This is a genomic window from Streptomyces sp. SYP-A7185 (assembly GCF_046103685.1).
In the GTDB taxonomy this organism is placed as follows: Bacteria; Actinomycetota; Actinomycetes; order Streptomycetales; family Streptomycetaceae; genus Streptomyces.
This window is the reverse complement of sequence record NZ_CP122310.1, coordinates 6606302-6836987: the sequence shown is the minus strand read 5'-3', so window position 1 is coordinate 6836987 and position 230686 is coordinate 6606302. Positions and strand designations below refer to the sequence as shown.

The following is a 230686-nucleotide window of genomic DNA, read 5'->3' as shown; positions in this document are numbered from 1 at the left end:
ACTGCCGCCCGTCCGCCTCGACCTTCAGGAGCATGTGGGTCACCGCGCGGCGCGACGAGGCGCCGACCCGGACGCGGGCGCCGAGCCCCGTGACGGCGAAGCCGACGCGCTCCAGGACCGCCGCGAACAGCAGGTTCTGTTCATAGCAGTAGCCCCCTCTGCGCCGCCGCACCAGCTTGTCCTGGAGCGCCCCCAGGTCCAGCGAGACCGGCCGGCCGAGCATCATCTCCAGGTTCTCGAAAGGGATCGACGCCACATGCGCGCGATGGAGCGCACGAAGGGTGTCGTGGTCGGGCTTCACCTCTCCCTCGTGGCCGACTCTGGCCAGGTAGGACTCGATATCCAGTTCTTCCCCGTTCCATGCCATGAGAGCAATGATCCACACGACCGTGTCCGCGCGCCAACAGCCTTTCCGACCGGCGGACTTCGGTGATGTCGGTCACGCGTCGTAGCGTGTGCGTTGGACATGCCTAGAGCATCGGTTTCAACGGGGACTACGAGGAGGGGGATCTCTGGTGAGCAGTGTCAGCAAGGGAATCGAGAAGGTAGAGGTGGGGCTCAAATGGGATCCGAGCCCGGTCGGCTCGCCCTCGCATGATCTCGACATCATCGCCGCGACCTATACGGCCGACGACCCGTACGGCAGCCCTGTCTACCTGGTCCACTTCGGCAGCCGCGCCCCCGACGGGACGATCACGCTCAACAGGGACAGCAAGACGGGCCAGGGCTTCGGCTTCGACGAGGTCATGACGCTGGAGCTCGGCCGGCTCGCGGCGACGTACGCGCGCGTGGTGGTCGGTGTGGCCATACAGCCCCACGAAGGGGAGAAGGTGTTCGGCGACATCACGAACACGTCCGTCCGGATCCGTCACGGGTACACGGACCTCGCCCTGAGCGACCTCGCCGGGGTCTCCGGTTCCACGGCCGCCACCGTCGCCGAGTTCACCCGGGACGAGTCGGGCGCGTGGTCCTTCCGCGAGATCATCCGCGGTTTCGACGCCGACCCGACGGCCTTCGCCGCGCTGATGGGCGGCGAGCACTGAGAACGCGGTGAGGGGTGGGCGGAGCCTTCCGGCTCCGCCCACCCCTCACTCGGCTAGCTCAGCGGATCAGCTGCAACCGCTGGTCGAGCCGCAGCCCTCGCAGATGTAGCAGGACCCGGCGCGCTGCATCTTCGTCCCGCAGGAGAAGCACAGCGGGGCGTCGGCCTGGATGCCGAGCTGCATCTCGACGAGCTCGGCGCTGGTGTGCGCCTGCTGCGGAGCGGGCTTCTCGGCCTCGACCCTCGGCGCGGCGACGGCCTTCAGGGTCTCGGGCTGCCGCGGCGCGGACTGGGCCAGACCCTCGACGTCGACCTCCGAGTCGTCCATGGACGGCTCGTACGAACCCGTCTCCAGGTGACGCTGACGCTCCTCGGCCGAGTGGATGCCGAGCGCGGAGCGCGTCTCGAAGGGCAGGAAGTCGAGCGCCAGGCGACGGAAGATGTAGTCGACGATCGACTGCGCCATCCGCACGTCCGGGTCGTCCGTCATGCCGGCCGGCTCGAAGCGCATGTTCGTGAACTTCGAGACGTAGGTCTCCAGCGGAACGCCGTACTGCAGGCCCACGGAGACGGCGATCGAGAAGGCGTCCATCATGCCCGCGAGGGTCGAACCCTGCTTGGACATCTTCAGGAAGACCTCGCCGAGACCGTCGTCCGGGTAGGAGTTGGCGGTCATGTAGCCCTCGGCGCCACCCACGGTGAAGGAGGTGGTGATCCCCGGGCGGCCCTTGGGGAGGCGCTTGCGGACGGGGCGGTACTCGACCACCTTCTCGACCGCGGCACGGATCGTGTCCTCGGCCTTCTCGGTGACCTCGGCCTTCTCCTGCTCCTTCTTCTTCGCGGAGAGGGGCTGGCCGACCTTGCAGTTGTCGCGGTAGATGGCGAGCGCCTTGACGCCCATCTTCCACGCCTCGTAGTAGACCTCTTCGACGTCCTCGACGGTGGCCGTCTCCGGCAGGTTCACCGTCTTGGAGAGCGCGCCGGAGATCCACGGCTGGATGGCCGCCATCATCCGGACGTGGCCCATCGCGGAGATGGAACGCTCGCCCATCGCGCAGTCGAAGACCTCGTAGTGCTCGGGCTTCAGACCGGGGGCGTCGATCACATTGCCGTGGTCGGCGATGTGGGCGACGATCGCCTCGATCTGCTCCTCCTGGTAGCCCAGGCGACGCAGGGCCTGCGGCACGGTGCCGTTGACGATCTGCATCGAGCCGCCGCCGACGAGCTTCTTGAACTTGACCAGGGCGAGGTCGGGCTCCAGGCCCGTGGTGTCGCAGGACATCGCGAGACCGATGGTGCCGGTCGGGGCGATGACGGACGCCTGGGAGTTACGGAAACCGTTCTTCTCGCCGAGGCGCAGCACGTCCTGCCAGGCCTCCGTGGCGGCGGCCCAGATAGGCGTGTCCAGGTCGTCGACGCGGGGGGCCGTGGCGTTGGCGTCGGAGTGCTGCTTCATGACGCGCTTGTGCGGGGTCGCGTTCTTGGCGTAACCGTCGTACGGGCCGACGACCGCGGCGAGCTCGGCGGAACGCTTGTACGACCGAGCCGTCATCAGGGAGGTGATGGCGCCGGCCAGGGAGCGGCCGCCGTCGGAGTCGTACGCGTGACCGGTCGCCATCAGCAGGGCGCCGAGGTTGGCGTAGCCGATGCCCAGCTGGCGGAAGGCGCGGGTGTTCTCGCCGATCTTCTGCGTCGGGAAGTCCGCGAAGCAGATCGAGATGTCCATCGCGGTGATGACCAGCTCGACGACCTTCGAGAAGCGCTCGGCGTCGAAGGACTGCGTGCCCAGGCCGTCGTCCTTGAGGAACTTCATCAGGTTCAGCGAGGCGAGGTTGCAGGACGTGTTGTCCAGGTGCATGTACTCGCTGCACGGGTTCGAGCCGTTGATCCGGCCGGACTCCGGGCAGGTGTGCCAGGCGTTGATGGTGTCGTCGTACTGGATGCCGGGGTCGGCGCAGGCCCAGGCGGCCTCGGCCATCTTGCGGAAGAGCGACTTGGCGTCGACCTCCTCGATGACGTCACCCGTCATGCGGGACGTCAGACCGAACTTGCCGCCCTGCTCGACCGCCTTCATGAACGTGTCGTTCACACGGACCGAGTTGTTGGCGTTCTGGTACTGGACGGACGTGATGTCGTCGCCGCCCAGGTCCATGTCGAAGCCCGCGTCACGCAGGGCGCGGATCTTCTCCTCTTCCTTCACCTTGGTCTCGATGAAGCCCTCGATGTCGGGGTGGTCGACGTCGAGGATGACCATCTTGGCGGCGCGGCGCGTGGCGCCGCCCGACTTGATGGTTCCCGCGGAGGCGTCGGCACCGCGCATGAAGGAGACCGGTCCCGAGGCGTTGCCGCCGGAGGAGAGGAGTTCCTTGGAGGAGCGGATGCGGGAGAGGTTCAGGCCGGCGCCGGAGCCGCCCTTGAAGATCATCCCCTCTTCCTTGTACCAGTCGAGGATCGAGTCCATGGAGTCGTCCACGGACAGGATGAAGCAGGCGGAGACCTGCTGCGGCTGGGGCGTGCCTACGTTGAACCAGACCGGCGAGTTAAAGCTGAAGATCTGGTGCAGGAGGGCGTACGCCAGCTCGTGCTCGAAGATCTCGGCGTCGGCGGGCGAGGCGAAGTAGCTGTAGTCCTCGCCGGCCTTCCGGTAGGTCTTCACGATGCGGTCGATCAGCTGCTTGAGGCCGGTCTCGCGCTGCGGGGTGCCAACGGCCCCGCGGAAGTACTTGCTGGTGACGATGTTGACCGCGTTCACCGACCAGAAGTCGGGGAACTCGACGCCACGCTGCTCGAAGTTGACCGAGCCGTCGCGCCAGTTGGTCATGACGACGTCTCGGCGCTCCCAGACCACCTCGTCGTACGGATGCACGCCGGGCGTCGTATGGATGCGCTCGATACGCAGACCCTTGCTGGCCTTGGATCCCTTGGCGCGGGAACCTCGTGCCGGGCCGCTCGTCGTCTCGGTCATGCCGCCTCCCTGTATCAGGCTAAAACGCCCTGAAGTGCCACGTTCTTCCCGTGACACGGTGTTGTCTGGTGCCGCGGATCCCACGAAGGTCATCCGCAACAGGTCTGTGTGTGCCGCCGTCGGCCGTTCAGCCGGTCAGTCGGCGGCAGTGGCGGGCACCGGGACTTCGACAGTCCCTCCGGGCCCGCAGTCCTTCGCGCCGCTCTCACCACCGGCGCCCCGCGACTCGTCGTCGAGCCGCTTTTCCCGCTGGTCCCGCAGCTCCCCGATGGCAGCCTCGAAGTCCTCGAGCGAATCGAAGGCCCGATACACGGAGGCGAAACGCAGGAAGGCCACGAGGTCCAGCTCCTGCAGCGGACCGAGTATGGCCAGACCCACGTCGTGCGTGGTCAATTCCGCGCTTCCGGTCGCCCGCACCGCTTCCTCGACCCGCTGGCCGAGCTGGGCGAGGGCGTCCTCGGTCACCGGCCGCCCCTGGCATGCCTTGCGGACGCCGTTGATGACCTTCGTACGACTGAACGGCTCGGTCACGCCGCTGCGCTTGACCACCATCAGTGAACAGGTCTCCACGGTCGTGAAACGACGGGAGCAATCGGGGCACTGACGGCGCCGGCGGATCGATGTGCCGTCATCCGTGGTGCGACTGTCGACCACGCGACTGTCGGGGTGCCTGCAGAAGGGGCAGTGCATGGAACTCCAACCCTCCTTCACGACACGACTCATAGGCCTCAACCGGCCCAGGAGGCCCTCGAAGCAGCCCCCAGCATAGGCGATGCCCACGGCCAGAAAACACCGGGGACCACAACTTCTGGGCCGTGGTTGCAATCCAACCACTAGATCTGGGGTTTGGCCGTAAATCCGGCCCCATCGCGTGTCGCATGCCCACGCCCCGCCGGGAAGAGTACGAGGCCGCCTCGCGCGCCGCACGGGAAGGGGGCGGTGCCGGGTTGACCGGTCAACGAGTGGCAGTATTGGGGGCCTCACCGAGGGGGCCTTGACCCCGGCGGTGAAGCGTACCGTAATGAACCGAAATGCCACTCGGCTCGAACGTTAGCCATACACCCAGACGCATGATCGCGGCAGGCATTCTGCACTTTTTCACTCGAACGTGTGTTTGGCGCAACCTTTCGAAAGCAACTACCGTTGGCTAACTAGGGAGACAATCTCGAGAGGGGCCGACCGACGTGACCACCACCGCAGACAGTGCCACCATCACTGCCCAGGACCGCCAGAGCCGACTCGAGCCGGTGCATGCCATGAATGACGCCACGAACCCGGAGGGCCCGAAGCCCACACGCTCCCTACCGGGACGACCTCCGGGCATCCGCGCCGACAGCTCAGGCCTCACCGACCGGCAGCGCCGCGTCATCGAGGTCATCAGGGACTCAGTGCAGCGCCGGGGATACCCGCCGTCGATGCGGGAGATCGGGCAGGCGGTGGGCCTCTCCAGCACCTCCTCGGTCGCGCACCAGCTCATGGCCCTGGAGCGCAAGGGCTTCCTGCGCCGCGACCCGCACCGCCCGCGCGCGTACGAGGTGCGGGGCTCGGACCAGCCCAGCAGCCAGCCCACTGACACGGCGGGCAAGCCCGCCGCTTCGTACGTCCCGCTGGTCGGCCGCATCGCGGCCGGTGGCCCGATCCTCGCCGAGGAGTCGGTGGAGGACGTCTTCCCGCTCCCCCGGCAGCTCGTCGGCGACGGTGAACTGTTCGTCCTCAAGGTCGTCGGCGACTCGATGATCGAGGCCGCGATTTGCGACGGTGACTGGGTGACGGTGCGCCGCCAGCCGGTCGCGGAGAACGGCGACATCGTCGCCGCCATGCTCGACGGCGAAGCGACAGTGAAGCGGTTCAAGCGCGAGGACGGTCACGTCTGGTTGCTCCCTCACAACTCCGCGTACCAGCCCATCCCCGGTGACGAGGCAACGATCCTCGGCAAGGTCGTGGCGGTGCTGCGGCGGGTGTGAGCCACCGCCCCTGACCGGGCCCCGGAACCAACTGCGCCGGTTCCGGGGCCCTGCTGCGTCTTCAGGCACCTGGGGCTTTCAGCGACCTGGACTCACTTCTCCCGGGCCTCGTGTCTCCTGGGCCTCGTGTCTCTCCTGGGCCTCGTGCTCCGAGGCCCAAGAGACGGCCGTCTACTCTGCGGCGGCCTCGTCCTCGCCGTCCGTCTGCGGATTGGTCTTGGGGTCGGGCTTGGGGTTGGGCGTGGGATCCGCCTTGGCCGCCGCATCGATCGCGGCCAGGGAACGACGCGCCTGGTTACGGTCCGTGGTGTACCAGAAATCGGGGAGCGAGGCCCGGAGGTAGCTGCCGTAGCGCGCGGTCGCGAGCCGGGGGTCCAGGACGGCGACCACTCCACGGTCCGCCGAGGCCCGCACCAGGCGCCCAGCACCCTGCGCCATCAGGAGCGCCGCGTGCGTCGCGGCGATGGCCATGAAGCCGTTCCCGCCGGCGTCGTCCACCGCCTTCTGGCGAGCGCTCATCAGGGGGTCGTCGGGGCGCGGGAAGGGGATCTTGTCCATGACCACCAGCTGGCAGCTGGCGCCGGGCACGTCGACGCCCTGCCACAGCGAGAGCGTCCCGAACAGACAGGTCTGCGTGTCCGCCGCGAAGTTCTTGATCAACTCACCCAGCGTCTCCTCGCCCTGCAAAAGGATCGGCATGTCGAGCCGGCCGCGCAGCTCCTCGGCCGCGTTCTGAGCGGCGCGCATGGACGAGAACAGACCGAGCGTACGACCGCCCGCCGCCTCGATCAGTTCGGCCAGCTCGTCGATCATGTCGCTGCGCGTGCCTTCGCGGCCCGGCCGGGCCAGGTGCTTGGCGACGTACAGAATCCCCTGCTTGCGGTAGTCGAAGGGCGACCCGACGTCCAGGCCCTTCCACGCCGGGGCGTCCTCGGACTCGGTGCCCTCCGGGGCGAGCCCCAGGGAGGCTCCCACGCCGTTGAAGTCGCCGCCGAGCTTGAGGGTGGCGGACGTGAGGACCACCGAGCGATCGCTGAAGAGCTTCTCGCGGAGCAGACCCGAGACGGACATGGGCGCCACGCGCAGCGAGGCTCCGAAGCGGTCGTGCCGCTCGTACCAGACCACGTCCCACTCGGAGCCGTTCGTGATGCGCTCGGCGACGTCGTGGATGCTCTCCACGGAGGCGAGGGCCTGTTTGCGGACGGCGTCCTCGTCCTGGACCGACTTGTCGCGGGTGGAGCCGAGGGCCGAGATCACCGTGCGGGCGGCGTCACGCAGGGCCATCAGCACGTACCCGAGGTCCTCCGGGATCTCTTCGAGGCGGCCGGGGAGCGCGAGCTCCATCACCCGCTCGAAGCCTTCGGCGGCGGTCTGGAGCTGGTCGGCCGCTTTTTCGTTGACGAGCTTGGCGGCTCGGCGCACGGCGCGGGTGACCTGCCCCGGGGTGAGCTCGCCGGTGGCGACGCCGGTCACGCGGGAGACCAGCTCATGGGCCTCGTCCACGATCAGCACTTCGTGCTGGGGAAGGACGGGGGCACCCTCGATGGCGTCGATCGCGAGGAGCGCGTGGTTCGTGACGACGACCTCGGAGAGCTTGGCCCGCTCCCGCGCGGCCTCGGCGAAGCACTCCGCTCCGTACGCACACTTCGACGCGCCCAGGCACTCCCGGGAGGAGACGGACACCTGGGACCAGGCGCGGTCGGAGACCCCAGGGGTGAGGTCGTCCCGGTCGCCGGTCTCCGTCTCGTCCGCCCAGTCGCGCATGCGCAGCAGGTCCTGGCCGAGCTTGCTGGTGGGGGCGGCGGCCTCGAACTGGTCGAAGAGACCCGGGCCCTCCTCCTCTTCCTGCGGCACCCCTTCGTGCAGGCGGTGCAGGCACAGGTAGTTCGACCGGCCCTTGAGCATGGCGAACTGGGGGCGGCGGCGCAGCAGCGGATGCAGGGCGTCCACCGTCCGCGGAAGATCACGCTCCACGAGCTGGCGCTGTAGCGCGAGCGTGGCCGTCGCCACCACCACGCGCTCGCCGTGCGCGAGCGCGGGCACCAGATAGCCGAGCGACTTGCCCGTGCCGGTGCCGGCCTGGATCAGGAGATGGGAACCGTCGTCGATCGCCTCGGCGACGGTCTCGGCCATCGTCACCTGGCCAGGTCGCTCTGTGCCGCCGACGGCGGTGACGGCGGCGTGCAGGAGCTCGGGAAGGGAGGGCTTTGTCATAGCGCGACCACCCTACGGGTCTCCACTGACAATCCTTCGATCACGGCTGGTGCAGAGGGTTCGGCACGCTCCCGTGCACGGCGGCGTGCGGGCGCTCCGGGCGGTCGCGGTACCCGTCGAGGTGCAGCCGGTTCCGGTTGAGGCACAGCCGCTCGATGCGCGGGGTGAGCAGGTCGAACATCTCGTACCGCTCCTTGAGCTGCGGGGCGCGCGCCTGGTGGCGGAGGATCTCGGCGCGGACGAGGGACCAGAACGTGCTCTCCGGGATGCCCAGCTGTGTCTGACAGAGGGGTGCGAGGTAGCGGAAGACCCCCACGAAGAGCCCTGAATGAATGAACTGCGTGAGGAAGTCGGGGCGTTCGGTGAGCAGGACGTCACGGACGTCGTCCGGCATCGACGCGTGCTCGGGAAGGCCTTCGGCGCTGACGTTGATGTCGTCGACGAAGTCCTTCACCGCCAGTCGGACCGGGACGTCCTTGTCGTCGAAAACGACGATGGCGTTCTCCCCATGAGGGGAGAACACGGTCCCGTAGCGGTACAGGAACTGGAGAAGCGGTGGCAGCAGCGCGCCGAAGAGGCGCCGTAGCCAGGCCTCGGGGGCGAGACCGGAGCGCTCGACCAGCTCGGCGACGAAGGCCCTGCCGTGCGGGTCGGTGTGCAACAAGGAGGCGAGCGTACGGGCGCGTTCGTCGGGGGCGAGATACCGGGTGATCGGTTCGCGCCAGATCACGCCGAGAAGTTCCTTGTACTGGTAGGGGACCTCGGGAAGGCCGTCGTACAGCGGGTGCTCGACGGTCACGGAGGCGACCTCGCCGAGCAGGATCACCCGGCATTCGTCGCGCAGGAAGGGGTCGGCGTCCCGCAGGGCGTGCATCCACGCGGTGACGGCAGGTGCCGCTAGCGTGCGCTCGGTCGGGAGTCCGCGCCACACCAGGGTGTTGAGGACGGACAGGGGCAGCTTGACCGTGTGCCGGTCGGGGCGGGACAGATTCAGGAACGTACGGATGGACTGCTGGGGCAGCCGTAGATCGCCGTCGGTGGGGAGGGGCACGATCGCGCCCGCGGCGACGGAGGGGGCGAAGAGAGGCAGGACGATGTCGTCCCATTGCCATGGGTGCACCGGCAGGTAGAGGTAGGCGTGCGGGTCGAGTCCGCGTGCCCTGAGTATGTCCGCGAAGGATTCCCTTGTGGCGGGGGCCAGTTCCCGTGCGTAGAGCTTCTCCGCGGTGTTCAGTCCGGAGACGCCTCGGTAGGCGGCGATGTCGGTGTGGACCGCGATCCACGGGAGCTGCGCGGTGAGCCGGGCCTCGGGGGCCCAGCGGGCGGTGTCGCTCGCGGAGAAACCGATGCGGCCTTTGTTGAGGATGAGCCAGGGGTGGCCGGTCTGGTGCCCTTCGAGTTCGGCGTAGCCGAGGTCGGCGAGCTGGGCCGCGGGGAGGGCGGTCTGGTCGAGCCGGGCGTCGGCGGAGAGCGTGACGGTCAGCTCGCGGATGAGGTGGCCGAGCGTGGCGCCGTCGATTCCCAGGGTGCGGCGGGCCCGGGTGAGGAAGCGGAGGGGATCGCTGAAGGGAAGCGGCGGCCCGTCGCCTTCGGCCAGGGCGAGGCTGGCGGGATCGACGTGCCAACTGCCGTACGAGCCGCGGCGGGCTCGGAAGAGGAGGCGGGCGGTGGAGGGGTGGGGGCGGTGGGGTTGGGCGGCTTGGGCGTGGGGGGTGTCGGTTTGGGCGTGGGGGGTGTCGGCGCTTTTATCGGTGTTATCGGGATCGGCGTCGAGGCTGAAGCTGTAGCTGTGACTATCCACGTCGTCCGTCGGCGGTCCGGCGGCGACGGGCTTGATGATCTCTTCGTAGGCGAACTCACCGACCATTTTGGCGAGGAGGCGGCGTCCGCCGCCGGCCCACCTGTCCGCGGTCAGCTCGGGCGGGTCGTAGAGAGCGGAGGGTGCTGATGGTGCGGCTGGCTCTCGGGGCGTCGGAGGGACGGGGTCGGACGGATTCGGCACGGGGACTCCAGAGGGAGGGAACCGGATCAGGTCGAGCGGTGTACTAAGAGTGAGCGGGTCAGAGCACTGCGCGCAGGGCCCGGTCACGGACCATGAGCGCCGCGCGCTTGTCGGGGAGATCCACCTCGGCGGCGAAGCGGAAGCCGGCGCTGAGGAATGCGGAGACGGAGGGGGTGTTGCGCAGGTCAGGTTCTGCGATGACGCGTGCGCAGGAGGCGCGACGGTCGAGCACGAGGTCGGCGACGGCTCTCAGCAGGGAGGTCCCGAGCCCACGGCCGCGATCGGCGACACCGCCGATGAGGAGGTGAAGACCGGTGTCGTGCGGGCGGGCCGGATAGTGCCGGGCCAGGGCGTCGAGATCCGCGCGGTAGACCTCCCAGTAACTCATCGGTGTGCCGTCCAGGACTCCGAGGCAGGGGACGCTGCGTCCGTCACCGTCCATCTGGGCGCGTAGGTGCGCCTCGGTGACGGCGTCGGGGCCGGCCAGCTCCCAGAACGCCGCCACGGCGGGGTCGTTCATCCAGCGGCTGATGAGGGAGAGATCGCGTTCGACGCACACGGGCACCAGTTGGAAGACACCGGCCGCGGTGGTCGTGGGGCCCCAGCCGGCGACTGAGTCGAGCAGGTCGTCGGCTGATGATGTGACCACTGAGGCAGGGGAAGAAATGGGGGGCGGCCAGGCGGCCGTCGGTGTCGGTGTCGGTGTCGGTGTCGGTGTCGGTGTCGGTGTCGGAGCACGGTCCGCCGTGCGCACGCCGGCTCCGATGCGCCGGGCGTCCGCACTCCACGCTTCGGCCGGATTGCCCGCTTCGACCGCGCCGCCCGCGTCCGCCATGCCGGCCGCGTCGCTCGGGTCGCTCTTGTCGCTCGTGGCGCCCGCGCCGAACAGCGCGATGAGTTCGTCCGGGAGGCGCAGGTCCAGGGTGTCCTGGGCGTCCGCCCTGTCCGCGGCGGAGGGCTCGGTTGCGGGTTCGGCGACTGAGGGCCGTGGGGCGGAGGACCGTGAGGCGGACTGGGCTGCGGACGGGGCTGCGGACTCTGTTCCGGCGTCGGTGCTCGCATCGGGGGGAGACGGAGGCACGGCGTCGCTCCTCTCAGAGAGAGTGGTTCATGTTCCTCAGGAATGAAGGGGGTTGGCGATGGAGACGTAGACGGACTGGGTGTCGACGGGGCCCACGAGCTCGTCGAGACCGCGGAGGCGGGTCAGCAGGTTGGCCTTGCACCGGAGTACCGGTGAGTCGAGGAGCAGAGCGGGCAGTGGCGTCCGGAGGGGAGCCGGGCCGGAGACGGTGTCGCCGAGGAAGCGGCGGAATCCCGCGAGCAACAGCTGCTCGTCGGCCAGGCGTTGGGCGCCCAAGGCCCCGATGAGGCCGAGCACGTTGTTGATGCCGAGGTAGTAGGCGAAGCGCTCGTCGGCCACCTCGTCGGAGACGAAGGTGTCGCTGTGCTCGCCGATGCCGGGAAGCCTGCGGTCGAGTTCGGCGCGTCGGGACTCGCGGTAGTAGTAGCCCTGGTTGTCGCGGTAGCGGCCGCCCACGGGCCAGCCGTCGGAGTCGAGCATCAGGAGGGTGTTCTGCTGGTGGGCTTCCAGGGCGACGCCTGCCTCGCTGTCCAGCCAGAGCACGGGGCGTACGACGTTCTCCAGGTAGCGCAGGAACCACTCCGTGGCGACGGCTCCTCTGGGGCGGCCCGTCCGTACGGCGAGGCGGGTGACGATCTCCCCGAGCCGGGAGCGCATCGGGGGGCGGTCGTGCCCCGTGGAGTGCGGCGACGGCCTGGGCGAGACGAGTCCCGCGATGCAGGTGGCGTCGTCACCGGGACCGAAGGGGTTGTGCCGGATCATGACGTCGAGCCCGGTCACGGGTGCGCCGTCGGGGCCGGTCACGGCGAGCCAGGCCGGGTCGCGGATCACGTCGAAGCCCGGGTGGGCGGCCTGCCACTGCTCGGCGAGACCGCTGCGGAGCAGCCGGTGGACCTCGACGCCGCGGTGGAGTTCCTTGCGGAGATTCTCACGACGGGAGTTGGTGATGCGCAGGCCGAGCGAGAGCTTCAGCATGGCCGGGGCACCGGAGCGGTAGAGGGTGCGCACGGAGGAGGTGGGGTACCACGGTGCGCCGTGCGGGCCGAGGTCCTGGAGGAGACCGGCTTCCAGGAGGGCGGCAGTCGCGGGGCGGTGCCTGAGCTCACGCATCTGCCACGGGTGCAGGGGCAGGGCGGCGTGGCCCTGCGGCAGCGGCAGATCCGGCCCGGCGAGGCGGGCGGTGAGCTGATCGGCCGGGAGGGTGCGGCCTCGCTCGGTCCAGGCCGAGTCCGTGGCGAGTACGGACGGGTCGACGGCGAGCCAGTGCAGGGCGAAGGCGCCGCGCAACTCCGGTGAGTAGAGCCGGGATTCGGTGTCGGAGAGTCCCTCACGGCTCTTCGGGGTGGGATGCAGGGGATGGCCGAGGAGCAGGGATTGCTCGGCGGCGAGGAAGAGGTCGGGCTCGTCGCCGGGGTTGTCCCGGCGGTCGGCGATGAAGGTGGCGGTGCGCCGCACCGAGTCGGCGACACGGCCGACAAGATCGCCTCCGCCGTCGACACGCCCGCCGTCGCTGCCGGCTCCCACTTCGGGCCCGGGGGTGACGTCGGGGGCGGGGGCGACGCCGGGCCCAGGGGCGACGCCAGGTGCGGTACCGGGGGCGGCACCCAGGCCTGGGCCGCCGCCAGATCCGCCGCCGGGGTGATCAGTGCGTGCGGCACCATCACCTTCCGGAGCGGAGCCTGTCGAAACAGGGTCGGTCAGGGCGGGGCCCGCCGAACCGGGACCCACCGGACCGGGAGCCGCTGAACCAGGACCCACCGGACCTGGAGCCGCTGACCCGGGCCCCACCGGACCGGGAGCCGCCGGACCGGTGCCCACCGAACCGGGTGCCCCCTCTCCACCGCGCTTGCCGGTCTCGCGCCCCAGGAGGGCCGCGACGGTGACGGCGTCGGCCGGGGGGGCGCTTTGCGGGCCGTCTTCCAGGAACGGGAGGCCGAAGCGGTGCCAGCCGGTGGCCGACCAGTAGTACACGGGGACAAGGAGGGCGGTACCGCTGGCTTCCAGCGGGATGCGCAGGGCGCCCTGTTCGGGTGCGGGGAAGTCGTTCTCGCGTACCCAGCAGCGCAGGAGGTTCTCGATGGCCGCCACCTGTGCGGCGGTGTGCGGATCGGGGTGCTCCAGCAGGTCGGCGGGCGTGCCGCGCAGCTGCTCGGTCTGCCGGCCCCCCTTCTGCCGGGGCACCGTACTGGGCTCCGCCACCAGCGAGGATTGCTTGCCGCACGCGCCTGGGACGTGCGGGTCGGGTGGGCCGTCGGATGCGGGGGTGGCGTTCAAGAGGGCTTCCTTGTGAAGTCGTTCGGGCTCCGGGGCGACGGGCTGGAGCTGTGCTGTTGTCTCGTGGCCGTCCGTGGGACGGCCGCGGGTCCGAGTGGCTATCCGTGGTGCGGACGCGCCGCCGCGGAGATCGCGTCGGAGAGGCGGTCGAGGATCGCGGCCGCCTGCTCGTCGGTGATGGTGAGGGGAGGTAGGAGACGTACGACGCTGGAGTGCCGTCCGCCGAGTTCGACGATGAGGCCGCGGCGCAGGCATTCGCGCTGCACCGCCGCGGCGAGTTCGGGCGCCGGGGCGAGCGGTCGCGAGGAGCGGTCCAAGAGTCCGGCCGACGCGATGGGCAGGGGCCGGCCGGCCGAAGTGCCGCCCGTCATCCCGTCACCCATCGGCATGCCCGCGCCACCGGGACCGCTCGAACCACTCGCCGCGCCCACACCCGACCCACCGGACGCTCCCGGCCCACTCACCGTGCCCACGCCTGGACCACTCCCCGTGCCCACGTCCGATCCACCGATCACGCCCTGACCACCCGCCACGCCCACGCCCGCCTCCGCGTCACCGCCCACCGCCGTGCCCGCGCCGCCCGAAGCCGCTGGGTCCACCAGTTCGACGCCGATCATCAGGCCTCTGCCGCGTACGTCCCCGATGCAGGGGTGTTCGGCGGCCAGGGAGCGGAGTTGGGTGAGCATGCGGGTGCCCAGGACTCCGGCGCGTTCCGCGAGGCCGTTCTCGCGGACGTACGCGAGGGTGGCGGCGCCCGCGGCCATGGCGAGCTGGTTGCCGCGGAAGGTGCCCGCGTGGGCGCCGGGCTGCCAGACGTCCAGGTCGTCGCGGTAGATCACGACGGCCAGCGGCAGGCTCCCGCCGATGGCCTTGGAGAGGACCATCACGTCGGGGACCACGCCACTGTGCTCGACGGCCCAGAAGGTGCCGGTGCGCCCGACGCCGGTCTGGACCTCGTCCGCGATGAGCGGGATCGAGCGCGCGGCGGTGATCTCGCGCATCCGGCGCAGCCAGTCGTCGGGGGCGGGGATGACACCGCCCTCCCCCTGCACCGGTTCGAGGATCATGCCGGCGGGCCGGGGCACGCCCGATTTGGTGTCGTCGAGGAGGTTCTCGGTCCAGCGGGCCGCGAGCTCGGCGCCGTCCGCGCCACCGATGCCGAACGGGCAGCGGTAGTCCTGCGGATAGGGCAGGCGCGCGACGCGTACGTCGGAGGCGCCCCCGGAAGCCGCGAGCGCCCCCGCCGTCATCCCGTGGTACGCGCCGGTGAACGCGAGCATGCCCTCGCGCCCGGTCGCCGTCCGCACCAGTTTGAGCGCGGCCTCCACCGCGTCCGTGCCGGCGGGGCCGCAGAACTGGATCCGCGCACGGTCGGCGAGTCCGGGGGGAAGCGTGCGGAACAGCTCGGTGGTGAAGGCGTCCTTGACCGGCGTGGCCAGATCGAGGACGTGCAGCGGAGCCCCCGAGTCGAGGACCTTCCTGATCGCCTCGAGCACGACCGGATGGTTGTGCCCGAGGGCCAGGGTCCCCGCACCCGAGAGGCAGTCGAGGTAGCGCCGTCCGTCGGCGCCCTCGATCGTCAGACCGCGCGCCCGCACCGGCACGATCGGCAGGGCGCGCGCATAGGTGCGCGCCGCCGACTCGCGCGCCGACTGGCGTCGCAGGATCCCCTCGTGTGCTGCGGAGTGCCCCGCGGAAACCGCCGCGGGCGCCGGCTCGGTCACGGCCACGACTGTTGGTCCTCCCGCTGGGAATGGGCGCTTCCCACTCGATCTGGGCGAGTGCGCCGACGAGTTGGCAGGGGAGATGAACGCAGGCCGCCAGTCCCCCGTACGTACCAACGACGGGGGTCGCGGAGGAACACGGGTAATCGGAAGATCCTTGCCGTGACGGAACCGTTGCCGTTCCGTCGGCTGTCCCCTATGGCACCGGCATAGTGTGGGGTGCCGTTCATCCGCAGCAAGGTGTGCAGTGCCACGTAAGTCCGGTGCTCAGCGCGCCGTGCGGCGCACGATGTCCGGCACGTGAACGTTCTCGAAGCCCAGGGGGAATCTCTCTATGCGACCCATACGCCCGCCCAGGACCGCTCGTCGTGGGAAGAGCGCGCGCGGCAGAACCTCCCCCGTGGCGGCCGCTGTCGCCATCGGCGCGGCACTCGTCCTGACCGCGACGGCCTGTGGCCCGAGCGAGGACAACGCGGGCGACGAGCCGTCCGCCTCCCAGCCCGCGGACGGCGGCAGCGACGACGGCAAGGTCAAGATCCCGCAGGACATCCAGGACCGGCTCAAGGAGCACGGCATCGACCTGGACAAGTGGAAAGACGGCGCCTGGAAGAACTGGGACAAGGACGACTGGCTGCGCGAGGCCGGTGACTACGTCAACCCGATCATCGACGGCCTGTGGGACTCGGACCGCATGCGGGACGCGGACAAGAACCCCGACCGCGGTGTCGACGACAACGACATCTCCGGCGACCAGGGCGTGACCGACCCGACGCCCGCGCCGGTGGAGGCGGCGGCCCTGAAGACGCCGTACGACGCCAGTGCTCCTGCCTCCGGCAAGCTGTTCTTCGACGGTCCCGAGGGCTCGATGGTCTGCTCGGCCACCGTCGTCGAGGACCCGGCCCACCCGGGCAAGTCCAACATGGTGTGGACCGCGGGTCACTGCGTGCACGCGGGCGCCAAGGGCGGCTGGTACCGCAACATCGCCTTCGTGCCCTCGTACAACAACAGCGGCAAGTCGGCCGCCGAGCTGGAGAACGCCCCCAAGGAAGAGGTGGCTCCGCACGGCGTCTGGTGGGGTGACTGGGCCCAGACCTCCGACCAGTGGATCGAGAAGGGCGGCCCGACGGGCGGCACCGGCGCGCCGTACGACTTCGCGGTCATCCATGTGACGCCGGAGAAGGGCAGCGAGGGCCAGTCGCTCGAAGAGCAGGTCGGCTCGGCTCTCCCGGTGGACTTCAACGCCCCGGCCGTGCCGCAGATCGCCGAGATGACGGCGACCGGCTACCCGGCGGCGCCGCCGTTCGACGGCCAGAAGGCGTTCCAGTGCGCCGACAAGCCGGGCCGGCTCTCGATCAGCAAGCCCGACCCGACGATGTACCGCATCGGCTGCACGATGACCGGTGGTTCGTCCGGCGGCGGCTGGATCGCCGAGGGTTCGGACGGCGAGCCCGCCCTGGTGTCCAACACCTCCATCGGCCCGGTGACGGCCGGCTGGCTGGCCGGTCCGCGGCTCGGCAAGGAGGCCAAGGGCATCTACGGCGCGGTGAGCAAGAAGTTCGCCGACAAGTAGCCGACCGGCGTAAGCCGTTCTCCGTACGGCGGGGTCGCCTGAAACCTTCACGACCCCGCCGTCATTCGTCCTCGATCTCCCGGGCATAGTGAGGTGTCGCGTCGGCGGGATGCTTCCGGAGCCTCCGCGTCCACACATGACAAGTACATGGCAATTGCAGCAATCACACGTTCAATTCGGGGGTTACAGCACCATGCGTTCCACTCGTGCGCCTTTCGCGCGCCGTCACGGGCAACGTCTCGCACTCGCCGCCACCGGGCTGGCCGCCGCCTTGGCGCTCACCGCCACGGCCTGCGGACCCAGCAACGACAAGGCGAGCGACAAAGCCGACGCCGGCACCGCGCAGGGCGCCGACAAGGGGTCCGACACCGAGACCGGCTCCGATGCCAAGCTGCCCGGCGACATCGCCGACAAGCTGAAGGACCACGGCATCGACCCGGACAAGTGGAAGGACGGGGCCTGGAAGAACTGGGACAAGGACGACTGGCTCCGCGAGTCCAAGGACTTCGTCAACCCGGTCATCGAGGGCCTCTGGAAGCCCGAGCGGATGGCGAAGGCCAAGGACCCGAACAAGACCATCGCCGCGAAGGACGCCGCCGCCGACCAGGGCGCGACCGACCCCGAGCCGAGGCCGGTCCAGGCCAAGCGCGAGAAGACGCCGTACCACAAGAACGCCGCTCCGGTCGGGAAGATCTTCTTCGACTCCCCCGAGGGCTCGATGGTCTGCTCCGGCACGGTCGTGAAGGACCCGCGCAACCCGGGCAAGTCCAACCTCGTGTGGACCGCTGGCCACTGCGTGCACGCCGGTTCCGCCGGCGGCTGGTACCGCAACATCACCTTCGTGCCGGCCTACAACGACCTCGGCAAGTCCGAGGCCGAGCTGAGCAACGCCGCCCCGCAGGAGGTCTCCCCCTACGGCCAGTACTGGGCCGACTGGGTCTCGACCTCCGCCGAGTGGATCGACCAGGGTGCCTCTTCGGGCGGTGCCGGTGCGCCGTACGACTACGCCGTGATGCACGTGAAGCCGAAGCAGGGCGCCAAGTCACTCGAGGAGACGGTCGGCAACGCACTGACCGTCGACTTCTCGGTCCCCTCCGTACAGACCGTGAGCTCGATGGGCGCCTGGGGCTACCCCGCCGCGCCGCCGTACGACGGCCAGATCATGCACAAGTGCATCGACAAGCCGGGCCGCCTCTCGCTGACCCCCGCCCAGCCGACGATGTACCGCATTGGCTGCACCATGACCGGCGGCTCCTCCGGTGGCGGCTGGTTCCGGATGGTGGGCGACAAGACCCAGCTCGTCTCGAACACGTCGATCGGCCCGGCCGAGAACACCTGGCTGGCCGGACCGCAGCTGGGCAAGGGCGCCGAGCAGGTCTACGACATGATGAGCAAGAAGTACGGCTCGCAGTAGCGGCCGCACGGCGAGGGGCTGCGGACTCCCCCGCACCTCGCACCTGACGCGGCGAAGGCCCGCCCCCTACGAGAGGGGGCGGGCCTTCGTCATGCGCACGGCGTGCACCACGCACGCCGGTCCGGGCCTGCGGTCAGCCGTCAGCCGGCGACCGGGACGTACGGAGTGAGGTCCGCGGCCAGTTCCTCGTGCACCCGCGCCTTGAGCAGCGTGCCCTCGGCGGTGTGCTCCTCGGAGAGCACCTCGCCCTCGGCGTGCGCCCGGGAGATGAGCTGACCCTGGGTGTACGGCACGAGGGCCTCGATCTCGACCTCGGGCCGGGGCAGTTCGGTGTCGATCAGCGCGAGCAGCTCTTCGATGCCCGCGCCCGTGCGCGCGGAGACCGCGATGGCGTGCTTCTCGTTGCGCAGGAGCCGCTGGAGGACCAGTGGATCGGCCGCGTCCGCCTTGTTGACGATCACGATCTCGGGCACGTTCGTCGCGCCCACGTCACGGATCACCTCGCGCACGGCGGCCAGCTGCTCCTCCGGCACCGGGTGCGAACCGTCCACCACGTGCAGGATCAGGTCGGACTCGCCGACCTCCTCCATCGTGGAGCGGAACGCCTCGACGAGGTGGTGCGGCAGATGCCGTACGAACCCGACGGTGTCGGCCAGGGTGTAGATCCGGCCGCTCGGCGTCTCGGCCCGGCGCACGGTCGGGTCGAGGGTGGCGAACAGGGAGTTCTCCACCAGGACGCCCGCGCCCGTGAGGCGGTTGAGCAGGGAGGACTTGCCCGCGTTCGTGTAACCGGCGATCGCGACCGACGGCACCTTGTTGCGCTTGCGCTCCTGGCGCTTGATCTCGCGGCCCGTCTTCATGTCCGCGATCTCCCGGCGCATCTTCGCCATCTTCTCGCGGATCCGACGGCGGTCCGTCTCGATCTTGGTCTCACCGGGACCACGGGTGGCCATGCCACCGCCGCCGCTGGATCCGCCGCCGCCCATCTGACGGGAGAGCGACTGACCCCAGCCACGCAGGCGCGGGAGCATGTACTGCATCTGGGCAAGGGCGACCTGCGCCTTGCCCTCTCGGGACTTGGCGTGCTGGGCGAAGATGTCGAGGATCAGGGCGGTCCTGTCGACCACCTTGACCTTGACGACGTCTTCCAGGTGGATCAGCTGGCCGGGGCTGAGCTCACCGTCGCAGACGACGGTGTCGGCCCCGGTCTCCAGGACGATGTCCCGCAGCTCCTGGGCCTTGCCCGATCCGATGTACGTCGCGGGGTCCGGCTTGTCGCGGCGCTGGATGACGCCGTCGAGCACGAGCGCACCCGCCGTCTCGGCGAGGGCGGCCAGCTCGGCGACGGAGTTCTCCGCGTCCTGCACCGTGCCCGAGGTCCACACGCCGACGAGGACCACGCGCTCCAGACGGAGCTGGCGGTACTCGACTTCGGTGACGTCCTCGAGCTCCGTGGAGAGGCCGGCGACACGGCGCAGGGCCGCGCGCTCGGAGCGGTCGAACTGATCGCCGTCCCGCTCTCCGTCGATCTCGTGGCTCCAGGCGACGTCCTCTTCCATCAGGGCATCGGCCCGAAGACCTTCGGGGTAGTTCTGCGCGAGGCTCTGCGCGTCCTGGGAAGGGGAAGAAGAGGAGGTCATTGGATCCTTAAAGTCGATGGGATTCTTCATAGGCGACAACGCTCGGGGCCGTCCCGAGATTCCCCGGGCCGGCCGGTACGGGCCCTGAGATCTCCCCGAGGGGTTATCCCGGACCCGCAGCGGCGCCGACCTGAAGATGGTTGCACGGAACGGCCCGTCTCGTCACCCGGGTTATTTCCCTGCGGGAGCCGCCTTACGCCAGTCCGGATGCCCCGGCATCGGCGGCGTCGTCGCGCCGTACAGCCAGGCGTCGAAGAAACCGCTCAGATCGCGGCCCGCGGTCGTCGAGGCCAGTCGCACGAAGTCCGCGGTCGTCGCGTTCCCGTCCCGGTAGGTGCCCACGAAAGCACGCTCCAAGCGGTCGAAGTTCTCGTTCCCGATCTCCTGCCGCAGGGCGTAGAGCACCAGCGCGCTGCCGTCGTAGACCACCGGGCGGAAGATGCTGATCTTCTGGCCGGGCGCGGGGCCCTTCGGCGCGGCCGGCGGTCCGCCCGCCGCGCGCCAGCCGTCCGACTGCCGGTAGGCCTCCCGCATCCGCTTCTGGAGGGGCTTCTTCGACTTCTCCTCGGCGAAGAGTGCCTCGTACCAGGTGGCGTGCCCTTCGTTGAGCCAGAGGTCGGACCAGGAGCGCGGGCTCACGCTGTCACCGAACCACTGGTGGGCCAGCTCGTGCACCATGATCGAGTCCACGTACCACTCGGGGAACTCGGGCCGCTTGAACAGGTCGCTCTCGAAGAGCGAGAGGGTCTGCGTCTCGAGCTCGAAGCCGGTCTGGGCCTGCGCCATCAGCACGCCGTACGTCTCGAAGGGGTAGCGGCCGACCTTCCCCTCCATCCAGGCGATCTGGTCCGGCGTCTTCTTCAGCCAGCGCTCCATCGCCTTGCGGTCCTTGGTGGGCACCACGTCGCGCATGGGCAGACCGTTCGGCCCGGTGCGGTGCACCACGGTGGAGCGGCCGATGGACACCTGCGCCAGTTCCGTCGCCATGGGGTGGCGGGTGCGGAAGGCCCGGGTCGTGGTGGACCCCTGGTGCGCCGTGGCGACGGGCAGGCCGTTGGCGACGGCGGTGAGCCCCTTCGGGGTGGTCACGCGGAAGGTGAACTGTGCCTTGTCGGCGGGGTGGTCGTTGCACGGGAACACGCGGTGCCCTGCGTCGGCCTGGTTGGCCATGGCGAGCCCGTCGGCGGTGGGCACCCAGCCGCCGTCCTGGTCCTTCGTGGGCCGGGGGTCGCTGGTGTGCCGGACGGTGACCCGCATCTGCTCGCCCCGGCCCAGCGGCCGCGACGGCGTGACGACCAGGTCCTCACCGGTGGTCTCGAAGCGGGCGGGGGCGTCGTTGACGGCGACGGAGCTGACCTTGCCGTGCGCGAAGTCGAGGTTGATGCGCTCCAGCCGGTCGGTCGCCCGGGCGTCGATCACGGTCACGGCGTCGAGCGGCTTCTTGTTGTCGCCGCCGTACGTGAGGGCGATGTCGTACGACAGGACGTCGTACCCGGGGTTGCCCAGGTGGGGGAAGAGCCGGTCGCCGATGCCGAGCGGCTTGGCCGGTGACGGCGCGCCCGCGGCGAGAAGGGTGGCGGAGGTGGCCGCGGCCAGGAGCGCGGTCGCGATGCGGAGAGTCCTCGGCCGCGAGGCCTTGACCCGGGGGGTGAGCAGCATGAACTACCGCTATCAGCGCGAGCCTTCCGCACGGGTGTCGGCGCGCGCCGCGCCACTCGAACGAGTCGCGGGAAGCCGCCGAGGCGACGCCCGCGCTCCCCGGCCGAGGTCTACGAGGTGGCCGCCGCGGGGTGCTGGGCGCGGCTGACGTCGTACACCCCGGGGACCGCGCGCATCGCGCGCATCAGGCCCGGGAGGTGCGCCGCGTCCGGCAGTTGCAGCGTGTACGTGTGGCGCACGCGCTGCTGGCTGGGCGGCTCGACGGTGGCCGACATGACCTCGACGCCCTCCATGGCGATGGCCTCGGTGAGGTCGGCCAGCAGATGCGCCCGCCCGAACGATTCGGCGATCAGCGTGACCCGGCACTCGGCGCTGTCTCCCCAGCGCACGCCGACCTCGGCGCGCCCCACGTCCTTCATGCGCGCGACGGCGGGACACTCCACGCGGTGCACGGTGACGACACCGCCGCGCACGGCGAAGGCGGTCACCTCGTCCGGCGGGACGGGCGTGCAGCACCCCGCGAGCCGTACGCTCGCGCCTTCCCTGTCCACCACGGCGTTCGCCGCTGCGGGTCGGGGGAAGTCGGTGGCCTGCGGCTGGGGCGCGGGGGCCGCCTTCTCCGGGGCGGAGGGGGCCGCGGGAACGGGCGTGGGGTGGGTCGTGAGCCAGCGCCGGATGGCGATCCGCGCGGCGGGCGTGCGCGCGTGGTCGAGCCACTCGCGGGAGGGCCCGGACGCCGCGTCCTGCCCCATGAGCAGCTGGACCGTGTCGCCGTCCCGCAGGACCGTGCTCAGCGTCGCGAGGCGGCCGTTGACCCGTGCGCCGATGCAGGCGTGCGCGTCCTCGCCGTACTGGGCGTAGGCGGCGTCCACGCAGCTCGCGCCGGCGGGCAGGCCCAGCGTGCCGCCGTCGGGGCGGAAGACGGCGATCTCGCGGTCCTGGGCGAGGTCCTCGCGGAGCGTGGACCAGAAGGTGTCCGGGTCGGGGGCCGCTTCCTGCCAGTCGAGCAGACGGGAGAGCCAGCCGGGCCGGGTGGGGTCGGCGCGCTCGCCCTCGGCGTCGTCGGAGGGGGCGTCGGTGGCGGTGTCGGACTGCTCCTCCGAAGGAGGAGCGTACGGATTGCGCAGCGCAACGACGCCGGCCTCGGCGACCTTGTGCATCTGGTGCGTACGGATGAGGACTTCGGCGACCTCTCCGTCCGGGCGGGCCACGGCCGTGTGCAGCGACTGGTAGAGGTTGAACTTCGGTACGGCGATGAAGTCCTTGAACTCCGACACCACCGGCGTGAAGCACGTGTGCAGCTCGCCCAGGACGCCGTAGCAGTCCGCGTCCTCGTTCACCAGGACCAGGAGCCGTCCGAAGTCGGCCGCGCGCATCTCGCCGCGTTTGCGGTGCACCCGGTGGACCGAGACGTAGTGCCGGGGCCTGATGAGGACCTCGGCGGCGATGCCCGCCTCGCGCAGCACCGCGCGGACGTCGTCCGCCGTGCTTTCCAGGGTGTCGCCCTCGCGCGCGGCGTTGGCCGCCATCAGCTTCTGGACCTCGGAGTACTCCTGCGGGTGGAGGATCGCGAAGACGAGGTCTTCCAGCTCGGTCTTGAGCGCCTGTACGCCGAGCCGTTCGGCGAGCGGGATGAGCACGTCCCGCGTCACCTTGGCGATCCGCGCCTGTTTCTCGGGGCGCATGACGCCGAGCGTGCGCATGTTGTGCAGGCGGTCGGCGAGCTTGATCGACATGACGCGTACGTCGTTGCCGGTGGCGACGAGCATCTTGCGGAAGGTCTCGGGCTCGGCGGCGGCGCCGTAGTCCACCTTTTCCAGTTTCGTGACGCCGTCGACCAGATAGCAGACGTCGTCGCCGAACTCCGTGCGCACCTGATCGAGCGTCACGTCCGTGTCCTCGACCGTGTCGTGGAGCAGGGACGCGGTCAAGGTGGTGGTCTCGGCGCCCAGTTGGGCCAGGATCAGGGTCACGGCGAGCGGATGTGTGATGTACGGCTCACCGCTCTTGCGCATCTGGCCGCGGTGCGAGGACTCCGCGAGGACCCATGCGCGGCGCAGGGGCTCCAGATCCGCGTCCGGGTAGTGGGCGCGATGGGCTTCGGCCACATGGCCGATCGCGTCCGGCAACCGGTCCCGGGTGGCAGGGCCCAGCAGGGCCGCTCGGCCGAGCCTGCGCAGGTCAAGCCGTGGACGTCCGCGCCTGCGCTGCGCTGCGGGCGTCACGGGGCCAGACATCGCGGGGTTCGTGGCCTCCGCACTCATGGGCACCTCCGGCTGCTCCGACCGGCGGTGAGCGGACGACGGCGTGCTCCGTCCGGGCCGGTGCTTGATGCTACCGAGCCCATCACGCGCCGCTGACCGCCTCTCGCCGAGCGTGAAACGGATCACCCATTCGAGCGACAGTTCACGGGTTTACAGTTTCGAGCCATTCCGCGTCGATCTCGCCTTCGGCGACGATCACCGCGGGGCCCGTCATCTCGATCTCGCCGTCGGGCCGCTCGGTGATCACCAGGCTCCCACCGGGCAGATCGACGGTGTACGTGACCGGCGAACCGGTCGTGGCCGGGTCCGCCCCGTCCCTGCGGGCCGCCGCGACGGCCACGGCGCACGCTCCCGTGCCGCACGAACGGGTCTCGCCCGCGCCGCGCTCGTGCACCCGCATGGCGACGTGACGCGGGCCGCGGTCGACGACGAATTCGACGTTCACGCCGTCGGGGTAGGCCGCGGCGGGGCTGAACGGCGGCGGGTCGTACAGCGTGCCCGCGTGGACCAGGTCGTCCACGAAGGCGACCGCGTGCGGGTTGCCCATGTTCACGTTCCGCGCCGGCCAGCTGCGGTCGGCCACGGAGACGCTCACGTCCCCTTCGGGGAAGGACGCCTTGCCCATGCCGACGGTGATGTCCCCGCCGGCCTCCGCCTTGGCGATGTGCACGGTCTTCACGCCGCCCCGGGTCGCGACGGCCAGATCGCCCTCGCCCGCCAGACCGGCGCGCTGGAGATGGCGGGCGAAGACACGCACGCCGTTGCCGCACATCTCGGCGATCGAACCGTCGCCGTTGCGGTAGTCCATGAACCATTCGGCCTCGGCGGCCATGTGGCGGGCCTCCGGGTGCGCCGCGGACCGCACGACATGCAGCAGACCGTCGCCCCCGATGCCCGCACGGCGGTCGCACAGCGCGGCGACGGCGGCCGGGGGCAGCGCGACGGCGTTGTCCGGGTCAGGGATGATCACGAAGTCGTTCTCGGTCCCGTGCCCCTTGAGGAAGGCGATCCGCGTGCTCATTCCTCGATCGTACGGGGTACCGCCGACAGTCCGTCGTGAAGGTGCACGTCAGGTCTCTGACCTGGCAGGACGACGTCAGCGGAGGCGGGCCACGCGCCACACGGCGAGAACGGCCACGGCGAGGAACACCAGGGCGTAGGCGGAGACGATCCGCCAGTCCGGGCGGCGCCCGGAGCCGCGCTCCGGCAGGCCGGGCCAGGTGTGCCCCACGCGCCGGGCGGCCATCATGCCCCAGCCCGCGGCGCAGCTGCTGATCAGCAGTCCGAGCATGGCGACGACGGCGCCGCCGTCCCCGAACTCGAAGGCCAGCGGGAAGGCGAACATCAGCGATCCGGCGGCGGCCAGGACGACGATGGGGGCGAGCTGCCAGATGCGCAGGCGGCGCTGCGGGCGCAGTTCGACCTCGACCTCCGGCGCGACCATCGCCTCCGCGACGGGACCGTCGTCGGTCACGCCGTCCGGCGTCGCGTCAGGTCCGTCCGGGGTCAGCTCGCCACCGTCGTGCGCGGTGTCTCGAGGGCCGGCCTCCATCGCCATCCGCCCTCCCACTTCGGACTCCACTGGTCGATCGATGGTCGATGATGGCACGGCGCCAGGGGCCGGGATGACCGCCTGAGCGTCCCGATGCCATCACGTGATCAGGCTGTGACCGCTCGTTCGACCAACGCCATTGCCCGCCCCGGGAGTTCCCCTCGATCGGTCACGGCGCCGCTGAGCCAGTGCACACGGGGATCGCGGCGGAACCACGAGTCCTGACGGCGGGCGAACCGCTTGGTCGCGCGCACGGTCTCCGCGCGCGCCTCGTCGTCGGTGCACTCCCCCGCGAGCGCCGTGAGCACCTGCTGGTAGCCGAGCGCACGCGAGGCCGTACGCCCCTCGCGCAGCCCCTCGGCCTCCAGCGCGCGCACCTCGTCGACGAGTCCCGCGTCCCACATGCGGTCCACGCGCGTGGCGATGCGTTCGTCGAGCTCGGGGCGGCCGACGTCGACGCCGATCTGGAGGGTGTCGTAGACGGAGTCGTGGCCGGGGAGGTTGGCGGTGAAGGGCTTGCCGGTGATCTCGATGACCTCCAGGGCGCGGACGATCCGGCGGCCGTTGCTGGGCAGGATGGCCTGGCCCGCTCCGGGGTCGGCGGCGGCGAGGCGGGCGTGCAGGACGCCGGAGCCGTGCAGCTCCAGCTCTTCCTCCAGGCGGGCCCGGACCGCGGGGTCGGTGCCGGGGAAGTCCAGGTGATCGACGGCACCCCTGACGTAGAGCCCGGAGCCGCCGACCAGGATCGGCCAGCGGCCTTCCGCCAGGAGGCGGTCGATCTCCGCCCGCGCCAGCTTCTGGTACTCGGCGACGCTCGCCGCCTCCGTCACGTCCCAGATGTCGAGGAGGTGGTGCGGCACGCCCTCGCGCTCCTCAAGCGTCAGCTTGGCGGTTCCGATGTCCATCCCTCTGTAGAGCTGCATGGAGTCGGCGTTGACGACTTCGCCGCCGAGACGACGGGCGAGAAAAACGCCTAGATCGGACTTTCCTGCCGCGGTCGGCCCGACGACGGCGATGACCCGCGGTGCGGGAGCTGCTCTACTCACCGCCCCAGTCTCGCAAATCCCGTGGCCGGTTCCCGAACGAGCTACGTGACGCCACACGTCCGGGGTCGTTGCCTGTTGCGAGGTTCCGGCCGCCGGTTTCGAGGATCGGCGACCCGTGCGGCGCAACAGGGCGCACCGGGCGGCACGGGATTTCGCCCACACGAGTACCGTATGGAGTAGATATGGGCGTTTTTTCACGGTTTCGCAGGAAGTCCAAGGCCACGGATGAGGCGTCGACGGCCGATGCGGCCGTCGTCGACGTGACGGCCGACGCAGAGACCCCTGAGGAGTCCTCCGAGCCCGAGACCGGCAAGGAGGAGGCCAAGGCGGCCACGGACGAAGCCACGGACGCGGAGGCCAAGACGGAGACCGCGGCCGAGAGCGGACCCGATGCGGAGTCCGGGAAGAAGGCCGAGGCGACGTCCGAGACCGCTGCCGGGACCGAGGCCAAGGCCGAGTCCGGGAGCGAGGCCGGAGCCGAAGACGAGTCGGACGACACCGAAGCGGCTGCCGCGGAGAACGTGGACATCCCGAAGCAGCAGTCCGCGGAGAAGGCCGCCGACAACGACGAGGCCGACGAAGGCGCCCGCAAGTGACTCTCCCAGCGAGGGAAGGCAACCGATGGGCTTTCTGCAGAACCTGAAGGACAAGCTCGCCCCGGCGAAGGACAAGGTCGCGGGCCTCGCGCAGCAGCACGGGGACAAGATCGACCAAGGTCTCGACAAGGCCGCGAAGGTGGTCGACGACAAGACCAAGGGCAAGTACAGCGACAAGATCCAGACGGGGAGGGGCAAGGCGAAGGACGCCGTGGACCGCCTCGCCGGGACGCCCGACGAGCGCAAGGACGCGGGTGGCGGCCCCACCCCTCCGACGCCTCCGGCGGCTCCCTGATCCACCGGCTGCCTCACTCGTCGGCTCACCGGCCTCATCAGGGCGTCGGCGTGCCGGCTGAGTACGCCGGCCGGGTCACCGGCTGAACGACTCCGGCGGACGGCCGTGGAGCGCCCCCAGCTCCACGACCGTCGCCGCGCGTCGGCCGACGCCCGCCCACCGCGCGCCAAGCCTTCTGCCGGGCCCCGCAGACCTCTCCAGGAGGGCCCGCTAGGACCAGGCGGCCACCATGTACCCGACGCCGTACGGCGCGTCCTCGTAGAGCAGCTCGCCGCTCAGGCCCGCCGCCTCGGCCGCGCCCGCCAGCACCTGCCAGGGCGCACGGCCCGCCGCCTTCAGTTCGTACGCCAGCTCCGCGTCCAGTGCCTTCAGCGCCTCGACGTCGGCGGCACCCAGCGCGCGGGCCACCTCCGCGTCGAAGCCGGCCGCCCGCTCGTCCAGATATCCCGGGGCCTTGAGCGTGCGGCACGCGCTGGCGTCACCCATCACCAGCAGAGCCACGCGGTCGGCCGCCGCCGCGATCTCCCTCCCGACTTGAATACACCGCTCGGCCGCCAGAGGTTCCCCCACCCCGAGGCCTTCCAGCGGGGCCGCCGACCACTCCGTACGGCCGAGCAGCCAGGCCGCGACGGCGAGCGACGGCGGAAGTGCACGCTCCGCCTCACCCGCGCGCGAGTCGTCTGCGTCGACGGGACGGGTGTCACCGCCGACGGGACGGGAGCCCTCCGCACCGCCGGAACGCCCCAGCCGTACGTCGAGGTCCACGCCGAAGCCGCGGAAGGACCCGCGGGCGCCCTGCGGATGCGGCCCGCGCGCGTTCTCCTCGGCGGAGCCGACCACGACGAGCCGGTCGGGCCGGGAAGCGGCGAGCACCCCGACGGCGTCCGTGCACGCGGCGCGCGCGGCGTCCAGTTCCGGGGCCGCACCCGCGGCGACCTGGGGAACGAGCAGGGGCGGGCAGGGGCAGACGGCTGCGGCGACAAGCATGATCCGCAGCGTAACGCGCGCTAGTAGGAGATCGGTCCCGAGTCCCACTCCAGCTCGGAGATCGAGAAGCGGTACGGGAAGGAGCCCCCGGACGAACCGTCGCCGATCACCATCCAGCCGTCGGCCGTGCGGTAGCGCCGCATCCGGACGGGGTAGCGCGGGTGCTTGGGGCGGTACAGGCGGACGAAGTCCGCGAACCGCTCCACGGCTTCCTCGTGCGTGCCGTCCACCGTGGCCATCAGCTCGAACAGATGCCATGCCCCCGGCCCCGGCGGGTTCTCCATCATCAGCGCCCAGCGCGCCATCAGCCCATCCCCCGTCGTCCCCCTGCCCGCCCGTCGCGGGCTTTCCCGCGGCCCGTCCGCGTCAGTCGCAGCCGCAGCCGCTGCCCGCGGCCACCGGAAGCGGCTCGGGGGCGCCCACCTTCGGCAGGCCGAGCATCACGCCCGCGGGCTTGGCGGCCGCCTCGGTGTTGCGCTTCTCCCAGGCGTCACCCGCGCGCGTGGGACGCACGTTCAGGACGGCGCCCTCGGCGAGCAGGTGGTGCGGCGCCGCGTACGTGATCTCCACCGTCACCACGTCACCGGGGCGGACCTCGGCGTCGGGCTTGGTGAAGTGGACGAGGCGGTTGTCGGGGGCACGTCCGGAGAGGCGGTGGGTGGCGCCGTCCTTGCGGCCCTCGCCCTCGGCCACCATCAGGTCGAGCGTCCTGCCGACCTGCTTCTTGTTCTCGTCCCAGGCGATCTCCTCCTGGAGGGCCGACAGGCGCATGTAGCGCTCCTGCACGACCTCCTTGGGGATCTGCCCCTCCATGGTCGCCGCGGGCGTACCGGGGCGCTTGGAGTACTGGAAGGTGAAGGCGTTGGCGAAGCGGGCCTCGCGGACCACGTGCATGGTCTGCTCGAAGTCCTCCTCGGTCTCCCCGGGGAAGCCGACGATGATGTCGGTGGTGATCGCGGCCTCGGGCATGGCCGCGCGGACCTTCTCGATGATGCCGAGGAAGCGGTCCTGGCGGTACGAGCGGCGCATGGCCTTCAGGATCGGGTCCGAGCCCGACTGGAGCGGCATGTGCAGCTGCGGCATCACGTTCGGGGTCTCGGCCATGGCGGCGATCACGTCGTCCGTGAAGTCGCGCGGGTGCGGGGACGTGAAGCGCACGCGCTCCAGGCCCTCGATCTTCCCGCAGGCCCGCAGGAGCTTGCTGAAGGCTTCGCGGTCACCGATGTCCGAGCCGTACGCGTTCACGTTCTGGCCGAGCAGGGTGATCTCGGAGACGCCCTCGGCGACGAGCGCCTCGATCTCGGCGAGGATGTCGCCGGTCCTGCGGTCCTTCTCCTTGCCGCGCAGGGCGGGCACGATGCAGAACGTACAGGTGTTGTTGCAGCCCACGGAGATGGAGACCCAGGCCGCGTACGCGCTCTCGCGGCGCGTGGGCAGCGTCGAGGGGAAGGCTTCGAGCGACTCGGCGATCTCGACCTGCGCCTCTTCCTGGACGCGGGCGCGCTCCAGGAGGACCGGCAGCTTGCCGATGTTGTGGGTGCCGAAGACGACGTCGACCCAGGGCGCCTTCTTGACGATGGTGTCGCGGTCCTTCTGGGCCAGGCAGCCGCCGACGGCGATCTGCATGCCGGGGCGCTTGGTCTTCATCGGCGCCAGGCGGCCGAGGTTCCCGTACAGACGGTTGTCGGCGTTCTCCCGCACGGCGCACGTGTTGAAGACGACCACGTCGGCGTCACCGTCCGAGCCCTCGGGCGCGCGTTCGTATCCGGCGCCCTCCAGGAGTCCGGAGAGGCGCTCCGAATCGTGGACGTTCATCTGGCACCCGTAAGTGCGTACCTCGTACGTTCCTTTAACGCCCACTGCCTGTCCCCGGTCGCCGCTGCTCATGTGACAAGGGTAGGCGGTCGCGGGAGTGTCCCCGCCGGGAGCTCTGCCCTGGCCATGACGGCGAGTGGCCTGGCAGGATCGCGCGCATGTTCACGGCACTCCCCCACATCAGCAGGCGTCGCGCACTCCAGGGTGCCGCGGCCGCCCTTGTGGTCTTCGGACTCCTGGTGTGGTGGCTGTTCCCGGTGGGCGACGACTCCCCGAGCGGCCGCATGACGTTCAGCACAGGCGTGAAGAACGCGGTGTACGAGCGGTACGGGAAGCTGCTGCGGACCGCCGTGTCCCATGACATGCCCAAGGTGGACGTGGAGCTCCTGAACAGCGAGGGGTCGCAGCAGAACGTCGAACGGGTGGCCACGGGGAAGGCCGATTTCACCATCGCGGCCGCCGACGCCGTCGAGAAGTACCGCCTGGAAGGGCGCACGGGCGCTGACCGGCTGCGGGGCTGCGCGCGGCTGTACGACGACTACGTCCAGCTCGTGGTGCGGCGCACGTCGGACATCGAGAAGGCGCAGGACCTGCGGGGCAAGAAGGTGGCCGTGGGGCAGCCGCGCTCGGGCGTGCGGCTGATAGCGGACCGGGTACTCAAGGCCGCCGAGCTCGATCCGGGCAAGGACCTCACGGCGGTGGGCGCGGGCATCGACAAGGCGCCCGATCTGCTCAAGAAGGGCGACATCGACGCCTTCTTCTGGTCGGGCGGGCTGCCGACCACCACCGTTCGGCTGCTCTCCGAGAAGTTCGACATCCGCCTCGTCGAGCTCGGCACCCTCGTGGAGGCGCTGCACAAGCAGGGCGGGGCGTCCCGCTACTACCGGGCGGCCGTGATGCCCGCCGACGCCTATCCCGCCGCCCAGCAGCACGACGCCGTGCCGACCCTGGCCGTGGCGAACCTCCTGGTCACCACGGACCGGGCGGACCCGAAGCTGACCGAGGGACTGACCCGCACGGTGATCGACAGCCGCGACCACATCGGCGGCAAGGTGCACGCGGCCCAGCTGGTGGACCTGCGGACGGCCCTCTACACGGACCCGCTGGATCTGCATGAGGGCGCGCGCCGCTACTACCAGTCGGTCAAGCCTTAGGCGACAGCCGGTCAGTCGAGCCTCAGGCGACAGCCGGTCGGTCGAGCCTTGGCCATCGGGGAGGGGCGGCCGACCGCGGCCGCGCGCGTGCGGGCCCCGTGCCCCTCAGGCCCGGTGTCCCGGCTCGTCGCGCGGCACACCGACGGTGACCCGCAGGCCGTGCGGTTCGTTCCGCTCGTACGCGATGGTGCCGCCGCCCGCGGCGAGCAGGGCGCGCGAGATGGACAGGCCAAGACCCGAGCCCTTGACGTTCTGGTGGCGGTTGCTGCGCCAGAAGCGGTCGCCGATGCGGGCGAGCTCGTCCTCCGTGAGGCCCGGGCCGCCGTCCGTGATCACCGTGGTCGTCGTATCGCCGCTCCAGGAGACCTCCACCCGCACCTCCTCGCCCTCGGGCGTGAACTTGAGGGCGTTGTCGATCACCGCGTCCAGGGCGCTGGACAGGGCGACCGGGTCGGCCCAGCCGGTGGTCGCCGGGCAGTGGCCGGTCAGCCGCACCCCGTGCTCCTCGGCGAGCGGGCGCCAGGCGCCGACGCGTTCGGCCGCGAGTTCGCCGATGTCGGTGAGGCACAGGTCGGCGGCGGCGTGCTCGGCCAGCGCGAGGCCCAGGAGGTCGTCGAGCACCTGGGCGAGGCGCTTGCCCTCGGTGCGCACGGAGGCGATCTCCTCGTTCCCCTCGGGCAGTTCGAGGGCGAGCAGCTCGATGCGCAGCAGCAGCGCGGAGAGCGGATTGCGCAGTTGGTGCGAGGCGTCGGCGACGAAGGCCCGCTGCTGCTCCAGGACGTCCTGGACGTTGTCGGCCATCTCGTTGAACGACCGGGCGAGGCGCCTGAGTTCCGGTGGCCCGCCCGCTGCCGCCACCCGTGACTTCAGGCGCCCGGTCGCGATGTCGTGCGTGGTCGCGTCCAGGACCCGCACCGGGCGCAGCACCCAGCCGGTGAGGCGCAGCGCGGCTCCGACGGCCAGGAGCATCGCCGCGAACTCGCCCGCGCCGATGAGCAGCCATCCCTGAAGGGTCTTGGAGCGCATGCGCCCCGTGGGCGAGTCGGTCACGACGACCGCGATGACGTCCCCGTCCCTGATCACCGGCGACGCGACGACGAGCCGGCCGCGCTGCCAGGGCCACACCTGCCGCGGATCGTGGCTTCCACGGGACCTGAGGGCCTCTTCGAAGGCCTCTCGCACCTCGGCGCCCCGGGGAGGCAGGAACCAGTCCCCGGGGGCGTGAGCCATGGGCTCACGGTCGCGGAAGAAGACGCCCGCCTTGATCCCGTAGACCTCGTGGTAGTAGTCGAGTTCGGTCTGGAGGGTCTCGCGGCGTTCGTCCTTGTCCCGCAGACGCGAGCCCGTGGGACGTTTCGTGACGAACTGCGCGAGCGCCGCGAAGCGCGCCGTGTCGTCGATCCGGTCGATGACCACCTTCTGCTGCTGCGCCGCCGCCACGCTCACCGCGAGAGGGAAACCGAGCGCGAGCAGCACACCCGCCATGAGGACGATGAGCAGCGGAAGGAGGCGAGAGCGCACCTGTCCTCGCTACTCGCTACGCGGCCGGGGCGACGAGCCGGTAGCCCACGCCCCGCACGGTCTCGATCAGGGCCGGCATGTGCAGCTTGGAGCGCAGGGAGGCGACGTGCACCTCAAGGGTGCGCCCCGTCCCCTCCCAGCTGGTGCGCCACACCTCGCTGATGATCTGCTCCCGGCGGAACACCACTCCGGGCCGCTGCGCGAGGAGCGCGAGCAGGTCGAACTCCTTGCGGGTCAGCTGCACCGTCGAACCGTCCACGCTGACCTGCCGGGTGGGCAGTTCGATGCGTACGGGACCGAGGCGCAGTTCGCTGTCCGCGGGGCCCGCGGCGGCGCCGGACGGCGGCCGCCGGATGACCGCGTGGATACGGGCGATCAGCTCTCCGGTGTCGTACGGCTTCACCACGTAGTCGTCGGCCCCCAGGTTCAGGCCATGGATGCGGGAGCGCACGTCGGCACGTGCCGTCACCATGATGACGGGGATCGATCCGCGCTTGCGGATCTTGCCGCACACCTCGTAGCCGTCCTGGTCCGGCAGTCCCAGATCCAGGAGCACGACCCCGAAGGGGGCCGTCTTGCCGGGCAGCAGGGCCTGTAGCGCTTCCTCGCCGCTGCGGGCGTGCACGACGTCGAAGCCGTGCCTGGCCAGGACCGCGGACAGGGCGGCGGCCACGTGATCGTCGTCCTCGACGAGGAGCAGTCTCATGCGGGCCTCCTCCGGTTCATCGGTCGTTCCGTTCGCGCTCGCCACCGGCCGGTACGCGCGCGTGCACAGGCACCAAGGCATCCACGCCGATACATAAGGACCGCGTCAAGTGCGTTCGGGTCACGGGCACGTTCCGTTATGTAGCCGGTACGCACGCGCGGCGTCCCCTTCACACGGAGTGTCCGGTTGCGGCCGGATCGTTATGCTCAATTTCCCCTCAGATGTAATGACGCTGGTCGCACCGGGTTATTACTGTCCTCCCAACCGAGGAGGATGGAGCAACAACCCGTGACCGAAGTATCGGTGACCAAGGACGCCATACCGCCCGGGGCGGACGACCTGGTCGTGCTGAAGAACGTCAACAAGCACTTCGGCGCTCTGCACGTCCTCCAGGACATCGACCTGACCATCACCCGCGGTGAGGTCGTCGTCGTGATCGGCCCCTCCGGGTCGGGCAAGTCGACACTGTGCCGCGCCATCAACCGTCTGGAGACGGTCGAGTCGGGAGACATCTCGATCGACGGCAAGCCGCTGCCCCAGGAGGGCAAGGAGCTCGCCAGGCTCCGTGCGGACGTGGGAATGGTCTTCCAGTCCTTCAACCTTTTCGCGCACAAGACCGTGCTCGAGAACGTGATGCTGGGCCAGATCAAGGTGCGCAAGACGTCGAAGGCGGAAGCCGAGACGAAGGCGCGCGGCCTCCTGGACCGTGTGGGTGTCGCCACCCAGGCCGACAAGTACCCCGCGCAGCTCTCCGGTGGCCAGCAGCAACGCGTGGCGATCGCCCGCGCGTTGGCGATGGACCCCAAGGTCATGCTCTTCGACGAGCCCACGTCGGCGCTCGACCCCGAGATGATCAACGAGGTCCTGGAAGTCATGCAGCAGCTCGCTCGTGACGGCATGACCATGGTCGTCGTCACCCACGAGATGGGCTTCGCCCGCTCCGCGGCCAACCGCGTCGTCTTCATGGCGGACGGCCGCATCGTCGAAGAGGCCGTGCCGGACCAGTTCTTCAGCAACCCGCGCAGCGACCGGGCCAAGGACTTCCTGTCGAAGATTCTTCACCACTGACGCACAGCTCCCCGCGCGTCTCACCACTCTTCTGCCGAAACAAAGGATGTTCACCATGAAGGCTCGCAAGGTCACCGCGGCGGCTGCCGCCGTACTCGCGCTCTCCGTCACGGCCACGGCTTGCGGCTCGGACGACAAGGACGACAAGGGTTCCGGCGGTGGCGGCAAGAAGATCGCCATCGGCATCAAGTTCGACCAGCCGGGCATCGGCCTGAAGACGCCGGACGGTTACACGGGCTTCGACGTCGACGTCGCGACCTACGTCGCCAAGGAGCTCGGCTACAAGGCCGGGGACATCGAGTGGAAAGAGACCCCCAGCGCGGACCGCGAGACCGCCCTCCAGCGTGGTGACGTGAAGTTCATCGCTGCGTCGTACTCCATCAACGACGAGCGCAAGCAGAAGGTCGACTTCGCGGGCCCGTACCTGCTCGCCCACCAGGACCTCCTGGTCCGGTCGGACGACAAGATCACCAAGGGCACGGACCTCAACGGCAAGAAGCTCTGCTCGGTCACCGGCTCCACCTCGGCGCAGAACGTCAAGAAGGAGATCGCGCCCAAGGCCCAGCTGCGTGAGTACGGCACCTACTCCGAGTGCATCGACGGACTGGGCAGCGGCGCCGTCGACGCGCTGACCACGGACGACTCGATCCTCGCCGGTTACGCGGCGCAGGAGCAGTACAAGGGCAAGTACAAGCTCGCCGGTCTCAAGCTGACCAACGAGAACTACGGCATCGGCATCAAGAAGGGCGACTCCGCCCTCCAGAAGAAGATCGACGCCGCCCTGACCAAGATGGTCGAGGACAAGTCCTGGGACGAGGCCGTGAAGAAGAACTTCGGCCCGGCCAACTACAAGAACGAGCCCGCGCCGAAGATCGGCGAAATCGTCAAGTGACCTTGCCGGAACGGCTCCTGAAGCCGGTCCACTGACAGGGCACACGCCGGTACGCCGCCGCTCCTGGGCGGCGGCGTACCTCGCCATCACCACATGCGAGAGCGCGGGAGATCGTGTTCGACTTTCTTGAAGACTACGACTTGCTCGAGGCCTTCTGGATGACGGTGAAGCTGACCGTCTTCGCAGGCATCGGTTCCTTGGTCTGGGGCACTCTGCTGGCCGCCATGCGCGTCAGCCCGGTTCCGGTCATGCGCTGGTTCGGCACCGCGTACGTCAACATCGTGCGCAACATCCCGCTGACCGTCATCATCGTGTTCAGCTCGCTCGGGCTCGCCGACGTCTTCGGCATCACCCTGGGCGCGGCCGACGACTTCGACCTCCTGGGCTTCCGCCTCGCGGTGCTCAGTCTCGGCGCCTACACATCGGCCTTCGTGTGCGAGGCGGTGCGGTCCGGCATCAACACCGTGCCGCTCGGCCAGGCGGAAGCGGCGCGCGCCCTCGGCCTGAGCTTCAGCCAGGTTCTCGGCCTCATCGTGCTGCCACAGGCCTTCCGCTCCGTGATCGGTCCCCTCACCAACGTGCTGATCGCCCTGACCAAGAACACCACGGTCGCAGCGGCCATCGGTGTGGCGGAGGCAGCTCTGCTGATGAAGGAAATGATCGAGAATGAGGCGCAGTTGTTCGCCATCACCGCGGTGTTCGCGCTCGGATTCGTGGTGCTGACCCTGCCGACCGGCCTCATACTCGGGTGGCTCGGCAAGCGCCTGGCGGTGAAGCGATGACTTCCGTCCTCTATGACGCACCCGGGCCGCGCGCCAAGCGGCGCAACGTCCTGATATCCCTGCTCTTCCTTGCTCTCCTGCTCCTGGGTCTCTGGTGGGCCTGGAGCATGATGTCCGACAAGGGTCAGCTGGAGTGGGCCAAATGGAAGCCCTGGCTCGCCGGCTCTGAGGCATGGACGACGTACCTGCTGCCGGGTCTCGCGAACACGCTGAAGGCCGCGGGCCTCGCCATGGTGATCGCGCTTCCGCTGGGCGCGCTCTTCGGTATCGCACGACTCTCCGACCACCAGTGGGTCAGGGTCCCCGCCGGCGCCGTCGTCGAGTTCTTCCGGGCGATCCCGGTCCTGATCCTGATGGTCTTCGCCAACCAGTTCTACTCGATGTACACCGACGTGAGCACCGACGCGCGCCCGATGTACGCCGTGGTCACGGGCCTGGTGCTCTACAACGCCTCCGTGCTCGCCGAGATCGTGCGCGCGGGCATCCTGTCGCTGCCCAGGGGCCAGACGGAGGCCGCCAAGGCCATCGGCCTGCGCAAGGGCCAGACCATGACGAGCGTGCTGCTTCCGCAGTCCGTGACCGCGATGCTGCCGGCACTGGTCAGCCAGCTCGTCGTCATCGTGAAGGACACCGCCCTCGGCGGGGCGCTGCTCAGCTTCCCCGAGCTGCTCAACGCCCGGAAGACGGCGGCATCGTTCTACGGCAGCGTCATCCCCAGCTTCATCGTGGTCGCGGTGATCTTCATCGTCCTGAACCTGCTGCTCACTACGCTGGCTTCCTGGCTGGAGCGCCGCATGCGCCGCTCCAAGAAGAGCACGGGCGCCGTGGTGGGCCCCGAGGCGCTCGAGAACTTGGAGACGATCGGTCCCCAGACGATCCGAGCCGACCACGGTGAAAACACCGGAGGCGGCGGTTAGCCGGAGTACCCGAATCGATCGATGAGACACACGGAGGCAGTGGCTTTGCGCCACTGCCTCCGTCTTTTTCATGCCGCCCGAGCATCGCAGGTGCCGCCGCACGGCCGCCGCACGCAACGGGACGGCGGCACCGACCACTCCCGGTGTGATCTGTGGACCGCCTCGTCACACGTTCGCCCAAGCGCCACAGCAGCCGGTCGGCAACTTGACGCGGGCACCGGCGGTGGGTTGCATACGTTCTGTGATCGTGCACCGGGCTCCAACTGCCAGTTCCCGTACGTATGTCCAGCGCTCCCGGGCCCTTGCGGCGGGAGGGTTCGCACCGTGGACCCGGTGATCGTCGTCGGCGCGGGTCCCGTGGGGCTCACGCTTGCCCTGGCTCTCGCGCGTCACTCCGTACCCACGGTCGTCCTCGACGAAGGGCCCGGCAAGGACGAGCAGCGGCCCGCACGGACCGTCATCCTGCGGGATGACACCGCGGCCCTCATGGAGCGGCTTGCCGGTCACTCGTTCGGTGACCAGGATTCGGGTGCGCGGTGGGGCGGCTGGCGTTCCCTGCGGCGCAAGCAGCTGATGCGGGAGATCACGTTCGGTGACGAGATGCCCGCCCCGCTGCACGTGCCCCAGCACGCGCTGACCGGTTCCCTGCGCGCGGCCATCGCCGAGGAGCGCCTCGTCAAGATCGCCGTGGAGAGCAAGCTCGACTCCCTGGAGCAGGACGCGGGCGGCGTGACCGCTCACACGCGCGGTCCCAAGGACACCTGGTGGCGGGGCAGTTATCTGGTGGGCTGCGACGGGCCGCGGTCGACCGTGCGCAAGCTCCTCGACGTCCGCTTCCCGGGGCGTACGGCCGTCGAGCGACACGCCGTGGCCGCGCTGCGCACGGAACTTCCCGGACCCGGCCAAGCGTTGTTGCACCGGAATCCCCCGTGGCGCCACGGGGGCGCCGAGGTGACGGGCCGTCCGCTCGCCGACGGGGTGTGGCGGCTCGACTGGCTGCTGCCGCCGCGCGGCGAGTTCGTGACGCCGGACGCCCTCGTGGTCCGTATCCGCGAGACCCTCGCGGGCTGGTGCGACGGCTCCACGCCTCCGTACGAGCTGCTCGACACGGGTGTGCACACCGTGCACCACCGGCTCGCCCGCCGGTGGCGGGTCGGTCGTGCCTTCCTCGCGGGTGATGCCGCGCATCTGCTCGGCGCGCTCGGTACGCAGGGGCTCGACGAAGGGCTGAGGGACGCGGACAACCTCGCCTGGAAGCTGGCGCTTGCCTGGCATCACGGCGCGCGGGACGCCCTGCTCGACAGCTATCAGACCGAGCGCCGGGCCAGTGTCGCCGCACGCCTGCGCGCCGCGGACCAGTCGCTGCCCATACTGCGGGGCGGCAAGGGCCTGCGGTCCTACGTCCCGGGGTCGGCGCGCGGCCACGACGCCCTGCTCACCGACGGCCATGTGGGGCGCGGCCCGCTCGGCGCGCCCGCGTCCTACGCCGAATCGCCGCTGGCACCACCGCTCTCCGAGTCCGAGGTCCCCGTTGCCACGGAGCCCGGGGCACCCGTGACCGACGTGCGGGTGACGGCGCCCGACGGGTCCTTCGTACAGCTGCGCGACCGGCTCGGCCTGGGCCGGCTCCTGGTCGTACTCGTCGCACCCGGCACGGTGGTCTGGGAGCGACGGCACTGGGTGTCGGCCGGGATCATGCCCCGGCTCGCCGCCGCCGTCACGGCGCTGCCGCACCCCGCGGAACTGCTCGTCGCGGAGAGTTACCCGGGAGCCCCCGCGCACTCCGTGCTGCTCATCCGCCCCGACGGCCACTTGGTCACCGCGCTCGGCGGGGTGCGCCCCGCCGAGCTGTATACGGCGGCCGAGGCAGCCCTGGGCGGGGCGGCTCCGAAGCGGCGCGCGCAGGGTGAGGCGGACGAGGCGGACACCCAGGAGAAGGCGGAGAGCACGGCCGCCGCGAGCCGGCCGACCACACAGTGAGAAGGAGTTGACCGGCACGCAGCGTCATGGTCTACTCCGAAACGTGACCGACACCGATGTGCGCCTGTGGCGGCGGGTCCATATGGACCTCGTCCGCTATGCGGGCTGCGTGTGTCGCCCGTCCTGCTGAAGTCGCTTTTCCTCTGCGCGCCCTCTTCCGGTTTTCGGCGCGCGCTTCCGCGAACCTCCAGGACGGTACCCGTGTCTGCTTCTCTCTCCGCTCCGCGTGCTTCCGCCACGCACGCCTCCACGGCGGTCTCCGCGCCCACCGCCGCCGAGCTCCTCGACTTCGTACGCCGTAGCGCCGCCGACCCCGAGCTCATCGCCTCACTGCCGCTCGACCCCGAAGGGCGTACGTGGGTGCGCCTCGAAGGGCCCGGTGGCAGCGAGGCCTGGCTGATCGGCTGGCCGCCCGGCACCGGCACCGGGTGGCACGACCACGCGGAGTCGGTCGGCGCCTTCCTCACGGCCGCGGGCGCCCTCAAGGAGAACTCGCTCGCCGCCCGCCTCCCCACCGACGGCTGGAAGACCCTGGAGCTGTCCGAAGGGGTGGACCGCGAGCGGGAGTTGACGGCGGGCAAGGGCCGGGCATTCGGTCAGAACCACGTGCACGAGGTCCTGAACGAATCCGCGAGCGAGCACGCGATCTCCGTGCACGCCTACTATCCGCCGCTCCCCCGCATCCGCCGGTACAGCCGTACGGGCCCGGTCCTGCGCCTGGAGTCCGTGGAGCGCCCGGAGGACTGGCAGTGAGCGAGCACACCCAGGACGTACGCCCCATAGGCGGGCAGCCAGCGCAGGACGAAGCTCCGGTCGGCATCGACGAGTTGCTGGAGCGGGTGCGGCTCGGCCTCGACCGGGTCACCCCCCAGGAGGCACGCGACACCGCGGCCGCGGGCGGGCTCCTGGTCGACATCCGGTATGCGGCCCTGCGCGAGCGGGACGGCCTGATCCCCGGGGCCCTGGTCGTCGAGCGCAACGAACTGGAGTGGCGGCTGGACCCCCAGGGCAGCCACCGTGCGGCCGAGGCCGTCAGCCACGATCTGCGGGTCGTCGTGGTCTGCAACGAAGGCTATGCGTCGAGTCTCGCGGCCGTCTCCTTGCGGCAGTTGGGGCTGCGGCACGCGACCGATCTCATCGGCGGGTTCCAGGCGTGGAAGGCCGCCGGGCTTCCCGTCGCCGACTGAGCACGCGCGCGTGGGCGCCCCTGACCGAAGCCGGTAAGGGGCGCCCACCATTGCGTACTGACACTTACTGCTGCCAGATGCTGCTGCACCTACTGCGCAAGCGCGCCCCGCCGCCTACTCCTTGGCTGTTGCCACGGTGACGGGGCTCGGCTTGAGGGCGGCGCGGCCCGGGAGCGCGGTCGCGGTGAGGGCGAGCAGGGCCGCGACGGCCACCACGGCGACGTACACCAGGGGCGTGACGGAGGGGGCGGCGCTGCCGGTCATGCCGATGCTGAAGGCGGTCAGGACGGCGAGCGCGATGCAGCTGCCGAGGGCCGCGCCGATGAGCAGGACGGAGAGCGCCTCCTTGCGGAGCATGCCGAGGACCTGGCGGCGTTGGGCGCCCGCGAGGCGCAGCATCGCGAACTCCCGCACACGTTCGGAGACCGACATCGCGAGCGTGTTCACGACGGCGATCGCGGTGAAGGCCAGGATGAGGCCCATGGCCAGGTAGTTGACCTCGGCGTTCGCCTGCTGGCGCTCGGCCTGGAGGTTGTCGACGGCGGCCGGGGCGAGCACGCGCAGACCCGGGAACTTCGCGACACCCGCCGCGAGTTGTTCCTGTGTACGGTCACTCTTGATCAGGACCGTGGCGGCGAGCGGGTTGTCGACGTGGCGGGCGACCAGGTCGTGCGTCATGGTCAGATCCCCGAACCCGAGTCCGCGCGCGTACACGGCCCTGACCTTGAGCGTGGTTTTCGTGCCGTCGCCGAGGGTCAGCTTCAGCGTGCCGCCGGGCCGCAGGCCGAGTTGGTCGGCGGCCAGTTCGCTGACGGCCACGCTGCCCTCGCCGAAGCCCTTAAGGGATCCGGCGGTGACGTCCGGGTCCCAGGTGCGGGCCAGACCTGCCGTACTGACGCCCTGCGCCGGGTACTTGTCGAGTCCCACGCGCACGGTGGTGCGGACGACCTCGGTGGCGGCCTCGACGCCCTCGGTCGTACGCAGCGTGCGCGCGGCCTCGGCCGGGACGCCGGGCCCCTGGGCCGCGAGGACCCAGTCGGCCCGGATGCCCTCGCGGGCCTGGGCGCGGGCCGCGTCGCCGAGGGTGGGCTGGACGAACAGGACGGTGCAGGTCATGCCGATGAGGAGGGCGAGCGGGGTGACGGCTGCCGCCATCCGGGCCGCGTTGCCGTGGAGGTTGACGTGCGCGAGGCGGCCACCGGGACCGGACAGCCGCAGCGGGCCGCGGAGCACGGCGGCAGCGGCCTTCACCAGAAGCGGGCCCAGGAGCGCGATGGCGGCGGAGAGGACCACCACGGCCAGGAACGTCACGGGGGTCGACGCGGGCTCGGTGCGCAGCACGCTGAGCACGGCGACGAGCACGACGCCCCCGGCGAGCGTGAGGAGACCGGCGATGATGCGGCTCCACGCGGGCCGGTTGCGCTCGACGCGCGCTTCGGCGAGTGCCTCGGCCGGGCGGATACGGGCGATGCGGCGGGCCGAGAGACGGGCGGCGGCCCAGGCTCCGAGCAGCGTCGCGGCCACGGCGGCGAGGAGCGGGAAGACGCTCACGGTCCGCTCCAGGGTGGCGGGGACGGCGCCCATGTCCACGAATCTGCCGTGCAGCCAGCCGCCGAGCGGGATGCCGGCGAGCGAGCCGGTGACGCCCGCGGCCGCGCCGACGATCAGGGCTTCGCGGCCGAGGAGTCTGCGGATCTGCTTCGGGGTGGCGGCGATGGCGCGGAGCAGGGCCAGCTCGCGGTGGCGTTGCTGCACGGAGAGGGCGAAGGTGCCGACGACCACGAGGACCGCGACGAGGAGCGAGGTGCCGCCCATCGCCCCGCCCATGCTGACCAGCTTGACGCGGGCGCCCGCCGCGTCGAGGAACTCCACCGGGCCACGGTCATCGCCGACGCTGACCTGCGCTGTCGTACCGGCGAGTGCGTCTGTGACCGCACTCTTGAGCTCGGCCGTCCCGGTGCCCCCGGCCGGTACGACGCCGAGGGTGGTGATCTTTCCGGGGTGCGCGGCGAGCCGCTCGGCCTCTTCGGCGGAGAAGAACAGGGACGTCTGGTGGCCGAGGGCGCCTTCGGAGGGGGCGGCCACACCGGTGATGCGGTAGGAGCGCGGGGCCTGGGTCGACTGGACGGTGAGCCGGTCGCCGGTCTTGAGGTGCGCGCGTTCGGCGAGGCCGCGGTCGACGACGAGGTCGCCGGTGGCCCGCGGGGCCTTGCCTTCGACCAGACGGAAGGGGGTCAGCGCCGCCGACTCCCAGGCGTGGCCGTACGAGGGCTTGTCCCCGGGATCACCGGCGGTGGGCATCAACGGCTGCGCGAGGAAGGTGAGTTCGGGGATGACGTCGCCGACGCCCGGCACGCCCTTGAGTCTGTGCGCGATGTCGGCCGGCAGCCAGGCCCGCTCGGCGATCGGCTTGGCCTTGTGCTTGACCTTGGTCTTGCCCTTCTTGTGCTTGACCGTGGTCTGGTGGACGTTCTGGTCGGCGGAGACGATGACGGGGGTGGCGGCGTAGCGCTCCGTCTGGATGGTGCCGCGCAGGCCGGTCTCCAGGAGGGTGCCGCAGGCCGTGATGAGCGCGGCGGCGCACATCAGCGCCAGGAAGGCCCCGAGGAACCCGCCCTTGCGGTCTCGGACGGTCTGCAATGCGTAACGCAGCATCATGATGTGGCCTCGGGCTCGGAGGAGTGGGAGGGCGGGACGGAGGGCGAAGGAGCCGACGGGGGCGCGGGCGCTTGGGCGGGCGCAGGCGCTTCGGCGGGCGCAGGCGCTTCGGCGGATGCGGGCGCGGGCGCGGGGAAGGCCAGGAGCCGGGTGAGGACGGTGCGGGCGTCGGGCGGGGTCTCGGCGTCGGGGCGCTTGTAGCGGTTGAGGAGGGCGATGTACTCCTCGAAGAACGCGCGGAGCTCGGGAAGCGTCAGCCGGATGGTGCCGCGCGAGTAGGGGAACGCGTCGGCCCACTCGCCGAGTTCGGCGCCCGCCTCACCGACTTCACCCGCTTCACGCTGCAACCGCTCGAAGAGTTCCAGGTCGGCGGCGTACGCGAGGTGGTTCAGCTCGTCCATGACGAGCCGTGTCTCGGCGTTCTGCTTGCTGCGCGGCGGGAAGCGCCGGTCGCCGGGGATCGCGCGCCACCAGCGTTCGCGGCCGTGACCCGTTCCCTCGGCCCCATCGGTCTCCTCGACGAAGCCGTAGCGGGCGAGTTCGCGCAGGTGGTAGCTGGTGGCCCCGGTGTTGAGGCCGAGCGCCCTGGCGAGCGTCGCGGAGGTGGCCGGGCCGTGCACGGTGAGGTGCTGGAGCATCTGCTGCCGCCGGGGCTGTGCCAGCGCTTTGAGGACGCGGAGGTCGCTCAGCTCCTCCGGGGCGCCGTCGGTCGTGCCGGTTTCCTTTGCCATGCGTACACAGTCGCCTGTGCACAGGTCCCTGTGCATTGCGGTGGCCCGGCGTCTCCGACGGGGGGTTAACCCCACCCTGCGGGCGGAGAAGGGAAGTTACCCCCGGGGGTCCAGGAGCCTGGGCCCCGCAGCCCCGCAGCCCCAGCGCACGCGAAGCAGAACGCGAAAGGGCCGGGCCGCGGTCCGCACCGCGCTGCCCGGCCCTGACCTGGGCCCCACCCCCGCGAGGGCCCTGGTCGGCTCAGTCCTCTTCGTACCCCAAGTCCCCCGCGTCCTCGCCCTCTTCCTCGATGGCCTGCCGGACGATCCGGAGCGCCAGGCCCTGCGAATAGCCCTTGCGGGCGAGCATGCCCGCGAGGCGGCGCAGTCGCTTGTCGCGGTCGAGGCCCCGTGTGGCCCGGAGCTTGCGGGCGACGAGCTCGCGTGCCGTCGCCTCCTCCTGTTCCGAGTCGAGCTGTCCGACGGCCTCCTCGATCAGCGTGGCGTCCACGCCCTTCGTACGCAGCTCCTGCGCGAGCGCCCGGCGGGCCAGGCCCCGGCCGTGGTGCCGGGACTCCACCCACGCTCCCGCGAAGGCGCCGTCGTTGATGAGGCCGACCTCTTCGAAGCGGGTCAGTACCTCATCGGCCACGTCCTCCGGGATGTCCCGCTTGTGCAGCGCGTCCGCCAGCTGTTTGCGCGTGCGCGGGGTCCCGGTGAGCAGCCGCAGACAGATCGCCCGCGCCTTCTCGGCCGGATCCGTCGGCGGCGGCTCCCCCTTCTCGGCCCTCGACGAGGAAGGGGGGCCGCTGTCCTGTGAGCCACCGCCCCGGCCTTCACCGAAGCCGCCACGCCGTCGGCGCCCCCTCCGGCCGCCGCCCCCGCGGAAGCCGGTGCCGTCACCTTCCTGGTCGGCGCCACCCTGATCCGCACCGTCCGCGAAGCCTCTGCCCGCGGGGTCGGTGTGGTGCTCGGGAGCGACCTGGTCCGCCCAGTCCGTGCGCCGCGTCATGGATCAGCTCTTGGCCGCGGCGGCCTTGGGCTTGGTGGCCTTGGCCGCCGGCGCGGGCACCGTCTTCGCGGCGTCCTCGGCCGTCGCGCCCGCGGCGTCCTTGCCGGGCTCCTCGGCCTTGGGCTCATCGGCCTTCGGCTTCACGCCGACGCCCAGCTTCTCCTTGATCTTCCGCTCGATCTCGTTGGCGAGGTCGGGGTTGTCCTTCAGGAAGTTGCGGGCGTTCTCCTTGCCCTGGCCGAGCTGGTCGCCCTCGTACGTGTACCAGGCGCCCGCCTTGCGGACGAAGCCGTTCTCGACGCCCATGTCGATCAGGCCGCCCTCGCGGCTGATGCCCTGGCCGTAGAGGATGTCGAACTCGGCCTGCTTGAAGGGCGGCGCGACCTTGTTCTTGACGACCTTGACGCGGGTGCGGTTGCCGACCGCGTCCGTGCCGTCCTTCAGGGTCTCGATCCGGCGGATGTCGAGACGCACCGAGGCGTAGAACTTCAGCGCGCGGCCACCGGTCGTGGTCTCCGGCGAGCCGAACATCACGCCGATCTTCTCGCGGAGCTGGTTGATGAAGATCGCGGTGGTCTTGGACTGGTTGAGCGCGCTGGTGATCTTCCGGAGCGCCTGGCTCATCAGACGGGCCTGGAGGCCCACGTGCGAGTCACCCATCTCGCCCTCGATTTCCGCGCGCGGCACCAGGGCCGCGACGGAGTCGATGACGATCAGGTCGAGCGCGCCGGAGCGGACCAGCATGTCGACGATCTCCAGAGCCTGCTCGCCGTTGTCCGGCTGGGACAGGATCAGGTTGTCGATGTCGACGCCCAGCTTCTTCGCGTACTCGGGGTCGAGTGCGTGCTCGGCGTCCACGAAGGCGACGGCGCCGCCCGCGCGCTGTGCGTTCGCCACGGCGTGCAGCGTCAGGGTCGTCTTACCGGAGGACTCCGGTCCGTACACCTCCACCACACGGCCGCGCGGGATACCGCCGACGCCGAGCGCGACGTCGAGCGCGGTCGATCCCGTGGGGATGACCTCGATGGGGTCGTTCGGCCGCTCGCCCATGCGCATCACTGCGCCCTTGCCGAACTGCCGTTCAATCTGTGCGAGCGCGGCTTCGAGCGCCTTCTCGCGGTCGGTTCCTGCCATGGGTTCCACCCGATTTGCTTGTGTCGATCGCTTCACGTCAATGACGCTAGCGCCTGCCACTGACAATCCGCCCCGACGCCCGTCCGGCCTGTGGATAACTCGAGGCGATCGCCCCGCCGGAATCCGCCGGAGCCCCAGGGATCCCCCCGCGAAAACCCCGGGAAAACGCCGCCAGGCAACCCATAAGAATGGATGTTCGATTTTGGTGTCAAGCGCACCACGCGGCAGTCACCGAGACTACGGAACGGTTCGGTCCGCCGGGCGTACCTACCTGGGGCCAGGGCCAGGGGCGGGGCCGGAGCCCGGCGCGGAGCCGGGGTCCGGCGTGGCGTCGGAGCCCGGTGTGGCGTCGGGATCCGGGCCCGCAGCTTCCTCCGAGGCGACCTCGGCCTCCGATGCCGCCCCCGGATGGTTCGGTCCGCGCAGGGCACGCCTCATGCGCGTGAGGAGGGACACCCCGCCCTTGCGCCGGTGCCCGTGGACGCGCGGGTCGTCCGTGACGTCGTACCGCTTCACGTACGCCCCCAGGAAGGCCTGGAGGGTCGCGATCGCCGGGATGGAAATCAGGGCGCCGACCGCGCCGAGGAGAGCCGTGCCCGCGATGACCGAGCCGAAGGCGACCGCCGGGTGGATGTCCACGCTCTTGGCGGTGAGCTTGGGCTGGAGGACGTAGTTCTCGAACTGCTGGTAGACCACGACGAAGATCAGCACCCAGAGCGCGTACCAGGGGTTGACCGTGAAGGCGATCAGCATCGGCAGCGCGCCCGCCAGGTACGTGCCGATGGTGGGGATGAACTGCGAGACCAGACCGACCCACACCGCGAGCACGGGCGCGTACGGCACGCCGAGCGCTTGCAGCAGGACGTAGTGCGCGACTCCGGAGATCAGCGCCATCAGACCGCGCGAGTAGAGGTAGCCGCCGGTCTTGTCGACCGCGATCTCCCAGGCGCGGAGCACCTCGGCCTGGCGGGCCGGCGGCAGCACCGAGCAGAGCGCGCGCCGCAGCCGCGGGCCGTCGGCCGCGAAGTAGAACGAGAACAGCAGGACCGTCAGGAGTTGGAAGAGCCCGCCGAGGACCTGCGCGGAGACGTCCAGAACACCGCTCGCGCTGTTCTGCACGTACTTCTGGAGCCAGTCCGAGTGCACCAGGCTGTCCTGGATCTCGACGCGGGAGAGATCCGTGTGGAACGTCTGGTTGATCCAGCTGATGACCTTGTCGAGGTAGTCGGGGAAGTCCTCGACCATGTCCACGATCTGGCCCGCGAGCATCGACCCCATGAGCGTGATGAAGCCCGCGCTCGCGATCAGGACACCGAGGAAGACCAGGAAGGTGGCGAAGCCCCTGCGCAGCCCGCGCGCGGCCATCCAGCTCACCGCGGGCTCCACCGCGAGCGCCAGGAAGAAGGCGATCAGGATGTTGATCAGCAGCCCGGTCAGCTGGTGGAAGGCCCAACTACCCAGCTGGAAACAGGCGATGAGCGCGAGGGCGAGCACCATGGCGCGCGGCAGCCAGCGCGGCATGCTGGCGGCCCGCCCGTTCTCCGCCCCTCCGGGGGGCTGTGCGGGCGGCGTCGTGCCGAGCGGAGCTACGTCCTGAGTGACCTGCGCGGTCTCGTCTCTCGATGCCACGGGCCCAGTCTCGCCCACGTCACCGACATTCGGCCGCCACCCCCGCGGCTTCGTGCTCGACGGCGGCCCCGAAGAGCCGCCGGAGGACGGCGAACTATCCGGCCGTCAGCGCTTTTCGGCCGGTACGTCCATGGCCGCGCACACCGCGCGCCAGACGTCCTTGGCGTCCCAGCCCGCGTCCAGTGCCTGGTGCACCGTACGCCCGCCGAGCTCGGCCATCACATGATCGCGGGCGAACGAGTCGGCGTACCCCTGTCCGAAGTGGTCAGCCATCCGCTCCCAGAAAACCGTCAACCGCATGCACTCAGTATCGCTCCCTTGGGAGTGCAGCCGGGCGCAGGGGCTCACCGAAGGCGCTTTCCGGCCCTACGGTCTGTCCATGGCCGAAACCGGAGCATCCCCGCTCGCCGCGTCCTCGCCGGTCGCACGCGCCGAGCACTTCGTCTGGCTGACCGCGCGTATCCTTGAGCAGCGGCGGTTCGCGTACCACTTCCTGAACAACACGGGCGGCACGGGCGGCGCCGGAGGCGACCCGGCGGCCGACGCGGTCGAGACCGCCCTGAACGCGTACGGCACCGAGGACGGCGGATACGGGTACGCGCTCGAACCGGATCTGCGCGGCCCCGTCAGCCAGCCCCTGCACGTCGGCCACGCGCTGCGCGTCCTGGACACGATCCGGCGCTGCGGCGGGCAGCGGGTGGAGCGCGTGTGCCGCTATCTGACGTCGGTTTCGACGTCGGACGGCGCCCTTCCGGCGATCCATCCCAGCCAGCGCGGCTATCCCTCCGCGCCGTTCGTGCCCGTGGTGGACGATCCGCCGAGCGAGCTCCTCGCCACCGGCCCCGTGGTGGGCCTGCTGCACCGCAACGAGGTGTGGCACGCCTGGCTGTTCAGGGCCACCGACTTCTGCTGGGCCGCGGTGGAGTCCCTGGAGAAGTCACATCCGTACGAGATCCAGGCGGCCGTGGCCTTCCTCGACGGGGCACCCGACCGCCCGCGCGCGGAGGCGGCGGCCGACCGGCTCGGCAGGATCGCGCGGGAGCAGCGCCTGGTGGCGCTCGACCCCGAGCGGCTGGACTCGTATCCCGTGGCGCCGGGCTACGCACCGGGCGAGCACCACTTCGCGCACGACTACGCGAAGGTCCCCGAGTCGCTCGCGCGCGCGTGGTTCACCGACGAGGAGATGGCGCGCTCCCTGGACTTCCTCGAACGGGCACAGCAGGAGGACGGCGGCTGGCCGGTCCTCTGGCGCCAGTGGGCACCGGGCAGCGCCCTCGAATCCCGCCCGATCGTCACCATCGAGGCACTGCGCACACTGCAGGCGTACGGCCGGTCCATCACCTGAGAGGTGCAGACGGGCAGTCCACCTGAGAGGTTCAGACGGGCACTCCGTCACCTGAGGGGTGAGGCAGGGGCTTCCTCGGCCTCGCGCAACAGCAGCGCCGCGATGGCGAGTGCCGTGCCGCGCGGTGCCGACAGATCGATGCCGGTGAGCTCGCCGATCCTCGCCAGGCGGTTGTCCACGGTGTTGGGATGCAGGCCGAGGGCGGCGGCGGTCGCCCTGCGCTCCTGCTGCCGGCCCAGGTGGGTGCGGAGGGTCTCCAGGAGTTCGGGCCGGTCGGCCAGCGGGTCGAGCAGCGCGGAGATGAGGTGGCTGCTCTCGTTGCGGCGCGAGAGGTGGTACTCGAGGAGCACGTCCTCCATGCGGTGCAGTCCCGGAGGCAGGCCGCACGCGCGCGTGATGCGCAGGATCTCGGTGGCGGTGCGGGCCGCGTCGGCGACGTCCTCGGGCCCGGCCGCGTCCACGGCGGCGACGCGCACGGGAAGGTCGCAGGCCTTGCCGAGACGGAGCGGCAGGTCCTGGGGCGGCCGGCACTCCTGGGGCACGACGACCCGTCCCCCGTCGGCCTCCAGGAGCGCGAGCACCTCCGTACCGAAGGCGTGGTCCAGGGCGGTCTGCACGCGCCGCAGCCGCCGCCGTACCGCCACGGGCCCTTCAGCCGGTGCCCGGTCGAAGCCGACCGCCAGGACGAGCACCGGCCCCGCGAGGCACAGTTGGTCGAGCAGCACATGGCCGGGCGGCACCAGCCCGTCCAGCAGGCCGCGGATCAGCGAACCGCGCTGGGCGCGCTGCTCGGCCTCCAGGGCGGACCGCTCGTCCAGGTAGGTCTCGGCCACGGTCCCGACGATCGCCGGATGCGACTGGAGGAGTACGTCCACCAGTTCGACCAGGGCCGCTTCCTCGCCGGGGCGGGCCACGTCGCGCAAGGCCTGCCACAGGACGTAGACCCCCAGCGCGTGCGTGCGCAGCAGCAGGTGCAGCGGCATACCCTCCTCCGCGCGCTGCGCGGCCCGCTCGCGGAAGACCCGGTGGCTGCCGGGCCGGTCGCTGACGCGCCGCAGGAAGAGGCGCACCCCGTGGCGTGCGGTCGCGGCTATCTCCAGGTCCTTCACGTCGTCGGGAAGCTCCGCGTACCCGGGCAGTTCCTCGAACGCCTCACGGGCCATCCTGCGGGCCAGTTCGTTGACCCTGGGCTCGCAGCGCGCCGCGAGGGCCCTCGCCTCGGAGGACAGCTGCACGGTGCCTCCTCTCCGGGGGCCTTGCCTCGGCCGTGACGCGTCACATTACCTATGCGGCCCGGTCACCCCATGAGCGCCCGCACCCCCGCGGTGACGACCACGGCGGCCCCGATGACGACCAGGAAGGGTGCCCGCAGCAGGAGCGCCACGGCCGCCGCAGCCAGGCCCACGGCCTTGGCGTCCAGTTCCGGGACCCGGCCGTCGGCGAAGGCCTGCTGGGCCGTGAGCGCTGCCAGGAGCGCCACGGGCAGCAGAGCGGCCATGCGCTTGACGAGGGGGCGTTCCAGGGCGCCCGCGGGCACCAGCAGGCCCGCGAGCTTCACGAGGTAACAACCGGCGAAGGTCACGCCGATCGCGATCCAGATGTTCAACGGTCTTCCTTCTGGGTGTCGTCCCGGGTGTCCGCGCAGCGCGCGTCCTGCTCGGAGGCGCAGGAGGCCTTGCGGCCCTCCACGTAGAGCACCGCCGGTGCGGCCAGCGCGGCCACCAGGACCGGCACTCCGGCCGGCAGCACGGGCAGCAGGCCGAGCCCCAGGACGACCGCGAGCACCGCCACGGCCCGCTCCGTGGCCGTCCGCAGCATCGGCGCGAGCAGCGCGAGGAAGACCGCGGGCCCCGCGGCGTCGAGCCCCCACGCGTCGGTGTCGCCGATGGCCTCGGCACCGAGGGCCCCGAGGAGCGTGGTGAGGTTCCACAGCAAGTAGAGGCTCAGTCCGGTGACCGTGAAGCCGATGCGGGCGGCCCGCCGGGTGGGCTGTGCGAGGGAGACGGCGGTGGTCTCGTCGATGACCCAGTGGGCGGCGAACGGGCGCACCGCGCGCGGGAGGGCGAGCAGCTGCGAGAGCCGCAGCCCGTAGAACGCGTTGCGTACGCCGAGGAAGAAGGCGCCCGCGGCGGCGGTGAACGGATTCCCGCCGCCCGCGAGGGCTCCGACCAGCGCGAACTGCGAGGCGCCGGTGAAGACCAGCAGGCTGAGCGCGCAGGTCTGGAGCACGGTGAGGCCGCCGCCCGCCGAGGTCACCCCGAAGGCGAAGCCGGACAGACCGACGGCGATCCCGACGCCGAGGGCGTCGCGCACCACGGCGGAATCGGGCTTCCCGGTCCCATCCGCTCCTCCTTGCCGGGAAGCGCCTGCCTCGCCGCCGTGCCCGGGCGGGCCGACGTCCGCGCCCCCGGGGCTGCCCGGACCTGGGCTTATGTCTGCTGGTGTCGTCTGTTCTGCCACACCCCGGACGGTACGAGCAGGGCCGCTTCCCCGTCTTGTACGTTCTTGCGCTCCCGCTGGTACGCCCCGGGCGGCACCCCGACGATGCGCGTGAAGTGCCGGTTCAGATGCGGCTGATCGGTGAAGCCCACGGCGACGGCCGCCTCGGCCGGCGACGTTCCCGCGTCCAGGAGGCGCCGCGCGGAACGCACCCGCGCGTCGGTGAGCCAGGTGTGCGGCGGCATCCCGTACACGTCACGGAAGGCCCGCAGCAGGGCGAAGGGCCCGACGCCGAGCTCGCTCGCGAGGCGCTCCAGGCTCGGCGGGTCGACGAGCCGCTCCTCCAGGACGGCACGCGCGCGTGCCGCGACCCGCGCGCCGGCCGTGCGCACGGCCCGTTGCGGGAGGCGCCCGCCGTTCAGCCGCAGCAGCCGGGTCACGGCGACCCGCAGCAGGGTGTCGGCGGCCAGCGCGTTGCCCTCGTCGGCGGCCCACAGCACCCGGTGGACGAGTCTCACGCCGTACGGATCCTCCAGCACCGGCAGGGCGAAGCCGGGGGTGCCCCGGATGTCGGTGGTCTCCGCGGCGATGGCGGCGACCAGGTCGGGCGACGGATAGACCACCCCGTACCGCCATCCGCCGGGGCCACCGGCCCGGCCCGTGTGCATGGTGTCCGGGTTGATCAGGGCGAGCGTTCCGGGCCCCGCGTGCTGTTCGCCGTCGCCGTGGTGGAAGACGTCGACGCCCTCGGCGATCGCTGCGATGACGTAGTGCTCGTGGGTGTGCCGCACGAACGTTTTGTCGATGTAGTGGGCACGCAGCAGGTCGACCCCGGGCAGCTCCGCGTACCGCCAGTGCCGCGCCTGCTCCGCCGAACCTGCCATGACCCCATTCTGCGCCAGCCACGCAAACGCTTCTCCGCAGGTCGGCGCCGTTGTCAGTGGCGGAGTGCAGGATGGGGTCATGGCCAGGTCCGCATCCAGTGCTCCCGACGCCCCCGGCGCCCTAGACGGGTTCTCCCCCGCGACCCGCAGCTGGTTCACGGGGGCCTTCTCCGCGCCCACGTCCGCGCAGGCCGGGGCGTGGAAGGCCATCGGCGAGGGCTCGGACGTGCTGGTCGTGGCGCCCACCGGCTCGGGCAAGACGCTGGCCGCGTTCCTCGCCGCCCTCGACCAGCTGGCGTCGACCCCGCCGCCCGCCGACCCCAAGAAGCGCTGCCGCGTGCTGTACGTGTCTCCGCTGAAGGCGCTGGCGGTCGACGTGGAGCGCAATCTGCGCAGCCCGCTCACCGGCATCCGCCAGGAGTCCGTCCGCCTCGGACTCGCCGAGCCCGAGGTGCGGGTAGGCATCCGTTCGGGCGACACCCCGCCCGCCGAGCGCCGCTCCCTGGCCACGCGCCCGCCGGACATCCTGATCACCACCCCCGAGTCGCTCTTCCTGATGCTGACCTCCGCCGCGCGGGACGCGCTCGCGGGCATCGAGACGGTGATCCTGGACGAGGTGCACGCCGTCGCGGGCACCAAGCGCGGCGCCCATCTCGCCCTCTCCCTGGAGCGGCTCGACGAACTGCTGCCGCGGCCCGCCCGCCGCATCGGCCTGTCGGCGACGGTCCGCCCGGTGGACGAGGTGGCGCGCTATCTCTCCCCGCAGCGCCGGGTGGAGATCGTCCAGCCGCCGTCCGGCAAGGAGTTCGATCTCTCCGTGGTCGTGCCGGTCGAGGACCTCGGGGAGCTGGGCGGTTCGCCGGTCGCGGACAACGACCAGGGTGCGGAGCGTCCCTCGATCTGGCCGCACGTCGAGGAGCGCATCACCGACCTCGTCCAGGCCCACCGCTCGACCATCGTCTTCGCCAACTCCCGCCGCCTGGCGGAGCGCCTGTGCAACAGGCTGAACGAAATCGCGTACGAACGCGCGACGGGAGAGCCCCTCCCCGAGGACCACTCCCCCGCGGAGCTGATGGCCGAGTCCGGCGCGGCCAAGGGCGCCCCTCCGGTCCTCGCCCGGGCGCACCACGGCTCGGTCTCCAAGGAGCAGCGCGCGCTCGTCGAGGAGGACCTGAAGGCGGGCCGGCTGCCGGCCGTCGTCGCCACGTCCAGCCTGGAGCTCGGCATCGACATGGGCGCGGTCGACCTGGTGATCCAGGTCGAGTCGCCGCCCTCCGTGGCCTCCGGCCTCCAGCGTGTCGGCCGGGCGGGACACCAGGTGGGGGCGGTCTCCACCGGTGTCGTCTTCCCCAAGTACCGAGGTGACCTGGTGCAGGCCGCCGTGGTCACCGAGCGGATGCGGACCGGCTCCATCGAGTCGCTGCGCATCCCGGGCAACCCCTTGGACGTCCTGGCGCAGCAGCTCGTCGCGACGGTCTCCCTCGACACCTGGCAGGTCGACGACCTGCTGGCCCTGGTCCGCCGTGCCGCCTCCTTCGCCTCGCTCCCGGAGTCGGCGTTCACGGCCGTCCTGGACATGCTCGCGGGCCGCTATCCGTCGGACGCCTTCGCGGAGCTGCGCCCGCGCGTGGTGTGGGACCGCGTCGCCGGCACCGTCACCGGGCGGCCGGGGGCCCAGCGTCTCGCGGTCACCTCCGGGGGCACGATTCCCGACCGCGGCCTCTTCGGGGTCTTCCTCGCCGGGGCCGACCCCAAGAAGGGCGGGGGCCGCGTCGGCGAGCTCGACGAGGAGATGGTCTACGAATCCCGGGTGGGCGACGTCTTCACGCTCGGCACCAGCTCCTGGCGCATCGAGGACATCACGCGCGACCGCGTGCTCGTCTCCCCCGCCCCCGGTGTCCCGGGCCGGCTGCCCTTCTGGAAGGGCGACCAACTGGGCCGCCCGCTCGAACTGGGCCGTGCGGTGGGCGCCTTCCTCCGCGAGGTCGGCTCCCTCTCGCGTGACGACGCGCGCGTGCGCCTGCTGGCCGCGGGCCTGGACGACTGGGCCGCGGACAACGTCCTGACGTACCTCACCGAGCAGCGCGAGGCCTGCGGCCACATCCCGGACGACCGCACCATCGTGGTCGAGCGCTTCCGCGACGAGCTGGGTGACTGGCGGGTCGTGGTGCACTCCCCGTTCGGCGCACAGGTGCACGCCCCCTGGGCCCTGGCCCTCGCCTCCCGGCTGACCGAGCGGTACGGCATGGACGCCCAGGTCATGCACGCCGACGACGGCATCGTGCTGCGCCTCCCGGACGCCGACCTGATGAGCCTGGACCTGCTCGACCAGGAGCCCGCCGACCAGCCCGTGGGGTACGACAACGAACAGGCCCCCGTAGGCGCGGGAGACGTCGCCTTCGACAAGGGCGAGGTCAACCAGATCGTCACCGACCAGGTCGGCGGCTCGGCCCTGTTCGCCTCGCGCTTCCGCGAGTGCGCCGCCCGCGCGCTGCTGCTGCCCCGCCGCAGCCCCGGCAAGCGCACGCCGCTGTGGCAGCAGCGCCAGCGCGCCGCGCAACTGCTCCAGGTGGCGAGCGAGTTCGGCTCGTTCCCCATCGTCCTGGAAGCGGTCAGGGAGTGCCTCCAGGACGTCTTCGACGTGCCTGGCCTGACGGAACTGATGGGCGACATCGAGTCCCGCAAGGTCCGCCTCGTCGAGGTCACCACCCCCGAGCCCTCCCCCTTCGCCCGCTCCCTCCTGTTCGGGTACGTGGCGCAGTTCCTGTACGAGGGCGACTCCCCGCTCGCCGAGCGGCGCGCGGCGGCCCTGTCCCTGGACTCCCGGCTGCTCTCGGAGCTCCTCGGCCAGGCCGAGCTGCGCGAACTGCTGGACGCCGACGTCCTGGCGGAGCTGGAGCAAGAGCTCCAGTGGCGCACGGAGGACCGCCGGATCAAGGACGCCGAGGGCGTCGCCGACCTGCTGCGCCTCCTGGGGCCGCTCACCACCGCCGAGCTGGCCGAGCGCGGTGGCGAGCCGGAGTGGGCCCAGGAGCTGGCCTCCGCCCGCCGCGCCATCAGTGTCCGCATCGCCGGGGCGGACCACTGGGCGGCCATCGAGGACGCGGGCCGGCTGCGGGACGCGCTGGGCACGGCGTTGCCGGTCGGCGTCCCCGAAGCGTTCACCGAGCCCGTCAAGGACCCCCTCGGGGACCTCGTCGCGCGGTTCGCCCGCACCCACGGCCCGTTCACCTCGGCGACGGCGGCCGCCCGTTTCGGCCTCGGCGTCGCCGTCACCGAGGGCGCGCTCCAGCGCCTCGCGGCCAACGGACGTGTCGTACAAGGAGAGTTCCATCCGGCGGGCATCGGCCAGGAGTGGTGCGACGCGGCCGTCCTGCGCCGGCTGCGCCGCCGCTCCCTCGCGGCCCTGCGGCACGAGCTGGAGCCGGTGCCGCCCGCCGCGCTCGCCCAGTTCCTGCCCCAGTGGCAGCACCTGGGCGGACACGGCCTGCGGGGCATGGACGGACTGGTGCGCGCCATCGAGCAGTTGCAGGGCGCGACCGTGCCCGCCTCCGCCCTGGAGAAACTGGTCCTGCCCTCCCGCGTCTCCGGGTACGCACCCGCGATGCTCGACGAGCTCACCGCCGCCGGAGAGGTGGTGTGGGCGGGGGCCGGGTCCCTGCCGGGCAAGGACGGCTGGGTCTCCCTGTACCTGGCCGACGCCGCGCCCCTGCTCCTGCCGCCCGCGCACCCCCTGGAACTCACCGCGCTGCACCAGTCGGTCCTCGACACCCTCTCCGGGGGGTACGGCCTCTTCTTCCGCCAGATCGCCGACCAGGTGCGCGCCACGACCCACCCGGAGTCCTCCGACCTCCAACTGGCCGACGTTATCTGGGACCTGGCCTGGTCCGGACGGCTCACGAACGACACGCTCTCCCCCATGCGCTCGCTCCTCGGCTCGGGCCGCACCGCGGGCGCGACGGCCCACCGCGCCAAACGCTCCGCCCCGCGCGGACGGTACGGCGCGCTGACCGGCGCCGCCCGCCCCATGTCGTCGCGTACGGGCCCGCCCACCGTCGCGGGCCGCTGGTCCCTGCTCCCCCCGCACGAGCCCGACCCCACCCTGCGCGCCCACGCCCTGGCCCGCACCCTCCTGGACCGGCACGGAGTGGTCACCCGGGGAGCCGTCGCGGCCGAGGGCGTCGAGGGCGGCTTCTCGGCGACGTACCGCGTCCTGTCCGCCTTCGAGGACAGCGGCCAGGCACGCCGCGGTTACGTGGTCGAGGGGCTCGGCGCCGCCCAGTTCGCCATGGACGGCGCGGTGGACCGACTGCGCGCGGCGGCGAACGCCCGCGACCGCGCGGACAGTTCACCGGACGCCATGAACTACTCCCCGCACTCCGCGCGCTCTTCGGAGACCCAGGCCATCGTCCTGGCCGCCGCGGACCCGGCCAACGCGTACGGCGCGGCGCTCCCCTGGCCCGATCCGCCCACCGACGCCGGGCACAAGCCGGGCCGCAAGGCAGGCTCCCTGGTCGTCCTCGTCGACGGCGAACTGACCCTCTACATGGAGCGTGGCGGCAAAACCCTGCTCGCCTGGCCCGCGTCCCCGCAGGACGACACCCCGGCCACCGACGACGCCCGGCTGCACGCGGCCGCCGAAGCCCTCGCCGGCGCGGCCCGCGCGGGAGCGCTCGGCACGGTCACGGTCGAGCGCATCAACGGCGGCTCCTCCCTGACCTCTCCCTTCGCCCCTCTCCTGGAAGGAGCCGGCTTCCACGCCACCCCACGGGGGCTGCGCCTGCGCGCGTAAGGCCACGGAGCCTGCGCCTGCACGCGCAAGGCCACGCGGACACCTGCCCCCCTCGGCCGCACGGCCACAGGGCCGCAGGGCCACACGGCCACCTCACCCCGACCGCCGCCCCACCTCCTTCCCCACCACCTCACCCCGACCGACTCCTCACCGACCCACCACGCGGACGCCTCCCCGCCGCCCGTCCCACCGCGTGGCGACGCGTCTCCCGCCCCCGACGTGCCACCCTGGACCTCATGCCCGAAGGCGACACCGTCCACCAGGCAGCCCGGCGTCTGCACACCGCCCTCGCCGGGCACACCGTCACGCGCTCCGACCTCCGCGTTCCCAAGCTCGCGACCGTCGACCTCACCGGGCGCACCGTCCTGGACGTCACCCCGCGCGGCAAACACCTCCTCACCCGCTTCGAGGGCGGGCTCACCCTGCACTCGCACCTCCGCATGGACGGCTCCTGGCGGCTGTACGCCCCCGGCGAGCGTTGGAACGGCGGCCCCGGGTACCAGATCAGGGCGATCCTCGGCACCGCCGAGCGCACGGCCGTCGGCTACCGGCTCCCGGTGCTCGAACTGCTCCGCACCGCCGACGAGGAGAAGGCCGTGGGCCACCTGGGCCCGGACCTCCTCGGCCCCGACTGGGACCCGGACCTGGCCCTCACCAACCTCCTGGCGGCCCCCGAGCGCCCCCTGGGCGAGGCCCTGCTCGACCAGCGCAACCTCGCGGGCATCGGCAACGTGTTCAAGTGCGAGATCTGCTTCCTCCTGGGCGTCACGCCCTGGCTGCCCATCGGCGAGCTGCCCGCCGAGACGGCCGCCCGCATCCCCGCGCTCTCCAAGAAGCTCCTGGAGATCAACCGCGACCGTCCGGACCGCATGAGCACGGGCCGCGACCGCCCCGGCCACCGCCTGTTCGTGTACGGGCGCGCACCCCGCCCCTGCCTGCGGTGCGGCACCCCCGTACGCAAGGGCCAGCAGGGCGACGGCTCCCGCGACCGCCCCACGTACTGGTGCCCCACCTGCCAACCGGGCCCGACCGCCTGAATCCGGCAACCCCACGCACTCCCTGGCAACCCCAGGCAACCTCGATTAACACCGCACCAGTTGACGCCCCGTCAGATACAGCCGTACCGTCCCGTCATGCCCCTCAAGGCGTACGACCTCAGCGGACGCACCGCATTCGTCACCGGCGCGGCCAGCGGCATCGGCCGGGCCTCGGCCGTACTCCTCGCGGAAGCGGGCGCCACCGTCCACTGCGCCGACCGCGACACCCAGGGACTCCACGAGACGGCCACACTCATCAAGACCGCGGGCGGCGCCGCGCACACCCACTCCGTGGACGTCGCCGACAGGGCCCAGGTAGAGCAGGCCGTCACGGCCGCCACCTCGACCACCGGCCGCCTGGACGTGATGGCCGCCATCGCGGGGATCATGCACAACAGCCCGGTCCTCGAGACCCGGGACGAGGACCTCGACCGGGTCCTGAACATCAACTTCAAGGGCGTCCTGTACGCCTGCCAGGCCGCGGCCCGCGCGATGATCGCGGCGAAGGCCGGCACCGCGGACGCGACACACGGACGCGGCAGCATCATCACCATGGCCTCGGGCGCCGTGGACACCGGCGGCCCCGGCCTCCTCTGCTACGGCGCGGCGAAGGCCGCCGTGGTGCAGCTCACGAAGACCCTGGCCACCGAGGTGGGCCCGCACGGCATCCGCGTCAACGCCGTGGCGCCGGGGTGGATCCGTACCCCCATGACCGACCGGCACGACTCCGCGGCCCAGGCACACACCGAAAGCCTCATGGTCCGCATGTCCCCCTTGGGCCGCGTCGGTGCACCGGAGGACATCGCCCACGCCGTCCTGCACCTGGCGTCCGACGCATCGGCCTTCACGACGGGACAGATCCTCCGCCCGAACGGCGGCGTCGCCATGCCTTGGTGACAGCCCCGGCAACCCCCCGGACCGCACCTCGCGTCCCACCCGCGCCCCTCACCCCACCCGCGCCCCTCACCCCACCCGCACCGCTCACTCCACCCGCACCTCGCACCCCATCTGCACCCGCGCCCGCCCCACCACCAGAGCCCGCCCCCGAGCCCCACCGCCCGGCACGCCCCCTGGACCCGGCCCTGGAAGCACCCACCGCCCGCGACCACGGCACACAGTGCACCGGCAGCAGGCTCAACCCCCAGCCGCCGGCCGCGACGGCCCCTTCCAGGGCTCCCGCGTCGGGCGCCAGGGCCAACCGCAGCGCGGCCCACCACCAGAGCGCGCCCAGTGCGAGTACCGGCGTCCACCGCACGACTTTCCATGCCATGGCCACCACCTCCGCACCGGACCTGACGCGCCAAGCCCCACTCGACGTCGTCACGGCCCACTCAACGCCCGGTCGACGCTAGACGCGCGACCCGACCGGGCGGGAGGGCGCACCACAGGGCACACGAGGCACGGCCGACAACCTCATCAGCGAGCCCCGCCCCGGGACATCAGCCGTTCTCGGCCTGGAACATCCAGTGATGCTTCTCCAGGTCGGCCGTGATCCCGATGAAGATGTCCTGGCTCACCGGGTCCGCGTCGCCGGTCGCCGCGACCCGTTCCCGCATCCGCGTGATCACCGAGCAGAGCGCGTCCACGAGGGTGCCCACCGCGTCCGCGTCCTTGACCCAGCCGGCGGCGACCTCCCCGATGCCGCTGCTCCGCGCCACGGTCGCCGCACGCCCGTCGGGCGAGACACCCAGGGTGGAAGCGCGCTCCGCCACCGTGTCGGAGTGCGTCCGCGCCGTGTCCACGACCTCGTCGAGCTGTAGGTGGACGGAGCGGAAGCGGGTGCCGACCACGTTCCAGTGGATCTGCTTGGCCACCAGGGAGAGGTCGACCAGGTCCACCAGAGCGCCCTGAAGGGCCTCCGAGACCGTCTTCAGATCCGCATCGGACAGAGGGCTCTTCACGACGTACATCCAGCCTCCAAAGATCATGGGATCGCGTGAGCGAAAATCCCCACCAACCATGGCACAAGTACGCCAATAGGGACATCTCGAAGTAGCCGGAAAGGCCGGAAGATCCAGCAAGGACTCCGCAAGGCCCCCCCCCACCCACAAGGACCGCGCAAGGACCCAGCAAGGATCCAGGAAAGATCAACGCACAAAAGCCCCGGCCGGTGATCCGGCCGGGGCTTCGACACTTCTGGGAACGCTCACACGGCGTGCACGGTCATCGCAGCATCACGCCGCGACGACGTCCACCGCCTCCGCAGGCGCCTTGATCGTCACCCGTTCCGGCGGCACACCGCTCACCGAGACGGAATTGAGCATGGGGCGAACCGGTGCGCGCACCGGTTCCGTAGCCGCTGCCGACGCAGCCAGTTCGGCGAGAGAGAGCTCATCGCTCACCTCGCGCATGAGCTCGGACATCCGTACGTCAAGCGCGTCGCAGATCGCGGAAAGCAGCTCGGAGGATGCCTCCTTCTGCCCCCGCTCCACCTCGGAAAGATAGCCGAGCGAGACTCGGGCGGACGAGGAGACTTCGCGCAGAGTACGGCCCTGGCGCTGGCGCTGCCGACGCAGCACGTCACCCAGCAGGCGACGGAGCAGAATCATCGGTGGCTCCCTCCTCGGACCGCGTAGCCGCATCCTTCACGCCCCACCGTACCGCCTCGCGCGGCGGCCGTGCGGGGAGCGATGTCGTGTTCACTCAGGGCTGCAAACATCAAGTCCCCCCGTTCTGTTCCGTATCCTGTGCCCGCTCGTTCCCGGCACGTTCGCCGGACAGCCGCTCGACCAGCAGCCTGAGCACGCTCCGTACACTCTCCATACGAATGTCCGAACGCCCACCGTTCAACCTCAGAGCGGTGACTTTCCCCTCAGAGCGAAGAGCGGAATCCCCTCCACCAACCGTGGAGACAGGCCCGGCGACCGCCACGAACACGGTGCCGACCGCCTGTCCGTCCTGCGGATCGGGCCCCGCGACGCCCGTGGTCGCGATTCCCCAGTCCGCACCCATGACCTTGCGCACACCCGCCGCCATCTGGAGCGCCACCTCGGCGTCCACGGCACCGCGCTCGGCCAGCAGAGTGCCGTCGACCCCGAGCACCTCGTGCTTCAGCTCGGTCGCATACGCCGTCACGGACCCCCGGAAGACACGAGAGGCTCCCGGCACCGCCGTCACCTCGGCAGCCACCAGGCCCCCGGTGAGCGACTCGGCGACCGCGAGGGTCTCGCCGCGCATCTGAAGCAGCCGCAGCACCTCCGCGGCCGGACCGAGAGACGTCACGGGGCCGACTCCCTGGACCCTTCGCCAGAAGCGGGAGCAGGCTCGGCTGCGGCGGCGGGGGCGGAAGCAGCCTCAGGCTCAGAAGCAGACGCGGCAGACGAAGCAGCCACAGACGGCGCGGCAGCCGAAGCAGACCCCGCAGCCACAGAGGACCCAGAAGACCCCGCAGCCACAGAAGGCGCACCAGACGAAGAAGGCCCAGCAACCACAGAAGCCCCAGAAGACCCAGCAGCCCCAGAAGACCCAGAAACAACCGACACCGCCGCAGCCGCCGCCGCGGCAGCAGCCGAAGCCGCCGACGCCGCTTGCGCCTCCGCGAGGCCCCGGCGCCTCAGCACCACGGCCTGCCGGATGTAGTCGAGCCCGGTCACGACGGTCAGGACGACGGCGACCGCCATCACCCAGAACCGCAGCGTGGCGAGCGGGCCGGTCAGCGCCAGGACGTACATCCCGGCCGCGACGCCCTGCCACAACGTCTTCATCTTGCCGCCGCGACTGGCCGGAATGACGCCGAAGCGGATCACCCAGAACCGCAGGAGCGTGATCCCGAGCTCACGTCCGAGAATGACGCCCGTCACCCACCACGGCAGATCGCCGAGGTAGGAGAGACAGACCAGCGCGGCGCCCATGATCGCCTTGTCGGCGATGGGGTCGGCGATCTTCCCGAAGTCCGTGACCAGGTTGTACGTACGTGCCAGATGCCCGTCGAAGAGGTCCGTGATCATGGCGACGGCGAACGCCGCCCAGGCCCACGCGCGCCAGGCCGGGTCGTACCCGCCGTCCGCGAGCAGCAGCATCACGAAGCCGGGCACGAGGATCAGCCGGATCACCGTCAACAAGTTGGCGACGTTCCACACGCTGGCCTGATTGACGGCCGCAGCGCCCAACTTTCCACCGCGCACCGGCTTGGCGCCCTGCGCGCCGGAGCCGCCCGCCGCGGATGCCGGGACTCCGGTCATCTGCGCGCCTCCTCGGCCGGGGTCCGGGGCCCGTGCCCCAGAATTTCGCTGTACTCAGCCACCAGGTCCACGCCTTCCGTGCCGACCACCTTTGCCACGACCATACGACCGACCCGCAGGTCATCCCCACCCGTGGGACCCGCGAAGCGAATCTGGCCGTCCGTCTCGGGCGCCTGGTGGGCCGCCCTGCCGATCGCGCCGTCCTCGTCGTCCACGGACTCCACGAGCACCTCGACGGTCTCTCCGAGACGGTCGTCGGCGCGCTGCGAGGTCAGTTCCTCGGCGAGCCGCGAGATGCGGGCGAGCCGCTCGTCGACGACGTCCTGGTCCAGCTTCTGCTCGTACGTCGCCGCTTCCGTGCCTTCCTCGTCGGAGTACCCGAAGACGCCGATGGCATCCAGGCGCGCACCCGTGAGGAACCGCTCGAGCTCGGCCACGTCGGCCTCGGTCTCACCGGGAAAGCCCACGATGAAGTTGGACCGCACACCGGCCTGCGGGGCCTTGGACCGAATGGTGTCCAGGAGCTCCAGGAAGCGGTCGGTGTCCCCGAAGCGCCGCATGGCCCGCAGCACGGCGGGAGCGGAGTGCTGGAAGGACAGGTCGAAGTAGGGGGCGACCTTCTCCGTGGAGGTCAGCACGTCGATGAGCCCGGGGCGCATCTCGGCGGGCTGGAGGTAGCTGACGCGCACCCGCTCGATCCCGTCGACGGCGGCGAGCTCGGGCAGCAGCGTCTCCAGGAGCCGGATGTCGCCGAGGTCCTTGCCGTACGAGGTGTTGTTCTCGGAGACGAGCATGACCTCCTTGACGCCCTGCTCGGCCAGCCAGCGGGTCTCGCCGAGCACGTCCGAGGGGCGCCGCGAGATGAAGGACCCGCGGAAGGAGGGAATGGCGCAGAAGGAGCAGCGCCGGTCGCAGCCCGAGGCCAGCTTCACCGAGGCGACGGGGCTGGTGCCCAGGCGCCGGCGCAGCGGGGCGCGCGGCCCGGAGGCGGGCGCGACGCCGTCGGGGAGGTCCACGGGGGCGTGCCCGGGCAGCGCGACGTCCGAGCCGGCCTCCTGGCGCTCCGCGGGGCTGATCGGCAGCAGCTTGCGCCGGTCACGCGGGGTGTGGGCCTCGACACTGCCGCCGCCGAGGATGGTCTGGAGGCGGTTGGAGATGTCGGAGTAGTCGTCGAAGCCGAGGACACCGTCGGCTTCGGGGAGGGCGTCGGCGAGCTCCTTGCCGTAGCGCTCGGCCATGCAGCCGACCGCCACGACGGCCTGGGTCTTGCCATGACCCTTCAGATCATTGGCTTCCAGGAGGGCGTCGACGGAGTCCTTCTTGGCGGCTTCGACGAATCCACAGGTGTTGACGACGGCTACATCCGCGTCTTCGGCGGCCTCGACGAGCTGCCAGCCGTCCGCCTCCAAGCGGCCTGCGAGCTCCTCCGAGTCCACCTCGTTACGGGCGCAGCCAAGAGTGACAAGGGCGACGGTACGGCGTTCGGGCATGGTCTCAAGACTACTTCGTCCGTGCCCGGGCCCCCGCCGCGAGGGTCCGGGCCGCCGTCACAAGGGCTCAGCCGCCAGGGCTGAGGCGATAGGGGCCGAGGCGTGAGCCCCGTGGCGCAAGGGGCGTGGCACACGGACCAGGACTCAGCCGACCTCGGGATCACCCTTGGTGTACGTGAGCCGCTCGACCTGGCCGGGTTCGAATTCGTTCTCGACCGTCTTGCCGTTCACGAACAGCTTGATCGCGCCCGCGTCGCCGAGGACCAGGTCGATCTTCTGCTTGTCCTGGAAGGTCTTCGACTTGCCTTCCTCCAGGACGCCGTCGAAGAGGGTCCGGCCGTTGTGGTCCTTGGCCGAGATCCAGCTGCGGCCGTCCGCGGCGTTGACCTTGACGGTGACCTTGTCCTGCGGGGCGCCGGCGATCGCGCTGTCCGACGGGTCCGGCTTGGGGTCGGCGGGCTTGTCCGGCGCGGGCTTCGTGGCGGGCTTGCTGGTGGCGGGCGTGGCACCCTCGGCGACCTGCGACTTCGACCCGTCCTTCTCGTCCCCGCCGCTGAACGCGGTGAAGCCGACGAAGCCGATGACCGCGACGATCGCCGCGACCATGGCCGCGGTCCAGTTCGGGCGGCGCGGTTCGGACCTGATCCGCTCGGCCTCGAAGAGCGGCGCCGCCGGAGTGGGCGCGGGCGGGCGACCGCCGTGCGCCTCGTCGTACCGGGCGAGGAGCGGGGCCGGATCGAGTCCCACGAAGCGGGCGAGCGTCCGGATGTGTCCGCGGGCGTACACATCTCCGCCACACCGGGAGAAGTCGTCCTGTTCGATCGCGTGCACGATCGGGATGCGCACCCGGGTGGACGTGCTGATCTCGTCGACGGTCAGGCCCGCGTCGATGCGTGCCTGCTGCAGCGTGCGCCCGATCGAGGGCCGGTCGTCAGCCGGGCTCTCAGCTGCCGGACGGTCGTCAGCGGGCCGGTCGTCTGTGGGTCGGTGGTCTGAAGGGCGGTCGTCTTCAGGGGAGTTGCCGATGGACACGGGGGCGCCTTTCGAGCGTGTAGCCACCTGCCGGATGTTCAGTCTAGGGGGGGTCGCGAAGGGTGGGGCAACTGGGCGACGGACTTTGTACGCCATCGGAATGGCCGGACATCCTCATAGTGGGGGGTGGTGCTGTCCCTCCCCTCAACTTGACGTATGCCGAAGGGAAACGGTTGCCTGCCGCTCCCTTATGGGTGAGCCTCCCCGCGGATCACCGCGAGCACGCCATCCAGCTCATCGGGTTTCACAAGAACGTCACGAGCTTTTGAGCCTTCGCTGGGCCCGACGATGCCGCGCGACTCCATGAGGTCCATGAGCCGTCCGGCCTTCGCGAAGCCGACGCGCAGCTTGCGCTGGAGCATCGACGTGGACCCGAACTGTGTGGAAACCACCAGCTCAGCGGCCTGGCAGAGCAGATCGAGGTCGTCGCCGATGTCCTCGTCGATCTCCTTCTTCGGCTTGCTGCCCACCGTGACGTCTTCCCGGAAGACGGGGGCCATCTGGTCCTTGCAGTGCTGGACCACCGCGTGGATCTCGTCCTCGGTGACGAAGGCGCCCTGCATTCGGGTGGGCTTGTTGGCCCCCATCGGCAGGAAGAGGCCGTCACCCTTGCCGATCAGCTTCTCGGCACCCGGCTGGTCGAGGATGACGCGGCTGTCGGCGAGCGACGAGGTGGCGAAGGCGAGCCGCGAGGGCACGTTCGCCTTGATCAGACCGGTCACGACGTCCACGGACGGCCGCTGCGTGGCGAGGACCAGATGGATGCCCGCCGCTCGGGCGAGCTGGGTGATGCGGACGATCGAGTCCTCGACGTCGCGCGGGGCGACCATCATCAGGTCGGCGAGCTCGTCGACGATCACCAGCAGATACGGGTAGGGGGTGAGCTCGCGCTCACTGCCCTCGGGCGTCTTGAGCTTGCCGTCGCGGACGGCCTGGTTGAAGTCGTCGATGTGGCGGTAGCCGAACGCCGCCAGGTCGTCGTAGCGCAGATCCATCTCGCGCACGACCCACTGGAGCGCCTCGGCGGCCCGCTTGGGGTTGGTGATGATGGGCGTGATCAGGTGCGGGATGCCCTCGTACGCGGTGAGCTCGACGCGCTTGGGGTCGACGAGGACCATGCGCACGTCCTCGGGGGTCGCCCGCATCATGATCGACGTGATCAGGCAGTTAATGCACGAGGACTTTCCGGAGCCGGTGGCTCCGGCGACCAGGATGTGCGGCATCTTGGCCATGTTGGCCATGACGTAGCCGCCCTCGACGTCCTTGCCGAGCGCCACCAGCATGGGGTGGTCGTCCTCGGCCGCGTCCGCCAGGCGCAGCACGTCGCCGACGTTGACCATCTCGCGGTCGGTGTTCGGGATCTCGATGCCGACCGCGGACTTGCCGGGGATGGGGCTGATGATGCGCACGTCGGGGCTGGCGACCGCGTAGGCGATGTTCTTGGCCAGCGCGGTGATCTTCTCGACCTTCACGGCCGGGCCGAGCTCGATCTCGTACCGCGTGACCGTGGGGCCCCGCGTGAAGCCGGTGACGTCCGCGTCGACCTTGAACTCGGTGAAGACGTTGCTGAGCGAGGCGACGACCGTGTCGTTCGCGGCGCTGCGGGTCTTGCCCGGACCACCGCGCTCCAGCAGGTCGAGCGAGGGCAGCGAGTACGTGATGTCCCCGGCCAGCTGGAGCTGCTCGGCGCGCGCCGGCAGGTCCCGCGGCTGCTCGGGGGCGGCCTTCGTCAGGTCCTTCACGCCGGAGGCCGAGGTGTCGCGGGACTCCCCCGGCTTCTTGCGGAGCACGCCCGGGGGCGGGCTGTCCGTGGCGCGCGCGGTCGGCACCGGAGCGGAGCCCTCCGCGGGGTGCTCCGACGACTCGGGCTTCTCGGGCTTCTCGTGGCGCTCCCCGGAGACGCTCTGCGTGAGGTCGGCGACCACCGGCGACGGCGGCATCCCGTGCAGGACGGCCCCGTCCAGGGCGGCGGCAGCGGCGGCCGCCACGTCCACCGCGTCCATGGGGCGGTCCAGAGAGGGCTGTGACGCCCTGCGGGGCCTGCGGCGGCGGGTGAGGGCCTCCTCCTCAGTCTGGTCCGGGTCGTAGGCGTCGGGGGCCTCGGCGCGCCTGCGCGAGCGGGCGGGCAGCGCCTCGCGCCACTGCTCCTCGTACCGCTCGTCGTCCGCGTAGTCGCCGTGGTCGCCCTGGAACGCCTCGGGCTCCGCCTGGACGATGCCGAGCTTGGTGCCCAGCAGCCGCAGCCGCTGCGGGATGGCGTTGACGGGCGTCGCGGTGACCACGAGCAGCCCGAAGACGGTCAGCAGGACGAGCAGCGGTACGGCGAGGACCTCGCCCATGGTGAAGATCAGCGGCGTGGACGTGGCCCAGCCGATGAGGCCGCCGGCGTCCCTTATGGCCGCCATGCCGTCCGCGCGGGCGGGCGAACCGCAGGCGATGTGCACCTGGCCGAGGATCCCGACCACGAGCGCGGACAGGCCGATCACGATGCGGCCGTTCGCCTCGGGCTTCTCGGGGTGCCGGATCAGGCGTACGCCGATGACCGCGAGCAGTATCGGCAGGAGCAGATCGAGGCGGCCGAACGCGCCGGTCACCAGCATCTCGACGAGATCGCCCACGGGGCCGCGCAGATTCGACCACGTGCCCGCGGCGACGATCAGCGCGATGCCGAGCAGCAGCAGCGCGACGCCGTCCTTGCGGTGGGCCGGGTCGAGTCCCTTGGCGCCTCGCCCTATGCCGCGGAACAGCGCGCCCACGCTGTGCGCGAGACCGAGCCACAGAGCCCGCGCGAGGCGGTACACACCGCCGGTGGGACTGGGCGCCGGCTTCGGTACGGGCTTCTTGGCCACGGCTTTCTTGGCGGGCGCCCGCTTCGCCGGGGCCTTCTTGGGCGGCGGCTTCCTGGCGGCGGCCTTCTTCACCGGAGCCTTGGGGGGCGCGGCCGCTTTCTTCGCGGGCGTCTTCTTGGCTGCGGACGGACGTGAGGCCATGGGTCTGAGGTTACCGGTGCAGACCACTGCGGACACGTGTGCCCACTGCTTCACCCGTTGGTGTCGCCCTTGCGGAGGCGGTGAACTGACGGATGTTCACCGCCTCCGCGTCGGGCTCAACTCTGTGAGGACACCGAAGGCGCACCGCTTCCGGTGCCCGGCTCCAGGGCGTCAAGAGCCCGCCGAAGGCCGGTGAGTTTGCGTTCGAGATGGGCGGCGGTGGCGACGGCGGCGGCATCGGCCGAGTCGTCGTCCAGCTGCTTCGAGAGCGCTTCCGCCTGTTCCTCGACCGCCGCGAGACGCGCGGAGAGCTCCGCGAGAAGCCCGGCGGGCTCCTTGGCGTCACCCGCCGCGGACTTGCCGCCGCCCTCCAGCTGGAGCCGCAGCAGCGCCGCCTGCTCGCGCAGTTGGCAGTTCTTCATGTACAGCTCGACGAATACCGAGACCTTCGCGCGCAGCACCCACGGATCGAACGGCTTGGAGATGTAGTCCACCGCACCGGCCGCGTACCCGCGGAACGTGTGGTGCGGTCCGTGGTTGATGGCGGTGAGGAAGATGATCGGGATGTCCCGGGTCCGTTCCCGCCGCTTGATGTGCGCGGCGGTCTCGAAACCGTCCATGCCCGGCATCTGGACGTCCAGCAGAATGACCGCGAAGTCGTCCGTGAGTAGTGCCTTGAGCGCTTCCTCCCCGGACGATGCCCGTACCAGGGTCTGATCGAGCGCAGAGAGGATGGCCTCCAGCGCCAGCAGATTCTCCGGCCGGTCATCGACCAGGAGGATCTTGGCCTTCTGCACCATGGCCCGCCCTCCTCGCCCCGGCGGTACACCGGGCGCCGCCCCAGGGGACGACTCCCTTACGCCGTCCGTCCTTGTGCCGGTCATGGTAGCCGCACCCCGCCTGTCGCCACACCCTGTCACCGCGATGTCACTGTGCACGTAGCAGAAACGCGGTGGGAGACCAGAAGGTTCCCCGAATATCGTGGTTCTACACGGGCTCGGCCACACTCTGTCAGCAACTCCGCGTAATGGAGCCTCTTCTCGGTCACTCCCCGCGCATCCACTGCTCCATCACCGAGAGCAGATGATCCGGGTCGACCGGCTTCGTAACGTAATCGGACGCCCCGGAGTCGATGGCCTTCTCCCGATCGCCCTTCATGGCCTTCGCGGTGAGCGCGATGATCGGGAGTCCGGCGAACTGCGGCATCCTGCGGATCGCCGTCGTCGTCGCGTACCCGTCCATCTCCGGCATCATGATGTCCATCAGGACGACCGTCACGTCGTCGTGCTGTTCGAGGACCTCGATGCCTTCCCGGCCGTTCTCGGCGTACAGCACCGAGAGCCCGTGCTGCTCCAGAACACTGGTGAGCGCGAACACGTTACGGATGTCGTCGTCGACGATGAGCACCTTCTCGCCGCCGAACTGATGACCCGGACGGGCCGCGGGCGTCTCCTGTTCCTCGGCCGGCCACTGCTCCTGCGGGCGCTGCTCCTGCGGCTCCGCGACGCCCTGCCCGGGCAGCACCGGCGGCTGCTCCGAGGAGGCGTGCGCGGCCCGACGGCGGCGCCTGAAGAGCGTGCCGGGCCCCGGCGCCGAGTCCAGCCGCGGCGGCGCCACGTCCTCGCTCTGCGGGGGCTGCTCGACCGTGGAGGCACCCTCCTCCAGGGCGGGCCGCGCGGGCGTGCCCGGCAGGGGCGCCAGCTGCGTGTAGCCCTGCGGCGGCAGTTCGCTCGGGTGCAGCGGCAAATAGAGCGTGAACGTCGATCCGCGGCCCGGCTCGCTCGCCGCGTGGATCTCTCCGCCGAGCAGCCGCGCGATCTCCCGGCTGATCGAGAGGCCGAGGCCCGTACCGCCGTACTTGCGGCTCGTCGTGCCGTCGGCCTGCTTGAACGCCTCGAAGATCACCCGCATCTTGCTGCCTGCGATCCCGATCCCGGTGTCGCTCACCGAGAAGGCGATCAGGTCCGCGTCCGCGTCCCGCAGCGAACCCGCCTCCAGGAGCTGTTCGCGGATGGCGTTGGGCACGTCGGCGTTCGCGTGCCGGATCACCAGCTCGACCGCCCCGGAGTCGGTGAACTTCACCGCGTTGGACAGCAGGTTGCGCAGCACCTGGAGGAGCCGCTGCTCGTCCGTGTGCAGCGTGGCGGGCAGCTCCGGGGACACCCGTACGGAGAAGTCGAGTCCCTTCTCCGCGGTCAGCGGCCGGAACGTGGCCTCCACGTAGTCCACGAGCTGCACCAGGGCGATGCGCGTCGGGGAGACGTCCATCTTGCCCGCCTCGACCTTCGACAGGTCGAGGATGTCGTTGATGAGCTGGAGCAGGTCCGAGCCGGCCCCGTGGATCGTTTCGGCGAACTCCACCTGCTTGGGGGTGAGGTTGGCGTCGGCGTTGTCCGCGAGCAGCTTGGCCAGGATCAGCAGGGAGTTGAGCGGCGTCCGCAGCTCGTGCGACATGTTCGCCAGGAACTCGGACTTGTAGCGCATGGAGACCGCGAGCTGTTCGGCGCGCTCCTCCAGGACCTGCCGGGCCTCCTCGATCTCGGTGTTCTTCACCTCGATGTCGCGGTTCTGCTGGGCGAGCAGCTCGGCCTTCTCCTCCAGTTCGGCGTTCGAGTCCTGGAGTGCCTTCTGCCGGTTCTCCAACTCAGCCGAGCGCTCGCGCAGTTGCTCGGTGAGCTCCTGCGACTGCTTGAGCAGCACCTCGGTCTTGGTGTTGACGCTGATCGTGTTGACGCTCGTCGCGATCATCTCGGCGATCTGGCTGAGGAAGTCCTTCTGGATCTGTGTGAACGGCTGGAACGCGGCCAGTTCGATCACGCCGAGGACGGTCCCCTCGAAGAGCACCGGCAGGACGATCACCTGGGCGGGCGGCGCCTCGCCGAGGCCGGACGCGATCCGCAGATAGCCGGAGGGCGCGTTCTCCACGAGGATCGTGCGCCGCTCCTGCGCGGCCGTGCCGATCAGCGTCTCACCGGGCCGGAAGGACGTGGGCATGGAGCCCATGGAGTAGCCGTAACTCCCCATCATCCGCAGCTCGTACGCGTCGCCCTGCTCGGCGCCGGGCTCCGCGCCCTCGTCCGTGGGCAGCGCCAGGAAGAAGGCGCCGTGCTGCGCGGAGACCACCGGCGTCAGCTCGCTCATGATCAGCGAGGCCACGTCCGCCAGGTCGCGGCGGCCCTGCATCAGACCCGAGATCCGGGCGAGGTTGCCCTTGAGCCAGTCCTGTTCCTTGTTGGCCAAGGTGGTGTCGCGGAGGTTGGCGATCATCGAGTTGATGTTGTCCTGGAGGACCTGGATCTCGCCCGCCGCGTCCACGTCGATCTTCAGGTTCAGATCGCCGCGCGTCACCGCGGTGGCGACCTCGGCGATGGCACGCACCTGCCGGGTCAGGTTCCCGGCCATCTCGTTCACGGACTCCGTGAGGTCGCGCCAGGTGCCGTCGACGTCCCGCACGCGTGCCTGGCCGCCCAACTGCCCTTCCGTGCCCACCTCGCGGGCCACGCGCGTGACCTGCTCGGCGAAGGACGACAGCTGGTCGACCATCGTGTTGATGGTGGTCTTCAGTTCGAGGATCTCGCCCCGGGCGTCGATGTCGATCTTCTTGGTCAGGTCGCCCTTGGCGATCGCGGTGGTGACCATCGCGATGTTGCGGACCTGGCCGGTCAGGTTGGAGGCCATGCCGTTCACGGACTCCGTCAGGTCCTTCCACGTGCCCGACACCCCGGGGACGCGGGCCTGGCCGCCGAGGATGCCGTCCGTGCCCACCTCGCGGGCCACTCGGGTCACCTCGTCCGCGAAGGAGCTCAGCGTCTTCACCATCGTGTTGACGGTGTCGGCGAGCTGCGCGACCTCGCCGCGCGCCTCGACGGTGACCTTCTTCGTGAGGTCTCCGTTGGCGACCGCCGCCGCGACCTGGGAGATGTTGCGCACCTGGCCGGTCAGGTTGTTCGCCATCAGGTTGACGTTGTCGCTGAGGTCCTTCCAGGTGCCGGTGACGCCCGGGACCCGCGCCTGGCCGCCCAGGTTGCCCTCGGTGCCCACCTCGCGCGCCACGCGGTTGACCTGCTCGGCGAAGTTCGAGAGCTGGTCGACCATCGTGTTCACCGTGGTGACCAGTTCGAGGATCTCGCCCTTCGCGTCGACGGTGATCTTCTTGGAGAGGTCGCCCATGGCGACCGCCGTGGTGACCTCGGCGATGTTGCGGACCTGAAGGGTCAGGTTGTTCGCCATGCCGTTCACGGACTGCGTGAGGTCCTTCCAGGTGCCGGAGACACCCTGCACCTCCGCCTGGCCGCCCAGGATGCCGTCGGTGCCCACCTCGCGGGCCACCCGGGTCACCTGCTCGGCGAAGGCGGAGAGCTGGTCCACCATCGTGTTGAGGGTGTTCTTCAGCTCCAGGATCTCGCCGCGCGCGTCCACGTCGATCTTCTGCGACAGGTCGCCACGCGCCACCGCGGTCGCGACCTGCGCGATGTTGCGCACCTGGGCGGTGAGGTTGCCGGCCATGCCGTTCACGGAGTCGGTCAGATCGCGCCAGACACCGGCCACGCCGGGCACCTGCGCCTGACCGCCGAGGCGGCCTTCCGTGCCCACCTCGCGCGCCACGCGCGTCACCTGGTCGGCGAAGGCAGAGAGCTGGTCGACCATCGTGTTGATGGTGTTCTTCAGCTCCAGAATCTCGCCGCGCGCGTCCACGTCGATCTTCTGCGAGAGGTCGCCGCGGGCGACCGCCGTCGTGACCTGGGCGATCTGACGTACCTGCGACGTCAGGTTGCCGGCCATGAAGTTGACGGAGTCGGTGAGCTCCTTCCAGGTGCCGCTCACCCCGTCGACGCGCGCCTGGCCGCCGAGGCGGCCCTCGGTGCCCACGTCCCGCGCCATCCGCGTGACCTGGTCGGCGAACGACGACAGCTGGTCCACCATCGTGTTCACGGTGTTCTTCAGCTGGAGCATCTCGCCGGACACGTCGACGGTGACCTTCTGCGAGAGGTCGCCGTTGGCGACCGCCGTCGTCACCTGCGCGATGTTGCGGACCTGGCCCGTGAGGTTGCGGAAGGCCGTGTTGACCGAGTCCGTCAGGTCCTTCCACGTGCCGGCCGCGCCCTGCACCTGCGCCTGGCCGCCCAGCTCGCCCTCCACGCCGATCTCGCGCGCCACGCGCGTCACTTCGGCGCCGAAGGCGGAGAGCTGGTCGACCATCGTGTTCACGGTGTTCTTCAGTTCGAGCATCTCGCCCGCGACGTCGACCGTGACCTTCTGCGACAGGTCACCGTTGGCGACCGCCGTCGTGACCGTCGCGATGTCGCGCACCTGCGTGGTGAGGTTCCGGAAGACCGTGTTCACCGAGTCGGTGAGGTCCTTCCACGTCCCCGCCGCGCCCGGCACGTTCGCCTGGCCGCCCAGCTGCCCCTCGGCGCCGACCTCGTTCGCCACCCGGGTGACCTCGTCCGCGAACGTCCGCAGCGTCTCGGTCATCTGGTTGATCGTCTCGGCGAGCTGCGCGACCTCGCCGCGGGCGCTCACCGTCACCTTCTGGGACAGATCGCCGTTCGCGACGGCCGTCGTGACCTGGGCGATCCCCCGCACCTGGGCGGTGAGGTTGCCGGCCATGAGATTCACCGAATCGGTGAGGTCCTTCCACACACCCGCCACACCGGGCACCTGCGCCTGGCCGCCCAGCTCGCCCTCCGTGCCGACCTCGCGTGCGACGCGCGTCACCTCAGAGGAGAACGACGAGAGCTGGTCCACCATCGTGTTGACGGTGTTCTTCAGCTCCAGCATCTCGCCGGCGACGTGGACCGTCACCTTCCGGGACAAGTCACCCTTCGCGACCGCCGTGGTGACGAGAGCAATGTCACGCACCTGCGCGGTGAGCCGGTACGCCATGGTGTTCACCGAATCCGTGAGGTCCTTCCACGAACCGGACATTCCACGGACCCGCGCCTGTCCGCCCAGCTTGCCCTCGGTACCCACCTCGCTGGCCACGCGCGTGACCTCGTCGGTGAACGTCGAGAGCTGGTCGACCAGGTTGTTGACCGTCCGGCCGACCTTCAGGAACTCCCCGCGCAGCGGATGACCGCTTCCCTCGTCCGCCTGCGCCCGCAGCTCCATCCGCTGCTCCAGGTCACCCTCGGCGACCGCCGAGAGCACCCGCCCGACCTCCGACACAGGACGTACGAGATCGTCCACGAGGGCGTTCGACGCATCGATCGCGGCGGCCCACGAGCCCTCGCTCGCGCCTGTTTCCAGCCGTTCCGTGAGCTTTCCCTCACGCCCGACCATGCGCCGGACCCGGGAGATCTCACCGGTCAGATGCAGATTGCGGTCGGCCACCTCGTTGAAGACGGCCGCGATCTCCGACATGACGTCGTCACCGGAGACCGTGAGCCGCTTACGGAAGTTGCCGTCCCGCATGGCCGCGAGCGCCGCGAGCAATCTGTTCAGGGCAGCGGTGTCCACGGACGTAGTCGCCCCGTTGCGCGGTTTGCGCTGTTTACTCTGGGACTGTCCGTCTTTCGCACGCGTTTTAGTGCCCCGCGTCGCTGCGCCAGACTCCACTGTGTCCCTCCCGCAAGGGTCGACCGTACTGCTCGGGTTACCTGGGCTCTCTCCAAGAAGCTTGCCCAGTGTTTCACCATGGCTGAACCAGGCCATAACAGTTCGGCAGCTTCGCACACCGTCCGCACACCCTCCGGGCGGAAACACTGACGACCGGCATCAGCATGGACGGCGAAGGTAAGTAACCTGGCATCCGGCTGTCCAACCACCCCGGTCCTGCCCGGCCTGGGCGGTGGCACACGTACAAGCGGGCATCGGAGGGGCGGCCGCACCATGGTGGGAGATCTGGGCGTCGATACTCGTACGAGGAGTTCTGTGATCACCGCGCGCGCGGCTGCGACTTTCGACCCCGTCGGGCGTTCCGTCGCGACGGCCCGCTCCTTTGTCCGCGACACCCTCCAGGGCTGGGGGTTCACGGACATCGTCGACGACGCGGTCGTCCTCACCAGCGAGCTGGTCACCAACGCCGTGGTGCACGCCGGAACCGCCGCGGACGTCCTCTGCCTGCGCAGCGAGGACGCCGTCCGCATCGAGGTCGCCGACCACTATCCGGAACGGGAGATCCCGCTCCAGCAGTCCGCGGCGAACATGGGCAGCCCCGACCGCGAAGGAGGCCGCGGCCTCCAGCTGTGCGCGGCGCTCGCCACCCGCTGGGGCGTCGACTACAGCCCCACCCACAAACAGGTCTGGTTCCAACTCGACCTGCCCGACCGCTCGGTGGGCACCCGCGCCGCGGGCCCCGCACTCCCCGCCGAGCTCCTCCCGCTCACCGACGGCAGAGTCCGCGTGGCCGTCGTCCAGATCGACCGCGTGGGCGCGATCTCCGCCTGGAACGAAGACGCGGAAGAGCTCTTCGGATTCGTCGCCGAACAGGTCATCGGCAAGCCCCTCACCGACTTCGCCGCCTGGCCGCACACCCCGGGCACCAGCACCGGCATCGTGGAAGCGCTCCAACTCTCCCGCTGGGAGGGCAGCTACGGCATCCGCGGCTCCGACGGCCGCGTGACCCCCGTCTACGCCTCGCACCTGCGCGTCCGCGACACCGACGGCGAACCCTCCACGGTCTGCCTGCTCGTCCGCGACGACGAGCGCGCCGTCCTCCAGACCCCGCTGCGCGGCCCCGCCCCCGAGCCCGGTGCGCTCACCGAGGCGCACACCGCGGACCCCTTCGAGGTCTTCATCGGCTCCCCCGCCCCGGACGACCTCGACGGCCTCCTCCAGCGGACGGTCGAACGCGCCCGCGACATGCTCGACGGCGACGCCGCCTTCCTGCTCCTGGCCACGGACGACGAGACGGAACTGGAGGTGCGCGCCTCCACGGGCCTCCCCTCGGCCCGCCAGCGCTTCGCCCGCGTCCCGGTGGAAGCAGGCCCCGGACGGTACGGCTCCGCCCGCATGCCGGCCGTCCACGAGGACCTCACGGTCGTCCCCGGCGCCGTCCCCCTCCTCAGCGGCACGGGCATGCGCTCCGTGGTCACGGTCCCGCTGAAGGTCGAGGGCCGCCTCACCGGCTCCCTGGGCGTCGCCGCCGAGGCCCCCGACCGGTACTCGAACGAAGAAGCCCTGCGCCTCCAGTTCGCCGCCGACCGCATCGCCCTCGCCGTCGAGTCCGCGCGCCTCGGCGAGCTGGAGCGCCTGCGCCGCGGCTCGCTCTCCTTCCTCGTCGAGGCCTCGGACCTCCTCGCGGGCACCCTGGACCGCGACCAGACCCTGGCGCTCATGGCCCAGATGACGGTCCCCACGCTCGCCACCTGGTGCGCGGTCTACACGATCGCCGACCAGTCGTCCGAGCCCTATCTCTCGTACGTCCTCCACGAGGACGAGGAGCGCATCGACGGCCTGAAGGCACTCCTCTCCAAGATCGCCCCTCCCGACCCCGTGCCGACCCCCGGAGCCCGCGTCTGGGCCGCCCCCTCGGAAGCCGCCCACCAGGCCGCCCTGCGCACCTCCATGCGCAGCCTCGGCCTCGGTGAGCCCATGAGCCTGGGTTCGGGCATCGGCACCACGCTCTCCACGGCATCGGCGGTGGGCGGCGAGACGGTCGTCCTGCCCCTGGTCGCCCGCAACCGCGTCATCGGCATGCTCACGCTGGGCAAGCCCTCCGACGAGCACTTCCGCCAAGAGATCCTGGAATTGGCCGAAGATCTCTCCCGCCGGGCCGCTCTCGCCCTGGACAACGCCCGCCTCTACTCCGAGCGCATGGCCATCAGCCAGTCCCTTCAGCGCAGCCTGCTGCCGCCGGGGCTCCCGCAGATCCCCGGCGTCGAAGTCGACGTCATCTACCGCGCGGCCGGCGAGGGCAACGAAGTCGGCGGCGACTTCTACGACGTCTTCCCCATCCGCGACGGCGTGTACGGCTTCGCGATCGGCGACGTCTGCGGCACGGGCCCGGAGGCCGCCGCGGTCACCGGCCTGGCCCGGCACGCCCTGCGCCTCCTTGCCCGCGAGGGCTTCGGCGGCCCCGCCGTCCTGGAACGCCTGAACGCCGCGATCCTCGACGAAGGCGCGCGCAGCCGCTTCCTGACCCTCCTGTACGGGGAGTTGTGGCCGCAGGAGGACGGCTCGGCCATCCTGAAGATCGTCTGCGCCGGCCACCCGCTCCCGCTGCGCCTGCGCCAGGACGGCACGGTCGAGCCGTACGCGGAGCCGCAGCCGCTCCTCGGCGTCATGGACGACCTGGAGCTCTACGAGCAGACGATGACGCTCGACCCGGGCGACGTCCTGCTCTGCGTGACGGACGGCGTCACCGAGCGCCGCGAAGGCACCCGCATGCTCGGCGACGACGGCCTCGCGGACGTCCTCACGACGTGCACGGGCCTGACCGCGGGCGCGGTCGCCGCCCGCATCATGCGCGCGGTGGAGCGCTTCGCGACGGACGCCCCGTCGGACGACATGGCCATCCTGGCGATGCGGGTCCCGGGCCTCCAGAAGGACTGAGAACAAAAGCCCCGGGGGCCCAAGGGCTCCCGGGGCTCTGCACGGAGTCGGCAGTGTCCGGGAAACAAAAAAGTCCCCGCCCAACCGGGCGAGGACTTTCTCGACTTACGCTCTGAGCCCCCAAGCGGAATCGAACCGCTGACCTTCTCCTTACCATGGAGACGCTCTACCGACTGAGCTATAGGGGCCTGTCGCCTTTTCGCGGTTTCCCGCGTGGCAACGGAATAAAGCATACCCCGAACAGACGGCTGCTCAGAACCGCATCGGGCACCTTTCAGAACGCCGGCTGCAACAGCCCGCCGAGAGCGTTGCACGCGGAGACGACCCGCTGGAGTTCACGCCGCGACAGAGAAGCGCCGACGGGCAGCGTCAGCGTCTCGTCCGCGGCCCGCTCGGTCTCCGGCAGGCAGACGTCCCGCCAGAACTTCGGCGTGCGGTGCACGGGCGTCTTCACCGGCACCCGGCAGTCGACTCCCCTGGCCCGCACGGAGCGTGCGAAGGCATCACGGTCGGGCCGCCCGTTGCCGGGCACCCGCACGACGTACTGCTGGTAGCTGTGCCCCTCGGCCCCGTCAGGCGTCTCGACACCGCTCAACCGCCCACTCAGGTACGCCGCGTGCGCACGCCGCTGCGCGAGCTCACTGAAGGGAGCATCCGACTCACCCTGCTCCAGTACGAGAATGCCGTGCCGCTGCCCGACGTCTCGAAGCCGCCGGACGTCGGCCGGGTGCCCGAAGCGATGCACGAGGGCCACGGCGGCCGTACGGGAGTTCACAGCGGCCGCCACGGCATCGGGATCAAGGCAGTACGACTCCCTGTCTATGTCCGCGAAGACGGGCACGGCCCCGGCCAGGACCACGGCCTCAGCGATCTCGACGTTTCCGAACGCCGGCACGATGACCTCGTCACCGGCACCGACACCTGCGGCTCGCAACATGCCAACTGTCCCCATGCCTCCAGATGTTGGCTGCGGAACGTGAACGGCAAGTGACGCAAAACAAAAAAGAGCTGGTCCCTGAACCGAAGTTCAGGGACCAGCTCTATTAAAGATAGTTCGGCGGCGTCCTACTCTCCCACAGGGTCCCCCCTGCAGTACCATCGGCGCTGTGAGGCTTAGCTTCCGGGTTCGGAATGTAACCGGGCGTTTCCCTCACGCTATGACCACCGAAACACTATGAAACTGTCAACCGCACCGCAGTCGTGGCCCGACATACGGGGTTGTTCGTGGTTTCAGAACCAACACAGTGGACGCGAGCAACTGAGGACAAGCCCTCGGCCTATTAGTACCAGTCACCTCCACCCGTTACCGGGCTTCCAGATCTGGCCTATCAACCCAGTCGTCTACTGGGAGCCTTAACCCCTCAAAGGGGGTGGGAATACTCATCTCGAAGCAGGCTTCCCGCTTAGATGCTTTCAGCGGTTATCCTTTCCGAACGTAGCCAACCAGCCATGCCCTTGGCAGGACAACTGGCACACCAGAGGTTCGTCCGTCCCGGTCCTCTCGTACTAGGGACAGCCCTTCTCAATATTCCTACGCGCACAGCGGATAGGGACCGAACTGTCTCACGACGTTCTAAACCCAGCTCGCGTACCGCTTTAATGGGCGAACAGCCCAACCCTTGGGACCGACTCCAGCCCCAGGATGCGACGAGCCGACATCGAGGTGCCAAACCATCCCGTCGATATGGACTCTTGGGGAAGATCAGCCTGTTATCCCCGGGGTACCTTTTATCCGTTGAGCGACGGCGCTTCCACAAGCCACCGCCGGATCACTAGTCCCGACTTTCGTCCCTGCTCGACCCGTCGGTCTCACAGTCAAGCTCCCTTGTGCACTTACACTCAACACCTGATTACCAACCAGGCTGAGGGAACCTTTGGGCGCCTCCGTTACTCTTTGGGAGGCAACCGCCCCAGTTAAACTACCCATCAGACACTGTCCCTGATCCGGATCACGGACCCAGGTTAGACATCCAGCACGACCAGAGTGGTATTTCAACGTTGACTCCACGAACACTGGCGTGCCCGCTTCACAGTCTCCCACCTATCCTACACAAGCCGAACCGAACACCAATATCAAACTGTAGTAAAGGTCCCGGGGTCTTTCCGTCCTGCTGCGCGAAACGAGCATCTTTACTCGTAGTGCAATTTCACCGGGCCTATGGTTGAGACAGTCGAGAAGTCGTTACGCCATTCGTGCAGGTCGGAACTTACCCGACAAGGAATTTCGCTACCTTAGGATGGTTATAGTTACCACCGCCGTTTACTGGCGCTTAAGTTCTCAGCTTCGCACACCCGAAAGTGCACTAACCGGTCCCCTTAACGTTCCAGCACCGGGCAGGCGTCAGTCCGTATACATCGCCTTACGGCTTCGCACGGACCTGTGTTTTTAGTAAACAGTCGCTTCTCGCTGGTCTCTGCGGCCACCCCCAGCTCATGGAGTAAATCCAATCACCAGTGATGGCCCCCCTTCTCCCGAAGTTACGGGGGCATTTTGCCGAGTTCCTTAACCATAGTTCACCCGAACGCCTCGGTATTCTCTACCTGACCACCTGAGTCGGTTTAGGGTACGGGCCGCCATGAAACTCGCTAGAGGCTTTTCTCGACAGCATAGGATCATCCACTTCACCACAATCGGCTCGGCATCAGGTCTCACCCTCATGTCATCCGGATTTACCTAGATGACGGGCTACACCCTTACCCCGGGACTACCACCGCCCGGGCTGGACTACCTTCCTGCGTCACCCCATCACTCACCTACTACCACCTTGGGTCGGCGGCTCCACCACTTCCCTTTGCCCGAAGGCTCCAGGACGGCTTCACGGCCTTAGCATTAATGGGCTCGATGTTTGACGCTTCACAGCGGGTACCGGAATATCAACCGGTTATCCATCGACTACGCCTGTCGGCCTCGCCTTAGGTCCCGACTTACCCTGGGCAGATCAGCTTGACCCAGGAACCCTTAGTCAATCGGCGCACACGTTTCTCACGTATGTATCGCTACTCATGCCTGCATTCTCACTCGTGAACCGTCCACCACTAGCTTCCGCTGCAGCTTCACCCGGCACACGACGCTCCCCTACCCATCCCAGCACCCGTTGGGGCTATTGCTGGAATGACACGACTTCGGCGGTACGCTTGAGCCCCGCTACATTGTCGGCGCGGAATCACTTGACCAGTGAGCTATTACGCACTCTTTCAAGGGTGGCTGCTTCTAAGCCAACCTCCTGGTTGTCTGTGCGACTCCACATCCTTTCCCACTTAGCGTACGCTTAGGGGCCTTAGTCGATGCTCTGGGCTGTTTCCCTCTCGACCATGGAGCTTATCCCCCACAGTCTCACTGCCGCGCTCTCACTTACCGGCATTCGGAGTTTGGCTAAGGTCAGTAACCCGGTAGGGCCCATCGCCTATCCAGTGCTCTACCTCCGGCAAGAAACACACGACGCTGCACCTAAATGCATTTCGGGGAGAACCAGCTATCACGGAGTTTGATTGGCCTTTCACCCCTAACCACAGGTCATCCCCCAGGTTTTCAACCCTGGTGGGTTCGGTCCTCCACGACCTCTTACAGCCGCTTCAACCTGCCCATGGCTAGATCACTCCGCTTCGGGTCTTGAGCGCGCTACTGAAACGCCCTATTCGGACTCGCTTTCGCTACGGCTTCCCCACACGGGTTAACCTCGCAACGCACCGCAAACTCGCAGGCTCATTCTTCAAAAGGCACGCAGTCACGACGCACTGAGTAAACTCAATGCGCGACGCTCCCACGGCTTGTAGGCACACGGTTTCAGGTACTATTTCACTCCGCTCCCGCGGTACTTTTCACCATTCCCTCACGGTACTATCCGCTATCGGTCACCAGGGAATATTTAGGCTTAACGGGTGGTCCCGCCAGATTCACACGGGATTTCTCGGGCCCCGTGCTACTTGGGTGTCTCTCAAACGAGCCGCTGATGTTTCGACTACGGGGGTCTTACCCTCTACGCCGGACCTTTCGCATGTCCTTCGCCTACATCAACGGTTTCTGACTCGTCTCACAGCCGGCAGACTGTGAAAGAGAGATCCCACAACCCCGCACACGCAACCCCTGCCGGGTCTCACACGTATACGGTTTGGCCTCATCCGGTTTCGCTCGCCACTACTCCCGGAATCACGGTTGTTTTCTCTTCCTGCGGGTACTGAGATGTTTCACTTCCCCGCGTTCCCTCCACACTGCCTATGTGTTCAGCAGCGGGTGACAGCCCATGACGACTGCCGGGTTTCCCCATTCGGAAACCCCCGGATCAAAGCCTGGTTGACGACTCCCCGGGGACTATCGTGGCCTCCCACGTCCTTCATCGGTTCCTGGTGCCAAGGCATCCACCGTGCGCCCTTAAAAACTTGGCCACAGATGCTCGCGTCCACTGTGCAGTTCTCAAACAACGACCAACCACCCATCACCCCCGCCAAGCGGCGAAGTGCACTGGGGTCGGCAGTGAAGGCAGCCTTACGGCCATACCTTCAGATACCCAACAGCGTGCCCGGCCCGACCCATCAAACTCTGTGTTCCACGCCGAAGCAGTACTTACAGGTCCAACCGATCGTGCCGAATAGTCAACGTTCCACCCATGAGCAACCACCGTCGAACATTTGCCGACGTAGTGGTCTCTGACCAACCGGAGTTGGTAAGAAGTGCTCCTTAGAAAGGAGGTGATCCAGCCGCACCTTCCGGTACGGCTACCTTGTTACGACTTCGTCCCAATCGCCAGTCCCACCTTCGACAGCTCCCTCCCACAAGGGGTTGGGCCACCGGCTTCGGGTGTTACCGACTTTCGTGACGTGACGGGCGGTGTGTACAAGGCCCGGGAACGTATTCACCGCAGCAATGCTGATCTGCGATTACTAGCAACTCCGACTTCATGGGGTCGAGTTGCAGACCCCAATCCGAACTGAGACAGGCTTTTTGAGATTCGCTCCGCCTTACGGCTTCGCAGCTCATTGTACCTGCCATTGTAGCACGTGTGCAGCCCAAGACATAAGGGGCATGATGACTTGACGTCGTCCCCACCTTCCTCCGAGTTGACCCCGGCAGTCTCCTGTGAGTCCCCATCACCCCGAAGGGCATGCTGGCAACACAGAACAAGGGTTGCGCTCGTTGCGGGACTTAACCCAACATCTCACGACACGAGCTGACGACAGCCATGCACCACCTGTATACCGACCACAAGGGGGGCACCATCTCTGATGCTTTCCGGTATATGTCAAGCCTTGGTAAGGTTCTTCGCGTTGCGTCGAATTAAGCCACATGCTCCGCTGCTTGTGCGGGCCCCCGTCAATTCCTTTGAGTTTTAGCCTTGCGGCCGTACTCCCCAGGCGGGGAACTTAATGCGTTAGCTGCGGCACCGACGACGTGGAATGTCGCCAACACCTAGTTCCCACCGTTTACGGCGTGGACTACCAGGGTATCTAATCCTGTTCGCTCCCCACGCTTTCGCTCCTCAGCGTCAGTAATGGCCCAGAGATCCGCCTTCGCCACCGGTGTTCCTCCTGATATCTGCGCATTTCACCGCTACACCAGGAATTCCGATCTCCCCTACCACACTCTAGCCTGCCCGTATCGACTGCAGACCCGGGGTTAAGCCCCGGGCTTTCACAACCGACGTGACAAGCCGCCTACGAGCTCTTTACGCCCAATAATTCCGGACAACGCTTGCGCCCTACGTATTACCGCGGCTGCTGGCACGTAGTTAGCCGGCGCTTCTTCTGCAGGTACCGTCACTTGCGCTTCTTCCCTGCTGAAAGAGGTTTACAACCCGAAGGCCGTCATCCCTCACGCGGCGTCGCTGCATCAGGCTTTCGCCCATTGTGCAATATTCCCCACTGCTGCCTCCCGTAGGAGTCTGGGCCGTGTCTCAGTCCCAGTGTGGCCGGTCGCCCTCTCAGGCCGGCTACCCGTCGTCGCCTTGGTGAGCTTCTACCTCACCAACTAGCTGATAGGCCGCGGGCTCATCCTGCACCGCCGGAGCTTTCAACCTTCTCCCATGCGAGAGAAAGTGTCATCCGGTATTAGACCCCGTTTCCAGGGCTTGTCCCAGAGTGCAGGGCAGATTGCCCACGTGTTACTCACCCGTTCGCCACTAATCCACCCCGAAGGGCTTCATCGTTCGACTTGCATGTGTTAAGCACGCCGCCAGCGTTCGTCCTGAGCCAGGATCAAACTCTCCGTGAATGTTTTCCCGTAATCGGGATCGCATCCGCGTTGAGCGGAACCAGGAAGAGGAATAATCTTCCGGTTCACAGCGTCCTCGCTGATGTTTTCTTCAAAGGAACCTCGTCCCGACCATGACGGCCGAAGACGGGGTATCAACATATCTGGCGTTGACTTTTGGCACGCTGTTGAGTTCTCAAGGAACGGACGCTTCCTTTGTACTCACCCTCTCGGGCTTTCCTCCGGGCGCTTCCCTTCGGTGTTTCTTTTGTCTTGCCGTCTTGCGTTTCCGACTCTATCAGACTCTGTCGTGTCCGATTTCCTCGGTGCCTTTCCGGTTCCCGCTCCGGCCTTTCGGCTTTCGCGTTTCCCTTTCCGGCGAGTCCGACTTTATCAGAGGTTCTGAGTCGGAATTTCCCCGCCCTCTTCCGGTCGCTCCGAGCACGTGAGTGCCGGGGGCTTCCCGTTCAGGCGGAGACGTAAACGTACTGGAGCGGGGCGCCCCGATGCAAATCGAGGCGCCCCGCTCCTAGTTCACCCGGTGTGGGGTCAGACCTCGACCACCACGGGAAGGATCATCGGGCGCCGGCGGTAGTTGTCCGAGACCCACTTGCCCAGCGTGCGGCGGATGAGCTGCTGCAGCTGGTGGGGCTCGACGACACCGTCCTGGGCCGACTTCTCCAGGACCTCCTGGACCCTCGGCATCACGGCCGAGAAGGCCGAGTCGTCGATGCCGGAGCCGCGGGCCTGGATGTGCGGGCCCCCGGTGATCTTGCCGGTGCTGGAGTCCACGACCACGAAGACCGAGATGATGCCCTCGTCGCCGAGGATCCTGCGGTCCTTGAGGGAGGACTCCGTGACGTCGCCGACCGAGAGGCCGTCGACATAGACGTATCCCGCCTGGACCTTGCCGACGATCTTCGCCTTGCCCTCGACGAGGTCGACGACGACGCCGTCCTCGGCGATCACGATGCGGTCGTGCGGGATGCCGGTGAGGGCGCCCAGCTCGGCGTTGGCGCGCAGGTGGCGCCATTCGCCGTGCACCGGCATCAGGTTCTTGGGCTTGCAGATGTTGTAGAAGTACAGGAGCTCGCCCGCCGACGCGTGGCCGGAGACGTGCACCTTCGCGTTGCCCTTGTGGACGACGTTCGCTCCCCAGCGGGTGAGGCCGTTGATCACGCGGTAGACCGCGTTCTCGTTGCCGGGGATGAGCGACGACGCCAGGATCACCGTGTCGCCCTGGACGATGCGGATCTGGTGGTCGCGGTTGGCCATCCGGGAGAGGGCGGCCATCGGCTCGCCCTGCGAGCCCGTGCAGACGAGCACGACCTGGCTGTCGGGGAGGTCGTCGAGCGTCTTGACGTCCACCACCAGGCCCGGCGGGACCTTCAGGTAGCCCAGGTCCCTCGCGATGCCCATGTTGCGGACCATGGAGCGGCCGACGAAGGCGACCCTGCGGCCGTACTCGTGGGCCGCGTCCAGGATCTGCTGGATGCGGTGGACGTGGCTGGCGAAGCTCGCGACGATGATCCGCTTCTGGGCGCCGGCGAAGACGCCCCGGATCACGTTCGAGATGTCGCGCTCCGGCGGGACGAAGCCCGGGACCTCGGCGTTCGTCGAGTCGGAGAGAAGGAGGTCGATGCCCTCCTCGCTCAGCCGCGCGAACGCGTGCAGGTCGGTGAGGCGGCCGTCCATCGGCAGCTGGTCCATCTTGAAGTCGCCCGTGGCGACCACCATGCCCGCGGGGGTGCGGACGGCGACGGCCAGGGCGTCCGGGATGGAGTGGTTGACCGCGATGAACTCGCAGTCGAACGGGCCGAGCCGCTCACGGTCGCCCTCGACGACCTCGAGCGTGTACGGACGGATCCGGTGCTCCTGGAGCTTCGCCTCGATGAGCGCGAGGGTGAGCTTGGAGCCGATGAGCGGGATGTCCGGCTTCTCGCGGAGGAGATACGGGACACCGCCGATGTGGTCCTCGTGGCCGTGCGTGAGCACGATGCCGTCGATGTCGTCGAGGCGGTCCCTGATGGACGTGAAGTCCGGCAGGATCAGGTCGATTCCGGGCTGCTCCTCCTCGGGGAAGAGCACTCCGCAGTCGACGATCAGCAGGCGACCGTTGTACTCGAAGACGGTCATGTTGCGGCCGATCTCACCGAGGCCGCCGAGCGGGGTGACCCGCAGGCCGCCCTTCGGGAGCTTCGGCGGGGCGCCGAGTTCAGGATGCGGATGACTCAAAAGACTCTCCTCACCACACGCGCCACGTACCTCCGGGGCACGTGGCGCGCATGACGTTCGTGCAGTAGCAGTTGTCTGTGTGGGTGCGGGACCGTGTCATTCGGTGTCCCGCGGTGTTTCGCGTATTCAGTTGTGAAGTCTGTGGTTAGAGCTGTACCCCGCCGGCGGCGAGATCGATCTTGAGCTGGTTCGTCTCGTCGGGCGACAGCTCGACCAGGGGCAGCCGCAGCGGTCCCGCGGGGCGTCCCTGGAGGGTGAGCGCCGCCTTGGTGGTGATCACGCCCTGCGTACGGAACATGCCGGTGAAGACCGGGAGCAGCTTCTGGTGGATCTCGGTGGCCTTCTGGACGTCACCCGTGGAGTACGCGTCGATCATGGCGCGCAGCTCGGGCGTGACCACGTGGCTGACCACGGAGACGAAGCCGCAGGCGCCGACGGAGAGCAGCGGGAGGTTCAGCATGTCGTCGCCGGAGTACCAGGCGAGGCCGGAGCGGGCGATGGCCCAGCTGGCGCGGCCGAGGTCGCCCTTGGCGTCCTTGTTGGCGACGATCCGCGGGTGCTGGGCCAGGCGGACGATCGTCTCGGTGTTGATCGGTACGCCACTGCGGCCGGGGATGTCGTAGAGCATGACCGGCAGCTCGGTGCTGTCGGCGATCGCGGTGAAGTGCCGGAGCAGGCCCTCCTGCGGGGGCTTGTTGTAGTACGGCGTGACCGTCAGGAGGCCGTCGGCGCCGACGCGCTCGGCGTCGCGGGCGAGCTCGATGCTGTGGCGGGTGTCGTTCGTGCCGACGCCTGCCACCACATGGGCGCGGTCTCCGACCGCTTCCACTACCGCCCGTACGAGCTCGGCTTTCTCCGCGTTGCTGGTGGTCGGGGACTCGCCGGTGGTGCCGTTGATGACGAGGCCGTCATTGCCTGCGTCCACCAAGTGGGCGGCGAGTCGCTGTGCGCCGTCGAGGTCGAGTGCGCCGTCCGCCGTAAAGGGCGTGACCATGGCGGTGAGGACCCTCCCGAAGGGGGTCTGCGGAGTGGAGGTCGGAGCCATGGGTAACACGCTACTCGCTGCTCAGCGCGTGGTCCCCCCTCGGGGGATGTGTGCGGACCTGACAAGTGAGGAGCCCGGCACTGCCTGCTCGGGGGTTCAAGCAGTGCCGGGTCCGTTTGATCAGGCTAGATGAACTTCTCGAAATGCCGCAATACGGACACCTCACTCAGCCCACCCGTACATCAGTGCCTTACGGAGCCACACGTCCGTTGGCGTTGAACGCGGCGTGCGTGAGGGGCATGAGCTTGGCCCACTCCTGCTCCATCTTCTCGCCGACCATCTCGATCTCCCGCTGCGGGAAGGACGGGACCTTGGCGAGCTCGTGCTGCGTGCGCAGGCCGAGGAAGTGCATCAGCGAACGGGCGTTGCACGTGGCGTACATCGACGAGAAGAGGCCGACCGGCAGCACGGCGCGGGCGACTTCGCGGGCGACGCCGGCGGCGAGCATCTCCTGGTATGCCTCATACGCCTGGCGGTAGGAGTCCTCCATCACGCGGCCCGTGAGCTCCTGCTGGGCCTGGGTGCCTTCCACGAAGACGTACTTCCCGGGGCGGCCCTCCTGGACCAGCTTGCGGGACTCGTCCGGGACGTAGAACGTCGGCTGGAGCTCCCTGTAGCGGCCGGATTCCTCGTTGTACGACCAGCCCACGCGGTGCCGCATGAACTCGCGGAAGACGAAGATCGGGGCGCTGATGAAGAACGTCATCGAGTTGTGCTCGAAGGGGCTGCCGTGGCGGTCCCGCATCAGATAGTTGATCAGGCCCTTGGAGCGCTCCGGGTCCTTCTGGAGCTCCTCCAGGGACTGCTCCCCGGCAGTGGAGACACGGGCGGCCCACAGGACGTCGGAGTCGGTGGCCGCGTGCTTCACCAACTCGACGGTGACCTCGCTGCGAAAGCTGGGCTTGAGGTCTTCGGTGGGGGTCTCGCTCACTGGCGGGGTCCTTCCATGTGCATCACTCGGGCGGCGCCCACTCTATGGCCAGCCACTGACAATCAGCCGTTCGGTGGCCCGCCACGACATTCTTCGGCGAATTTGGCGAAACCGGGCACCATTTGGCCGTTTCGAGCGTCTGACTGGACAACAGAGTTAAGTTCGAGTCGCGTGAGGAGAAACGCACCCCATGTTCCGTCGGCGCGAGCCCGTCCCGTTCGCCTTCATCGCCGAAGCCGACAAGTTTCGCAGCAATGTCACTCCCCCACCCCGCGAGCGTGCTTCGGCCGCTCAGGTCGTGGGCCGAACCCTGGTCGGCCTCGTCGTCGTCGCGGGCCTTGCGGGTTCCCTGCTGTTCGGCATGCCCGCCCTGTCGCCGGACCAGTCACCAGCGCAGACCCAGCAGTCCGAGGCCTCGGACGGCCGATGACGCGCTCTGACGCCCCCTGACTCGTCCGGACCCCCAAGGGTGGTAGGCCGGAGCAGGGCTCGGTAGCCTCACCGGGCACAGCCCGTGCGTGGATTGAGTGAGGATTCAGTCGTGCCCCTGCCCTTTCTGACGGCGGACCGCGCTTTTGACGAGGCAGCGGACGACGCCGCTCTGCCGTTCGACGACCGCGACCACTGGCGCCGGCCCTACCGGCCCGGCCCGTGGCGGGTGGGGGCGGCAGCGCTGCTCCTGCTGCTCGCCTCGTTCGTCCTGGTCGCCGCGGTGATCATCGCGTTCGCCGACTCCCTCGCGGCCGCCGCGGTCTGCGCGGGCCTTGCGGCGGTCGTCATCGTGAGCGCGCTGCGGCTGCTGCGGATGGGCACCTGGGTGAGCGCGCACGGCCTACGCCGCGTCGCCTTCCTGACGACGCAGACCGTGCCGTGGGCGCAGGTCGCGACCGTGCGCACGACGCAGCAGCCCGTGCGGTGGCTCGGGCTGCCCCGCACCGTGCAGGGGCAGGCGCTCGTCCTCGTGCTCCGGGATCAGCGGGCCGAGGGGCAGCAGCCGCTGCTCACCGACCGCAACGCCGACTTCCTGGCGCGGTACGAGGCCTTCAACCGGGCGGCGGACTCCATCGAGGTCTGGGCCGACGAGTACCGCCGTACCGCCTGATCCGGACGTGCGCGGGCCGAGCTAGACGTTCACCGGCCGGCCCGCGTGCAGCGCGATCGCGCGCTGCATCGCCTTTCGCGCGCGCGGGGTGTCCCGGGCGTCGTGATAGGCGACGGCCAGGCGGAACCAGCAGCGCCAGTCGTCCGGCGCGTCCTCCGTCTCGGCCTTGCGCCGGGCGAAGACCTCGTCGGCCGAGTCACGGTCGATGCGTCCGCCGGGCGTGCGCTTCAACTCGTCGACGGGCAGGCCGCCTTCGGCTTCCAGCTCGGCGGCCAGACGGTTGGCGCGCCGGACGAACTGGGTGTTCTTCCAGAGGAACCACACGCCGATGAACGGCAGGATCAGCACCGCGACACCGAACGTGACGGTGAGCGCGGTGCCGTGCTGTATCAGGAGCACGCCGCGGCTGCCGACCAGGACGAAGTAGACGACCAGGACGGCAGCCGTGACGGCGTAAGTGATCTTTGCTCGCATGAGGGTCAGCCGGTCCGGTCAGCTCAGGTCCAGGAAGTGTTCCAGGCCGAACGTCAGCCCCGGAGTGCTCACCACACGGCGTACGCCGAGCAGGATGCCCGGCATGAAGCTGCTGTGGTGCAGCGAGTCGTGCCGGACCGTGAGGGTCTCGCCCTCACCGCCGAGCAGCACCTCCTGGTGGGCCAGGAGGCCGCGCAGCCGCACGGAGTGCACCGGCACGCCGTCGACGTCCGCGCCGCGGGCGCCGTCGAGCGCGGTCGACGTGGCGTCCGGCTGCGGGGCGCTGCCCGCTTCCCTGCGTGCCTCGGCGATGAGCTGGGCGGTGCGCGTGGCGGTGCCGCTGGGGGCGTCGGCCTTGTTCGGGTGGTGCAGCTCGACGACCTCGACGGACTCGAAGTACGGCGCCGCGATCTGCGCGAACTTCATGGTGAGGACCGCGCCGATGGAGAAGTTCGGGGCGATCAGGACACCCGTCTTCGGCGACTTCGCCAGCGAGGCCTCCAGCTGCGCGACGCGCTCGTCGGTCCAGCCCGTCGTACCGACCACGGCGTGGATGCCGTGCCGGACGCAGAAGTCCAGGTTGGCCATCACGGAGTCGGGGTTGGTCAGTTCGACCACGACCTGGGCGCCGGTCTCCACCAGCGTGTCCAGCGAGTCGCCCCGGCCGAGGGCCGCGACCAGTTCCAGGTCCTCGGCGGCCTCGACGGCCCGGACGGCCTCGGAGCCGATCCGGCCCTTGGCTCCGATGACCGCCACGCGCAGCTTGCTCATGTGCCTGATTCCTTAAGGGGGTTAGGAGACCGCTTCGTGCAGGCGCGCGGCCTGCTTGTCCTTGAGCGGGCCGATGGCCGACAGCGAAGGGCGGTGGCCGAGGACCTCGCGGGCGACCTCGCGGACGTCGTCCGGGGTGACCGCCGCGATCTTGGCCAGCATGTCGTCGACCGACATCTGCTCGCCCCAGCACAGCTCGCTCTTGCCGATGCGGTTCATCAGCGCGCCGGTGTCCTCGAGGCCGAGGACGGTGGAGCCCGCGAGCTGGCCGATCGCACGCGCGATCTCGTCGTCCGACAGACCGTGCTCCGCGACCTGGTCGAGCTCGTCGCGGCAGATCTTCAGGACGTCGTGCACCTGGCTCGGGCGGCAGCCCGCGTACACGCCGAAGAGGCCGGTGTCGGCGAAGCCCGACGTGTACGAGTACACGCTGTAGGCCAGGCCGCGCTTCTCCCGGACCTCCTGGAAGAGGCGCGAGGACATGCCGCCGCCCAGGGCGGTGTTCAGGACGCCCATGGCCCAGCGGCGCTCGTCCGTGCGGGCCAGGCCCGGCATGCCGAGGATGACGTGGGCCTGCTCGGTCTTGCGGTTGACGACCTCGACGCGGCCGGCCGTGCGCAGGCTGCGGGAGCCCTGGCGCGGGACCATCGGGGTCGCGTCGGTGCGGTGGAGGGCGCCGGCCTTCTCGAAGGCGGCGCGGACCTGGCGTACGACCTTGTTGTGGTCGACGTTGCCCGCGGCCGCGACCACGAGGTGGGTCGGGTCGTAGTGCTTCTTGTAGAAGCGGCGGATCCGCTCGGCGGTGAGGGCGTTGACCGTTTCCTCGGTGCCGAGGACGGGACGGCCCAGAGGCGTGTCGCCGAGCATCGTGTGCGCGAACAGGTCGTGCACGCAGTCGCCCGGGTCGTCCTCGGTCATCGCGATCTCTTCGAGGATGACGCCGCGCTCGGCGTCGACGTCCTCCTGGAGGATCAGGGAGCCCGTGAGCATGTCGCAGACGACGTCGATGGCCAGCGGCAGGTCGGTGTCGAGCACGCGCGCGTAGTAGCACGTGTACTCCTTGGCCGTGAAGGCGTTCATCTCGCCGCCGACCGCGTCGAGCGCGGCCGAGATGTCGAGGGCGCTGCGCTTCTTGGTGCCCTTGAAGAGCAGGTGCTCCAAGTAGTGCGTGGCGCCGTTCAGGGAGGGCGTCTCGTCACGGGATCCGACGTTCGCCCAGATCCCGAAGGTCGCCGACCGCACGGAGGGCAGGGTCTCGGTGACGACCCGCAGGCCGCCCGGCAGCGTCGTACGGCGGACCGTGCCGATGCCGTCCTTGCCCTTGAGGAGGGTTTGGGTACGGGCGACGGCCCGCCCCTCCGAAGAGGGGCGGGCCGTCGTCGTGGTGCTACGCGACGTCACTTGTCGGTGTCGTCCTTCGTGTCGTCGCCCTCTTCGCCCTCGACGACGGGGATGAGGGAGAGCTTGCCGCGCGAGTCGATCTCGGCGATCTCGACCTGGACCTTCTGGCCCACACCGAGGACGTCCTCGACGTTCTCCACGCGCTTGCCGCCGGCGAGCTTGCGGATCTGCGAGATGTGCAGCAGACCGTCCTTGCCCGGGAGCAGGGACACGAACGCACCGAAGGTCGTCGTCTTCACGACGGTGCCCAGGTAGCGCTCGCCGACCTCCGGCATGGTCGGGTTGGCGATGCCGTTGATCGTGGCGCGGGCGGCCTCGGCGGCCGGTCCGTCGGCGGCACCGATGTAGATGGTGCCGTCGTCCTCGATCGTGATGTCGGCGCCGGTGTCCTCCTGGATCTGGTTGATCATCTTGCCCTTCGGGCCGATGACCTCACCGATCTTGTCCACCGGGATCTTGACCGTGATGATGCGCGGCGCGTTCGGGGACATCTCGTCCGGAACGTCGATCGCCTCGTTCATCACGTCGAGGATGTGCAGACGCGCGTCACGGGCCTGCTTCAGCGCGGCGGCCAGGACCGAGGCGGGGATGCCGTCGAGCTTGGTGTCGAGCTGGAGCGCGGTCACGAACTGCTTCGTACCGGCGACCTTGAAGTCCATGTCGCCGAACGCGTCCTCCGCACCGAGGATGTCGGTGAGGGCGACGTAGTGCGTCTGTCCGTCGATCTCCTGCGAGATCAGACCCATGGCGATACCGGCGACGGCGGCCTTCAGCGGCACACCGGCGTTCAGCAGCGACATCGTCGAGGCGCAGACCGAGCCCATGGACGTCGAGCCGTTCGACCCAAGGGCCTCGGAGACCTGACGGATGGCGTACGGGAAGTCCTCGCGCGAGGGGAGCACGGGCACGATCGCGCGCTCGGCGAGCGCGCCGTGGCCGATCTCGCGGCGCTTGGGCGAGCCCACGCGGCCGGTCTCGCCGACCGAGTACGGCGGGAAGTTGTAGTTGTGCATGTAGCGCTTGCGCGTCACCGGGGAGAGGGTGTCGAGCTGCTGCTCCATGCGGAGCATGTTCAGGGTGGTGACGCCCAGGATCTGGGTCTCGCCACGCTCGAACAGCGCCGAGCCGTGCACGCGCGGGATGGCCTCGACCTCGGCGGCGAGCGTACGGATGTCCGTGACGCCACGGCCGTCGATGCGGACCTTGTGCTTGATGACGCGCTCGCGGACCAGCTTCTTGGTCAGCGCGCGGTAGGCACCGGAGATCTCCTTCTCGCGGCCCTCGAACTGCGGGAGCAGCTTCTCGGAGGCGATCTCCTTGACGCGGTCCAGCTCGGCCTCGCGCTCCTGCTTGCCCGCGATGGTCAGCGCCTGGGAGAGCTCCGACTTCACGGCGGCCGTGAGGGCCTCCAGGACGTCGTCCTGGTAGTCCAGGAAGACCGGGAACTCGCCGGTGGGCTTGGCGGCCTTGGCGGCGAGGTCCGACTGGGCCTTGCAGAGCGCCTTGATGAAGGGCTTCGCGGCCTCGAGACCGGCGGCGACGACCTCCTCCGTGGGGGCCTCCGCGCCGTCCTTGACGAGCTGGATGGTCTTCTCGGTGGCCTCGGCCTCGACCATCATGATCGCGACGTCGCCGTCCTCGAGGACGCGACCGGCGACGACCATGTCGAAGACGGCGTCCTCGAGCTCGGTGTGCGTCGGGAAGGCGACCCACTGGCCCTTGATGAGCGCCACGCGCGTGCCGCCGATCGGGCCCGAGAAGGGCAGGCCGGCCAGCTGCGTGGAGCAGGAGGCGGCGTTGATCGCGACCACGTCGTAGAGGTGGTCGGGGTTGAGCGCCATGATCGTCTCGACGATCTGGATCTCGTTGCGCAGGCCCTTCTTGAAGGAAGGACGCAGCGGGCGGTCGATCAGGCGGCAGGTCAGGATCGCGTCCTCGGAGGGACGGCCCTCACGACGGAAGAACGAACCGGGGATCTTGCCGGCGGCGTACTGCCGCTCCTCGACGTCCACCGTGAGGGGGAAGAAGTCGAGCTGGTCCTTGGGCCGCTTGGAAGCGGTGGTGGCCGACAGCACCATGGTGTCGTCGTCCAGGTACGCGACGGCGGAGCCTGCGGCCTGCTTGGCCAGGCGGCCCGTCTCGAAGCGGATGGTGCGGGTGCCGAAAGTGCCGTTGTCGATAACAGCCTCGGCGTAGTGGGTCTCGTTCTCCACTAGCAATTTCTCCGTTACTTGTCGTCTTTCGTCCCTGGGCCCGTGTGGCACGGGGACGGTGCCGGAGAAGCGCTCCTGCTGGTGCGGGCCGGTCTTCGATCGAAGCACCCGGGCGGTACGCGATCGCTCGACGCGTGAGTCTTCCTCGACGCTCGTGCTCTCGCCGTACCCCGGGGGCCACTACCGAGGACCGGCGGCGGCTTTCCTTGAGGTGCGCTTCTCCTCGTTCGGTTGACGTCGTCTCGTCGCCATGTGCGACGCCGTTACGTCATCGAACCGTGCAGTCCGATTCTGCCCGGTCCGGTACAGGTATGCGTGTGACGTTCTCTATGACGTTGTGCGACCAGACTACAAAGCGCCGGTGACACTTCGCACGTAGAGCGTGCGCGGATCGCGTGGATCATGCGGGTCTCACAAGATCACGCTGATCTCTCAGATCACGCTGATCTCTCGAATCACGCTGATCGCGCATACGGCAAAGGGAGCGGTCCCCTCTTGCGTGGGGAACCGCTCCCTTCACGATGTCTTACTTGGCGCCCGCCGCACCGCGACGGATGCCCAGACGGTCCACCAGCGCACGGAAGCGCTTGATGTCCTTCTTGGCCAGGTACTGCAGCAGACGGCGGCGCTGACCGACCAGGATCAGCAGACCACGACGGGAGTGGTGGTCGTGCTTGTGGGTCTTGAGGTGCTCGGTCAGGTCCGAGATCCGGCGGGAGAGCATGGCGACCTGGACCTCGGGGGAGCCGGTGTCGCCCTCCTTCTGGCCGAACTCGGTCATGATCTGCTTCTTCGTAGCGGCGTCGAGCGACACGCTTACTCCTCGTAGTCTTTTCGTGGCCACCGAGTGCCCCTGGTCTACATCGCAGGGGAGCTTCCACAACTCGGGAGGCGAGGTCCGCTGGGCGCTGCCTCCAGTCCCTCGACCGGGGGTCCGATCTGGGGGGGTCCGGGGGCGCGTACACATACGGCCGTCACACAGCGTACCAGCCGGGTCGTGGACGACCGACAGGGCGCTTGGCTCCGCCCTAGGAGCCCTCGACTCCCAGCGCGCTCAAGGCCGTGCCCTTCCAGGGTCCACTGTCCTGCGCGGACAGCTCCCGGGGGGCGAAGAAGACCCGGCCGTGCTCGACGATGATCTCGGTCCTCGCCGGATCCTCCATCCCGATGCGGTCCGGCATGCCGAAGAGAAGATACGGGCTCTCCTTGCCCGTACGCGGGTCGAGGCTCACCACGGCGGCCGGCGAGACGCCGTCGCCGCTCGGCCGGAACGCGAGCAGCTTGCCGCCGCTCACCCGCAAGGGGTACATCGGCCGGCCCGCCTTCGAGTCGAACTTCTTGACCGTCTTCCCGGTGCCGAGGTCGTACGAGACGATCCAGTGGTCCGCGGGCGACTCCTTCGCGGCCGCCAGGAAGAGCTGGTCACGCCCGACCACGATCGCGTCACACGTCTCCACGGCCCCGAAGAGCGGCTTGTGGCAACGGTCGACGAAGCGGTCTTCCGGCATGTCGATCGCGGTCCGGTGGCGGCCCCGGTCATCGAGGGTGATCAAGTCCGTGACGGCGGTGCCGGCGGTCGAGACGGCGAGCACCGCGGGGTCGGACGACACCAGGTAGACGTGCTCGACACCACGCGCCACCTTGTAGGTCCACTCCGCCTTGCCCGTCCCGGGCCGCACCTTCTGCACCGTGAACCGCGGCCCGTCGGTGCCCCCGCACCGAGCGAGGGCGAGGAGGTCGCGCCCGCCCGCGAAGCCGAGGTCCCGGCACTCCGCGGCGGCCGCGCTCGTCCAGAGCTGCCGCCCGCGCTTCATGTCGTACGCGACAGAGCCGCTCCCCCAGGCCACGGCGACGGTGCCGCGGGTCATGGTCACGTTGGTGTGCGGCGCGAAGGCTCCCTTGGCGTCGGGCAGCTTCACCTGCCAGAGCTTCTTGCCGGTGTCCAGGTCGAAGAAGGCAAGCTCGTCGCAGAGGTCCTTGGCGGGGTCGTCGGCTTTGGGGCTCTTGCTCTTGGCTTTCTTGTCTTTCTTGGGCTTGGCCTTGCCCTTGGGCTTGGCCTTGTCCTTGGGCTTGGGCTTGTCCGTCTTTCCCTGGAGGAGGACGGCCGTGCGTCCGTCGGCGGTGACGTGACGGGTGGTGTCGCAGATCGGGCCGGTCATCTCGGTGGACCAGTCCTCTTCGAACGTGCCGAACTTGAAGCCCTTGAGCGTGCTGCCGGTCCCCCGGACGAAGTGGTTCTCCGTCGCCCACGCGCCGGGCGCGTGGACGGTCTCGCGCCCGAACCTCTTCTTGAACTCTTTTTCGTTGTAGTCGACCGCGAGGTTGGCCTCGGGGCTCCGAGGAGCCTTCTCGACGGTGTCCCGGATCTCGTCCGGCGCCTGGCGTACGGCGGCCGGCTTCGTCGCCTGCGGCTGGTCGTCGTCGGCCACCGCCCAGACGACACCGCTGCCCACGCAGAGAACCACTGCCAGCAGAACGGCCAGCGCCCTCACGCGACGCTTCTTGCTCTCCCTCTCGGCGCTCAGAACGGACTGAGTAAAGGGGGAATGGGGTGGGCCGTAGCTCACGCGGCAGGGCCTTTCTGGCTCGGGTCGGGCTCGGGTCTGGCTCGGGTCGGGCTGGGATCTGGCTGGGTCGGGCTCGATGGGGCGTCGCGTCGTACCCCGGGTGACGAGGCCATTGCGCTGCGTACCTCCCGGCCTGCCAAGTAGTCTGAGCGCACGGTTGGTTCGCTCAGGTGGAAGGGGCCGTCGCGCCATGGCCGAGGCACAGCACGAGGACGTCCAGGCTCGCAAAGAGCGCGAGAAGAACGAGCTCTACGCTCTCGACATCTCCGGCGTGGAGTGGCACGGCGCACCGGGCACCGAGGCACACGAGGAGCGGGTCGAGATCGCGTACCTGCCGGACGGCGCCGTGGCCATGAGATCGTCCCTCGAGCCCGAGACGGTCCTGCGCTACACCGAGGCGGAATGGCGCGCCTTCGTTCTCGGAGCCCGGGACGGGGAGTTCGACCTGGAACCGGCATCGAGCGAGGGCGGCCGGGAAGCGGTCTGACGCTCGGAGCGCGGTTGTCAGCTGGTCAGAGCGCGCGCCGAGGCGTACACGTCGAACACCGCCAGGGTCAGCGGGACCAGCGTCAACAGGACGAAGCCTTCCGCGATCTCCGTGAAACGCCCCCAGAAGGGGGTGACTCCTCGGCGTGACGTGATCAGGCCTACGGCGGTGACCAACACGGAGGCGGCCGCGATCGCCGCGATCAGCCACAGCGTCCGTACGTTGAGGGCCGAACTGTCGCCGAGCAGGGCATCGCGCATCAACGCGTGCGGCGGGTTGAGGCAGAGGCCGAGGCCGAGCAGCACGAGTGCCCCCAGGCCCGCGGCCAGCGTGGAGGCGACCTGTGCCGTGTAGCGGAAGAGCTGGGCGCGCATCAGCATCCCGATGCCGGTGGCGAGGGCGAGCAGCTGCCCCCAGACATCGTCGGAGAAACCGAGCACCGCGGCCGCGCCGAAGGACACCAGGGCGCAGCCGCCCACCAGGCCGACGAGCAGTTCATGGCCGCGGCGGGCCTGGGCGGCGATGCGCTCGGCGTCGACCGGCTGCTGCGGCTCGGGCTCGGCGCCGTACTCGTTGCGTGCGGCGTGCGGCGACTCGAAGCCGATGGGGATACGGGCGAACCGCATGGACAACCCCGGCAGGAACGCGAGAGCTCCGACGGAGAGCGGGGCACAGAGCGCCGCGGTCTCGATCGGCTCCAGGCTGCTGAGCGTCGCGATGAACACCGTGAGCAGACCGACGGCGGAGGCGAAGACGAAGGCCACGAACGGGCCGTCCCCGCGCGGCGACACCAGAGTGAGGATCACCGAGGCGATGAGCACGGCCGTGCAGGCGAGCAGGAACTGGAGTCTGCCGATGCCCTGGCCTTCGGTCAGGGGCAGCAGTCCGGAGCCGGCGACGGCCACGTTCGGCAGGGCGCCGAGACCGAGAGCGATGGCCGAGGCCCGGTCGTCGTAGATCCGCGCACGCACGCAGGCGAGCGTGAGCAGCAGCAGGCCCGCGACGGCGGCGAGGATGCCCGGCAGGCTGTGCATGTCGTGGCGGGGTTCCGCGGTCCAGGCCACGAAGGCGATGAGGGCCGGCAGCACGGCGCCGCCGATGAGCCCCGCCACGCGCGTCGAGTCGCCGTCCCACAGTGTGCGATCGCGTGTCACCGCGGAGGCGACGGCCTCGGACACGTCGTCGAAGACGGCGGGCGGCAACGACTCCGAGAACGGACGCAAAGTCAGGAGCTCACCGTCGAGGATGCGCTGCGCCGCGAAGGACCGGGCGCTGTCCAGGACGGCGCCGTCACGGCGTACGAGGTGGTAGCCGACGGGGGCGCCTTCGGCCGGGCTCTGCCGGGACAGCCGCAGGATCTCCGGGTAGATGTCGGCGACGGGGATGTCGTCGGGCAGCGCCACGTCGATCCGGCTGTCGGGCGCGACGATGGTGACCCGGCAGAAGCCGAATCCCGCGCCGGTTCCGGAGGCGGGCCCCGGAGGTGTCCCCTGGCCGGGCCGGCCCGATCCGGTGGCCGTCGCGGAGGCCGTCATGCTCACCTTGCTGCTCCCCCTCCATGCTGTGGTCCTGATGGTGATGGCATCAGTGGTGCTGGTGTCGCGTGCGCAGCGCGCCGCCGACTGTGCCGCATCGTGCGGTGCCTCGCGGCGCGATCGGATCCAGCTGGCTGATTCTTGGTGGCGGTCCTCACCACATACCGCTAAATGCACCGATTCATCGGCCTGTTGCACGGGCGGTTCTTCGGCCGGATTAGCAGGTGCTCACGCGCACATCGGCACCCTACCGCCGACCGGTCACCACCCGTATCAGTAGGATCACACAGCGGCCTGCGTCCGCCTGAAACGGGGCGGCGGACGGAACACCTCGGCCCTGTAGGGGAATTGGTGCGTAGTGAGCCACATCGTCGTGAAGCGCCCACCTCGGGCTCTGCCGTCTCAGGTGCCCACCGAAGAGGTCGTGCTGCAGCCGCCGCCCGAACTGCCGCGTGGGCAGCAGGAGGGCGCGATGATGCAGCTCCTTCCCATGCTGGGCATGGGCGGGTCCGTCGTGTTCTTCTTCATGCCCAGTTCGCATCCGTTCATGAAGATCATGGGCATGGTGATGGTCGCGTCGACGGTGGCGATGTCCGTCGCGATGCTGATCCGCTACCGGCGCGGAACGCAGGGACAGTTGGCCGACATGCGGCGCGACTACCTCCGCTACCTGAAGCAGACCCGGCGCAAGGCCCTGGAGACCGCACGGGCCCAGCGTGACGCCCAGTACTACCTCCATCCCTCCCCCGAGCAGCTGTGGGCCCTGGTCGCCGAGGGCAGCCGGGTCTGGGAACGCCGCACGGGGGACGAGGACTTCGGGCAGGTGCGCGTCGGGCTCGGCCCGCAGTCGCTCGCCACCCCGCTCGTCCCGCCGGAGACCGCTCCGGTGGACGAACTGGAACCGCTCACCGCGGGGGCGATGCAGCGCTTCCTCGCCGCACACAGCACGCTGGAAGACCTGCCGATGGCGATCTCTCTGCGCGCCTTCTACCATGTGACGGTCAGCGGTGATCCGGACACCGTACGGGCAGCTGCCCGGGCGCTGACCGGTTCGCTCGCTTCGCTGCACTCCCCCCAGGACCTGGTGATCGCCGTCGCGGTGGGGAGGGGGGCCGCTCCGGAATGGGAGTGGTCCAAGTGGCTCCCGCACTGCCAGACCCAGGGCACCGCGGACGGTGCGGGCAGCCGGCGCCTGATCACCGGTGACCCGATCGAGCTCGAGTCCATGCTCTCCGCCCGACTACAGGGCCGCCCCCGCTTCCACCCCGGTGGAGCACATGTGCCGGACGAGCCGCACGTCGTCGTCGTACTCGATGGTCTTTCACTGCCTCCCATGTCGGTCCTCGCGTCCCCGGAAGGACTCCAGGGCGTGACGGTCGTGGAGGTCGTACCGGGGGAACTGACCGGTGGGCGCGGCGGCTTGTCCGTCGTCGTGCAGCCGAAGGCGCTGCGCATCGAGTCCGGGCACGGCCTCGTGTACGAGGGCACGCCCGATCTCCTCTCCTACGAAGCCGCCGAGGCACTGGCCCGGCAGCTGGCCCCCCTGCGGGTGGCATCGGGCGGGGACGACGACGAGCCTCTCCTGGCCAACCTGGAGTTCACGGACCTGCTCAGCCTGGGTGACGCCAACTCGGTGGACACGAAGCGGACGTGGCGTCCGCGTGCGCAGGCGGAACGGCTGCGTGTCCCGATCGGCGTCGGCGAGGACGGCCGTCCCGTGATGCTGGACCTCAAGGAAGCGGCGCAGGAGGGCATGGGCCCGCACGGTCTGTGCGTGGGAGCGACCGGCTCCGGCAAGTCGGAGCTGCTGCGCACGCTGGTGCTCGGTCTCGCCGTGACCCACTCCTCCGAGAGCCTGAACTTCGTCCTCGCCGACTTCAAGGGCGGTGCGACCTTCGCGGGGATGGCGCAGATGCCGCACGTCGCCGCCGTGATCACCAACCTGGCGGACGACCTGACGCTCGTCGACCGCATGGGCGACTCCATCCGCGGCGAGCTCAACCGGCGCCAGGAGCTGCTGCGCGACTCGGGCAACTACGCCAACATCCACGACTACGAGAGGGCGCGCGCGGCAGGGGCCCCGCTCCAGCCGATTCCGTCCCTGGTCCTGGTCATCGACGAGTTCAGCGAACTGCTCACCTCCAAGCCGGACTTCATCGAGATGTTCGTGCAGATCGGCCGCATCGGCCGCTCTCTGGGCGTGCACCTGCTGCTGGCCTCGCAGCGTCTGGAGGAGGGCCGGCTGCGCGGCCTGGAGACGTACCTCTCGTACCGCGTCGGCCTGCGGACGTTCTCCGCCGCCGAGTCGCGAGCGGCGCTCGGCGTGCCGGACGCGTACCAGCTGCCGAACGTGCCCGGTTCCGGATACCTGAAGTACGGCACGGACGAGATGGTGCGCTTCAAGGCGGCGTACGTATCCGGGGTGTACCGCTCGGGATCGGAGCAGGCCGCGGCGCTGGGCGGGCCGCGGCCGGTGGACCGCCGCCCTGTGCTGTTCACGGCGGCCGAGGTGCCCGTGCGCTATGCCGCCGCGGCGGTTCCGGAGCCGCGCCCCCGGCCCGGGACCGACCCCGACGACGCACTGGCCGACACGGTCCTCGACGTCATCGTGCGCCGGCTGGAGGCGCAGGGCCCCTCCGCCCATCAGGTGTGGCTGCCGCCGCTGGACAGCCCACCGTCCCTGGACCAGCTGCTGCCGGGGCTCGCGGCCGTGCCGGGGCGTGGGCTCACTCAGCCGGGCTACGAGGGAGCCGGACGACTCGTCGTCCCCCTCGGCCTGGTCGACAAACCGTACGAGCAGCGTCGTGACCCGCTGTGGTGCGACTTCTCGGGCGCGGCTGGCCACATGCAGATCGTCGGTGGCCCGCAGTCCGGGAAGTCGACCCTGCTGCGTTCACTGATGGCGTCGTTCGCGCTCACACACACTCCGCACGAGGTGCAGCTCTACGGGCTGGACTTCGGCGGCGGCGGAATGTCGTCCGTGGCCGGACTCCCCCACGTCGGCGGGGTCGCCTCCCGTCTCGACCCCGAGCGGGTGCGGCGCACGGTCGCCGAGGTGTACGGCGTGATGACGCGCCGGGAGGAGTACTTCCGCACGTCCGGGATCCCCTCGATCGCCGACTTCCGGACGCGCAGGGCGCGCGGTGAGATCACGGTGACCGACCAGCCGTGGGGCGACGTCTTCCTGATCATCGACGGGTGGGGCAACTTCCGATCGGAGTACGAGGGCCTGGAGCCGGCGGTGCTCGACATCGCGGCGCGCGGCCTCGGCTACGGCGTCCACCTGGTCCTGAGCGCGTCGAGGTCGATGGAGGTCCGGTCGAACCTCAAGGACCACCTCATGAACCGCCTGGAGCTCCGCCTGGGCGACACCATGGACTCGGAGTTCGACCGCAAGATCGCCGCCAACGTCCCGGCAGGGGTGCCCGGCCGGGGCCAGACTCCGCAGAAGCAGCACTTCATGGCGGCGGTGCCGCGCGTCGACGGCCTGTCGTCCGACACGGACCTCGCCGATGCCACGTCGACCCTGACGGCCGAGGTGTCCCGCCACTGGACGGAACCGGGCGCCCCGGAGGTCCGCCTGCTGCCGAGGGAACTCCCCTCCGAGCAGCTCCCGCCGGGCAACGTCTTCCCGAACCGAGGCGTGTCCTTCGCCCTCGACGAGACCAACCTCGAACCGGTCTTCGTGGACTTCGAGCAGGACCCGTTCTTCTTCGTCTTCGGCGAGAGCGAGTCGGGCAAGTCGAACCTGCTGCGCCTGCTGATCACCCGCCTCACCGAGCGCTACAGCGGCGACGAGTGCAAGCTCTTCGTGGTCGACAACCGCCGCTCGCTCCTCGGCGTGACCCCGGCCTCGCACCTGGCCGAGTACATCCCCATGTCGAACGCCATGGACCACCACATGACGGCCCTAGCCGACCTGATGAACCGCCGCACGCCCACGGCGGACGTCACCGCCCAGCAGCTCCGCGACCGCAGCTGGTGGCGGGGCCCGACGGTCTACGTGATCGTCGACGACTACGACCTGGTCTCCACCTCCAGCGGCAACCCACTGGGCCAGCTCACCGAGCTGCTCCCTTTCGCACGGGATGTCGGCGTCCGCTTCATCATCGCGCGGTCGACGGCGGGAGCGGGACGAGCGGCGTACGAACCCTTCATGCAGCGGATGAAGGAGCTGGGCGCCCAGGGCGTGGTGCTGGCCGGAGACCCGGGCGAGGGCGACATCCTGGGCGGCGTACGACCACGGCCGATGCCGGCGGGCCGGGGGACCTTCGTGTCACGACGGCGGGGGAAGCCGTTGGTGCAGACGGGGTTGGTGGCTGGGGAGTTCTGAGTTTTACCGCCACTTCCCGACCGTACGAGGATTCCAACCATGATCGACGAATACGGGGAAGGGAGTCGGCCGGGGAACGGTCGACGATCCCGCCTCGCGGATCTGGCAGACATGACCGTGCCTTCGGCTGTCGTGCCTGATGCGCGGGACGACAGCCTCCGAATACGCCGGGAGTTCGCCGCTCTGCTCGGTGAGTTCCGGCGCACTGCCGTGCTGCTTCCGCTAGGTGAGGACGCGTGCCCGCTCACCGCGGATTTCAACGGCGTCCGATGGATCTACGCCTTCTCGGACGAGGAGGCGCTGGCCCGGTTCGCGCTCATGCGCGGGGCCGGTGCTCGCGAGTGGGAGTACCAACGCCTGCTCGGCGCCCGTCTGCTGGACGGGATCGTGCCGGCGGTCGACTCTCCCTGCGGTGTGGCCTTGGACGTAGGAAGCGAAGGCGATGAGGTGCTGCTTCCGCCGGTGCTGGGGGTTGTCCCTGCCGCGGTCGCGGTGGATGCCGACGAGTACGCGGATGAATACGGGGAGAGTGGACAGTGAGTGACGACCAGTCCGATCTGGCAACAGGCGGCCTGAACCTGATCGCCCAAGGGATCAACCTGACTCTGGAAGAGCTCAAGGAGCTCGGTCCGATCGGTGCGGCCAGTGCCGGTCGCGGTTTTCAGAAGGTCGCTCTGACGGGTCTTGAACTGGGCCACGGCGGGCTCACATCGGCGTTCGATTCGTTCTGTGAGCGCTGGGAGTGGGGGGTGCGCTCCCTGGTTGCGGCCGGGAACGACTTCGCGCTGGGAGTGGGTCTCACGGCGGGGACGATGTACGAGACCGAGCAGTATGTGGGCGGATCGCTGAAAGTGTTGGCGAACTCGATTGGCGGCAATCCGTACGCGACCGAGGACGAGGTCACCCGGATGAGTTGGGGTGAGCTGGCCGACAACCACGCCCTCGCCAACCCCGACTACAGCGAAGAATCCTTCGACAAGGCGGGGGACAACATCGAGCAGGGCTACAAGGACGCCGGCCGGGATGTACTGACTTCGGACATGTTCGGCCCGGACAGCGCTCAGCGAGCAGCCGGAATGACCGACGAGCAGTACGAGGCCCTGCTGGACGAGGGCTTCGGCCCTTCGCCCGAGGAGCGTGCCCGTGCTGACGCACAGCAGCAGACTCAGCAAGGCGGGGGCACGGGCTGATGGGTATAGGTGATGTCGTCAACTCCGGTCTGGGAAAACTGGAGGACGGCTGGGACACGACCAAGAAGGCGGTCGGTGAAGGCGTCGAGTGGGGCTCCGACAAACTGGCCGACGGTCTCGATCACATCGGCGCGGACGGTGCCGCGGACTTCGTCAAGGACGTCGGTGGTGGCGTCGCGTCCTCCCTGGGCGCGGAGGTCGACGAACGACAACTCGGCGAGACCGAGCAGGCCGATGAACTCATCCACGGCAGCCCCGGGACAATCCGGCAGAGCGCGAAGCATCTGAAGGACTTCCACAAGGCCTTCGACAAAGTCGGTCAGGGCATGCGCAGGCTGGACTCCTCGCACTGGAAGGGCGAGGCGGCCAAGACTTTCCGCGAGAAGTTCGCCGTGCACCCGGTCAAGTGGCTGCACGCGGCGGACGCTTGCGGAAGTGCCGGTGAAGCCCTGGAAAAGTACGCGGACACGGTCAAGTGGGCACAGAGCCAGGCACAGGACGCGATCGACCTGTACAAGAAGAGTCGGCAAGCCACCGAGTCAGCTGTGGAGGCGTACAACAAGCGGGTCGATGCCTACAACGCCGCGATCAAGGCCGACAAGGAACCGGGCCCACAGCCGGAGCCGTTCAAGGACCCGGGGAAGGCCGACCTCGAACTGGCCCGCGAGATCCTCACCGATGCCCGTCGCCAGCGCAATGAAGCGGGCCAGTCGGCGGAGTCCACGGTCAAGGCCGCGCTGGCGCACGCTCCGGCCGAACCACCGCCGCTGGACCGGTTGAAGTCCAACTCCGTCGACGGCCTCAAAACGCAGCAGACCGAACTGCAGCACGTCATGGGCGGAGCGCTGAAAGGGACAGGAGGCCTGGTCAATTTTGCACGCGGTCTGAACCCGATCGACCCGTACAACGTCACGCACCCCGCAGCCTACGTAGAGAACGTGAACCTGACCCTGGCCGGGCTCGCGTCCACGGCGACGCACCCCGACCGTGCGGCGAAGGATGCGTACGAGAGCTTCAAGAAGGACCCGTCCGAGTTCGGGGGCCGGATGCTGCCGGAGCTGGTCGGGGCGAAGGGCGCCGGTTTCGCACGCGGAGCGGCACGGTCCGGAGCGGCGCAGGGGGTCAAGGGCGCAGCGCGAGACGCGGCGGAGTCGGGTGTACGGCGGGAGGCCCGTGAGGCTGTCGGCGAAGACCCCGCGAGGCCCTCTCGGCGGGAGGGCGTGGAGAGCCGGGGAACAGACCCGGTCGACCTCGCGACCGGAAAGATGTACCTGCCCCAGACGGACGTGGCACTGCCCGGCGCCCTGCCTCTGCTCTTCAAGCGCAGGGTGGAGTCCGGCTACCGGCTGGGCCATTGGTTCGGGCCCTCTTGGTCGTCAACGATCGACCAACGCCTCGAGATCGACGTCGAGGGTGTCGTCTTCGTCACCGAGGACGGCCTCCTGCTCGCCTACCCGCACCCCGCGCCCGGCCTGCCGACTCTGCCGAGCCACGGCCCGCGGTGGCCGCTGGACCGTGCGGAAGGCGGCTACACGATCACCGATCCGGCAACCCTGCGGAAGTGGCATTTCGCCGACCGGTGCGAGGGCCTGGCAGTCCTGGAGCAGATCGACGACCACAACGGCAACTGGTTGACGTTCGAGTACGACGCCGACGGTGCGCCGCGGTCCTTGGTGCACAGCGGCGGCTACCACCTGAAGCTCACCACGGAGGGCAACCGCGTCACGGCCCTGTACCTGGCTGGCGCGGCTGCTGATGGTTCAGATCAGGAACTGATCCGCTACCGATACACCGACGGCCATCTCACCGAGGTCGTCAACTCCTCCGGCCTGCCACTCCGTTTCGCGTACGACGAGTCGGGCCGGGTCACCTCGTGGACGGACACGAACGACCGCAGTTACACCTACGCGTACGACGATCAGAACAGGTGCGTTGCCGAGGGTGGCTCCGAAGGCCATATGAGCCTGCGCCTCACCTATGACACGACGGACCCCGAAACCGGGCTGAGAGTCACGACGACCACCACCGGCGAGGGCCACACCCGGCGCTTCCTGATCAATGACGCCTGGCAGGTGGTCGCCGACATCGACCCGCTCGGCGCGGTCACTCGCTACGAGCGCGACCACTACAACCGCCTGCTCTCGCGTACCGACCCACTGGGCCGCACCACGTCACTCAGTTACGACTCGGCAGGCAACCTGCGCACAGCCGTACGCCCGGACGGACGTGAGGCGAGTTCCGAGTACAACGACCTCGGACTGCCTGTGAAGGTGGTGAATCCTGACGGAACAACCTGGAGGCAGTCCTACGACGAGCGCGGCAACCGCACGACGGTGACCAGTCCTTCGGGCCAGACGACGCACTACGCGTATGACGAGGGGGGCCGCCTCGCAGCGGTCACGGACCCGCTCGGCAATGTGACGATGGTTCGGTGCGACCCGGCGGGACTCCCTGTCGAGATCACCGACCCGCTCGGCTCGGTGACCCGCTACCAGCGTGACGCCTTCGGCAGGCCTGACACGATCACGGACGCGATGGGCACAACGACGCGGCTGGAATGGACTGTCGAGGGGCAGTTGGCCCGGCGTACGGGACCCGACGGGACGGTCGAGTCCTGGGTGTACGACGGTGAGGGTAACTGCACCACCCACACCGACGCGATGGGTGGCGTCTCCTGCTACGAGTACTCCCACTTCGACGTACTGTCCGCCCGGACGGGTCCAGACGGGGTGCGCCACGAGTTCACCCACGATAAGGAGCTGCGCCTCACTGAGGTGACCAACCCTCAGGGCCTGACCTGGAATTACGCATACGACCCGGCCGGCCGCCTGACATGGGAAACGGACTTCGACGACCGGGCGCTGTCGTACGCGTACGACAGCGCCGGGCAGCTGTCCTCGCGCACGAACGCCATCGGGCAGACGGTTTCCTTCGAGCGGAACTCACTCGGCCAGGTCACACGCAAGGACGCGGACGGCCGGGTCACCGAGTTCGGCTACGACCTGACTGACCAACTCGCGCAGGCCATAAGCCCGGACACCACTCTCGTGCTGCTGCGCGACCGTTACGGTCGGCTCAGATCCGAGACGGTCAACGACCGCAAGATCACATACACATACGACGAACTGGGCCGCCGCGCCACGCGCACCACGCCGTCTGGGGCCACCAGCGCGTGGACTTACGACGAGGCAGGACGCCGGACCCAGCTGATCGCGTCCGGCCGCACCATCGAATTCGCCTACGACGCGGCAGGCCGCGAACTCGCCCGTCACATTGGCGAGTCCCTTTTCATGGGCCAAACCTTCGACGAACTGGGTCGCCTCACGGAGCAATCGGTCACCACATCGGGCGGCCGATCGATCCAGAACCGCGCATACACCTATCGCGCCGACGGCAACCTCATCGCCATCGACGACCAGTTGTCCGGCATCCGCAGCTTCGACCTGGACGCGGCAGGCCAGGTCATGGCGGTCCACGCGGCGAACTGGACGGAGACGTACGCGTACGACGCATCGGGCAACCAGACCGAGGCGGACTGGCCTGCCGGGCATCCGGGGCAGGAGGCGACGGGGCGGCGGGAGTACGTCGGGACGCGGATCACGCGCGCTGGTGGTGTGCGCTACGAACACGATGCTCTTGGCCGCATGGTCATGCGCCAGAAGACACGTCTCTCCCGGAAGCCGGATACGTGGCGCTATTCGTGGGATGCGGAGGACCGCCTGACGTCGGTGATCACTCCCGACGGAACACTGTGGCGTTACCAATACGACCCCCTCGGCCGCCGCGTCGCCAAGCAACGCCTCACGGGTGACGGCTCAGCCGTCACCGAAAAAGTCGTCTTCACATGGGACGGCACAGTGCTCTGCGAACAAACCACTACAGCGCCGGAGCTGCCGAACCCGGTCAGCCTCACCTGGGACTACCGAGGCTCTCGCCCGATCACCCAAACCGAGCGCATCACGGCAGCTGATGCACCCCAGGACGAGATAGACACCCGCTTCTTCGCCATTGTGACCGACCTTGTCGGTGGTCCGAGCGAGCTTGTGGATGAGCAGGGCCAAATCGCCTGGCGTACGCAACGCACACTATGGGGAAGTACAGCCTGGAGTGCCGACAGTACGGCGTACACTCCCCTGCGCTTCCCCGGCCAGTACTTCGATCCCGAAACGGGGCTCCACTACAACTATTTTCGCCATTACGACCCCGAGACTGCTCGCTACCTCAGCCCCGACCCATTGGGACTGGCGCCAGCCCCCAATCCTGTCGCTTACGTCAGGAACCCCAGTGTCGGTACTGATCGCCTCGGACTCGCCCCTGATGCATGCCCTCGCGAGGGCGAGCTCCTATACCGAGGCGACATGAGATCCGTGGACGAGGTCCGACAAGCAGGCGGCTTCAATTCTTTCCTGTCGGGCAGCGATGTATCACTCTACGATTACGTTGTGAACCACGTGGAGAGCGACTTCATCTCAACGTCACGATCCGATCAAACCGCATTGGGCTTCAGCAGGCCTGGGGGTTACGTTTACGAGATCGAGTCACCGCCAAATGGAATAAACGTAAACAATGAGCTTGGGCCATTGAATCCAACTCCTCACGAGCAAGAGATAGCATTCAAGAGACACATCCCGTTTGATAGGATCCTTCGAGCGTGGAAGCTAGACGAATTCTGGGAACTAGACGACGAATTGCTGGTGTACATTCGTGACCATTGAAGCTGACATCAAGATCTTCACACCCGGGGTTCGTGGCCTCGAACTCGTCGATTGCTCACTGGAATGGACTCTTACCTCCGATGAGGCCCAGGTTAAGATTTCCCATCCCGATGGCACGGTTTACGAATCGCGTGGCGCGAACTTGTGGGAGTGCTTGACTGAAATCCGCAACGAGTGTGAGCCGGATGGAGTACGCATCTGCTGCAACGGCGCAAGGAGAGACTGCTACCCCTCCAGCATGGCGATCCAGATGGGGGGAGGGCACAAAGTGACCATCAGAGAGATGGGAAGGCAAGTCACTGACATGGCAGCCGTTGTAGAGACATTCGCGTCCGCCGATCTAGAAAAAGTCGGCACAGTTGCCGAACAAGAAGCCTATTATCGCGCCTGGCTAAAAAGCCTTCCGAGGCCTGACGAACCTTAGACCCGGAAAATTGTTGGAAGATTCCTACGCCCCTCGACATCTCCGGCGTCGAGTGGCACAGCAGGCTTGGCCCGGAAGGGCACGAAAAGCGCGTCGAGATCACGAACCTCCCCCTGGGCGCTGCGGCCATGCTGTCGTCCCCGGAGCCGGCGACCGTGCTGCGGTACACGGAGGCGAAGTGGAGAGCTTTCGTACTGGAGGCCGGTGAGGGCGGTTTTGATCTGGAGCCTACGCCTCGGAATCATGGGGCTGGGGCGGGGCAGGCGTCCCAACCGTCCTCCCGCCACGCTCCTCGTTCATGCAACAAACAGGGGTGGACACCTCCCGCGCGTGTCCACCCCGATGCTGCGTGACGCTGATGCTCACTGGAAGTAGCTGGCGCCCTTCAGGTCGCCGCTCCGGTAGTCACCGCCGGCCTGGCCGACCTTCTGGCCGATCTCGACGAGAGCCCGGTGGATGGCCTCGACGTTCTTGTCCCACTCCTGCTGCTGCAGGACGTACGCCTCGTGGGCCTTGCCCTCCCAGCCCTCGGCCACCTTCGCCACCGCCCGCTTGATATCCGCGAGATCGGCTTCCAACTGCTTCGCCTGGTTGCCGAGTTCAGTCGTGATGGCGTCTAGGCCGCCGTACTTGACTGCCATCTCGCCATAGTGAACGTTTACCATGTCTACCCCGTCTCTCAGTCGTTCAAGGAACACGTTCCCGAGGAACTCAGTGCTTCAGTAGCTGTTGATGGCCGACTGCTTACCGCCGTACTGCACGTCGATACTGTCCATCGTCGACCGGACCTGATCCTCGAGTCCCTCTGTGAGCTTCTCGTTGCCGCTGATGCCGTCCAGGAAATCCACCAGGATCCTGCCGATCACCTGCATGCGCTCGTTGATCTCTGTCTGCTTCTTGTCGAATGCATGAGCTCCAATGCCACGCCAGTTCGCCTCCATCGTGTCGAGGGTGCCCTGGAGACGCTTGAGCTGCTGCTGGACCGATCCGTACTTACCCACGATCTCTTTCTTCAGAAGCGCCACTTGCTCATCGTTCAACTTCTGGCCTTCAGCCACGGCTGGGCTCCTTTCGTGAATCTATGTTGATGTGCGTGGGGTGATGCTGCGTCGCGTTCAGACTCTGCGTCGAGCACGCATTACTGCGAAGGCACTGCCGCCGATCACTGCGGCTGCGGTGATGGACCCGACGATCAGCCACAACTGACCGTCGTTCTGGGTGGGCTTAGTGTTTGAAGCCGCTACCGCCCCGCCACCCGTCGCCCCCTTCGGGGGCGGTGACGAAGCTGGCGCAGAAGCAGATGCCGAAGCCTCCTTGCCTGTGCCGGCACTGGGCGTCTTCTCATTGGTGAGAGGGTCAACATCCGCAGGGCCAGGGCTCCCCTTCCCGTTGAGCAAGTTGGGAGCCGGCCGAATGAGGCCATAACCGAGGTACATGCTCGGATCGTTCTTCGGCCAGTCGCGGCCTGCGGTGTCAATGAGGACGCGTAGGACCTGGTTGGCCGTCCAGTTGGGGTGTTTGGACCAGATCAGGGCGGCGGAGGCGGAGGCGATGGCTGTGGCGGCACTGGTTCCGTCTCCGTCGTCACAGTACGAGCGGAAGGTCTCATCGCACCAGGCAGGAAGACCTACGCCTGGGGCCGCCAAGTCAACGTAGTCACCGCGTTCAGAGAACTTTGCGACCTTGCCGGACTTGTCCGCAGCGGAGACTCCCGTGACAGACGGGTATGCGGCTGGATACCCGATGAAGTTCTTCTTCTCTCTGTCATTTCCGACGCTGGCAAACATCAATTTGCCCTTCGAGGCAGCGTACTTCACTGCTTCTTTCTGCTCTGGATACATGTAATCAGAACCGAAGGACATGCTGATGATTTGGGCGTCACTGTCGGCCGCCGCCCGAATTGCTTCGGCATCCCGGCTACCCTCTTTACCGAACTTGTCGCCCAGATTGGTGCGGAAGGATACGACTTCCGCTCCTGGCGCCAAACCCTTGATCCCCCCGCCTCGGCCGGATCCCACGATCAGCTCCGCCATCGTGGTTCCATGCCTGTCGTAGTCATCCAGGGACCCACCAGGCAGGTCTGTCAGGTCCTTGCCCGGCTGAACGCGGCCTTCAAGGGAAGGCGTCTCCGAGACCCCCGTGTCGATAACCGCGACTTTGATTCCCTTGCCAGTGCTGACTTTCCACAGGTCATCGGCACCCATGGCATCCAAGTGCCACTGTTGAGACCGAACATCGTCAGCAACAGCGCTCGGGGTCAACGCGATTGACACGAGAGCCAACACACCTACTGTCGAGCCCACGCGAGCGGCAAATCTCCGTGCTGACCGCGAAAACGGCTCGACCCATTGGCCATGTCGGTCGAACTTTGGCTCCATGCCCTGCACGTCCTCGCTCACGATCAGTCGATTACCGGCGGTACTTGCCGCCGGCTGCTGGGCAGATGTGTTTCCTCGTCCTCAACCAGGTGACCCGGCCGCTGCGAGCCCTCGTCTTCGTCCAGATCAGAGTGTTGCCTGTTGCTCCCGGAACCACGGACCAAGCCTGCTCCACCAGCAGTGAAACCGTCCTTGCCGCTCCCGCGGGTGGGCACACGCCCCCTGGGGGCCCCGACAACACCATCTGCATTAGCGGTGGATCGGCGAGGCAACTGTCCCCCATTAGCCGGGCGGCCCTGGGGTGTGGCTCCCACAACCCCGCGCTGGTTTCCGCCTCCACCTGTGGTTCTCGAACCACCAGCACCCTCGGCGCCAACGACCGGGCCGCGCGACATCCCGGACTTGCTAGAAGTCGACGCCGGGCCAGAGACAGGCCGCCCCCCAACAACGCCATTGGCGCGTCCCGCACCAGTCCCGGGCATGCCAGAACGCGGGCCCACCCCTTCGTTGGGGCGAGGTGTTCCTCCGGTTACAGCACGCCCCAGCGGCGGCTGACCAGTTGCCGTCGGACCACTGAGGCTTCTTCCCGTGGCCGTCTGCCCTGCGCGTCCACTCGGACTCGAGGGAGCACGTCCGGGCCCCCCAGCCGGTCCAGCCGGACCCGTGGTTCGCCCCTGAGCCGGTAGTGGGAGCTTCGAGCTTCGTGCGGGTGCTGAGGTCCGAGTCACGGGGCCACTAATCGCAGGGTTCCGAAGACCACCCCCGAGGGGAGGAACAGGTTCACCACCAATACCCGTTGGACCAGGGCCTGGAGGCGGCGAACCGTGTGCCGGACTGACGGTTTGCGGGGGCAAGGTACCGACACTGTCAATCTCCGTGCCAACAGACGGGTCCGGGGTCACGTTCAAGCCGCCCGGGGCGGTGATCGGACCACGTTCGGCGATCCGGGGCGGCGAGGAGTCGTCCGAAGGTGCGGGGTCTGACATCGCAGTGTCGACGGGGCCAGGAGTCCTCTCCTGAGCTGCGGCGGGAAGCGCAGTGGAACTCGCCGCCTCACGTCCCCCACCACCAAGACCATCATCGCTGAGCACCGGCCTCGGTACTCCCACGTTCGGCATCGCCGAAAACGTAGGCGGCTCCTGCCCAGCCATCGAATGCTGCGACACCTGGTAGAACGACGACAACCGGTTCATCTGGTTGATCGCCTCTTGGCGATGGTTCTCCGCCTTCGCCGCGGCGTCGTACTCCGCATTGCCGTCCACCCGCTTGGGGGTGGGGATGTCCTCGAGCATCTTCGGATCGGCGCGCTGGTCCCGGGGCGGCATGGAGCTACGGACAGATGCCAGCCCCGCACCGGCCGAAGCGATCTGAACGCCGGCGGTGTCGGCGTAGTCGGCGAGCCGATGAGCGTCCTTGACGAGGTTCAGGCCCCACGCTTTGAACGCGCTCGCCGCCTCGCCCTGCCAGTCAGCACCTTTGATGTGCTTGTCGAGTTCCTTGGCAGCCGCGGCGATGGCATCGCGCGCATTCTTGAGCGCGTCTCCCGCGCTCTCCAAGTCTGCGGGCTTGGCTTGCTCGACGAGGTCGATCATGTCGTTGAGGCGGTGGCCTTCGAAGCTCACGGGCCACGCCACCCGGAGTCAGAGCTGTCGTCGCCATTGCTACGAGGCGAATCCGGCAAGCCGTTCTCCTCGCGTTGAGCGGCAGCCGCGTCACGGTCGATCCTGGTCTGGATCGCCCAGAAGCGCTGCCTCAGGTCCTCGTTAAGGTCGTCGAAGCCAGCACCCGCCGCGCGCACGGCGATCCCCATGGCATCGATCTGGTCGCCCAGCATCTTGGACAGCGAGGTCAGCCGCTCGTGTACTTGGTCGTACTGCGAGTACAGACCGTCGGCCGCAGGGAAGGCACTGCCCTCACCGCTGAAGGAGCCGCGAGAGAGCTTGTGCACTCCGACCTTGCTTGAACCACCCGCCGAAGCCTCGAACTCCGTCAGTAGCGTGTCGATGCGCTGCCGAAATGCCTTCAGCGCACCCAGCCCCTCCCTGAGGTCGGCGCCCGACGACGGCTCCGCACCTCCGCGCCCCTCTGTAGCCAGCACGATGCCTTCCCTCCCCGTTACCGGCCCGCCCCGATCGCTTCACGATCGCGGTGGCTCGGTGGTCACTTATCGCGCACGCGTCACTCTAGTCATACTGAGCGTGACAGCCAACTGGACTTTGCATTAGGTCAGTTGCGAAGTGGCCAACAGACGAAGCCCCCGCTGGTGCCAAATCCAGCCACAAGCGACGACTCGGTACATCGACAGGGCCACTACCGGCCAACGGAATCGAGGCGCCTACGCACAACACCCCAAGGGGAAACACGCGTTGTTAGGTTGAGCCGCAGTGGTGTCATCCGTCAGGGGTGGCCGAGCTCACGGGGGAAGGATGTGCCCATGGCCTGGGATGAGTGGGAACAGCTGAAGTCGCAGACGGCGGAGCATCAGCCGACACACATGCAACTGAACCAGACAGATCCCGGGACGGGCGGCGGCCCCACCGCGGATCCCGGCTCCTACGGTGACCTCGAGGTCAGCGAAGCCGGTTTGGCGAAGATCGGCGAGCACGCACACGGCCTGTTCGAGCGCCTCTGGGATGAGGCTCGAGTAGCGGTGCCGAGTACCGACAAGGCTGCGGGGAGCCTGACGACGCAGGGCTTCGCGCTAGGCGGGGCTCTGCAGCACGTGTCAACCCGCTGGGATGAACAACTCAAGTCTCTGCGAGACGCCTGCGGACACATCTCCAACCACATGCGGGTCACCAAGAAATTGCATGCGGGCGACGACGAGTACATTCGCCGCCAGATGAGCAGCATCGACACCCTCGACGCGGGCTTCAACGAACGAGTCGGCGAGCCCGGAAAGCCGAACCCTGTGTACGGAGAACCGAGCAAGAAGAAGGACAGCTGATGGACCTCGAAGCCCTCCGTTCCGCCAACTTCTCGATGCTCGACGACGCCATCTCCGACTGGACGACGATGGTCGGCAGCCTTAACCGCATGGAGGAGTCAGCCCGTAAAGGGCTCAAGACTGCGGCCAACAAGGCCAACTGGGCAGGGGTGAACGCCACCGTCTCCAAGGAGTTCATTGGAAAGACGGCCGAGGAGTTCAATGACGCCCACCTCCAGGCCAAATCCATCCGCGACATCCTCACAGACACTCGAGATGAGCTCAAGGACTATCAAAGGAAGTTGAAGACGGCCATCAAGAACGGCCTGGACAAAAACCTGAAGGTCACGGCAACCGGCAGTGGGTTCACTGTCAGGGCGGACAGTCCCTCCGACGGCACGGCGAAAGGGAAGACGGCCTCTGATCCCAGCGAGGGTGACGTCACGGCGCTGCGGGACGAGATCCAGGAGATCCTGAACAGGGCCACGGAGAGCGACACCACAGCCAGTACGGTTCTTCAGGCCATCGCCGACCAAAGCACGGTCGGATTCTCCGGGGTCGAATACAGCGACAGGGATGAAGCGGCCGATGCCATCAAGAAGGCCGATGAGCTCTCCAAGTTGGCCAAGAAGGACCCGGAAGATCTCAGTACGGCAGAATTCGACAAGTTGAACGCGGGCTTCAAGAAGTTCGGGGACGACGAGCTGTTCTCCCAACGGTTCGCCACCAACCTTGGGGCGAAGGGGACGCTGGAATTCTGGGCCGGCATCAATGATCCGAACGCGAACCCAGAGTTGAACTACGCGCGGCACGATAAATTTGACGACCTCCAGAAGAATCTGAGCCTCACTCTTGCCACCGCCACTCAGAGCGATGCACTGAGCATGACGGAATGGACCAATAAAGTCATCGACATGGGTGACCGCCGCATCAGCGGGGGTGCCATGGGGTTCCAGGTCATGAGCAATCTCATGCGCTGGGGAGACTACGACGATCAGTTCATGGCGCGCTATGGCACGGAACTAATGAGGACTGAGAAGGAGCTGACCGGTAATGGCAGAAACAGCCGTCCGGCCTGGCAGCACACGGGAGGCGACCCCCTGCTTAACCGCACTGGCAGCGACAGCGGATGGGACCCCCTGGCGGGATTCATGAAGGGACTGTCAAACAGCCCTGCTGCAGCTACAGATTTCTTTAACGATGAATTTATCTCAAAAGAAGACGAAGGTAACCCGTTCGCACGCGGCGACAAGAAGGAACCTTCCTCGCTATCGAACTTCCAGTACCTGTTCGAGGAGAGAGAATGGCCCAAAGAATTCGATTCCAACGGCGAGGAAAGCAACACTGGACGCAATAACCTTGCGTTGGCACTGGAGGCTGCCACCACTGGACACCCCGCAGGCGAGCTTCCCACGATGGACACACCGGCCCATAGTGAAGAGCAGGCCAAATTGATGGAGAGCATTGTCGTCTCCATCGGGGAAGATAGCGCACGTCTTACAGATCACGGGTTCATGTCTGACAGTATGGGTCAGATCGCCGCAGAATATCTACCAGATATTAACAGGGCCTTGACAGATGTCAGTCCGGAGAACAAGAGCGTCCCAAAGCTCTTCCCGATTGCTGGTGCCGCAGCCGATCTGGAGCACCTCGATGTCACGCGATTTTTGGTCAGCGTGGGACAGAGTCCTGGCGGAAACGCAAGTATCGAGATCGGCCAGAAGAATTACATGGCCAACCTCATGGATTACCACCTCAACCCTGACCTTCCTGCGGATCGACAGTATCTACATTCCGCAGAAGATTCCATCAAGGAAGTTACCCGAAAGTCTGCCGAGGTCGGGGCAACACTCGCCATTGGTCGACAGGAGGCCATTCTCGGGCCAGCGGGGAGTGAAGGGAAGAGTTTTGATGACTCCATAAGCCAGAAGAAGAACTTCTGGTCAGGTGCTGTTGGGACTGGAATCGGTGTCGGTGTCGGCGTCGCCTTCGTCGCCTCGCCTGTTGCGGGGGCCGCTGCAGGCGGCGCTGCAGGAACCGTAAGCAGCATGGTTCTTGAGCAGCTCTTCAAGGACGCCGATTCAGGCACCCTGGGGGCCGCTGGGAGGGAAGCAGGAGTCCTCTGGGAAGACAGCAAGGACAAGAATACCGAATTGAGTCGCATCGCATCAGTTGAAGCCGACAAAGCGAATGGCGGAAAATATTCAGATAAAGTCGAGGGATGGACATCCTCCGCCACGGCTGACGGTTTCAACGATGGATCCACCTCAGCTCGCCACATGGCAGACGATCTGACGACGGAGATTCAAGCATGACTTTCTGCTGACATTCTGACGTCCTCCGGCGACTCTCACCACTGGAATCCTCTTGAGAAATACAGAAAGCAACATCCGATCTAGGTCAGCGATTACGCTGGCCTCGATCTGCAGTCTGATAACAGTCGGATGCTCAGGATCGGAAACGGAATATACCGTCCCCAGCACCCTTTGCGGAACCAAAATCCAAGCCGCCCTGCTAAAGCCCGTCCTGCCAAGAGGCAAGAACCTGTCCGCACATCCGACCGCTACGGACTGGAATAAGCGATGCCGCCTCCATGTCGACGGCAAACCAGTGTTCTCGGCCACTGCAGAATGGCGGGAGGGTGACACTTCCCTGGCACAGGTAGCGACCGACGCCATCGGCGTTGATCCCGGTGACAGCGAAACAGCAGACGGCCGATACATTTACTCAAAGAGTGGCGCAGTTGGTCTGGTGAGTTGCTCCAATCAGCGCAACCTGAGGGAAAAGCTGTTCGTATCGGTAAGAGTCGTACAGGACTCAGCGACTGCAGCCCAGATAGCGAAGCTCATCACTGCATATAGTAAATCCGTGGCAGCATCCGATTATTGTGAAGTCCGGGAAGGCGAAAAGTAGGGCCTCGAAATTCGACTCCTGGGCCAAGTCAAGTACGCCGGGATCTTGCTGCCTTCCGCCTGCGCCAATCCCGCACAGCCACCCCCGCCCCGCCGAGCCCCGCCACCAAAACCGCCGCGCCCACGGTCACGTACGTGGCGATTCGGGTTGTTCGTTCTTCCGCTGTTTCGCCGAGGTGTAGTTCGGCTGGGGTCGGGGCTTTCGCGTGGGTGATGCCCTCTTCAGCCCTCGGGGTCTCGATTGGGTGGTCGTCTTCCGTCAGGGCTCGGACCGGATCCACCACTCCCCAGCCGACCAGGCGGTCGTGACCTGCCACCGAGCGTTCCGCTGTTTGTTTGATCTGGGCCGTGATCTGGCGGGGCGTCCAGTCGGGGTGCTTGGACTTGATCAGGGCCGCCACGCCCGCGACGTAGGGGGCCGAGAAGCTTGTGCCGTTGTCCGAGCAGTGGCCGCCGAGCGGGACAGTGGAGATCATGTCCACGCCCGGGGCAGCCACGCCCACGAACTTGCCTGACTGGGAGAACGCGGCCCGTTCGTTGTTGCGGTCCGATGCCGCTACCGCCAGGACGCCCTCGTAGGAGGCCGGGTAGGTCGGTTTGACGTTGCCCCCCAGGCCGTCGTTGCCGGCCGACGCCACGATCACCTTCCCGCGCGTGAGTGCCCTGTCGACCGCCTGCTTCAGCATCGGGGCCGGCTCCACGGCGTTGGCCGTGTCCTGGGAGATGTTGATGATGTCCGCCCCCGCTGCGACCGCGTGGTCGATCGCCCTGGCAAGAGTCTTTGTGTCGCCGTGGCCCTCCGCGTCGTTCTGCTGGATGGGGATCAGCGTCGCGTCGGGGGCCAGGCCCACGAAGCCGGTGCCCTTGGTCGGACGGGCCGCGATGATGCCCGCCACGCGCGTGCCATGGCCGACGGAGTCCGTCGTGCCGTTCTCCTTGCCGCGCTCGATCTTGTCGCCGTTCTCGTCCTTGAGGTTCTTCGGGAGCAGATTTCGGCCCTTTGACACGTCCACCGCGCTCTTGAGCTGCGGGTTTTTGATGTCCACCCCTGTGTCGATCACCGCCACCCGTACGTCCTTGCCGGTGGACTGGCGCCACAGCTCGTCGAGGAGCACCCGCTGTAGCGACCAGGGGCGGCCCGCGTACTTGTCGCCTCCGAAGGTGCACTGGTCGCCTGCCGCGGTCGCAGTGGGTGCCGCGAGCACCGTTGCCGTCGCGATCATCGTCAGTGTCGCCGCCGTGGCCGCGGCGGCGACCGGCCAGGGCCAGCGCTGTGCGTACCTCATCGTCAGAATCTCCTGCCGCCTAGGAGCCCTGCGGCTGGCGTGCCGCCGAGGTCGACAGACGCGGACCCGTGGGGAGGAACGTGGACCAGGAGGCCGGCACCGGGGTCGCGTCCACGTTCCCGTAGCCGAGCCGGGTCTGCGCCTGCTGCGCCTCTTGTCGCTGTTGCTCGCGCTGTTTGGCCGAGGTACCGATGCCCGCGTCGTCCGTGGCGCTGTCGCTGTTGGACTGCATCGCGTAGCGCAGGCCCGTGTCCGTGGCCAGGAAGACGCCGCCCGCCTTGGGCTCCGAACCGGTGAACTGCCGGTAGAGCAGCCCCGATCCGGCCGATACGTACGCGCTGGACGAGCCGGTGGGCAGCGTGGCCGGGAAGTCCGTCCCGGCCCATGTGCTCAGCGTGGTGTCTCCATCGTCGCCGTCGACCTTGCGAAGGACGTTGCAGATGGTGTTGCGGCTGCCCGCACTTTCGGCGGCCTCATTGGCAGTCACCGGAGCCTGGCTCGGCCATTTGTACTCCGAACCGAACGTCTTGAGGTCCGGGACGAAGGCGCCGGTACTCAGGTTGCGGGCGTTCCCGTCCTGACCCACGGGGACCAAGTCCGGGCTGCCTAGGAGCAATTGCGCCGTGAAGTCGGAGACCGGGGAGATGCGTCCGGGCTCCACTACGTAGTGCTGCGTCCCCGCACCCTCGGATGCCTTGAGGACCATGCCGACCCGGTTCGCCTGCCGGTCCTGGAGGCCCTTCACGTTGGCGGCCGCTCCGGGAACACCTTCCACCTTCGGGATGGTGATCGGGTCTCCGTAGTTCAGGGTCTTGAGCCACTCGCTGGAGACCCGCTGAGGTTTATGGCCGGAGTCCACGATGGTGCGCAGGACATTGAATTTGTCCTTCTCGGCGATCCGGTAGGCCTTGCCCCGGGCATCCACCACATAGCGGACCTTGTCGGGGCCGACCACGTACAACAGCTCACCGCCGCGCAACCGTTCGCTGCCCTCGGTCTTCTTCTGCTCGCGCTCCGCCAGGATGAACGCGGCCTTCTGGATCGCTCTTCCGCCTTCGCCGGGGCGCTCGCACACCGCCCAGCGTTTGGCGGATCCGGCCTCGGATTCCGAGGGCAGGCGGTCGGGGGCGTACGGGATGCCGATGGTGGCGCCGTGGGGAATCGTGCCCTTGTCGAGGACCGACTCGTCGACGTTGATGACGTCGCCCTTGCCGGCGTCGAGGAGCAGCTTCGCCGAGGCCATGTTGAGCACCGGGTGCAACTGACGCTTGCCATCAGTTTTCAGGACCACGTATCGCGTCGTGGACTTGCTCGCGATGATCACGTGTTCCTTGGGCTTGTCCCAGCCCGGCTTGGCCGCCGGTTTGAACATGCCCCACGCGCCGAAGACGGCCAGGACGATCACTCCGACGATGAGGCCGGGAACCACGCCACGCAGCGGGCGTGGTGCGCCTTCCTCCGAGCCTGATGGTGACGGCTGGATGAAGGACGCCAGCGTGCGGCGCTTCGCGAAGGTGTAGGCGTTGAGCTCGTCCCGCCGTGATGCCATGAGTGTCTGCTTCTCCCCCGTGCAGCGCCGGGGGCATGCCACCCCCACCCTCCGTTGTCAGACCCGGCCCCTACTATGCCTGTTGAGTAATCGCGCGTGTGGGGTGGGTAAGGTTCCCGGGCACTCCTGGGGTGCATGTTCCGTGACCACCAGGGTGATTCGGGAGAATATACGGGGGTTGGACTGATGGCTGCCGCAGCGCGGACCGGGGCTCGGGGGACGTCGAGGCCTGAGAATCAACGGCAGGCAGCACCCGGTGGTGCCGACGCCTCGGGATCCCGAGGGCCCGTCATCTTCCATCTCCGCGCGCGCTCGGCACAGTTCGGCTCGTTTCGCTTGCAACGGCTTGTACTCATCGAGGTGGCGGCGGCCCTCCTGCTGGCCGCCTGGGTGATCGACCCGCTGGCCGTCGTGCCGACCGCTGTCGTCGCCGTCGTCCTGGTGCTGCTGGCAGTCGTACGCCCTCGTGGCCGTGCGTGGCACGAATGGTTCGGCACCGCGCGGGCATTGCGGGCACGCAAGCGCCGGGCGGCGAATGCTCCGATACCGCCGGGCACGGAACCTGCGTTCGCCCCGGCCGTCGAGTGCGACCCGGCCCTGCGCACGTATGTCTACGGGGACCGGGACCGTCGCCAGGTCGGGATGGTCGGGGACGGTACGTTCGTGACCGCTGTGCTCCAGGTCGAGTCGGACGCGACCGCGCTGCGGGCCGAGCGCGGACGCCATCCCCTGCCGGTGGGCCTCGTGCGCGACGCCCTGGAGGTGGACGGCATCCGCCTCGAGTCGGCGCAGATCGTGCAGCACACCCAGCCGGCGCCCGCGCTGCATCTTCCCCAACAGTCGGTGGCCGTCAGTAACTACGCCCCGCTGCAAGCCCAGACCGGAGCACCGGCCGTACGCATCACCTGGGTTGCCCTGAAGCTTGATCCTGAGCTCTGCCCCGAGGCTGTCGCCGCGCGCGGGGGCGGCTTCGTGGGGGCTCAGAAGTGCGTGATGCGCTCCATGGATCAGCTGGCCAGTCGACTCACGGGGGCCGGATTCCGTGCGACAGCGCTCACCGAGGAGCAGCTGGCCGCCGCCATCGCGACTTCGGCGGGCGCCAATCCGCTGGTCACCGCGGAGGCCGGGCGGGCCGAGCTTCCGGAGCGCAGGACGGAGGAGTCCGCACGCTCCTGGCGCTGCGACAATCGCCGTCACACGACCTACTGGGTTCGGCGCTGGCCGCAGTTGGGGAGCGCGAGCGGCCCGTCACTGCCTCAGCTTGTCGCGCTGCTCACCGCCATCCCGACACTCGCGACCACGTTCAGCCTCACCCTGCGCCACGGTGAACGGCAAGAAGTGTCGCTGTGCGGGCATGTGCGGGTCACCGGGCGCAGTGACGCCGAGCTCGACGCGGCTCGGCGGGCGTTGGAGCAAGGCGCCCGGCAGGCCGGCGCGGGGCTGGTCCGACTCGATCGCGAGCAGTTGCCCGGGATGCTCGCCACTCTGCCGCTCGGGGGGACCCGCTGATGTCCGTCACTGATCCGACCACTCCGACCGCGCCGCCCGCTCAGGGCGAGGGGTTCCGCACGGCGATGCGCAGCGGGTTCGGGTTGCTCGGTCCGCGGCACCGTCGTCACGCGCTCTCCGCCGAGCAAGTGGATGCGCTGGCCTTGCCCATCGGTGACGATGGCGTCGTGATCGGCGTGGACGCGCAGGGCCAGCCCTCGGTGCTGGGCGTCAACCGGCCCACTCCCTATGACGTACTGCTCATCGGAGGGTTGTGGACGGCGCAGGTCATCGCGTTGCGGGCAGCCGCGACGGGGGCGCGGGTGGCCGTGGAGACCGGTCGGGCAGCAGCTTGGGCGCAGCTCGTGGAGGCCCTCGGTGTCGGGCCGAGCGGTATGTCGGTGCATGACGTGGGGCGCGTTCCCCCGCAGGGTGCGTCCGCGGGAAGTCCGGTGCTCGTGGTGCGGGACTGTGGCATGCGGCCGCCACGGGGACGGGTGGTGTCCGGGCCGTGGCAATCGGTGCTGACGCTGCTGCCCTATCTGAGTCCGGTCGCGCCTCGGCTGATCCGGCAGGCGCGGCTCGTGGGCGTGCAGCGGGTTTCACCGGATGAGGCGATTCAGATAGGGCGGTCCGTGGGGCTGCCGCGCGGTGAGGTGGAGGCGCTGCCGACGCTTGCTGACGGGGTGACGTTGTGGTGTGGCGATCGTGATCGGCAGTACGTGATGACGCAGGCGACGGACGCCGAGACCGGATTGTTGGGTACGGCACGGAGGATGGATTGAGCGGGCGGTTCGTGTCGGTTGACCGAGCGAATTAGCCAACATTTGGCGCCTGTTGGTTGATTTGTCCCTCGGTGTTTCGGATACGGGGATCGATCCTGTGGGGGGCGTGATGGAAAGGACAGGATTCGTGGGGTGGGCTGCCCTGCCGTGCTGGTGCTTTTGGTGATTAGGCTGGTACTGGACGCGTCGCCAGAACCCGGGAGTGGGTGGTGCGCGTCCACCACGGGGAGAGCCATGGCGGATCGGACGACAGAAACGGTCGCCCTCCCACCACGGCACGAGGGTGCTCGACCACATCAGGAGGCATTGTGAACAGCGATCGGGACGAGATCCGCGGGGGCTGGGACACACCCGTCGATGATCAGTCCGACGCGGAGTCCGCTGCCGAGACGACGGGCGAGTTCACCATCGACTACGCCCCTCCTGCCTGGTATACGCAGAATGCGTCCGGTAGTGCGGGGGAGACTCCTTCGGCTTCGGCTTCCACTGGGGCGCCCGCCGCGGCGTCTTCGGCTGTTGCTGAGCCTGTGTCTTCGCCTTCCGTTGAGCCGGTCGCTCCTCCCGCTCCTCCCGTTGCTCCTGAGCCGCAGGCTCCTCCCGTCGGGCCGCCTGCCGGGGTGCCCAAGCTGCCTGTCGGTGGGGGGTTCCAGCCTCGGGCCGATTGGGCTGCGCCTGTTGCTCCGCCTGCTTCTGCTCCTTCTCCTGTTCCGGCTCCGGCTCCTCTTCCGGCTCCGGCTTCCTCTCCTGAATCCTCTGGGGACTCTGAGGGTGGGGCGCCTTCGGGGGGTGCCGCTGACTGGAGTGGGGCCGTTGCTGGTGTTGCCTCCTCCGTCCACGTGACCGGGGTCGTTCCTAAGCCTGAGGTGGCGCCTGAGCCTGAGGTGGCGCCCCAGCCTGTGGTCGAGCCCGAGCCTGAAGCTGCGGCTGATTCCGGGGGGTCTTCCTCGGGTTCCGCTTCTGTTGCTCCTTTTGCTGACAGCAGCGGCGATCTTGAGAGTGGCGCCACCATGCGGTTCTCCTCTTCCGCCCTGAAGCGGGAGATGCGCGAGATCGAGGAGCGGGCCGCCGCTTCGAAGGCCGCCCAGGATAATGTCGATGCCGATGTCGAGGGTGATGGCGGTGGCGATGACGTTGCGCCTCCCGCTGGTGAGGCCGGGGCTGACGATGAGGTTTCGGCTGGTCGTGATGATGAGCAGGCCGAGCCTTCCCTGCTGGCTGCGGCTGGGCTCTCGTCCGAGGATGCCGATGCCGAGGCCGAGGCCGAGGCCGAAGCCGGCGTAGACGGGGGCTTGGGTGCTTCGGGCCTTCATGTTTCCGGCTCTGATGACTCCGATGACTCTCCTGTTGTTGATGCCGATTCCGGTGCCTCTGATGAGGTTCGTGACGTCGTGCCGCAGGATGCCGTTCCTGAGGGCTCCTTGACTGCCGCGCCCGTCGATGAGGTGCAGGACTCTCCGCCGCCGTCCTGGACTCCGCCGCCCGCGCCGAACGGTGGGCTTCCGCCGCTGCCGCCCGCCTTCCAGCCTGCCGCGCCCACTTCTGCGCCGCAGTGGCCCGTTCCTGGTCAGGCCGCCTCGACGCCGCCGGTTGCGGCCGAGCCCGTGCAGCCGCCCGTGCCTCAGCAGGCAGAGCCTGCCCCTGCGCCCGTTCAGCAGCCGGCTCCGCAGGTCTCGCCTCCGGCTTGGCCTTCGCCTACCGGGCCCGTGGCTCCCTCGCCCGTTCCGCCTGCGCCCGCTCCTGTTGCCGAGGCTCCGGCGCCCATTCCGGCGCAGGCTCCGGCTCCGGCGCCAGTTGCTGATGCTCCTGCGCCTCCCAGTGGGTACGGCTTCCCGCAAGCTGCCGCTCCTGAAGCTTCTGGGGCGCCTGCTGGGTATGGGTTTCCGCAGGCGGCGCCGCAGGCTCCTGCTCCCGCCGCTCCTCCGCAGCAGCAGGGGAGCTATGGATTCCCGCAGCAGGGTCCGCCTGCGCCAGTGCATCCCAACCCCCCTGCCGCGCAGGGTAGTTATGGGTTCCCGCAGCCGCCTGCGCCTCAGGCTCAGCAGCCCCAGCCCCAGCCCCAGCCGCTCCCTGCTCAGCAGCAGCCGCAGGCTCAGCCTCAGCCGCAGCCCCCGGTTCAGGCTCAGGCTCAGCCGCCCGTCGATCCCCGTACCGGCGCTGCCTGGCCGCAGCCCGTGCAGCACGATCAGCGGGAGCGGACCAACCCTGGTGCGCCCCTCGGGTACACCGCCGCCGTCGAGCTGTCCTCCGACCGGCTGCTGCGCAACACCAAGCCGAAGGCCAAGAGCAGTCGGCCCGCGGCCGGCGGCTCCCGGTTCAAGATCGGCGGCAAGAAGGAAGAGGCCGAGCGGCAGCGGAAGTTGGAGCTGATCCGGACCCCGGTTCTGTCCTGCTACCGCATCGCCGTCATCAGCCTCAAGGGCGGCGTGGGAAAGACGACCACCACCACCGCGCTCGGCTCGACGCTCGCCACCGAGCGGCAGGACAAGATTCTCGCCATCGACGCCAACCCCGACGCCGGTACGCTCGGGCGCCGCGTGCGCCGCGAGACCGGGGCCACCATCCGTGACCTCGTGCAGGCGATCCCGTACCTCAACTCGTACATGGACATCCGGCGCTTCACCTCGCAGGCCGCGTCCGGGCTCGAGATCATCGCCAACGACGTCGATCCGGCCGTCTCGACCACGTTCAACGACGAGGACTACCGGCGCGCCATCGACGTGCTGGGGAAGCAGTATCCGATCATCCTGACCGACTCCGGTACGGGGCTGCTCTACAGCGCCATGCGCGGTGTTCTCGATCTCGCCGATCAGTTGATCATCATTTCGACGCCGTCCGTGGACGGGGCGAGCAGTGCCTCCACGACGCTGGACTGGCTGTCCGCGCATGGGTACGCCGACCTTGTCTCGCGCTCCATCACCGTCATCTCGGGAGTGCGTGAGACCGGGAAGATGATCAAGGTGGACGACATCGTGTCGCACTTCGAGACGCGGTGCCGCGGGGTTGTCGTCATTCCGTTCGACGAGCATCTCGCCGCTGGGGCCGAGGTCGATCTCGACATGATGCGGCCGAAGGTGCGGGAGGCGTACTTCAACCTCTCCGCGATGGTGGCCGAGGACTTCGTGCGGGCTCAGCAGCAGCAGGGGCTTTGGACCTCCGACGGGAATCCGCCTCCGGTGGTGGCGCCGCCCCTGCCGGGGCAGGGGGGTTATCCCGGGCAGCAGGGGGCTGTGCCTGGGCAGCAGCCTTATGGCGGGCCGGTGCCGCAGCCTGGGCAGCAGCCTTATGGGGGGCAGGCGCCTCAGCCCGGGCAGGCTCCTCAGCCCGGACAGGCGCCTCAGCCTGGGCAGGCGCCCTATCCCGGGCAGGCGCCCCAGCACGGGCAGGCGCCGTACCCCGGGCAGGCTCCCCCGCCCAGGCAGGCTCCTCAGGCTGGGCAGGTCCCCCAGCAGCCGTACGCTCCTCAGCAGCCTCAGCAGCAGCCGCCGCAGCAGCAGGCCGCTCAGCCGGGGCAGCCTTATCCGCAGCAGCCCGGGGCTCCGCAGGGGTGGCAGCACGCTGCTCCTCCGCAGGTGCCTGCGGGGCCGGGGCCCGGGCAGCCGTTCCAGGTGCCTCAGCAGCCTCAGCCGCAGGGTCAGCCTCAGCCGGGGCAGGCTCCTCCCGCCCAGGCCCAGGCCGCCCAGCCTCAGCCCGGGCAGGCGCCCGGTCCCGTGCAGCCGGGGCAGCCCTACCAGCCCGGGGCTCCGTATCAGCCTCCCGGGCAGCAGCCGCCTGCGCCTGAGGCGCCCCAGCAGTAGCTTCCCGTCCCGCCCGCGTTCTCACTGGGCCCGCACCGCTCTCCGGTGCGGGCCCAGTCTGCTTCCCGCGGCCCGCGGCCGTCGCCGGCCAACAGACTTTCCCACCCACCCACCCGATTACCCCCCAGCCCCGACCGGGCATCAAAAGAACACGAGGGCGGGCGGCGGCCCACAAACCAAGACCCTCAAGCGAAAACCCGCAAGCGGAGGCGCCCGAGCCGCGCCCCCGAACGAGACCGCACGAGCCATCCCCACGAGCAGGCACACCCCGCAGCTCTCCCCCCGTGCCTCTCCCCCGAACACTCCCCACCCCCCTCCCTCCCCACCAGCCCCTCCCCCCGCCGTCACCCCCCGACCAGCCATGCGTCACAGGTCTTGACCAATGCGGATGAAATACAGGTCAACTCGTTATTTCCGCAGGCCACATGGGGTTCACCTGCCGTTGACTGACGCAGACTGGCGCTGGTAGACACACACATCAACCAGCTGGCGTTCCTTGATCAACTAGCCATATCTGCGCGAGCGATGACGCGAGGTCACCGACCCATGGATACACAAGATCAGCACGGCAGAACACGGTCCCGCCGCACCACCGAGACGTCACCCGAAGCGCCTCCCGGGGCGTCGGCCACGGCGTCCGGGGTGGCCAAGGCGTCCAAGGCCTCCCGCCTTCCCCGGCTCCCCCTCCTCCTGGCGGCCGGAGCCGGAGCCCTCGCGCTCACCGCGGGTCTCGCCTCTCCCCTCAACCCGGCGCCCCAACAGGCCGAGGCCAAGGCCGACGGCAAGAAGACCCTCACCGTCGCGGTGGCGCAGAGCGTCGACTCGCTCAGTCCCTTCCTCGCCCAGCGGCTCCTCAGCACCAGCATCCTGCGTCTCACCAACGAGTACCTGACGAACTACGACGCCAAGGACAACCACGCGATCCCGGGGTTCGCCACCAAGTGGGAGCCCTCCGCGGACAAGCTGACCTGGACGTACACCATCCGGGACGACTCCAAGTGGTCCGACGGCAAGCAGGCGACCGCCGAGGACGCGGCGTACACGTTCAACCGGCTGATGTCCAAGCAGGGCACCGCCACCGCCAACTCCGGCTTCGTCGCCAACTTCAAGAAGGTGACCGCCCCCAGCCCCACCAAGCTGGTCGTCGAGCTGAAGAAGCCGCAGGCCACCATGGCCGCGCTCGATGTGCCGATCGTCCCCAAGCACGTGTGGGAGAAGGTCGCCGACATCAGCAAGTTCAACAACGACAAGTCCTTCCCCATCGTGGGCAACGGCCCCTTCACCCTTGAGGCGTACAAGACCGACCAGTACGTGAAGCTGAAGGCCAACAAGGACTTCTGGCGCGGCGCGCCCAAGTTCGACGAGCTGGTCTTCAAGACGTACAAGGACCAGGACGCGGCCGTCGCGGCGCTCAAGAAGGGCGAGGTCTCCTTCGTGGCCGGCCAGCCCGCGCTGACGCCCGCTCAGGCCGCCGAGCTCAAGGGCACCGAGAACGTCAAGGTGAACGAGGGTCCGGGGCGGCGTTTCTTCGCGCTGGCCACCAACCCCGGGGCCAAGACACGCGACGGCAAGAAGTTCGGTGACGGTCACCCCGCCCTCCTGGACAAGAAGGTGCGCCAGGCGCTCTTCCTCTCCGTGGACCGCGAGGCGCTCGTCGACAAGGTCTTCCAGGGCCAGGCCGTCGAGGGCGAGGGGTACATCCCGCCGCGCTTCGCCGACTACGCGTGGAAGCCCTCCGCCGACCAGAAGCTGTCGTACGACCCGAAGAGGGCGGCCCAGCTCCTCGACGAGGCGGGCTACAAGAAGAACGGCGACGGCAAGCGCGTCGGCAAGGACGGAAAGGCGCTGGACTTCCGCATCCTCTGCCACGCCACCGACCCGAACGACAAGGCCGTCGGCAAGTATCTGAAGGAGTGGTGGGGCGACCTGGGCATCGGGCTCAAGGTCAACTGCCTCGACGACGTGTCCGTGCCCTGGTACGCGGGCGAGTACGACCTCGCGTTCGACGGCTGGTCGGTCAACCCCGACCCGGACTTCGTCCTCGGCATCCACTCCTGCGCCGCGCTGCCGGTGAAGGCCAAGGAGAGCGCCGCGACGGACAACTTCATCTGCGACAAGAAGTACGACGAGCTCTACGACAAGCAGCTGGCGGAGTACGACCCGGCCAAGCGCGCGCAGACCGTCAAGGAGATGCAGTCCTGGCTCTACGACTCCGGGTACATGAACATCTTGGCGTACCCGAACGCCGTCGAGGCCTACCGCACGGACCAGATCAAGTCCATCACCACCATGCCGACGGCCGCGGGCAACATCTACGGCCAGGACGGTTACTGGTCCTGGTGGTCGGCGGTGCCCGCAGATGGGAAGAGTTCCTCCAAGGACGGAAGCTCGACCGGTGTCATCATCGGTATCGCCGCCGCCGCGGTGGTGCTCGTCGGCGGAGGAGTCCTGTTCGCCCTGCGCCGCCGTTCGACCGCAGAGGACCGCGAGTAACGCATGACCGCTGACAGCAATCCCGCACTGCTCGACACCGAGGGCGCCGCGGCGACCGACGAACCGGCTTTCGCCGGGCCGTCGGCCCGCGGCCCCCGGGCCCGCAACACCCGCGCCTATCTCCTGTACGTGGCGGGCAAGCTCGGCGGCGCCGCCGTCTCGCTGTTCGCCGTCCTCGTCACCAGCTTCTTCCTGTTCCGCCTCATCCCCGGTGACCCGGTGAAGCAGATGACCGGCGGAAAGCGCGTGTCGGCCGAACAGCTGGACGCGATGCGCAAGGAGTTCGGCCTCGACCAGCCGGTCATGACGCAGTTCTTCGACTACTGCGGCAACGCGCTGACCGGCGACTTCGGCACCTCGTACCAGTTCCACACACCGGTGATGGACAAGATCACCGACGCGCTGCCCGCGACGCTCCTGCTCACCGGCACCGCGTTCGTGCTCTACACCCTCATCGGCATCTGGCTCGGCACCCGCACGGCCTGGCGCAACGGACAGCTCGGGGACCGCGTCCACACCGGCCTGGCGCTCACCCTGTACTCCGTGCCGTCCTTCTGGCTGGGGCTACTGCTGATCATCACCTTCTCGGTGGGGGTGGGCCCCATCCCGGGCCTCTTCCCGACCGGCGGGCTCGAATCCGGCGGTGAGACGGGCTTCGCGTACATCCTGGACGTGGCCCATCACATGGTGCTCCCCGTCATCACCCTGGTGGCGGTCGGGTACGCGCAGACGCTCCTGGTGATGCGCTCGTCCCTGCTCGACGAGATGGGCAGCGACTATCTGACGACCGCCCGCGCCAAGGGCCTGCGCGACGATCTCGTACGCCGTCGCCATGCCGTCCCGAACGCGATGCTGCCCACCGTCACGCTGATGTTCGTGAACCTCGGCACGGTGGTGGCGGGCGCGATCCTCGTGGAGACCGTCTTCTCCTGGCCGGGGCTCGGCGGGCTGTTCTACGCCGCGCTCAGCGTGCCCGACCTCCCCCTCGTCCAGGGTCTGTTCTTCGTCTTCTCCGCCGCGGTGATCCTGATGAACACCCTGGCCGACGTGATCTATCCGCTGCTCGATCCCAGGGTGGGCCGATGACGACCGAATCCGCACCGGCCACCCCCTCGGCCCCCACCCCGCCGGCCGAGACCCCGCCTGCCGCCCCGGCGAAGAGCGCGCGGGCCCTGGCGTGGGCCCGCAGGCGGCACTCGGCGGTCCGCTTCTGGCGCGCGTACCGCACCCACCGGGCCGGGCTCTTCGGCCTGGCCGCGCTCGTCGTCATCGCGCTCGTCGCCGTCTTCGCACCCCTCCTCGTCGGCTCCAACGCGCAGAGCGTGACGGACGCGCCGGGCAAGCCCATGGAGTCGCCCAGCGGCGAATTCCCGCTCGGCACCGACCAGTTCGGGCGCGATCTGCTCGGCCTCCTGGTGTACGGCGCCCGGATGTCACTGACCGTCGGGCTGCTCGCCGCCTTCCTCTCGGTGACCATCGGCACCCTCGTGGGGATCACCGCGGGACACTTCAAGGGCTGGTACGCCACCGTCATCATGCGTGTCACCGACTGGTTCCTGGTGATGCCGACGCTGGTGCTCGCCATCGCGCTCGCCGCGGTGATGTCCGGCTCCATCTGGACGATCATCCTGGCGATCGGCGTGACGACCTGGCCGACGACCGCGCGGCTCGTCCGCGCGCAGACCCTCGCCGTCGAGTCGCGCCCGTACATCGAGCGGGCGCAGGCGCTCGGCGGCGGCCACGGCCACATCATGACCCGGCACGTGCTGCCGAACGTGATGCCGCTCGTCCTCGCGCAGACCACTCTCGTCATCTCCAACGCCATCCTCACCGAGGCGACGCTCGCCTTCCTGGGCCTCGGGGACCCCACGGGCGTCTCCTGGGGCGGGCTGCTCCAGGACGCGCGCGAGGCGGGCGCGGTCAGCGCGGGCGATTGGTGGTATCTCGCTCCGCCCGGACTCGCCATCGCCGTCGTGGCCCTCGCGTTCACGCTGTGCGGCCGGGCCGTGGAGTCCGTGCTCAACCCCCGGCTGGGGGTCTCCCGTTGAGTGACGCGGACAAGGTGACGGGGACGGGGACGGAGACCAGCGTGACGGAGACGACGGTGACGGAACAGCGCACGGAGCAGCGCCTCCTGGACGTGCGGAACCTCGAAGTGACGTACGCGTCCGGGGCGGCCGCCGTGCGCGGCGTGAACCTCTCGGTCGACGCGGGCCAGAAGCTCGGCGTCGCGGGCGAGTCCGGCTGCGGCAAGTCCACGCTGGCGCTCGCCCTGCTGCGGCTGCTGCCCGCGGGCACGAAGGTGACCGGTGAGGTCCTGCTGGACGGCGAGGACATCCTCACCATGAAGTGGGGGCAGGTCCGCGCGGTCCGCTGGGCGGGCGCGTCGATCGTCTTCCAGGGCGCGATGCACTCCCTCAACGCGGTGCACCGCATCGGCGACCAGATCGCCGAGCCGATCCTGCTGCACAAGAAGGCGACCCCGGCGGGCGCGAAGAGGAAGGCCGGCGAGCTGCTCGAACAGGTGGGTCTGCCGGCCGCCCGCGCGGAGGCGTATCCGCACGAGCTGTCGGGCGGGCAGCGCCAGCGCGTGATGATCGCGATGGCGCTCGCCTGCGATCCGCGCCTGATCATCGCCGATGAGCCGACGACGGCCCTGGACGTGATGATCCAGGCGCAGATCCTGCGCCTGATCGAGCAGTTGGTGGCCGAACAGGACCTGGGTCTGATCATGATCAGCCATGACCTCGCGGTGCTCTCCGACACCTGCGACCGGCTCGCGGTGATGTACGCGGGCCGTGTCGTCGAGGAGGGCCCGGCCTCCGAGGTCTACGAGAACGCCCGGCACCCCTACGGAAAGGCCCTCTCCGCGGCCTTCCCGCGCATCGGCGACACGGCGTCCCGCTTCGCGCCGCGCGGCCTGCCCGGCGACCCGCCGGACCCGTCCCTGCTCCCCACCGGCTGTACGTTCCATCCGCGCTGCCAGGTCGCCCTCGACTCCTGCACGACGGAGGACCAGGCGCTGCGGGACGCGGGCCCCCGGCACCGCGCGGCGTGCGTGCACGCGGGCGCGCAGCTTCCGGCGCAGCCGACATCGGCGCCGGCGACGGCGGAGCGCACGCCGTGAGCCCCGACAGATCACGCACCGAGGAGCAGCGACGCATGACCACCGATGATCCCCTGCTGTCGGCGGGCGACCTGCACATCACGTTCCCCGGCCGCCGGGGCGCACCGCCCGCGCGGGCCGTGGACGGCGTCGACCTGGACATCAAGCCGGGTGAGATCGTGGCCCTGGTCGGCGAGTCGGGCTGCGGCAAGACGACCCTGGCCCGTTCGCTGCTCGGCCTGGTGACGCCCACGTCCGGCAGGGTCACCTTCGGCGGCAAGCCGCTCGACTACGCGGGCCGCGCCCTGAAGGCGTACCGCAAGCGCGTCCAGCTCGTGCTCCAGGACCCCAGCGGCTCCCTCAATCCCCGCCACACGGTGTACGAGGCCGTGGCGGAGGGCCTGCGCATCCACGGATACCGGGGCGACGAACAGGCCGCGGTCGCCGACGCGCTGTCCCGGGCGGGGCTGCGGCCGCCCGAGCGGTTCTTCCTGCGCTATCCGCACGAGCTGTCGGGCGGTCAGCGCCAGCGTGTCGTCATCGCGGGCGCGCTGGTCCTTGAGCCCGAACTGATCGTCGCGGACGAGCCGGTGGCGTCGCTCGACGCCTCGGTGCGCGGCGAGATCCTCGCCCTGCTGCTGCGCCTGCGGGACGAACTGGGTCTCTCCGCCCTGGTGGTGACGCACGACCTGGGGCTGGCGTGGAACATCGCGGACCGCGTGGCGGTGATGTATCTGGGCCGGATCGTCGAGACCGGGACGGTGGAGGAGGTCCTGACGTCACCTCAGCATCCTTACACGCAAGCTCTGTTGTCCGTCCTGCCGGAGGCTCCGGGCGATCCTGTGGTCCTCAGCGGTGAGCCGCCGGACCCCTCGCGCATCCCGGGCGGCTGCCGGTTCCACGCGCGCTGCCAGGTGCTCGCCTCGGGTGAGGCGGAGCGGGCGGGGGTGGCCGGGCGCTGCCGGACGGAGGACCTGCCGGTGCTGTCCGGCGGCGGGGAGACGCAGGTGGCGTGCCACTGGGCGGCGGCGAAGGCGACGAGCCCGTCGGGCGTCTGACCGGGGGCACGTGCCCCATCCGGGCATCCGGGCATCCGGGTGTCCGGGCTTCCGGGCATCCGGGCATCCGGGCATCCGGGCATCCGGGCATCCGGGCTTCCGGGCTTCCGGGCTTCCGGGAGGGGTGCGCGCCACATCCGGGCATCCGGGGGGCGGGACGGCGCCTCCCGGTGGCGGATCGTTACCTCTTCCTCGTACGGGTGACGCGGGGTCTGGCGGCCCTGAGCCGTGGGGAGTCACTGAGCGGCACGGTGCGACTACGTACCGTGAACAGCAACTCCACCGAAGCGAAGGAGATTTCCATGCGCCGTTCCGCCGCCGTCATCCTCGGGGCCGTCGCACTGCTGGGGGCCGTCGCCATGCCGGCGAGCGCCGTCCCGGACCCCGTGTCGACCGTCGACTGCGTGGCGCAGGCGGCCGGTGACGTCACCACACTCGTCGATCCGGCCAGCCCCGGCCTCCCCTCCGAGGTGCCGGGCGCGGCGTGCCTGGCCCCGTGATCTGAGCGCGCCCGCGTCGTCCCGTACTCGCGCGGTCACCCGGGACCCGCGCGAGTACGGCACGTGCGCGCAGGGCGGGCGCGTCAGTCCCACCGGTACCCGTCGCCGAAGTTGAGGACGTGTTCGAGCACGTCCTCCAGCGGGTCGTCGATCTGCCCGGTGCTGATCAGCGAGACCCTGGGCGCGTTGTGCGAGTTCTCGTGCGTCTCGTCCGCGTGCGCCGTGCCGGACACCAGGACGGACGGCACGGCCGCCATCGCCACGACCAGCACCCAACGGGATGTTGCCTGCACCCAACCGCCGTTCACGGCAGCCTCCTTGACCCGTCCACGTGCGGGGCGCCGGTCGCGGCCCGCTCGCCGTGGCTAACCACGTCACGGCCGGGAAGTCACCGACGATCATACGAACGGGTCGTCGGACGCCGGGGCCCGCGCATCCCCCGTGTGGGCTAACGCGACCGCTCCCGGCCCGTCTCCCCTCCACCGGATTCTCCCCTCCACCGGATCTCCGGAAGAAAGCAGGGATCGCATGCGTCGTCGCCGCGTCCGGACCTATGTCCTGCTCGCAGCCCTCGCCCTGTCCGTCACCGCGCTCGCCACTCCGGCCGCGGCGGCCAACCCGCCGCCGCTGCCCGGCGTCGAGTCGCTGATCACCGAAGGGGTCACCGTGGAAGGCCCGTTGGTCAACGGGGTCGCGTTTCCGCGCCTGCTGTAGCGCAGACCTTCGGGAAGCGGCAAAGAAAGCCGAGTTATCCGGCGGCCTCGATCAGGTCACGTGCCTTCTTCACGTCGTCGGCCATGGCGACGAGCAGCGAGTCGATCGAGTCGAACTTCGCCTGCCCCCGCACGAAGGCAAGGAATTCCACGGCCACGTGCAGGCCGTACAGATCGAGGCCGACCCGGTCGATCGCGTACGCCTCGACCGTCCGCTCCGTCCCGTCGAACTGCGGATTCGTCCCGACGGAGATCGCCGCGGGCATCACCTCGCCCTGGGCGTGCAGCCAGCCCGCGTAGACGCCGTCGGCGGGGATGGCGGTGTGCGGCAGCGTCTCCACGTTGGCCGTGGGGCAGCCCAGCTCACGCCCGCGCTGCGCGCCCCGGACGACGACGCCCTCGACGCGGTGCGGGCGACCGAGGATCTCCGCCGCGCCCTCCACGTCGCCCTCGGCGACCAGGCGCCGGGTGAGGGTGGAGGAGAAGGGCTCGCCGCCCCCGGCCGCACCGCTCACGAACAGGTCGATGACGTCGACCTCGTAGTCGTACGTGGCGCCGAGCTCGGTCAGGAAGGCGACGTTGCCCGCGGCCTTGTGGCCGAAGCGGAAGTTGGGGCCCTCGACGACCAGGCGCGCGTGCAGCTTGTCGACCAGGACCTTCACGACGAAGTCGGCGGGCGACAGCTTCGAGAACTCCGTGGTGAACGGCAGGATGAGGAGCGCGTCCACGCCCAGCTCCGCCATGAGTTCGGCGCGCCGGTGGTGCGGGGCGAGCAGCGGCGGGTGGCTGCCCGGGCGCACGACCTCGGAGGGGTGCGGGTCGAAGGTGACGACCACGGCGGGAATCCCCAGCTCACGGGCGCGCTCCACGGCGCGGCCGATGATCAGCTGGTGTCCGCGGTGTACGCCGTCGTAGGAACCGATGGTGACGACGCTGCGCCCCCAGTCCTGGGGGATGTCCTCCAAGCCACGCCAGCGCTGCACTGTCTTTGCTCCTCGCCGAACCTGTGTACGTGTGTGTACGTCCCATTGCCGATTGCGCAGGTCTAAGACTGCCATGCCCGCGCCATCGGGATCGCATCGGAGGGGGTGGCGGGGGTCACGCCGGGACACGTACTCCCGCGAGGTTCTCGATCATGCGGCGGGAGCTGGGTCCGACCAGGGCGGACCAGTCCTGCGGGGCCGCGCAGATCCACCGCGCGACCTGGGTGGAGAAGCCCGGCACGGAGCGGGCCAGCTCGACCAGGCGCCGGTCGAAGCAGGTCGCGCCCTCCGGGGACCTGACCAGCAGCACGCCCGTGCGGTGCACGAGAGCGCGGACCCGTTCCTTGTCTTCGCCGCCCGCCACGGCGCAGAGAACGGCGTCCAGGACGTCGGGCTCCCGCTCCTGGGCGAGCAGGACGTCCAGGAGCTCGGCGCGCAGGGCGCGCGAGGCGTCGCTCCCGGGCGCGGCGACGGCCGTGGCGAGCGCGGCGCGTACGGGCGCGGGGCGGTGCCGCAAAAAGTCCGTGACCAGCGGGAGGAGGACGGCACGCACCCCGGGCCCTTGCTCCAGGCGCAGGTCGAGGTAGGCCGCCACGTGCCCCGCGAGGTCGGGGCGCAGCTCCAGCACGTCGCGTACGAGATCGGCCACCCGCCGGTCGAGCCCGGACGCCGTCACGTCGGCCAGGGCGCGCAGTACGTCGCCCGGCGTGGGGCCAGGGCCGTACAGCCGGGTCCGGAAAGCGGCGAGGACTTGCTCCGGGTGGGTGTCGAGAGCCATGGCCAGGGCGCTCGCGGGCAGCTGCGGGTCGCCGGCCGCGAAGCGCTTCAGGGCGGGCGGCAGGTGGCGGGCGCGGGTCTGCGGGTCCCGGGCGAGGAGGGCGAGGGCGGCGCCGTGCAGGGAGTCGTCGGCGGGGCGGGCCAGGAGGGCGAGCGCCGCGTACCGCAGGAGTCTGCGGTCGGCGTCCGTGGTGGCGTGCGGGGCGGCACGCAGGCCGTAGGCGACGGCGGCGACTCGGCGGGCCGGGCGCGTGTCGTGGACCCAGCGGTCGACGGCCCGGCAGATCGCCGACGGCTCCTCCTCCGCGAGGGCGGCGAGCAGTTCGTCGGCGCGGGGGTGGGCGCAGTCGACCAGGATCTCCGTGAGGTCGTCGATGCCGCGGTGGCGGTGGGTGTGCAGGAGGGCCTGGGCGGCCGAGGCCACGGTGGCGTGCGGAGTGGCTTCGAGGGGGCGCTCGTCGGTGAACCAGCGGGTCAGCTGCGGCTGTGCCGTCGCGGGCTCGGTGGCCAGGAGTTCGGCCAGGGCGTCCAGGCAGCGGGGGTGGGGGGCGCCGGGCGGCGGGTCGTGGATCACGGCCTCGCGCAGGAGGTCGAAGCGCTGGTCCTCCGGGAGCGGCAGGCCGAGCCAGAAACTCGCCGGGAAGCGGTTCCGCTGCGCGAGCCGCTGGAGCAGCGCGCGGTGGGGCCGCGCGTCGGGCACCCGCGTGAGCGTCTCCCCCAGCAGCCGGGTGACCCACCACTGCGCGTCCCCTTGTGCCTGCGCACCCGCGGGCGCCGGAAGGTCCCCCCTGTCCCCCGCTTCACCGGCACCCGGCGGCGGGGCCGGGTGCGGTGTCCACCCGTGTCGCCGCCCGGAACGCCTGCCCGCGACGGGGGCGGCCCCGGGGTCCACCGAGGCCTCCGCCCCGAACCGCTCCAAGTCCCCCAGGCGTGCGGCGAGTTCGGCGGGCCCCCGCTGGCGTCCCAGGAGCAGCAGGGCCTCGACCACGGGGCCGATCCGGTGCCGGGGTACCGGCAGGGCCGCTTCCGGCACCGGATCGCGGTGCCGGTAGACCAGCGACCACAGGGCGCCGTCCACGTCCAGGTGCATCCCCTGGATCCAGTCCGCGAGCTCCTCGTGCGCGAAGCGGTAGCCGTCCCCGGCGGGGACGAGCAGGCCCTCCGTGAGGACCGCGGAGGCCCACCCCGTCCCCCACGGGAACACCTCCTCGAAGGACTCCCGGTCCAGCTCCCCCTGCCCCGGGCCCAGGCACCGCCGCGCGGCCTCGTGCACCTGTCCGGACACCTTCGCCGCGAGGCGCCGTACGGCCCGGCCCCGCAGGCCGTTCGCCGCCGCGAGCCGCACCGCCACCCGCAGGCACAGCACGTCCAGATAGGCCTCGAAGACGCCCTCGCGGTCGGGGCGGCCCGGCGGCGGACCCTCCGGCAGGGCCGCCCGCACCTCGGCGAGCAGCCGCAGGGCGAGGGGGTGGCGCGCGTCGGCGGGGGCGAGCGCGCCGTCCGGGATGCCGTACCGCGCGCGGGCGGCCGCGGCCTGCGGCTCGGACAGATCCCCCAGGGGCACGCATCCCGGCAGCAGGTCCTCGGGAAAGTGCGCCCCCGCCTGCTCCCAGTACTCCGCGCGGCAGGCCACCACGAGCCGCGCCCCCGTCCCCCGCAGCCACTCGGCCGTCCCCCGGCTCCACTCCGCGAGGCGGTGCGCCAGGGCCGGCGGCATCTCCTCGGGGCCGTCGAGCAGCAGCAGCAAGGCCCGTCCCTCGTCCCGCACGAGCCGCGCGACCCGCCCGGCGGAGATGTCCCCGAGCCCGCCGTCCGCGTCGGCGGGCGGGCACGGCGAGTCCCCGGAGACCTCCGGCGCTTCCGGCACTCCGGGGTCCCACGAGGCCGCTGAGGCCGCCGAAGCCGCATAGGCAGCAGAGTCCGCCGAAGCCGCATGGGCAGCCGAAGCCGCCGACGCTTCGACGATCCGACCCGCCCGCTCCAGCGCCCGCTCCACCGCGTCGCCCACGCCCGCGTCCGCGCCCTGGAGGTCGGCGCCGCGCAACCACAGCGTGGGAGCCGGTTCGGCGCCCCGCGCGCGGCAGGCGGCCAGGGCGGCCAGCTCCGTCGTGCGGCCGGTGCCGGGGGCGCCGACCAGGCCGAGCACCTGCGCGGGCCCGGCGGTGAAGCGGGCCAACTCCGCTGTCGTGTCGGGGCGTTCGACCGGTTCGAGGAGTGCGGGGCGCGGCCCGTCGGAGCCCACCGACGTCGCCGCCAGGTGCAGCGCGCCCGCCAGGTTCAGGTCGTGGCCGTACGCCGGCACGGTCGCCGCGTTGCGTGCCAGGAGCTCGGCGAGGGGCCCGCCCCGACCGGCGGCCGCCGCCTCCCGGAGCTGGACGGCGAACCCGGCCGCCCGGTGCTCGCCGTGCAGGGCGGTGCCGAGGACGGCGAGCACGGCACCGGACGAGGCGTCGACGACCGGGCCGCCGGCCGCTCCGCCGCCGAGCCGCAGCGCGTCCGCGCCGTCCGTGCCGATCGCCAGCTCCAGCGCCGCGTCGACCAGATGGAAGCGGTCCGTCGCGGTGTACGTGACGGACGCAGGGCCGAGGACCCGCGCCTCGCGCCGGCCGCGCGCCACGATGTGGACGTAGGCGCCCACGGGGACGGTGTCGCGGACCGTGACGGGCAGCGGCCGCAGGGCGAGCCCGTCGGTGCGCACGAGGGCCAGGTCGACCTCGGGGAGGGCCACGACGGCATCGGCGCCCACCACGCAGACGCGCTCCCCGGCGGCGTGCAGCACGAGCCGCGCGAGGCCGTCGACCGCTTCGTGGCTGGTGATCACCGTGCCGTGGTCGTCGGCGGCGAATCCCGTCCCCCGCGGCCGGCCGGCCAGATCGCAGATCCGTACGAGGGCACTGTCGAGCGCCGTCGGGTCGCCCTGTCCCGCCATGCCCGAACCTCCCGCGACGCCCCGTCCTTCCGACGGTAGGTCGGCGGTGATCAGCGGGACAGAACGCGTCGCGAACGCGCCCCCTTTCGCTCCCGCGGTTCACTCCGAGCGCCTGCCCGATGGGGTGAATCGGCGGGGCGAGGTGGATACATCTTGGGGTGGGGGGGCTCGTCGTGGAGCGGCGTGCGGCCACGCGCATGGCCGCCGCCGCTCCACGGCGGAGATCCCTCTCGGAGAAGGACCCAGGCAAGACGCACGGCAGCCGGACGCCGGACAGAGATCCGAGAGCGGAAGCTCAGGCGAAGACGGCCAGGCTCTTCGCCTTGCCCTTGAGCTCCTCGGCCAGGACCAGGAACCGGCCCTCCGGGTCGAAGACCGCGACGGCGCCGGCTCCGGCGTACTCCCCCGGCATCTCGATCCGTACGCCGTTGAGCAGCAGCCGGGCCCGCTTCTCGTCCACGTCCCAGCGCGGGAACGCGGCGGTGGCCGCGTCCGCCACCGGCATCACCGTCAGCTCCTCCTGGAGCTGGTCGATGGTCTTGGCCGCGTCCAGCTTGTACGGCCCGACGCGGGTGCGCCGCAGGGCCGTGAGGTGGCCGCCGACCCCGAGGTCGGCACCGAGGTCGCGGGCGAGGGCGCGGATGTACGTCCCCGACGAGCAGACCACCGACACGACCAGGTCGAGGACGGGGGTGCCGTCCTCCGCGACGGCGTCCCTGACGTCGTACACGGTGAAGGCGGAGATCGTGACCGGCCGGGCGGGGATCTCGAAGTCCTCGCCCTCGCGCGCCCGTGCGTACGACCGCTTGCCGTCGATCTTGATGGCGCTGACCTTCGACGGCACCTGCATGATGTCGCCGGAGAGCTTGGCGATGCCCGCGTCGATGGCGTCGCGCTTGACCGCCGAGGCGTCGGCCGACGAGGTCAGCTCGCCTTCGGCGTCGTCCGTGAGGGTGTTCTGGCCCAGGCGGATCGTGCCGAGGTACTCCTTCTCCGTCAGCGCGAGGTGGCCGAGGAGTTTGGTCGCCCGCTCGACCCCGAGGACGAGCACGCCCGTCGCCATGGGGTCGAGGGTGCCTGCGTGGCCGACGCGCCGGGTCTTGGCGATCCCGCGCATCTTGGCGACCACGTCATGCGAAGTGAAGCCGGACGGCTTGTCGACGATGACAAGGCCGTCCGGCGTCTTGTTGCTGGTCTTGCTCATGCCGAGGCGTCGCCGTCCGTCTCGTCGTTGTCGTCGGCTTCCGGCTTGCGGTACGGGTCGGCCCCGCCGGCGAACTCGGCGCCCGCGGACACCTCGCGCACCTTCTCGTCCGACATCCGGGCCCGGTCGAGGAGGTCCTCGATGGCCTTGGCGTTGTCCGGCAGCGCATCCGCCACGAAGGTGAGGCTCGGGGTGAACTTCACGCCCGCCGCCGCACCGACCGCCGAACGGAGGACGCCCTTGGCGCTCTCCAGACCGGCGGCGGCCGCCGCGCGGTCCTCGTCGTCCCCGTAGACCGTGTAGAAGACAGTCGCCTCCCGCAGGTCACCCGTCACCCGGGTGTCCGTGATGGTCACATGCGTACCGAGCCGCGGGTCCTTGATCCCGCGCTGCAGCTTCTGGGCAACCACCTCTCGGATGAGGTCCGCCAGCCTTTTCGCCCGCGCGTTGTCGGCCACTGCTCCGTCTCCTTCTTCGCCTTGCTGTGCAATCAGTCTTCGTCGCCGTGGAGCCTGCGTCGAACGGAGAGCAGCTCCACCTCGGGACGGGCGGCGACCATGCGCTCGCACCGGTCCAGTACGTCGGTGAGGTGCCCCGTCTCCCCGGAGACCAGCGCCAGGCCGATCTCGGCCCTGCGATGGAGGTCCTGGTTCCCCGTCTCCGCCGCGCTCACCGCGTATTTCCGGATGAGTTCGGCGACGATCGGGCGGACGACGGAGCGTTTCTCCTTCAGCGAGCGAACGTCGCCGAGGAGCAGATCGAAGGACAGTGTCCCCACATACATGTGTGTCCGGATGTCCCGCCGGTTCGGGTTCGTGCCCCGCCAACCGCTTGGCAGGGACACAAGAACCGTACACGGAACGGCCGGGGCCGATCGACGGGATTTACCTCCCCTCGACCGGCCCCGGTTCGAGCTGTCGTGATCAGCCTCGCGGCTTCTCGCGCATCTCGTACGTCGCGATGACGTCGTCGATCTTGATGTCGTTGAAGTTGCCGAGGTTGATACCGCCCTCGAACCCTTCGCGGATCTCGGTGACGTCGTCCTTGAAGCGGCGCAGACCGGAGATGTTGAGGCTCTCCGCGATGACCTTGCCGTCGCGGATGAGGCGCGCCTTGGTGTTGCGCTTGACCTCGCCCGACCGGACCAGGACACCGGCGATGTTGCCCAGCTTGGACGAGCGGAAGATCTCGCGGATCTCCGCCGTGCCGAGCTCGACCTCTTCGTACTCCGGCTTGAGCATGCCCTTGAGGGCCGCTTCGATCTCTTCGATCGCCTGGTAGATGACCGAGTAGTACCGGACGTCCACGCCTTCGCGGTCGGCCATCTGCGCGGCACGACCGGCCGCACGGACGTTGAAGCCGATCACGATCGCGTCGGAGCCGGTCGCCAGGTCGATGTCCGACTCGGTGACCGCACCCACGCCGCGGTGCAGGACGCGGATGTCGACCTCTTCGCCGACGTCGAGCTGGAGCAGCGAGGACTCGAGAGCCTCCACCGAACCGGACGCGTCGCCCTTGATGATGAGGTTGAGTTCCTGCACCAGACCGGCCTTGAGGGCCTCGTCCAGGTTCTCCAGGGAGAACCGCACACCCTTGCGGGCGAAGCGGACGTTGCGCTCACGGGCGGCACGCTTCTCGGCGATCTGACGGGCCGTACGGTCCTCGTCGACGACCAGGAAGTTGTCGCCGGCACCCGGGACGTTGGTGAGACCGAGCACGAGGACCGGGGTCGAGGGACCCGCCTCGGTCACGTTCTCGCCCTTGTCGTCGAGCATCGCGCGGACTCGGCCGTACGCGTCGCCGACCACCATCGTGTCACCGACGCGGAGGGTACCGCGCTGGACCAGGACGGTCGCGACGGCGCCGCGGCCCTTGTCCAGGTGGGACTCGATCGCAATACCCTGCGCGTCCTGCTCAGGGTTGGCGCGCAGGTCGAGCGAGGCGTCCGCGGTCAGGACCACGGCCTCCAGGAGGGCCTCGATGTTCTCGCCCTGCTTGGCGGAGATGTCGACGAACATCGTGTCGCCGCCGTACTCCTCTGCCACCAGACCGAACTCGGTGAGCTGACCGCGCACCTTGGTCGGGTCGGCACCCTCGACGTCGATCTTGTTGACCGCGACCACGATCGGCACGTCGGCCGCCTTGGCGTGGTTCAGCGCCTCGATCGTCTGCGGCATCACACCGTCGTTCGCCGCGACCACGAGGATCGCGATGTCGGTGGACTTCGCACCACGGGCACGCATGGCGGTGAACGCCTCGTGACCGGGGGTGTCGATGAAGGTGATCTTGCGGTCTTCGCCGTTGACCTCGGAAGAGACCTGGTACGCACCGATGTGCTGCGTGATGCCGCCGGCCTCGCCCGCAATGACGTTCGTCTTGCGGATCGCGTCCAGAAGGCGGGTCTTGCCGTGGTCGACGTGACCCATGACGGTCACGACCGGCGGACGCGCGACGAGCATGTCCTCGTCGCCCTCGTCCTCGCCGAACTCGATGTCGAAGGACTCGAGCAGCTCGCGGTCCTCCTCCTCGGGGCTGACGATCTCGAGGACGAAGTTCATCTCGTCCGCGAGCAGCTTCAGCGTCTCGTCCGGCACGGACTGCGTGGCCGTGACCATCTCGCCGAGGTTCATCATCACGCCGACGAGCGACGCCGGGTTGGCGTTGATCTTCTCGGCGAAGTCGGTCAGCGAGGCACCACGGGACAGGCGGACCGCCTGGCCGTTGCCCCTCGGCAGCATGACGCCGCCGACCGACGGAGCCTGCATCGACTCGTACTCCTGGCGCCTCTGCCGCTTCGACTTGCGGCCACGGCGGGCGGGCCCACCGGGACGGCCGAAGGCACCCTGCGTGCCACCACGGGCACCGGGACCGCCGGGACGGCCACCGAAGCCGGGACGGCCACCGCCGCCACCGGGACGACCGGCGAAACCGCCGCCACCGCCACCGGGACCGCCGGGACGGCCTGCGAAGCCGCCGCCACCGCCACCGGGACGACCGGCGAAGCCGCCGCCGCCACCGGGACGACCGCCACCGGCACCGCCGGGACGACCGCCGCCGCCGGGACCACGGCCACCGCCGGGGCCACCACCGGGACGCGGGCCCGCGGCGGGACGCTGCGGCATCATGCCCGGGTTCGGACGGTTACCGCCGCCACCGGGGGCGCCGCCGGGACGCGGGGCACCGCCCTGCGGGCGAGGCATGCCGCCGGGGCTGGGGCGAGCGCCGCCCTGGCCCTGCGGACGAGGAGCACCCTGGCCGCCCTGGCCCTGCGGGCGCGGGGCGCCGCCGGGACCGCCGGGGCCACCCTGGCCGCCGGGACGCGGGGCGCCGCCCGGACGGGGCGCCTGCGGGCGCGCCATGCCGGTGGAGCCACCAGAGGTGAACGGGTTGTTGCCGGGACGCGGTCCTGCCGGACGGCCACCGGGGCGCGGAGCGCCACCCTGGCCGCCGGGACGCGGAGCGCCGCCCTGACGGTCGCCGCGGTCGCCACGACCGCCCTGACCCTGGCCCTGACCACCCTGGCCGGGGGCCGGACGGCCCGCGGGCTTGGGGGCACCCGGGCGAGCGCCCGGACGGGGACCCGCCGGTGCCGATGAGGCAGCCGGAGCGGCCGGCGGAGCGGTGAACTCCGGGGCGGCCGGAGCCGGGCTGACCGGCGCGGCGGGCGCGGCCGGGGCAGCCGGAGCTGCCGGCGCCGGCTTGGGCGTCGGCGGCTTCGGACCCGGGCGCGGGCCGGGAGCGGCCGGGGAGGCCGCGGGCTTGTCGGCCGCGGCGGCGGGCTTGGCCGCCGGCGGCTTCGGCGCGGCCGGACCCGGACGGGCGGCCTGCGCGGGAGAGGGGGTCGCCGAGCCCGAGGGGGCCGGCGGCTTGGGGGCGGCCTGCTTGCGCGGCGCCCCGGGCTTGGCGGCGGCGGGCTTGCCGTTGCCGCCACCTGTGTTCAATGCGTCAGTCAATTTGCGTACTACGGGCGCCTCGATCGTCGAGGACGCCGAACGTACGAATTCACCGAGTTCTTGGAGCTTGGCCATGACGACCTTGCTCTCTACGCCGAACTCCTTGGCGAGCTCGTATACCCGGACCTTAGCCACTTCGCTCCTTTTAGGTCCGGGTTACGCCGGACCGTCGCTACTTCATGGGCGTACTCATCGCGTGCTCATCGAGTGCTCATCGCAATCTCGACCTACTTCCAACTCGCGGAATACCAGGGCCGCGCGGGGTTCCGCGCGACCTTCCTTACGGTGTTGCCTGCTGGGCAACTGTCTCGACGGCTCGGCGCAAGTCCGCCGTGTCGAGCGGGCCCGGGGCCCGGAGGGCCCTCGGGAACGCCCTGCGTCGGACCGCCAGGTCGAGACAGACCGGAACGGGGTGTACGTACGCACCCCGGCCGGGCAGCGTACCGCTTGGATCGGGGGCGCAAGCGCCCTCTTTCGCCACGATGCGCAGCAGATCGCTCTTGGCCGCTCGCTCCCGGCACCCGACACAGGTGCGTTCGGGGCATGCGCGGGCTTGCGTCCGGCCAGACACGATTAAGTCTACCTCCCCGCACCGACCTCACCCCTTTGGGGCAAAAATCGAACGGTTGTTGTCTTGATCAGTACGCGATCAGCACCTGACCGGCGTGCGATCAGGTGCGTGATCAGCAGCCCGATCAGGCCTCCGAGGAGTCCTGCGGCTGCTCGGTGTCCGGGCGGATGTCGATGCGCCAGCCCGTGAGCCGCGCGGCGAGGCGGGCGTTCTGGCCCTCCTTGCCGATCGCGAGGGAGAGCTGGTAGTCGGGCACCGTCACCCGTGCGGAGCGGGCCGCCATGTCGACGATCTCGACCTTGCTGACCCGCGCCGGCGACAGCGCGTGCGCGACCATCTCGCCCGGGTCGTCCGACCAGTCGACGATGTCGATCTTCTCGCCGTTGAGCTCGGCCATGACGTTGCGCACACGCTGGCCCATCGGGCCGATGCAGGCGCCCTTGGCGTTGAGCCCGGAGCGGGTGGAGCGGACCGCGATCTTGGTCCGGTGACCTGCCTCGCGGGCGATGGCCGAGATCTCGACCGACCCGTCGGCGATCTCGGGCACCTCGAGCGCGAAGAGCTTCTTGACGAGGTTCGGGTGCGTGCGGGACAGCGTGACCGAGGGGCCGCGGACGCCCTTCGCCACCCGGACGACGTACGAACGAAGGCGCAGACCGTGGGCGTACTCCTCGCCCGGGACCTGCTCCTGCACCGGCAGGATGGCCTCGAGCTTGCCGATGTCGACGAGCACGTTCTTCGGGTCGCGGCCCTGCTGGACGACGCCCGTGACGATGTCGCCCTCACGGCCGGCGTACTCGCCGAGCGTCGCGTCGTCCTGGGCGTCGCGCAGGCGCTGGAGGATGACCTGCTTGGCGGTCGTCGCGGCGATGCGGCCGAAGTCCGAGGGGGTGTCGTCGAACTCCTTGGCCTCCTGGCCCTCTTCGAGGTCCGCCGGGTCCTCCGTCGCCCACACCGTCACATGGCCGCTTTCGCGGTCCAGCTTCACGCGGGCGCGACGGAAGCTGCCTTCGGTGCGGTGGTAGGCGATGAGGAGGGCCGACTCGATCGCCTCGACCAGCAGGTCGAAGGAGATCTCCTTCTCCCGGACCAGACCCCGCAGGGCACTCATGTCGATGTCCACGGCTACGCCTCCTCTTCCTTCTTGTCCTTGCGGTTGAACTCGACCTCGACGCGCGCCTTGGCGATCTCGTCGAAGGAGAGCCTGCGGGCGGTGGGCTTGCGCCCCTTCACGCCCGGTACTTCAAGATCCACGCCTGCGTCGTCCACGTCGAGGATGCGGGCGATCAGCTCGTCGCCGCCCTCCGTCAGCTGGAACTTCACCAGTCGCCCGACGGCGCGCAGATAGTGGCGGTGCTCCGTCAGCGGGCGCTCGGCGCCCGGGGAGCCGACTTCGAGGGTGTATTCCCCGTCGCCCATCGCGTCGCTCTCGTCGAGCTTCTCGGAGAGTTCGCGGCTGATCTCCGCGATCTGATCCAGGTCCACGCCGTCGTCCGCGTCGACGACGACGCGCAGCACCCGCTTGCGTCCGACCGAGGCCACTTCGATCTCTTCGAGATCCAGACCCTTCGAGCTGACGAGCGGTTCCAGCAGTTCTCGCAGCCTCTCGCTCTGGGTGGTGCTCATCCGGGTGACTCCTCGGCCGCGTGTGCTGTTGTGGGATCGTCGCGTGTCAGGTCAAAGGGTATCCGGTCCAGAGGGGTGTTGCCGCCCGCCGTCGGGCCCCGTCCCGCCTCGGGCCGCCCGGCTTCGAGCCGCTCACGCGTACGAGGGCAGGCCGCAGGTACGGTGATCACCGGGCTCCCGCCCGGCTTCCCACCTTCTGACTGCCTGCCTTTCTGGCCTTCCTGCCGAGGACGTCTGCCGTGCCGTCGTATCCCACCCCCTCGCACGCCCGCTCGGGGCCGCGCCGCAGGAGCCTGCTGACCGGGGCCGCAGGAGCGGCCGGGGCCGCGCTGCTCGCGGGCTGCTCGGACTCCGCCACGGACGCGGACGAGCGCCCCTCCGCCGCCGCGCGGCTGCGCGCGACGGCCGCCCGGGACAGCGGTGAGCTGCTCGGACGGTACGACGCCGTCCTCGCCGCGCATCCCTCGCTGACCGGCCGGCTCGGTCCGCTGCGGGCGGAGGTGAAGCGGCACAAGGCGGCCTTCGCCGACGGTTCCGCTCCCCCGTCCCCTTCGGGCTCCCCCTCCCCCTCGGTGTCGCGCTCGCCGAAGCCTGCCGTCCCCAAGGACGAGAAGGACGCCGTGCGCGGGCTCGCCGAGGCCGAGCGGGAGCTGGCCAAGCGGCGCGGGAGCGACCTCCTGGACGCACCGGCGGAGCTGGCCAGGCTGCTGGCCTCGGTGGCGGCGGCGGGCGCCGCGCACGCGTATCTGCTGACGGAGGGCGACAAGTGAGCGATTCCAAGGACGAGCTGCGGGCGGTGCAGGCCGCCCTGGGCGCCGAGCACGCCGCCGTGTACGGCTTCGGGGTCGTCGGCGGCCGGATCGGCGAGGACCGCAGGGCGGAGGCGCGCACGGCGTACGACACGCATCGCGCCCGGCGCGACGAGCTCCAGCGCGCCGTGCGCGACCTGGGCGGCGAGCCCGAGCCCTCGGCGGCGGCCTACGCGCTGCCCTTCCAGGTGCCGGACTCCGCGGCCGCCGTACGGCTCGCCACGGAGCTGGAGGAGCGGGTCGCCGGGGTCTACTCGGATCTCGTACGGGCCTCCACCGGCGCCCGGCGCGGCAGCGCGGCCGAGGCGCTGCGGGATGCCGCGGTCCGTGCGGCGCGGTGGCGCGGGGGGAGCGTAACCTTCCCTGGTCTCGCCGAGCGGGCCGCCGGGTCGGGCACCTCCACACCGGCGGGCCCCGAGGCGTAGGCGCTCACGACCGTCAGGAAGGGAACACCTCGCGTATGGCTCTCGAACCGCCCCCGCGTCTGGTCACCGCACTCGGTGAGACGACGCGGGACGGCGACGACTGGCTGGAGAAGCTGCCCGAGGCAGCCGAACAGGCCGTCGCTCTACGCGGGTTGACCGTCGAGCGGGTCCACGTGCCCGGTGGGCGCAGCAGTCTCGTCGTCCTGGTGCGCCTGGCCGACGGCACGCCCGCGGCCTTGAAGCTGGTGCCGCCGAGGTCGCGGCCCGAGAGCGAGCGGGCCGCGCTCGCGCACTGGAACGGGCTCGGTGCCGTGCGGCTGCTCGACCCCACCGCCTCCGACGGCGCTCTCCTCCTGGAGCGGCTGCACCGTGACGTCTCGGTCCGTTCGCTGCCCGAGGCCAAGGCGCTCCTGGAGGCCGCGGGCACGCTGCGGCGGCTGTGGGTGGAGCCGCCCGCGGGGCACCGCTTCGAGACCGTCGCCGAGCGGACGGGGCGGCAGGCCGAGGCGATGCGGGCCGCCGCCGACGGGGAGGTCGGGCCGCTGGTGGACGCCGCGCTCGCCGCCCGGCAGGAACTGCTCGCCGGGGACGCGGAGGTGCGGCTGCTGCACGGGACGTTCCGGCAGAGCAAGGTCCTCCAGGGTGATCGCGTGCCGTGGCTGGCCGTGGGGCCCGACCCGGTGGTGGGCGAGTGCGCGTTCGACCTGGCCCGGCTGGTGCGGGACCGGGTGGAGGACCTCATCGCCTCGCCCTCGGGGGCGTCGATCACCCGCCGCCGGGTGAAGAAGCTGGCCGAGTCACTGGACGTGGACCAGGAGCGGCTGCGGGGCTGGACCCTGTTCCGGGCCGTGGAGTCCGGCGTCCGGGCACGACGAGTGGGCCGCCCCCAGGACGCGGAACTGCTCTTGGAGTTCGCCGGCTGGCTGTGACGGACCGGCCGCCTCGCGTGTCGCCGTCAGGGCTCCACGGCTGTGGCGAGCCGGAACACCGTGCGTGCGGCCGGCCACCGGCCGCCTCGCCACTGAAGCGAGCGAGAACGCCCGGCATGCCACCCTCACCGGCTTCGCGGCTGAAGCGGGCGGCAGCGTCTCGCGTACCGCCACCGCCGGCTTCGCCGGGACCGTTCTCGGACGTCGGCCGGGCCGGATGGTGCAGCCCGGCCGACGTCCGGTGATCCCGCTCAGGCGGTGAGGCGGTGAGGCCGTCAGGCCGTCAGCCGTGCGATGGCCTCCGCCACCGTCAGTTCCTCGCGCTCGCCCGTCCTGCGGTCCTTCAGTTCCACCACGCCCTCGGCGGAGCGGCGTCCGGCCACCAGGATCTGCGGCACGCCGATCAGCTCGGCGTCCGTGAACTTCACGCCGGGCGAGACGCCCGGCCTGTCGTCGACCAGGACCCGGACGCCCGCCGCGTTCAGCTGCTCGGAGACGTCGAGCGCCAGCTCGGTCTGGAGCGCCTTGCCCGCGGCCACCACGTGGACGTCGGCGGGGGCGATCTCCTTGGGCCAGCACAGGCCCTTGTCGTCCGCGGTCTGCTCGGCGAGCGCCGCCACCGCGCGCGAGACGCCGATGCCGTACGACCCCATGGTCACGCGGACCGGCTTGCCCTGCTGGCCCAGGACGTCCAGCTGGAAGGCGTCGGCGAACTTGCGGCCGAGCTGGAAGATGTGGCCGATCTCGATGGCGCGGTCCAGCTTCAGGCCGGTGCCGCACTTGGGGCAGGGGTCGCCCTCCTCGACGACCACGACGTCGAGGTACTCGTCGACCTCGAAGTCACGGCCCGCGACGACGTTCTTCGCATGCGTGTTGATCTTGTTGGCGCCGGTGATCCAGGCGGTGCCCGCCGCCACCCGCGGGTCGGCGATGTAGCGGACCTTCTCCAGGCCCTGCGGGCCGACGTAACCCCGTACGAGATCGTCGCGGCCCTCGAAGTCCTCGGCCGTCACCAGTTCCACGACGGCGGGCGACAGGTGCTCGCCGAGCTTGCCGAGGTCGACCTCGCGGTCGCCGGGGACGCCCACGGCGACGATCTCGCCGTCGACCTTGACCAGGAGGTTCTTCAGGGTCGCGGACGCGGGCACGCCGAGGTGGGCCGCGAGCGTCTCGATGGTCGGGGTGTCGGGGGTGTCCAGGTCCTCGACCGGGCCGTGCGCGGAACCGTCCACCGCCGTGGCGACGAAGGAGACGGCCTCCGTGTTGGCCGCGTAGTCGCACGCGGGGCAGTCCACGAACGTGTCCTCACCGGCCGGCGCGGGCGCCAGGAACTCCTCGGAGGCCGAGCCGCCCATCGCGCCGGAGACGGCGGAGACGATGCGGTGGTCGAGACCGAGACGCTCGAAGATCTTGATGTACGCGGCGCGGTGCAGGGCGTACGACTCGGCGAGGCCCTCGTCCGTCGTGTCGAAGGAGTACGAGTCCTTCATCTGGAACTCACGGCCGCGCAGCACACCGGCGCGGGGGCGGGCCTCGTCGCGGTACTTCGTCTGGATCTGGTAGAGGATCACGGGCAGGTCCTTGTAGGACGAGCACTGGTCCTTGACGATCTGGGTGAAGATCTCCTCGTGCGTCGGACCGAGGAGGTAGTCGGCGCCCTTGCGGTCCTTGAGGCGGAAGAGCAGGTCGCCGTACTCGTCGTAGCGGCCCGTCGCGTCGTACGACTCCTTGGGCAGGAGCGCCGGCAGGAGGACTTCCTGGGCGCCGATGGCGTCCATCTCCTCGCGCACGACGTGGGTGATGTTCTCCAGGACCTTCTTGCCGAGGGGCAGCCAGGACCAGATGCCTGCGGCGGTGCGGCGGACGTATCCGGCCCGGACGAGCAGCTTGTGGTTGAGCGTCTCTGCGTCCGCCGGGTCGTCGCGCAGTGTCTTGATCATCAATCGGGACATGCGCTGGACCTGGGCCATGGTGAACTCCTGCGGAAGGTGGTCCCCCCTGCTCGAACGAAGCCGAGAGCTCGGGGAAGGGTGTTGTCAGGAGGTTAGCCGGGGCGCGGGCGCGGGCGGAAATCGGTTCAGGCGCCGGGCCGCCTGAGGGGCAGGGGCGCGCCCATCACCGCGTACGGCTTCTGGGCGCTGGGGAACTGGACGTTGCGGGCCAGGTCCGTGTACCCGAGCGAGCGGTACAGGCCCCGCGCGGGGCTCTCGACGTCGATCGCGGAGAGGATCGAACGCGGCTGGTCGCAGGCGTCCGTGATGGTGGTGATGAGCGTGCGGCCGACTCCGCGCTGCTGGTGTCCCGGCTGCACGTGGAGCTCGGTGATCACGAAGGAGTCGTCGAGCCAGTCGTCCACGCCGCGGACGCGCAGATACGGCTCGACGACCGTGGACCACCAGTGGCCGCGGTCGTTGGGCATGCCGTAGACGAAGCCGACGAGCCGCCCCTCGGGGGTGGTGGCACCGAGGGCGCGGGCGCCCGGGTAGGTGATGTGCCGCAGCACGATCTGGCGCCGGACGGTCACCTCGTCGTCGCTCAGGCCGAAGGCGTGGGCCTGCACCCGCAGCGCCTCGTCCACGTGCGTGGCGAGGTCCAGCGGCCCGATCACGACGTCGTTGGTCATGCGCCGAACTTTAACTCGCGTACGGGGGTGCGTGAGGAGGGCCGCGTCGGACGCGGAGGGCGGGCCGGAGGCTAGAACAGGACGCTCATGAACGCCCCGACCTCCTTGAAGCCCACCCGTCGGTACGCCGCCCTGGCCGCGGTGTTGAAGTCGTTGACGTAGAGACTGACGACGGGGGCGACGTCCGCGAGTGCGTACCGCAGGACGGCCGCCATGCCCGGTGCCGCGTACCCCTGGCCCCGGTACTCGGGGGCCACCCAGACGCCCTGCACCTGGCAGGCCTGGGCGGTGGCCGCGCCGATCTCCGCCTTGAAGATGACCTTGCCGTCCCGGTCGAGGCGCGCGAAGGAGCGTCCCGCGCCGACCAGTTCGGCGACCCGGGCCTGGTAGAGCAGGCCGCCGTCCCCGGCGAGGGGCGAGATGCCGACCTCCTCGGTGAACATCGCCACGCACGCGGGCATGATCGTCTCCATCTCGTCCTTGCGGACACGACGGACGTACGGGTCGGGGGTGATGTCCCGCGGGAGGCTGTCGGTGACCATCAGGGGCTGCTGGGCGCGGACCTCGCGGGCAGGGCCCCAGGAGGGTTCGAGCAGCCGCCACAGCTGGGCGGTGGGCTCGGCGGGGCCGACGATGGAGGAGCAGCGGCGTCCTGCCCTGCGGGCGCGGTCCGCGAAGGCGCGTACGGCGCGCGGGGTCGCGCAGATGGGGACGAGGTTGGCGCCCGCGTAGCAGAGGGAGGCCAGCATGCCGTCCTGGTACCAGCCCCACATCTCGCCGCCGAGCCGCCACGGGTCGAGGCCCGCGACGCGGACCCGCGAGGTCACGAAGGCGTTGGCCACCGGCTCGCGGTCGAGGACGGCGAGCGCGGCGTCCAGGTCACTCGGTTCGAGGACCCTGGTGGTGGTCTGAGTCAACACGTGCGGGGGCCTCACCATACGGTCTGCTGATCTCCGCACTGTACCCGGCGGGGGCGCCTTGTGCCGTGTGCCCTTTGTCCCACCGGGTTCTCCGCCGTTGGCGGGGGGCGGGTCGGCGGGCCGAGGCCTTTTCGCCGCTTCGCGGCGTGGTTTCCCGCCCACCCACCCGATTGCCCCGGAGTGCGTCGCCAGACACACGCGGCAGTGTCAGCCCGCCACGGCCACCGTCGGCTCGCCCGACGGGATGCCGTCCTTCTCCATCTGCTCGGCGATCTTCATCGCCTCTTCGATGAGGGTCTCCACGATCTTCGACTCGGGGACGGTCTTGATGACCTCGCCCTTCACGAAGATCTGGCCCTTGCCGTTGCCGGACGCGACGCCGAGGTCGGCCTCGCGGGCCTCGCCGGGGCCGTTCACGACGCAGCCCATGACGGCCACGCGGAGGGGGACCTCCATGCCGTCGAGGCCCGCAGTGACCTCTTCGGCCAGCTTGTAGACGTCGACCTGGGCGCGGCCGCAGGACGGGCAGGAGACGATCTCCAGGCGGCGCGGCTTGAGGTTGAGGGACTCCAGGATCTGGATGCCGACCTTGATCTCCTCCACCGGCGGGGCCGAGAGGGAGACGCGGATCGTGTCGCCGATGCCCTCGGAGAGCAGCGCGCCGAAGGCGACGGCCGACTTGATCGTGCCCTGGAAGGCGGGACCGGCCTCGGTCACGCCGAGGTGCAGGGGGTAGTCGCAGGCGGCGGCCAGCTGGCGGTAGGCGTTGACCATGACCACCGGGTCGTTGTGCTTGACCGAGATCTTGATGTCGCTGAAGCCGTGCTCCTCGAAGAGCGAGGCCTCCCAGAGCGCCGACTCGACGAGGGCCTCCGGGGTCGCCTTGCCGTACTTCTGGAGGAGGCGGGCGTCCAGGGAGCCGGCGTTCACGCCGATGCGGATCGGCGTGCCCGCGTCGTTCGCGGCGCGCGCGATCTCCTTGACCTTGTCGTCGAACTGCTTGATGTTGCCCGGGTTCACGCGGACCGCGGCGCAGCCCGCGTCGATCGCCGCGAACACGTACTTCGGCTGGAAGTGGATGTCGGCGATCACCGGGATCTGCGACTTGCGCGCGATCGTCGCGAGAGCGTCCGCGTCGTCCTGCGTGGGACAGGCGACCCGCACGATCTGGCAGCCGGACGCGGTCAGTTCCGCGATCTGCTGCAAGGTGGCCCCGATGTCGGACGTACGCGTCGTCGTCATCGACTGCACCGACACAGGTGCGTCCCCGCCGACGGCGACCGTACCGACCTGGATCTTGCGGCTGACCCGGCGGTCGGCGAGCTTGGTCGGTACGGACGGGATTCCGAGAGAAACGGCAGTCATCTGGCGTGCATCCCCAAGGTGTGGATCAAGGTCCCGAGATCGGCGGGCTCCAGGCTTCGAGATTACGGCACCCCACAGGGACCGGGCACATCCCGCCCCCAAGTCCACCCAATGGTGGGCGGCCGGACACATAGAGTGCCCGGCCGCCGCAAACTTCACGTTATTAGGAGATTCTCACCGGATTGACCACGTCGGCGATCAGCACCAGGATCGTGAAGCAGATGAAGATCCCGGCGACCACATAGGCGACGGGCATCAGCTTCGCGACGTCGAAGGGGCCCGGGTCGGGCCGCTTCAGGAGCTTGGCCGCGTGCCGCCGCAGCGACTCCCACAGCGCTCCCGCGATGTGCCCGCCGTCCAGCGGGAGCAGCGGCAGCATGTTGAACAGGAACAGCGAGAGGTTGAAGCCCGCCACCAGGAACAGCATCATCGCGATCTGGTTCTCCGGCGGGATGTCCAGCGTGAAGACCTCGCCGCCCACGCGGGCCGCGCCCACGACGCCCATCGGGGAGTCCTGCTTGCGGTCGCCGTCCCCGAAGGCCGCGTCCCACAGGTCGGGGATCTTCGAGGGCAGGGCGATGAGCGACTCGACGCCGTTCTCCATCATGTCGCCCATGCGCTCCACGGAGTCGCCGAAGCCCTGCTGGACGATGCCGGTGGCCGGGGTGAAGCCGAGGAAGCCCGCGTAGACGTACTTCCCCTCGACGTACCCGCCCTCGCCGTCGGTCTTGCTGACCTGGTTCTTGATGAGGTTGGCGTGCAGGTCCACCTTCTTGCCGTCGCGCTCGACCGTGATGGTGGCCGGGCCGATGGTCTCGCGGATCTTGCCCTGGAGCGCGGACCAGTCGTCGACGGGCTGTCCCTGGAACGCCACGATCTTGTCGCCGAGCTTCAGGCCCGCGGCCTTGGCCGGCGCGGCCGTGTCGCCCTTCTCGCACTTGGAGCGGTTCTCGCTCTGCTGGATGACGCAGTCGGAGACCTTGCCGACCGTCGTCGTCTGGGTGCTGATGCCGAAGGTCATCATCACGCCGAGGAAGATCGCCACGGCGAGGATGAGGTTCATGAACGGCCCCGCGAACATCACGATCACGCGCTTCCACGGCTTGCGCGTGTAGAAGAGGCGGGTCTCGTCGCCGGGCTTGAGCTCCTCGAAGGCCGCCGACCGGGCGTCCTCGATCATGCCGCGCCAGGGGGACGTCGAGCGGGCCTCCAGGCGGCCGTCCGGGCCCGGCGGGAACATGCCGATCATGCGGATGTACCCGCCGAGGGGGATGGCCTTGACGCCGTACTCGGTGTCGCCCTTCTTGCGCGAGAAGATCGTCGGGCCGAAGCCGACCATGTACTGCGGCACGCGGATGCCGAACAGCTTGGCGGTCGACAGGTGGCCCAGCTCGTGCCAGGCGATCGAGAACAGCAGCCCGACCGCGAAGACGACTATGCCGAGGATCATCATCAGGGTCGTCATGCGCGGGCCTCCGCGGTCGCCTTCGCCGTCAGTTCACGGGCCCGGGCGCGTGCCCAGGTCTCCGCTTCGAGGACGTCCGCGACGGTCAGGGAAGTTCCCGCCGCCGGTGTGCCGTGTTCGGCGACGACCTTCGTGACGGTGTCCATGATGCCGTTGAAGGGCAGGGCGCCGTTCAAGAACGCGTCCACGCACTCCTCGTTGGCGGCATTGAACACCGCCGGGGCCGTGCCCGCGAGCTTCCCCACGTGCCGGGCGAGCCCGACCGACGGAAAAGCGTCGTCGTCGAGCGGGAAGAACTCCCAGCTGGAGGCCTTCGTCCAGTCGAAGGCGGGGGCGGCGTCCGGCACCCGCTCCGGCCAGCCGATGCCGATGGCGATGGGGCCGCGCATGTCCGGCGGCGTGGCCTGGGCCAGCGTCGATCCGTCGGTGAACTCGACCATGGAGTGCACGAAGGACTGCGGGTGGACGACGACCTCGATGCGCTCGAAGGGGATGTCGTAGAGGAGGTGCGCCTCGATGACTTCCAGGCCCTTGTTGACGAGCGTCGCGGAGTTGACCGTGATGACCGGTCCCATGGCCCAGGTCGGGTGCGCGAGGGCGTCCTCGGGCGTCACGTCGGCCAGATCGGCCTTCGTACGCCCCCGGAAGGGGCCGCCGGAGGCGGTGACGACCAGCTTGCGCACATCGGCGCGGGTGCCCGAGGCGAGCGCCTGGAAGAGCGCGGCGTGCTCGGAGTCGACCGGGATGATCTGGCCCGGTTTCGCGAGCGCCTTCACCAGCGGACCGCCGACGATCAGCGACTCCTTGTTGGCGAGCGCGAGGGTGCGGCCCGCCTCCAGGGCGGCGAGGGTGGGCGCGAGCCCGATGGAGCCGGTGATGCCGTTCAGGACCGTGTGGCACTCCGACGCGGCGAGCTGCGTGGCCGCGTCGGGGCCGGCGAGGACCTCGGGCAGCGGCTCGTCGCCGTACTGCCCCTTCAGCGCCTCGCGCAGCGCCGGTACGACGTCCTCGCGGGCCACGGCCACGGTCTTCACCCGCAGCTGCCTCGCCTGCTCGGCGAGCAGCCCGACGCGCCCGCCGGCGGCGGAGAGCGCCGTGACGCGGAAGCGACCGGGGTTGCGCAGGACGAGGTCGATGGCCTGGGTGCCGATCGACCCGGTCGAGCCGAGGATGACGATGTCCCGCGGACCGTCCGTGACCACGGGGTCGAAGACGAGATGCGGGTCGGCGAGGGGGGCTGGACTGTCGCTCATCCCCCCATTCTTGCCTGGGCGGCGCCGTGAGGAGACACTGCGCCCCGATCCGGGCGGCCGGAATCGTGTTCTGGGGGGACCTTCGGCCGGGACCGGCCCCTGAGGCCCGGCCCCGGCCGCCGGCTCAGCGGATCGGCCGGTGGACGTTCTCCCGGGTGCTGGGGCCCGGCGTGGCGTCGGCGATCCAGGGGCCTTCGCCGCTGGGGTCGACGACGCCCGACTCGAGCCAGGTGTAGCGGCCGTTCAGGACGCCCTTGACCACCTTGCGGTCGATGTCGTCCGTGTTGGTCCACAGGCGGTCGAAGAGCTCCTCGACGCGGATGCGGGACTGGCGGCAGAACGTGTCGGCCAGCTGGTACGCCTCGCGGCCGTGGTCCTCCGTCGTGCGCAGCAGCTCGGCCCGTACGCACGCCGCGCTCATCGCGAAGAGTTCGGCGCCGATGTCGACCACGCGGCCCAGGAAGCCCTGCTTGGTCTCCATCTTTCCCTGCCAGCGCGACATCGCGTAGAAGGTCGAGCGGGCCAGCTTGCGGGCGCCCCGCTCCACGTACCGCAGGTGCGGGGAGAGGTCCGCGTGGCCGCCGGGGTGGAACTCGGCGTACGAGCGCGGGAGCTGGCCCGGGCCCGTGACCAGTTTCGGCAGCCAGCGGGCGTAGAACCCGCCGGCCCGCGCGCCGGCCTTCGCCTTGTCGGACAAGGACTTGTCCGGGTCGATCAGGTCACCGGCCACCTTCAGGTGCGCGTCCACCGCCTCGCGGGCGATGAGCAGGTGCATGATCTCCGTCGAGCCCTCGAAGATGCGGTTGATGCGCAGGTCGCGCAGGACCTGTTCGGCCGGAACCGCGCGTTCGCCGCGGGCCGCGAGGGACTCCGCCGTCTCGAAGCCGCGGCCGCCGCGGATCTGCACCAGCTCGTCGGCCATCAGACAGCCCATCTCGGAGCCGTACAGCTTGGCGAGCGCGGCCTCGATGCGGATGTCGTTGCGGTCCTCGTCGGCCATCTGGGAGGAGAGGTCGAGTACGGCCTCAAGGGCGAAGGTCGTCGCCGCGATGAAGGAGATCTTCGCGCCGACCGCCTCGTGGAGCGCGACCGGCTTGCCCCACTGCTCCCGCGCGCCCGACCACTCGCGGGCGATCTTCAGACACCACTTGCCCGCGCCGACGCACATCGCGGGCAGCGAGAGGCGGCCGGTGTTGAGGGTCGTCAGGGCGATCTTCAGGCCCGCGCCCTCGGGGCCGATGCGGTGCGCGGCGGGGACGCGGACCCGGTGGAAGCGGGTCACGCCGTTCTCCAGGCCGCGCAGGCCCATGAAGGCGTTGCGGTTCTCGACGGTGATGCCCTCCGCCGCCGCCTCCACCACGAAGGCCGTGATGCCGCCCTTGTGGCCCTCGGACTTCGGCACGCGCGCCATGACGACCAGGAGGTCGGCGACGACGCCGTTCGTGGTCCACAGCTTCACGCCGTCCAGGACGTACGCGTCGCCGTCCGGCACCGCGGTCGTGGCGAGGCGGGCCGGGTCGGAGCCGACGTCCGGCTCGGTCAGGAGGAACGCGCTGATGTCGGTGCGGGCGCAGCGCGGCAGGAACGCGTCCTTCTGCTCCTGGGTGCCGAACTGCTTGAGGGGCTGGGGCACGCCGATGGACTGGTGCGCGGAGAGCAGCGCGCCGATCGCCGGGCTCGCGGAGCCGACGAGGGCCAGGGCCTTGTTGTAGTACACCTGCGTGAGGCCGAGCCCGCCGTACTTGACGTCGATCTTCATGCCGAGGGCGCCGAGCTCCTTGAGCCCGGAAAGGACCTCGTCGGGGATCTTCGCCTCGCGCTCGATGCGCGCCGAGTCGATCTTCGTCTCGCAGAAGTCGCGGAGCTTGGCCAGGAACTCCTCGCCGCGCCGCGCGTCCTCGTCGGCGGGCAGGGGGTGCGGGTGGATCAGGTCCAGCCGGAAGCGGCCGAGGAAGAGTTCCTTGGCGAAGCTCGGCTTGCGCCAGTCCTGTTCGCGGGCGGCCTCGGCGACCTGCCGGGCCTCGCGCTCGCTGACGGACGGCCCGGAAGGGGGTGTGGTTGGTGCGGACATTGAGGAGCTCACCTCGCCGCGGAGTGGGGCCGATCGGCTCCGAGTGACCCGATCTTGACCCGGTCGGTTACTGACTGGTGCTACTCGATCGTATGGATCGTATGTACCCGATTCGCCCCGCGCCCACCAGTCCTCGCGCAGCGTTTGGGCGTGTACCGCCCGGGCGCACGAGAACGGCCGGAGCCCCCGCACAGTGGGCTCCGGCCGTTGTCCTCGGCGTACGGATCAGAGGGCGAGGCCCGTCAGGACCATGACCCGCTCGTACGTGTAGTCGTCCATCGCGAAGCGGACGCCCTCGCGGCCCACGCCGGACTGCTTCACGCCGCCGTACGGCATCTGGTCGGCGCGGTAGGAGGGCGCGTCGCCGATGACCACGCCGCCGACCTCCAGGGCGCGGTGGGCGCGGAAGGCGGTCTGCACGTCGTGCGTGAAGACGCCCGCCTGAAGGCCGTACTTGGAGTCGTTGACGGCGGCGAACGCCTCCGCCTCGCCGTCCACCTTCTTGATCGTGAGGACCGGTCCGAAGACCTCCTCGCGGGCGATGGTGACCTCGCCCGGTACGTCGGCGAGCACGGTCGGCGCGTACGAGGCGCCGTCGCGCTTGCCGCCGGCGAGGAGCTGCGCGCCCGCCTGGACGGCCTCGTCGACCCAGGACTCGACGCGCTTGGCGGCGTCCTCGTTGACGAGCGGGCCCACGTCCGTCTTCGGGTCCGACGGGTCGCCGGTGACCTGGCCCTCGATGGCCTTGAGGACGCGCGGCACGAGCCGGTCGTACACGGAGGCGTCGGCGATGACGCGCTGCACCGAGATGCAGGACTGGCCGCCCTGGTAGTTGGAGAAGGTCGCGATGCGCGAGGCCGCCCAGTCCAGGTCCTCGTCGGAGGAGAAGTCGGCCAGGACGACGGCGGCGCCGTTTCCGCCCAGCTCCAGGGTGCAGTGCTTGCGCGGCACCGAGTCCAGGATCGCGTAGCCGACCGTCTCGGAACCGGTGAAGGAGATGACGGGGAGGCGCTCGTCCTGGACGAGGGCGGGCATCTTCTCGTTCGCGACCGGAAGCACCGACCAGGACCCGGCGGGCAGGTCGGTCTCGGCGAGCAGCTCGCCGATGAGCAGGCCGGAGAGCGGGGTCGCCGGGGCCGGCTTGAGGATGATCGGCGTGCCGGACGCGATGGCCGGGGCGACCTTGTGGGCGCAGAGGTTCAGCGGGAAGTTGAACGGCGCGATGCCGAGGACGACGCCCTTGGAGAAGCGGCGCGTGAAGGCGAGGCGCCCCTGGCCGCCGGCGTCGGTGTCGAGGCGCTGGGCCTCGCCGCCGTTGAACCTGCGGGCCTCCTCGGAGGCGAACCGGAAGACGGAGACGGCACGGCCGACCTCGCCGCGGGCCCACTTGATCGGCTTGCCGTTCTCCGCGGAGATGAGCTGGGCGATCTCTTCCGTCCGCTCCACGAGCCTGCGGCTCACGTGGTCGAGGGCGGCGGCCCGCACGTGCGCCGGGGTCGCGGCGAACTCGTCGCGCACGGCGTACGCGGCGGCGACGGCCTCCTCGACCTGGGCGTCGGTCGGGACGGCCGCCTTGCCGACGATCCGCCCGTCCCACGGCGATGTGACGTCGAGCGTGGTCTCACCGGTGGTCTGGCGACCGGCGAGCCAGAAGGCGTGGATGGAAGTCATGTCGATTCCCGGCCCTTCCGCGAAGGTGTGTCTTGGGGGTACGTCCCCCACCGTAGGGGCGGCAAGGGCCTGTGACGTTTGTCCGACGCGGAGTACTGGCCTCCGAGCGCGCGCCGCTTTGGCAGGGGCGCCGCGCCGCTGCCCCTGACCGTCCTTTCAGTTCTCCTCGGCTACTCCGTACCGCTCGACGTCGCCTTCAGCGACAGCCACAGCTCCATGCGGACGTCCGGGTCGTCCAGGGAGCGGCCCAGGATCTCCTCGACCCGGCGCATGCGGTAGCGCAGCGTGTGGCGGTGGACGCCCAGGTCGGCCGCCGCCGCGTCCCACTGGCCGTGGCGCGAGAGCCAGGCGCGCAGCGAGGCGATGAGGTCACCGCGCCCGGTGGCGTCGTGTTCGTACAGGGCGCGCAGCAGGCCGTCGGCGAACGCCCGTACCGCGTCGTCGGCCAGGAGCGGCAGAACCGAGCCGGCCGCGAGGTCCTCGTGCTCGACCATCGCGCGGCCCCGGCGGCGGGCGATGGACAGCGCCTGGTCGGCCTGTTTGTACGCGGTGGCCGCCGCGATCGGCCCCGCGGGCGCGGAGAGGCCGAGCAGCAGCGCCGCCCCGTCGGGCGCGCCCGGCTCCGGTGCCTCGCCGCGGCCGGCCTCCAGCGCCTGCGCGTACGCGACGCAGGCCGCCGCGCCCGCGCCGCCATCCACCACGAGCAGCACGAGGCGCTCGCCGTACGGGACGACGAGGAGTGCCTCGCCGGCGCGTGCCGCCGCCGACTCGACGGTGTCGGTGAGTGCGGCGAAGGGGTCGCCGCCCTCGGCGGCGGCTGCGGGCACCTCGGCGACCACCAGGCGGAACGGCGCGTCCAGCAGGCTCCCGTACAGCTCCCCCGCCACCGTGCGGGCGTGCTCCGGCTCTCCGGCGAGCAGCATCCGCAGGACCGCGGAGCCGACCCGGGCCTCGGCGGCCTGGAGGGAGCGGTTGCGCTCGGTGGTGAGGGTGAGCAGCGCTATGGCGGAGTGCAGGGCGTAGCGCTCGGCGGTGCCGAGGGTGGAGGCCGTGCCGACGGCGAGGGCGGCGCGGGGGCGCCGTCCGGTGCCGATGGAGTGCAGCTCCACGCGGTCCTCCGAGCCCGCGACGACCGCGCTCGCGGGCGCGGCCCGGTCCCGCAGGCGCTCCACGTCCGGGGTGAGCCGCGCGGCCCTGCGGGAGGCCCACTCGGGGGCCGTGGCGACGACGGCGCCCGACGCGTCGTACAGCGCGGCCCAGCCGTCCACCTGTCCGGCGAGCGCGCCGAGCAGTCCCTCGGGGCCGTCGCTCAGCGCCTGCTTGGTCAGCTCGCGCTGGGCGGCGAAGCCCGCGGTCACGGCGCGGTACTGGTCGGCGGCGATGGCCGCGGAGACGGCCTTGCTGATGGCGATGAAGGGGGTGCGGCGCGGCACCTCAAGGAGCGGGAGCCCTTCGTCCGCGGCGGCGGCGACCAGGGCCTCGGGGATGTCCTTGTAGTGGACGCCGACCGCGAACCCGAGTCCGACGACGCCGGCCGCCGCGAGCCGTTTCACGTAGCGGCCCATGGCCTCGGGGTCTTCCGCGTCCAGCTTGAGCGCGGTGATCAGGAGGAGCTCGCCGCCCTCCATGTAGGGCACGGGGTCGGTGAGCTCACTGGCGTGCGCCCAGCGCACGGGCGCGTCCAGATGTTCCTCTCCGGCGCGCACGGTGAGCTTGAGCGCGGAGTGGTTGACGAGCGAGGCGAGCGTGGGCGGCATGGGACCTTCAGGTCGCGGACGGGATGTGGATCTTTTGGCCGGTACGTATGAACGACCTGTGCCGATTCTGCCTCACCGTACGGTACGTACGGGACCGAATACCCCGTACGTACCTCCCTGCCCGCACCCGGCCGCCCGCGCCCCGGCGGCTACCCCCTGAGGTCCACCAGGAGCGGCGGCGCGTGCTCGCCCCGGACGTCCGTCAGCGAGAGCACGGCGTGGCCGGGCGGCAGCGAGTGGGCGAGATCGGAGGCGGACCAGCGTTCGCGCTCGACCTTGCGCACGGTGACGGCGTCGGTCGTGACCGCCTTGCCGGTGACGAGCTTGCGCAGCGAGTGCAGCGCCCGCGTCATCGGCTGGTCGGCGAAGACCGTGTGCTGGGCCACTTCCTTGGTCTCGATCCACTCGGTGCCCCAGGCCTCGGTGAACCGGCGCCCGTCCCAGGTGGTCACCCCGGAGAAGGCCATCCGGCAGCCGACCGCCGCGTAGAGGGGCCCCTGGAGCGGTTCGGGGACCTCGCCGATGGTGCGCAGGCCGAGCACGACGCCGGCGTTCAGGGACCGCAGGCGCTGGATGGCGCGCACGCTCTCGGGGGTGAGGGTGCGCGCGGCGTCGTCGAGGACCAGGCACGCGAAGTGGGGCCGCCGGGCAGGGCCGCGCACGACGTAGGAGAACTGGGCGAGCAGCAGCCGGGCCAGGAGCCTCGACGCCTCCTCGTGCCCGTGCTCGGGCAGGTCCACCCTGACCCGCAGCGGATGGTGGGCGACGGCGCGCATCGAGAAGGGGTGGCCTTCGCCGCCGGGGTCGAAGAAGTCGGCGAAGGCGGGCCGGTCGAGCAGGGCGATCCGGTCGGCCAGGGCGGGGCCCGGGTCGTTGGGGGTACCGGCCTGGCGGATCCGGGCGTCGAGTTCGCGGCGCATGGCGGTGTGTTCGTCCCCCGCGAGGCCCGTCTGGAGGGCGGCGAGCGCGCCGGGGTCCCCTTCGAGCAGTTCACGCAGCACGGGCACGGACGGGAAGCGTCCGTGGAGGAGGCGGTAGGGGCCGAGGAGCTGGGCGAGGGTAGTGGCCGCGCGCCTCGTGTCCACGGTTTCCAGGTCGCCGATCAGGCCTTCGGCGAGGAAGGCGGCGGCCTCGTCCGGGTCGGCGCAGTCCGCGTACAGGTCGATGTCGTGCACGGAGGCCGGGTCGCCCGGCCTGACCACGACGTCGTACGCGGTGTCGGGCCCGAGGGCCGTGCCCGCGGCGCACACGACGACGACCGCGCACTGTCCGGTGAGGGCGCCCAGGGCGAGCGACTCGGCCACCGGGCGCATGAGCCGTCCGGTCTTGCCCGCGCCGGAGGGCCCCACCGCGAGCAGTGAGGTGCCGAGCACGGCGGGGTCGAGCGCGGCGCCGACGTCGCGCACGGTGTAGGGGTTGCGCTCGTCCCGCGCGAAGCGGCCGATCTTGACCTGGCCCACGAGCAGGTCGTGGACGGCGCTGCGGGCGGGCAGGTCCCGCTGGCCCGAGGGGTGGGCCCAGGCGGCGGAGCCGTGCCGGGCGACCGTGTCCACGAAGGTGGCGAGCGCGCCGGGGTCGGGGGCGGCCGTGCGCCAGGCGTGGGCCACGCGGGCGCAGTCGACGTCGTTCATGCGTCCGCTGATCAGCTCGGCGGAGAGCAGATCGGCGGTCTCGTCGTGTCCCGCGGCGCGCAGTTCGGGCCAGTGGCCGCGCGCGGGGGCTTCGGCGGGGCGCGGCGGGGCGGTGCTCTGCCGGGTCGTCGTCGCGGCTCTGCCGGCGCGGATCGCCTGCCACCAGCCGCCGATGCGGGCGAAGGGCCACAGCACGGCGAGGGTGATCACCACGTACAGGGTGTCGGTGAGCGCCTGCGAGGCGAAGACCTCGTAGCCGCCCGCGAAGAGCGCGACCAGGGAGAAGACGGGGTCGGCGACGGGCAGCGGGCGCGTGTCGAGCCCCAGGGCGCTCGGCCAGACGAAGACCAGGACGCCGACCGCGGCGACGGAGGCGAGCACGGCACGCGAGGGCTGCGGGCGCCGCACCACGAAGTGCCGGATGGCGTCGGGCCAGGCGCCGAGCCGTCCGACGGAGTAGACGACCGCGCCGAAGACGAGGCCGTCGTAGACGACCCGGGCATCCGCGGCCTGCCACTCCTTGGGCTGGGCGCTGCCGGCCCACCACCAGCCGCCCGGCGTGAACAGCTTCAGCGGAACCCACTGGTAAGGGATGCTGCCCTGCCGCCACAGCGACCAGAACACCAGGCCGAGCAGGGCGGAGACGGCCATGCCGACGATCAGCCTGCGGTGGACGGCCTCGGTCTCCGGCTCGGGCTCGGGAGCGCGGTAGGCGTAGCGCCAGATGCCCGGGGATGCCGCGGGGCGGGGCGCCGCGAGCCAGTCGGCGACGGACGAAGCGCTCTCGGGGCCGGGGGCCCGGCGCGGCATCGGCGGCGCTGCGGGCGCGGCGGGCCCCGCCGGACGCGGCACCGGTGTGGCGTGCGTACCGCGAGCGTCGTGCGTGCCTTCGGAGTCCATGGCCCTTGCCCCCTGACCTGCCGCTCTGCTGTTCCGCAGCTCAATCTAGTGCCCCCGCAGGGGGAGTTCACCGGATACGCGCCCGGGGCCTGCGGGAACAGCGACGTGCGTGCGCGGAGCCGAGGGGGACGAAAGCCGCAGCCCGCCCACCCGGCGCTATGTCCACCACGGACAACCGCCACGCCGAACAACTCCCCCGTGGAGCATGCCCGCCCCCACGCTCCGCCCCTAACCTGCGAAGAAAGCAAGCATTCGAGCGTCCGCCTCGCCCCACCCCCAGGAGCACCCCATGACCGCACTTCCGCAGGAGCGCCGCGTCGTCACCGCCATCCCCGGGCCGAAGTCTCAGGAGCTTCAGGCCCGCCGCACCGCCACGGTCGCCGGCGGCGTGGGTTCCGTGCTGCCCGTGTTCGCGGCGCGCGCGGGTGGCGGCATCATCGAGGACGTCGACGGCAACCGCTTCATCGACTTCGGCTCCGGCATCGCCGTGACGTCGGTCGGCGCCAGCGCCGAGGCCGTCGTACGCCGCGCGAGCGCCCAGCTCGCCGACTTCACCCACACCTGTTTCATGGTCACGCCCTACGAGGGGTACGTCGCCGTGGCGGAGCAGCTCGCCGAGCTGACGCCGGGCGACCACGCAAAGAAGTCCGCGCTCTTCAACTCCGGCGCCGAGGCCGTCGAGAACGCCGTCAAGATCGCCCGCGCGCACACCAAGCGTCAGGCCGTCGTCGTCTTCGACCACGGCTACCACGGCCGCACGAACCTGACGATGGCGCTGACCAGCAAGAACATGCCGTACAAGAACGGCTTCGGCCCGTTCGCGCCCGAGGTCTACCGCGTGCCGGTGGCCTACGGCTACCGCTGGCCGACGGGCGAGGAGAACGCCGGTCCCGAGGCCGCCAAGCAGGCCATCGACCAGATCAGCAAGCAGGTCGGCGCGGAGAACGTCGCCGCGATCATCATCGAGCCGGTGCTCGGCGAGGGCGGCTTCATCGAGCCGGCCAAGGGCTTCCTGCCGGCGATCGTGCAGTTCGCCAACGACAACGGCATCGTCTTCGTCGCGGACGAGATCCAGTCCGGCTTCTGCCGCACCGGCCAGTGGTTCGCCTGCGAGGACGAGGGCATCGTCCCGGACCTGATCACGACCGCCAAGGGCATCGCGGGCGGCCTGCCGCTCGCCGCCGTCACGGGCCGCGCCGAGATCATGGACGCCGCGCACTCCGGCGGCCTCGGCGGCACCTACGGCGGCAACCCGGTGGCCTGCGCCGGTGCGCTCGGCGCCATCGAGACGATGAAGGAGCTCGACCTCAACGGCAAGGCGAAGGCGATCGAGGCGGTCATGAAGACCCGCCTGAAGGCCATCGCGGAGAAGTACGACATCGTCGGCGACATCCGCGGCCGTGGCGCCATGATCGCCATCGAGCTGGTCAAGGACCGCGCCACGAAGGAGCCGAACGCCGAGGCGACGGCCGCGCTGGCCAAGGCCTGCCACGCGGAGGGCCTGCTCGTCCTCACCTGCGGCACGTACGGCAACGTCCTGCGCTTCCTGCCGCCGCTGGTCATCGGCGAGGACCTCCTGAACGAGGGCCTGGACATCATCGAGGCGGCCTTCGCGCGCGTCTGATCGCGTTCGGCGCTCAGAGGACCGGCGCTCAGAGCATCGGCGCTCAGAGCATCGGCGCTCAGGGCGCGCGACTCGTGTACGACGCCTGGAGCGCGTGCCGGAGCCGGGATCACCCCGAGGGGGGAAGATCCCGGCTCCGCATATGTCCACACCTCCCCTGACGTGTGTGGACGGCGGGCGGTACGGAACCGGTGACCTGGAGTGACCGTCAGGGCATGTGAAGAACGTGTGCGGGCCCGATGTCGGGTTGCCGTTCCGCCTGTCCGCCCGCCACCTCCTGACGTACGGTTTCTGCAGATGAGAGAAACACCCCGCCCACAGGGGACTGTGGGCGACACCGGGACGGAGCCTCCCCAGCCCCGTCTTGGTCGTGCCTTCGCGCACACACCCGGAGTTACTGACTCCGGAACTCCTCACCGATCGGATGGCCGCCCGCCCCAAACCCCCCGGGGCGCGCGGCACACCGGTCAGGACGGCCGCCCCGGAACCACCCCCGTTGTGCCTTCGCAAGTAGGCCACGGCGGATAGCCCGGAACGGTCGACCTCCGAAGGGCCAGCGCACACCCCCCCTTGCGCTGGCCCTTCGGCATGTCTCGGGAACGCCCCCGCCCACACACCGCTCAGCTCTTGACGCCCGTCATATACCGCAGGACGGTGCCAGCAAGGACGGCCCCGCCCGATGTTGGAGCACCGGACAGGGCCTTGGTCATCACCTGATCTAGGCAGGCGACAACCCAATGAGCGACTTTAGCGACGCCCGGAACCCTGACAAGAGCGCGGGCAACCCCACCCACGACCAGTACGCCGACACCGACACATGGACGTGGGCGGGCGAGATGGTGCGCGGCCTGCCGCCCATCAGCCGCGACGACGTACTGAAGATCAGCGCCTACCGCAGCGCCTTCCCCTGGCTGCCCGTCAGCCTGAAGCGCGACCCGGCAGGGGGCACGGCGTGACCCTCTTCGAGATCATCCGTCTGATGTGGGCGCACTGGTGCCCGATCTTCCTTGCCGCGCTCGCCGTCGTCTCGCTGGCCGTGTACGCACGCGAGGCGCAGGACTGACCCCGACCCCAAGCAGCATCGCGCCCGCCTCGTACAACAGGGCGGGCGCGATCACGAGTAGCCTTGTCCGCCTAGGCATGGGCGAGGCAAGGCATGGCAGGGATCGAACCCGAGTAACGATCTCCAGGAGCCATGGACATGAAGGTCATCAGCGGACACGCGCCCGGACACGTGCGCGCCGCTTTCGTGGAAGCCATCGAAGAGGCCGGGATGACTGCCGGTCAGACCCTCACGCGTGACGGATGGGGACACCTCTGGAACGTGTCCGACATCCTGCCGGGCAGCTGCTGTGACGACCTGGACCTGCCTCACGGGTCCTCGTACGCGCAGGCCGTGCGCTCGCTGCCCCGGCGGTAGTGACCCGAGCACGCCAACGCCCCCGCCCTGGTTGCTCAGAGCGGGGGCGCCTCCATGAGCGGCGGCGGGGGCATGGGGTCGACCCGCCGCGCCCGGTCTCAGCAGCGGGCACGCTCGCCGGGGCCGCACGGCAGGGACGGGCAGCTCGGGGCGCAGGCCCACAGTTCGATCTTCTCGGTGCTCTTCTCCCGTACGAGAGTGGCGATGCCAAGAGGGCGGTCGGCGTACAGCCGTACGCCGCACAGGGCGCACGCCCACCCGCGCAACTGGTCGCCGTTGAGCTTCGCGGGGTCGGGCAGGGTCTCGGTCGTCACGACGTCCGCCCCTGTGCCGACGCGGGCACGGCCACGACCTCCTCGGGGCGCGCGGCGCGGACGTACTCGGGGCTGGCCTCCCACTCCAAGCCGCCCTGCGGGGGCCGCAGGTGCACGCGCGACCCGTAGTGCCCCATCACGCGTCCGAGACGCTGCCTGCCCGTGTCGACGGCCAGCGCTCCCACGCCGAGATCGTCGACCACGGCCTTCGCGGCGCTCGCCGTGCTCCGGGGCGCCGTTCCCCCGGTGGCTCGTTGCTGGTTATGGTCCGTCATGTCGACCTGGCTCCTCAGGTTGGCCACGCCCCCGGACCGTTCACGCGGTCGCGGGGGTCTTCGTTTCATCGAACCTCCGATGTCGATCGTGGAAAGGAGCCTGACGGGGGGCCAGCGAGGGGCCAGACTGAGAGCGAGAGGGGGCCAGCATGAGCAGCGAGCGGAAACAGCAGTTCGGCGTGTATCTCGCACGGCTGCGGAAGCGGGCCGGCCGATCACAGCGGCAGCTCGCCGGGGATCTCTGCGGACTCTCGGGCACACAGTCGGTCACCCGGAACGAGGTCTCCCGCTGGGAGCGCGGTGAGCGTCTTCCCGAGGCATGGCTGCCGTTCCTCGCGGGCGCCCTGGGCGCCTCCCTCGCGGACGTGGAACAGGCCGTCGCGTACGCCCGTGGCGATGCGACGGCGACCCTTCCGGGCCCCGCCGCGACGCTGGCCGAACTCCTCCCCCCCGGCGACCCCTTGGCGCCGCTCACGGGCCGCTCGGGACGTCGCATCGGGACGACGGCCGTGGACAGCCTCGCCGGACGCGTGCACGGCCTTCGGCTCGCCGATGACGTCCTGTCCGGGGGTGACCTCGCAGAGCCCGCCGTGCGTGAACTCCGGGCTGCCGTACGACTCCACCGCGAGGCGCGCTATGACGACGCCACAGGGCGCGGCCTTCTCGTCCAAATCGGCGAACTCGCCCAGATCACGGGGTGGGTTCTCTCCGATGCCGGACGCCACGAGGACGCCCAGCGCGCGTACGAACTCGGCATCTCGGCCGCGCGGCAGTCGGGTGATCTCGCTCTGGTCGGCAACCTCGCGGGCAGCCTCGCCTACCAGCACTCCAATACGGGCCGCGAGCGCGAAGGCCTTGACCTTGCCCGCGCGGCCCTCGAAGAGGCCGGACCCGACGCGCCGTCCAAGACCCGAGCCCTCTTCTTCGATCGCGTCGCATGGGCTCACACGCGCGCTGGCGAGGCTCAGCCCGCCATACGCGCCCTCGGGGAAGCGCACGAAGCGCTCTCGGATGTCGACGACCACGCCGCACCGGCATGGGCCTACTGGATCTCTCGCGAAGAGCTAGAGGTCATGGACGCGCGCGTCTATACGGAGATCCGGCGCCCGCTGCGGGCCGTACCGCTCCTCACCTCCGTACTCGCGCGGTACGACACGACGCACGCGCGCGAGGTGGCCTTGTACCGAAGTTGGCTCGCGGTCGCGCTGACGGACGCCAACGAACCCGAGCAGGCAGTGACGGAGGCGCGGAACATCATTGAGGCGTCCGGCGACATGACGAGCGGGAGGGTCGCGGAGCGGGCGCGGGTCGTCCTCCGTCACCTCCAAGGGTTCGAGTACGTCCCGGAGGTCGGCGCGCTGCTCGATGATCACGGGCACCTGCTGCTCGCGTAGCCCGCCGCCGTAGGCCCCGGTTTCGACCAGGACGACGCGCGCCGACCCCCGTTGCAGGCCGTTGCACCCTCCGTTGCGCGAAGGTCGAAACCCGAAATCACCGCAGGTCCGAGCCGACCATGGGCGACACCCCCCCCCCGAAACCGGTAGCAGCAGAGCCGAAACTTCAGGCCCTGGTCGAAACCGCCCTGAAACCGCCTGCGGCGGCACCGGGGTGCTACCTGCGACACCCCAGCTCGGACACCAAGTCGGGTACGACAGAGGGTGCTACACATAGCGGGTGCGGGTGCTACGCGGCGAGGGTCTGCTACTCGCCCTGCAACGGCTGCAACGCCCCTCCGTTGCAGCGGTGCAACGGGGGCCCCGCCTTCGAGGTTCCTCGACCCTGGCAGACACTCCGTGATCAGCAGTGACGCTGCGTCGGCCAGGCTCGTCACATGTCGAGGCTGATCCACGCAACGTGATCGGCGGTCACGCTGCGTCGACCATCCTCGGCATGCGCCGAGGCGGCGTGATCTTGAGGTTTGCCAGATGGCTGGACCCAAGATCCCCGACGTTCACGCCGGACCTTTGCAATGCAAAGTGGATCATTCACCTGCCGCCCCGCCTAGGCGATCATCGCGACTGCCGTGACGCGATCTTGCACTACCCCACCCTCCCGGGGTGTCGATCACGCCCCTGAGCTGCATTGTTTGCTGTTATTTGCACAAACTCCAGCAGAGGGTTATGCCGGACATAGGGGCGCCGGGTCACCGGGCTGATCTAGCTACGCGCGACCCCCGCCCCCCTTGCTGGAGCAAATCGATAGGCGTTGACGCAGGTCAGCGCTTGATCAAGATGTCCGGGGTCACGTGTCGCGCGATCCGCCGCGTCGATCATGAATTGCGCGCGCTGATTTGCTTCGCGCGTACTCATTCACTCTGGCAAAGTGCCGCGCCCGTGGTGATGCCCGAACCACCACGGGCGCGGCGGTCCGGCGCCGGGAGACTGCGGCGCCGGGGTCCTAGTCATCGGTGTCGTCGGCGTCCGGCAGCGCGCGCCACAGCTCAAGGTCGAGACCTTCACGGCGCGTGTCGAGCGCATCGGCGAGCCGCTCGTACTCGGCGTCACGCGCCTGATCGTTGTGCTGCTTGACCTCACGCAGCATTTCGAATCCACTCATGCGCGAACTCCGACATCAACAACGAATGCGGACGGCTGGAATACCTGAACATCACCACGAAGCCAGGCAAGGAACGCAACCTGACCATTGTCCGCGTACCGCTCGCGCAGGAACTCGATACGGAATTCCGTGCGGATACCGATACCGAGCTGCGACCAGTCACCCGTGTAGATCTCCGAGCAGTCCGACGATGAGCCCACGGTGAGATTCACCGGGATCTGCTTTGTCGGCAGCATCGGAAGCATGTTCGCAGGCGGCTGAAGATAGGCATTCGTCGTTGCCTCCTTCAGCTTGGACAGGCTCGTACTCGTACGCGGCGCCTGGATATGGGCGCCCGGCTCGAAGTTGGCATTCCGTACGGCACCCACCGCGTCCAAATGGAAGTCGTAATTCGAAATGGCGGCCCCATTCGCCCCGTGCCCCGTGGTGGTGACCCCTGCCGTATTGAGTACCCCCCTAGGTTCCGGAGCGCTCCCCGTACCACGCAGGGCTACCCGGTCCATCTCAAGCGCGATCTGCTGAGCGAAACTGTTCGCGATGACGCCGGACGCCGACGGGTCGGAATCCTCGAAGAGTTCGACCGACATCGTCACAAGGCGATTCAGGGAGCGAGCCGTAAACGTCACCGAGTCGAATGTCATATCTGCCGCGGTGATGGCGGTATTCTCATTTCGCCATCCGGGAGAACCTTCCCCGATTAGGCGCGCGATTTTCAGAGTCTGCGCCGTCATCGGCACAAAGGTCGCGCCTGCCTGCGCAACCCGCATCTGATTGCGTGCAAGGTCGATGACGTTTCCGGCGAGCGGAGTCGGCACGAGATACCCGCCAGCCGAAAGAGTGCCCTCACTCAGGGCTTTACGCTCGGCGTCGGCATCCTTCCACTTCCCGGTGACCATGCCCCGGATGAGCTTGTCGAAGTTCAGGCCCTCGTGGTCGCGGTCGCCGTGGCCATTGTCGCGGCCCCACTGTGCGAATGACTGGTCCTTGCGGAGAGTATCGGCACCCTTGAGAGAGCGGCCCCCGGCGTGACTCCGTGCAGCAGGACGCGTGCCGTCGCCGGATTCGATGTCCACGCCTTCGGTGCCGCCGTCGAATGCGCGGGCCTTGGCTATCTGCTCGTCCAGCTTGGCCAGCGCGATGCTCAGGTTTCCGCCCCGGACCTTGTGTCCGGGCGTCACATCGCCGGGCGCCATGTCGGCAATGGCCTTGAGTTCCTTGTAGATACGGTCGCGCTTGGCGTTGAGCGCGTCGATCAGTTCGAGCGATTCGAGAATGTCCACGACTCACCTCGGAGTGCGCACGGAAAGGAGTGCCGCGATCGCGGCCGGGCACCCGAGGTGGAAACCAGCTCGGCGAGAGGGAGCGGCCCGACGTGGGCGAACCAGGTGGGGCATGACCCGCACCTCTCGAAGGTGACCTGATTCTACCCCGGCTGACGCCCCGTCACCCGGAATCGTCCGGCGCTTCGGCGCGTGCTGCGGCGGTGGCCGCCGCGTCCCATACGCGCCACGTGACGTCAGCGTTGCTGCGGCGCCGGTCGGCCTCGTGGGCGAGCTGCTCGGAGACCGCGCGCCGGTACAGCGGCGCCAACCTGACACCCCGTTCGGCGGCCAGCTCGTGATGCTCGCGGACCATGCGGAAGTGATCGAAGTCGCGCAGGAAGCGGCGGCGGTCGGCGGGGTCGGCGAGCGATTCCAGGGCGCGGCGCATCCCGGTCCGGTCGGGCGTCCAGTCGGTCATGGTCGGTACCTCCTAGCGATGTTGGACAGGCGGCCCTGTGCGGGCCGTCGGCGGTGGCGGCGGCGCCCGGGTGCCGGGGCGGGGCGCAGAGCGGTGGAGAGGGGCGACCAGGGAGGCGGGCGCTGCCCTTCCTGGTCGACCAGCGGGGCGGTGTAGCGGTGTCATCCGTCCAGCATCGGCAGTGCTTCCCAGTGAGTGCTTCCGCCTATAGGGATAGGCCCTATAAGTGATTCCGGAGCACTGGGAAGCGGTCTGGCCTGCGGCGCCAGTGCTACAGCGAGTGCTTCCCGAGTGATACGGAAGCACTGGGAAGCACTCACCGGAGCACTGCTCACCGCTGGTCGTGCTCGGGCTCTTCCAGTTCGCCCTGGACGCCCTCCTTCAGCTCGCGCTCGTGACGCTCCCAGTCCTCCGCGAGCCAGGCGACATGCGCCCTGCGCAGCCCTGGACGGATGACGATCCGGCCGTCCAGCTCGCCGACCTCGAACGCGGTCGCGGCGGCCTCGGCCCGGATGCCGAGCGCCTGAGCGGTGACCCGCTTCGACGGGTGCTTACCGGGGTTGTCCCGCAGCCACATGCACAGCTTGTCGGTGTCGCTGACCTTGTACGCGGACGGCTGTGCGAAGGCCGCGCCGGGCAGGGACAGCAGCCGCGTCTCGCGGTCGAACCCGAGGGGCGTCTCGTCGAGACTGACGTCACGGCCGTCCGCCTTGAGGCTGCGGATGCCGTGCTCGTCCTTGCCGTACGTCCATACCGCGTCGGGCCACTCGCCCCACCGCGAGGCGCCCCGGGCGTGGTCGCCGTTCAGGCCGGTGTGCACGGCAAGGAGGATGTTGCGCACCCCGGACTGTTCCTTGATGCGGTCCAGCGTCTCGGTGAAACTCTGCACGGCTTCGTTGGGGTCGGTGCGGCTCACGAAGCCGCTCATGGCCCGGTGCGCGGGGTCGAGAATCCACACCTCGATGCCGCGCGATCCGAGCCATTCCACGGCCCACTTCTCGTACGCCTCTGCCCGCAGGGAAAAGGCGGCTCCGCGCAGACCCAGCACATGCGCCCGGTCGGTCTTGCGGATACCCGCATCACGCAGCCAGGAACGCTGCTGACGGTCGCTCATCTCGTAGTTCCACAGCGCCACCGCGGCCGGGGTAACGGCCAGCCGGCCCAGGAATGGCTCACCGTCCGCGAAGGACCGCAGCACGTTCCCGAGGAGCGTCGTCTTACCCACCTTCTTGGGCGCGACCAGGGTCGCGTTCCCGTCGGTCGCCAGCAGTCCGTCTATGGCGTACGCGGGGCCCTCGTCGGGCACGGCGAGGAAGTCGCGCAGCATGAAGGAGCGCTCGTTCAGCTTGTCGATGGTGGTGGCGTTCTTTGCGGCGGCCTCCAGCTGGTCGCATTCGGCCTTGAGGGCGCGGTGTTCCATTTCGCGGCGGATCTCGTTCTTATGCGCCCTGTCCTTGTCCTGGATGACCAGCTTGACGCATTCCTCGAACTCGGCCCGCTGGTGATCCGGCACTAGCAGGCTGATCGCCGCGTATCTGACGTCGTCGTATTCGGCCGCCCGCGCGTGAGCCAGGGCGTCGAGTTGTGCGGGGGAAAGGCTGTGCGGCGGTGCACCCGCAGCGGGCGTTTGTGGAATGGGGTCGGCAGCGACGGGCGGCACCGGACCGTGAATGCATCCGGTGTACTGGCACTGCCCCTTGTACTGATTGTGCGCGCACAGCGCATAGGGCGGGGTCGTCATTCGGCACCCCCCTCGAAATCCCCGAGGACAATCAGGATCGGCCCCCCGGCCGCAGCAGCGGCACGCAGGACGTCGGGGGCGTCATCGACGGTGCCCCGCAGTACGGGACACGACGGATCGTGACCGACGTTCAGGTGATTGATGCCGAACTGGTCGACGCTCACCCCGAGACTTTCGCTGTGGCAGTGCCCGCATCGGTATGCGTCTGCGGCTTTCTGCGCCACGGCGTCAGGCCTGCGCTTGCGGGGGTCGCCGGAATTCGGCTTGCGTCGGCGGCTCATGACCGACCCCCTACGCGATAGGCCGGGCCCGTACGGGCGACGCGGAAGCGCGACCACAGTGAACTCAGCTGCTCGCAGGAAAGCCGGAACTGCCGACCCGTCAGCGGGCCGCAGGCAGCCTTGAAACGACGCAGAGTACGGCGGCGCATGCGACCCCACCGATAGGTCTGCACGTGGCTGTGGCACTTCTCGCAGGCGTGCCACGGGCCATGGAAGACGACGGACTCACCGGGGGCGTATTCGGGCCCCTGGAAGCTGGCTACGGGATAGATCCATTCGGCACCGCCGTTGCCGCAGAAGTCGCAGCGCAACCGCATGTCGCCGGGGGCGCGTAGGCTGGACGCATTCGACGCCGTGCCCTGGTCGCTCGAATTGGCCCCCGGCTGACTGCTCATCAGTCCGGGGGTCGCGGCGTTCTCAGGCCTCATCGCGGGCACCGCCGTTCATGCTCGGACGCAGGAGGTCGGCGAGTTTCGCGAGCTGGCTGGCCGTCAGTTCAGGCGCGGAGTCCACTATTTTCCGGATGTACGACTCGGCGTTCGCCGTCTTCAGGGCGCGGTCGATGTCGGTGGTGTCGGCGTCTGGGTAGTTCCGCTTTGTGGCAGCCTTTTTAGCCCGCAGGCGTCCTACTTCAGCCGGAACATTACGCTTGGAATTCAGTATCTCGGACAAGGGAATGAGACCTTCGCGACGAAACGAAAGGGATTCCCTGCGTGCCCGGAGCTGTGCTTACCACCCGACCGGGTGGGATCACTGGCATGACGCTCAAATGAAGCCGACGGCCCTTGCGCGTCCACGCGATGCCGCAAGGCAGCACCAGGCCGTACCGCTTCCGCAGGTGCGGGTTCCAGCGGGCCCTTAGATCCTAGGCAGGGCGCATAACGGTATGCAAGGGGTCAAGCGCCTGAATTGCTGATCATGCCGGGCGAGTTGGACTCATGCCTGATCAGCAAAGAGCCCCCGGCCGAAGCCGGGGGCTGAAGGTCTCGCGCGAGCGGTCCGTCTTGGCTCAACCGGCGCGCACCCACGTGATGCGCTCCAGTACCGTCGCCGTTTTGGCCACGGCCGAGACGGGGCGGATGCGGGGTTGCCCGATCACGTCAGGGCTGAGCAACAGGGCCGCTATGGCTCGCTGCGCCGCCATGGGGGTGCGTTCCCAACGGCCTGCGACGTCAGGACCAGGCTCAAACAGCGCACTGAGCCTGGTCGGGCGGACCAGCTTTCGCCGACTATCCTCCAGTTCCCCAATACGGGCCTCAAGCCGTTCGGCACGACGCGCGAAACGGCGCTCCTCACTCAAGGTCTCGGGCTGCGCCTGCTCGGTCTCCTGTAGATCAGCACGTGCCCTGGCGAGAGCATCACGGATCTCTCCCGATTCGTCCGACGAGTCTTCTGCGTCGAGGACGCGATAGACATCGGAGCGTGCCAGGTAACTCAGGATCACGCCGGGACGTTCGGCATCTCCGATAAGGATCTCGTCTACTTCGGCCTTCGAGATACGCCAGCACCCGCGCTTGCACTCATAGTTGATCTCCTTGGTGCGATACCGGACCGTGATCGCTCCCGTGCAGCCATCGCACGTGATCGCCCCGGTGAGCGCGTAATGGGCCCCGCCGGGGTTCCCCTTGATGCGGGACGGGTCAGAGATGATCTGCTGCACCTCGTAGAACAGGGCGTCGCTCACGAGACGGGGCCACGCCGCCTTGACCGTGCCGCCTTTCGTGTTCCTCAGGGCGATGTAGCAGACGTGGGTGACCAAGTCCCGCAAAGTCTGCGCCGACAGCGGCTTTCCGCGCCGCCCGACGATGCCGCGCGCAGCCCAATCCCGCTCGATCTCGCAGAAGGGGTCGTGGGCACGGACCCGCTCGAAGAGTTCGACGATCCACGGGGCCTCGACCGGATGGGCGTACTGCCGGACAGGGACGCGCTTGCCCCTCTTGATCTCGTACTCTCGCTCGAAGCCGAACGGGCAGATGCCGTGCGGCTTGCCGTCACGGATGTTCGCATCGATCCCCCTGCGGGTGCGAGCAGACAGGCGCCGCACCTCTATCTCGGAACTCACGCCGTCAGACAGCAGTGTCTCGCGGTCGCGGTAGTTCGAGGGGTCGTAAGTCCGGTCGTGGCTCGTAACGTGGATCAGGATGCCGCGGTCCTCGCACAGGTCCAGCAGCGTGGCCCATTCGCCCACCCGGCGAGAGCCCCGGCTCGACTCCCACAGCCACAGGATCTGAGCCTTGAACTGGTCGCTCCGCAGGTCCGCGATCAGCCGGTCGAAGTCGCCGCGCGCCTGCTTCGCGTACGGCGACGCGCTGCCTTGATCGCTGTATGGCACCCCGAGCGTGACACCCTCACTGGCAGACGCGCGACTGTTGTCGTCGTGCTGCTCGGTGATCGAGCGCTCGCCACGCGCGGAAACCCTCAAGTACTCGCGACCGACCATCCCTGACAGGCTGTTGACCATGGCTACCTCCCGGAACCCGCAGGACTCGCACATCCAGTGTGCGCCTACCTCCGAAGGTAGAAGGCCCCCTGTTCCGGGGCGGCCGACCGCTTTCCTCTTCGGTCTCTGCGCGCTGTTCTTCGCGCTCATCACCTGGCAGGTGATCGCCGACGGCCCCCTCCGCGACGCGGACGAGCGGCTCGGCCCCTGGATCACCGGAAGCCGTCTCCCGGACGGCGCCGCCGAATTCCTCGCCGATCTGGGCGGGGTCGCCGTAGCCGTGCCGGTCCTCGCCGCCGCCGTCGCTCACGCCTCCTGGCGCAGTCACCGCGCCGGTGCGTTCCGCTGGTGGCTGGCCCCGGCCGCCACCGCCGTGGCCATGGCCGCCGTCCCGCTCCTCGTGCTCCCGCTCAAGGAACTCATCGGGCGCACGGGCCCGCCCGGCATGGACGGCACCGGTTACTACCCGTCGGGCCACACCGCCACCGCCATGGTCGCCTACGGCGGGGCGGCGCTGCTCCTGCTGCCGTACCTGCGCGGCACGTACGCACGGCGTGAGCTGGTCATCGCCTGCGCCCTGGTGAACTTCGGGGTCGGTCTCGGGCTCGTGCGGCGCGGATATCACTGGCCGCTGGACGTCGTGGCCAGCTGGTGCCTGTTCGGGATGGTGCTCCAGGCGGTGGTGCTCGTCGTGGCGCGGTACGGCCGCCGTCCCGCCGCCGACGAGGACCCGAAGACGTACGGCCGGTCCGCTCAGCCCCCGAAGTAGCCGTCGAAGTTCTTCGAGAACTCCCAGTTGTTGAACCGGTCCCAGTTGATCGACCAGGTCATCAGGCCGCCCAGGCCCGGCCAGGTGCCGTGCGGCCGGTACGAGCCGCAGTTGGTGCCCTTGGTGAGGCAGTCCAGGGACTTGTTGACCTCGGCCGTGGAGACGTGGCCGTTGCCCGCGTTCGTCGACGCGGGCATGCCGATGGCCACCTTCTCCGGGGGCAGCGCCGGGAACACGTTGCTGGTGTCGCCCGCCACCGGGAAGCCCGTGAGCAGCATGTCGGTCATCGCGATGTGGAAGTCCGCGCCGCCCATGGAGTGGTACTGGTTGTCCAGGCCCATGATCGGGCCCGAGTTGTAGTCCTGGACGTGCAGCAGCGTGAGGTCGTCCCGCAGGGCGTGGATGACCGGCAGATAGGCGCCGGCGCGCGGGTCCTGGCCGCCCCATTTGCCTGTCCCGTAGAACTGGTATCCGAGCTGCACGAAGAAGGTCTCGGGGGCCATCGTGAGCGTGAAGCCGCTGCCGTACTTGGCCTTGAGGGTCTTCACCGCGGAGATGAGGTTCACGATCGACGGGGTCTTCGGGTTCTTGAAGTCCGTGTCGTCGGCGTTCAGCGAGAGGGAGTGCCCCTCGAAGTCGATGTCCAGGCCGTCGAGCCCGTACTCGTCGATGATCGCGGAGACCGAGGAGACGAAGGTGTCGCGGGCCTGCGCGGTGGTCAGCTGGACCTGGCCGTTCTGGCCGCCGATGGAGATCAGGACCTTCTTGCCGGCCGCCTGCTTGGCCTTGACCGCGGCCTTGAACTCGTCCTTGGACTCGACGCCGGGGCACTCCGTCCGCGGACAGAGGTCGAAGCGGATGTCGCCGGAGGTGGCGGAGGTCGGTTCGCCGAAGGCGAGGTCGATGATGTCCCAGCTGTCGGGGACGTCCGCGAGCCGGGTGTAGCCCGACCCGTTGGCGAAGCTGGTGTGGAGGTAGCCGACAAGGGTGTGATCGGCGGCCGCCTTTGGTCCGGGACCTGCCGACAGTGCCCGCGAAGGGCCCGCCGATGCCTCGGTGGCGAGCAGGCCGGACGCGGCGAGCGCGCAGGCCGTGGCCGCTGCCACGGTGCGACGTCTGAGATGACGCGACACGGAACGATCCACGACTGCCTCCGGGCATGGGGGGATGGAGGGTGGATCGCTCAATTTGGTCCAGACCAATCAAGTTGTCAAGGCCCCGTCAAGAACTGGGTGACTCCCCGTCCCTCGGGGCGAGTTGCGCCGCCGCCTCGTGCATCGCCAGTTCGAGCAGGGCCGGATCCGTGAGCGTGCCCGACCCGTCCGGCGACACGAGCCAGCGGACACCGCCCGTGGAGCGCCCCGGATACGGGACCACGATCCACGTGCCGCGCCCCGCGCCGCGTACGCCCGTGCCGATCCAGCGGGCCACCGTGCCCGCCGGCACGAAGAACCCCATGCGCGCGTCGCCGAAGTCGGCGAGCACCGGGCCCGGCCGGTCGATGCAGCGGGTCAGGACGTCAAGGGTGGGATAGCCGAGATCACCGGGAAGGATGAGTACGTCCCAGAGCCTGCCCGCGGGAAGGAGCGCCACCCCCAGGGGATTGCGCTCCCACTCCCAGCGGCAGGCCTCCGGATCCGGCGCCACCGACACGAGCCATTCGATCGCCGACTTCGTCCCCGAGTCCGTCATGGGGTCTCCCTCTTCCTGTGCGGCTTGCGTGCCTGACACAGGAGAGAGGGGGGTGCGCCCGGGGCGTTACGCGGGTTCGGGGAACTTGTTGACGAACCGTCGACAGACCACCGTCACGGCGGAGGCGGCGGCCCCCGGGGCGCCACCGGGGCGCACCCGGTCGGTCAGCTGTCGAAGCCCAGGCCCAGCTTGTCCATGGTCTTCAGCCACAGATTGCGCTTGCCGCCGTTCTCGTCCGCCCGGGCCAGGGACCACTTGGTCAGGGCCACGCCCGTCCACGCGAACGGCTCGGGCGGGAACGGCAGCGGCTTGGTGCGCACCATCTCCAGAGACGTACGCTCCGTGCGCTCGCCGGAGAGCAGGTCCAGCATCACGTCGGCACCGAAGCGCGTCGCCCCGACCCCGAGCCCGGTGTAACCCGCCGCGTACGCGACGCGCCCCGCGTGGGCCGTGCCGAAGAACGCCGAGAAGCGCGAGCACGTGTCGATCGCGCCGCCCCACGCGTGCGTGAACCGGACCCCCTCCAACTGCGGGAAGCAGGTGAAGAAGTGGCCCGCCAGCTTCGCGTACGTCTCGGGGCGGTCGTCGTGCTCGGCGCGCAGCTTGCCGCCGAACGGGTAGATCGCGTCGTAACCGCCCCACAGGATGCGGTTGTCGGCGGAGAGCCGGAAGTAGTGGAACTGGTTGGCGCTGTCGCCGAGGCCCTGGCGGTTCTGCCAGCCGATGGCCGCGAGCTGCTCCTCGGTCAGCGGCTCCGTCATCAGCGCGTAGTCGTAGACCGGGACGGTGTAGGCCCGCACGCGCTTGACCAGCGAGGGGAAGATGTTCGTGGCGAGCGCGACCTGGCGGGCGCGGATCCGGCCGTACGGCGTGCGCACGGCCATCCCCGCACCGGACGAGACCAGTTCGAGCGCGGGCGTGTGCTCGTAGAAGCGCACGCCCTTCTCCAGGCAGGCGCGCTTGAGGCCCCAGGCCAGCTTCGCCGGGTGGAGCATGGCGACGCCCTCGCGGTCCCAGAGGCCGCCGAGGAAGGTCGGCGAGTCGACGTGCGCCCGCACGGCGTCCGCGTCGAGCAGCTCGGAGCCCTCAGCGAGGCCGTGCTCCGCCATCTCCTCGTACATCTCGCGCAGTTCGGTGAGCTGGTGCGGCTGGGTGGCCACGTCGATCTCGCCGGTGCGCTCGAAGTCGCAGTCGATGGAGTAGCGCTTGACGGCGGCCTCGATCTCGTCGAGGTTGCGCGCGCCGAGCTCCTCCAGCTTGGCGATCTCGCCAGGCCAGCGGGACAGGCCGTTCGCGACGCCGTGCGTCAGGGACGCGGCGCAGAAGCCGCCGTTGCGGCCCGAGGCGGCCCAGCCCGCCTCTCGGCCCTCGACCAGGACCACGTCCCGGTCCGGGTTGCGCTCCTTGGCGATCAGGGCGGTCCACAGTCCGCTGTAGCCGCCGCCGACGACGAGCAGGTCGCACTGCTCGTCACCGGTGAGGGCGGGCTCGGGGCGGGGCTTGCCGGGGTCGTCCAGCCAGTACGACACCGGCTGGGCGTCGGAAAGTGACGTGGTCCAACGGGTCATGGCGCTTGGGGCCATGATTTCCACTCCTTCAGTGTTCTTGGCGCGATTGCTTGTTCTTGGCGCGCTTTCTCGTGCTCAACGCGCTTGCTTGTTGCGGCGCTTTCCGACGATCATTCCGCCGAGCACCAGGAGGACGGCGACGAGGAACATCGCCGTACCGATCACATTGATCTGAACGGGCGTACCGCGCTGTGCCGATCCCCAGACGAACATGGGGAACGTCACGGTGGAGCCCGCGTTGAAATTCGTGATGATGACGTCGTCGAAGGAGAGCGCGAAGGCGAGCAGCGCGCCCGCCGCGATGCCCGGTGCGGCGATCGGCAGCGTGACCCGGACGAAGGTCTGCACGGGGCCGGCGTAGAGGTCCTGTGCGGCCTGTTCCAGGCGCGGGTCCATGGACATCACGCGCGCCTTGACGGCGGTCACCACGAAGCTGAGGCAGAACATGATGTGGGCGATGAGGATCGTCCAGAAGCCCAGCTGGGCGCCCATGTTCAGGAAGAGCGTGAGCAGCGAGGCCGCCATGACGACCTCGGGCATCGCCATCGGCAGGAAGATCAGCGAGCTGACCGCGCCGCGCGCCCGGAAGCGGTAGCGCACGAGCGCGAAGGCGATCATCGTGCCGAGCAGGGTCGCGCCGATCGTCGCCCAGGTCGCGATCTGGAGGCTCAGGCTGAGCGAGCCGCACATGTCGGCGACACCGCAGGGGTCTTTCCAGGCGTCGAGCGAGAATTCCTGCCAGGCGTAATTGAAGCGGCCCTTCGGCTTGTTGAAGGAGAAGACCGTCACGACGACGTTCGGGAGCAGCAGATACGCGAGTGTCAGCAGACCCGCGATGACGACGAATTTGCCGCGGAGCCAGCGGAAGAAGGCAGCCATCAGACGAGATCCTCCGTCCCGGACTTGCGGATGTAGAAGGTGACCATGACGAGGATCGCCGCCATCAGGATGAAGGAGAGCGCCGCGGCCGTCGGATAGTCCAGGATGCGCAGGAACTGCGTCTGGATGACGTTGCCGACCATGCGGGTGTCGGTGGAGCCGAGCAGGTCGGCGTTCACGTAGTCGCCCGCCGCCGGGATGAAGGTGAGCAGTGTCCCGGAGACCACGCCCGGCATGGAGAGCGGGAAGGTCACCTTGCGGAACGTCGTGGACGGCTTGGCGTAGAGGTCGCCCGCCGCCTCGTGCAGCCGGCCGTCGATGCGCTCCAGGGAGGTGTAGAGCGGCAGGATCATGAACGGCAGGAAGTTGTACGTGAGGCCGCAGATCACCGCGAGCGGTGTGGCAAGGACCCGGTCGCCGTCCGTGACGCCGAGCCAGCTGGTGACGTCCAGGACGTGCAGCGTGTTGAGGGCGCCCACGACGGGGCCGCCGTCCGCGAGGATCGTCTTCCACGCCAGCGTACGGATGAGGAAGCTGGTGAAGAACGGCGCGATGACCAGGACCAGGATGAGGTTGCGCCAGCGGCCCGCGCGGAACGCGATCAGGTACGCGAGCGGATAGCCGAGCAGCAGGCACAGGATGGTGGCGGAGCCCGCGTACATCACCGAGCGCAGGAACTGCGGCCAGTAGTCGGTCAGCGCGTCCCAGTAGGTGGCGAAGTGCCAGGTGACCTTGAAGCCGTCTTCCAGGGAGCCGGTCTGGACCGAGGTCGAGGCCTGGTAGACCAGCGGCAGCGCGAAGAAGACGACGAGCCAGAGGATGCCGGGGAGCAGCAGCCAGTACGGGACGAACCGTCCGCGCTTGCGGATCTTGCGCGGCGCCTCGTCCGGCTCCTGCGCCGGGGGCGCTTTGGTGAGGGTGGTCGTCATGCGGAGGCGTCCTCCTCGACCTTCTCGACGCCCGCCTCGATGTCCTGGGCGGCGTCCAGGCCGAAGGTGTGCGCGGGGTTCCAGTGCAGGACGACGTCGACGCCGGGGACCAGGCGGGTGTCGCGCTCGATGTTCTGGGCGTAGACCTCGAACGCCTCGCAGATCGGGCTGTTGACGACGTACTGCGTGGAGACGCCGATGAAGCTGCTGTCGGCGATGCGGCCCGTGATGCGGTTGCGGCCCGCCGGGATCTGCCCCGCGTCGTCGGCGTGCGTGAGGGAGATCTTCTCGGGGCGTACGCCGAGGATGACCTTGCCGCCCGTGGTGGTGGGCGCCGAACATCGCGCGGCCGGCAGCGTGAGCTTGCCGTCGCCGGCCTTGAGGGTGAGGTCGTCGCCGCTGCGGCCCGCGATCTCGGCCTCTATGAAGTTCGAGGTACCGAGGAAGTTGGCGACGAAGGTGGTGCGGGGGTTCTCGTAGAGGTCGGCGGGGGCGCCGAGCTGTTCGACGCGGCCCGCGTTCATCACCGCGACCTGGTCGGCCATGGTCATGGCCTCCTCCTGGTCGTGCGTGACGTGGATGAAGGTGATGCCCACCTCGGTCTGGATGCGCTTGAGTTCGAGCTGCATCTGGCGGCGCAGCTTGAGGTCGAGGGCGCCGAGGGGCTCGTCGAGCAGAAGCACCTTGGGGTGGTTGATCAGGGCGCGGGCGACGGCGACGCGCTGCTGCTGGCCGCCGGAGAGCTGGTGGGGCTTCTTGCGGGCCTGCTCGCCGAGCTGCACGAGGTCGAGCATGTCGCCGACCTTGCCCTTCACCGACTTGATGCCGCGGCGGCGCAGGCCGAAGGCGACGTTCTCGAAGATGTCCAGGTGCGGGAAGAGGGCGTACGACTGGAAGACCGTGTTGACGGGCCGCTTGTACGGCGGCAGCGCCGTGACGTCCTGCTCGCCCAGGTGCACGGTGCCCGAGCTGGGCTCCTCCAGGCCCGCGATCATGCGGAGCGTGGTGGTCTTGCCACAGCCGGACGCGCCGAGCAGCGCGAAGAAGGAGCCCTGCGGCACGGTGAGGTCGAGGGGGCGGACGGCCGTGAAGGAGCCGTACGTCTTGCTGATCCCGGTGAGGCGGACGTCGCCGCCGTGTTCTGTAGCAGTCGTCATGGTGCGTCCAGGGGGTCTAGGGCCGAGGGAGTCGAGGGAGCCGGGGGAAGGAAGAGGGGTCAGGCACCGGTCAGCTTGGCGAACTTCTCCTCGTACGCCGTCTCTTCCTTCGGCGTCAGCGAGCGGAACCCGTGGGACTTCGCCGCCATCTCCTTGTCCGGCAGGATCAGCGGGTTCGCCGCGGCTTCCTTGTCGAGCTTCGCGAGCTCGGGGCGCACACCGTCCACGGGGCAGACGTAGTTGATGTACGCGGCCAGCCGCGCGGCGGGCTCGGGCTCGTAGTAGTAGTCGATGAGCCGCTCGGCGTTGGTCTTGTGACGTGCCTTGTTCGGGACCAGCAGGTTGTCCGTGGACGTGATGTAGCCCTGGTCCGGGATGTGGAAGGCGATGTCGGGGTTGTCGGCCTGGAGCTGCACGATGTCGCCCGCCCAGCCCAGGCACGCGGCGAGGTCGCCCTTGTCGAGGTCGGACGTGTAGTCGTTGCCCGTGAAGCGGCGGATCTGCTTCTTGTCGACGGCCTTCTGGAGGCGGGCGATGGCCGCGTCGAAGTCGTCGTCGGTGAACTTCGAGGGGTCCTTGCCCATGTCGATGAGCGTCATGCCGACGCTGTCGCGCATCTCGGAGAGGAACCCGACGCGCCCCTTGAGCTTCGGGTTGTCCAGGAGCTGCGACACCGAGGTGATCTCTTCGCCGTCGGTCGCCTTCTTGTTGTACGCGATGACGGTGGAGATGCCGGTCCAGGGATACGAGTAGGACCGCCCGGGGTCCCAGTCCGGGTCGCGGAACTGGGCGGCCAGGTTGGTGTACGCGTGCGGCAGGTTGGCCGGGTCCAGTTTCTGGACCCAGCCGAAGCGGATGAGCCGGGCGGCCAGCCAGTCGGTGACGCAGATGAGGTCGCGGCCGGTGTCCTGGCCCGCCGCGAGCTGCGGCTTGATCTTCCCGAAGAACTCGACGTTGTCGTTGATGTCCTCGGTGTACTTGACCGTGATGCCGGTGCGCTTCGTGAACGCCTCCAGGGTGGGGCGGCGTTCGTCGTCGTCGACGTCCATGTACTCGGTCCAGTTGGAGAAGGTGATCCGCTTCTCCTTGTCCGAGTGGTCCTCGGACGAGACGTCGCCCTGGCCTTTGCTCGCGGCCGGGATGCCGCAGGCGCCGAGTGTCCCGAGGCCGCCGATCGCGAACGCGCCGCCGGCGGAAGCGCGCAGCAGGGAGCGGCGGGTGAGGGAGGCCCTGCCGTTCCTGAGGCTGCGGTGCATGGCGGCCAGTTGGGCCGGGGACAGGCGGTCGGGCTCGTACTGCTCCATACGCTTGATCGCCCTTTCGGGAGGATGGCCGCTGGTCGGGCGGCTGCTGGCTATCGGTCCCCGAAGATCGTGCGGTGCCAGTCCTTGCGGACCACCGCGGTGTTGTCGAACATGACGTGCTTGACCTGCGTGTACTCCTCGAAGGAGTAGGCGGACATGTCCTTGCCGTAGCCGGATGCCTTGTATCCGCCGTGCGGCATCTCGCTCAGGATCGGGATGTGGTCGTTGACCCACACGCAGCCCGCCTTGATCTCGCGGGTGGCGCGGTTGGCTCGGAAGACGTCGCGGCTCCAGGCGGAGGCGGCGAGGCCGTACGGGGTGTCGTTGGCGAGCCTGATCCCCTCCTCGTCGGAGTCGAAGGGCAGCGCGACGAGGACCGGGCCGAAGATCTCGGACTGGACGATCTCGCTGTCCTGGGCGGCGTCGGCGATGAGGGTCGGCTTGTAGAAGGCCCCGGGGTGGTCGAGGGCCTCGCCGCCGGTGACCACGCGCGCGTAGGAGCGTGCCCGGTCGACGAAACCGGCGACGCGGTCACGGTGGACGTGCGAGATGAGCGGCCCGAGGTCGGTGTCGTCGGCGAAGGGATCACCCAGCCGTACGGTCTCCATGAGCGCCGCGACGCCGTCCACGAAGGCGTCGTACAGCGGACGCTGCACGTACGCGCGCGTGGCGGCCGTGCAGTCCTGCCCGGTGTTGATGAGCGCGCCGGCGACCGCGCCGTGGACGGCGGCTTCCAGGTCGGCGTCGTCGAAGACGACGAAGGGCGCCTTGCCGCCGAGCTCCAGGTGCAGCCGCTTCACGGTGGCGGTGGTGATCTCCGCGACGCGCTTGCCGACGCCGGTGGAGCCGGTGAAGGAGGTCATCGCGACGTCCGGGTGGCCCACGAGCCGCTCGCCCGCGTCGCGTCCGGCGCCGCTGACGATGTTGACGACACCGTCCGGGATGCCCGCCTCGGTGGCGGCCTGCGCGAAGAGCAGCGAGGTGAAGGGGGTCAGCTCGGCTGGCTTGAGGACGATCGTGTTGCCCGCGGCGATGGCGGGCAGCACCTTCCAGGCCGCCATCTGGAGGGGGTAGTTCCAGGGGGCGATGGAGCCGACGACACCGATGGGCTCCCGCCGTACGTACGAGGTGTGGTCACCGGAGTACTCACCGGCCGACTGGCCCTGGAGGTGCCGGGCCGCGCCCGCGAAGAAAGCGGCGTTGTCGACCGTGCCGGGGACGTCGAACTCCCGGCTGAGCTTGATGGGCTTGCCGCACTGGAGCGACTCGGCCTGCGCGAACTCCTCCGCGCGCTCGGCCAGTACGCCGGCGAAGCGGTGCAGGGCGTCGGAGCGCTCGCCGGGGGTCGCGCCGGCCCATGCGGGGAAGGCGTGCGCGGCGGCGGCCACCGCGGCGTCGACGTCCTTCTCGCCCGCGAGTTCGTACCGGTGGACCTCGTCACCGGTGGCCGGGTCGACGACGGCGTGCGAGCGGCCCGATGTGCCCTGGGTCAGCCGTCCGGCGATGTACTGCGCGCCTTCCGCGAAGTGGTCCTGCGCCTGGAAGTTGTGCATGACGCTCTCCTCCGCCGTCGCCCCCGTCCCAGGGGGTCGGCGTAGCTCCAGATCGATTTGAGTGCCGATCCTGACAGAGCAGTGGTACTCCAACAAGTGATTCCGTTGTTGCCTTTTGGTTACGCGACGGAATCTGTCGACCAGGTGTCGAGTTGTCCTGGAAAACCCAGGACGGAATGTCAGTGGTGCGTGCCAGACTCGCGTGTATGACGAAGATCGACTCGGTGAACACGCTGGTCGCGTCGGTCCGGGCGGGCGAGCGGGTGAAGTTTCTGCACTTCTGGGGTCACCGGCCGCGGCAGGACGGGACGCTCGGTTCCAGCTGCCTGAGCCAGTGGTGGCCGTCGCCCTTCACCGTGGACGGGGTGGCGTACGGGACGGCGGAGCACTGGATGATGGCGGCCAAGGCCCGCCTCTTCTCCGACGCGGAGGCGGAGGCCGCGGTCCTCGCGGCGCGGACGCCCGCCGAGGCGAAGAAGGCGGGGCGGCTTGTGCGGGGCTTCGACGGGGAGATCTGGGCGCGGGAGCGGTTCGGGGTCGTGGTGGAGGGCAGCGTGCACAAGTTCGCGTCCTCGGCCGCGCTCTCTTCGTACCTGCTCGGCACGGGGTCCCGGGTCCTGGTGGAGGCGAGCCCGCTGGACCGCGTCTGGGGAATAGGCCTGGCGGCCGACGACGAACGCGCCCAGAACCCGGAGCAGTGGCTGGGGGAGAACTTGCTGGGCTTCGCTTTGATGGAGGCACGGGAGAGGTTGTCGACGGGGGCGGCGGGGGCTGGGGCTGCCGGAGCTGGGGATGGGGGTGCGGGGGCCTGAGGTGTGCTGGTGGGGGTGCGGGGGCCTGAGGTGTGCTGGTGGGGGTGGGTGCTTGGGGTCGGCGGTTGAGGCTTGAGTTGGTGGGCGCGGGTTGAGCTGGTGGGCGCGGGGCTGGAGCTGGTGCCCGGGGCTTGAGCTGGTGGGCGAGCGCTCGGGAGCTCGGGAGTAGGTGTCGTCGGTGTGACCGGCCGGGGCTGAGCCTGCCGCTCGGGGGCTCGGGCCCACCGGCGGAGGCGGAGGCTAGGACCGCCGGTCGCGGACTCCGGCCGCCTGTTGAGCCACTCGGGGGTCGGGTCCATCGGGGGAGGCGGATCGGAGGGCACGGGGCCCGGTGGAGGCCAGAGCGGCGCTTGGGGGCTTTAGGGCGCCGGTGGGGTGCTCAGGGGGCCGCCGGTGCGGATGCCACGTACGTGATGGGCGCGGGCGCCGCCGCCGCGTCCTCCTCGAAGACGTCGTCCGGGACCACGATCAGCACCACCAGCAGTGCCACCCCCAGGACGACGCCCGCCACCCCGCAGATGATCCCGGCCAGCGCCTGCCCCGGGTTCGTCGCCTCGCCGCGCCGCGCCTTCCCGCGCCCGATCGCCCCGAAGATGATCGCGAGCACGCCGAGCACGATCGCCAGGGGCCAGAGGCAGAAGACGACCGCCGAGATGATCCCGAGGACCAGGGCGGTCACGCCCATCCCGTTGGAAGGCGCCATCGGCATCGCGGGCCAGCCGTACCCGGCGGCGCCCTGCCCCTGGTAGCCCGGGTAGCCGGGGTAGCCGTACGGCACCTGCCCCGGCCCCTCGGGCCCCATCGGAGGCGGCGGCACCGGCTCACCCTGGCCCTGCGCCTGCCCCTGCCCCTGGGCCTGCCCCTGTCCCTGCCCAGGCCCCTGCGGCGGCGCGAAGGGACCGGCACCCGGCCCGGGGTATCCGGAAGCAACCGTCGACTGATCCTGCGGGGACGCCGCGGAGGACGGCGACGGCGCGGCCCAAGGATCCCGCTTCTCCAGCGGCACCGCCGCCCCGGAAGGCACCCCCGAAGAGTTCCCGGAAGGCACCCCGGAAGCCCCCGCTCCCCCGCCCCCGCGCGGCGCAGCCGAACCCTCCTCCGGCGGAGCCCACGGGTCCCGCTCCTCGGGCGTACCCGATCCCGCCGAACCCTCGGACATTCCGCGTCACCTCTTTCGTACGTTCCGTCATGCTACGGCCATCGCCCGCGGCCATCACTCTGCCCCGAACCCCCGCCACTTACGATGATCCCCGACCCACCGATCAGCCGATCAATTCCGTTCCTGGGGAGGAAACCGTGACCGATCAGCGCAGCACCTCTGAGCCACACGACCCGCACGCCTTCATCGCAGGACTGCCGAAGGCGGAACTGCACGTGCACCACGTCGGCTCGGCGTCCCCCCGCATCGTCTCGGCCCTCTCCGCCCGCCACCCCGACTCCAAGGTGCCCACGGACGTCGAGGCCCTCACCGACTTCTTCACGTTCACGGACTTCGCCCACTTCATCCAGGTGTACCTCTCGGTCGTGGACCTGGTCCGCACCCCGGACGACGTACGGCTGCTCACGTTCGAGATCGCCCGCGACATGGCCCGGCAGAACATCCGCTACGCCGAGCTGACCGTCACCCCCTTCAGCTCCGTGCGCCGCGGCATCGACGACCGCGCCTTCATGGACGCCATAGAGGACGCCCGCAAGGCGGCCGAGGCCGAGCTCGGCGTCGTACTGCGCTGGTGCTTCGACATCCCGGGCGAGGCGGGCCTGGAATCCGCCGAGGAGACCGTGCGGCTGGCGACCACCGACACGCTGCGCCCCGAGGGCCTGGTCTCCTTCGGGCTCGGCGGCCCCGAGATCGGCGTGCCGAGGCCGCAGTTCAAGCCGTACTTCGACCGCGCGATCGCGGCGGGCCTGCACTCCGTCCCGCACGCGGGCGAGACCACGGGGCCGCAGACGATCTGGGACGCCCTCACCGACCTGCGCGCCGAGCGCATCGGCCACGGCACCAGCGCCGCCCAGGACCCGAAGCTCCTCGCCCACCTCGCCGAGCACCGCATCCCGCTCGAGGTCTGCCCGACGTCGAACATCGCGACGCGCGCCGTCGCCACCCTCGACGAACACCCCATCAAGCAGTTCGTCGCCGCCGGGGTCCCGGTCACCATCAACTCCGACGACCCGCCGATGTTCAGCACCGACCTCAACAACGAGTACGCGATCGCCGCCCGCCTCCTCGGCCTCGACGAGCGCGGCATCGCGGACCTCGCGAAGAACGCCGTCGAGGCGTCGTTCCTCGACCCGGCGGGCAAGGCGAAGATCGTCGCGGAGATCGACACGTACACCCGCACCTGGCTCGCCCCCTAGCCCGGCACCACAATGGGCCCATGCGCACCGTGACAGCCGTGGCCCACCGAGGCGATCCCTACCGCGTCCGCGAGAACACCCTCCCGTCCCTGCGCTCCGCCTTCGCGCGGGGCGCGGACGCGGTGGAGATCGACGTCCGTCTCAGCCGGGACGGCGTCCCCGTCCTGCTGCACGACGCGTCCCTCAAACGCCTGTGGGAACTGGACCGCCCCTTGTCCGCGCTCTCCGCGGACGAGGTGCGCGGCCTCACCGAGAACGGCGTACCCACGCTGGAGGAAGCCGTCGCGGCGACCGAGGGCCACCGGCTGATGGTCGATCTGCCGGGTGCGACGCCCGCGTCCGTGCGCGCGGTCGTCGGTGCCATCGCCGACTGCGGGGCGTCCGACCGGACGTACTACTGCGCGGGCGCCCGCACGATGCTCGCGGTGCGCGCGGTGGATCCCGCCGCCGAGATCGCCCTGACCTGGACGAGCCTGGCCCCGCCGCGCCAGGCCGTGCTCGACGCGATCAAGCCCCGCTGGCTCAACTACCGCTTCTCGCTGCTCCACCGTGAACTCGTCGTGCAGGTGCAGCGCCAAGGCATGCTCGTCTCGGCCTGGACCCCGGACACCCGACGCTCGATGCGGCGCCTCATCGACATCGGCGTGGACTCGATCACGACGAACCGCGTCGACACGCTGCACGCCCTGCGCGGGCGGTCCGGGGGCGCGCTCTCGTAGCCGGGCGGTCCCTCAACTAGCTTGTGGGGCATGGGGAACAGCGACGGCGACAAACGGGAAGAGCCGCTCTTCGTGTACGAGCGGGACGAACGGGGGTACCGCGGCCACCGCCTCAATCCGCGGCACCCCATCGGCCTCATGCTGACGGTCGCCCTCTTGGTCGGCATCGTCCTGGTCATCCTGCTCATGGCGACGTGAGGCCGCGCCCGCCACTTCCGCCTCACCCCAACCCACTCCACTCCGCTCTACTCCTCTCCACCCCTCTCCACCCCTAGGGGACAACCCGCCAAGGCCCCTGACCCACCGGCACGTTGACCCCTCAGGGAACCCCGGGCGCCCGCCCTCCCCAGAGAGGATCCGCGCCGGCCGGGCGATCACCAGGATGGGCTGCACGCATTCCGCACCGCAGCCACCTGGAGCCCTCTCGTGCAGTTTCCCGCCCGTGCCGCTCTCGCCGCCGCCCTCGTCATCGGCCTGACCGGCGCCGCGACCGCGCCCTCCCTCGCACTCGCCGAGGCGCACTCCTCCGCGCGAGGCGCCGCCGCCACGGTGGACCCGCACGACTCCGCGCCGAACGGCAAGGCGCTGCGCGACGCGATCAAGGGGCTCCCGAACGCCGACGCGACCGCCGCCCTGGTCCGCGTGGGCGGCACGGACGGAACCTGGCGCGGCAGTTCTGGCGTACACGACCTGGTCACGGAGAGAAAGGCGGACCCGCACGGGCGTTTCCGCGCCGGGTCGACGACGAAGATCGTGACCGCAGCCGTGGCGCTGCAACTGGCCGCCGAGGGGCGCCTGGACCTCGACAAGCCGGTGCAGCACTACATGCCGGACCTGTTCGAGGAGCCGACGCAGGACCGGGAGCGGGGGCAGGAGGACGGCCAGGAGCGGACGTTCAAGCCCATCCCCGTCCGCAGCCTCCTCAACTACACCAGCGGCCTGCCGTCGAGCGACGGCTTCGACGACGAACTCGCGCACCGCTACGACACGCTGGACTACCGCGAGGTCGTCGCGTCGGCCATCGCCAAGGGTCCCGAACACGACCCCGGGGACGAGCAGCACTACCGCAACATCGGCTACACCGTGCTCGGCATGCTCATCGAGCGCGTCACCAAGGACTCGTACGCCGACCAGGCCGCGCAGCGGATCTTCAAGCCCCTCCGCATGCGTGACACCTACTTCCCCGGCACCGAACTCCGCATCCGCGGCCCGCACAACCGCGGCTACCAGAGCGTGAAGCAGCCGGACGGCACCACCCGGCTGGTCGACGTCACCGAGTGGAACCAGTACGACCGCTTCGCGGCGGGCGACATGATCTCCTCCACCGCCGACCTGGAGGTCTTCACGCAGGCGCTGTTCGGCGGAGAGGTCGTGCCGCGGCCGCAGTTGAAGGAGATGTTCACGCTGCCCGAGCTGGCGCCGGGCGAACCCGAGGCCGTCTTCGGGGCGGGTCTCCAGCGGATGAACCTCGACGAGAACAGCGGGGATGGCGGGGACAACGGGGATGGCAGGGATGGCGAGGGTCTTGGGGACAGCGGGGACAGCGGGGACAGCGGGGACAGTGGGGACAGTGGGGACAACGTGGTCTGGCTCAAGACCGGCTCGCGCTACGGCTACAGCAACATGATCGCCTCCACCGAGAGCGGTTCACGGACGCTCGCCTACTCGGTCAACGCGACCGACGCCAAGGGCAAGGACATGAACCCGGTCGCCGAGCGGATCGCCTGGGCCGCGATGACCCGGGACTGAGGGCCCCCGGACCCCACGACGGGCCTTCGGGCCCCCGGGCCCCCGGGCCCCCGGGCCCCCGACGCGAAACCGCTCGCCGCCCCTAAGCGACCCCGGTCATGCTCGCGAAGACGGTCACGTTGCTGGAGTAGTAGTGCCGGTCCGCGTCGAAGTCGCCGCCGCAGGTGATCAGGCGCAGCCCCGCGTGGTCGATGTTCTTGTAGACCTCCAGGGTGGGGAACTTCTTCTTCGGGTACTCCTCGACGCGGTCCACCGTGAACGTGGCCGTCTTGCCGTCCCTGCGGGTCACCTCGACGGTGTCCCCGGCCTTCATGGTCTTCAGCTTCTTGAAGACCGCGTCCGCGCCGTTCCAGGTCACGTGCCCGGCGATCACCGCGGGGCCGCGGGAGCCGGGAGTGGGGCCCGGTTCGTACCAGCCCGCCAGGTCGGGGTCCTTCGGGGTGGTCATCGTCCCGTCACCGCTCTGCCCGAGCGTCTCCAAGGCGCTGGACACGCCGAGGGAGGGGATGGAGACGCGCTGCGGGGCGGACCGGCCGAGGGTCGCGGGGGCGGCGGCCTTGCCAGATCCCGTCGAGGGCGTGGGGTCGGCCGCCGCCCCGTCGCGCGCGCCCCCATCGCGCGCCGCGCTCTGACGGGGTGCCGCGGACGAGGCGGCCGTGCCGTCCTGTCCGGAGGCGCACGAGGTGACCAGCAGGGCGGACGCGACGGCGGCGACCAGGGCTGCGGAGGCGCGCCGGACCCCGGTCCACAGACGCCAGGCCGGCCGGCTCACGCGATGTCCTCGGTCTTGGCGGCGGAGCCGGGGGTGGCGACGACGACGGGCACGATCCGCCGCCGCCCGTGCATCAGGACTCCGGCGGCGGCAGCGGCAGCGACCCCGGCGGTCCCGGCCCAGACGACGGAGGACGCAGGCCCCTCCCCCTCCGAGCCACCCCCGGTCTCGACGCCACCGACGGGAACGGACCCGACGGCGGCCCCCTTGACCACACCGCAGTTGGTGGGAGCGGTGGCCTCTTGCGGCAGCTTCGGGTCGAGTTCGCTCTTGCCGGCGCCCTCGAAGTCGTACGTGCCGTTGTCGTTGGGGTCGATGCCGTGCTGCACGATGTGCAGGTCCTTGATGTGGTCGACCACGTCCTGCCCCACGGTGATGGTCCGCTTGTACGAGACCTTGCCCTACGCGTCGGCCACCGGCATCCGGTCCACGGCGAGGCCGCTGCCCGCGTCGGTGCCCCCGGACTCGGTCAGGGAGATGTTGATGTCGCCGTAGTGGACGGTGGCCTCGGTGTTGTCGAGGATGCCGTCGCCGTTGGTGTCGTCGCCGCCGTCCGGGCACTGGAAGTCGTGCCCGTCGGTGGACCCGTGCAGATGCTGCGCCGACGGCTGCCCCGGCACCATCCCCTCGGACTTGATCCACACGGTGAGCGCGTTGCCGCGCAGGCTCAACAGGGCCGTCCCGCTGGAACCGGAGTCGTTCAGCGACGCCAGGTCGATCTGATAGGCCGGAGTATCGGCGGCGAACCCCGGCGACGAGAGAGCCACGGTAAGAAGGGCGGCGGGCAGTGCGGCGAGCGCCGCGAGGAGGCCGGTGCGCTTGATCATCAAGTTCGTCCTTTTCCGCGGCACCCGAACAGGAAGGCCGCACGAGCCATGCAGTTACCTATGAAACGGAACGCGACTCACGGGTGTTCAAATGCGGCAAGGACAACGAGGACAACAAAGGGGCACGGCCGTGGCGAGCGACTGGAACTGGGAGAACGGCGAAGGCCTCCTGGGGCTCGACTCCCCCGCCGAGTGGGACGCGGCGTACGAACGCGGCGAGAGAAGGCTCGGCACGGCCGCGATCGGCCTGGCCTTCAACTGCCCCCTGCGGGAGGCCTCACCGAGGATCCTGCGGGCGATGCGGTTGCCGGATCCCGCCCAGCGCGGCTTCGCGTACACCGCGGCGGGCACGGCGGCGCGGCTCAACGGCGAACTGACCCCGGAGCTGTACGCCGCACTACGCGCGGAGGGCCACCACGGCATCGCCGCAGCCGCCGTCGACGACACCCTCGACTACGTCCCGTTCCGGCAACTGCCGCCGTGGTTCAAATGGCGCACGGTCGCATCAAAGGCGGAAGACAAACTGAAGACCTGGCACCTGACCCTCACGTACGCAACCGAGGACGCCCGAAACACCCTGCGCCGACGCCGGTCCTGAGCAGCGGTGACGACAGCACCCCGTATAGCCCCGCCCGCACAGCCCCTACAGCCCCGCGATCGCGTTCCAGCGTTTGGCGAATTCCGTTCGTTCCTTTGACGTGATGTCTCGGGCTATCGCCAGGCGCTTGCGCATCGTGGTGTCCGGGAAGATCAGTGGGTCCTCGGCCAGGGCCGCCAGTTCCTTGTCCTTGGAGGAGGCCAGGATGTCGCGGGCCGCGGGGACCGGGCAGACGTAGTTGACCCAGGCGGCCAGTTCGGCGGCCACCTCGGGGTCGTAGTAGTGGTCGACGAGGCGTTCCGCGTTCTGCTTGTGGCGGGCCAGGTTGGGGATCATCAGGGATTCCGCCCACAGCTCGGCGCCCTCCTCGGGGACGACGAACTCGATGTCCGGGTCGTCCGCCTGGAGCTGGATGACGTCACCGCTGTAGGCCTGGCAGGCCAGGACGTCGCCGCTGGAGAGGTCCTTGATGTAGTCGTTGCCGGTGAAGCGGCGCACGTGCTTCGACGCCACCAGTTTTTCCACCCGGTCGCACATTCGGTGGAAATCCTCGGCCTTCCACTTCGTGATGTCGACCCCGTCGCCCTGCATGAGCAGCGCGAACGCCTCGTCGAGACCGGAGAGCAACGTGACCTTGCCCTTGAGGTCGTCGGCCCACAGGTCGGACACCTGTTTGATCTCCCGGCCGAGCCTGCGCTTGTTGTACGCGATGCCGGTGATGCCCGACTGCCAGGGAACGGTGTGCTTCCGCCCGGGGTCGAAGTGCGGTGAACGCAGCAGCGGGTCCAGGTACTTGGTGACGTTGGGCTGCCGGGCGCGGTCCATCTCCTGGACCCAGCCGAGCCGCACGAAGCGCGCGCACATCCAGTCGCTGATGACGATGAGGTCGCGGCCGGTCTCCTGGTGGTTCATCAGGGACGGGCTGATCTTGCCGAAGAACTCGTCGTTGTCGTTGATCTCCTCCGTGTAGCGGACGTCGATGCCGGTCCGCTTCTCGAAGGCGTCGAGCGTGGGCCGCTTCGTCGAGTCGTCGTCGTCCGTGTCGATGTAGAGCGGCCAGTTGGCGAAGGTCAGCGACTTGTCCTGGCGGGAGCGGTCCCCGGCCGCGCGCTCTCCGGGGCCGATGTACGCGGCGGGCACACCGCAGCCCGCGAGCGCGCCGGCGGCCGCCCCACCGCCGAGGACACGCAGCAGGGACCGTCGGGAGACCCAGGATGCTCGGGACGCTCGAGATGCTCGGGATATCGGGGAGGCACCGGGATTCGCTCGCACTCCGGCAGCATGCTCCCGCGTGTCCCGTACAGGCAATGGACGCTGCGTCGAGCCGAGCGGTCGGGACGCGACACCCTGTCGATCACCGGCCGGGGCGCCCCCTGTCATCTGCTGCCCGTCCACTCACCCGCCCGTTCGCCCGTTCACCCGCTCGCCCGTTCACCCGCTCGCCCGCTCGCCCGCCACAGCTGCACCCGCTCCCGCTCCCGCTCCCGGGCACGCGCTGCCACTCACCCCGGCCCTAGCCACCCCGCCAAGTCCCCTGCCGTGACCCGCCCCAGTGGCGAGGCGTCGACCGGACCCGGATAGAGCCGGTACACCGTGCCGGACGCCGTCCCGTCCGCGCCCTCCAGCTCCCCGTGCAGGAGCGCCAACAGAGCGCGGCGGCCCGCCAGTTCCGGTTCCGCGTCGGCCCGCAGCTCGTCCGGCTCCCAGCCGTCCCGTACGCGCAGCGCGAAGTCGGCGCGCGGCTCGTCCTCGGCCCGGCGGTAGCCCCACAGGACGTGGCCCCGGCCGCGCACGTACACGGGGCCGTCGGTACGGGCCGCCGCCGTCCAGCAGGCGAGGTCCCACAGGGTGGCCCGGCCGCGCGGCCGGAAGCTGTCGAGCAGGTCGTTGCCCATGCGGCCGAGCTGCTTGCGGTAGCGCCACACGGCGTGGTTCCCCCCGCCCGTGGCGAGGGTGACGTCGGCCCACCAGGCGCGCCGCGTCCGCAGGTCGACGATCATCGGCACGCGCAGCGCCGCGTCCCCCGCGAGGTCGAAGCGCTGCCGGACCGTGCGCGGGTCGTACACGGCCCGCTTCTCGCCGCTCACCGCCATGAACCCCGCGAAGGCGTCGGGAAGTTCGTCGAACGGCACGTCGTTGTACGAGAGGACCGCGGGCACCACGAAGCGCACGCCCACCTGGGCCAGCCGCGGCAGGTCCAGGTCCAGGTACTCGGTGGCGCCGTGCGGCGCGGGCGCCGAGGTCAGGTCGCCGGAGTGCCGGGCGGCGCCGCCCGCGTACGACAGGTGGGTGTAGTCGCACAGGCCGACGAAGCGCCACAGGTCGTCGTAGAGCGCGACGGACAGGTCGAGGTCGACGCGTACGCCCTTGGGCTGGAGCCAGTGCAGGAAGAGCCGCACGGTCTCGCCGGCCGCGGGCATGGGCAGGGAGCTGCCGCGCGGCACCGCGACCAGCGAGGCCGCCGAGGCCCGCTCGGCGAACGGCACCGGCAGGTCGGCCAGCGAGGCGTCGAGAACGGCGACGTCGTACCGCTCGCCCTCCCCCGCCTTACCCGCGCCCTCCGCCTTGCCGGCCTTACCCGCCTTGCTCGCGCCCCCACCGTCCCCCGCGCCCCCCACGCCGAGTCGCCGCACGGCCTCCGCCTCGATCAGTTCACCGGCGCGACCCGCCACCCGGGGCGGCAGCGGCGGCCGGTCGTCGTCGATCGCGTACGCCTGTGTGACGCGCCCGCGCGGGAAGAAGACGCGGCGGTGCCCCGGCACCGAGCGGACCTTCATGCGGCCGTACGCGCCGAGCAGCGGGCCGGGAGCGGTGTGCGGCAGTGCGTCCGCGAGCGCCTCGGCCAGCACGTCCGGCAGGACGTCCGCGCCCGACCGGGCGAGCAACAGGTCCAGGCGGCGCAGGAGTTCGCCCGGGCGCCGGCTCAGGAGGGCGGCCGCGGCCGTGGTGTCCCAGCGGCCGAGCGCCTCCTCGACGCGCCCCTGCCAGGTGGAGATCCGCAGCCGGTCGCCCTCGATGCGGACGTCCTTATGGCGTGCCGCCTCGGCGAGCAGCACCTCGGCGAGCGCGTCGTCGCCGACACGGGTTCCGCGCAGGACGGCGAAAGCGAGCGCCACGCGCGCGTGCCGGTGGGGCTGCTCGAAGGGGTGCAGGATTTCGCCGACGCGCTTCCAGGCGCGCGGACGGCGGGCCATGTCCTCGGTGAGCCGGCGGAGGTCGAACCCGTCGAGCAGGGCGAGGAGTTCACGGCGTACGGGACGCGGGAGCCCGCGCAGCCGGGGCAGTTCCAGCAGGTCGGGGTCGCCGCCGGAACCGACGACCAGCAGGCGCAGCACGTCGGTGGCGGTGTCCGCGTACGCCCCGACGAGCGCACGCGCCTCGGGCACGTCGAGCAGCGGCGCGAGGGCGAGCGCCTTGCTCTCGCGCAGCGGGATCGCGGCCGGGAGCCAGTCGGCGGCGTCGGCCGGGTCCAGGTGCCCCAGGAGCAGCACCAGGTCGTCGTGGTCCTGGGTGTTCAGTGGCGTACGGCGGGCGAGCAGGGCGGCCAGTTCGGCGGCGGCGTCACCCGGCGTGGCCAGGGTCAGCACACGCAGCACCTCACCACCGTCACCACCGTGCCCACCGTCACCGCCGAGGCCACCAAGACCACCGAAGCCGCCGTCACCACCGACACCGCCGAAGCCCTCACCCGTGTCGAGCCAGGGGTCGGTCGGCCCGTCCGTCTCGTAACGGTTCTCGCAGACCGGGCAGGCGTACCAGACGCAGCACTCCTCGCAGCAGCCCCAGTCGAACTCCTTGCGGTGGCAGTCGTCGCAGAGCAGGTGCGCGCAGGGCTTGAGCGCACGGACGCGCGCCTTGGTGCCCCCGCAGTTCATGCAGGGCTGGTGGGGCTGGGCGGCGAGGTGCGCGGCGACGACGGACGCGAAGCGCGCGTGCGCGTGGCGGTACGGGACCTCGTGGGGGAAGCGTGCGAACAGCGGGGCGTGGTGACGGTCGGAGCCCATGAGCGCGTCGACGTCGGCGATCAGCTTCCGGCCGGTCGCGGCGAGGTCGTTGGCGCAGAGCGCGGTCAGCGCGCGGCGCAGCGGGACGGTCAGCAGGTGCCCGCGGTCGGCGAGTTCGGCTTCCAGGACGACCACGGCGGCATCGTTCTCGGCGGCCCGCCCCACACCCTCGGGCACGCACGCACCCTCCGGCGCCCACACCCGCGCACCCTCCGGCACCCGCACGCTCTGTCGGCGGCGCAGCAGCAGCGCGGCGAGGTCGTCGGCCGTCGTCATCATCAGGTCACACCCCCGGGGACACAGAAAAGGCGGAGGCGGAGAGCGGGTGCGCTACGGATCTTTTGCAGAGATGAGAAAGAAGGAAGCACACCACGGAGCCGCCCCCGCGTCCTTGACGGTACGCGGGGGCGGCGGGGCCGGGCATCCCAATTACGGGCGCCGGAACAGCGCCCACAAAGGCGCCGTCACGAGCGCCGCGACTGCCCCCGGAACCAGTACCGGCAGTACCGGCAGTACCGGCAAAACCAGCAGTACCGGCAGAACCAGCAGAACCGGCCCGGGAGCGAGAAGGCTGGGCTCAGCCCTCGATGGACGTCATGACGTGCTTGATGCGCGTGTAGTCGTCGAAGCCGTACGCCGAGAGGTCCTTGCCGTAGCCGGACTTCTTGAAGCCGCCGTGCGGCATCTCCGCGACCAGCGGGATGTGCGTGTTGATCCAGACGCAGCCGAAGTCGAGGACCTTGGACATGCGCATGGCGCGCGCGTGGTTCTGCGTCCAGACCGAGGAGGCCAGGGCGTAGTCCACGCCGTTGGCGTACGACACGGCCTGCGCCTCGTCCGTGAAGGACTGGACGGTGATGACCGGGCCGAAGACCTCGTTCTGGATGATCTCGTCGTCCTGCTTGAGGCCGGAGACGACGGTCGGGGCGTAGAAGAAGCCCTTCTCGCCGACCCGGCGGCCGCCCGCCTCGACCTTGGCGTGCGCCGGAAGGCGGTCGATGAAGCCGGAGACCTGCTTCAGCTGGTTGGCGTTGTTGAGCGGGCCGAACAGCACGTCCTCGTCGTCCGGCTGACCGGTCTTCGTGTCGGCGGCGGCCTTGGCGAGCGCGGTCACGAACTCGTCGTGGATGGACTCGTGGACGAGCACGCGCGTGGCGGCCGTACAGTCCTGGCCCGCGTTGAAGAAGCCCGCCACCGAGATGTCCTCGACGGCCTTGGCCAGGTCGGCGTCCTCGAAGACGACGACCGGCGCCTTGCCGCCCAGCTCCAGGTGGACCCGCTTGAGGTCCTTGGAGGCGGACTCGGCGACCTGCATGCCGGCGCGCACGGAGCCGGTGATGGAGGCCATCGCCGGGGTGTGGTGCTCGACCATCGCGCGGCCCGTGTCACGGTCGCCGCAGACGACGTTGAAGACGCCCTTGGGGACGATCGAGCCGATGATCTCGGCCATCAGGACGGTCGACGCGGGGGTCGTGTCCGAGGGCTTGAGGACGACGGTGTTGCCCGCGGCGAGCGCCGGGGCGAACTTCCATACGCCCATCATCATCGGGTAGTTCCACGGCGCGACCTGCGCGCAGACGCCGATCGGCTCGCGGCGGATGATGGAGGTCAGACCCTCCATGTACTCGCCGGCCGCGCGGCCTTCGAGCATCCGGGCCGCACCCGCGAAGAAGCGGATCTGGTCGACCATGGGCGGGATCTCCTCGGACCGCGTGAGCCCGGTCGGCTTGCCCGTGTTCTCGACCTCGGCCGCGATGAGCTCCTCGGCGCGCTCCTCGAAGGCGTCGGCGATCTTCAGCAGGGCCTTCTGGCGCTCGGCGGGCGTCAGGTCGCGCCAGGCGGGGAACGCGGCGGCGGCGGCCTCCATGGCGGCGTCGACGTCGGCCTGCCCGGACAGGGGCGCGGTGGCGTAGGACTCGCCGTTCGCGGGGTTGACCACCTCGGTGGTCCGCCCGTCGGCGGCGTCCCGGAATTCTCCGTCGATGTAGTTACGCAGACGGCGCAGCTCGGTGGTCACTTCCGGCCCTCCAGTCAGATGTCCAGTGGATGAGACACCCACCCTAGTCGGTGTACCGACGCTTTCAACATACCCGGGGTCCCAGAACTGCGAAATCCGTGACGATTGAAGCTTCAGACAACGAATTTCATCGATCTGACCTTGCGGAACGGACGACTCCTGTGCACCATGGGGTCGTGGCCAGTCGCAGCGCAGATCCCAGTAGTTCCCGACACGGGAACGGCTCTTCTCCCATCGACGCCGTCTCCCTGGCGATCATCGAACAGCTTCAGGAGGACGGACGCCGTCCGTACGCCGCCATCGGCAAGGCCGTGGGCCTCTCCGAGGCGGCCGTGCGCCAACGCGTCCAGAAGCTGCTCGACCAGGGCGTGATGCAGATCGTCGCCGTCACGGACCCGCTCACCGTGGGTTTCCGGCGCCAGGCGATGGTCGGCATCAACGTCGAGGGCGATCTGGATCCGGTCGCGGAGGCGCTGACGGCCATGGCCGAGTGTGAGTACGTGGTGATGACCGCGGGCTCCTTCGACCTGATGGTGGAGGTCGTCTGCGAGGACGACGACCACCTTCTCGAAGTGATCAACAAGCGCATCCGCGCCCTCCCCGGCGTGCGCTCCACCGAGAGCTTCGTCTATCTGAAGCTCAAGAAGCAGACCTATATGTGGGGAACCCGATAGCCGTGAGCAAGGACCTCAGCCAAACCGCGTACGACCACTTGTGGATGCACTTCACCCGCATGTCGGACTACGAGAACGCACCCGTGCCCACCATCGTGCGTGGCGAGGGCACCTACATCTACGACGACAAGGGCAAGAAGTACCTGGACGGCCTCTCCGGCCTGTTCGTGGTCAACGCCGGACACGGTCGTCACGAGCTCGCCGAGACGGCGTACAAGCAGGCGCAGGAACTGGCCTTCTTCCCCATCTGGAGCTACGCCCACCCCCAGGCCGTCAAGCTCGCCGAGCGCCTCGCGCACCACGCGCCGGGCGACCTGAACAAGGTCTTCTTCACCACCGGTGGCGGCGAGGCCGTCGAGACCGCGTGGAAGCTGGCGAAGCAGTACCACAAGCTCACCGGCAACCACCAGAAGTACAAGGTCATCTCCCGCGCGGTCGCCTACCACGGCACCCCGCAGGGCGCCCTGTCCATCACCGGTCTGCCCGCGCTCAAGGCCCCCTTCGAGCCGCTCGTACCGGGCGCGCACAAGGTGCCGAACACCAACATCTACCGCGCCCCGATCCACGGCGACGACCCGGTGGCCTTCGGCCGCTGGGCCGCCGACCAGATCGAGCAGGAGATCCTCTTCGAGGGTCCCGAGACGGTCGCCGCCGTGTTCCTGGAGCCGGTGCAGAACGCGGGCGGCTGCTTCCCGCCCCCGCCCGGGTACTTCCAGCGGGTCCGCGAGATCTGCGACAAGTACGACGTGCTGCTCGTCTCGGACGAGGTCATCTGCGCCTTCGGCCGTCTCGGCACGATGTTCGCCTGCGACAAGTTCGACTACGTCCCGGACATGATCACCTGCGCCAAGGGCATGACGTCGGGCTACTCCCCGATCGGCGCCTGCATCATCTCGGACAAGCTCGCCGAGCCGTTCTACAAGGGTGACAACACCTTCCTGCACGGCTACACCTTCGGCGGCCACCCGGTCTCGGCCGCGGTCGGCAACGCCAACCTCGACATCTTCGAGAGGGAGGGTCTCAACCAGCACGTCCTCGACAACGAGGACGCGTTCTACCAGACCCTGCGCAAGCTGCACGACCTGCCGATCGTCGGCGACGTCCGCGGCAACGGCTTCTTCTACGGCATCGAGCTCGTGAAGGACAAGGCCACCAAGGAGACGTTCAACGACGAGGAGACCGAGCGCGTCCTGTACGGGTTCCTCTCCAAGGCGCTCTTCGAGAACGGCCTGTACTGCCGCGCCGACGACCGTGGCGACCCGGTCGTCCAGCTCGCCCCGCCGCTGATCTCCACCCAGGAGACCTTCGACGAGATCGAGGGCATCCTGCGCCAGGTGCTCACGGAGGCGTGGACGAAGCTCTGAGCCATGCCGTGTCCCCTGGGTCTCCTCGTGCGGGGACCCATGCGGGGACCCATGCGGAGACTCATGGTGTGATCGAGTGATCAACACCGGCCCCGGGGGCGCCCGTTCGAGTGAGAACGGGCGCCCCCGGGCCGCGTCGTTTCCAGGCATCGCGGCCTGGATCCTTAGCGTGCCCAGTGACCGATCGGCCCCGCCTTCGTTCCCCCGTACGGGGGAGGCAAACTGATCTGAACCGAGGTGTACGTGATGGTGGCTCCGCCGGACAACGACGTGCTGTGGGCACGCGCCCTGCACGTCACACACAACGGATCGCCCGCGCTCACCGGCGTGTCGCTCGGGGTCCGCGAGGGCGAGATCCTCGCCGTCACCGGTCCACGGGGCAGCGGCAAGACGACTCTCCTGCGCTGCCTCTCCGGCCAGCTCCTGGCCCAGCAGGGCGAGGTCTGGTTCAACAGCGTGCCGGTGCACACGATGGGGCCGGTGGTCCGCGAGCGGCTGCGGCGCGACCGCTTCGGCTGGATCGACCCGGAACCGCACCTCGTGCCCGAGCTCACGGCCTGGGAGAACGTCGCGATGCCGTTGATGCTGCGCGGCACCTCGCACCGGGTCTCCAAGGGCGCCGCCCAGGAGTGGCTCGACCGCCTCGACATCGGCGACTGCGCCCGCAAGCGGCCGCACGCGCTCCTCCAGGCCCAGCGCCAGCGCATCGCCATCGCGCGCTCCCTGGTCACGATGCCGTCGGTGATCTTCGCCGACGAGCCCACCGCCCCGCTGCACCGCGCCGACCGCGCGCACGTCCTGCGCACGCTGACGACCGCGGCCCGCTCGCACGGCATCACGGTCGTCCTCGCCACGCACGACGCGGAGGTCGCCGCCCTGGCCGACCGGACGATCACGCTGCTCGACGGAAGGCGCGTGAACACGGTGCATCTGCCGGGCTCGAGCGGCCTCGGGCCGACGACCGGCGGGGGCACGGAGGGAGCCGCGGGGGCGGGGGCTGGCGAGGGGATCGCGGGGGCTAGGGCCGGCGAGGGGATCGCGGAGGCGAAGGTCGGCGAGGGGATCGCGGGGGCTAGGGCCGACGAGAGGATCGCGGGGGCGAGGGACGGCGAGGGTGCGTCCGCTTCCGGCTCGGGTTCTGGGGCTGGGGTTGGGGCTGGGGTTGGCTCGGGGTCTGGGTCTGGCTCGGGCTCGGGCTCCGGATCTGGTTCCGGGGCTGGCTCAGGCTCCGGGGTTAGCTCGGGCTCCGGATCTGGTTCCGGCTCAAGCTCTGGCTCCGGGGCTGATTCTGGCTCGGGGTCCGGCTCGGGCTCGGGCGATGGCTCAGGCTCCGGTTCCAGGGCTGGCTTGCGCTCTGGTTCCGGCTCGGGCTCCGGGTCTGGTTCCGGGGCTGGCTTGCGCTCTGGCTCTGACTCCAGGGCCGGCTCCGGGTTTGGCTCGGGCTCCGGTTCCAGTTCCGGTACCGACTCGGGCTCGGGCTCGGGCTCAAGCTCTGACTCCGGGTCTGGCTCCGGATCTGGCTCCAGCTCCGGGTCCGGCTCAAGCCCTGACTCCGGTTCCGGTTCCGGTTCCGGTTCAGGCTCGGGCTCCGGGTCCGGCTCCGGTTCCAACTCGGGCTCGGGCTCCAGCTCCGGATCCCGCTCCCGGTCCCGTTCCGCCGACGGTGACTCCGACGACGCGGAAGGCCGGGCCGCGTGCTCGCTCTCCGTCTAGCCCGCGGGGCCCACCCCCTGGTCCAGCTGCGCAGGCTGCTCGTCGCCGCCGCGTCGGCCGGCACCGGCTTCCTGCTGCTGTGCACGCTGGGGTACGCGATGGGCCACCCGGACGCGTCCGGCGGCGCCGTGCTGCGCCTCGCCTGGTGCGTCGCTCCGATCGCCGCCACCGTGTACTTCGCCGTCACCGTCGCGCGCACCGACCCGGCGACCAAACCGCGCTCCGGGCTCTCCGCGGTCGGGCTCGGTCCGGCCAGGCTCACGGTCCTCGCCGCGATCTCCACGGCCGTGGCGTGCACGCTCGGCTCGATGGTCGCGCTCCTGTTCTTCCTGCACCTGCGGGGCGACCTGACGGGCCTGCCGTTCGACGGAGCCTCCGCCGACCTGCTCGCCGCCGGGCAGCCGCTGCCGCTCGGCGCGGCGCTCACCCTGCTCGCCCTGGTCCCGCTGATCGCCTCCGCGGCCAGCGCGGCGGTCCTGCGGCCCAGGACCGCCAGGCCCGGCGCGCGGCACGGCGGCAAGCCCGACGCCGTACAGGACGAGGCCACCGCCCCGGACGCGCCCGCGGCGCCGCCGAGCGGGCTGCCCTGGGGCGTCGCGCTCCTCGCCGCGGGCCTCGCCGTCGAGACGTACGCGAGCCGCTCCCCCGGCTCCTCCGGTCTGACGATGCCGGGCGGACTGACCGCGAGCCCCGCGGGCGTGCTCGCCGGGTGGGCGCTCACGGCGGTGGGACTCGCCCTGGCGGGGCCCGGCCTCACGTATCTGTGTGGGCGGATCCTCCAGGCGGTCAGGCCCGGCGCGATGCGGCTCCTCGCCGGGCGCGGACTCCAGGAGGAGGCCCGGCGGATCGGACGGCCGCTCGGCGTGCTCTGCGTGGTGGGCTCCGGGGCGTACGCGGCGCTCACGCTCTACTCCGGCGACCGGCCGGCCATGGGCCCGCTGACCACGCTCGGCGCGCTGCTCGTGGCGGGCTGCGCGGTCCTCACCCTGGCCACGGCAGCGATCGACGCCAAGCACGCGCGCTCGGACACGACGTCTGCGCTGCTCCAGCTCGGGGCCCCGGCGTCGATGCTGCGCGGCACCGCCGCCTTGCGGGCGGGCACACTCGCGGCCGTCTTCGGCCCGCTGACCTGGGCGGTCGCGGAGCTGGCGGCGCTGCCGCTCGCCGGGTGAGCGGCCCCGGCGAAAAAGCCGGAAAGAAAATCCGCGCCGGGCGATGAGTTCCGTGTCGAACGTGCGTCTACCCCTCCGTAAGGCACGGGACGCACGCGCCACACGGAACTCACCGCAACGGGAGACACCTCATGTACCAGCAGATGATCTTCGTGAACCTCGCCGTGAACGACGTCGACAGCTCGAAGAAGTTCTTCACGGAGCTCGGCTACACGATCAACCCCCAGTTCTCCGCGGACGACTGCGCCAGTGTCGTGATCAGCGACACGATCGTCGCGATGCTCCTGAGCAAGCCGCGCTACAAGGACTTCACGACGAAGGAGATCGCGGACTCGACCACGACCAGCGAGACGCTGATCTGTCTGAGCGCCGAGAGCCGCGAGAAGGTCGACGAGCTGGTCGACAAGGCGCTGGCCGCGGGCGGCACGGCGGGCAAGACGCAGGACTACGGCATGATGTACGGCCGCTCCTTCGACGACCTGGACGGCCACACCTGGGAAATCATGTGGATGGACCCCACCGCGGTACAGGGCTGAAGGTCCCCGGCGGGTCCCGTGCCGAGGGACCGGGGTCCCGTGCCGACGGACCGTGGCCCCCGCGCCGGGGGGCCACGGCGGTGAACCGGGAGCCCGCAGTCATGGGCTGAGGTTCACCCACCGGCACGACGTGCTTAGCATGGGCGGATGCAGCCGACTCCCGCATCCGCGTCCGCCCCCAGGCCCTCGTCCCAACTCCCCGGCGGTGACCGCGAGATCGAGTCGCTCGAGGAATTCGACGCGCTCGTCGCGGCGAGCGGCTCGCTCGCCGGGTGCCGCGTCCAGGCCATAGACCTGACGGCGCGTACGTCCGCGTTGCGGGGCTGCGACGCCACCGGCGCGGTGTTCCTCGGCTGCCCGATGGAGCAGGACGCGGTGGACGCGATGCGGACCGCCGGGGCACTGGTGTTCCCGCCCGTCCCCGACCTGCCGTTCGACCCGTACCGCGGGCTTCTCTACACGCCCGAGGGGCTCTTCGCGGGACTCTCCACGGGTGGGTACGAGGCGACTCCCGACGCCCGGGCGTACGCGTGGTTCCAGGAGACCAAGGCGGACGGCGACGTCTTCTCCTCCATGCTCCGCGCGATCCACGACGACTCGATCTCGGACGCCCTCGACGAACTGCTCGTCAGCGCGCGGGTGGTGGGCGTGATGGGCGGCCACGCGATGGCCCGTGGCACCGACGAGTACGAGGGCGCGGCACGGCTCGGCCGCTCGCTCGCCCGCTCCGGGTACACGGTCGCCACGGGCGGCGGGCCCGGCGCGATGGAGGCCGCGAACCTGGGGGCGTACGCGTCCGTCTTCCGTGACGAGATGCTGGACGAGGCGCTGGAGCTGCTCGCCAAGGCGCCGTCCTTCACCCCTTCGATCACGGAGTGGGCGCGGGCCGCCTTCGACGTCCGCGAGCGCTGGCCGTCCGGCGGCGCCTCGGTGGGCATCCCCACGTGGTTCTACGGCCACGAGCCGCCGAACGCCTTCGCCACGCACCTGGCCAAGTACTTCGCCAACGCCACGCGCGAGGACGGCCTCCTCGCCCGGTCGAACGCGGGCGTGATCTTCCTGCCCGGCGCGGCGGGCACGCTCCAGGAGATCTTCGACGCGGCCACCCCGAACTACTACGAGTCCCGCGGCGAACCGGCCCCCATGATCCTGGTCGACGAGAACCACTGGACGAACCACCTCCCGGCCTGGCCGCTGCTGCGGGCACTGGCACGGGGCCGCTCGATGGAACCGAAGATCGCCCTGGTGGACAAGGTGGAAGAGGCCCCGGCCGCGCTGGCGTCGCTGACGACCGGGTGAGGGCAGGGAGCTGACCGGCCGACCCACACCTCACGTCACCTCACCCCGTCCCACCTCACCCCACCTCACCTCACCTCACCTCACCCGAGGATCACGACGTCCCCCGCGTCGAACGCGACCCCCACCGTCTCCCCCACCCCCGGCGCGTCCCGCAGCGCACAGGCCGCCTCAAGGCGCGGCCCCACCCGGGGTTCCAGATGGACGGCGACATGCGTGCCCCGGAAGGTGCGGGCCGTCACCGAGCACGGCAGCCCCTCGTCGGCGGGCACGAGCCGTACCCCGGCCGGCCGCACCAGCAGCCGGCACGGCCCGTCCACGGCGTCCTCCGGCACCGGCACCTTGCCCCACACCGTGTCCGCCACCTCCCCGGCGACCGTCGCGTCGACGACGTTGTCGAAGCCGAGGAACCGCGCCACGAACTCGCCCGCCGGATGCCGCCAGACCTCAAGAGGCGTACCGGACTGGGCGATCCGCCCGTCCCGCATCACCACGACCCGGTCCGCGAGCGCGAACGCCTCGCCCTGGTCGTGCGTGACCGCGAGCACCGTCGTACCCAACTCGTCGAACAGCTCACGGAGTTCGACGACGAGGCGCTCCCGCAGCGAGCGGTCGAGCTGCCCAAGCGGCTCGTCCAGCATCAGCAGGCGCGGCCTCGGCGCGAGCGCCCGCGCGAGAGCGACCCGCTGCTGCTCTCCGCCCGAGAGCGAGGCGACGGCCCGCCGCTGCGCGCCCGGCAGGCCCACGAGTTCCAGCAACTCGGCCACCCGGTCGGCCTGTTCGCCCCGGGACGCCCCGTGCATCCGCAGCCCGAAGGCGACATTGCCCGCCACGTCACGCTGCGGGAACAGCTGGTGGTCCTGGAACATCAGGCCGACGCCCCGCTTGTGCGCGGGCACGCCCCGCTGGTCGCGGCCGTCGAGCAGGACCTGCCCGGCGTCGAGTTCCTGGAGCCCGGCGACCGCGCGCAGCAGCGTCGACTTGCCGCTGCCGCTGGGCCCGAGCACGCAGACGATCTCGTGCTCGGCGACCGTGAGCCCGACGCGGTCGAGCACGGCCCGCGCCCCGAACCGCACGGTCGCGTCCGCCAGCGTCAGCAGCCCCGCACCGGCTCCCGCACCGCCACCAGCAGCCACAGCGGCATCCACACCAGCACCACACACCACCCGCACCCGCACCCGCACCCGCACCCGCAGCCACACCAGCACCCATCAGAACTCCCCAGTCGTGCGGTCGGTACGGAGCCGTTCGAGCAGCAGGAGCGACACCGCGCACACCACCATCAAGATCGTCGAAAGGGCCATCGCCTGCCCGTAGTTGAGGTCACCGGCGCGGCCCAGGAGCCGCGCCACGGCCACCGGCAGCGTCGGGTTGTCCGGCCGCGCGATGAAGACGGTCGCCCCGAACTCCCCCAGGGACACTGCGAAGGCGAACCCGGCGGCGATCAGCAGCGCCCGCCGCACCATCGGCAGGTCGACCTCCCGCCACGCCCGCAGCGGCGACGCCCCGAGCACCGCGGCCGCCTCGCGCAGGCGTCCGTCCACCGCGCGCAGGACGGGAAGCATGGTGCGTACGACGAAGGGCACGCCCACCAGCGCCTGCGCGAGCGGCACCAGGATCCAGGTGGACCGCAGGTCGAACGGCGGCTTGTCCAGCGTGATCAGGAACCCGAAGCCGACCGTCACGGCGGACACCCCGAGCGGCAGCATCAGGAGCGCGTCGAAGCCGCGCACCAGGCGGCCGGCCTTCCGGGTGAGCGCTGCCGCGGCGAGGCCGCCGATCACCAGGGCGATGGCGGTGGCGGCGAGCGCGTACCGCAGGGAGTTCCAGACGGCCTCGATCGGCGGGACGAGGAAGGCTCCGCCCTCCGCCGACGTCAGCTCCCGGTAGTAGGTGAGGCCGTAGCCCTCGGGGCCGCTCAGCGACCGCTCGATCAGCACCCCGAGCGGCAGCAGGATCAGCACGGCGACCGTCAGCATGACCCCGCCGAGCAGCGCCCACTGCCCCGCCCCGCGCGGCCGGCGCGCCACGGCGGAGGCGTCGACGAGCCGCAGCGCGGTCTCCCGCCTGCGCACGGTCCACGCGTGCACGGCCAGGATCACGCCGACCGCCGCGAACTGCACGAGGGTCAGGACGGCGGCCGTCGACAGGTCGAGGAGCTGGGCGGTCTGCCGGTAGATCTCGACTTCGAGCGTCGAGTACGCGGGTCCGCCGAGGATCTGCACGACGCCGAAGGAGGTGAAGGTGAAGAGGAAGACCATGAGGGACGCGGCGGCCACCGCGGGTCCGAGCGCGGGCAGCGTCACGGTGCGCCAGGCGGTCCAACGCGAGGCGCCGAGCATGCGCGCGGCTTCCTCCTGGCGCGGGTCGAGCTGCGACCAGAGCCCGCCGACCGTGCGGACGACGACGGCGTAGTTGAAGAAGACGTGCGCGAGCAGGATCGCCCACACGGTCGTGTCGAGCCGTACGCCCCACATCTCGTCGAGCAGGCCGCCGCGGCCGAGCAGCGCGAGGAACGCGGTCCCGACGACGACGGTCGGCAGCACGAACGGCACGGTCACGACCGCCCGCAGAACCTGCTTGCCCCTGAAGTCGAAGCGCGCGAAGACGTACGCGCCGGGGAGCGCGATCAGGAGCGTGAGCGCGGTCGACGCGAGCGCCTGCCAGGTGGTGAACCACAGCACGTGCCGGACGTCGGACTGTCCGACGACGTCCGCGATCCGCCCGAACCGCCACGCGCCGTCCACCTTCAGGCCGCGCGCGACGATCGCGGCGACCGGATAGGCGAAGAAGACCGCGAAGAACGCGACGGGCACGGCCATGAGGCCGAGCCGCGTCGCGCTCCCGCGCGAGAGCAGCCCCCGGCGGGACCGGCCCTTGCGGGACTCGCCCTTGGGCGACTCACCCTCGGGGGACTCGCCCTTGGGCAGCTTGCCCTTGGACGGCTTGCTTACTTCAGTACGAGTGAGGTCCACGACTTGACCCACTGCTCACGGTTGTCGGCGATCTTCTTCGGGGACATGGTCTCCGGGTTCTCGACCGTCACGCCGTGCTTGACGAAGAGCTCGGGCAGCTCGGTCTTCTCGCGCACCGGGTTCACGAACATGTTCAGGGGCATGTCCTTCTGGAACTCGGCGCCGATCAGGAAGTCCAGCAGCGCCTTGCCGCCCTTCTCGTTCTTGGCGTTGGCGAGCAGGCCCGCGTACTCGACCTGCCGGAAGCAGGTGCCGGTCGCGACGCCGGTCGGTGCCTCCTTGGGCTGCGGCTTGGCGTAGAGCACCTCGACGGGCGGCGAGGAGGCGTACGAGACGACGAGCGGCCGGTCGCCCTTGGCCTTCTTGCCGCCCGCGGAGCCGGAGAACTCCTCGTTGTAGGCCTGCTCCCAGCCGTCGACGACCTTGACGCCGTTGGCCTTGAGCTTCTTCCAGTAGCCCTGCCAGCCGCCGTCGCCGTATTGAGCGGCGGTGCCGAGCAGGAAGCCGAGGCCGGGCGACGAGGTCGCGGCGTTCTCGGTGACCAGGAGGTCCTTGTAGGCGGGCTCGGCCAGATCCGCGAAGGACTTCGGCGGCGCCAGCTTCTTGTCGGCGAAGTACTTCTTGTCGTAGTTCACGCAGATGTCGCCGCTGTCGACGGGCGTGACGCGGTGCTTGCCCTGGTCGACGCGGAACGGGGAGGCGATCCGGTCCGAGCCCTTGGCCTCGTACGACTGGAAGAGGCCGTTGTCGAGGGCGCGCGAGAGCAGGGTGTTGTCGACGCCGAAGAAGACGTCGCCCTGCGGGTTGTCCTTGGTCAGGATGGCCTTGTTCACGGCGGCTCCGGCGTCGCCGTCCTTGAGGACGTCGACCTTGTAGCCGGAGCTCTTCTCGAACGCCTTCAGGACGTCCTTGGAAACCGCGAAGGAGTCATGGCTGACGAGCGTGACGCTCTTGGAGTCGGCCTTGTCGCCGCCGTCCGACGAGCCGCCGCACGCGGAGAGCGCGACGAGCCCGAGGGCCACCGCGGCCGCGGTGACGGTGATCTTCTTGGTGGTGCTCACCGAGTTCAACTGAGTTCATTCCTCCTGGAGTGACCAGGAAGAGACGCGGCCCTGCCCGCGGACCGGAGTGGTTCGCGGGCAGGGCGCAACAGCTTGAGTGATGTCCGAACTTCCTACCCGGAATGACCCGGGCAAGGTTCAGAGGGTCTGCGGCCAACCTGTCCTTGGTGCCGCACTCTCAGCGCTGTGGCGCTCCCCTGTCGGAATATGAAGATGGTTCCGGATATGAAGTTGTGTTCCGGCCTGAAGTTCAGTCCCGGACATGAAGTTGTGTTCCGGCCAGACTAACGCTCCGACGCGGCGAGCTGACCGCACGCCCCGTCGATCTCCTGGCCACGGGTGTCACGAACCGTGACGGGCACCCCATGAGCGGCGATGGCGTCCACGAAGGCCTTCTCGTCCTCGGGACGCGACGCCGTCCACTTCGAGCCCGGGGTCGGGTTCAGCGGGATGAGGTTCACGTGCACGGGCTTGTTCTTGAGCAGCCGCCCGAGCCGGTCACCGCGCCAGGCGTGGTCGTTGATGTCCCGGATCAGGGCGTACTCGATGGAGAGGCGGCGCCCCGACTTGGCGGCGTACTCCCATCCGGCGTCGAGGACCTCCCGTACGTTCCACCGCGTGTTGACGGGGACGAGGGTGTCGCGCAGCTCGTCGTCCGGCGCGTGCAGCGAGATGGCGAGGCGGCACTTGAAGCCCTCGTCGGCGAACCGGTGGATGGCGGGCACCAGGCCGACGGTCGAGACGGTGATCCCACGCTGCGAGAGGCCGACGCCGTCGGGCTCGGGATCCGTCAGACGGCGGATGGCACCGGTCACGCGGTTGTAGTTGGCGAGCGGCTCGCCCATCCCCATGAAGACGATGTTCGAGAGCCGCGCGGGCCCGCCGGGAATCTCCCCGTCCCGCAGGGCGCGCATCCCGTCGACGATCTGGTGCACGATCTCGGCGGTCGAGAGGTTCCGGTCGAGACCGGCCTGTCCGGTCGCACAGAACGGACAGTTCATCCCGCAGCCGGCCTGCGACGAGATGCACATCGTCACGCGGTCCGGGTAGCGCATGAGCACGGACTCGACGAGCGTCCCGTCGAACAGACGCCACAGCGTCTTGCGCGTGGTGTCGTCGTCACAGCTGATGTGCCGCACCACTGACATCAGCTCGGGAAGCAGCGCCTCCTGGAGCTTCGTGCGCGCACCGGCGGGAATGTCGGTCCACTGCTCCGGGTCGTGCGCGTACCGCGCGAAGTAGTGCTGCGAGAGCTGCTTGGCACGAAACGGCTTCTCGCCGACGGCGGCAACGGCTTCCTTGCGCTCGGCGGGCGTGAGGTCGGCAAGATGCCGCGGCGGCTTCTTGGCCCCGCGGGGCGCGACAAAGGTGAGTTCTCCGGGTACAGGCATGGTGAATCCAGTGTCGCAGACGCTGAGGGTCCGGCCAGATCACCGCCCGGCGGCACCGGTCACCCTGCGTCGCCGTCCCTCACCGGCGGGTCTGGTCGTCCGGGTCGTTGTCCCCGTCCCCGTCCCCATCTCCGTCCCCGTCCCCGTCGTCGTCGGGCAAGAGGTCGTCGAAGTGGGCCCAGCCCTCCCACGTCCATACGTCGGTGTCCGGGTCCGCGCGCAGGGGGACGAAGCGGCCCAGCTCGAAGTCGTCGGAGGTGGCGGACACGTCGAACCAGTGCTCGTCGGCGACCTCCGTCCCCAGGCCCACCGTCCGCGCGGTCAGCCGGACCAGCAGCTTCACGCCCTCGGCGTCCAGCAGGTCCTTGCCCTGGATGTGCCCGAGGGGCAGCGCGGCGAGCGGGGCGTCGACGGGTATCCAGACCGTGAAGGGCGCCCCGCGCTCCACCGCGAGCCACGCCCTCTCGTCCGCCCGCTCGCCCTTCTCGTCCAGGACCTGGAGCCACTTCTTGTAGACGACCCGACTGTCGCCGTACGGGGATCGCTCCAGGTAGCGCAGGTGCGCGCGGGCCCGCAGATCGACCACCGAGAGGTTGTCGAAATGGTTGTAGAAGCGCACCGCGATCACCGCGTCCTCGGGGTCCTGCCCCTCCGCCACCGGGAAGTCGGCGGTGCGGCCCGGCGAGATGCTGGCCCGCCGCCGCCAGACGAACGGACGCAGCGCGAACAACTTCACCAGGACGATTCCCAGGAGCACCGCCGGCACCAGCGCCCCGGTCACCGAGGCCAGCGTGGCGAGCAGCGCGTGCGCGAGGTTGTCCGGTTCGGGGTCGAGGCTGTCGGTGCCGACACAGGCCCGCAGCGCCGACAGGGCGACGTCGAGCAGCCCCGCCACGTCACCGAACCGCTGCCCGAGCCCCCGCGCCGACTCCTCGGTGAGCGTCCAGACCACCGCGATGGCGACGGCGAGGCCGGTCAGCGCGCCCAGCGCCATGAACATCAGGGCATGGACCGTCCGCCCGGCGATCCACCATCGAACCGATATCCGATGCCGCGGATGTGTGGACGGGCGCCGCAAGCGCCGTGTCAAAGGTCTCAACTCCTGCCCCCCGAGAGGGGGTTAGCGTAACGGAGGAGATCTTTTCCCGGCAGTCCACGGAGTCATCCTGCGGGCGCCCGGTAGCCATGCCGTCCCTCCGTGGGTACACCCGATGTGGAAGGCTGTGCCCGCCGCACGATCCGATCCTGAAGGGTGTTGGCCGTGAAGGACCGAAGCCTCAAAGCGCTGGGCCTGGACGACGTTCCCGCCAAGCTCCCCCTGACCTATCCGGGCCGCCCGGCCACCGAACCGGCCCTGCTCTCCGGCGACGAGCTGTGGCCGCTGGACGTGCGCCGGCAGCGGCTCGGCGGCTGGCCCGTGTCCCGCGGCCCGCGCCTCGACGAGAAGCTGCGGGAGCTCGGCCAGGTGGGCGCGGGCCTGCGGCACCCCGTGATCGCGGTGGGCTCCAACGCCTCTCCAGGCCAGGTCAGCCACAAACTCACCCGGCTCGGCATCCCGGCGACCGTCCCGATGGTGCCGGTCCAGATCCAGGGCGTGGGCATCGGCTGCTCCGGCCACATCAGCCCCGCCGGTTACGTCGCGGGCACCCCGTACATCGACCGGTCGGCGCGGGCCACGCTGGTGGTCACCTGGCTCGACGCCACGCAGCTGAAGGCCGTCGACGACACCGAGTTCCCCGACTACCGGCGGGCCATACTGCCCGGCGACGAGTTCGACATGGTCATGCCCTCCGGGGAACGGCTCGGCGGCGCCTACATCTACTTCAGCGCGCACGGCGTCCTCGCGGGCTCCGACGGTCGGCCGAGGCCCGGCGGCGGGGACCAGTCCGAGCTGCTCGCGGCGCTGCTCGCCGAGTCGGAGGAGCTGCGGCAGCTTCTCGGCCCCGATCCGGCCACCTGGGTGGCGAAGGCGGGCGCCGACCCCGCGGTGCGCCAGCGCGGCACGGAGATCTTCGGCGCGACGGGCCGGGTCCTCCCGCAGAACGAGTTCCTGCCCTACCTGGACGACTCCGGCGACCTGCGGTTCTACGACGACCTGCCCCCGCTGGCGGGCTCCCTGCCCTCCCCGGCCTGACCGAGCCGCACACCCGCCCGCCCCCACGAAGCCGTCACGCGAAGCCGTCACGCGAAAGGGCCCGCCGTCCGTGGACGGCGGGCCCTTCGCACTCCTACCCGCGGATCAGCCGGACCCCACGAAGATGACGAGCAGCAGCCAGACCACCGGGGCGGTCGGCAGCAGCGAGTCGAGGCGGTCCATGATGCCGCCGTGGCCCGGCAGCAGCGTGCCCATGTCCTTGATGCCGAGGTCACGCTTGATCATCGACTCGCCCAGGTCCCCGAGCGTCGCGCTCGCGGCGACCGCGAGGCCGATGAGCAGCCCCTGCCACCACGTGCCGCCGTCGATCAGGAACTCCATGCACAGCGCGCCGCCCGCCATCGCGAACGTCACCGCGCCGACCAGGCCCTCGCGGGTCTTGCCGGGGCTGATGCGCGGGGCGAGCTTGTGCTTGCCGAAGCGCCAGCCGATCGCGTACGCCCCGGTGTCGCTGACCACGGTCAGGAGCAGGAACGTCAGGACCCGCATCGCGCCGTCGTCCGCGGTGAGCATCATCGCGACGAACGTGGCGAGGAACGGGACGTAGAACGCCGCGAAGACGCCCGCCGTCACGTCCTTCAGATAGCCCTCGGGCGGCTCGGTCATCCGCCAGACGAGCACCGCGAGCGCGGTGAGCGCCATGGCGACCCAGGCGCCCTCGGGCCCGCGGACGTACCCCGCGACGACCATCGCGGCACCGCCCACCGCGAGCGGCACCAGCGGCGCCTTGATCTCCTTGCGCTCCTGGAGCCGCGAGGTGAGCTCCCAGAGCCCGACCACGACGGCGACCGCTATGACGCCGATGAAGACGGCCTTCACGATGAAGAGCGACGCGATGATCACCGCGCCGAGCCCTACGCCGACTCCTATGGCCGCCCCGAGATCACGTCCCGCGCTCTTCTTCTGCGGAGCCTGGGGCACCTGAGGCACCTGAGGCGTACGAGGCGCCTCGGGGGCGGGCTGTGATGCGCTGGGCATGGGCTCCTGGGGTACTTCAGGCATGTCAGGCACGATGGGCATGGGCTGCGTCTCTGCTGGATACAGGGCGTCATGCGCATCGTACGCGGGACCTGCCGGGGCAGCCCCTTGAGCAGGGCCCTGGTCGGGCGGCCCCCAGTACCCGGTTCTGGGAGGCGCCCCCCAGGAAGAGTCGTTCACGGATCGGATTCCTCAGTCCTCAGACTTCGAGCCCTCAGACCTCGAGCAGCTCGGCTTCCTTGTGCTTGAGCAGCTCGTCCACCTGGGCGACGTACTTCGCGGTGGTGTCGTCGAGCTCCTTCTCCGCGCGCCGGCCCTCGTCCTCGCCGATGTCGCCGTCCTTGATCGCCTTGTCGATCGCTTCCTTGGCCTTGCGGCGGATGGAGCGGATCGAGATCTTGGAGTCCTCGGCCTTGGTCTTGGCGACCTTGATGTACTCCTTGCGGCGGTCCTGCGTCAGCTCGGGGAACGTCACCCGGATGATGTTGCCGTCGTTGCTGGGGTTGACGCCCAGGTCGGAGTCGCGGATCGCCTGCTCGATGTTGCGCAGCGCGCTCTTGTCGAACGGGGTCACCACGGCCATCCGCGGCTCGGGCACCGAGAACGAGGCCAGCTGATTGATCGGCGTCAGGGCGCCGTAGTAGTCGGCCACGATCTTGTTGAACATCGCCGGGTGCGCACGGCCTGTGCGAATCGCGGCGAAGTCCTCCTTGGCGACCACGACGGCCTTCTCCATCTTCTCCTCGGCCTCGAGGAGGGTCTCTTCGATCACCACTTGCTCCTGCGTGTTGTGAGTGGGCTGGGGGCGCCCCCACACGGTGAAGTAGGGGGAGTCCATGGGGTGTCGGCTGCGTCGCGTCTCTTGTCCCTGCACCGTGTCCGACCGGCAGGGCTTTGTCCATCCCTCAGGGCCCTCGGGGGAAGACCCCGAGATCAGGCGCGGGTGCCCTCGTCGCCCACGAGTGTGCCGATCTTCTCACCCTTGACGGCGCGCGCGATATTGCCGCTGGAGAGCAACTCGAAGACCAGGATGGGCAGCTTGTTGTCGCGGCACAGCGTGATCGCGGTCATGTCGGCGACCTTCAGGTCGCGGGTGATGACCTCGCCGTAGCCGAGCGCGTCGTACTTCACCGCGTCCGGGTTGGTCTTGGGGTCGGAGTCGTAGACCCCGTCGACGCCGTTCTTGCCCATGAGCAGGGCCTCGGCGTCGATCTCCAGGGCGCGCTGCGCCGCGGTCGTGTCGGTGGAGAAGTACGGCATGCCCATGCCGGCGCCGAAGATGACCACGCGGCCCTTCTCCAGGTGCCGGACGGCGCGCAGCGGGATGTACGGCTCGGCGACCTGGCCCATCGTGATGGCGGTCTGCACGCGGCACTCGATGCCTTCCTTCTCCAGGAAGTCCTGGAGGGCGAGGCAGTTCATGACGGTGCCGAGCATGCCCATGTAGTCGGAGCGGGCCCGGTCCATGCCGCGCTGCTGGAGCTCGGCGCCGCGGAAGAAGTTGCCGCCGCCGATGACGGCCGCGATCTGGGCACCGTCACGGACTACCGCGGCGATCTCCTTGGCGATCGCGTGCACGACGTCGGGGTCGACGCCAAGGCCGCCCCCGCCGGCGAACGCCTCACCGGAGAGCTTCAGCAGGAAACGACCGGAGACTTTGCCGTCGTCACTGTTTGTGTCGGCCTTGGTGGTCATCGAGTTCTCGCTTCTTTTTGCTCGGCGCACATACGAAGAAGGCCACTGCCGGTGGGGTGTCGTTCGCATCCCATGCTCGGCAATGGCCTCCTCGTCAGATCCTGCGGTCGTACGTCGCGCACCGGACCGGTGCGCGGGCGACCGCTGTCGACCCTAGCGGGGTCTACCGTCGATCGCGGTACGGACTCAGATGCCGACCTTGATGCGCGAGAAGCGCTTCAGGGTGACACCGGCCTCGTCCAGGACTTTCTGGACGGACTTCTTGTTGTCGAGCGCGTACGGCTGACCGAGGAGGGTGGCCTCCTTGAAGAAGCCGTTGACGCGACCCTCGACGATCTTGGGCAGCGCGGCCTCGGGCTTGCCCTCGGCGCGGGTGGTCTCCTCGGCGACGCGGCGCTCGGACTCGACGACCTCGGCCGGGACGTCCTCACGGGAGAGGTACTTCGGCGCGAAGGCGGCGATGTGCTGGGCGATGCCCTTGGCCAGGTCGGCGTCGGCCTTGTCCAGCTCGACCAGGACACCGATCTGCGGGGGCAGGTCGGGCATGGTGCGGTGCATGTACGCCGTGACGTACGTGCCCGAGAACTGGGCGAAGCGGTCCAGGACGATCTTCTCGCCGAGGTTGGCGTTGGCCTCGTCGACGTACGCCTGGACGGTCTTGCCGGCCTCGATCTCGGAGGCGAGCAGCGCGGCGATGTCGGCGGGCGACGTCTTGGCGATGTGCGCGGCCAGCGAGTTCGCCACGGCCTGGAACTTCTCGCCCTTGGCGACGAAGTCCGTCTCGCACTTCAGCTCGACGATCACGCCGGAGGTGTTGTCGTCGGCGATGAGGGAGACCACGGCGCCGTTCTCGGCGGAGCGGCCCTCGCGCTTGGCGACGCCCTTCTGGCCCTTGATGCGCAGGGCTTCGACGGCCTTGTCGACGCTGCCGTCGGCCTCGTCGAGCGCCTTCTTGCAGTCCATCATGCCGGCGCCCGTGAGCTCACGGAGCTTCTTGACGTCAGCGGCGGTGTAGTTCGCCATGATCCTGAAATTCTCTTTCGGAGGTCTGAAAGATCTACGGGTGAACGGCGGGGGCCTGAAGGCCCCCGCCGTCAACTACCGAACCTGTGAAGGTCAGGCCTGCTCGGCTTCCGCGGCGGCGGCGGGGGCGTCGGCCTGCTCGGCGTCGGCGGCCTTCTCCGTCTCGGCGGACTTCTGAACCTCGGCCTCGTCAGCCTTGGGCTCCTCGGCCTTGGCCTCGTCGGCCTTCGGCTCGTCGGCCTTCTTCTCGCCCTCGAGCAGGTCGCGCTCCCACTCGGCGAGGGGCTCGCCGGCGGCCTTCTCGCCCGGCTTCTGGTCGCCCGTGGCCACGCCGGAGCGGGCGATGAGGCCCTCGGCGACGGCGTCGGCGATCACGCGGGTGAGCAGGGTGACGGAGCGGATCGCGTCGTCGTTGCCCGGGATCTTGTAGTCGACCTCGTCGGGGTCACAGTTGGTGTCGAGGATGGCGACGACCGGGATGTTGAGCTTCCGGGCCTCACCAACCGCGATGTGCTCCTTCTTGGTGTCCACGATCCAGACGGCGCTGGGCACCTTGGACATCTCGCGGATACCGCCGAGGGTCTTCTCCAGCTTGGCCTTCTCGCGGGAGAGGACGAGCAGCTCCTTCTTGGTGAGGCCGGACGCGGCCACATCCTCGAAGTCGATCTGCTCGAGCTCCTTGAGGCGCTGGAGGCGCTTGTAGACGGTCGAGAAGTTGGTGAGCATGCCGCCCAGCCAGCGCTGGTTCACGTAGGGCATGCCGACGCGGGTCGCCTGCTCGGCGATGGCCTCCTGCGCCTGCTTCTTCGTGCCGACGAACATGACCGTGCCGCCGTGGGCGACGGTCTCCTTGACGAACTCGTAGGCGCGGTCGATGTACGACAGCGACTGGAGCAGGTCGATGATGTAGATGCCGTTGCGCTCCGTGAAGATGAAGCGCTTCATCTTCGGGTTCCAACGACGGGTCTGGTGACCGAAGTGGACGCCGCTTTCCAGCAGCTCCCGCATCGTGACGACGGCCATGGCCGTACTCCTTGGTGTTCTCGGTTGTGCCGCGTCCACCGGATGGCGGACACGCCTGACGCCCGCGATGCGCCGTGCCGCAAAGGACCGAGAGGCGCTGGCACCCGGCTTTTGAGGGCCTGGTGTCGGGGCGTGCGAAGTCGACCCGGTGACCCGGATCGCCACAAGAAGTGTACGGGACCCGCGAGGCAGCGGGTGACGCCGCTGTCCACAAGCGGCTGGTCATCCACAGATCCGCGCCATGATCCCCGCGCGGAGGCCAGGCGCGGGACGGTTCTGCCATGTCTCACATGCACATGCGAACTCACCTGCACATGCGAAGAGGACTGAGCCTGCTGCTGTCTCTGGTCCTGGCGGCCGTGGCGCTGATCACCGCGTCGACGCCGCCTGCCGGGGCCGCGGGGCGGCCTGTGCCGGGGGCGAGCGCCCCGGAGCCGGTGCCGAAGGTGGCCGGGGTGTGGCCGGTGGGGGTGCGACCCGCCGTCGTACGGGGGTGGGAGCCTCCGGCGTCGGAGTACGGGCGGGGGCACCGGGGCGTGGACCTCGCGGCGCCGCCGGGTTCGGTGGTGCGGGCGGTGGCTCCGGGCAGGGTCTCCTTCGCGGGCCGGGTGGCGGGCCGCGGGGTGATCGCGGTGGAACTGACGGGCACGGGCACTCCGCCGCTGCGCACGACGTACGAGCCGGTGCGGGCCACGGTCGCGGTCGAGAAGGGCGCCGAGGTCACGAGGGGCGAACCACTGGGAGTACTGGAACTCCCCCGCCACCACTGCCCCCACAGCTGCCTGCACTGGGGCCTGCGCAGGGCGGAAACCTACCTGAATCCCCTGTCGCTGCTCCCGCCATGGCTTCTGCGGAGGGGGACCTCCCGCTTGCTACCGGTCATCGACGTGCCGGTGCTGGGGGTGGTGCGGCTGGTTCCTTGGTGAGGGGGGAAGCCACGGCGAGGGGCGAGTCAGGTACCGCGGCGGCCGGGCTACCCAGCGGGTCAGGCGTCGAGAGCCGGGGCTCAGCCTCGTACGCCTCGGAGGGCCATCGTGACGGCTGCTTCGGTGATGGCGGGCGGGTCCTCCGCGGCGCCCAGTTCGATGCGCCGCACGGCCGCGTCCACGACGCCCTGGAGGAGCATCGCCGCGAGCCGGGGCTCCGCGTGCCCCAGGTCGCGCAGGGCCTCGCCGATCATGGTGACGAGCCCGCCGTGCGCGGCCCGGATCTTCTCCCGCGCGCCCGCGTCCAGCTCGGCCGCGGAGATCGCCACGACCGCCCGGTGCCGCCGGTCCCCCACGAGATCGAGCTGCCTCCTGACGTACGCCTCGACCTTGCCCTCGGCGGTGTCCGCCCCCTCCATCGCGGCGGATACCTCCGCGGCCCAGACGGGGAAGTCGACCTCGCACAGCTCTTCCACGACCGCGGCACGCGACCGGAAGTACTCGTACACGGACGAGCGCGCGAGCCCCGTGCGCTCGGCGAGGGCGGGGAAGGTCAACGCCTCCGTACCGCCCTCGGACAGCAGGGACCGCGCGGCGTCCAGCAGGGCGCCGCGCTGCATCGACCGGTGCTCGGCCACAGAGGCCGCTCGAATCCTTGGCACGCCCTCCACTCTACGGACGTGACCGCCGGGACGGGAGTCGGTCCACCCCGGCAAAACCGACGGCGGCACCGCACGTCACCAGCCGGGGGCAGGGACGATTCAGCGCGCTCAGCGGCCGAAACTGGCCAGCTTCGCTCGCAGCTGGAGCACCGATTTCGTGTGGATCTGGCTCACCCGGCTCTCCGTCACGCCGAGCACGTTCCCGATCTCGGCGAGCGTGAGGCCCTCGTAGTAGTAGAGCGTGACGACCGTCTTCTCACGCTCCGGCAGCGTGTTGATCGCGCGCGCGAGCAGCCGTCGCAGCTCGCGGTCCTCGGCGACCTCCACGGGGTTGTCGGCCGCGGTGTCCTCGAGCGTGTCCATCAGGCTCAGCCGGTTGCCGCCCTCGCCGCCGACGTGCAGCAGCTCCTCCAGGGCCACTACGTTCGCCAGCGACAACTGGCTGAAAATGGCGTGCAGTTCCTCGGTGGCGATGCCCATCTCGTGGGCGACCTCGTTCTCCGACGGCGTGCGCCGCAGCTGCGCCTCAAGCGTGGCGTACGCCCGCTCGACGTTGCGCGCCTTCTGCCGCACGGACCGGGGGATCCAGTCGAGCGCCCGCAGTTCGTCGATCATGGCACCGCGGATACGGGTGATCGCGTACGTCTCGAACTTGATGGACCGCTCGATGTCGAACTTCTCGATCGCGTCGATCAGCCCGAACACCCCGGACGACACGAAGTCCGCCTGCTCGACGTTGGGCGGCAGCCCCACACTGACCCGTCCCGCCACATACTTCACCAGCGGCGAGTAGTGCAGGATCAACTGCTCGCGCAGCCGCCCGTCCCCCGTGTCTTTGTACGACCGCCACAGCTCGTCCAGCGACGAGGGGGCGGGGGGCCGCTCCCGCTCGCCGCTACGGGCGGCGGGGGGAACCGCCGACGCCCGATCGGACCCTGAGGTGTGCTGGGGCATGTGGTGCCTTGAGCCGTTCTGCCGTGAACCGGTGAGGTCGTGCGAGCCGGTGGTTTCCCCCGTGCCCGCGGGGTGGTGAGTGTGCGTGAAGTGAATGAGGTTGTCCGTCTGCTTGCCCGTGGTTGCCTGCGGTTGCCTGTGGTTGCCTGTCCGCGTCGGAATCCTTGTGAGCGTAGCGTGACTGGAGTGTCGCAGTGTGCGAAGAGCAGGGGATCTTGCGTACGCAGATACGTTCCGCTGACCGCCCCACCGGGCACCTCCCGTCGCCGTGCGTGACGAGCCCGAACCGTCAACTACGGCCATTCCCAAGGCCATCGGGGGTTCATCCAGACGGCCGAACACGGTCGGTCACGGACCCTCTCCATTTGGCACAACCGACACAATCGCCTGGCGTGTCAACTGCCAGCCCTCGCCGTGTCGTTCGACGAACCCTAGAGAGCGCAACTCGTACAACCGACCGATCGCCTCGTCCACCCCCGTGCCCGCGCCGAACGCGATCTCCCGGGCCGGCGCGCCACCCCGGGCGGGCAGCGCCGCCAAGACCCGCGCGGCCTCCGGAGCCAGCAGGTCACGCGGTACGACGGGGCCGCGCCGCTCGGGGGCCAGCTCGCCCATGTCGCCCACCAGCTCGATGATTTCCGCGGCGTCGGTGACCAGCACTCCGTCCCGTCGCAGGAGTTCGTGCACCCCGGCCGAGAGGCCGCTCGTCGCGGGGCCCGGCACCCCCATCGTGAAGCGCCCCAGCTCCCGCGCACTGCGCGCCGTGGCGAGCGCGCCGCTGCGGTAGGCGGCCTCGACGACGACGCTCCCCCGGGTGAGCGCGGCGATCACGCGGTTCCGCAGGACGAACCTGCTCGGCGTGGGGTGGTCCCCCGGCGGCAACTCCCCCACCAGCAGGCCCTGTTCCGCGATCCTCCGGAGCAGCTCGGCGTGCCCTCTCGGATAGGCCCGGTCGACCCCGCACGCGAGCACCGCGACCGTGGCCCCACCGGCCCCCAGCGCTCCCCTGTGCGCGGCGCCGTCCACCCCATAGGCCCCGCCCGACACCACCACCCAGCCCCGCTCGGCCAGCCCCGCGCCCAGAGCGGCGGCCATGTGCGCGCCGTACTCCGTGCAGGCCCGGGCGCCGACCACGGCCACCGAGCGCAGGGCCCATATCCGCAGGCTGGGCCGCCCCCGCACCCACAGGCCCACCGGCCGCGCGTCCCCGAGGTCGTCCAGCTGGAGGGGCCACTCCGCCTCCCCCGGGCAGACGAACCGCACCCCCGCGTCCCGTGCCACCGCCAGGTCACGCTCGGGCCGTGCCTTCCCGGCCCGCGCCCGCAGCCCTTCCCACCGGGCCGGCGTCACCCCGTCGAGCCGCTCCTCCCCCTCGACGAGCCGCCGCAGCACGGAGACGGCCCCGCTCTCGCGCAGCCACCGCCCGCCCACCTCGTCCCCCGGTTCAAGGATCCGGGTGAGAGCAACCCTCGCCCACCGCTCCCCCTCCAAAGCCGAGCCCGGGGGTGAGGTCGAGCTGGGGAGCGAGACCGACGCCGGGGGCGAGACCGAGGCCGGCACCCCATCAGGCCCAGGCCCCAGGCCCGCGCTCACGTCAGTGCCCCGATCGCCATCGGCACTCCCCGTGACACTCCCGAGCGCAGTTGCAGCGCCAGCGCCACGTCCTGGGCGGCGGGCCGGCCGCGGCCCGACAGGTCCGCGACCGTCCAGGCGACCCGCAGCACACGGTCCAGCCCCCGCGCGGTCAGGAAGCCGCGCTCCAGATCGAGTTCGGCGGCGTCCAGCGCGCCCGGTTCGGCCGGCCACCGGGTGCGCAAGGCGTGCCCCGGCACCTCGCTGTTCGTCCGCCAGGCGGTGCCGGCCAGTCTGGCCGCGGCCCGCTCCCGGGCGGCGCGCACGCGGTCGGCCACCGTCTGCGTGGCGTCCCCCGGAGTCCCGTGCCCGGCCAGCTCGGAGCGTGTGACCGGCTCCACCTCCACCCTCAGGTCGACCCTGTCGAGCAGCGGGCCCGAGAGCCGCCCCTGATAGCGGCGGATGGCGGACGCCGGGCACTCACAGCCGTCCCCCAGGAGCGTGTGGCGCCCGCAGGGGCAGGGATTGGCCGCGAGGACCATGAGGAACTTCGCGGGCAGCCGCACCACCCCCGCGCTGCGAGCGATCACCACATGGCCCGACTCCAGGGGCTGGCGCAAGGAGTCCAGGGTCTGCGTGCTGAACTCCGGCGCCTCGTCGAGGAAGAGCACCCCGCGATGAGCCAGCGACACCGCCCCCGGCCGTGCGATCCCCTTGCCGCCGCCCACCAGCGACTGCATCGTCGCGGAGTGGTGGGGCGCGCAGTACGGCGCGGTGTCCACCAGCGGCTTGCCCGGTGGCAGCATGCCCGCCACGGAGTGGACGGCCGTCACCTCCAGGGACTCCTCCCGGGTCAGCCGGGGCAGGATCGCGGGCAGCCGCTCCGCGAGCATCGTCTTGCCGGCCCCCGGCGGGCCCTGAAGAAAGATGTGGTGCCCGCCCGTCGCCGCCACCTCCACGGCGGTGCGGGCCGAGGTCTGTCCGACGACGTCGGCGAGGTCCAGGGCGAGGGCGTCGTCCGCGCCGCCGCCGAGTCCCGTGCCCAGACCGGCCCCGGGCACGCAGAGCCCCGCGAGCATCGGGTCGGGCCGCCCCGGCACGTCCGGCTCCTCCTCGGGCACCGGCTCGTCGGTCAGGACGGCGATCAACTGCCGCAGGCTGCGCACACCGAGCACCGAGACCCCCGGCACCAGCGCGGCCTCGGCCGCCGTGCACTCCGGGACGACGACCTGCTCATAGCCCGCGTCCGCCGCCGCGAGGACCGCGGGCAGCACGCCTCTGACCGGCCGCACCCGGCCGTCGAGCCCCAGCTCGCCGATCATCACGATGTCGGTGAGCGTCCGGGGGTCGAGCCGCTCGGCCGCGCCGAGCACCGCGCAGGCCACGGCGAGGTCGAAACCACTGCCGCTCTTGGGCACCGAGGCCGGGCTGAGCCCCACCGTGAGCTTCTTCTGGGGCCACTCGGCGGCCGAATTGACCACGGCGGCCCTGACCCGGTCCTTGCTCTCCGTCAGGCTCTTGTCCGGGAGCCCGACCAGCGTGAACGCCGCGACGCCGGGCTCCAGGTCGGCCTGGACCTCGACGACCACGCCCTCGACGCCCACCAGGGCCACGGAGCACGTACGCGCGAATCCCATCAGGCCACCCCCCGCGCGTGCTCCACGACGGGGGCGCCGCGGCGCGGGATCAGCACGCCCACCAGGTCGATCCGGACCCCGCCGGGCGGTGGGCCGCCGCGCTCCTCGATCCAGCGCTCGGCGAGACGGCGCAGCCGCTCCGCCTTGGCGCGGCCCACGGCCGCCATCGGGTGCTGATAGATCCCCGGACCGACGAGGCCCGCCCTGCGGGTCTTGACCTCGCAGACGACCAGCGCCTCGCCGTCCATGGCCACGATGTCGATCTCGCCGGTCCTGCCGCCGCGCCAGTTGCGCTCCAGGACCGTCATGCCGGCTTCGTCCAGCCGCCGGGCGGCCAGATCTTCGCCGTACCGCCCGAGTGCCCCACGTGCGTTCATGTCGGAACCACCTCCGAGATCCACACTGGGGCCCGACCCCGAACGTTGTGGATCTTGGTGGATGACTCACGCGTTGTGGAAAACCCCGTCACCCGTGACGGTGAACGCGGTCCGGTGGACTCAGCCTCCCGGCAGTTCGAGGTCGCTCTTGTTGAGCTCCTCGATGTTCACGTCCTTGAACGTCAGGACGCGTACCTGCTTCACGAACCGTGCGGGCCTGTACATGTCCCACACCCAGGCATCCGCCATGGATACCTCGAAGAAAACCTCACCCTGGACGGAGTGCACCTGCATCTCGTAGTCGTTGGTGAGGTAGAAGCGCCGTTCGGTCTCGATCACATATTTGAACAGACCGACGACATCGCGGTACTCCCGGTAGAGCTTCAGCTCCATCTCGGTCTCGTACTTCTCGAGGTCCTCGGCGCTCATGGCATGTTCCCCTTCAGCCTTGCGTCCCCCTATTGTGCGTCAGCCCCTGGAGCCTCTACACGATTTCCGTGTCGAGCGTCTCGGGCCGGCTCGGAGGACCCTCGTCGAGCAGCCTGCGAAGCAACTCGGCGAGCCTGGTCGGATACACCGTCTCATGTGCCTCGGTCAGTTCCCGGCACGTCCACCAACGCGCTCCCGCGACACTCCGTCGTTCCAGCTCCGTCAGCCCCGTGGCCTGCGTGTACGTCTGCGACGTCCGCGCCAGGAAGTACCGCTCGTCCTGGTCCCAGCGCCGTCCGGCGAAGGGGAACGAGCAGGTCCGCTGCCACAGGGCGGGGCCGAGCTCGACCTCGGTGATGCCCGTCTCTTCCATGAGTTCTCGCAGCGCGGCCTGTTCATGCGTCTCGTCACCCTCCAGACCGCCGCCCGGCGTGAACCACCAGTCGTCCGCCCTGTCCTCCGGCTCGTGGCCGTGCAGCAGCAGGATGCGGTCCTGTGGGTCGAGCAGCACCACCCGCGCGACCCTGCGCAGCGCCCGCGGCTTCGGCTGCTCAGCCGACATGGGCGCTCTCTCCCGCGCGGTCACGGCTCTGCGGACGCTCACGCCCGCGCCGCATCCGCTTGGCCACCGGGCCGTACGCGGCGCCGCCCAGGACGAGGACGGCACCGCCGACCACCGCCCACACCATCAGCCGTACCGGCCCGGGCTCGGAGATGCCGCCCGGCATGTCCGCGAAGCCCGCGGGGCGCTCCAGCGTCCCGAACCGCTCCGTCGGCCAGGCCACGGCGTCGACCCGGCCCTCCACCGCACCGCGCGGCACGGAGCCGTGGTTGGAGTCGCCCAGGTGCACGCTGGAGTCCAGGGAACCGCTGCGCTCGTCGCCGAGCAGGAAGAGGTTGCCCTTGGGGACCGTGGTGGCCGGGATGCCGGTGGCCGCGGCGCCCTTGCCTTCCGGAAGATACGGTTCTGCGACGGGCTTGCCGTTGATCATGAGCTTGCCGTCCGTGCAGCAGGAGATCCGGTCGCCGCCGACGCCGACCACGCGCTTGACCATCGGCAGGTCGCCCCAGCTCGCCTGCCGGAAGACGACGACATCGCCCCGGCGCACCTCGTCGCCGTCGATCCGCTCCGCGAGGACCCGGTCGCCCGCGCCGATCGTCGGCGTCATCGACCCGGTGGGCACGGTGTAGGGCTGGTACAGGACGGCGCCCCAGACGAAGCCTCCCAGGAAGAGCACACAGCCGAGGGCCACGGCAAGCCCCGACAGCACGCTGCCGAGCCGTCCGTGGCCCTCGTCCGTACGTTGTGTCCTGCTCATCCCAGTGCTCCCCCATATCGGAGACGACCCCGCGCCCCTACGAACAGGAGCGCGGAAGATCGGTGATCTGGGACGGCACCCTACCCGGCGGTACCTCCGCCAGAAACCCTCGCGGCCCGGGCGTCGGCCACCGTGAGCCTGCGCCTGCGCCAGAGCACGACCGGCACCGCACCCGCGAGCCCGAGGGCGGCGGGCGCCGCGCTCATGGCGGCGTTGATGCCCTGCTGGTCGAAGGTGTCCGGCTTGGGCAGCGTGGCCCAGCGGGTGGGCGGCCAGGCGATCACGATGGCGCGGCCCACGACGTTGTCCACGGGGACCGCGCCGCCGCCGGGCTGGTTCTGGTGGTAGCGGGAGTCCAGCGAGTTCTGCCGGTGGTCGCCCATGACCCAGATTTTGCCCGCGGGGACGGTGACCTTGAACTGGCCGCCCTGGTCGTCCACGGTGCACGGGGTGTTGCCCTCGAAGACGTACGGCTCGTTCAGTGCCTTGCCGTTGACCTTCACCGGGCCGGTGCCCTTGCACTCCACGGTGTCGCCGCCGACCGCGATGACGCGCTTGATCAGGTCCTTCTCGTCGGCGGACGGCATCAGGCCGACCCAGCCGAGGACCCGCTGGAGCGCGTTCGGGTCGGGCGTCGGCTCACCGTCGAGCCAGTGGCCCGGGTCGTTGAAGACGACGACCTCGCCGCGCTCGGGCTCGGAACCGAACCACGGGGTCAGCTTGTCGACCAGGACGCGGTCGCCCTTCTGGAGGGTGTTCTGCATCGAGTCCGAGGGAATCGAGAACGCCTGCACCAGGAACGTCTTGATCACGAGCGCCAGGATCAGCGCGATGCCGATGAGGAGCGGCAGCTCCTTCCAGAAGGAGCGGGGCTTCTTCGGCCCCTTGGCCGGCTTCCCGTCCCGCTCGTCCGGTGCGGGACTCGCGCCCGCGGGGTCACTCCCGGGGTTCACGCCGTCCGCCGCCCCGGCCTCCGGCTCGTCCGATCGCCCTGGCTGCTCCTCGGGCCCACCGTGTCCGGACCGTGCGCCGACCGCCACATCCCCCACATCCACTCCTCAGTCCGTGCCGCTGCCCGCTCCTGATGCGATGCAGGCCCACCACTCCCATAACGAGCGGGAGTTCCGCAGGGGTCGGGAGTACGGTCAATCCATGTCGATCGCCGGGGGCCAGCCTATGCGACGGCCCGAGGGCGGTGTCCGACCCCGCACGCGCGTCGGGCACGGAGGCGTACGTATCGGGCTCCTCCAGCTTGCGCCAGTGGTCGAAGGGCCAGGCGATGACCAGCGCGCGGCCCACCACGCTGTCCTCGGACACGGTGCCGCTGAACTTCTCGGTGCGGTGGAACCGCGAGTCCGCGGAGTCCGAGCGGTGGTCCCCCATGACGAAGAAGCGCCCCTCGGGGACCTTGACCTCGAACTCGAACGATGAGGGCTCATCACCCGGATTGATGTAAGGCTCGGTGAGCGGGACGCCGTTGACCGTCAGTCTCTTGTTCTTGTCGCAGCACTTCACGGTGTCGCCGCCGACGCCGACCACGCGCTTGATGAGGTCGCGTTCGTTGTCGGAGGGCAGCAGACCGATGAAGGTGAGCCCTTCCTTGATCTGCTTGACCCCCACGGGGTCGTTCTTCTTCGTGGTCTGTTCGTCCTTGAGCCAGTTGCCCGGGTCCCTGAAGACGATGACGTCGCCGCGCTCGGGCTTGGAGCCGAACCACGGGGTGAGCTTGTCCACCAGGACGCGGTCGCCGATCCTGATCGTCTGCTCCATCGAGCCCGAGGGGATCACGAAGGCCTGCACCAGGAAGGTCTTCAGGACCAGGGCTATCAGCAGCGCGACGCCTATGAGGAGAGGTATCTCCTTGATCGCCGAGCGCCGCCTGCGCCGCTTGACCTTCCGCGCGAGCTTGCGCCGTTCGGCCCTGCCGGGCAGTACGGGCCCCGTCGTGGGCCGGGAGCCGGTGGGGAGCCCGGTGTCGTTGCGGTGACTCGCGGCACGTGTCCGCCCTCGGTTACCCATGCGCGCCGCCTGGTGCCGGCACGCGCGCGTAGCTGTCGGGACGCTCCAGGGAGGTCCAGTGTCCGAGGGGCCAGGCGATCCAGTCGGCCCTGCCGATCACGGAGTCGACGGGGACCATGCCGCCGCCGGGCTGGCCCAGGTGATCGCGGGAGTCACGGGAGTCGCTGCGGTGGTCGCCGAGGAGGAACAGGCTGCCTTCGGGGACGACCGCGACGAAACGCACCTTGGAGGGGGCGTCGCCGGGGTACAGATACGGCTCGTCGACGGGTTCGCCGTTCACCTTGATCCTCCCCCGCTCGTCGCAGCAGACCACGCGGTCTCCCCCCACCCCTGCGACCCGCTTGATGTAGTCGGCATCTCCGAAGTAGCCGCTGCCGTCGAAGACGACCGCGTCACCCCGCTGCGGCTCGGAACCGAAACGGTACGCCAACTTGTTGACGAGTACGCGGTCTCCGACCCGGAACGCGGGCTCCATGGAGCCGCTGGGGATCTGGAACGGCTGCATCACGAAGGTGCTGACGAGCAGCAGGGAGGCCATGCAGAACAGCAGCGTCAGGGTGATTCTGCCGCCGGGCACCCAAGACACCAGCGACGCAAAAGCGGAGCGCGACCGGTCCTCCGCCTCCGCGGACCCTCCGTCGCGCTCGGCGCTCGGGGAGTCGGTGGGTGGGGAGGAGCGGTCGCGCTCCGTGTGCCGTGCTTCGGTGTCCATCGGGGCCAGATGCTATCCGGCTCCGCTGTGGACCCGAGCGTCAGCTCAGTTGTCGCGCTTCTCCTTGATCTTCGCGGCCTTGCCGCGCAGCTCACGGAGGTAGTACAGCTTCGCGCGGCGGACGGCGCCGCGGGAGACGAGCTCGATCTTCTCGACGATCGGGGTGTGCACCGGGAAGGTGCGCTCCACGCCGACGGAGAAGGAGACCTTGCGGACCGTGAAGGTCTCGCGCACGCCGGCACCCTGGCGACGGATGACTACGCCCTTGAACTGCTGGACACGGGAGCGGTTGCCCTCGATGACGCGCACGTGGACGTTGACGGTGTCACCCGGGCGGAAGGCCGGGATGTCGGTGCGCAGCGAAGCGCTGTCGACGGAGTCGAGCAGGTTAGCCATGATCGTCTGCTTTCTTCACTGATGCCACAGGTCATCAGCGGGAAGTTCGTGATGAGGATTCGATAGCTGTTCGCGTCGGGCGGGCGTCTTTCCCCCTGTGGCAGGGGCGCACGCTGGACGTACAGCAGCGGCCTATTGTTCCACGGCCTCGGGGTCTCGCCCAAATCGGCCGTCGGGCCCCGGCCGCCACCCCAGGATCGAGAGCATCTCGCGGTCCTTCTTGTCGAAGCCTGCGGGGTCGCAGCGCTCGATCAGATCGGGCCGGTTGCGGACCGTGCGCCGCAGCGCCTCGTCCCGGCGCCAGCGCGCGATCTTGCCGTGGTGGCCGCTGACGAGCACGTCCGGGATGCCGTGGCCGCGCCACTCCGGAGGCTTCGTGTAGACGGGGCCTTCCAGGAGGTTCGCCATGGCGCCGGGCGCGAAGGAGTCGTCGCGGTGGGACTCGGCGTTGCCGAGAACCCCGGGCAGGAGCCGGGCCACGGCCTCGGTGACGACCAGGACGGCCGCCTCGCCGCCCGCCAGGACGTAGTCGCCGATCGACACCTCGTAGACGGGCATCCGGGTCGCGTACTCGTCCACGACGCGGCGGTCGATGCCCTCGTAGCGCGCGGGCGTGAAGACCAGCCAGGGGCGCTCGGAGAGCTCGACGGCGAGCTCCTGGGAGAAGGGGCGCCCGCTGGGCGTGGGGACGACCAGGACGGGCCCGTGGGCCCCCGCCTCGTACCCGCCGGCCAGGACGTCGTCGAGGGCCTCGCCCCAGGGCTCGGTCTTCATGACCATGCCGGGGCCGCCGCCGTACGGGGTGTCGTCGACCGTGTTGTGCCGGTCGTACGTCCACTCCCTGAGGTCGTGCACGTTCACGTCGAGCCGGCCACGCGCGCGTGCCTTGCCGACGAGGGAGACGTTCAGGGGTTCCAGGTACTCGGGGAAGATCGT

Annotated in this window: 180 protein-coding genes, 1 tRNA gene, 3 rRNA genes, 5 pseudogenes and 1 riboswitch (2 of these 190 cut by a window edge); of the genes and pseudogenes, 64 read left to right on the top strand and 125 right to left on the bottom strand. The window is 69.8% G+C overall.

What is annotated here, in order from left to right:
• Window positions 1-367 carry the beginning of an arylamine N-acetyltransferase family protein gene (locus QBL25_RS30095; protein WP_409060079.1) on the bottom strand. 467 nt of this gene lie to the left of the window's left edge, so the window shows 367 of its 834 coding nt (coding positions 1-367); it begins with the start codon at window positions 365-367; its stop codon lies off the left edge, out of view.
• A 148-nt stretch (window positions 368-515) separates the two neighbouring features.
• Between QBL25_RS30095 and QBL25_RS30090 the strand changes: the two genes are divergently transcribed.
• Window positions 516-1043 carry a TerD family protein gene (locus tag QBL25_RS30090; RefSeq protein WP_409060078.1) on the top strand — a complete coding sequence of 176 codons (528 nt, stop codon included), beginning with the start codon at window positions 516-518 and terminating at the stop codon, window positions 1041-1043.
• 66 nt (window positions 1044-1109) lie between these two features.
• On the opposite strand, the gene QBL25_RS30085 is transcribed toward QBL25_RS30090, so the two are convergent.
• Complete coding sequence (locus QBL25_RS30085; protein WP_409060077.1) at window positions 1110-4007, bottom strand: vitamin B12-dependent ribonucleotide reductase; 2898 nt, start codon at window positions 4005-4007, stop codon at window positions 1110-1112.
• Window positions 4008-4142: 135 nt separating this feature from the next.
• Window positions 4143-4697, bottom strand: a complete 555-nt coding sequence (gene nrdR / locus QBL25_RS30080; protein WP_409060076.1) for a transcriptional regulator NrdR — start codon at window positions 4695-4697, stop codon at window positions 4143-4145.
• Between the two features lie 494 nt (window positions 4698-5191).
• Here nrdR and lexA point away from each other — a divergent pair, with 494 nt between their 5' ends.
• Entirely contained in the window at window positions 5192-5971 is a 780-nt protein-coding gene (gene lexA, locus QBL25_RS30075) for a transcriptional repressor LexA (protein ID WP_367045483.1), read from the top strand.
• 171 nt (window positions 5972-6142) lie between these two features.
• Here lexA and QBL25_RS30070 read toward each other — a convergent pair whose 3' ends face one another.
• The 5 genes from QBL25_RS30070 to QBL25_RS30050 form a co-directional block, all read right to left on the bottom strand.
• Window positions 6143-8185 (bottom strand): ATP-dependent DNA helicase, encoded by a 2043-nt coding sequence (locus tag QBL25_RS30070; protein WP_409060075.1) that lies wholly within the window; start codon window positions 8183-8185, stop codon window positions 6143-6145.
• A 40-nt stretch (window positions 8186-8225) separates the two neighbouring features.
• The gene (locus tag QBL25_RS30065) at window positions 8226-10052 is read right to left on the bottom strand and encodes an IucA/IucC family protein (RefSeq protein WP_409060074.1); all 1827 of its coding nucleotides are present in this window, start codon (window positions 10050-10052) and stop codon (window positions 8226-8228) included.
• Between the two features lie 193 nt (window positions 10053-10245).
• Complete coding sequence (locus tag QBL25_RS30060; protein ID WP_409060073.1) at window positions 10246-11268, bottom strand: GNAT family N-acetyltransferase; 1023 nt, start codon at window positions 11266-11268, stop codon at window positions 10246-10248.
• 36 nt (window positions 11269-11304) lie between these two features.
• The gene (locus tag QBL25_RS30055) at window positions 11305-13542 is read right to left on the bottom strand and encodes an IucA/IucC family protein (RefSeq protein ID WP_409060072.1); all 2238 of its coding nucleotides are present in this window, start codon (window positions 13540-13542) and stop codon (window positions 11305-11307) included.
• 98 nt (window positions 13543-13640) lie between these two features.
• A complete protein-coding gene (locus tag QBL25_RS30050) occupies window positions 13641-15272 on the bottom strand; it encodes a diaminobutyrate--2-oxoglutarate transaminase family protein (RefSeq protein ID WP_409060071.1) in 1632 nt (543 codons plus the stop codon).
• 328 nt (window positions 15273-15600) lie between these two features.
• On the opposite strand from QBL25_RS30050, the gene QBL25_RS30045 reads away from it, so the two are divergent.
• Together QBL25_RS30045 and QBL25_RS30040 are read left to right on the top strand one after the other, a co-directional pair.
• Window positions 15601-16836 carry a trypsin-like serine peptidase gene (locus QBL25_RS30045; RefSeq protein ID WP_409060070.1) on the top strand — a complete coding sequence of 412 codons (1236 nt, stop codon included), beginning with the start codon at window positions 15601-15603 and terminating at the stop codon, window positions 16834-16836.
• 193 nt (window positions 16837-17029) lie between these two features.
• Window positions 17030-18250 carry a trypsin-like serine peptidase gene (locus QBL25_RS30040; protein ID WP_409060069.1) on the top strand — a complete coding sequence of 407 codons (1221 nt, stop codon included), beginning with the start codon at window positions 17030-17032 and terminating at the stop codon, window positions 18248-18250.
• Between the two features lie 140 nt (window positions 18251-18390).
• Here QBL25_RS30040 and hflX read toward each other — a convergent pair whose 3' ends face one another.
• The 6 genes from hflX to miaA all read right to left on the bottom strand — a co-directional run bounded on the left by hflX (window position 18391) and on the right by miaA (window position 26411).
• A complete protein-coding gene (hflX, locus tag QBL25_RS30035; RefSeq protein ID WP_409060068.1) occupies window positions 18391-19890 on the bottom strand; it encodes a GTPase HflX in 1500 nt (499 codons plus the stop codon).
• Window positions 19891-20061: 171 nt separating this feature from the next.
• A complete protein-coding gene (locus QBL25_RS30030) occupies window positions 20062-21549 on the bottom strand; it encodes a M1 family metallopeptidase (protein ID WP_409060067.1) in 1488 nt (495 codons plus the stop codon).
• Window positions 21550-21659: 110 nt separating this feature from the next.
• Window positions 21660-23813, bottom strand: a complete 2154-nt coding sequence (locus tag QBL25_RS30025; protein WP_409060066.1) for a RelA/SpoT family protein — start codon at window positions 23811-23813, stop codon at window positions 21660-21662.
• A 142-nt stretch (window positions 23814-23955) separates the two neighbouring features.
• Entirely contained in the window at window positions 23956-24834 is an 879-nt protein-coding gene (dapF, locus tag QBL25_RS30020; protein WP_409060065.1) for a diaminopimelate epimerase, read from the bottom strand.
• A gap of 75 nt (window positions 24835-24909) precedes the next feature.
• Entirely contained in the window at window positions 24910-25371 is a 462-nt protein-coding gene (locus QBL25_RS30015; protein ID WP_409060064.1) for a hypothetical protein, read from the bottom strand.
• A 101-nt stretch (window positions 25372-25472) separates the two neighbouring features.
• The gene (gene miaA, locus QBL25_RS30010; RefSeq protein ID WP_409060063.1) at window positions 25473-26411 is read right to left on the bottom strand and encodes a tRNA (adenosine(37)-N6)-dimethylallyltransferase MiaA; all 939 of its coding nucleotides are present in this window, start codon (window positions 26409-26411) and stop codon (window positions 25473-25475) included.
• Between the two features lie 182 nt (window positions 26412-26593).
• Here miaA and QBL25_RS30005 point away from each other — a divergent pair, with 182 nt between their 5' ends.
• On the top strand, window positions 26594-27007 hold the full coding sequence (locus tag QBL25_RS30005; protein WP_409060062.1) for a hypothetical protein: 414 nt from the start codon (window positions 26594-26596) through the stop codon (window positions 27005-27007).
• A gap of 25 nt (window positions 27008-27032) precedes the next feature.
• Window positions 27033-27302, top strand: coding sequence for an antitoxin (locus QBL25_RS30000; protein WP_409060061.1), 270 nt, complete (start codon window positions 27033-27035; stop codon window positions 27300-27302).
• 210 nt (window positions 27303-27512) lie between these two features.
• Here QBL25_RS30000 and QBL25_RS29995 read toward each other — a convergent pair whose 3' ends face one another.
• The 3 genes from QBL25_RS29995 to miaB all read right to left on the bottom strand — a co-directional run bounded on the left by QBL25_RS29995 (window position 27513) and on the right by miaB (window position 30176).
• Window positions 27513-28289, bottom strand: a complete 777-nt coding sequence (locus QBL25_RS29995) for a class III extradiol dioxygenase subunit B-like domain-containing protein (protein ID WP_409060060.1) — start codon at window positions 28287-28289, stop codon at window positions 27513-27515.
• A gap of 20 nt (window positions 28290-28309) precedes the next feature.
• The gene (locus QBL25_RS29990; RefSeq protein WP_409060059.1) at window positions 28310-28594 is read right to left on the bottom strand and encodes a hypothetical protein; all 285 of its coding nucleotides are present in this window, start codon (window positions 28592-28594) and stop codon (window positions 28310-28312) included.
• Window positions 28595-28655: 61 nt separating this feature from the next.
• Window positions 28656-30176 carry a tRNA (N6-isopentenyl adenosine(37)-C2)-methylthiotransferase MiaB gene (miaB, locus tag QBL25_RS29985; RefSeq protein WP_409060058.1) on the bottom strand — a complete coding sequence of 507 codons (1521 nt, stop codon included), beginning with the start codon at window positions 30174-30176 and terminating at the stop codon, window positions 28656-28658.
• Window positions 30177-30262: 86 nt separating this feature from the next.
• On the opposite strand from miaB, the gene QBL25_RS29980 reads away from it, so the two are divergent.
• Window positions 30263-31258, top strand: a complete 996-nt coding sequence (locus QBL25_RS29980; RefSeq protein WP_409060057.1) for a TAXI family TRAP transporter solute-binding subunit — start codon at window positions 30263-30265, stop codon at window positions 31256-31258.
• A gap of 105 nt (window positions 31259-31363) precedes the next feature.
• Here QBL25_RS29980 and QBL25_RS29975 read toward each other — a convergent pair whose 3' ends face one another.
• Window positions 31364-32779 carry an ATP-binding protein gene (locus QBL25_RS29975; RefSeq protein WP_409060056.1) on the bottom strand — a complete coding sequence of 472 codons (1416 nt, stop codon included), beginning with the start codon at window positions 32777-32779 and terminating at the stop codon, window positions 31364-31366.
• A 16-nt stretch (window positions 32780-32795) separates the two neighbouring features.
• Window positions 32796-33485, bottom strand: coding sequence for a response regulator transcription factor (locus tag QBL25_RS29970; RefSeq protein WP_409060055.1), 690 nt, complete (start codon window positions 33483-33485; stop codon window positions 32796-32798).
• 288 nt (window positions 33486-33773) lie between these two features.
• Here QBL25_RS29970 and QBL25_RS29965 point away from each other — a divergent pair, with 288 nt between their 5' ends.
• The 8 genes from QBL25_RS29965 (at window position 33774) to QBL25_RS29930 (ending at window position 40311) form a co-directional block, all read left to right on the top strand.
• Window positions 33774-34553, top strand: a complete 780-nt coding sequence (locus tag QBL25_RS29965; RefSeq protein WP_361843160.1) for an amino acid ABC transporter ATP-binding protein — start codon at window positions 33774-33776, stop codon at window positions 34551-34553.
• Between the two features lie 55 nt (window positions 34554-34608).
• Window positions 34609-35445, top strand: coding sequence for a glutamate ABC transporter substrate-binding protein (locus QBL25_RS29960; protein ID WP_409060054.1), 837 nt, complete (start codon window positions 34609-34611; stop codon window positions 35443-35445).
• 113 nt (window positions 35446-35558) lie between these two features.
• On the top strand, window positions 35559-36227 hold the full coding sequence (locus tag QBL25_RS29955) for an amino acid ABC transporter permease (protein WP_409060053.1): 669 nt from the start codon (window positions 35559-35561) through the stop codon (window positions 36225-36227).
• A complete protein-coding gene (locus QBL25_RS29950) occupies window positions 36224-37144 on the top strand; it encodes an amino acid ABC transporter permease (protein WP_409060052.1) in 921 nt (306 codons plus the stop codon). Before QBL25_RS29955 ends, QBL25_RS29950 begins: the two co-directional genes overlap by 4 nt.
• Before the next feature lie 324 nt (window positions 37145-37468).
• Window positions 37469-39124 (top strand): FAD-dependent monooxygenase, encoded by a 1656-nt coding sequence (locus tag QBL25_RS29945; protein ID WP_409060051.1) that lies wholly within the window; start codon window positions 37469-37471, stop codon window positions 39122-39124.
• A gap of 82 nt (window positions 39125-39206) precedes the next feature.
• On the top strand, window positions 39207-39254 hold the full coding sequence (locus QBL25_RS29940) for a hypothetical protein (RefSeq protein ID WP_309506048.1): 48 nt from the start codon (window positions 39207-39209) through the stop codon (window positions 39252-39254).
• Between the two features lie 71 nt (window positions 39255-39325).
• Window positions 39326-39877, top strand: a complete 552-nt coding sequence (locus QBL25_RS29935; RefSeq protein WP_409060050.1) for a cysteine dioxygenase — start codon at window positions 39326-39328, stop codon at window positions 39875-39877.
• Complete coding sequence (locus QBL25_RS29930; protein ID WP_409060049.1) at window positions 39874-40311, top strand: rhodanese-like domain-containing protein; 438 nt, start codon at window positions 39874-39876, stop codon at window positions 40309-40311. The genes QBL25_RS29935 and QBL25_RS29930 overlap by 4 nt, the downstream gene beginning before the upstream one ends.
• 114 nt (window positions 40312-40425) lie before the next feature.
• Here the strand turns inward: QBL25_RS29930 and QBL25_RS29925 are convergent, their stop codons facing one another.
• From QBL25_RS29925 to QBL25_RS29900, 6 genes are all read right to left on the bottom strand, one after another.
• Entirely contained in the window at window positions 40426-42969 is a 2544-nt protein-coding gene (locus QBL25_RS29925; protein WP_409060048.1) for an FtsX-like permease family protein, read from the bottom strand.
• Window positions 42966-43700 (bottom strand): ArsR/SmtB family transcription factor, encoded by a 735-nt coding sequence (locus QBL25_RS29920; RefSeq protein ID WP_409060047.1) that lies wholly within the window; start codon window positions 43698-43700, stop codon window positions 42966-42968. Before QBL25_RS29920 ends, QBL25_RS29925 begins: the two co-directional genes overlap by 4 nt.
• Window positions 43701-43941: 241 nt before the next feature.
• Complete coding sequence (gene recX, locus QBL25_RS29915) at window positions 43942-44691, bottom strand: recombination regulator RecX (protein WP_409060046.1); 750 nt, start codon at window positions 44689-44691, stop codon at window positions 43942-43944.
• Window positions 44692-44694: 3 nt separating this feature from the next.
• Window positions 44695-45825 carry a recombinase RecA gene (gene recA / locus QBL25_RS29910; protein ID WP_409060045.1) on the bottom strand — a complete coding sequence of 377 codons (1131 nt, stop codon included), beginning with the start codon at window positions 45823-45825 and terminating at the stop codon, window positions 44695-44697.
• A gap of 267 nt (window positions 45826-46092) precedes the next feature.
• Window positions 46093-47454: an AI-2E family transporter gene (locus tag QBL25_RS29905; RefSeq protein WP_409060044.1), complete on the bottom strand. Its 1362-nt coding sequence runs from the start codon at window positions 47452-47454 to the stop codon at window positions 46093-46095.
• Between the two features lie 105 nt (window positions 47455-47559).
• A complete protein-coding gene (locus tag QBL25_RS29900; protein WP_409060043.1) occupies window positions 47560-47754 on the bottom strand; it encodes a DUF3046 domain-containing protein in 195 nt (64 codons plus the stop codon).
• 79 nt (window positions 47755-47833) lie between these two features.
• Between QBL25_RS29900 and QBL25_RS29895 the strand changes: the two genes are divergently transcribed.
• The gene (locus tag QBL25_RS29895) at window positions 47834-48799 is read left to right on the top strand and encodes a hypothetical protein (protein ID WP_409060042.1); all 966 of its coding nucleotides are present in this window, start codon (window positions 47834-47836) and stop codon (window positions 48797-48799) included.
• Between the two features lie 47 nt (window positions 48800-48846).
• Here QBL25_RS29895 and QBL25_RS29890 read toward each other — a convergent pair whose 3' ends face one another.
• The 4 genes from QBL25_RS29890 to QBL25_RS29875 form a co-directional block, all read right to left on the bottom strand.
• Window positions 48847-50034 (bottom strand): PucR family transcriptional regulator, encoded by a 1188-nt coding sequence (locus QBL25_RS29890; RefSeq protein ID WP_409060041.1) that lies wholly within the window; start codon window positions 50032-50034, stop codon window positions 48847-48849.
• A gap of 62 nt (window positions 50035-50096) precedes the next feature.
• The gene (locus tag QBL25_RS29885) at window positions 50097-50405 is read right to left on the bottom strand and encodes an AzlD domain-containing protein (RefSeq protein WP_409060040.1); all 309 of its coding nucleotides are present in this window, start codon (window positions 50403-50405) and stop codon (window positions 50097-50099) included.
• Complete coding sequence (locus QBL25_RS29880) at window positions 50402-51259, bottom strand: AzlC family ABC transporter permease (protein WP_409060039.1); 858 nt, start codon at window positions 51257-51259, stop codon at window positions 50402-50404. The genes QBL25_RS29885 and QBL25_RS29880 overlap by 4 nt, the downstream gene beginning before the upstream one ends.
• Entirely contained in the window at window positions 51229-52122 is an 894-nt protein-coding gene (locus tag QBL25_RS29875) for an AraC family transcriptional regulator (RefSeq protein WP_409060038.1), read from the bottom strand. Before QBL25_RS29875 ends, QBL25_RS29880 begins: the two co-directional genes overlap by 31 nt.
• 79 nt (window positions 52123-52201) lie before the next feature.
• Between QBL25_RS29875 and QBL25_RS29870 the strand changes: the two genes are divergently transcribed.
• From QBL25_RS29870 to QBL25_RS29860, 3 genes are all read left to right on the top strand, one after another.
• Complete coding sequence (locus tag QBL25_RS29870) at window positions 52202-56914, top strand: ATP-dependent helicase (protein ID WP_409060037.1); 4713 nt, start codon at window positions 52202-52204, stop codon at window positions 56912-56914.
• Window positions 56915-57150: 236 nt separating this feature from the next.
• Entirely contained in the window at window positions 57151-57951 is an 801-nt protein-coding gene (locus tag QBL25_RS29865) for an Fpg/Nei family DNA glycosylase (protein ID WP_409060036.1), read from the top strand.
• Between the two features lie 96 nt (window positions 57952-58047).
• Window positions 58048-58848, top strand: coding sequence for an SDR family NAD(P)-dependent oxidoreductase (locus QBL25_RS29860; RefSeq protein WP_409060035.1), 801 nt, complete (start codon window positions 58048-58050; stop codon window positions 58846-58848).
• A 542-nt stretch (window positions 58849-59390) separates the two neighbouring features.
• Here the strand turns inward: QBL25_RS29860 and QBL25_RS29855 are convergent.
• The 9 genes from QBL25_RS29855 to QBL25_RS29815 form a co-directional block, all read right to left on the bottom strand.
• Window positions 59391-59861 (bottom strand): Dps family protein, encoded by a 471-nt coding sequence (locus tag QBL25_RS29855; protein WP_409060034.1) that lies wholly within the window; start codon window positions 59859-59861, stop codon window positions 59391-59393.
• Between the two features lie 264 nt (window positions 59862-60125).
• Entirely contained in the window at window positions 60126-60500 is a 375-nt protein-coding gene (locus QBL25_RS29850) for a helix-turn-helix domain-containing protein (protein WP_160507571.1), read from the bottom strand.
• Between the two features lie 109 nt (window positions 60501-60609).
• The gene (locus tag QBL25_RS29845; RefSeq protein ID WP_409060033.1) at window positions 60610-61173 is read right to left on the bottom strand and encodes a CinA family protein; all 564 of its coding nucleotides are present in this window, start codon (window positions 61171-61173) and stop codon (window positions 60610-60612) included.
• Window positions 61170-62132 carry a CDP-diacylglycerol--glycerol-3-phosphate 3-phosphatidyltransferase gene (gene pgsA, locus QBL25_RS29840; RefSeq protein ID WP_409060032.1) on the bottom strand — a complete coding sequence of 321 codons (963 nt, stop codon included), beginning with the start codon at window positions 62130-62132 and terminating at the stop codon, window positions 61170-61172. Before pgsA ends, QBL25_RS29845 begins: the two co-directional genes overlap by 4 nt.
• On the bottom strand, window positions 62129-63622 hold the full coding sequence (gene rimO, locus QBL25_RS29835; RefSeq protein WP_409060031.1) for a 30S ribosomal protein S12 methylthiotransferase RimO: 1494 nt from the start codon (window positions 63620-63622) through the stop codon (window positions 62129-62131). Before rimO ends, pgsA begins: the two co-directional genes overlap by 4 nt.
• Before the next feature lie 144 nt (window positions 63623-63766).
• Window positions 63767-64654, bottom strand: coding sequence for a helix-turn-helix domain-containing protein (locus tag QBL25_RS29830; RefSeq protein ID WP_409060030.1), 888 nt, complete (start codon window positions 64652-64654; stop codon window positions 63767-63769).
• 188 nt (window positions 64655-64842) lie between these two features.
• Window positions 64843-67644 carry a DNA translocase FtsK gene (locus QBL25_RS29825; protein WP_409060029.1) on the bottom strand — a complete coding sequence of 934 codons (2802 nt, stop codon included), beginning with the start codon at window positions 67642-67644 and terminating at the stop codon, window positions 64843-64845.
• A gap of 116 nt (window positions 67645-67760) precedes the next feature.
• A complete protein-coding gene (locus tag QBL25_RS29820) occupies window positions 67761-68444 on the bottom strand; it encodes a two-component system response regulator (protein ID WP_160507566.1) in 684 nt (227 codons plus the stop codon).
• Window positions 68445-68688: 244 nt separating this feature from the next.
• Window positions 68689-74202 (bottom strand): HAMP domain-containing protein, encoded by a 5514-nt coding sequence (locus tag QBL25_RS29815; RefSeq protein ID WP_409060028.1) that lies wholly within the window; start codon window positions 74200-74202, stop codon window positions 68689-68691.
• A 273-nt stretch (window positions 74203-74475) separates the two neighbouring features.
• On the opposite strand from QBL25_RS29815, the gene QBL25_RS29810 reads away from it, so the two are divergent.
• Window positions 74476-77139: a SpoIIE family protein phosphatase gene (locus tag QBL25_RS29810; RefSeq protein ID WP_409060027.1), complete on the top strand. Its 2664-nt coding sequence runs from the start codon at window positions 74476-74478 to the stop codon at window positions 77137-77139.
• 115 nt (window positions 77140-77254) lie between these two features.
• Here QBL25_RS29810 and QBL25_RS29805 read toward each other — a convergent pair.
• The 8 genes from QBL25_RS29805 to thyX all read right to left on the bottom strand — a co-directional run bounded on the left by QBL25_RS29805 (window position 77255) and on the right by thyX (window position 87534).
• Window positions 77255-77327 (bottom strand) — tRNA-Thr (locus tag QBL25_RS29805).
• 86 nt (window positions 77328-77413) lie between these two features.
• On the bottom strand, window positions 77414-78076 hold the full coding sequence (locus tag QBL25_RS29800) for a DegT/DnrJ/EryC1/StrS family aminotransferase (protein ID WP_409060026.1): 663 nt from the start codon (window positions 78074-78076) through the stop codon (window positions 77414-77416).
• A 115-nt stretch (window positions 78077-78191) separates the two neighbouring features.
• A 5S ribosomal RNA gene (gene rrf / locus QBL25_RS29795) occupies window positions 78192-78308 on the bottom strand.
• A 91-nt stretch (window positions 78309-78399) separates the two neighbouring features.
• A 23S ribosomal RNA gene (locus tag QBL25_RS29790) occupies window positions 78400-81522 on the bottom strand.
• 296 nt (window positions 81523-81818) lie between these two features.
• A 16S ribosomal RNA gene (locus QBL25_RS29785) occupies window positions 81819-83344 on the bottom strand.
• Together the 16S, 23S and 5S rRNA genes form the textbook arrangement of a ribosomal RNA operon.
• A gap of 528 nt (window positions 83345-83872) precedes the next feature.
• Window positions 83873-85558 (bottom strand): ribonuclease J, encoded by a 1686-nt coding sequence (locus QBL25_RS29780; protein ID WP_409060025.1) that lies wholly within the window; start codon window positions 85556-85558, stop codon window positions 83873-83875.
• Window positions 85559-85703: 145 nt separating this feature from the next.
• On the bottom strand, window positions 85704-86603 hold the full coding sequence (gene dapA / locus QBL25_RS29775; protein ID WP_409060024.1) for a 4-hydroxy-tetrahydrodipicolinate synthase: 900 nt from the start codon (window positions 86601-86603) through the stop codon (window positions 85704-85706).
• Window positions 86604-86793: 190 nt separating this feature from the next.
• Window positions 86794-87534, bottom strand: coding sequence for an FAD-dependent thymidylate synthase (gene thyX, locus QBL25_RS29770; protein WP_409060023.1), 741 nt, complete (start codon window positions 87532-87534; stop codon window positions 86794-86796).
• Window positions 87535-87724: 190 nt separating this feature from the next.
• On the opposite strand from thyX, the gene QBL25_RS29765 reads away from it, so the two are divergent.
• A complete protein-coding gene (locus tag QBL25_RS29765; protein WP_409060022.1) occupies window positions 87725-87964 on the top strand; it encodes a hypothetical protein in 240 nt (79 codons plus the stop codon).
• A gap of 111 nt (window positions 87965-88075) precedes the next feature.
• Window positions 88076-88636 (top strand): hypothetical protein, encoded by a 561-nt coding sequence (locus QBL25_RS29760; RefSeq protein WP_409060021.1) that lies wholly within the window; start codon window positions 88076-88078, stop codon window positions 88634-88636.
• Between the two features lie 21 nt (window positions 88637-88657).
• Here the strand turns inward: QBL25_RS29760 and QBL25_RS29755 are convergent, their stop codons facing one another.
• From QBL25_RS29755 to QBL25_RS29730, 6 genes are all read right to left on the bottom strand, one after another.
• The gene (locus QBL25_RS29755; protein ID WP_344523195.1) at window positions 88658-89110 is read right to left on the bottom strand and encodes a hypothetical protein; all 453 of its coding nucleotides are present in this window, start codon (window positions 89108-89110) and stop codon (window positions 88658-88660) included.
• 18 nt (window positions 89111-89128) lie between these two features.
• Window positions 89129-89881 carry a 4-hydroxy-tetrahydrodipicolinate reductase gene (gene dapB / locus QBL25_RS29750; RefSeq protein ID WP_409060020.1) on the bottom strand — a complete coding sequence of 251 codons (753 nt, stop codon included), beginning with the start codon at window positions 89879-89881 and terminating at the stop codon, window positions 89129-89131.
• A 21-nt stretch (window positions 89882-89902) separates the two neighbouring features.
• Window positions 89903-91282 carry a M16 family metallopeptidase gene (locus tag QBL25_RS29745; RefSeq protein ID WP_409060019.1) on the bottom strand — a complete coding sequence of 460 codons (1380 nt, stop codon included), beginning with the start codon at window positions 91280-91282 and terminating at the stop codon, window positions 89903-89905.
• Window positions 91279-93495: a polyribonucleotide nucleotidyltransferase gene (locus QBL25_RS29740; protein WP_409060018.1), complete on the bottom strand. Its 2217-nt coding sequence runs from the start codon at window positions 93493-93495 to the stop codon at window positions 91279-91281. The genes QBL25_RS29745 and QBL25_RS29740 overlap by 4 nt, the downstream gene beginning before the upstream one ends.
• Window positions 93496-94021: 526 nt before the next feature.
• A complete protein-coding gene (gene rpsO / locus QBL25_RS29735) occupies window positions 94022-94309 on the bottom strand; it encodes a 30S ribosomal protein S15 (protein ID WP_160507553.1) in 288 nt (95 codons plus the stop codon).
• A gap of 214 nt (window positions 94310-94523) precedes the next feature.
• Window positions 94524-95987 (bottom strand): PQQ-binding-like beta-propeller repeat protein, encoded by a 1464-nt coding sequence (locus QBL25_RS29730; RefSeq protein ID WP_409060017.1) that lies wholly within the window; start codon window positions 95985-95987, stop codon window positions 94524-94526.
• 265 nt (window positions 95988-96252) lie between these two features.
• Between QBL25_RS29730 and QBL25_RS29725 the strand changes: the two genes are divergently transcribed.
• A complete protein-coding gene (locus tag QBL25_RS29725) occupies window positions 96253-96549 on the top strand; it encodes a DUF397 domain-containing protein (RefSeq protein WP_409060016.1) in 297 nt (98 codons plus the stop codon).
• Window positions 96550-96566: 17 nt separating this feature from the next.
• Here the strand turns inward: QBL25_RS29725 and eccD are convergent, their stop codons facing one another.
• On the bottom strand, window positions 96567-98090 hold the full coding sequence (gene eccD / locus QBL25_RS29720) for a type VII secretion integral membrane protein EccD (RefSeq protein WP_409060015.1): 1524 nt from the start codon (window positions 98088-98090) through the stop codon (window positions 96567-96569).
• A 352-nt stretch (window positions 98091-98442) separates the two neighbouring features.
• Between eccD and eccCa the strand changes: the two genes are divergently transcribed.
• From eccCa to QBL25_RS29690, 6 genes and pseudogenes are all read left to right on the top strand, one after another.
• The gene (eccCa, locus tag QBL25_RS29715) at window positions 98443-102417 is read left to right on the top strand and encodes a type VII secretion protein EccCa (RefSeq protein WP_409060014.1); all 3975 of its coding nucleotides are present in this window, start codon (window positions 98443-98445) and stop codon (window positions 102415-102417) included.
• 39 nt (window positions 102418-102456) lie between these two features.
• Window positions 102457-102957 (top strand): hypothetical protein, encoded by a 501-nt coding sequence (locus QBL25_RS29710; RefSeq protein ID WP_409060013.1) that lies wholly within the window; start codon window positions 102457-102459, stop codon window positions 102955-102957.
• Window positions 102954-103607: a hypothetical protein gene (locus tag QBL25_RS29705; RefSeq protein ID WP_409060012.1), complete on the top strand. Its 654-nt coding sequence runs from the start codon at window positions 102954-102956 to the stop codon at window positions 103605-103607. The genes QBL25_RS29710 and QBL25_RS29705 overlap by 4 nt, the downstream gene beginning before the upstream one ends.
• Entirely contained in the window at window positions 103607-108322 is a 4716-nt protein-coding gene (locus QBL25_RS29700; protein ID WP_409060011.1) for a putative T7SS-secreted protein, read from the top strand. Before QBL25_RS29705 ends, QBL25_RS29700 begins: the two co-directional genes overlap by 1 nt.
• Window positions 108312-108746 (top strand): hypothetical protein, encoded by a 435-nt coding sequence (locus tag QBL25_RS29695; RefSeq protein ID WP_409060010.1) that lies wholly within the window; start codon window positions 108312-108314, stop codon window positions 108744-108746. The genes QBL25_RS29700 and QBL25_RS29695 overlap by 11 nt, the downstream gene beginning before the upstream one ends.
• 32 nt (window positions 108747-108778) lie before the next feature.
• Window positions 108779-109003, top strand: a pseudogene (locus QBL25_RS29690) (DUF397 domain-containing protein); the annotation flags it as partial.
• Between the two features lie 105 nt (window positions 109004-109108).
• On the opposite strand, the gene QBL25_RS29685 reads toward QBL25_RS29690, so the two are convergent.
• The 4 genes from QBL25_RS29685 to QBL25_RS29670 all read right to left on the bottom strand — a co-directional run bounded on the left by QBL25_RS29685 (window position 109109) and on the right by QBL25_RS29670 (window position 113222).
• Window positions 109109-109387: a WXG100 family type VII secretion target gene (locus QBL25_RS29685; protein ID WP_409060009.1), complete on the bottom strand. Its 279-nt coding sequence runs from the start codon at window positions 109385-109387 to the stop codon at window positions 109109-109111.
• 78 nt (window positions 109388-109465) lie between these two features.
• Entirely contained in the window at window positions 109466-109804 is a 339-nt protein-coding gene (locus tag QBL25_RS29680) for a WXG100 family type VII secretion target (protein ID WP_409060008.1), read from the bottom strand.
• Window positions 109805-109861: 57 nt separating this feature from the next.
• A complete protein-coding gene (locus QBL25_RS29675; RefSeq protein ID WP_409060007.1) occupies window positions 109862-111145 on the bottom strand; it encodes a S8 family serine peptidase in 1284 nt (427 codons plus the stop codon).
• Window positions 111146-112742: 1597 nt separating this feature from the next.
• Window positions 112743-113222, bottom strand: a complete 480-nt coding sequence (locus QBL25_RS29670) for a hypothetical protein (RefSeq protein WP_409060006.1) — start codon at window positions 113220-113222, stop codon at window positions 112743-112745.
• Window positions 113223-113558: 336 nt separating this feature from the next.
• Here QBL25_RS29670 and QBL25_RS29665 point away from each other — a divergent pair, with 336 nt between their 5' ends.
• Both QBL25_RS29665 and QBL25_RS29660 read left to right on the top strand, forming a co-directional pair.
• On the top strand, window positions 113559-114071 hold the full coding sequence (locus QBL25_RS29665) for a hypothetical protein (protein WP_409060005.1): 513 nt from the start codon (window positions 113559-113561) through the stop codon (window positions 114069-114071).
• Window positions 114071-116365: a hypothetical protein gene (locus tag QBL25_RS29660; protein ID WP_409060004.1), complete on the top strand. Its 2295-nt coding sequence runs from the start codon at window positions 114071-114073 to the stop codon at window positions 116363-116365. The genes QBL25_RS29665 and QBL25_RS29660 overlap by 1 nt, the downstream gene beginning before the upstream one ends.
• A 626-nt stretch (window positions 116366-116991) precedes the next feature.
• Here QBL25_RS29660 and mycP read toward each other — a convergent pair.
• The gene (mycP, locus tag QBL25_RS29655; RefSeq protein WP_409062822.1) at window positions 116992-118185 is read right to left on the bottom strand and encodes a type VII secretion-associated serine protease mycosin; all 1194 of its coding nucleotides are present in this window, start codon (window positions 118183-118185) and stop codon (window positions 116992-116994) included.
• A gap of 82 nt (window positions 118186-118267) precedes the next feature.
• A complete protein-coding gene (gene eccB / locus QBL25_RS29650) occupies window positions 118268-119797 on the bottom strand; it encodes a type VII secretion protein EccB (protein ID WP_409060003.1) in 1530 nt (509 codons plus the stop codon).
• Between the two features lie 186 nt (window positions 119798-119983).
• On the opposite strand from eccB, the gene eccE reads away from it, so the two are divergent.
• From eccE to QBL25_RS29605, 9 genes are all read left to right on the top strand, one after another.
• Entirely contained in the window at window positions 119984-121306 is a 1323-nt protein-coding gene (gene eccE, locus QBL25_RS29645) for a type VII secretion protein EccE (protein ID WP_409060002.1), read from the top strand.
• A complete protein-coding gene (locus QBL25_RS29640; RefSeq protein WP_409060001.1) occupies window positions 121306-122070 on the top strand; it encodes a hypothetical protein in 765 nt (254 codons plus the stop codon). The genes eccE and QBL25_RS29640 overlap by 1 nt, the downstream gene beginning before the upstream one ends.
• 308 nt (window positions 122071-122378) lie before the next feature.
• A complete protein-coding gene (locus tag QBL25_RS29635) occupies window positions 122379-125864 on the top strand; it encodes an SCO5717 family growth-regulating ATPase (RefSeq protein WP_409060000.1) in 3486 nt (1161 codons plus the stop codon).
• A 546-nt stretch (window positions 125865-126410) separates the two neighbouring features.
• Complete coding sequence (locus QBL25_RS29630; protein ID WP_409059999.1) at window positions 126411-128357, top strand: ABC transporter substrate-binding protein; 1947 nt, start codon at window positions 126411-126413, stop codon at window positions 128355-128357.
• Between the two features lie 3 nt (window positions 128358-128360).
• Window positions 128361-129443: an ABC transporter permease gene (locus QBL25_RS29625; RefSeq protein WP_409059998.1), complete on the top strand. Its 1083-nt coding sequence runs from the start codon at window positions 128361-128363 to the stop codon at window positions 129441-129443.
• Window positions 129440-130405, top strand: coding sequence for an ABC transporter permease (locus tag QBL25_RS29620; RefSeq protein ID WP_409059997.1), 966 nt, complete (start codon window positions 129440-129442; stop codon window positions 130403-130405). Before QBL25_RS29625 ends, QBL25_RS29620 begins: the two co-directional genes overlap by 4 nt.
• Entirely contained in the window at window positions 130294-131484 is a 1191-nt protein-coding gene (locus QBL25_RS29615) for an ABC transporter ATP-binding protein (RefSeq protein WP_409062821.1), read from the top strand. The genes QBL25_RS29620 and QBL25_RS29615 overlap by 112 nt, the downstream gene beginning before the upstream one ends.
• Before the next feature lie 35 nt (window positions 131485-131519).
• Window positions 131520-132521 (top strand): oligopeptide/dipeptide ABC transporter ATP-binding protein, encoded by a 1002-nt coding sequence (locus tag QBL25_RS29610; RefSeq protein ID WP_409059996.1) that lies wholly within the window; start codon window positions 131520-131522, stop codon window positions 132519-132521.
• Window positions 132522-132823: 302 nt separating this feature from the next.
• A complete protein-coding gene (locus QBL25_RS29605) occupies window positions 132824-133021 on the top strand; it encodes a hypothetical protein (protein WP_409059995.1) in 198 nt (65 codons plus the stop codon).
• A gap of 83 nt (window positions 133022-133104) precedes the next feature.
• Here the strand turns inward: QBL25_RS29605 and QBL25_RS29600 are convergent, their stop codons facing one another.
• The gene (locus QBL25_RS29600; RefSeq protein ID WP_409062977.1) at window positions 133105-133329 is read right to left on the bottom strand and encodes a hypothetical protein; all 225 of its coding nucleotides are present in this window, start codon (window positions 133327-133329) and stop codon (window positions 133105-133107) included.
• A 220-nt stretch (window positions 133330-133549) separates the two neighbouring features.
• Here QBL25_RS29600 and QBL25_RS29595 point away from each other — a divergent pair, with 220 nt between their 5' ends.
• Entirely contained in the window at window positions 133550-133735 is a 186-nt protein-coding gene (locus tag QBL25_RS29595; protein ID WP_409059994.1) for a hypothetical protein, read from the top strand.
• A gap of 34 nt (window positions 133736-133769) precedes the next feature.
• Here the strand turns inward: QBL25_RS29595 and QBL25_RS29590 are convergent, their stop codons facing one another.
• From QBL25_RS29590 to rimP, 9 genes are all read right to left on the bottom strand, one after another.
• A complete protein-coding gene (locus tag QBL25_RS29590) occupies window positions 133770-134717 on the bottom strand; it encodes a bifunctional riboflavin kinase/FAD synthetase (protein WP_409059993.1) in 948 nt (315 codons plus the stop codon).
• Window positions 134718-134832: 115 nt separating this feature from the next.
• Window positions 134833-138423 carry a trypsin-like peptidase domain-containing protein gene (locus QBL25_RS29585; protein WP_409059992.1) on the bottom strand — a complete coding sequence of 1197 codons (3591 nt, stop codon included), beginning with the start codon at window positions 138421-138423 and terminating at the stop codon, window positions 134833-134835.
• A gap of 295 nt (window positions 138424-138718) precedes the next feature.
• Window positions 138719-139627: a tRNA pseudouridine(55) synthase TruB gene (truB, locus tag QBL25_RS29580; protein WP_409059991.1), complete on the bottom strand. Its 909-nt coding sequence runs from the start codon at window positions 139625-139627 to the stop codon at window positions 138719-138721.
• Window positions 139624-140085, bottom strand: a complete 462-nt coding sequence (rbfA, locus tag QBL25_RS29575; RefSeq protein ID WP_409059990.1) for a 30S ribosome-binding factor RbfA — start codon at window positions 140083-140085, stop codon at window positions 139624-139626. Before rbfA ends, truB begins: the two co-directional genes overlap by 4 nt.
• 32 nt (window positions 140086-140117) lie before the next feature.
• On the bottom strand, window positions 140118-140411 hold the full coding sequence (locus QBL25_RS29570) for a DUF503 domain-containing protein (protein ID WP_190084823.1): 294 nt from the start codon (window positions 140409-140411) through the stop codon (window positions 140118-140120).
• A 139-nt stretch (window positions 140412-140550) separates the two neighbouring features.
• Window positions 140551-143715, bottom strand: a complete 3165-nt coding sequence (gene infB, locus QBL25_RS29565) for a translation initiation factor IF-2 (RefSeq protein ID WP_409059989.1) — start codon at window positions 143713-143715, stop codon at window positions 140551-140553.
• A 145-nt stretch (window positions 143716-143860) separates the two neighbouring features.
• Window positions 143861-144151, bottom strand: a complete 291-nt coding sequence (locus tag QBL25_RS29560) for a YlxR family protein (protein WP_409059988.1) — start codon at window positions 144149-144151, stop codon at window positions 143861-143863.
• 124 nt (window positions 144152-144275) lie between these two features.
• Window positions 144276-145274, bottom strand: coding sequence for a transcription termination factor NusA (nusA, locus tag QBL25_RS29555; RefSeq protein ID WP_409059987.1), 999 nt, complete (start codon window positions 145272-145274; stop codon window positions 144276-144278).
• A 2-nt stretch (window positions 145275-145276) separates the two neighbouring features.
• A complete protein-coding gene (gene rimP / locus QBL25_RS29550) occupies window positions 145277-145777 on the bottom strand; it encodes a ribosome maturation factor RimP (RefSeq protein WP_409059986.1) in 501 nt (166 codons plus the stop codon).
• A 239-nt stretch (window positions 145778-146016) separates the two neighbouring features.
• On the opposite strand from rimP, the gene QBL25_RS29545 reads away from it, so the two are divergent.
• The 3 genes from QBL25_RS29545 to QBL25_RS29535 are packed head-to-tail and all read left to right on the top strand — an operon-like array spanning window position 146017 to window position 147940.
• The gene (locus QBL25_RS29545) at window positions 146017-146547 is read left to right on the top strand and encodes a hypothetical protein (protein WP_409059985.1); all 531 of its coding nucleotides are present in this window, start codon (window positions 146017-146019) and stop codon (window positions 146545-146547) included.
• Window positions 146544-147011: a ferritin-like domain-containing protein gene (locus tag QBL25_RS29540; protein ID WP_409059984.1), complete on the top strand. Its 468-nt coding sequence runs from the start codon at window positions 146544-146546 to the stop codon at window positions 147009-147011. Before QBL25_RS29545 ends, QBL25_RS29540 begins: the two co-directional genes overlap by 4 nt.
• A gap of 35 nt (window positions 147012-147046) precedes the next feature.
• Entirely contained in the window at window positions 147047-147940 is an 894-nt protein-coding gene (locus tag QBL25_RS29535) for an aminoglycoside phosphotransferase family protein (protein ID WP_409059983.1), read from the top strand.
• A 275-nt stretch (window positions 147941-148215) separates the two neighbouring features.
• Here QBL25_RS29535 and QBL25_RS29530 read toward each other — a convergent pair whose 3' ends face one another.
• The 10 genes from QBL25_RS29530 to QBL25_RS29485 all read right to left on the bottom strand — a co-directional run bounded on the left by QBL25_RS29530 (window position 148216) and on the right by QBL25_RS29485 (window position 163596).
• Entirely contained in the window at window positions 148216-149910 is a 1695-nt protein-coding gene (locus QBL25_RS29530) for a proline--tRNA ligase (RefSeq protein WP_409059982.1), read from the bottom strand.
• Between the two features lie 107 nt (window positions 149911-150017).
• Entirely contained in the window at window positions 150018-150563 is a 546-nt protein-coding gene (locus tag QBL25_RS29525) for a GNAT family N-acetyltransferase (protein WP_409059981.1), read from the bottom strand.
• Window positions 150564-150634: 71 nt separating this feature from the next.
• Window positions 150635-151483, bottom strand: a complete 849-nt coding sequence (locus tag QBL25_RS29520) for a GNAT family N-acetyltransferase (RefSeq protein WP_409059980.1) — start codon at window positions 151481-151483, stop codon at window positions 150635-150637.
• A gap of 207 nt (window positions 151484-151690) precedes the next feature.
• Complete coding sequence (ispG, locus tag QBL25_RS29515; protein WP_409059979.1) at window positions 151691-152848, bottom strand: flavodoxin-dependent (E)-4-hydroxy-3-methylbut-2-enyl-diphosphate synthase; 1158 nt, start codon at window positions 152846-152848, stop codon at window positions 151691-151693.
• A gap of 163 nt (window positions 152849-153011) precedes the next feature.
• Window positions 153012-154313: a M50 family metallopeptidase gene (locus tag QBL25_RS29510; protein ID WP_409059978.1), complete on the bottom strand. Its 1302-nt coding sequence runs from the start codon at window positions 154311-154313 to the stop codon at window positions 153012-153014.
• Window positions 154310-155566 carry a 1-deoxy-D-xylulose-5-phosphate reductoisomerase gene (gene dxr, locus QBL25_RS29505; protein ID WP_409059977.1) on the bottom strand — a complete coding sequence of 419 codons (1257 nt, stop codon included), beginning with the start codon at window positions 155564-155566 and terminating at the stop codon, window positions 154310-154312. Before dxr ends, QBL25_RS29510 begins: the two co-directional genes overlap by 4 nt.
• Window positions 155567-155690: 124 nt before the next feature.
• On the bottom strand, window positions 155691-157637 hold the full coding sequence (locus QBL25_RS29500) for an acyl-CoA dehydrogenase family protein (RefSeq protein WP_409059976.1): 1947 nt from the start codon (window positions 157635-157637) through the stop codon (window positions 155691-155693).
• 225 nt (window positions 157638-157862) lie between these two features.
• Window positions 157863-159308, bottom strand: a complete 1446-nt coding sequence (locus tag QBL25_RS29495; protein ID WP_409059975.1) for an aldehyde dehydrogenase family protein — start codon at window positions 159306-159308, stop codon at window positions 157863-157865.
• 170 nt (window positions 159309-159478) lie between these two features.
• Window positions 159479-161065 carry a PucR family transcriptional regulator gene (locus QBL25_RS29490; RefSeq protein ID WP_409059974.1) on the bottom strand — a complete coding sequence of 529 codons (1587 nt, stop codon included), beginning with the start codon at window positions 161063-161065 and terminating at the stop codon, window positions 159479-159481.
• A gap of 149 nt (window positions 161066-161214) precedes the next feature.
• On the bottom strand, window positions 161215-163596 hold the full coding sequence (locus tag QBL25_RS29485; protein ID WP_409059973.1) for an ATP/GTP-binding protein: 2382 nt from the start codon (window positions 163594-163596) through the stop codon (window positions 161215-161217).
• 289 nt (window positions 163597-163885) lie between these two features.
• On the opposite strand from QBL25_RS29485, the gene gabT reads away from it, so the two are divergent.
• The 4 genes and pseudogenes from gabT (at window position 163886) to QBL25_RS29465 (ending at window position 166640) form a co-directional block, all read left to right on the top strand.
• The gene (gene gabT / locus QBL25_RS29480; protein WP_409059972.1) at window positions 163886-165220 is read left to right on the top strand and encodes a 4-aminobutyrate--2-oxoglutarate transaminase; all 1335 of its coding nucleotides are present in this window, start codon (window positions 163886-163888) and stop codon (window positions 165218-165220) included.
• A 297-nt stretch (window positions 165221-165517) separates the two neighbouring features.
• A pseudogene (locus QBL25_RS29475) lies at window positions 165518-165724 on the top strand (phosphoesterase); the annotation flags it as partial.
• A 233-nt stretch (window positions 165725-165957) separates the two neighbouring features.
• Complete coding sequence (locus QBL25_RS29470) at window positions 165958-166176, top strand: hypothetical protein (RefSeq protein WP_409059971.1); 219 nt, start codon at window positions 165958-165960, stop codon at window positions 166174-166176.
• Window positions 166177-166421: 245 nt separating this feature from the next.
• On the top strand, window positions 166422-166640 hold the full coding sequence (locus tag QBL25_RS29465; RefSeq protein ID WP_409059970.1) for a hypothetical protein: 219 nt from the start codon (window positions 166422-166424) through the stop codon (window positions 166638-166640).
• A 98-nt stretch (window positions 166641-166738) separates the two neighbouring features.
• On the opposite strand, the gene QBL25_RS29460 is transcribed toward QBL25_RS29465, so the two are convergent.
• Window positions 166739-166954 (bottom strand): hypothetical protein, encoded by a 216-nt coding sequence (locus tag QBL25_RS29460; protein ID WP_409059969.1) that lies wholly within the window; start codon window positions 166952-166954, stop codon window positions 166739-166741.
• The gene (locus tag QBL25_RS29455) at window positions 166951-167229 is read right to left on the bottom strand and encodes a hypothetical protein (protein ID WP_409059968.1); all 279 of its coding nucleotides are present in this window, start codon (window positions 167227-167229) and stop codon (window positions 166951-166953) included. Before QBL25_RS29455 ends, QBL25_RS29460 begins: the two co-directional genes overlap by 4 nt.
• Window positions 167230-167378: 149 nt before the next feature.
• Between QBL25_RS29455 and QBL25_RS29450 the strand changes: the two genes are divergently transcribed.
• Window positions 167379-168623 (top strand): helix-turn-helix domain-containing protein, encoded by a 1245-nt coding sequence (locus QBL25_RS29450; protein WP_409059967.1) that lies wholly within the window; start codon window positions 167379-167381, stop codon window positions 168621-168623.
• 1003 nt (window positions 168624-169626) lie between these two features.
• Here the strand turns inward: QBL25_RS29450 and QBL25_RS29445 are convergent.
• The 7 genes from QBL25_RS29445 to QBL25_RS29415 all read right to left on the bottom strand — a co-directional run bounded on the left by QBL25_RS29445 (window position 169627) and on the right by QBL25_RS29415 (window position 176008).
• On the bottom strand, window positions 169627-169785 hold the full coding sequence (locus QBL25_RS29445) for a hypothetical protein (RefSeq protein ID WP_409059966.1): 159 nt from the start codon (window positions 169783-169785) through the stop codon (window positions 169627-169629).
• The gene (locus QBL25_RS29440; protein ID WP_409059965.1) at window positions 169782-171065 is read right to left on the bottom strand and encodes a phage major capsid protein; all 1284 of its coding nucleotides are present in this window, start codon (window positions 171063-171065) and stop codon (window positions 169782-169784) included. Before QBL25_RS29440 ends, QBL25_RS29445 begins: the two co-directional genes overlap by 4 nt.
• A gap of 163 nt (window positions 171066-171228) precedes the next feature.
• Window positions 171229-171525, bottom strand: coding sequence for a hypothetical protein (locus QBL25_RS29435; protein WP_409059964.1), 297 nt, complete (start codon window positions 171523-171525; stop codon window positions 171229-171231).
• A 331-nt stretch (window positions 171526-171856) separates the two neighbouring features.
• Window positions 171857-173038 (bottom strand): AAA family ATPase, encoded by a 1182-nt coding sequence (locus QBL25_RS29430; RefSeq protein WP_409059963.1) that lies wholly within the window; start codon window positions 173036-173038, stop codon window positions 171857-171859.
• A gap of 224 nt (window positions 173039-173262) precedes the next feature.
• A complete protein-coding gene (locus tag QBL25_RS29425) occupies window positions 173263-173430 on the bottom strand; it encodes a hypothetical protein (RefSeq protein WP_409059962.1) in 168 nt (55 codons plus the stop codon).
• 534 nt (window positions 173431-173964) lie between these two features.
• Complete coding sequence (locus QBL25_RS29420; RefSeq protein ID WP_409059961.1) at window positions 173965-174219, bottom strand: hypothetical protein; 255 nt, start codon at window positions 174217-174219, stop codon at window positions 173965-173967.
• A 337-nt stretch (window positions 174220-174556) separates the two neighbouring features.
• Window positions 174557-176008 carry a recombinase family protein gene (locus QBL25_RS29415; RefSeq protein ID WP_409059960.1) on the bottom strand — a complete coding sequence of 484 codons (1452 nt, stop codon included), beginning with the start codon at window positions 176006-176008 and terminating at the stop codon, window positions 174557-174559.
• On the opposite strand from QBL25_RS29415, the gene QBL25_RS29410 reads away from it, so the two are divergent.
• Window positions 176007-176756 (top strand): phosphatase PAP2 family protein, encoded by a 750-nt coding sequence (locus tag QBL25_RS29410; protein WP_409059959.1) that lies wholly within the window; start codon window positions 176007-176009, stop codon window positions 176754-176756. The genes QBL25_RS29415 and QBL25_RS29410 overlap by 2 nt on opposite strands.
• Here QBL25_RS29410 and QBL25_RS29405 read toward each other — a convergent pair.
• The 8 genes and pseudogenes from QBL25_RS29405 to QBL25_RS29370 form a co-directional block, all read right to left on the bottom strand.
• Window positions 176741-177748: pseudogene (locus QBL25_RS29405) on the bottom strand (chitinase); the annotation flags it as partial. The gene QBL25_RS29410 and the pseudogene QBL25_RS29405 overlap by 16 nt on opposite strands.
• Before the next feature lie 229 nt (window positions 177749-177977).
• Complete coding sequence (locus QBL25_RS29400) at window positions 177978-178448, bottom strand: hypothetical protein (protein WP_409059958.1); 471 nt, start codon at window positions 178446-178448, stop codon at window positions 177978-177980.
• A gap of 164 nt (window positions 178449-178612) precedes the next feature.
• A complete protein-coding gene (locus QBL25_RS29395; protein WP_409059957.1) occupies window positions 178613-180031 on the bottom strand; it encodes an NAD(P)/FAD-dependent oxidoreductase in 1419 nt (472 codons plus the stop codon).
• 60 nt (window positions 180032-180091) lie between these two features.
• Window positions 180092-180895 (bottom strand): ABC transporter permease, encoded by an 804-nt coding sequence (locus QBL25_RS29390; RefSeq protein WP_409059956.1) that lies wholly within the window; start codon window positions 180893-180895, stop codon window positions 180092-180094.
• Complete coding sequence (locus QBL25_RS29385) at window positions 180895-181824, bottom strand: ABC transporter permease (protein WP_409059955.1); 930 nt, start codon at window positions 181822-181824, stop codon at window positions 180895-180897. Before QBL25_RS29385 ends, QBL25_RS29390 begins: the two co-directional genes overlap by 1 nt.
• The gene (locus QBL25_RS29380; RefSeq protein ID WP_409059954.1) at window positions 181821-182981 is read right to left on the bottom strand and encodes an ABC transporter ATP-binding protein; all 1161 of its coding nucleotides are present in this window, start codon (window positions 182979-182981) and stop codon (window positions 181821-181823) included. Before QBL25_RS29380 ends, QBL25_RS29385 begins: the two co-directional genes overlap by 4 nt.
• A 59-nt stretch (window positions 182982-183040) precedes the next feature.
• Window positions 183041-184285 (bottom strand): PotD/PotF family extracellular solute-binding protein, encoded by a 1245-nt coding sequence (locus QBL25_RS29375; RefSeq protein WP_409059953.1) that lies wholly within the window; start codon window positions 184283-184285, stop codon window positions 183041-183043.
• A gap of 50 nt (window positions 184286-184335) precedes the next feature.
• Window positions 184336-185838 (bottom strand): gamma-aminobutyraldehyde dehydrogenase, encoded by a 1503-nt coding sequence (locus QBL25_RS29370; protein WP_409059952.1) that lies wholly within the window; start codon window positions 185836-185838, stop codon window positions 184336-184338.
• A 176-nt stretch (window positions 185839-186014) separates the two neighbouring features.
• On the opposite strand from QBL25_RS29370, the gene QBL25_RS29365 reads away from it, so the two are divergent.
• Complete coding sequence (locus QBL25_RS29365) at window positions 186015-186650, top strand: NADAR family protein (RefSeq protein WP_409059951.1); 636 nt, start codon at window positions 186015-186017, stop codon at window positions 186648-186650.
• A gap of 379 nt (window positions 186651-187029) precedes the next feature.
• Here QBL25_RS29365 and QBL25_RS29360 read toward each other — a convergent pair whose 3' ends face one another.
• Window positions 187030-187467 (bottom strand): DUF4190 domain-containing protein, encoded by a 438-nt coding sequence (locus QBL25_RS29360; protein ID WP_409059950.1) that lies wholly within the window; start codon window positions 187465-187467, stop codon window positions 187030-187032.
• A 479-nt stretch (window positions 187468-187946) separates the two neighbouring features.
• On the opposite strand from QBL25_RS29360, the gene QBL25_RS29355 reads away from it, so the two are divergent.
• The 4 genes from QBL25_RS29355 (at window position 187947) to QBL25_RS29340 (ending at window position 191473) form a co-directional block, all read left to right on the top strand.
• Window positions 187947-189005 (top strand): adenosine deaminase, encoded by a 1059-nt coding sequence (locus QBL25_RS29355; RefSeq protein ID WP_409059949.1) that lies wholly within the window; start codon window positions 187947-187949, stop codon window positions 189003-189005.
• 20 nt (window positions 189006-189025) lie between these two features.
• Complete coding sequence (locus QBL25_RS29350) at window positions 189026-189724, top strand: glycerophosphodiester phosphodiesterase (protein WP_409059948.1); 699 nt, start codon at window positions 189026-189028, stop codon at window positions 189722-189724.
• Between the two features lie 30 nt (window positions 189725-189754).
• Entirely contained in the window at window positions 189755-189922 is a 168-nt protein-coding gene (locus tag QBL25_RS29345; RefSeq protein WP_409059947.1) for a hypothetical protein, read from the top strand.
• Window positions 189923-190150: 228 nt separating this feature from the next.
• Window positions 190151-191473 carry a serine hydrolase domain-containing protein gene (locus QBL25_RS29340; protein ID WP_409059946.1) on the top strand — a complete coding sequence of 441 codons (1323 nt, stop codon included), beginning with the start codon at window positions 190151-190153 and terminating at the stop codon, window positions 191471-191473.
• Between the two features lie 82 nt (window positions 191474-191555).
• On the opposite strand, the gene QBL25_RS29335 is transcribed toward QBL25_RS29340, so the two are convergent.
• Entirely contained in the window at window positions 191556-192245 is a 690-nt protein-coding gene (locus tag QBL25_RS29335; RefSeq protein WP_409059945.1) for a class F sortase, read from the bottom strand.
• A pseudogene (locus QBL25_RS29330) lies at window positions 192242-193075 on the bottom strand (hypothetical protein). The gene QBL25_RS29335 and the pseudogene QBL25_RS29330 overlap by 4 nt, the downstream one beginning before the upstream one ends.
• Before the next feature lie 127 nt (window positions 193076-193202).
• On the opposite strand from QBL25_RS29330, the gene QBL25_RS29325 reads away from it, so the two are divergent.
• The gene (locus tag QBL25_RS29325; protein WP_409059944.1) at window positions 193203-193670 is read left to right on the top strand and encodes a hypothetical protein; all 468 of its coding nucleotides are present in this window, start codon (window positions 193203-193205) and stop codon (window positions 193668-193670) included.
• A gap of 45 nt (window positions 193671-193715) precedes the next feature.
• Here QBL25_RS29325 and QBL25_RS29320 read toward each other — a convergent pair whose 3' ends face one another.
• The 3 genes from QBL25_RS29320 to QBL25_RS29310 all read right to left on the bottom strand — a co-directional run bounded on the left by QBL25_RS29320 (window position 193716) and on the right by QBL25_RS29310 (window position 199691).
• Complete coding sequence (locus tag QBL25_RS29320; protein ID WP_409062820.1) at window positions 193716-194915, bottom strand: spermidine/putrescine ABC transporter substrate-binding protein; 1200 nt, start codon at window positions 194913-194915, stop codon at window positions 193716-193718.
• A gap of 257 nt (window positions 194916-195172) precedes the next feature.
• Window positions 195173-197953, bottom strand: a complete 2781-nt coding sequence (locus QBL25_RS29315) for a hypothetical protein (RefSeq protein ID WP_409059943.1) — start codon at window positions 197951-197953, stop codon at window positions 195173-195175.
• 298 nt (window positions 197954-198251) lie between these two features.
• Window positions 198252-199691 (bottom strand): gamma-aminobutyraldehyde dehydrogenase, encoded by a 1440-nt coding sequence (locus tag QBL25_RS29310; RefSeq protein WP_409059942.1) that lies wholly within the window; start codon window positions 199689-199691, stop codon window positions 198252-198254.
• Window positions 199692-199867: 176 nt separating this feature from the next.
• On the opposite strand from QBL25_RS29310, the gene QBL25_RS29305 reads away from it, so the two are divergent.
• The 6 genes and pseudogenes from QBL25_RS29305 (at window position 199868) to QBL25_RS29280 (ending at window position 206449) form a co-directional block, all read left to right on the top strand.
• Entirely contained in the window at window positions 199868-200365 is a 498-nt protein-coding gene (locus QBL25_RS29305) for an Lrp/AsnC family transcriptional regulator (RefSeq protein WP_409059941.1), read from the top strand.
• A complete protein-coding gene (locus tag QBL25_RS29300; RefSeq protein WP_409059940.1) occupies window positions 200350-201729 on the top strand; it encodes an aspartate aminotransferase family protein in 1380 nt (459 codons plus the stop codon). Before QBL25_RS29305 ends, QBL25_RS29300 begins: the two co-directional genes overlap by 16 nt.
• A gap of 246 nt (window positions 201730-201975) precedes the next feature.
• Window positions 201976-202704: pseudogene (locus QBL25_RS29295) on the top strand (ABC transporter ATP-binding protein); the annotation flags it as partial.
• A gap of 719 nt (window positions 202705-203423) precedes the next feature.
• The gene (locus QBL25_RS29290) at window positions 203424-204614 is read left to right on the top strand and encodes a hypothetical protein (RefSeq protein ID WP_409059939.1); all 1191 of its coding nucleotides are present in this window, start codon (window positions 203424-203426) and stop codon (window positions 204612-204614) included.
• A 131-nt stretch (window positions 204615-204745) separates the two neighbouring features.
• Window positions 204746-205150 carry a VOC family protein gene (locus QBL25_RS29285; protein WP_409059938.1) on the top strand — a complete coding sequence of 135 codons (405 nt, stop codon included), beginning with the start codon at window positions 204746-204748 and terminating at the stop codon, window positions 205148-205150.
• 147 nt (window positions 205151-205297) lie between these two features.
• Window positions 205298-206449, top strand: coding sequence for an LOG family protein (locus QBL25_RS29280; protein WP_409059937.1), 1152 nt, complete (start codon window positions 205298-205300; stop codon window positions 206447-206449).
• 80 nt (window positions 206450-206529) lie between these two features.
• Here QBL25_RS29280 and QBL25_RS29275 read toward each other — a convergent pair whose 3' ends face one another.
• The 5 genes from QBL25_RS29275 to QBL25_RS29255 form a co-directional block, all read right to left on the bottom strand.
• A complete protein-coding gene (locus QBL25_RS29275; protein ID WP_409062819.1) occupies window positions 206530-207546 on the bottom strand; it encodes an ABC transporter ATP-binding protein in 1017 nt (338 codons plus the stop codon).
• A gap of 111 nt (window positions 207547-207657) precedes the next feature.
• Window positions 207658-209268, bottom strand: a complete 1611-nt coding sequence (locus QBL25_RS29270) for an ABC transporter permease (RefSeq protein WP_409062818.1) — start codon at window positions 209266-209268, stop codon at window positions 207658-207660.
• A 128-nt stretch (window positions 209269-209396) separates the two neighbouring features.
• Window positions 209397-210482 carry a thiamine ABC transporter substrate binding subunit gene (locus tag QBL25_RS29265; RefSeq protein WP_409059936.1) on the bottom strand — a complete coding sequence of 362 codons (1086 nt, stop codon included), beginning with the start codon at window positions 210480-210482 and terminating at the stop codon, window positions 209397-209399.
• A 92-nt stretch (window positions 210483-210574) separates the two neighbouring features.
• Window positions 210575-210691, bottom strand: a riboswitch (TPP riboswitch).
• A gap of 75 nt (window positions 210692-210766) precedes the next feature.
• The gene (gene rlmN / locus QBL25_RS29260) at window positions 210767-211873 is read right to left on the bottom strand and encodes a 23S rRNA (adenine(2503)-C(2))-methyltransferase RlmN (protein ID WP_409059935.1); all 1107 of its coding nucleotides are present in this window, start codon (window positions 211871-211873) and stop codon (window positions 210767-210769) included.
• 79 nt (window positions 211874-211952) lie between these two features.
• Window positions 211953-212873, bottom strand: a complete 921-nt coding sequence (locus QBL25_RS29255) for a hypothetical protein (RefSeq protein ID WP_409059934.1) — start codon at window positions 212871-212873, stop codon at window positions 211953-211955.
• Window positions 212874-213134: 261 nt separating this feature from the next.
• Between QBL25_RS29255 and QBL25_RS29250 the strand changes: the two genes are divergently transcribed.
• Window positions 213135-214007 (top strand): hypothetical protein, encoded by an 873-nt coding sequence (locus QBL25_RS29250; RefSeq protein WP_409059933.1) that lies wholly within the window; start codon window positions 213135-213137, stop codon window positions 214005-214007.
• A gap of 105 nt (window positions 214008-214112) precedes the next feature.
• On the opposite strand, the gene QBL25_RS29245 is transcribed toward QBL25_RS29250, so the two are convergent.
• The 5 genes from QBL25_RS29245 to rpsB all read right to left on the bottom strand — a co-directional run bounded on the left by QBL25_RS29245 (window position 214113) and on the right by rpsB (window position 218747).
• Window positions 214113-215186 (bottom strand): phosphatidate cytidylyltransferase, encoded by a 1074-nt coding sequence (locus tag QBL25_RS29245; protein ID WP_409059932.1) that lies wholly within the window; start codon window positions 215184-215186, stop codon window positions 214113-214115.
• 34 nt (window positions 215187-215220) lie between these two features.
• Window positions 215221-215778 (bottom strand): ribosome recycling factor, encoded by a 558-nt coding sequence (gene frr, locus QBL25_RS29240; protein ID WP_127829926.1) that lies wholly within the window; start codon window positions 215776-215778, stop codon window positions 215221-215223.
• A gap of 161 nt (window positions 215779-215939) precedes the next feature.
• On the bottom strand, window positions 215940-216701 hold the full coding sequence (gene pyrH, locus QBL25_RS29235; RefSeq protein WP_409059931.1) for a UMP kinase: 762 nt from the start codon (window positions 216699-216701) through the stop codon (window positions 215940-215942).
• A 186-nt stretch (window positions 216702-216887) separates the two neighbouring features.
• The gene (tsf, locus tag QBL25_RS29230; RefSeq protein WP_409059930.1) at window positions 216888-217724 is read right to left on the bottom strand and encodes a translation elongation factor Ts; all 837 of its coding nucleotides are present in this window, start codon (window positions 217722-217724) and stop codon (window positions 216888-216890) included.
• A gap of 93 nt (window positions 217725-217817) precedes the next feature.
• Window positions 217818-218747 carry a 30S ribosomal protein S2 gene (gene rpsB / locus QBL25_RS29225; RefSeq protein WP_409059929.1) on the bottom strand — a complete coding sequence of 310 codons (930 nt, stop codon included), beginning with the start codon at window positions 218745-218747 and terminating at the stop codon, window positions 217818-217820.
• Between the two features lie 290 nt (window positions 218748-219037).
• Between rpsB and QBL25_RS29220 the strand changes: the two genes are divergently transcribed.
• Window positions 219038-219673, top strand: coding sequence for a peptidoglycan DD-metalloendopeptidase family protein (locus QBL25_RS29220; RefSeq protein WP_409059928.1), 636 nt, complete (start codon window positions 219038-219040; stop codon window positions 219671-219673).
• A gap of 80 nt (window positions 219674-219753) precedes the next feature.
• Here QBL25_RS29220 and QBL25_RS29215 read toward each other — a convergent pair whose 3' ends face one another.
• From QBL25_RS29215 to trmD, 13 genes are all read right to left on the bottom strand, one after another.
• Entirely contained in the window at window positions 219754-220311 is a 558-nt protein-coding gene (locus QBL25_RS29215; protein ID WP_409062817.1) for a TetR/AcrR family transcriptional regulator, read from the bottom strand.
• 132 nt (window positions 220312-220443) lie between these two features.
• Window positions 220444-221289 (bottom strand): RNA polymerase sigma factor WhiG, encoded by an 846-nt coding sequence (whiG, locus tag QBL25_RS29210; RefSeq protein ID WP_409059927.1) that lies wholly within the window; start codon window positions 221287-221289, stop codon window positions 220444-220446.
• Window positions 221290-221637: 348 nt separating this feature from the next.
• Window positions 221638-222780, bottom strand: coding sequence for a DNA-processing protein DprA (gene dprA, locus QBL25_RS29205; RefSeq protein WP_409062816.1), 1143 nt, complete (start codon window positions 222778-222780; stop codon window positions 221638-221640).
• 98 nt (window positions 222781-222878) lie between these two features.
• A complete protein-coding gene (locus tag QBL25_RS29200) occupies window positions 222879-224498 on the bottom strand; it encodes a YifB family Mg chelatase-like AAA ATPase (RefSeq protein ID WP_409059926.1) in 1620 nt (539 codons plus the stop codon).
• Window positions 224498-224875, bottom strand: coding sequence for a YraN family protein (locus tag QBL25_RS29195; protein WP_409059925.1), 378 nt, complete (start codon window positions 224873-224875; stop codon window positions 224498-224500). The genes QBL25_RS29200 and QBL25_RS29195 overlap by 1 nt, the downstream gene beginning before the upstream one ends.
• A 120-nt stretch (window positions 224876-224995) precedes the next feature.
• Window positions 224996-225304, bottom strand: coding sequence for a DUF2469 domain-containing protein (locus QBL25_RS29190; protein WP_003965949.1), 309 nt, complete (start codon window positions 225302-225304; stop codon window positions 224996-224998).
• 55 nt (window positions 225305-225359) lie between these two features.
• The gene (locus QBL25_RS29185) at window positions 225360-225866 is read right to left on the bottom strand and encodes an NUDIX hydrolase (RefSeq protein ID WP_409059924.1); all 507 of its coding nucleotides are present in this window, start codon (window positions 225864-225866) and stop codon (window positions 225360-225362) included.
• Complete coding sequence (gene lepB / locus QBL25_RS29180) at window positions 225856-226623, bottom strand: signal peptidase I (protein WP_409059923.1); 768 nt, start codon at window positions 226621-226623, stop codon at window positions 225856-225858. Before lepB (QBL25_RS29180) ends, QBL25_RS29185 begins: the two co-directional genes overlap by 11 nt.
• An 80-nt stretch (window positions 226624-226703) precedes the next feature.
• The gene (gene lepB, locus QBL25_RS29175) at window positions 226704-227672 is read right to left on the bottom strand and encodes a signal peptidase I (protein ID WP_409059922.1); all 969 of its coding nucleotides are present in this window, start codon (window positions 227670-227672) and stop codon (window positions 226704-226706) included.
• The gene (gene lepB / locus QBL25_RS29170) at window positions 227560-228642 is read right to left on the bottom strand and encodes a signal peptidase I (RefSeq protein WP_409059921.1); all 1083 of its coding nucleotides are present in this window, start codon (window positions 228640-228642) and stop codon (window positions 227560-227562) included. Before lepB (QBL25_RS29170) ends, lepB (QBL25_RS29175) begins: the two co-directional genes overlap by 113 nt.
• The gene (gene lepB, locus QBL25_RS29165; protein WP_409059920.1) at window positions 228635-229354 is read right to left on the bottom strand and encodes a signal peptidase I; all 720 of its coding nucleotides are present in this window, start codon (window positions 229352-229354) and stop codon (window positions 228635-228637) included. The genes lepB (QBL25_RS29170) and lepB (QBL25_RS29165) overlap by 8 nt, the downstream gene beginning before the upstream one ends.
• Before the next feature lie 45 nt (window positions 229355-229399).
• Complete coding sequence (gene rplS, locus QBL25_RS29160; RefSeq protein ID WP_160507458.1) at window positions 229400-229750, bottom strand: 50S ribosomal protein L19; 351 nt, start codon at window positions 229748-229750, stop codon at window positions 229400-229402.
• A 132-nt stretch (window positions 229751-229882) separates the two neighbouring features.
• On the bottom strand, window positions 229883-230686 hold the 3' portion of the coding sequence (trmD, locus tag QBL25_RS29155) for a tRNA (guanosine(37)-N1)-methyltransferase TrmD (protein ID WP_409059919.1). Its footprint extends 18 nt past the window's final position; the window shows 804 of its 822 coding nt (coding positions 19-822); its start codon lies off the right edge, out of view — the gene reads right to left on this strand; it ends in the stop codon at window positions 229883-229885.

Bases quoted from the DNA above. Each gene is read 5' to 3' on its own strand.
- QBL25_RS30085 (WP_409060077.1), bottom strand. From the start codon at position 4,007: ATGACCGAGACGACGAGCGGCCCGGCACGAGGTTCCCGCGCCAAGGGA.
- nrdR (WP_409060076.1), bottom strand. From the start codon at position 4,697: ATGCACTGCCCCTTCTGCAGGCACCCCGACAGTCGCGTGGTCGACAGT.
- QBL25_RS30070 (WP_409060075.1), bottom strand. From the start codon at position 8,185: ATGACAAAGCCCTCCCTTCCCGAGCTCCTGCACGCCGCCGTCACCGCC.
- QBL25_RS30065 (WP_409060074.1), bottom strand. From the start codon at position 10,052: ATGGTCGGTGAGTTCGCCTACGAAGAGATCATCAAGCCCGTCGCCGCC.
- QBL25_RS30045 (WP_409060070.1), top strand. From the start codon at position 15,601: ATGCGACCCATACGCCCGCCCAGGACCGCTCGTCGTGGGAAGAGCGCG.
- QBL25_RS30040 (WP_409060069.1), top strand. From the start codon at position 17,030: ATGCGTTCCACTCGTGCGCCTTTCGCGCGCCGTCACGGGCAACGTCTC.
- hflX (WP_409060068.1), bottom strand. From the start codon at position 19,890: ATGACCTCCTCTTCTTCCCCTTCCCAGGACGCGCAGAGCCTCGCGCAG.
- QBL25_RS30030 (WP_409060067.1), bottom strand. From the start codon at position 21,549: ATGCTGCTCACCCCCCGGGTCAAGGCCTCGCGGCCGAGGACTCTCCGC.
- QBL25_RS30025 (WP_409060066.1), bottom strand. From the start codon at position 23,813: ATGAGTGCGGAGGCCACGAACCCCGCGATGTCTGGCCCCGTGACGCCC.
- dapF (WP_409060065.1), bottom strand. From the start codon at position 24,834: ATGAGCACGCGGATCGCCTTCCTCAAGGGGCACGGGACCGAGAACGAC.
- QBL25_RS30015 (WP_409060064.1), bottom strand. From the start codon at position 25,371: ATGGCGATGGAGGCCGGCCCTCGAGACACCGCGCACGACGGTGGCGAG.
- QBL25_RS30005 (WP_409060062.1), top strand. From the start codon at position 26,594: ATGGGCGTTTTTTCACGGTTTCGCAGGAAGTCCAAGGCCACGGATGAG.
- QBL25_RS30000 (WP_409060061.1), top strand. From the start codon at position 27,033: ATGGGCTTTCTGCAGAACCTGAAGGACAAGCTCGCCCCGGCGAAGGAC.
- QBL25_RS29995 (WP_409060060.1), bottom strand. From the start codon at position 28,289: ATGCTTGTCGCCGCAGCCGTCTGCCCCTGCCCGCCCCTGCTCGTTCCC.
- QBL25_RS29990 (WP_409060059.1), bottom strand. From the start codon at position 28,594: ATGGCGCGCTGGGCGCTGATGATGGAGAACCCGCCGGGGCCGGGGGCA.
- miaB (WP_409060058.1), bottom strand. From the start codon at position 30,176: ATGAGCAGCGGCGACCGGGGACAGGCAGTGGGCGTTAAAGGAACGTAC.
- QBL25_RS29980 (WP_409060057.1), top strand. From the start codon at position 30,263: ATGTTCACGGCACTCCCCCACATCAGCAGGCGTCGCGCACTCCAGGGT.
- QBL25_RS29970 (WP_409060055.1), bottom strand. From the start codon at position 33,485: ATGAGACTGCTCCTCGTCGAGGACGACGATCACGTGGCCGCCGCCCTG.
- QBL25_RS29960 (WP_409060054.1), top strand. From the start codon at position 34,609: ATGAAGGCTCGCAAGGTCACCGCGGCGGCTGCCGCCGTACTCGCGCTC.
- QBL25_RS29950 (WP_409060052.1), top strand. From the start codon at position 36,224: ATGACTTCCGTCCTCTATGACGCACCCGGGCCGCGCGCCAAGCGGCGC.
- QBL25_RS29925 (WP_409060048.1), bottom strand. From the start codon at position 42,969: ATGATGCTGCGTTACGCATTGCAGACCGTCCGAGACCGCAAGGGCGGG.
- QBL25_RS29920 (WP_409060047.1), bottom strand. From the start codon at position 43,700: ATGGCAAAGGAAACCGGCACGACCGACGGCGCCCCGGAGGAGCTGAGC.
- recX (WP_409060046.1), bottom strand. From the start codon at position 44,691: ATGACGCGGCGCACGGACTGGGCGGACCAGGTCGCTCCCGAGCACCAC.
- recA (WP_409060045.1), bottom strand. From the start codon at position 45,825: ATGGCAGGAACCGACCGCGAGAAGGCGCTCGAAGCCGCGCTCGCACAG.
- QBL25_RS29900 (WP_409060043.1), bottom strand. From the start codon at position 47,754: ATGCGGTTGACGGTTTTCTGGGAGCGGATGGCTGACCACTTCGGACAG.
- QBL25_RS29895 (WP_409060042.1), top strand. From the start codon at position 47,834: ATGGCCGAAACCGGAGCATCCCCGCTCGCCGCGTCCTCGCCGGTCGCA.
- QBL25_RS29875 (WP_409060038.1), bottom strand. From the start codon at position 52,122: ATGGCAGGTTCGGCGGAGCAGGCGCGGCACTGGCGGTACGCGGAGCTG.
- QBL25_RS29870 (WP_409060037.1), top strand. From the start codon at position 52,202: ATGGCCAGGTCCGCATCCAGTGCTCCCGACGCCCCCGGCGCCCTAGAC.
- QBL25_RS29865 (WP_409060036.1), top strand. From the start codon at position 57,151: ATGCCCGAAGGCGACACCGTCCACCAGGCAGCCCGGCGTCTGCACACC.
- QBL25_RS29860 (WP_409060035.1), top strand. From the start codon at position 58,048: ATGCCCCTCAAGGCGTACGACCTCAGCGGACGCACCGCATTCGTCACC.
- QBL25_RS29855 (WP_409060034.1), bottom strand. From the start codon at position 59,861: ATGTACGTCGTGAAGAGCCCTCTGTCCGATGCGGATCTGAAGACGGTC.
- QBL25_RS29850 (WP_160507571.1), bottom strand. From the start codon at position 60,500: ATGATTCTGCTCCGTCGCCTGCTGGGTGACGTGCTGCGTCGGCAGCGC.
- pgsA (WP_409060032.1), bottom strand. From the start codon at position 62,132: ATGACCGGAGTCCCGGCATCCGCGGCGGGCGGCTCCGGCGCGCAGGGC.
- rimO (WP_409060031.1), bottom strand. From the start codon at position 63,622: ATGCCCGAACGCCGTACCGTCGCCCTTGTCACTCTTGGCTGCGCCCGT.
- QBL25_RS29825 (WP_409060029.1), bottom strand. From the start codon at position 67,644: ATGGCCTCACGTCCGTCCGCAGCCAAGAAGACGCCCGCGAAGAAAGCG.
- QBL25_RS29820 (WP_160507566.1), bottom strand. From the start codon at position 68,444: ATGGTGCAGAAGGCCAAGATCCTCCTGGTCGATGACCGGCCGGAGAAT.
- QBL25_RS29810 (WP_409060027.1), top strand. From the start codon at position 74,476: ATGGTGGGAGATCTGGGCGTCGATACTCGTACGAGGAGTTCTGTGATC.
- QBL25_RS29800 (WP_409060026.1), bottom strand. From the start codon at position 78,076: ATGTTGCGAGCCGCAGGTGTCGGTGCCGGTGACGAGGTCATCGTGCCG.
- dapA (WP_409060024.1), bottom strand. From the start codon at position 86,603: ATGGCTCCGACCTCCACTCCGCAGACCCCCTTCGGGAGGGTCCTCACC.
- QBL25_RS29765 (WP_409060022.1), top strand. From the start codon at position 87,725: ATGTTCCGTCGGCGCGAGCCCGTCCCGTTCGCCTTCATCGCCGAAGCC.
- QBL25_RS29755 (WP_344523195.1), bottom strand. From the start codon at position 89,110: ATGCGAGCAAAGATCACTTACGCCGTCACGGCTGCCGTCCTGGTCGTC.
- dapB (WP_409060020.1), bottom strand. From the start codon at position 89,881: ATGAGCAAGCTGCGCGTGGCGGTCATCGGAGCCAAGGGCCGGATCGGC.
- QBL25_RS29725 (WP_409060016.1), top strand. From the start codon at position 96,253: ATGGCCGAGGCACAGCACGAGGACGTCCAGGCTCGCAAAGAGCGCGAG.
- QBL25_RS29710 (WP_409060013.1), top strand. From the start codon at position 102,457: ATGATCGACGAATACGGGGAAGGGAGTCGGCCGGGGAACGGTCGACGA.
- QBL25_RS29700 (WP_409060011.1), top strand. From the start codon at position 103,607: ATGGGTATAGGTGATGTCGTCAACTCCGGTCTGGGAAAACTGGAGGAC.
- QBL25_RS29685 (WP_409060009.1), bottom strand. From the start codon at position 109,387: ATGGCAGTCAAGTACGGCGGCCTAGACGCCATCACGACTGAACTCGGC.
- QBL25_RS29665 (WP_409060005.1), top strand. From the start codon at position 113,559: ATGGCCTGGGATGAGTGGGAACAGCTGAAGTCGCAGACGGCGGAGCAT.
- QBL25_RS29660 (WP_409060004.1), top strand. From the start codon at position 114,071: ATGGACCTCGAAGCCCTCCGTTCCGCCAACTTCTCGATGCTCGACGAC.
- mycP (WP_409062822.1), bottom strand. From the start codon at position 118,185: ATGATCGCGACGGCAACGGTGCTCGCGGCACCCACTGCGACCGCGGCA.
- eccB (WP_409060003.1), bottom strand. From the start codon at position 119,797: ATGGCATCACGGCGGGACGAGCTCAACGCCTACACCTTCGCGAAGCGC.
- eccE (WP_409060002.1), top strand. From the start codon at position 119,984: ATGGCTGCCGCAGCGCGGACCGGGGCTCGGGGGACGTCGAGGCCTGAG.
- QBL25_RS29640 (WP_409060001.1), top strand. From the start codon at position 121,306: ATGTCCGTCACTGATCCGACCACTCCGACCGCGCCGCCCGCTCAGGGC.
- QBL25_RS29630 (WP_409059999.1), top strand. From the start codon at position 126,411: ATGGATACACAAGATCAGCACGGCAGAACACGGTCCCGCCGCACCACC.
- QBL25_RS29625 (WP_409059998.1), top strand. From the start codon at position 128,361: ATGACCGCTGACAGCAATCCCGCACTGCTCGACACCGAGGGCGCCGCG.
- QBL25_RS29620 (WP_409059997.1), top strand. From the start codon at position 129,440: ATGACGACCGAATCCGCACCGGCCACCCCCTCGGCCCCCACCCCGCCG.
- QBL25_RS29610 (WP_409059996.1), top strand. From the start codon at position 131,520: ATGACCACCGATGATCCCCTGCTGTCGGCGGGCGACCTGCACATCACG.
- QBL25_RS29605 (WP_409059995.1), top strand. From the start codon at position 132,824: ATGCGCCGTTCCGCCGCCGTCATCCTCGGGGCCGTCGCACTGCTGGGG.
- QBL25_RS29595 (WP_409059994.1), top strand. From the start codon at position 133,550: ATGCGTCGTCGCCGCGTCCGGACCTATGTCCTGCTCGCAGCCCTCGCC.
- QBL25_RS29585 (WP_409059992.1), bottom strand. From the start codon at position 138,423: ATGGCGGGACAGGGCGACCCGACGGCGCTCGACAGTGCCCTCGTACGG.
- truB (WP_409059991.1), bottom strand. From the start codon at position 139,627: ATGAGCAAGACCAGCAACAAGACGCCGGACGGCCTTGTCATCGTCGAC.
- QBL25_RS29570 (WP_190084823.1), bottom strand. From the start codon at position 140,411: ATGTATGTGGGGACACTGTCCTTCGATCTGCTCCTCGGCGACGTTCGC.
- rimP (WP_409059986.1), bottom strand. From the start codon at position 145,777: ATGAGCACCACCCAGAGCGAGAGGCTGCGAGAACTGCTGGAACCGCTC.
- QBL25_RS29535 (WP_409059983.1), top strand. From the start codon at position 147,047: ATGGCTCTCGAACCGCCCCCGCGTCTGGTCACCGCACTCGGTGAGACG.
- QBL25_RS29530 (WP_409059982.1), bottom strand. From the start codon at position 149,910: ATGGCCCAGGTCCAGCGCATGTCCCGATTGATGATCAAGACACTGCGC.
- QBL25_RS29525 (WP_409059981.1), bottom strand. From the start codon at position 150,563: ATGACCAACGACGTCGTGATCGGGCCGCTGGACCTCGCCACGCACGTG.
- ispG (WP_409059979.1), bottom strand. From the start codon at position 152,848: ATGACTGCCGTTTCTCTCGGAATCCCGTCCGTACCGACCAAGCTCGCC.
- QBL25_RS29510 (WP_409059978.1), bottom strand. From the start codon at position 154,313: ATGACGACCCTGATGATGATCCTCGGCATAGTCGTCTTCGCGGTCGGG.
- dxr (WP_409059977.1), bottom strand. From the start codon at position 155,566: ATGAGCGACAGTCCAGCCCCCCTCGCCGACCCGCATCTCGTCTTCGAC.
- QBL25_RS29500 (WP_409059976.1), bottom strand. From the start codon at position 157,637: ATGTCCGCACCAACCACACCCCCTTCCGGGCCGTCCGTCAGCGAGCGC.
- QBL25_RS29495 (WP_409059975.1), bottom strand. From the start codon at position 159,308: ATGACTTCCATCCACGCCTTCTGGCTCGCCGGTCGCCAGACCACCGGT.
- QBL25_RS29490 (WP_409059974.1), bottom strand. From the start codon at position 161,065: ATGCCGCCCACGCTCGCCTCGCTCGTCAACCACTCCGCGCTCAAGCTC.
- QBL25_RS29485 (WP_409059973.1), bottom strand. From the start codon at position 163,596: ATGGACTCCGAAGGCACGCACGACGCTCGCGGTACGCACGCCACACCG.
- gabT (WP_409059972.1), top strand. From the start codon at position 163,886: ATGACCGCACTTCCGCAGGAGCGCCGCGTCGTCACCGCCATCCCCGGG.
- QBL25_RS29470 (WP_409059971.1), top strand. From the start codon at position 165,958: ATGAGCGACTTTAGCGACGCCCGGAACCCTGACAAGAGCGCGGGCAAC.
- QBL25_RS29465 (WP_409059970.1), top strand. From the start codon at position 166,422: ATGAAGGTCATCAGCGGACACGCGCCCGGACACGTGCGCGCCGCTTTC.
- QBL25_RS29455 (WP_409059968.1), bottom strand. From the start codon at position 167,229: ATGACGGACCATAACCAGCAACGAGCCACCGGGGGAACGGCGCCCCGG.
- QBL25_RS29450 (WP_409059967.1), top strand. From the start codon at position 167,379: ATGAGCAGCGAGCGGAAACAGCAGTTCGGCGTGTATCTCGCACGGCTG.
- QBL25_RS29445 (WP_409059966.1), bottom strand. From the start codon at position 169,785: ATGAGTGGATTCGAAATGCTGCGTGAGGTCAAGCAGCACAACGATCAG.
- QBL25_RS29435 (WP_409059964.1), bottom strand. From the start codon at position 171,525: ATGACCGACTGGACGCCCGACCGGACCGGGATGCGCCGCGCCCTGGAA.
- QBL25_RS29410 (WP_409059959.1), top strand. From the start codon at position 176,007: ATGGCTACCTCCCGGAACCCGCAGGACTCGCACATCCAGTGTGCGCCT.
- QBL25_RS29415 (WP_409059960.1), bottom strand. From the start codon at position 176,008: ATGGTCAACAGCCTGTCAGGGATGGTCGGTCGCGAGTACTTGAGGGTT.
- QBL25_RS29400 (WP_409059958.1), bottom strand. From the start codon at position 178,448: ATGACGGACTCGGGGACGAAGTCGGCGATCGAATGGCTCGTGTCGGTG.
- QBL25_RS29395 (WP_409059957.1), bottom strand. From the start codon at position 180,031: ATGGCCCCAAGCGCCATGACCCGTTGGACCACGTCACTTTCCGACGCC.
- QBL25_RS29390 (WP_409059956.1), bottom strand. From the start codon at position 180,895: ATGGCTGCCTTCTTCCGCTGGCTCCGCGGCAAATTCGTCGTCATCGCG.
- QBL25_RS29385 (WP_409059955.1), bottom strand. From the start codon at position 181,824: ATGACGACCACCCTCACCAAAGCGCCCCCGGCGCAGGAGCCGGACGAG.
- QBL25_RS29380 (WP_409059954.1), bottom strand. From the start codon at position 182,981: ATGACGACTGCTACAGAACACGGCGGCGACGTCCGCCTCACCGGGATC.
- QBL25_RS29375 (WP_409059953.1), bottom strand. From the start codon at position 184,285: ATGGAGCAGTACGAGCCCGACCGCCTGTCCCCGGCCCAACTGGCCGCC.
- QBL25_RS29370 (WP_409059952.1), bottom strand. From the start codon at position 185,838: ATGCACAACTTCCAGGCGCAGGACCACTTCGCGGAAGGCGCGCAGTAC.
- QBL25_RS29365 (WP_409059951.1), top strand. From the start codon at position 186,015: ATGTCAGTGGTGCGTGCCAGACTCGCGTGTATGACGAAGATCGACTCG.
- QBL25_RS29350 (WP_409059948.1), top strand. From the start codon at position 189,026: ATGCGCACCGTGACAGCCGTGGCCCACCGAGGCGATCCCTACCGCGTC.
- QBL25_RS29345 (WP_409059947.1), top strand. From the start codon at position 189,755: ATGGGGAACAGCGACGGCGACAAACGGGAAGAGCCGCTCTTCGTGTAC.
- QBL25_RS29315 (WP_409059943.1), bottom strand. From the start codon at position 197,953: ATGATGACGACGGCCGACGACCTCGCCGCGCTGCTGCTGCGCCGCCGA.
- QBL25_RS29285 (WP_409059938.1), top strand. From the start codon at position 204,746: ATGTACCAGCAGATGATCTTCGTGAACCTCGCCGTGAACGACGTCGAC.
- QBL25_RS29280 (WP_409059937.1), top strand. From the start codon at position 205,298: ATGCAGCCGACTCCCGCATCCGCGTCCGCCCCCAGGCCCTCGTCCCAA.
- QBL25_RS29270 (WP_409062818.1), bottom strand. From the start codon at position 209,268: ATGGCCGTGCCCGTCGCGTTCTTCGCGGTCTTCTTCGCCTATCCGGTC.
- rlmN (WP_409059935.1), bottom strand. From the start codon at position 211,873: ATGCCTGTACCCGGAGAACTCACCTTTGTCGCGCCCCGCGGGGCCAAG.
- QBL25_RS29255 (WP_409059934.1), bottom strand. From the start codon at position 212,873: ATGTTCATGGCGCTGGGCGCGCTGACCGGCCTCGCCGTCGCCATCGCG.
- pyrH (WP_409059931.1), bottom strand. From the start codon at position 216,701: ATGACCACCAAGGCCGACACAAACAGTGACGACGGCAAAGTCTCCGGT.
- tsf (WP_409059930.1), bottom strand. From the start codon at position 217,724: ATGGCGAACTACACCGCCGCTGACGTCAAGAAGCTCCGTGAGCTCACG.
- rpsB (WP_409059929.1), bottom strand. From the start codon at position 218,747: ATGGCCGTCGTCACGATGCGGGAGCTGCTGGAAAGCGGCGTCCACTTC.
- QBL25_RS29220 (WP_409059928.1), top strand. From the start codon at position 219,038: ATGCACATGCGAACTCACCTGCACATGCGAAGAGGACTGAGCCTGCTG.
- whiG (WP_409059927.1), bottom strand. From the start codon at position 221,289: ATGCCCCAGCACACCTCAGGGTCCGATCGGGCGTCGGCGGTTCCCCCC.
- QBL25_RS29200 (WP_409059926.1), bottom strand. From the start codon at position 224,498: ATGGGATTCGCGCGTACGTGCTCCGTGGCCCTGGTGGGCGTCGAGGGC.
- QBL25_RS29195 (WP_409059925.1), bottom strand. From the start codon at position 224,875: ATGAACGCACGTGGGGCACTCGGGCGGTACGGCGAAGATCTGGCCGCC.
- QBL25_RS29190 (WP_003965949.1), bottom strand. From the start codon at position 225,304: ATGAGCGCCGAGGACCTCGAGAAGTACGAGACCGAGATGGAGCTGAAG.
- QBL25_RS29185 (WP_409059924.1), bottom strand. From the start codon at position 225,866: ATGTCGGCTGAGCAGCCGAAGCCGCGGGCGCTGCGCAGGGTCGCGCGG.
- lepB (WP_409059923.1), bottom strand. From the start codon at position 226,623: ATGAGCAGGACACAACGTACGGACGAGGGCCACGGACGGCTCGGCAGC.
- lepB (WP_409059921.1), bottom strand. From the start codon at position 228,642: ATGGGTAACCGAGGGCGGACACGTGCCGCGAGTCACCGCAACGACACC.
- lepB (WP_409059920.1), bottom strand. From the start codon at position 229,354: ATGGACACCGAAGCACGGCACACGGAGCGCGACCGCTCCTCCCCACCC.
- rplS (WP_160507458.1), bottom strand. From the start codon at position 229,750: ATGGCTAACCTGCTCGACTCCGTCGACAGCGCTTCGCTGCGCACCGAC.